The following is a 224,406-nucleotide window of genomic DNA, read 5'->3' as shown; positions in this document are numbered from 1 at the left end:
ACCGTCTCAGTGTGTTCAAGACCTACAAGCTGTACGTCGGCGGGAAGTTCCCGCGTTCCGAGAGCGGCCGGGTGTACGAGGTGACCGACGCAAAGGGCAACTGGCTGGCCAACGCTCCCCTGTCGTCCCGCAAGGACGCCCGGGACGCGGTCGTCGCGGCCCGCAAGGCGTTCGGCGGCTGGTCCGGGGCGACGGCGTACAACCGGGGCCAGGTGCTCTACCGCGTCGCCGAGATGCTGGAGGGCCGCCGGGACCAGTTCGTGCGCGAGGTGGCCGACGCGGAGGGCCTGTCGAAGTCCAAGGCGGCCGCGGTCGTCGACGCGACGATCGACCGCTGGGTCTGGTACGCGGGCTGGACCGACAAGATCGCCCAGGTCGTCGGCGGCGGCAACCCGGTCGCGGGCCCGTTCTTCAACCTGTCCTCCCCCGAGCCGACGGGTGTGGTGGCGGTGCTGGCGCCCCAGGAGTCGTCCTTCCTGGGCCTGGTGTCGGTGCTCGCCCCGGTGATCGCCACCGGCAACACCGCCGTCGTGGTGGCCAGCGAGAAGGCCCCGCTGCCCGCGCTGTCCCTGGCCGAGGTGCTGGCCACCTCGGACGTGCCGGGCGGCGTGGTCAACGTCCTGTCGGGCCGCACGGCGGAGATCGCCGCGCCGCTCGCCGCCCACCAGGACGTCAACGCGATCGACCTCGCGGGCGCCGACGAGGCGCTGGCGAAGGAGCTGGAGATCGCCGCGGCCGACAACCTCAAGCGCGTCCTCCGTCCACAGCCTGTGGATTACGCGCGGACGCCCGGCACCGACCGCATGACGGCGTTCCTGGAGACCAAGACGGTCTGGCACCCGACGGGTTCGCTGGGCGCGTCGGGTTCCAGCTACTAGGCGCCCCGCAGCCGAAGCCCCGGCCCTCCTCCGTCCGGGAGGGCCGGGGCTTCTTCCGTGCCCGCGTCCCCTACCGCTGCGACAGCAGTCCGGCCGCCTGCCCCACCACCGGGATGCCCGCGATCGACTGGGCCTGCGCGACCGGCCCCGTCAGCGCCTGGGAGGTCAGCGGCCGGAAGTCGCCGAGCTGGGTGCCCACGCCGTTGTCCAGCGGGTCGACTCCCGTGCCGGCGAGCGGATTGGGCTTGAGGCCGGCGACCGGCCCGGTGACGTAGCCGACGGTGCCCGTGGCGGCCTGGAGGCCCGACTGGGGGTCGATCTTGCCGAGCGAGGTCGGGCGGGTGTTGACCACGCCCAGGATCGAGGTCGTGTCCGCCGCGGCCGACGCCGTGCCCGCGCCGAGCGCCACGCCCGCGGTCGCGAGGACGGCCAGGGCCCGGTGGGCGGTCGGCTGCTTGGGAGAGTCGTGTCGGGCCATGACTGCCACCTTCTGATGCACTGGGTAATCGATTCAGGACCGAGGGTAGTTGAGGTGTGACGCGCGCATCAAAGACGACCCGCAGGGTCGTACGGCGCCCGGTGGATGCCTCACACTGGTGTCCCGTGAGTTCCCCTCTGCCCATACAGACCCGAGTCGTGCTGCTCTGCGGCCCCTCCGGCTCCGGCAAGTCCCTCCTCGCGGCCCGCTCCGGCCTCCCGGTGCTGCGGCTCGACGACTTCTACAAGGAGGGCGACGACCCGACTCTGCCGCTGGTGGCGGGGAGCTCCGACATCGACTGGGACCACCCGGACTCCTGGGACGCGGATGCGGCCGTGGCCGCCATCGTCGACCTGTGCGGCACCGGCCGTACGGATGTCCCGGTCTACGACCTGTCGCTGAGCGCCCGCACCGGCGCCGAGACGGTCGAGATCGGCCGGACCCCGCTGTTCATCGCGGAGGGCATCTTCGCCGCGGAGATCGTCACGCGCCTGCGGGAGCTGGGTGTGCTGGCCGACGCGCTGTGCCTGAGCCGCGGGGCGGTGAAGACGTTCCGCCGCCGCTTCCTGCGCGATCTGCGGGAGGGCCGCAAGTCGGTGCCGTTCCTGCTGCGCCGCGGCTGGCGGCTGATGCGGCAGGAGCGTTCGATCGTCGCCCGCCAGACCGCACTCGGCGCCTATGCCTGCGACCGCGACGAGGCGATGGGCCGCCTGGCGTCCGCGGCGGCGGGCCACTGCGCGGGTCTGCGCACGGCGGCCTGAGAGGAACGCGGGACGAGCGCGCACGAAAACGGGGCTGGACGGACCCCCCGGCCCTCCAGCCCCGCTTCGGTGCTCCCCCGTGTCCCCCACTCTTCCGAAGCGGACGCCCCCCAGCGCCCCTCCGGTTTCCCCCGTGGGTCCCACCCCTTGTGGTGCTTCCCCCCTACCTTCAGGCGACGAGCTCGCCGAAGGCGTCCTCCTCGTCACGGCCGAAGCTGAGGACCTCGTCCTCGCGCAGCCGGCGGAGCGACCGCCAGATGCTGGACTTCACCGTGCCGACACTGATGTCGAGGATCTCCGCGATCTCCGGGTCCGTGCGGCCCTCGTAGTAGCGCAGGACCAGCATGGTGCGCTGGAGTTCGGGCAGCCGGGCCAGCGCCTGCCACAGGACCGCGCGCAGTTCGGTGCCGCGCATCGCGTCCGTGTCGCCGGGCGTCTCCGGCAGTTCCTCGGTCGGGTACTCGTTGAGCTTGCGGCGCCGCCAGGCGCTGATGTGCAGGTTGGTCATGGTGCGGCGGAGGTATCCGCCGACCGCGGCCTTATCGCTGATCCGGTCCCACGCCCGGTAGGTCGAGAACAGCGCGCTCTGCAGCAGGTCCTCGGCCTCGAAGCGGTCACCGGTCAGGTGGTAGGCGGTTGCGTACAGGGAGGCGCGGCGCTCCTGGACGTAGGCGGTGAACGCCGCTTCGGCATCCACGGTCTCCGCCGGCGAGCTGCGCTCCCCCGAGCCCTCCCTGTACGCGGCTCCCCCGTGAGCCGCCCCCGTCCCCTTGTCCTCCCCCGTGCGTGCGTCGACCACCGTCATGATCCCGGTGTGCTGACGCCCCGTACCGCGAGCGCACCCCCGTGCCCCCCCGAGCTCGCGGCTGCGGTCGGTGCCCCGGTTCACGTCGTGCAGACGCGTGATCACTGCGCTGGTGCTGGTGCCGTGCAGCGTGTTCATCTCGCGCCCCCCGTCGTGGACTTCCGGTGTGCGGCCCGCCGGAGCGGGCTGCCTTCCCTGTGCCGAAAAGCTTGCCGCGGCACTTTCATCGCCGTGTCCGCCGACTGTCACAGACCTGTCACAGGGGTCGGTCACAGGAAGAGCACACTCTTCACAGGAGTCGCCGGTGCCGGAGCAACCGTGTGCGCCCCACCGGTCGAACCCCGGGCCCTCCATGGGCCAGAATGAGCCCGTGCCTTCCCTGTTGCTGATCGAGGACGACGACGCCATCCGGACGGCCCTGGAGCTCTCTCTGACGCGCCAGGGCCATCGCGTGGCGACCGCTGCCAGCGGTGAGGACGGTCTGAAGCTCCTGCGCGAGCAGCGGCCGGACCTGATCGTGCTGGATGTGATGCTGCCCGGCATCGACGGGTTCGAGGTGTGCCGGCGCATCCGGCGCACGGACCAGTTGCCGATCATCCTGCTGACCGCGCGCAACGACGACATCGACGTGGTGGTCGGGCTGGAGTCCGGTGCCGACGACTACGTGGTGAAACCGGTGCAGGGACGGGTGCTGGACGCCCGTATCCGGGCCGTGCTGCGGCGCGGCGAGCGCGAGTCCAACGACGCGGCCACGTTCGGCAGCCTGGTCATCGACCGTTCGGCGATGACCGTGACGAAGAACGGCGAGGACCTCCAGCTCACGCCGACCGAGCTGCGGCTGCTGCTGGAGCTCAGCCGGCGGCCGGGGCAGGCGCTGTCGCGGCAGCAGTTGCTGCGGCTGGTGTGGGAGCACGACTACCTGGGCGACTCGCGGCTGGTGGACGCCTGTGTCCAGCGGCTGCGCGCCAAGGTCGAGGACGTGCCGTCGTCCCCGACGCTCATCCGTACCGTGCGGGGTGTGGGCTACCGGCTGGATCCGCCTCAGTGACCCAGCAGCACCCAGGGGGGAACCGCGGCTGGACCGCGGAGCGCAAGGGAGTTCTGTCGCGGCTGCGTTTCACGAGCCTGCGGCTGAGGCTGGTCCTGGTCTTCGCACTGGTGGCCCTGACGGCGGCCGTGTCCGCGTCCGGCATCGCGTACTGGCTCAACCGCGAGGCCGTGCTCACCCGCACGCAGGACGCCGTGCTGCGGGACTTCGAGCAGGAGATGCAGAACCGGGCGGGCGCGTTGCCCGAGCGGCCCACGCAGGACGAACTGCAGCACACCGCGGGCCGGATGGCCGGCAGTGACCAGCGGTTCAGTGTGCTGCTGGTCGCCGAGAACCCCGACGGCCGGACCGTCTACGGCAGCTCCGGCGGACTGAGCGGCTTCTCGCTGCGGGACGTGCCGGCCTCCCTGCGCACGGCGGTGAACAGGACGCAGAAGGTCGACGGGGCGAACAAGTACCCGCACCACCTGTACTGGCAGCGGATAGTCCGCCACGACACCCCGTACCTGGTGGCCGGGACACGGGTGATCGGCGGCGGTCCGACCGGCTACATGCTCAAGTCGCTGGAGCCGGAGGCCAAGGACCTCAACTCGCTGGCCTGGTCGCTGGGCATCGCCACCGGCCTGGCGCTGATCGGCTCGGCGCTGCTCGCGCAGGCCGCCGCGACGACCGTGCTGAAGCCGGTGCAACGGCTCGGGGCGGCGGCCCGGCGGCTCGGCGAGGGCAGGCTCGACACCCGGCTGAGGGTGTCCGGCACCGACGAACTCGCCGATCTGTCACGGACGTTCAACAACGCGGCCGAGGCGCTGGAGAAGCGGGTCGCGGACATGGCGGGGCGCGACGAGGCGTCCCGGCGGTTCGTCGCGGACATGAGCCACGAGCTGCGGACGCCGCTCACCGCCATCACCGCCGTCACGGAGGTGCTGGAGGAGGAGCTGGAGGCCGAGACCGGGAGCATGGACCCGATGATCGAGCCGGCCGTGCGGCTCGTCGTCAGCGAGACACGGCGGCTGAACGACCTGGTGGAGAACCTGATGGAGGTCACCCGCTTCGACGCCGGCACCGCCCGGCTCGTCCTGGACGACGTCGACGTGGCCGACCAGATCACCGCCTGCATCGACGCCCGGGCCTGGCTGGACGCGGTGGAGCTGGACGCCGAGCGCGGGATCCACGCCCGGCTGGACCCGCGCCGCCTGGACGTCATCCTGGCCAACCTCATCGGCAACGCGCTCAAGCACGGCGGCTCGCCGGTGCGGGTGTCGGTACGGGTGGCGGACGACTGGGTCGTCATCGAGGTGCGGGACCACGGCCCCGGCATCCCCGAGGACGTGCTGCCGCACGTCTTCGACCGCTTCTACAAGGCCAGCGCCTCGCGCCCGCGTTCGGAGGGCAGCGGGCTGGGCCTGTCCATCGCCCTGGAGAACGCCCACATCCACGGCGGCGAGATCACCGCGGCCAACTCCGACGCGGGTGCGGTGTTCACGCTGCGGCTGCCGCGCGACACGTCCGCGTCCCCGGACGAGCCGTCCGGGGACGGGCCGGACTCGGGGGACGACGGCCCGCAGCGGGGCACGGACGCCAAGGGGGACGCCTGATGCACGTACGACGCCCATGGGCCCGGACGGCCGCCCGGGTCCCCGGCGACGGCCCCGTGACCGTGCGCCGGGCCGCGGGACGCCCCGCCGGCCGGCCGGGGCACGTGCGGGGTGCCGTCCGCCTCGCCGCGCTTCCCGCGCTCGCCCTGCTGCTCGCCGGCTGCGGGATCCGGGCCACCGAGGTGCCGACGAACTTCGGGCCCGCGCCCTCGCGGGTGCAGTGCTCGCTGTCCGAGGCCGACACGGCGACCCAGGCCGCCCGTGGCCTGCCGGTCCGGGTGTTCCTGCTGTGCGGGTCCTCGCTGGTGACCGTCGACCGGACCGTGCGGGTCGCGGACGGCGCGGCCGACTCCGAGCGGCGCCTGCTCGTGGCGCAGGGGCTGCTGGACCAGCTCGCGACGCCGCCGTCACCGGCCGAGAAGGAGGCCGGCTACAGCACCGACGTCCGTGAGGGCATCACCGCCGGCGGGCCCCGGCCCGGCGACCCGGAGGACACGCTGCGGCTGAGCACGGCCCCCGACGGCCTCACCTCGTACGCCCTGGCGCAGATCGTGTGCACCTTCTCCGACTCGGCGGCGGCCCAGGGCGACGGTTCGGTGGTCCTCGGCGGACCCGGCGCCGGTCCCCCGCGCCGCTACGAGTGCACCGAGGAGGTCCGGGCCCGTCCCGGCAGCAACGAGCCGCCGTCGAAGGACGCGGCCGGGGAGTGAACCGGCCGGGCCCCGCCGGGCTGTGGCGCATGCCTCACCCGTGTGCGGGGGCCCGGCGCGGAACCGATCCGGCCGGACGCGGCGTCTTGGGGGTCGTGCAGCGTCAAGGCTCCATCGGCGGCAGCGCCGCGTTCCGCATCCGGGTGACAGGAGGTGTCCTCCTCGTCGCACACCTGGCGTTCGTCGCCTGGTTCACGCTGCGGCCGCTGGACGTGCCCTGGGTGATGCCGGCCAACCTGCGGCCGTTCGACGGGGTCAGGGCCGATCTGGTCCTGGGCTGGCCCGCTGCGGTGCGCAGCATCGGGGAGAAGCTGGCGCTGCTGGCACCGCTGGGCGTGCTGCTGCCGCTGGTGGGCGGCCGGCTGACCGGCTCCCCGCTGGCCTCCCTGCTGCGCACGGTCACGGCCGGCGCCCTGCTGTCGACCGTCATCGAGCTGCTGCAGACCGGAGTTCCCGGTCAGGTCGTCGACGTCGACTCGCTGTTCCTGAACACCGCGGGTGTCGCCCTCGCGCACCTCGCGCTGGTCCCGGCCGGCCGCTCCTGGCTGCGCCGCCACGCCGGGCGTCCGGGCCGCGCGGCCACGGCCCCTCAGGAGCCGGCTCAGGGTCGGACCCCGACGATTCCCAGGGTCGGGATCGCCCCGTGGAGCGACGCTTTGCCCCCTTCGTCTCCGTAAGGTCGAGGGCAGATGGGGTACTCGCGGAGAAGACCTCACCGCCCGACGCTGAAGGAGACGCACATGTCCCGCCTCGCCCGCCCCACCCACGGCCGCATGATCGGCGGAGTGTGCGCCGCACTGGCACGGCGCTTCGGCACGTCCGCGACGACGATGCGGGTGATCTTCCTGGTCTCGTGTCTGCTGCCGGGCCCGCAGTTCCTGCTCTACATCGCCCTGTGGATCCTGTTCCCCTCGGAGAGCAAGGCGCAGAGCAAGGCGCAGACGGCCTGGTGACGCCGCAACGCGCGAACGCCGATGGGGCGCTCCCCCGCTGGAGGGGTGCGCCCCATCGGCGTGTGGTGTCCGCCCGGGCGGGAGGGCTCAGCCGACCGGCACGCCGTTCACCGGCAGGCCGTGGGTGGGCAGGTTCTGCACCGGCAGTCCGCCGAGCAGCTTGGCGGCCGGGCCGGTCGGCCCCTCGGCGAGCAGCTGCTCGGCGACCGGCTGCGCGGCGGCGAGGCCGGCACCGGCCGCCGTCTGTCCCTGACCCAGCGCCTCGGCCGAGCCCGGCAGCGTCTGGGAGAGCTGCTCCGCCGGGAGCGCCGCGGTGACGGTCTTCAGCGCCTGGGCGGTGTCGGGGAGGGAGGAGGCCGCGTCGGCGGCGCCCGCACCGGTGGCGGCGAAGGCGGCACCGAGCGCGGCGACGCCGAGGGACTTGACAGCAGACTGCTTCATGAAATGCGTCCTCGAAAAGGGATGACGGGGATGTGAGCGGTCCAGCGACGTTAAACACCGCGCGCCACCCGCCGCAAACATCGAAATGCGGACGATTGGTGAACGCGATCCGCGCCCGCAGAGCCCCGACGTCCGCGAATCACTCCCCCGAAGGTGAAGAACCGCTGGTGGAAGCCGTCTGCCGGAACAGCCATTCGGATTTCAGCTCGGCATATCCGGGCTTGATCACGTCATTGATCATCGCCAGTCGTTCATCGAAAGGAATGAACGCTGATTTCATCGCATTGACGGAGAACCACTGCATGTCGTCGAGCGTGTAGCCGAAGGCCTCGACAAGGTGCTCGAATTCCCGGCTCATGCTGGTGTGGGACATCAGGCGGTTGTCCGTGTTGACCGTGGCGCGGAAGTGCAGCCGGCGCAGCAGCCCGATGGGGTGCTCGGCGTACGAGGAGGCCGCCCCCGTCTGGAGGTTGGAGCTCGGGCACAGCTCCAGCGGGATGCGCTTGTCCCGGACGTAGGAGGCGAGCCGGCCGAGTTCGACGCGGCCGTCCTCGTGGACCTGGATGTCGTCGATGATGCGGACGCCGTGCCCGAGCCGGTCGGCGCCGCACCACTGCAGCGCCTGCCAGATGCTGGGCAGTCCGAAGGCCTCGCCGGCGTGGATGGTGAAGTGGTTGTTCTCGCGCTTGAGGTACTCGAAGGCGTCCAGGTGCCGGGTGGGCGGGTAGCCGGCCTCGGCGCCCGCGATGTCGAAGCCGACGACGCCCAGGTCCCGGTAACGGTTGGCCAGTTCGGCGATCTCCAGGGCGCGGGCCGCGTGGCGCATGGCGGTGAGCAGGGCGCCGACGCGGATGCGCGCGCCGTTCTCCCGGGCGCGCCGCTCGCCTTCCCGGAAGCCCTCGTTGACGGCCTCGACGACCTCCTCGAGGCTCAGCCCGCCCTCCAGGTGCTGCTCGGGGGCGTAGCGCACCTCGGCGTAGACGACGCCGTCCGCGGCGAGGTCCTCGGCGCACTCGGCGGCGACCCGCACGAGGGCGTCGCGGGTCTGCATGACGCCGACCGTGTGGGAGAAGGTCTCCAAGTACCGCTCCAGGGAACCGGAGTCGGCGGCCTCGCGGAACCAGAGGCCGAGCTTGTCCGGGTCGGTGTCGGGGAGCTGGGTGTATCCGGTGTCACGGGCGAGTTCCACGACCGTGGCGGGGCGCAGTCCGCCGTCGAGGTGGTCGTGCAGCAGAACCTTGGGCGCCCGCCGGATCTGGTCCGGTGTCGGGGTGTTCGCGATGGTCTGGCTCGTCATTTCCGCACTCTAACTCCTACGCGCGTAGAGGGCGCCTGCTCGTCGCTTTACGTTTTCGCCGATACGTAACGGTGACCCCGAGGACGGGTCGCGTACACCCACGCTTCTGACACTGTTCTGTCATGGCAGACCAAGCGACGCCGGCTCGCAGGGCCCGGCTGGGAAGGGCATGGGGTCCGGAGCCGGAGGCGGTGAGTGGTGCCGTGCTGCTGCTGCCCGGGGGCGAGGAGATCTCCGGCCGCCGACCGTCCCCGTTGCTGGCGACCGCGTCCGTACGCGCCCTCGGACGCAGGCTGACCCTCGCGGGCCGGGAGGACGGCCTCGCCACGCACGTGGTGCACTACCGCCTGCGCGGCTGGAACGGCGGCGAGGCCAACCTCGCGCAGGACGCCGCGTGGGCGGTGGACGAGGTGGTGCGGCGCTACGGGGACGTCCCGGTGTGCCTGGTGGGACTCGGCATGGGCGGGCGGGCCGGGCTGCGGACGGGCGGGCACGAGGCCGTCAACTCCGTGGTGGCGCTCGCCCCCTGGCTCCCGGCGGAGGACGTGGCGGCGCCACCCGAACCGGTGAAGCAGCTGGCGGGGCGTCAGGTGCTGATCGTGCACGGCACTCACGACGGGCGCACCGATCCGGAGCTGTCGTTCCGGTTCGCGGCGCGGGCGAAGAAGGCGAACCGGGACGTGTGCCGGTTCGAAGTCCATGCCGACGGCCACGGGTTGACCCAGTACCGGGACGAAGTGCTGGCGCTGGCCGAGGACTTCGTGATGGGGGCGCTGTTCGGCAGGCCGCTGTCGCGACCCGTGCGGGACGCGCTGGCCGCGCCGCCGCCGCTGGGGTTGCGGATGCCGTTGGCGGTGGGATTCAGCCCCTCCCGGCGGTAGCGCCAGGCCGGGCGTCGGCGGTCCGCGGGGTGCGGGTGGCAGGTGGCAGGTGGCGCTCGCGCCCTTCCCCGCGCTTGTTCAGGTGGGGAGCAGGCTGCCCCTTCTGGAGAGCAGGAACTTCTTGAACGCCGCCACCGGGGGTGTGTCCGGATGACCCTGGAGCCAGGCGACGCCGATCTCGCGGACGGCTCTCGGGGCCGTGACCGTCAGTTCGACGACACCCGGGCGGGGGACGGCCGGTGGAGGCAGCAGGGCGACCCCGAGACCGGCCGCCACCAGGCCCCGCAGGGTCTCCGCCTCCTCCCCCTCGAAGGCGATCCGGGGCCGGAAGCCGGCCTCCTTGCAGAGGTCGTCGGTGATGCGGCGCAGGCCGTAGCCGGGCTCCAGGGTGACGAACGTTTCCTCCGCGGCCTCGGCCAGGCGGATGCGGCGGCGCCCGGCCAGGGAGTGGTCGGCCGGGACCACCAGGCGGAGCTTCTGCTCGTCCAGACGGCGGGCCACCAGGTCGGGCGCGTCGGGCACCGGGGACGTCAGGCACAGGTCGAGTTCGCCCGCCCGCAGGCGTTCGAGCATGGCCTCGCCGTAGTTCTGGACGAGGCTGAAGCGGACCCGGGGATGGTCGGCGCGGAAGGCGTGCAGGAGGCCGGGGACCGTCTCGGCGCCCATGGTGTGCAGGAACCCGAAGGCGACCTTGCCGCTGGTGGGGTCGGCGTCGGCGCGGACCTCCTCGGCGGCCCGCTCGATCTCGGCCAGGGCGCGTTCGACGGAGGCGAGGAAGGTGCGCCCGGCCGGGGTGAGGGAGACCGTGCGGCCGCGCCGGGCGAACAGGTCGACCCCGAGATCCTGCTCCAGGCGCGCCATGGACCGGGACAGGGTGGACTGCGGGACGTCCATCTCCTGGGCGGCCCGCGTGACGTGCTCGGTACGGGCCACGCCGGCGAAGTACGCCAGGCGCGGGGCCAGCACCCTGGACATCTCCGCGCTGTCTTCTGTGTCACTGGACGGTGACAGGCGCCGCCCTGAACTCGGTTGATGCACCATGGGAACGATTATGACCGTTCCATGCATTGGACGGATCAGTGCGGCGGTCCGTACGTTCGAGGCATGTCTCCCGCCAGTACCGGGGCGTCCACCGTCGTGGGCGCCGATGCCGCTGTCCCTGCCGCCGACTCCCGCATGGTCCCGGGCGGGCCCGGCTACCGCCGGATGAGCCTCGCCCTCTTCCTCGCGGGTGTCGCGACCTTCGCGCTGCTGTACTCGACCCAGGCCCTGCTCCCGCTGATCTCCGGCGAGTTCGGGGTGGCGGCGAGCGACGCGAGCTGGACGGTGGCCGCCGCGACGGGCGGACTGGCGCTGTTCGTCCTGCCGATGAGCGCCCTGTCGGAGCGTTTCGGGCGGCGTACGGTCATGACGGCCTCGCTGGCCGTGGCGGTGACCGTGGGCGTGCTGGTACCCCTCGCTCCTTCTCTCGGCGCGCTGATCGCGCTGCGGGCGCTGCAGGGCGCCGCCCTGGCGGGGCTGCCGGCGTCGGCGACCGCGTACCTCGCGGAGGAGGTCAGTCCCAGGGCGCTGGTGACGGCGATCGGCCTGTTCGTCGCGGGCAACAGCGTCGGCGGGATGAGCGGCCGCGTCATCACCGGCTGGGTGGCACAGGAATGGGGCTGGCGGATCGCCGTCGCGGTGATCGGCGTGATCGCGGTGGCCTGCGCGGTGGCCTTCCGGCTGCTGCTGCCCGCCCCGCGGCACTTCCGGGCCGGCTCCCTGCGCCCGCGCGTGCTGGCGCGGACCGTCCGCGACCACCTGTCCAACCCGCTGCTGCGCCGGCTGTACGCGATCGGCGCGCTGTTCATGACGGTGTTCGGCGGGGTCTACACGGTCATCGGCTACCGGCTGACCGAGGCGCCGTTCTCCCTGCCCCAGGGCATCATCGGCTCGATCTTCCTCGTCTACCTCGTCGGTACGGTCTCGGCGTCCACGGCGGGGCGCCTGGTGGGCCGGCTGGGCCGCCGCGGCGCGCTGTACGCGGGCGGCGGCACGACGGCCGCGGGTCTGCTGCTGTCCCTGGCCGGGTCGCTGCCCCTGGTCCTGCTGGGCCTGGTCCTCATCACGGCGGGCTTCTTCGCGGGCCACGCGGTGGCCTCCTCGGCGGTGAGCAGGACCGCCACGCACGGCCGCGCCCAGGCGTCCGCGCTGTACCAGTCCGCGTACTACATCGGCTCCAGCGCGGGCAGCACGGCCGGCGCGGTCGCCTTCCACGCGGGCGGCTGGGCCGGCACGGTCGGGGTCGGACTGCTGGCCGTGCTGGGCGTCGTGACGATCACCGTCCTCGGCACCCGGGCCGCCCGCGCCGAGCGCCGCCTCGCCACGGCGGTGTGAAACGGGGTCGGCTGCGCCCCCGTCCGTGGATCGTGTGAAGGTCTTCACGGGCGCCGCGGGCGTTCTGGATCACCAGCCCTGAGCTGCGCTTTCGTGCGCTCGGGGGGCCGTTGTCAGTGGGCTGCGGTAGCTTCCGAAGTGCTGGGGCGCAATGGCGCGTGAACAGAACGTCCACAGGGGTGGGTGGAGATGGCGAACAGCACGGCGGCACCGACGGACCTGGACACCAGGCTGGAGGCACACCGCACCGAGCTGACGGGTTACTGCTACCGGATGCTCGGCTCCTCCTTCGAGGCCGAGGACGCGGTGCAGGACACGATGGTCCGGGCCTGGCGCAGCTACGACAAGTTCGAGGGCCGCTCCAGTCTGCGTTCCTGGCTCTACCGCATCGCGACGAACGTGTGCCTGGACATGCTGACCGCGGGCAACAAGCGCGCCCGGCCCATGGACCTCACCGAGTCCACCCCGCTCGCCCGGGCGGCCCTCTCGCCCCGCCCGGACAACACCTGGCTGGAGCCCATGCCGGACGGCCGAGTGCTGCCGACCACCGACGACCCGGCGGAGGCGGCCGTGGCCAAGGAGTCCGTGCGGCTCGCGTTCATGGCCGCCCTGCAGCAGCTCCCCGCCAAGCAGCGGGCCGTGCTCATCCTGCGCGAGGTGCTGGCGTGGCGGGCGAGCGAGGTCGCCGAGCTGCTGGACACGTCCGTCGCGTCGGTCAACAGCGCGCTGCAGCGGGCCCGCGCCACCCTCGCCGAGCGCCAGCAACCGGGCGCCGACGCGGCCGTCTCGGACCCGCTGGACGAGGACCAGCAGAAGCTGCTGGACCGCTACATGGCGGCCTTCGAGGGCTACGACATGACGGCGCTGACCGCGCTGCTCCACGAGGACGCCATCATGACGATGCCGCCGTTCGACCTGTGGCTGACCGGCGCCGACGACATCACGGGCTTCATGACCACCCTGGGTGCGCCCTGCGCGGGCTCCCGGCTGGTGCCGGTGCAGGTCAACGGCCTGCCGGGCTTCGCCCAGTACAAGCCGGACCCGGAGAAGGGCGGCTTCACCCCGTGGGCCGTCCAGGTCCTGGAGATCTCAGACGGCCGGATCACCGGATTCCACTGCTTCCTCGACACCCAGCGCTGGTTCCCCCTCTTCGACCTGCCCCTCCACCTCGAAGCGGAGGCCGACCAGGTCGAGCAGGGCGCATAGCGCCGGATCCGGATCGCGCAGCCGTATCCGCCCTCCGGCGCGCCGGGCGGCCAGCTGGAGGCGCGCCAGCAGCTCGACGGCGGCCAGACCCGGCGGTCCGAGGCCGCCGACGTCGCAGACCACGACCCGGGCACCGCCGCCCTCCAGCAGTGCCCGCACGTCGTCGCTCAGCCCCCTCACCTCGTCCCGGTCGACGGGGCCGGGCAGTACGAGCACGGGCGGTGTCATGGCGTCCACGATCGGTAGACCGGGCGGCGGGCCGTAACTCATCGCGGACGCCGGTCCGGCGCATGCCGTGCGGGCCGGGCGGGCGCCGCGAGGATCACATTGACCTGGGCCGTGCCGCCCCCGGAGGGTTGGCTGTATGCCCCAACCATCTCCCCCCGCCGCGCTGCCCGATGCCCGCTTCGCCGGTGAGGGGGGTCCGTGCAGGGGGTGCTGAGCGGGTTCGCGGTCATCGCCGTGGTCATCGGCGTGGGCTATCTGATCGGCCGCCGGGGATATCTGGGCGAGGGCGGCCGCGAGGTCCTCACCAAGCTCGCCTTCCACGTGGCGTCGCCCGCGTTGCTCTTCACGACCCTCGCGCAGGCCGACCTGTCGGTGATCTTCTCCGACCGCCTGCTGGTCACGGCGATGAGCACGGCAGCGGCGGCGGGTGTCTTCGTGGCGGTGGGCGCGGCGCGGGGCTGGGGTGTGGGCCGGACGACGATCGGCGCGCTGTGCTCCAGCTACGTCAACTCCGGGAACCTCGGCATTCCGATCGCCGTGTACGTGCTGGGTGACGCGTCCCTGGTCGCGCCGGTCCTGCTGTTCCAGCTGGTCGGTGTCACCCCTGTCGCCCTCACCGTCCTGGACCTGGCGAGCGGCGGGCGGAAGCGGCCCCTGTGGCAGCGGCTGCTGACGCCGTTGCGCAATCCGATAGCCCTGGGCTCCCTGGCCGGGGTGGCGGTCTCGGCCTCGGACCTCACGGTGCCGGGCCCCCTGCTGGATCCCCTGACCCTGATCGGCAACATGTCGGTCCCGGCGGTCCTGCTGGCCTTCGGCATCTCCCTGCGCGGCAGCACGCTCCCGCTGCGCGGCGCGGAACGGGCCCCGGTGCTCCTCGCCGTGGCGCTGAAGTCCGTGTTCCAGCCCCTCACCGCCTGGGCCCTGGCAGCGGGCGTCTTCGGCCTGCGCGGGGCGCCGCTGCTGGACGTGGTGGTGACGTCGGCCCTGCCCGCGGCCCAGAACCTGTTCACCTACGCGAGCAGCTACCGGGTGGGCGAGGTGCTGGCGAGGGAGGCGATCCTGCTGTCGACGGTGCTGGCGGTGCCGGTCCTGGTGGTGGTGGCGGCCGTGCTGGGGTGACTCAGTTCTCGGAGAACTCGCCGGTGTCGAGGTCGAGGCCGAACGGCTCGGGCAGCGTGATGAGTTCTCCGAACTTGCCCGCATCGAGGACCCGGTAGACCTCCCGTTGCGGTTCGCCGTAGAGCGTGATGGTAGGACCTCCGGGGGCCCAACCGTCGATGAGCAGATACAGCGGGACACCTGCTTGGGCGTAGCCTGCGGCCTTCTCGATCCGGTCGTGCGCCGCGTTCGACTTGGAGGTGATCTCGACGATGAGTTCGGCGGCAGCCGCCGGGATGAAGTTGCCACCCTCGTCACGCAGCACCTGCCTGGGGGCTACCGCAAGATCAGGAATGTAGAGCCCGTCACGGGACGGGACCGCCGTACCCAGGGTCTGGTAGATGCCCCAGTGCTTCGGGATGACCTCGTACAAGGCTCGCTGAACCAGGTCGGCGATGTCGTTGTGGGCGTTGGACGGCCGTGGTGCCACGGTGACGATCCCCTCGATGATCTCCACCTTGCAGCCCTCCGGCGCGTCCGTCTCCTGCCAGATCCGGACGAGGTCGTCCCACTCGTGTCCGTTGGCCGGCGAGTGGTCGACGGTGAGTGCGCTCATGGCGGTTCTCCAATCGGGTGCGTCACCCATGCCAGCATGCCGAACGGGACCGGAGGTGGTCCACCGATCCCGTTCACCCGAAAGGGAAACCGCCTGGTCAGGCGATGCGTTCCAGGACCACCGGGGACGCGGTGAAGTCCGTGCCCGGGGCCGCCACGTCGTAGGAGCCCTCGACCGCCTGGAGGGCGTACTCGAAGCGCTCGGGGGTGTCCGTGTGCAGGGTCAGCAGCGGCTGGCCCTCGGTCACCGTGTCGCCCGGCTTGGCGTGCATCTCGACGCCCGCGCCCGCCTGCACCGGGTCCTCCTTGCGGGCCCGGCCCGCGCCGAGGCGCCAGGCGGCGACGCCGATGTCGTAGGCGTCGAGGCGGGTGAGGACACCCGAGGCCGGGGCCTTGATCACGTGCTGCTCGCGGGCCACCGGCAGCGTCGCGTCCGGGTCGCCGCCCTGGGCCGCGATCATGCGCCGCCAGACGTCCATGGCCGTGCCGTCGGCCAGGGCCTTCGCCGGGTCGGCGTCCTTGATGCCCGCAGCGTCCAGCATTTCGCGGGCGAGGGCGATCGTCAGCTCGACCACGTCCGCCGGGCCGCCGCCCGCCAGGACCTCCACCGACTCGCGGACCTCCAGGGCGTTGCCGGCGGTCAGGCCGAGGGGGGTCGACATGTCGGTGAGGAGCGCGACCGTCCTCACGCCGTGGTCGGTGCCCAGGCCGACCATGGTGGAGGCCAGCTCACGGGCGTCCTCGATGGTCTTCATGAACGCGCCGGTGCCGACCTTCACGTCCAGCACGAGCGAGCCCGTGCCCTCGGCGATCTTCTTGGACATGATCGAGGACGCGATCAGCGGGATCGCCTCGACGGTGCCGGTGACGTCGCGCAGCGCGTAGAGCTTCTTGTCGGCGGGGGCGAGGCCGTCGCCCGCGGCGCAGATGACCGCACCGGTGGTGTCGAGGACGTCCAGCATCTCCTCGTTGGACAGCAGTGCGCGCCAGCCGGGGATCGACTCCAGCTTGTCCAGGGTGCCGCCGGTGTGGCCGAGGCCGCGGCCGGACAGCTGCGGGACGGCCGCGCCGCAGGCCGCGACCAGCGGGGCCAGCGGGAGGGTGATCTTGTCGCCGACACCGCCCGTGGAGTGCTTGTCGGCGGTCGGGCGGGACAGGGACGAGAAGTCCATGCGCTCGCCGGAGGCGATCATCGCGGCCGTCCAGCGGGCGATCTCGCGCCGGTTCATGCCGTTGAGCAGGATCGCCATGGCGAGCGCGGACATCTGCTCGTCGGCGACCTCCCCGCGGGTGTACGCGTCGATGACCCAGTCGATCTGCGCGTCGCTGAGCTCGCCGCGGTCCCGCTTGGTGCGGATGACGGAGATGACGTCCATGGCCATGGCTTGGCTTCCTTCCGAGGGTTGCGGAAACCGCACGGCCCCCCTGAGCCCGTCGCTTGGGCAACTCAGGGGGGCCGGGCGGGCGTTACTTGGCGAGGTGGTCCGGGCCGAAGGCCTGGGGCAGCATGCGGGACAGCGGCAGGATGCCCTCCGGGGTCTCCAGCAGCAGGTCCGGTCCGCCGAACTCGTGGAGCAGCTGGCGGCAGCGTCCGCACGGCACGAGCGTGGCGCCGTCGCGGTCGACGCAGGTGAAGTGCGTCAGCCGACCGCCGCCGGTGTTGTGCAGTTCCGAGACCAGGCCGCACTCGGCGCACAGACCGAGCCCGTACGAGGCGTTCTCGACGTTGCAGCCGGAGATGATCCGCCCGTCGTCGACCAGGGCCGCCACACCGACCGGGTAGCCCGAGTACGGGGCGTACGCCCGGGACATGGCGTCCCGGGCCACCGCGCGCAGCTTCTCCCAGTCGGCGGCGGGGCCGGAGCCGGTCACTTGCCCTGCCCCTTCCGGTACGGCAGTCCGTCCGCCTTGGGCATCCGCAGCCGCTGCGCGGACAGCGCGAGGACGATCAGGGTGATGACGTACGGCGTGGCGGAGACGACCTGGTTGGGGACCTCGTCGGTGGTGGCGTACCAGGCGAAGACCAGGGCGGCGACGACCGCGGTGATCATCGACGGGGCGTACTTCTTGCGGACGACCAGCCAGATGGCGCCGATGATCAGCAGCAGCGCGCCGAGCAGCAGCAGGGCGTGCACGTTGGCGGAGCCGCCGCGCAGGTTGAGGCTGTCGGTGTAGCCGAACAGGCCGGCGCCGAGGGCGAGGCCGCCCGGCATCCAGTTGCCGAAGATCATCGCCGCGAGGCCGATGAAGCCGCGGCCGCTGACCTGGCCCTCCAGGTAGAAGGGGTTGGCGACGATGGACAGGAAGACACCGCCGAGGCCGGCCAGACCGCCGGAGATGACGACGGCGATGTACTTGTACTTGTAGACGTTGACGCCGAGGGACTCGGCGGCCACCGGGTTCTCGCCGCAGGAGCGCAGCCGCAGGCCGAAGGCCGTGCGCCACAGGATCCACCAGGTGCCGGGGATCAGCGCGACGGCGATCAGCGTCAGCCAGGACACGTTGGTGACCAGGCCGCCGAGCAGGCCGGCGATGTCGGAGACGAAGAACCAGCCCTGGTTGTTGAGGTCGCGCAGCGCGTCGGACAGTCCCGGCACCGTGAAGTGGCCGAGGGACTCCACCGCCGGGGACTGCTTGGCCGAGCCGCCCGCGTGGCCCTCGAAGGCGAGGGGCGCGAGGTAGCGGGTGGCGCCGAGGGCGAGGATGTTGATGGCCACACCGGAGACGATGTGGTTGACGTTGAAGGTGACGGTGACGATGGCGTGCAGCAGGCCGCCGATCGCGCCGCCGAGGATGCCGACCAGGACACCGGTCCACGGGCCCCACTGGAAACCGGCCCAGGCGCCGAACCAGGTGCCGAGGATCATCATGCCCTCGAGGCCGATGTTGACCACGCCCGCGCGCTCGGCCCACAGACCGCCGAGTCCGGCGAGGCCGATGGGCACGGCGAGCTGGAGGGCGGTGGACATCTGGCTGACGTTCGTGATGCCGTCGGCGCCGGTGATCAGGCGCACGATCGAGGTGAGCGCCAGTCCGCCGGCGATGATCAGCAGCAGGACGGGCCACGACAGGCGGCGGCCGGTCGGCGCCGCGGGCTGCAGCGTGGGCTGGTTGACGTCGGTCGCGGTTGTCATCGGCCAGCCACCTCCTTCGTGTTCTGGGCGCCGAGGACGTGGCCCGCGGCGAGTTCGGCGCCGACGCGGCGCTGCTGGCGGCGCAGGCCCCATTCGCGGACGGCCTCGTAGGAGACGACGACGGAGAGGACGATCAGGCCCTGCATGATGACCGCGATCTCCTTGTCGTAGCCGTGGAAGTCCAGCTCCGGGGAGGCCTTGTCGAGCCAGGCCCACAGCAGGGCGGCGAAGGCGATGCCGACGGGGCTGTTGCGGCCGAGCAGGGCGATGCCGATGCCGAGGAAGCCGATGCCGGTGGGGAAGTTCAGGCTGTAGGTGTGGGTGTCGCCGAGCAGGATCGGCAGGCCGGCCAGGCCCGCGATGCCGCCGGAGATCAGCATGGCGCTGAGCACCATGCGCCTGGGGTCCACACCGCTGGCCGCGGCGGCGGTCTGCGAGGCGCCGGAGGCGCGCAGGTCGAAGCCGAAGCGGGTGCGGTTGAGGACGACCCAGTAGCCGATGCCGAGCAGCACGGCGAGCAGCACCAGGCCGTAGATCTCGCCGGCGTCGCCCATCGGGATGCCGGGGATCCAGCCGGACTCGTGCATCTCGCCGGTGGTGTTGTTGTTGCCGACCTTGACGCCGAAGACGTCCGGCAGCCACAGGTAGGCGATCACGGAGGTGGCGATCGCGTTGAGCATGATCGTGGCGACGACCTCGCTGACGCCGCGGGTGACCTTGAGGACACCGGCGATACCGGACCAGAAGGCGCCGGTGAGGACGGCCGTCAGGAGCAGCAGCGGGACCTGCAGGGCGGCGGGCAGGTTCATGTGCGCGCCGACGACGGCGGCCATCATGGCGCCGAGCTGGTACTGGCCGTCGACACCGATGTTGAACAGGTTCATCCGGAAGCCGATGGCCACCGCCAGGGCCGCGATGTAGTACAGCGACGCCTGGTTGATGATCAGCACCTGGATGTCCGAGAAGCCGAGCTGCTCGAACATCAACGCGAAGGGCTCGACGGGGTTCTTGCCCGACGCGATCAGCACGATCGCGCTCAGGACGAAGGCCACGGCGAGCGCGATGACCGGCCCGGCCACCGCCAGGAGCACGCGCTCCTTGTCGAACTTCTTCATCAGCGGGCCTCGTCTTCCGGAGACTCGGGGGCGTCTGCCTTCGAGATCTCGGGGGTCTCGTCGTGCTCGAGGTGCCCGGTGGCGGCACCGGTCATGGCCGAGCCGAGCTCCTCGGGGGTGATGGTGGCCGGGTCGGCGTCCGCGACCAGCTTGCCGTTGTAGATCACGCGCAGCGTGTCGGACAGGCCGATCAGCTCGTCGAGGTCGGCGGAGATCAGCAGCACGGCCAGACCCTCGCGGCGGGCCTCGCGGATGTGGTCCCAGATGGCGGCCTGCGCGCCGACGTCCACACCGCGGGTGGGGTGGGCGGCGATGAGGAAGCGCGGCTGGTGGCTCATCTCGCGGCCGACGATCAGCTTCTGCTGGTTGCCGCCGGACAGGGAGGCCGCGGTGACGTCGATGCCGGGGGTGCGGACGTCGTACTCGGTGACGATCCGGCGGGTGTCCTCCTGGGCCGCCTTCGGGTCCAGCCAGACACCCTTGGCGAGGGGCTTCTCGGTCACGTGGCCGAGGATGCGGTTCTCCCAGAGGGGCGCCTCCAGGAGGAGACCGTGGCGGTGGCGGTCCTCGGGGATGTAGCCGATGCCCTGCTCGCGGCGCTTGCGCGTGGGCCAGGCGGTGATCTCCTCGTCGGCGAGCCGGATCGTGCCGCTGTCGGGGGACCGCAGGCCGATGAGCGCGTCGACGAGCTCGGTCTGCCCGTTGCCCTCGACACCGGCGATGCCGAGGATCTCACCCGCGTGGATGGTGAAGCTGATGTCGTCGAGGAGGGCCTTGCCGCCGGGGGCCGCGAGGCGCACCCGGTCGACGGTGATGACCGGGCGGTCGGTGACCGTGGACTCGGCCGTCTCGGGCGTGGGCAGCTCGCTGCCGACCATCATCTCGGCGAGCTGACGGGGCGTCGTCTCGGACGGGACGGCGGTGCCGACGGTGGTGCCGCGGCGGATGACGGTGATCTCGTCCGCGACGGAGAGGACCTCACCGAGCTTGTGCGAGATGAAGATGACCGACAGGCCCTCGGACTTCAGTTCGCGCAGGTTGGCGAAGAGGGCGTCGACCTCCTGCGGGACGAGGACCGCGGTCGGCTCGTCGAGGATGAGCGTGGTCGCACCGCGGTAGAGGACCTTGAGGATCTCCACGCGCTGGCGGGCGGCGACGCCGAGCTCCTCGACCATCAGGTCGGGCTCGACGCCGAGGCCGTAGCGGTCGGAGAGCTCCTTGATCTTGCGGCGGGCCTTGGCGCCGATGCCGTAGAGCTTCTCGCTGCCGAGCGCCACGTTCTCCAGGACCGTGAGGTTGTCGGCGAGCATGAAGTGCTGGTGGACCATGCCGATGCCGCGGGCGATGGCGTCGGCCGGCGACGAGAAGGTGACCTGCTGCCCGTCGACGGCGATGGTGCCCTCGTCCGGCTTCTGCATGCCGTAGAGGATCTTCATCAGCGTCGACTTGCCGGCGCCGTTCTCACCGACGAGGGCGTGCACGGTGCCCTTGCGGACGCTGAGGTGGATGTCGTGGTTGGCCACGACGCCGGGGAAACGCTTGGTGATCCCGGCGAGCTCGACGGCGGTCACCGAATCGTTGACCGCCGCTCCGGCCGGAGGGCTGCTGGACGCGTTGATGGCGCACTCTCCTGGGGACGGGGGCCGTCTACGCGCGTAGCGCCCCTACGGCATACAAAGGGGTCGGCGCCCCGCGGCGACGGGGCACGAGGAGCTGCCTCCCCGTACCCCGTCGAGCGGACGCAACCCCCGCGGGTTACCGCCTGCTTCGAGGCAGTCGCTCGTCAGCTGCTCTTGACCTTGATCTCGCCGCTGATGATCTTCTCCTTGGCCGTCTTGATGGCTTCCTGGAGCTCGGCGTCGTCCGCGAACTTCGGGTTGGAGTTCGACAGGCTCACCTCGCCGGTCTTCAGATCGCCACGAACGATACCGGTCTCGGGCTTGCCGTCCTCGACCGACTTCGCCAGGTTGTACACCGCCTTGGCGACGTCCTTCATCGCCGAGGTCAGGATCGAGTCCTTGTACTTGGCGAGGGCTTCCTGCTGGTACTGGTCGGAGTCCACACCGATGGCCCACACCTTGTTGGCGGCAGCGGCCTCGATGACGCCCTGACCGGACAGGCCGGCGGCCGCGTAGACCACGTCCGCCTTCTTCTCGATCTGGCCCTCGGCGGCGGTCTTGCCCTTGTCGGGGCTGGAGAAGCCGCCCTCCTCCGCCGTCTGGGTGAGGTACTGCGAGAGGACCTTGGCCTTCGGGTTCGTGTCCTTGACGCCCTGCGCGAAGCCCGCCTGGAACTTGTGGATCAGCGGGATGTCCACGCCGCCCACGAAGCCGACCACGTTCGACTTGGTGCTCTTGGCGGCGGCGACGCCGGCCAGGTAGGAGGCCTCCTCCTCGCTGAAGACCAGGTCCGCGACGTTCTTGGCCTCGATGGTGGCGTCGTCGACGATGCCGAAGGTGGTGTCCGGGAACTTCTCGGACGCGCCCTTGATGGCCGCGGCGTACGCGTAGCCCACGCCGATCACCGGGTTGTAGCCCTGCTTGGCCAGGGACGCCAGACGCTGCTCCTTGTCGGCGTCCGTCTCGCCCTCGGTGGGCTCCAGGTCGGCGGTCGTGTAGCCGAACTCCTTCTTCGCCTGCTCCAGGCCCGCGAAGGCGGCGTCGTTGAAGGACTGGTCGCCCTTGCCACCGACGTCGTAGGCGATGGCGAGGCCCTTGTCGCCGCCCTTCGACTCCGAGGACCCGGAGGTCGAGGTGCCGCCGCAGGCGGAGAGCGCGAGGGCCAGGGAGGCGGTCGCTGCGCCTGCGACCGTGATCCGGGAAATCCGGCGCATGTGTGGGTGCTCCTGTCGTACAACCGAGGTCGCACAGCGCCGGGACGGTTCAGCTTCAGCGCTGGCTTCGCCGCAGATTAACGCGCGTAGACCTGCCTGAAAACCCCTTCTGTCCACCTTGTTATGCGCCCGTGCCCAAGCCATCACCGGCCCTTGGCCGGGCCGTTGCCGACCGCAAACGGGGGGTGGCGCTGGGTGATCCGGCGGCCGGATGCCGGGGCTGGTGGCCCCCGGCGCACGCGAAGCGGGCGGGCACCGTGGGTGCCCGCCCGCTCCACTGCTTCTTCTACGGCGTCGTCACTCGGTGTTGACCTTGATGGAGCCGTCGTCGATGCCTTCCTTGGCCTTGGCCACGGCGTCCTTCAGGCCCGGGACCTTCGCGTACTCCGGGTTGGACTCCGACAGGCCCACGCCGTTGACCTTCAGGTCGAAGGTCTGGGTGCCGGTCAGCGGCTTGCCGTCCTTGACCGACTTGGACAGCGTGTAGACCGCGCCGCCGACATCCTTGAGCGCGGAGGTGAGGATGGAGTTCTTGTACGGCGCGAGAGCGGCCTGCTTGTACTGGTCGGAGTCGACGCCGATCGCCCAGACCTTCGCCTTGGCGGCGGCCTCGATCACGCCCTGGCCGGACAGGCCGGCCGCGGCGTACAGCACGTCGGCCTTCTTCTCGATCTGACCCTCGGCGGCGGCCTTGCCCTTGTCGGGGCTGGAGAAGCCGCCCTCCTCCGCCGTCTGCGTCAGGTACTGCGACAGGACCTTCACCTTGGGGTTGGTGTCCTGCACGCCCTGCTTGTAGCCGGCCTCGAACTTGTGGATCAGCGGGACGTCGACGCCGCCGATGAAGCCGACCACGTCGGACTTCGTCGCCTTGGCGGCCGCGACACCGGCGAGGTAGGAGGCCTGCTCCTCGGCGAAGACCAGGGAGGCGACGTTCTTGCCCTCGACGACCGAGTCCACGATGCCGAAGGTGGTCTTCGGGTACTTGGCGGCCACCGCCTTCATCGCCGGGCCGTAGGCGAAGCCCACGCCGATGACCGGGTTGTAACCCTGCTTGGCCAGCGACGACAGACGCTGCTCCTTGTCGGCGTCCGTCTCGCCCTCGGTGGGCTCGATGTCGGCCGTCTTGTAGCCGAACTCGTCCTTGGCCTTCGTCAGGCCGGCGTAGGCGGCGTCGTTGAAGGACTGGTCGCCCTTGCCACCGACGTCGTAGGCGATGGCGACGCCCTTGTCGTTGCTGCCGCTGTCGCCGCTGTCGCTGCTGGTGCCGCCACACGCCGTGGCAACGAGCCCGAGCGACGCGACCCCCACCGCGACGCGGGCCATCCTGGAAATCCGACGCATCTGAAGTTCCCCATTCTCCAAAGCCCCGCGATGGGTGCTCGGTTCGGCGCACATTAACGCGCGTAGACACTCCTGGGAACGGTTCGCCGCGGGGCCGTTATCCATTCGTGCCGATGGCCGGTTACGCCCTTGTGAACCACGGGTTCGAACAGGGTCGAAAGGTGTACTCGGGCACACGGCGCATGCCTGCTCGTCACGGGCACCAGGCTGCCCCCGGGTTGCGTGGGACGCAACCGGGGGCTGTGCCGGGGGTGACGGTCCGCTGGTCGTCTGCCTTGTGCGGCGCCGTCGTGGCTGGTCGCGCCGTTCCCTGCGCCCCCAAGGGGCGTACCGACAAGGGTGGGTGTCAGCGCAGGCCGTCGACCAGGGCCGCGGCCGTGAAGAGTTCCACTCCCACCGTGATGGCCGACTCGTCGACGTCGAAGTCGCCCTGGTGCAGGTCGCGGATCTGGCGTTCGCCGGGGGTGCGGACGCCCAGGCGGGCCATCGCGCCGGGGACGTGCTCCAGGTACCAGGAGAAGTCCTCGCCGCCGAGGCTCTGCTCGGTGCCCTCCACGGACTCGACGCCGCGCCGGGCGATCATGGCCTCGCGCAGCAGCTCGGTCACGCCCGGCTCGTTCACCACCGGCGGGACGCCGCGCACGTAGTTGATCTCCGACTTGGCGCGGTGCAGGTTGGCGATCTCGTCGATGGCGCCCACCACCACGTCGGGGGCCAGCCGCCACGCCTCGAGGTCGAGGCACCGGACGGTGCCGGAGAGTTCGGCGTGCTGCGGGATGACGTTCGGGGCGTGGCCCGACTCGATGCGGCCCCAGGTGATGGCGAGTCCGCTCCGGGTGTCGAACCGCCGTCCGACCAGGGCGGGCACGTCGGTGACCACGCGGGCCGCCGCCGTGACCAGGTCGGTCGTCAGGTGCGGACGGGCGGTGTGGCCGCCCGGGCCGTCCAGGCCGATCTCCAGCCGGTCGCAGGCGGAGGTGATGGGACCCTCGCGCAGCCCGATCCTGCCCGCGTCCACGCGGGGGTCGCAGTGGACGGCGATGATCGCGCCGACCCCTTCCAGCGCACCGCACTTGATGGCGTCGGCGGCGCCGCCGGGCAGCACCTCCTCGGCCGGCTGGAAGATCAGCCGGACGGGGCGCGGCAGCTGACCGCGCCGGTGCAGGTCGGCGAGGACCAGGCCGGCGCCGAGGACGACGGTGGTGTGCACGTCGTGGCCGCAGGCGTGGGCGCGGTCGGGCACGGTGGAGCGGTACGGGCAGTCCGCCTTCATGTCCGGGATGGGCAGGCCGTCGATGTCGGCACGCAGGGCGAGCATGCTGGGCCCGCCCTCCCACTGGTCGCCCTCCAGGCCGATGTCACAGACCAGTCCCGTCCCCACGGGGAGGACGCGTGGCGTGAGGCCGGCCCGCTCCAGCCGCTCCTTGATCGCGGCGGTGGTGCGGAACTCCTGGTTGCCCAGCTCCGGGTGCATGTGCAGGTCGCGCCGGAACGCGATGAGCTCGGCGCGCAGAGCGTCGGGCAACGCGCCGGGGAGCTCGGCTCCCCCAGGAAGATCGACCTCGGACTCCAGTGACATCAATTGCTTCACCCTTTGAAGGGTAGGGCGCCAGGGCGGTCGGCTGACCCTCGATCACAAAAACTTCAACCCGTTAGGGGAGGAAAATTTGACCGCCGGACGCATAGGTATCAACTGAGATGGGTAACCTGCCTGCCTTTTGGGCCCCGCGGGTGCACACCATCCCACGGAGTGTGACATCCCGCACTCGTGCATCACTCCGGTATCCCTCCATCCTCTTCCACGTCTACCACGCCCCGCGCGCCGAACACCGTCGGGTTCACCGACCGGACGGTGTCCTGGATCACGGTGCCGCCAGCCCGACCGGGCCCTGCCTCGCGGTGACGGTTCCGGCGCTGCCCCCGGTTTCGGCCGGGCCGGGGCGGTTCCGGCCCGCCGGAGGGAGGCGGTGGGCGTCGCGGGCCGAGTCGGTGACCCCGGAGAGGAAGCCCTGGGCCCGGGGGGAGGCCGTGTCGGTGAGCCAGGCCGGGTCGATGTCGCAGACCGCGACGCGCACGCCCGTACCGGTCAGGGCGAGCGGCAGGGTGTGCACGACCGTGGAGGGGAAGCTGACGACGGTGCGGCCGATGGGGCCGCGCCGGGCGATGAGTTCGAGCGGGAGTTCCGGGCGGACGATCTCCAGGCCCGTCTCGACGGCGAGGCGGTGCAGCTTCTCGGTGCTTTCGCGGCGGTGGGCGAAGTAGCGCGTGGCGCCGTGGGCGGCGGCCAGGGCGCGGACGGCCTCCAGGTAGCGGCCGTCGTCGACCACGCCCGTCTCCACCAGGGACGTGCCCACCATGTCGGCGCCCTTGGTGATGCGGGGCGGGCCGAAGCGGGCGCGGGTCCAGGCGAAGGTGTGGGCGCTGACGGTCACGCCCGCGGGGGCCTCGGATATCGGCATGGAGGAGAAGATCTCCACCCGGCGCCCGCCGCCCGGGGTCAGACGGCGCCGGGCCGAGGACGAGACCGGGGCGAAGAGCACGTCGCGGGGGCCGGGGCGGCCTCCCTTGCGGTGCCAGCGCACCAGGCGTTCGCCCCGGGCCAGCTGGCCGACGAACTCCATCGTGGCCGTGCCGTCGTCGACGACGACCAGGTCGCGGGCGCGGGCGATCGTCAGCAGCAGCTGGACGTAGCGGGAGAAGGGGTCCCCCAGCACGATCCGGCGGGCCCTGCGCAGCAGGCCGGCCAGGCCGCCGATGGTCTGGAAGGGCGCCAGCGGGCCGCCGCGCGCCTCCTCCCAGCGGATCTCGTGCCCCTCGTCGCGGGCCAGGTCGGACATCCGCCGCAGCTGGCCGCGCGTCATCGGGTCGACGGGTGACAGCACCACGAGGGTGAGCCCCACGCCGGGCGCGTGCGCGTGCGCCCACTCCAGCACGTTCAGCAGCTGTACCGGACTCTCGACGAAGGCGAGGGTGTGGGGGCCGGCGTTCCCGGCGCGGGGGCTCATCGACGTACGACCGTCCCGTCGTAAGGGGGTGATGGGGTGGGTGCTCAGACGCCGACCGGCTCGCCCGCCGCCGTGGCGATCTCCGCCTCGGCGACCACACCGGCGACACGGCGCAGCTTCTTCATCGGGGCCAGCTCGGAGTCGTAGACCTTCTTCACGCCGTCGCCGAGGGAGGCCTCGATGGTGCGGATGTCGCGGACCAGGCGGGTCAGGCCCTGCGGCTCGACGGAGGCGGCCTGGTCCGAGCCCCACATGGCGCGGTCGAGGGTGATGTGGCGCTCGACGAAGGTGGCGCCCAGGGCGACCGCGGCGAGGGTGGTCTGCAGGCCGGTCTCGTGGCCGGAGTAGCCGATCGGGACGTTCGGGTACTCCTGCTGGAGGGTGTTGATCACGCGCAGGTTGAGCTCCTCGGCCTTGGCCGGGTAGGTCGACGTGGCGTGGCACATCAGGATGTTGTCGGAGCCGAGGACCTCGACGGCGTGGCGGATCTGCTTCGGGGTCGACATGCCGGTGGACAGGATCACCGCGCGGCCGGTGGCGCGCAGGGCGCGCAGCAGCTCGTCGTCGGTGAGGGAGGCGGAGGCGACCTTGTGGGCGGGGACGTCGAACTTCTCCAGGAAGGCGACGGCCTCGGTGTCCCACGGGGAGGCGAACCAGTCGATGTTCTTCGACGTGCAGTAGTCGTCGATGGCGCGGTACTCGTCCTCGCCGAACTCCACGCGGTGGCGGTAGTCGATGTAGGTCATCCGGCCCCAGGGCGTGTCCCGCTCGATGTCCCACTGGTCGCGCGGGGTGCAGATCTCGGGGGTGCGCTTCTGGAACTTGACGGCGTCGCAGCCGGCCTCGGCGGCGGCGTCGATGAGCTTGAAGGCGTTCTCCAGCTCGCCGTTGTGGTTGATGCCGATCTCACCGCAGACGTAGACCGGACGGCCCGGGCCGACCTCGCGCGAACCGAACTGGCGGATACGGGAGTTGGTGCTCATGGCAGCAGATGTCCTTACTTGGTGAGGGAATCGAGAGAGGGGCCGAGGATCCAGCTGGCGATCTCTCGGATCGCGCCGTCGCCACCGGGGACGGTGGTGACCGCGCGTGCGGCGCCGCGCACGACGTCGTGGGCGCTCGCGACCGCCACGGGCCAGCCCACGAGGGCGAAGCACGGGAGGTCATTGACGTCGTTGCCGACGTAGAGCACGCGCTCCGGCGCGATGCCCTGCTCCTCGCACCACTGCTTCAGCGCGAGGTCCTTGCGGTCGATGCCGTGCAGCACCGGGAGCTTGAGCTTCCGGGCCCGGGCGGCGACCACCGGGTTCTGTTCCGTGGACAGGATCAGCATCTTCAGGCCGCTCCTGCGGAGGGCCGCGATGCCGAGTCCGTCCCCGCGGTGCACGGAGACGAACTCCCGTCCGTCGGAGTCGATCAGCACCCGGTCGTCGGTCTGGGTGCCGTCGAAGTCGAGGACGACCGCGTCGATGTCGTCGGCGGTCGGGAGGGCGCCGGGCCGGTCCGCGTCGAACAGCGGCGCGAGGGCCCGGGCGCGGGCCAGGTCGTGCGGGTCGTCGATCTCCAGCACGCGGGCGGGGTCGGTGCGGACCAGCTCGGTGCGGCCGAAGAAGCGGTGGCCGTGCTCGCGGAACCCGGCGGCGTCCATGGCGTAGGCGGCGCCGGTCTCCAGGAGGTCCTGCGGGCGGTCCTGGCGGCGGGGCCGGAAGGACTTGTCGTGGTTGACGCCGTAACCGCCGCCCACGGCCGCGTCGTTCTCCGCGACGGAGCCGGCCGCGAGTTCGTCGTCGGCGTCCCGCCAGACGAACCCGTGGAAGGGCGCGACGGTGACGGCGGTGTCGGCGCCGTTGGCGGCGACTGCCCCGGCGACCCCGTCGATGTCCTCGCGGACCAGGAACGGGCTGGTGCACTGCACGAGCAGGACCACGTCCACCGGGGCGCCGTGCAGGGCCTCGTGGGCGTCCATGGCGTGCAGGACGGCGGCCTCGGAGGTGGCGGTGTCCCCGGCGATGGCGGCGGGGCGCAGCACGACCTCGGCGCCCGCCTCGCGGGCGGCGGCGGCGATGGCCTGGTCGTCGGTGGAGACCACGACGTCCGTCACGAGCCGCGCGGAGCGGCACTCGCGCACCGCCCGGGCCACCAGCGGGACGCCACCGACCGGGAGGAGGTTCTTCGCGGGCACGCCCTTGGAACCGCCGCGCGCGGGGATCACCGCGAGCACCCGGCGTACTGCCGGGGCGGCCGGGCCCGCTTCCGAGTGGGACATGGGTTCAGCTCCTTGACGTGGGATGGGGCGGCGGCTCACAGCTCGCCCATCCGCCGGATGACGGGCGCCACGCGCTGCACGCCGTGCCGGTAGGCGCCGCGGGCAGCGCGGCGCACGATCTGCCGGACCGGTCCGGGCTCCCGGTCGGCGGCGGGCGCTCCGGGCAGGGGCGCGCCGTCGGGTCCGAGGTGGTGGCGGGCGAGGACGCCGGGCAGGTAGCCGGGCGCGGTGACGGGGGTGTAGTACGGCGCCAGCGGGGGCAGTCCGCCGGGCCGGCCGAGCAGCTCGGCGATGCGCTCCCGTGCGGTGTCGAAGGCGCTGCCGTAGGAGCCGTCGGCGCCCACGCCCTGGCGGGCCACCCACTCCTCGTCGGGGACGGGCCGGTGCCCGGCGTCGAGCTGGTCCCAGGAGGCGAGGCAGCCGGAGCCGACGAAGTGGTGGTTGCCGAGCGACTCGCGCACGCCGAGGTCGGTGAGGACGACGGTCGGGATCCGGCGGTGCAGCGACTCCAGGGCGGCCGTGGAACTGACCGTCACCAGCAGGTCGGTGCGGTCCAGGACCTCGCCCATGTTGCCGTACACCAGACGGAAGTTGTCCGGTGCGTCGAGCCGCTGCGCCAGCTTCTGGTACGGCAGTTCCTCGATGTGGGTGGTGTGTTCGCCCGGCTTGGAGCGCAGCTTCAGCAGGACCTCGCGCTCGGGGTGCCGGCGGGCGTGCCGCACCAGCCGGTCCAGCAGGTACGTACGGTCCCGGCGGCTGCCGGGCACCGAGGGCTGGGCGGCGAAGACGACCCGGTAGGGGTCGTGCTCCCCGGCGTAGGGCGCGCCGCCCAGGAAGGGCAGGGCGACCTCGGTCACCGACGAGGCGTCGGCGCCCACTCCCGCGTAGACGGCGCGGAAACGGTCCGCGTCCTGGCGGGAGTTGGCGAGGACCAGGTCGGCTCCGTGCCGCAGCAGCAGGCCGTCGGCGAGCTTCTCGTAGACGACGCCCACGTAACCCGTGACGACGACGGGGCGCGAGGTCCGCCCCGACCAGGCGTGCCGGAGGCCGTGGAGCACCGCCTGCACACCGCCGCCGACGAGTGCGAGGACCAGGACGTCGTAGGTCTCCTCGCCCATGACGCGCAGGAACTCGGCGGCGGTGACCTCCCGCAGCGAGTCGGCGCTCACGCCCACCTCCCGCAGCTGGCGCGGGGTGGGTGTGGCCCGGCCGCGCAGCAGGAACCCGTCGAGGACGGGTCCGGGTTGCGCGGCCCGGTCCTCTGCGGTTTCCATGGACGGTCCGGGGACGATGCGGTGCGCGGTGAGGGCACCCCATTTCCATCGGGTGTCGGAGTCCGCGAGAACCGCGATACGCGGGCGCTTCGGTGTACTTGCTGGCACGTCGACGACGCTAGGAAGCGAATCCGAGGTACGGCGGAACCGGGACTCAACGAAAAGTTAACAACACCCCACCGCGAGCCGAACTGGCCCGCCGGAAAGCGGGAAGTACACGGGGTGCACCGTTCTGACACATGGAGTTCACTCCGTGTACGCGCATCGGAAAGTTGCCCTGCCGGGCGGCCTCCTAACGTTTTGCGGGTGCCTAAGCTTTCCGTGATCGTGCCGTTCTACAACGTGCAGCAATATGCCCCGGACACCCTCAGAAGCCTTCGGCTGAACGCCGATCGGGATTTCGAGTTCGTCCTCGTCGACGACCATTCCAGGGACGAAACCCCGGCCATTCTCGAACGGGCCGCCGAGGAGCTCTCGGATGTCGCGCAGGTGCGTTACATCCGACACGAGCGCAACGGGGGTCTGGCCACCGCCCGCAACACCGGACTGGACGCGGCTCAGGGCGAGTACCTGACGTTCCTGGACGGCGACGACTGGCTTGCCCCGGGTTACCTCACCGAACTGGTGTCCGCCATGGACCGGTTGGGCTGCGACTTCGTGCGCACCGACCACGTCCAGGCCACCGCGCGCGCCCGGTCCGTGCACCGGGTGCCGGTCGGGCGCCGCTGGGAGGCGTTCGACCCGCGCGAGGCGATCCTGCCCGCGCACCGCTCCACCTCCGTGGACTACGCGTACGCGTGGGCCGGCGCCTACCACCGGCGCCTGGTGGACCGGGGCCTGCTCCACTTCACCGACGGGCTGCGCACGGCCGAGGATCGGCCGTGGATCTGGAAACTGCACCGGGAGGCGGAGTCGTTCGCCGTGGTGAGTCTGCTGGGCGTGTTCTACCGGCGCGGGGTCGCCTCGTCGCTCACCCAGATCGGCGACGTCCGCCAGCTCGACTTCATCCGCGCCTTCGACCAGGTGGTCGAGGAGACGGCCCGGGACCGCGAGGCGGACCGGCTGCTGCCCAAGGCGGTGCGGACCTACTGCGCGATCATCGCCCACCACCTGTCCCAGGAGGACCGGTTCGAGCCGTCCGTGGCCCGGCAGTTGCGCTCGATGAGCGCGGCGGCCGTCAAGCGGTTGCCGCAGGACGCGCTCGCCGACGCACTGGAGGCCATGGACATGGACCGCTCTGCCCGACTGCGGCGGCTGCGCCGCCGGGTCACCACGACGGGAGCGGCCGCCTGATGCCCGGGACCACCCAGATCTTCTGCGCCTCGACGCTGTACGGCGTCGCCACCCTGGCCGCCGCGATCGACTCCGACCTCTTCGAGGAGCCGGACCGCCGGGTGCTGCTGGTGTTCAACAACTCCGCGACGCCGGAGGTCACTCCGGCCCTCGACGAGATGCCGGGCTTCGAGCCGCTGCGCTCGCACTTCGACGAGGTGCTGTCGTGGAACGAGGCGATCCGCCCCTTCCACCCCGGGGCGTGGACGCCGCGCGCCGACGACGTCCCCCTGTTCGAGCGCCATCTGCGGTTGCTGTGGGGTCTCGGCGACGACCGGATCAGCCTGGTCCTGGAGTCCCTCCAGGTCGCACCGGCGCTGACGGTGGCCCAGCTGTTCACCGACGCCCCCGTCGACGTCTACGCCGACGGCCTGATGAGCTACGGCCCCACACGCAACAAGCTCGACCCGCTCGTCGGCACCCGGGTGCGGCGGCTGCTGCACCTGGACCTGGTGCCGGGCCTGACGCCGATGCTGCTCACCGAGTTCGGCGTGCCGGCCCGCCTGGTGCCGACGCCCGCCTTCCTCAAGGTGCTCGGCGAGGTCGGAGCGGCCGTCCCCGGACTGCCGGATCTGCCCGGCGACGCGGCGCTGCTGCTGGGCCAGTACCTGTCGGCGCTGGACATCCTCTCCCCCGAGGAGGAGGAGGACCTGCACGTGCGGATGCTGCGGGGCGCCGTCGCCCGCGGCCACCGCACGGTCGTCTTCAAGCCCCACCCGACCGCCCCGGCCCGCTACAGCCGCGCCCTGGAGACCGAGGCCGGCGAGCTCGGTGTGGACCTCACGGTGCTGGACACACCCGTCCTCGCCGAGGTCCTCTTCGACCGCGCCCGCCCGGCCCTGGTCGTCGGCTGCTTCTCGACGGCGCTGTTCACCGCCTCCGCCTTCTACGACCTGCCGGTCGCCCGCGTCGGCACCGAGCTGCTGCTGGAGCGGCTGACGCCCTACCAGAACAGCAACCGCGTCCCCACCACGCTGGCGGACGCGGCCCTGCCGGACCTGGACGACGCCCGAGGCGGTGACCTGCTGCCGGCCGAGCGGCTGCCCGGACTCCTCACGGCCGTCGGTTTCACCATGCAGCCGCAGATCTATCCGGAACTGCGTCCGAAGGCGGAGCAGTTCCTGGCCCGTCATCTCGGGCCGCGCACCCGGCGCTATTTCAAGAAGCGCCGGCTCACCGCGCTGGGTCTGCCCGGCGGAATTCCGCAGCGGCTGGCTTTCCTGCCGCGCAATTCCACGGCCCGCCGCGTCGTGCGGCGGGCACGGGCCCTGCGCAAGGCGGTCCGCGGCTGAATGCCGCGGGCCCCGGCGGCCCGTCCGGGCGACATCCAAGTGAACCCGTGGAAACGGACAGGAGAAGCCTGTCATCTTCGAACGTGATTGCGCCCCTTCACGCCCTAGGGTGACAGGCGCCCTGCCCGCCTCCAGGCGGCTCAGGTAGAGACGGACGAGCCACACAGAGGTTTCCAGCGTGACCGAGACGGTCGTCAGCACCCACCGGCCCCGGCCCACCGCCGCAGCACCGGCCGAACCACCGGGCGTCACGCTCGTCCCGCGCCGCCGCGAGCGGCCCGGGAGCCGGCTGCGCGCCCTGGACGGACTGCGGCTGCTGGCCGCCCTGATGGTGGCGGCGTACCACTACGGCGGGCGCGACGGCGAGATCGCGCAGGCCTGGGGCACCTCGCCGAAGGAGCAGTTCCCCACCCTGCACGAGTACTTCGCCTACGGCTGCCTCGGTGTGCAGGTGTTCTTCGTGATCAGCGGGTTCGTGATCTGCATGAGCGGCTGGGGCCGGCCGCTGAAGTCGTTCTTCGCCTCCCGGGCCTCCCGGCTGCTGCCCGCCTACTGGGTGGCGGTGCTGATCGTGACGGCGGTGTTCGCCCTGCCGGTGGTCGCCTACCGGGCGGTGTCGCCGAGCGACGCGCTGGTGAACCTGACGATGCTGCAGATGCCGCTGGGCGTGGACCGGGTGCTCGGGGTGTGCTGGACGCTGTGGGCGGAGGTCCGCTTCTACGCCCTGTTCGCCCTGTGCGTCGTGCTGCCCGGGGCCACCCGCCGCCGGGTGATCATGTTCTGCGCCGGCTGGACGCTGGCGGCGGTGATCGCCGACAACGCGCACCTGCCGCTGCTCGACATCGTCGCGATGCCGGAGTACGCCCCGTTCTTCATCGGCGGTGTCGGCCTCTACCTGGTCCACCTCGACCGGCGGGACGTGTACGGCTGGGGCATCGTCGCCGTCAGCTGGGCGATCGGGCAGCACTACGCGGTGCAGGGGCTGTGGCACGCGCCGGACGCGGGCGGCTTCTCGCAGCGCTCCTCGCTCGGGATCGTCCTCGTCGTCACCTTCGGCTTCCTCGCGGTCGCGGCGATCGCGCTGGGCCTGCTGAACCGGGTGGACTGGCGCTGGCTGACGGTGGCGGGTGCGCTGACGTACCCGTTCTACCTGGTGCACGAGCACCTCGGATGGGTGGTCGTACAGGCGCTCCACCAAGGGCTGCGTCTGCCATCAGGGGTGACCTTCGGGCTGACGGTGCTCTCAATGCTGATGCTGGCGTGGCTGCTGAACAAATATGTGGAGGAACCGCTGACACCACGGCTGCGGGCCGCTCTGGCCAGGGGCCGCTGAGCTGTCCACGGGACGTTCACCCATCCGCCGGTTCGGGCACCGCCCGGGGAGAAGGCTCGCCTCATGACCCACGCACAAGCGACCACCGACCAGTACCCCGGCGAACTGGCCGACGTCCCCGGCTGGTTCCCGGCACTGGACCAGATGCTGTTCACCTGGTTCCTGGAGCGGCAGCGCGAGCAGGGCGTCCGGGGCGATCTGCTGGAGCTGGGCGTCTACCTGGGCAAGAGCGCCATCCTGCTCGGCCGGCACCTCGGCGAGGACGAGACCTTCACCGTCTGCGACCTGTTCGAGGGCGAGGCCCCGGACGGCGCCAACCAGGTGGAGACGGCCCAGTCGTACTCCACGCTCACCCGCCAGGCGTTCGAGCGGAACTACCTCTCCTTCAACGACAGCCTGCCGGCCGTCATCGCGGCCCCCAGCTCCGTGGTGACCGAGCGGGTCGCCCCGGGCTCCTGCCGCTTCGTGCACATCGACGCCTCACACCTGTACGAGCACGTCCACGGCGACATCGGGGCGGCGCGCGAGGTCCTCCAGCCGGGCGGCATCGTCGTCCTGGACGACTTCCGCTCCGAGCACACCCCGGGCGTATCCGCCGCCGCCTGGGAGGCCGTCCTGAACCGGGGGCTGAACCCCGTCTGCCTGAGCACCCAGAAGATGTACGGCACCTGGGGCGACCCCGAGCCGCTCCAGGAGGAGCTGCTCGCCATGCTGCGGGAGCGCACGGACTGCTCGGTGAGCGTGCAGCAGGCGGCCGGGCACCGGCTGGTGCGGGCCCGCTCCCGGGGCATGAAGCCGCCCGCCTTCCCGACCTCCCGGCACTACGTGGCGCCGGTCCCGGCGCAGGCCCCGGCCCCGGCGGCACCCGAGCCCCCGGCTGCCGCGCGCCCCGCCCGGCCCGTGCCCTCCCGGGCCCGCCGGCTCGCCAAGGACCTGCTGCCGCCGCTGGTCACCCGAGCCGTGCGGCGGGCCCGCAAGCGGGGGAACCGGGGAGCCTCAGCGGTGTCATGAGACGCCGTGGCGGGCCGCGATCCCGCCGACGACGAGGGACCTCGCGGACACCGCCTGAGCCCGACGCACCGGCCGTGACTCAGCCGCTCGCGAGCGACAGCTTGACCGCGAAGCCGAGGAACAGCGCGCCCGCCGCCGAGGTCGCCCCCGCCGACAGGCGCCTGCGGCGGCGGAAGGCGGCGGCGAGCCGGGTGCCGCCGAAGATCAGCGCGCTGAGGTACAGCACGCTGGCGAGCTGGGCCAGGATCCCGAGGACGACGAACGACAGCGCGGGATGGGCGTACCCGGGGTCCACGAACTGCACGAAGAAGGCGACGAAGAACAGGATCGCCTTGGGGTTGATCAGGCTCACGACCAGGGCGCGGCGGAACGGCCGCTCCTCGGCGGGCACGGGCGTCGACGCCGTGGCGGCGGTCCGCTCGGCGCGGGTGCGCCACATGGCCCGGGCGGCGCGCAGCATGCCGACGGCGAGCCAGGTCAGGTATCCGGCGCCGGCGTACTTGACGACGGCGAACAGCACGGCGTTGGCCTGGAGCAGCGAGGCGACGCCGGCCGCGGACAGCGTCATCAGCACCGCGTCGCCGCACCAGACGCCGGAGGCGGCGGTGTACCCGGCCCGCACGCCGCGGCGGGCGGCCACGGACAGGACGTACAGCGAGTTGGGACCGGGGAGCAGGATGATCAGGGCGAGGCCCGCCAGGTAGGTGGGCAGATCGATGACACCGAACATGCGAAGGAGTGTCGCACGCGGGACGGGCGGTACGACATGCCGTTTCCCGCTCGCTCCCCGGATCAGAAGGCGTCCGACGGGACGTGCGTGCCCCACACCTCGCGCAGCGCGTCGCAGACCTCGCCGACGGTGGCCCGGGCGCGCAGGGCGTCCTTCATCGGGGGCAGGAGGTTGTCCTCGCCCTCGGCGGTCTTCCTGAGTGCGGACAGGGCGGTGCGCACGGCCTGCCGGTCGCGTTCGGCGCGCAGCACGGCGAGGCGTTCGGCCTGCCGGGCCTCGATGGCGGGGTCGACGCGGAGGGGTTCGTAGGGTTCCTCCTCGTCGAGCTGGAAGCGGTTGACGCCGACCACGACGCGTTCGCCGGAGTCGGTCTCCTGGCTGATGCGGTACGCGTTGCGCTCGATCTCGTCCTTCTGCACGCCGCGTTCGATCGCCTCGACCGCGCCGCCCAGGTCCTCGACCCGGCGCATCAGGGCCAGGGCGGCCTCCTCGACGTCGTCGGTCATCCGCTCCACGGCGTAGGACCCGGCGAAGGGGTCGACGGTGGCGGTGACGTCGGTCTCGTGGGCGAGGACCTGCTGGGTGCGCAGGGCCAGGCGGGCGCTCTTGTCGGTGGGCAGGGCGATGGCCTCGTCGAAGGAGTTGGTGTGCAGCGACTGGGTTCCGCCCAGGACGGCGGCCAGGCCCTGGACGGCGACGCGGACGAGGTTCACCTCGGGCTGCTGGGCCGTCAGCTGGACGCCGGCGGTCTGGGTGTGGAAGCGCAGCATGAGCGACTTCGGGTTCTTCGCACCGAACTCCTCGCGCATCACGCGCGCCCAGATCCGGCGTGCGGCGCGGAACTTGGCGACCTCCTCCAGCAGGGTCGTGCGGGCGACGAAGAAGAAGGACAGGCGCGGCGCGAAGTCGTCCACGTCCATCCCGGCCGCGAGGGCCGTGCGCACGTACTCGACGCCGTTGGCGAGGGTGAAGGCGATCTCCTGCGCGGGCGAGGCGCCGGCTTCGGCCATGTGGTAGCCGGAGATGGAGATGGTGTTCCAGCGCGGCAGTTCGGCGCTGCAGTACTTGAAGATGTCGGCGGTGAGCCGGAGCGAGGGCCGGGGCGGGAAGATGTAGGTGCCGCGGGCGATGTACTCCTTGAGCACGTCGTTCTGGATGGTGCCGGTCAGCTGCCCGCCGCTCACGCCCTGCTCCTCGGCCACCAGCTGGTACAGGAGCAGCAGCAGCGCCGCCGGGGCGTTGATCGTCATGGACGTGGAGACCTGGTCCAGGGGGATGCCGCCGAACAGCACCCGCATGTCGTCGATCGAGTCGATCGCCACGCCGACCTTGCCGACCTCGCCGTGCGCGAGGGGGGCGTCGGAGTCGTGGCCCATCTGGGTGGGCAGGTCGAAGGCGACCGACAGACCCGTCGTGCCGTGCCCGATCAGCTGCCGGTACCGGGCGTTGGACTCCGCCGCCGTCCCGAAGCCCGCGTACTGGCGCATCGTCCAGGGCCGGCCGGTGTACATCGTCGGGTAGACCCCCCGCGTGTACGGATACGCCCCGGGCTCCCCCAGTCGCCGCGCCGGATCCCAGCCCTCCAGGGCCCGCGGCCCGTAGACCGGCTCGATCGGCAGACCCGACTCCGACTCGCGCGCCATGGTGCATTGCCTCCCGCTCAGCAGTGACCTCGCTCACCACCATGCCCCCTGGTTCGCGGCGGGTCACGCCCGGGGAACATCTCAGGTGACATCCGGGCACGGCGGTGGGACGACAGGGGGGCGCGTGCGCACCACGGGCAAGGGACGAGCCGTCGCGACGGCACTGGCCGTACTGGCCGCACTCACCGGCTGCACCGTGCAGACGCCCGCGGGCGAGGGCGGGCGCCGCCCGCCGGTGCACGTCGAACCACCCGGCGGCACCCCCTCCCCCGCCCGCACGCCGGGCGGCGGGGACAGGACCCCGTCCGGCGCCGACGGCAAGCCGCGCACCCCGCCGCGCGTGCTGTGGTCCTACGGCGACACCGGCCGGGACGTCCGGGAGCTCCAGGCACGGCTGCGGCAGGTGGCGTGGCTGTTCGAGGGGCCGACCGGAACCTACGACGAGCGGACGCGGGAGGCGGTGAGCGGCTTCCAGGGCAAGCGCGGGCTGCCGCGCACGGGCCGGACCGACACCGTCACCTGGCAGCGGCTGCTGGGCATGACCCGCGAGCCGGGCCGGTGGGACCTGTATCTGATGGGCGGCCAGCCCGCGGACCGGCCCGACCCGCGTTGCGCGAAGGGGCGCGTGCTGTGCATCGACAAGACCAGCCGGACCCTGCGGTGGATGATCGACGGCCGGACGGTGTCGACGATGGCCGTCCGCTTCGGCTCGGAGTACACACCGACCCGGGAGGGTGTCTTCTCCGTCTACTGGAAGTCCCGCCACCACGTGTCGACGCTGTACGACTCGCCCATGCCCTACGCGATGTTCTTCAGCGGCGGCCAGGCGGTGCACTACTCGGCGGACTTCGCGGCGAGGGGTTACGCGGGCGCCTCGCACGGCTGCGTCAACGTCCGGGACGAGGCGGCGATCGCCGGGCTGTACGCGCAGGTCCGCGACGGCGACAAGGTCGTCGTGTCCTGGTGAGGGGCGCGGGCCGGAGATGGGGCGCGGGCGGGACCGGGGGAACGTGTCCCGCCCGCGCTCAGGTGCACGAGCCGTAGGTACGGGGGGAACCCCGGCTCTGTGCGACAGCCGATGACCAGTCGGCTCACTCATTACTGCGTCGCGGGCCGCAAAAACGTCACACCCGCGGCGAGGCACCCTTCACGGTGTACGAAACCGCAGGTCGCAGCGGTGCGGGCGCGTGCTGGGTCCTCCGGTCGGGCTTGTCCTGCTTGCGGCCCCGGTCGCGGTCCTGCTTGCGGTCGGGCTTGTTCCGGTCCCAGCCCTGGTGGCCGCCTCCGCCCTTGCCCGCGCCCTTGCCGGAGCCCGTGCCGTCGCCGTGGGCCGTGCCGTTGCCGTTGTCCGCGCCGCCGCCCTTGCCCGTGCCGCCGCCCGTGCCCGTGCCGTTGCCCTTGCCCGTGCCCTCGCCGTTCCGCCCGGCGGAGCCCCGGTCGGCTCCGGCCAGGAGGCCCTTGCAGTACGTCCACACCCGGGTGCCGTCCGCCGCGTCGCGCAGGGCGCGGTGGCGGTGGTCGTCCAGGCGCTTGCCCTGGCGCAGGTCGCGGCAGGCCGAGGCGAGGACCTCCCGGCCCCCGCCGGACGGCCCGGGCCGGCTCCCGGGTTCCGGCTTCGCGGTCGAGCCGCCTCCCGCCTCGTGGCGTCCGGCGCCGCCGGTCGTACCCGTCGGGCCGCCGCCGGGGGCGAGACCACCGGAGCCGGCACCGCCCTGGGCGGCGTCGCCCGGCGAGGGTGACCCCGGCGCGCGACCGGAGGAGGGGGCGCCGGCCGAGACCGAGGAACCGGGGACGGGCTCGTCCCCGCCGAACGGCGTCAGCGCTCCGGTTCCGGCGGCCACCGCCACCCCGCCGACCATGCCGACGGCCAGCGCGGCGGCCAGCGCGAGGCGCGCGGGCCGCAGACGGCGGGGTCCGCGGGCGGCCGCAGGGGTGTCCACGCGCGCGTGCCCGATGTGCACGAGGCCCGCGTCGGCCGTCCCGGACGGCTCCCGGCCCACGGCCGCGGCACGGGCCGCGAGCGCGTCGGCGCGCTCGGCACGGGCCTTGCGGAAAGCGGCCACCGCGGCGGCCTCACCCGGCAGTTCCTCACCGGCCGGCGGGGGTGCGGGGGGCAGGGCTGCGAGGATTCCGGCGAGTCGTGCGGCCTGGTCCCGGCCGGCGCCGTCGACAGCCTCCGGTGGCTCTCCGCTCAGCAAACGCTCCGCCGTTTCGCGGTCCAGCCACCCGTACTGCTCGTCGGCCATCACACATCCTTCTGCGTCCGCGCGACGCTGTGCGTCACACCTGCGGACGTCACCGCACCGCCACGTGGTTCTCTCTGGGGCGGCAGGGCGTCGAGCACCCCCGCCGATTCCGGATCGGCCCGAGGGGCGTCGCCGAGCAGCTCGGCGAGCCGCTTCAGGCCCCGGTGCGCGGCCGTACGGACGGCGCCGGGCCGCTTGCCGAGCGTCTCGGCCGCGCTCTTGGCGTCGAGTCCCACCACCACGCGCAGCACCACCGCCTCGGCCTGGTCCTGCGGCAGCCTGGATATCAGGGAGAACGTTCCGTCGGTGGCGAGGGCCTCGATGGCCTCGCCGGCGGTGTCGGACTCGGCGGCCCGGCCGGTCAGTTCGGTCTCGTCGCCGCCGATGGCGGGACGGCGTCCGCGCATCCGTATGTGGTCCAGCGCCCGGTTGCGGGCGATCCGGGCGGCCCAGCCGCGGAAGCGGTCCGCGTCGCCGGTGAACCGCTCCAGGTCGCGGGCGATCTGCAGCCACGCCTCGGAGGTGACGTCCTCGGCGTCGGGGTCGCCGACCAGCGTCCGTACGTATCCGAGCAGCCGCGGGTGCACGGCGCGGTACACGGTCCGGAACGCGGTCTCGTCCCCGTCCTGTGCCGCGCGCACCGCGGCGGTCAGCTCCGCGTCGTCCCCCAGCACCGCGCGCCCTTCTGCGCCTGAGCCGGCGCCGCTCTCGCGGGCCGGGTTCTCGCCGTCGTGGTCGTTCGATTGATGCTTGCGGTCACAAGCCCGCAGGTGATCGCGGTGGTCTTGCCGCCTCCGCCCCTGGCGCGAATGGCACGTTACGACCTGAAACCACTCCCCGTCCATGTCCGCCGGAGATGCAACTAAGCCGTGACACGGCGGGGTGTGACAGAAACCGCACTCAGCGCGCTGTAGGGAGTACGGGCCGCCGCGCGGCCCGTGCCGCGCGACGGCCGGGGCCTCTCCTGTGGGGGGTGGCGGCCCCGGCCGTTGCCATCGGCACCGGCCGGACGGCGCGAAGTCCCTCAGGGGCGGCGGCCGTTGGAGGGTGAGCGCTTGCCGTCGGAGCGGCCCTTGTCCGCCCCCTGGCCCTCCTTCGCGCCTCCCTTGCCGTCCGAGCCCTCGCCCGTGGCCGGGGAGCCCTGCGGCCCCGGACGCTCCGTGGCGGGAGTGCCGCTCCGGCCGGGTTCGGCCCCGGACCCCTGTGCGGCGCAGTACGCCGTGACGTTCCTCTCACCGCCCGCGGCGTCGATCAGACGCTCCCGGGCCGTGGTCTCCATCGCCCGGCCGCTGCCCCCGGCGCGTCCGTAGGCGCGGCAGTGCGCCTCGATGTCCTGGGCGTCCGCGGCGTGCCCGTCCTTCTCCGCCCCCGCCGTCTCCCGGCCGGGTGCCGGGCCTGCCGAGGCCGAGCCGTCGCCCGGGTGCGGGGTGCGGGTGGTCCCGCGCGGGTGCGGGACCGGGTCGCGCGGGGCGGCGCTGGAGGAGGGCGGCCGCTCGGGGGTGTCGTCCGGTCCGTCCGCCGATCCGCCCGCCACGCCGATCGCCGCCACGGCGACCCCGCCCAGGGTGAGGCTGGCGAGCAGCACGGACAGCGTGGTCCTCAGGGACCGTCCCACCAGGCGCCGTTCCCGGGGCCTCCAGTCGTGGCGCCGCCGGCGGACGTGCCGCTGCGCCGCCCCGGCGTCCCGGGCGGCCCGGAAGGCGGCCACGGCCCGCTGCTCGGCCTCGGCGTCGACGCCGTCCCGGACGAGGCACGCGACGATCAGCGCCTCGACATCGGCCTCGAGGAGGGTGTGACGGGAACCACGGCCGGCAAGCCCGCCGTCGTTTCGCCGTTCACCCATGTCCGCCCCGCCTCTGCTCGATCCGCCCGACCCGGCCCACCGGGTCTCCTGTGTACGTCCCGCCGATCGGCCCTGTTCAGAGCCCTGCGGGGTGAGTGCGCCCGGAAGCCCGGGCCCGCCCGGCGGCGGAGCCCGAGGCTCCGCTCACGTCGACTCACCCAGCGTCCGCGGCGCCTCATCCGTCACACTCGGCGGGCCGAGCCGGCTCGCGAGCCGCTTCAGACCCCGGTGGGCGGCCGTGCGCACGGCGCCCGGCCGCTTGCCCAGGACGCGGGCGGCCGCCGGGCCGTCGAGACCGACCACCACGCGCAGCAGCACCGCCTCGGCCTGGTCGCGCGGCAGCCCGCGCACCAGCTCCAGGGCCCACTCGGTGGACAGGGCCTCCAGCGCCTGGTCGTGGGTGTTCTGCGGCCCGGGCAGGTCCAGCACGTCCTGCTCCAGCGCCGACGGCCGGGGCCGTACCCGCTGCCGGCGCAAGTGGTCCAGCGCCCGGTGCCGGGCGATGGTCGCCGTCCAGCCGCGGAAGCCCGCCCCGTCGCCGCGGAACCGCCCGAGGTCCCGGGCGATCTCCAGCCAGGCGTCGGACGCCACGTCCTCGGCGTCGTCCCCGACGAGCCCGCGCAGGTAGCCGAGCAGCCCGGGCTGCACCAGCCGGTAGGCCGCCGCGAAGGCGTCCTCGTCACCCTGCTGGGCCCGCGCGACGGCCGCGCCCAGTTCCCCGTCGTGCGCCTGCGCGCGCCGGGGTTCCGCTCCCTGACCCAAGTGACGTCCTCGTCCGTGCCGCGTGCGCGATCCTCACGGTGATCAGCGCCGCTGCGCGCGGAAGTGTCACAGCGCGTCAGGCTCCGGGGCCCCGCCCACCGTTCGGGTCAATCCGACCCGCCGTCCTCGGGAGCGCGGGGCCGGACAGGTTTGGTCCAACTGCCGTACCGGGGAGTGCTGCCGGCGATGCCACCGCCCACGAAAGGCGAGCGCCGTATGACCTCCCGCCTGCTGCACACCACGGTCGCCACCGCCCTGGCCCTCGGTGCCCTCGGTCTGGCCCAGCCCGCCCGGGCCGACTCCTCCGACGGGGTGCACACCGTCCGGGTGCCGGACGGGGACCCGCACGACCGGTCCCTCGCCCCGCGCACCACCGAACCGTTCAGCCTGCTCGGGGTCACCTGGGACGATCCCCGGGCGCAGCTGGACGGCACCGCCCAGGTGCGCACCCGCTCCCGGACGACCGGCGCGTGGAGCGCCTGGCACGCCCTGGACTCCGGCGTCCGGACCCCCGAGACCGGGCCCGACCGCGACCGCGCCGGGGTGCGCGGCGGCACCCAGCCGCTGTGGACCGGTCCCTCGGACGGCGTGCAGGTGCGGGTCTCGGGCACGGCGCTGCCGGAGGGACTGCGCGTCGAACTGGTCGACCCGGCCGGTGGGACGGACGCCGTGCACACCGAGGCCGTCGACCCGGACGCGGTGCCCCCGGCCGCCGGGGCGCCCTCGGCGGAGCGCCCGGCGATGACGTCCCGTTCCGCGTGGGGAGCCGACGAGTCCCTGGTGAAGGACCCGCCCACCTACACCTCCGACACGAAGGCGATCTTCGTCCACCACACGGCGGGCACCAACGACTACGCGTGCTCGGAGTCGGCGTCGATCGTGCGGGGCGTGTTCCTGTACCACGTGAAGAGCAACGGCTGGAACGACATCGGCTACCACTTCCTCGTCGACAAGTGCGGCACCGTCTTCGAGGGCCGCGCCGGAGGCGTCGACAAGCCCGTCCTCGGCGCGCACACCTACGGCTTCAACACCGCCACCAGCAGCATCTCCGTGCTCGGTGACTATTCGACGGCGACCGCCGACGCCGCGGTGCGCGAGTCGGTCGCGAAGGTCGCCGCCTGGAAGCTCGGCCTGTACGGCCTCGACCCGACCGGGACCGTGGTGCTCACGGCCGGGGCGGACAACGGCAAGTACAAGCTGGGCCAGCAGGTCACGATGCACCGCATCTCCGGGCACCGCGACGGCTATCCGACCGAGTGCCCCGGGCAGCACCTCTACGACGACCTGCCCGAGATCCGCACCCTGGCCGCGAACGCCGCCAAGCCGGCGGAGCCGGCGGAGCCGGCACCGGCCGCCCTCGGCGGCGCGGGCTCGCCCGGCCGCTGAACCCGCCGCCGCCGGCCTACCGCCGGGGCGCGGCGCCCGCCGCGTCCCGGCACAGCAGCCGCAGCGAGCCGTGCCCGGACCAGCAGCGGCGGGCCTCGTCGATCGGGTCCCACAGGCGCCCGTCGGGCGTGCGGATCCAGTGCTCGCCACCGCTCGCCCACCACTCGGCACCGCTCTGACGCGCCATCACCTCACCGGCGTAGGCGCCGAAGCCGCGCAGCACCTCCTGCACCGCCGCGTAGGGCGCGCCCTCGCGCCGTATCTCCTCGATCATCCGGTCGATCCTCCACAGGCTCTGCGCCGAGTAGTCGAGGCGCAGTCGTGCTCCCTCGCGCATGGTCGCCACTGTGTCCGCCGCCCAGCGCACCGGCTTGGCCGCGGCGGAAGGCCTGGTCTCCGCTTGAGTCGTCACACTCGGGAAAGCGCTCGGGAGAACCGTTTCGTCACCCCGATCCGGCGGCTTTCCCGAAGCGGCGCAGGACCACCCCACGGCGTCCGGGGGACACTCACAGGACCCTTGCAGGACCGGGGTTTGGGCCGGGCGGCGGCACGGGAGGGCGTTCCGCGACCGGCTCAGCCCTGCTGCCGGTTGCGGCGCGACACCACCGCGCGCAGCACCCGGCGGCCCTCGACGGAGATCTCCAGGGCCCGGCGCAGTCCGGCCGGACCGTGCCCGGCGAGGACCTCCAGCACGATGACCTGGCGGCGCAGCTCCGCGGCGACGAGCGGCGACATGCCGTCCGTGCGCCCCTCGCGGCGTGCGTCGACCGACCCGGCCTCGTCCTCGGCCGTGTCGAGAAGGCGGTGGATCTGCAGGGAGGCCACGGAGCAGGCGTCGGCCCACGCCCGGACCCGATCGCCCGAGAGCTCGGCGGGGGCGTCCCGGAGCATCCGGTGGGCGAGCACGGCGGCCTCGTCGTCCGCGCCCGGGGCGTCCAGCTTCGCCCGGGTCTGCTCCAGCCGCTCGCCCCACTCGTCGGCCCCGGCGGCCTCGGTGAGACCGGCCCACACCGGTCGCAGCACCTCGTCGTCACCGCCCAGCAGGGGCACGCACCGATCCAAACAAGCCAGCCCGCTCGCGGCCAGCCCGCGCTCGTCGGCCTGTGCGATCAACTCCACCAGACTCATCCACGCCTCCCTCCGCGGGCCTCCCCCAGGGCCCTGCCAGGCCTTTCCCGGCCACACCCCTCACGGATCCCGCACTTCCCCTTACTGCGTGCAACGGACCGGGAGTGTCACAGAGGCACCACACCCAGCCGGTCGAGGAAGCGGAAGAACAGGTTTTCGGCCAGGGGGTCGGGCTCCGCGGTCAGTACGTCGGCCACGGCCTCGGCGTCCGCCTCGCGCCCGGCCTCGGCAGCCCAGCGGACGGCCCGTTCGGCCGCGTCACGCGGCTCCAGGAAGTAGTCCTCCAGGGTGAGGCCCTGCCCGCCACCGCCCACGTACGCGGCCGTCGCGGACCGGGCGAGGCAGGTCGTCCACGCCCCGCTCTCCGGGGCCGCGGCCTCCAGCACCACGCAGGCGCTGTTCATCACGTACCCGAACAGCGCGGGTGCCCCGGTCTCGCCGGCGAGGGCGTTCATGCTCCCCAGGTCGCCCTCGCGGCTCGCGTACTCCCAGACCTGCCACCCGCCGGGCGCCGACGCGCGCCGGGTCAGAGCGTCCCGCGCCCCCGACAGCGCGTCCAGTCCGGCCAGCGGGCGGTCCCCCCGGCCCACGACGAAGTAACCCCAGTAGCCCATGTCCGGTCCCCCCGGCCTGTCCGACTCGGCTCGCGACGCAAGACCACCACAGCCGCACGGGCGTTCGCAGCCGGACGGTGCAATTCGTGCGCCGGTCAGCCGAGCCTGTCCGCCAGTGCCCGGAACTGCGTCCAGGACGGTTCGGGCTTGCCCGGGTCCCACAGCTTCTGCACCATCGCCCGCAGCGGCATCCGGATCCCGGCGGCCACCTGCGCCTCGGTCTGCGCGTTCGCCTGATCGCACCAGACGGCGAACGACCCGCCGAGGATCTGCGCGTCGTACCGCGCGGGCACGGGGGTGGTGCCGCGCAGCACCCGTGGCGTCCACTGCTCGTAGATCCGCTGACCGGTCGGGTAGACGAAGGTCTGCGGTTCGCCGAGCACGTAGTACAGGAACTCGTCGTTGTAGTTGATCACCTTGCGTCCGGCCTCCAGGTACTCCAGGGGTGTCCGGGCGCCGATCTCCTTGCCCGTCCAGTAGGCCACCTGGATGTCCTTGCCGGCCTGCACGGACCCGCCGCGGAAGAACCCGTCGTTCCAGGCCCGCGGGACGCGCTGGTGCTCGCGGACGGTCGCGGCCCGGTCGTTCAGCCAGCCGGTGGTGAGGTCGGCGACGGTGGCGCCGGAGCCGTACTTCTCGCGCGCCGCCGCGGCCAGCTGCGGGAAGGACGCCTCGGGGTCGGAGCGGACCAGCGCCTGGTACTCGTCGGCCCCCAGATGCCAGGGCTTGCCGGGGAACAGCTCCGCGTACTCGTTCAGCAGGTCGTCGACGATCTCGGCGCTCTCGGCCTTGGAGATGTCGATGGCGCCCTGCACGGGCGACCCCTGCACGGTGCGCAGCTGCAGGTCGGGGTGGGCGTCGATGACCGCGCCGAGGTGCCCGGGCGAGTCGATCTCGGGCACGATCGTGATGTGCCGGCTCTCCGCCAGGTCGATGATCCTGCGCACCTGCGCCTTGGTCAGGTGCTCGGCGGAGACGATCTCCGGGTGCGTGTCGGACTCGATGCGAAAGCCCTGGTCGTCGGAGAAGTGCAGCCCCAGCTGGTTGTACTTCAGGTCGCCCAGCTCGCGGATCCGGTCCTCGATCCAGCCGGCGGTGAAGTTCTTGCGGGCGATGTCGAGCATGAAGCCGCGCACCGGCTTGGCCGGCTCGTCCTTCACCACGCCCTCGGGCGCGGTGCCGCCGTCGTGCGTCTCCTGCTTGAGGGTGCGGGTGCCGTGGAAGACACCGGCCTCGGTGGGTCCGCTGATCTCCACGCGCCCGCCGCCCACGGTCATCACGTACGACTCGGGGTTCGCCCCCTTGCCGTCGTTCAGCGTCAGCCGCAGGTCCCCGTCGCGCTTGTCGTCCTTCTCGCCCGCGTACGTCAGTCCCAGCTCCCCGGCGACCAGGCGGCCCTCGTCGGCGAGGGCGGAGTCGTTGACGACGACCCGGTCGCCCTTCGCGGGGCGCCAGCCCGGCCCGCGTGCGGGGGTGTGCTCGCGCACGGCGGGGATCGTCCTGGGCGCCTCGGACAGGGGGTAGGAGCGGCTCGGACTCGGGCTGGCGCCCCCGTCCGGCCCGGTCGTGCTCGGCGCGGCGGCCGCGCCCCGGGTGGAGCCCGCCTCCGGCCCGGTGGACCCGCCGTCGCCGCCGGAGGCCGCCCACAGGCCGAGACTCACCCCGGCCGCGACCACCACCAGGGCTACCGCCATGGTCACGACCAGCACCTGCCGCTGCTTTCCCTGCTTCGCCGGAACCCGGCGCCTGTGCTGATTCACACCGCCAACCTAAGACCCGATCCGGTACCGCGCGCGTCCACCACGCGTTCCGAAACTCTCTCTCCCGAGTGAAATTCGGGCATCCGTCGGACACGTCTCGGTCGCACTCGATAGCGTGACGTCACAACTCTCACAGAGTGCCCTGCTGACACACGTGACGCCCACGAGGACCCACGCTGCCCGCGCACCGTCTCCCCGATCTCCCCGGCCGGCTCGACATACCGGTGGAACCGTTCAACGCGGCCTCCACCGAGGAGCTGCGCCGCACCCTCCTCCGCTGCCTGCACAGCGCCCGGTGGTCAAGGCGGGTCGCCGACCACCGCCCTTACCCGGACGTGGACTCCCTGCTCGCCGCCGCGGACGAGGCGGCCTACGACCTCACCTGGGCCGATCTGAGCGAGGCCCTGGCCGCCGAGGCCCTGCCCGCCCTCCCGCCGGACACCTACGCGGCGGCCCACACGGCCCTGGGCGCGGCTCACGCCGCCTACGAGGCCCGCTTCGGGCACGTGTTCGTCATCTGCCTGGACGGGGTGCCCCCCTCCGAGGTCCTGGACCGGATCCTGGAGGCCGTCCGGTCACGATTGGCGAACGATCCGGAGGAGGAGCGCGGGGTGGTCGCCGACGAGCTTCGGCGCCTCGCGAGGGAACGGCTGATCAGCGCTCTGCGGGGCGCGGGGGACTGCGCGGGCGACCACGGCGCGTCCGCACCCGGCCGATAGCCGGCCGTCCCGCTCCCCTGGCCGCACTAGCCCACCCGTACCCCTTTGCGTGCCAGTTTGATCACACCCGGGGACCCCCGCTCAGCGCCGCGTCGGCGCCTCGCTACGATGCTGGGGGCCGGTGGACCGTACCCGGCCGGGCCCGACCGACAAGGAAAGCCGGCGCGGCCCCAATCACCGCTCCCGGAGGAAACTTCCGTGCCGGCTGGAACGCTGTACCGCGGCCGGGAAGGAATGTGGTCCTGGGTGGCTCACCGAGTCACCGGCGTCCTCATTTTCTTCTTCCTGTTCGTTCACGTGCTGGACACCGCGCTCGTCCGTGTGTCCCCCGAGGCCTACGACAAGGTCGTGGCCACGTACAAGACGCCGATCGTCGCGCTGCTGGAGTACGGCCTCGTCGCCGCCATCCTCTTCCACGCGCTCAACGGCCTGCGTGTCATCGCCGTCGACTTCTGGATCAAGGGCGCCCGCTACCAGAAGCAGATGCTCTGGACCGTCGTCGCCCTGTGGGTCGTGCTGATGCTCGGGGCGATCTACCCCGTGCTCGGCCACGCCGCTCGTGAACTGTTCGGGAGCTGACGCCAATGTCCACGACTGACAAGACCGCAGCCGGCGTGGGCCCCGTCGAGGGCGGGGCCGTCTACACCGTCGACAACCCGGCGCCCCTCATCGAGGCCCCGCGCAAGCGCACCAAGAAGTCCCCCCGGTCCACCCGGGGCAACTTCGAGCTCGCCGCATGGCTCTTCATGCGCCTGTCGGGCGTCGTGCTGGTCGTGCTGGTCCTCGGCCACCTGCTGATCCAGCTCGTGCTGGACGGCGGCGTCTCCAAGATCGGCTTCGCCTTCGTGGCCGGCCGCTGGGCGTCCCCGTTCTGGCAGGTCTGGGACCTGCTGATGCTGTGGCTGGCGATGCTGCACGGCGCCAACGGCCTGCGCGTGGTCATCAACGACTACGCCGAGCGCGCGCAGACCCGGCTGTGGCTGAAGGCTCTGCTCTACACCGCCACGGTGTTCACCATCCTGCTGGGCACGCTGGTGATCTTCACCTTCGACCCGAACATCCGCTAGGCACGGGGCTGCGAGAATCATGAAGATCCACAAGTACGACACCGTCATCGTCGGCGCCGGTGGCGCCGGTATGCGCGCCGCCATCGAGTCGACGAAGCGCAGCCGCACCGCCGTGCTCACCAAGCTCTACCCCACCCGCTCCCACACGGGCGCCGCGCAGGGCGGCATGGCCGCCGCGCTGGCCAACGTGGAGGAGGACAACTGGGAGTGGCACACCTTCGACACGGTCAAGGGCGGTGACTACCTGGTCGACCAGGACGCCGCCGAGATCCTGGCGAAGGAGGCCATCGACTCCGTCCTCGACCTGGAGAAGATGGGCCTGCCGTTCAACCGCACGCCGAACGGCACCATCGACCAGCGCCGCTTCGGCGGTCACAGCCGCAACCACGGCGAGGCCCCGGTCCGCCGCTCCTGCTACGCGGCCGACCGCACCGGCCACATGATCCTCCAGACGCTGTACCAGAACTGCGTCAAGGAGGGCGTGGAGTTCTTCAACGAGTTCTACGTCCTCGACCAGCTGATCACCGAGGTCGACGGCGTCAAGAAGTCGGCCGGTGTGGTGGCCTATGAGCTGGCCACCGGCGAGATCCACGTCTTCCAGGCGAAGTCCGTGATCTACGCGTCCGGCGGCTGCGGCAAGTTCTTCAAGGTGACGTCCAACGCGCACACGCTGACCGGTGACGGCCAGGCGGCCGTCTACCGCCGCGGGCTCCCGCTGGAGGACATGGAGTTCTTCCAGTTCCACCCGACCGGCATCTGGCGCATGGGCATCCTGCTGACGGAGGGCGCCCGCGGTGAGGGCGGCATCCTGCGCAACAAGGACGGCGAGCGCTTCATGGAGAAGTACGCGCCGGTCATGAAGGACCTCGCGTCCCGTGACGTCGTGTCCCGCTCCATCTACACGGAGATCCGTGAGGGCCGCGGCTGCGGTCCCGAGGGCGACCACGTCTACCTCGACCTCACGCACCTGCCGCCGGAGCAGCTGGACGCCAAGCTCCCGGACATCACCGAGTTCGCCCGCACCTATCTCGGCATCGAGCCCTACACGGACCCGATCCCGATCCAGCCCACCGCGCACTACGCGATGGGCGGCATCCCGACCAACGTCGAGGGTGAGGTCCTGGCGGACAACACCACGGTCGTCCCGGGCCTGTACGCGGCCGGCGAGGTCGCCTGCGTGTCCGTGCACGGCGCCAACCGCCTGGGCACCAACTCGCTGCTGGACATCAACGTCTTCGGCAAGCGGGCCGGCATCGCGGCGGCGGAGTACTCGCAGAAGGCGGACTTCGTCGAGCTGCCGGAGAACCCGGCGGAGCTCGTGCTGGAGCAGGTGGAGCGGCTGCGCAACTCCACCGGTGCCGAGCGCGTGGCGGAGCTGCGGCGCGAGCTGCAGGAGACCATGGACGCCAACGTCATGGTGTTCCGCACCGAGCAGACCATCAAGACGGCGGTCGAGAAGATCGCGGAGCTGCGCGAGCGCTACAAGAACGTGGCGATCCAGGACAAGGGCAAGCGGTTCAACACGGACCTGCTGGAGGCCATCGAGCTGGGCAACCTGCTCGACCTCGCCGAGGTCATGGCCGTCTCCGCGCTCGCCCGCAAGGAGTCCCGCGGCGGTCACTACCGCGAGGACTACCCGAACCGCGACGACGTCAACTTCATGCGGCACACCATGGCGTACCGCGAGGTCGGCGCCGACGGCTCCGAAACCGTCCGTCTCGACTACAAGCCGGTCGTCCAGACCCGCTACCAGCCGATGGAGCGTAAGTACTGATGGCTACCCCCGTTCTGGACAAGGAAGACGCGGCCGGCAAGCCCGAGCCCGGTTTCGCCGACTCCCCCTACATCACGGTCACCTTCCGGGTCCGCCGCTTCAACCCCGAGGTCGCGGCCGAGGCCACCTGGGAGGACTTCCGGGTCGAGATCGACCCGAAGGAGCGTGTGCTCGACGCCCTTCACAAGATCAAGTGGGAGGTCGACGGCACGCTGACGTTCCGCCGCTCGTGCGCGCACGGCATCTGCGGGTCGGACGCGATGCGGATCAACGGCAAGAACCGTCTTGCCTGCAAGACCCTCATCAAGGACATCAACCCCGAGAAGCCGATCACGGTCGAGCCCATCAAGGGCCTGACGGTCCTGAAGGACCTCGTGGTCGACATGGAGCCGTTCTTCCAGGCGTACCGGGACGTCATGCCCTTCCTCATCACGAAGGACACGAACGAGCCCACGCGTGAGCGGCTGCAGTCCGCCGAGGACCGCGAGCGCTTCGACGACACCACGAAGTGCATCCTGTGCGCGGCCTGCACCACGTCGTGCCCGGTCTTCTGGAACGACGGGCAGTACTTCGGCCCGGCCGCGATCGTCAACGCGCACCGCTTCATCTTCGACTCGCGTGACGAGGCCGGCGAGCAGCGCCTGGAGATCCTCAACGACCGCGAGGGCGTGTGGCGCTGCCGCACGACCTTCAACTGCACGGACGCCTGCCCGCGCGGTATCGAGGTCACGAAGGCGATCGCCGAGGTGAAGAGGGCGCTGATCACGCGCCGCTACTGAGCCCGACCGCTCGACCGCTCGACCGAGAAGGCCCCGTCACCGCTGGTGACGGGGCCTTCCGGCATATGCCCCCTCTCGATGTCCCGTCGGTGCGCCCTTGTGTTGAACATGTTCAAAAAGAGGTCTACAGTCATCTCCGACAGCATTTTGAACGCGTTCAAGAGGGGTGGGGGCAATGGACCGTACGGTCATCGCCTATGTCATCTACCTGCTGGTCAGCATCGGTCTGACCATTTGGGTGGCCCGGACGCTCAGCCGGAACGGCAGGGTCTTCCTCGCCGACGTGCTGCAGGGCAACGAGAAGCTCGCCGACGCCGTCAACCATCTCCTGGTCGTCGGCTTCTACCTCGTCAACCTCGGGTTCGTCGCGCTGTACCTGAGCGACGACGAGACCATCACGGACACGCGCGGCGTCTTCGAGGCCCTGTCGACCAAGCTCGGCGTGGTGCTCCTCGTGCTCGGCTTCATGCACCTGGCCAACGTCTACGTGCTCAACCGCATCCGGCGCCGGGGCGCGATGGAGCGGGAGCAGGTGCCGCCGGTCCCGCCGCAGGGCTGGGTCGCCCCGCAGGCCCGGGCCTGAGCGGAGACCGCCCCGTGAACGCCACCACACCGGCCCCGCGGCCCGCCGCCGCCCCGGTCCGCCGGCTCACCGTCCTGTACGACGCCGAGTGCTCCCTGTGCGCGTTCCTGCGCGACTGGCTCCTGCGGCAGCCACACCTGGTGCCGCTGGAGCCGGTCCCGGCCGGCTCCGAGGAGGCCCGGCGGCGCTTCCCCGGGCTGGACCACGCGGCGACCCTCGACGAGATCACCGTCGTCGGGGACGCCGGGCAGGTCTACCGGGGCCCGGCCGCCTGGGTCGTCACCCTCTGGGCACTGCGCGGGCACCGGCGTCTCGCCCACCGGCTGAGCACCCCCGCGGGGGCCCTGCTGGCCAGGGGGGCGGTCCTCGCCGCCGCCAAGTGGCGCGGGGCGCAGGGGAACCGGCGGCAGGGCGGCGCCGGGCAGTGGGGCGGCCGGACGTACCGGCGGGCGGACGGCTGGTCCTACGCCCCGGGCACCGGCTGGACCTACGGCGGCCCGGGCTGCGCGGACGGGACCTGCGCCCCACGGCAGGCACCCGGGCGCTGACGTTAGGCTCTCTTTCCGTGCCCGCGAAGAACGACGGCCCCGACGACGGCGCCAACCCGACCAAGTCCGAGCAGACCCGCGCGCTGATCCTGGAGACGGCCATGCGGTTGTTCCAGGAGCGCGGTTACGACAAGACGACCATGCGGGCCATCGCCACGGAGGCCGGGGTCTCCGTCGGGAACGCGTACTACTACTTCGCGGGCAAGGAGCACCTGATCCAGGGCTTCTACGACCGGATCGCCGCCGAGCACCAGGTGGCCGTCCGGGAGATCCTGGCCCGGGAGACCGACCTGGAGGCCCGGCTCGCCGGCGTGCTGCGGGCCTGGCTGGACATCGCGGCGCCCTACCACGAGTTCGCGGTGCAGTTCTTCAAGAACGCCGCCGACCCGGACAGCCCGCTCAGCCCCTTCTCCCCCGAGTCGGAGCACGCGCGCCAGGAGGCCATCAGCGTTCACCGGCACGTGCTGGCCGGGGCGACGAAGACCAAGGTGCCCGAGGAACTGCGGGACATCCTGCCCGAGTTGATGTGGCTGTCCCAGATGGGCCTGTGCCTGTACTGGATCTTCGACCGGACCGAGGGCCGCGAGCGCAGCTACCGGCTCGCGGAGCGGGGCGCCCGGCTCACCGCACGCGGCGTCTCGCTGGCCCGCTTCCGGGTGCTGCGCCCGCTCGTGCGCGAGGTGCACGAGCTGTTCACGGACTTCCTGCCCGGGATGACCCGGGCGATCCCGGACCCGGCGGCCCGCCGCGACGGCACGGCGGGCCGGGGCGACTCCTAGGGCGCCCCGGCCGGAGGGGACGCCTACGCCTGCTTCGAGGCCAGTTCGATCACCGTGACGTCCGAGGGCGCCCCCACGCGCGTGGGCGGGCCCCAGGCCCCGGCCCCGCGCGAGACGTACAGCTGGGTGTCGCCGTAGCGCTCCAGGCCCGCGAGGGTGGGGTTGGCGCCGGAGGCGACGAGGTTGCCGGGCCAGAGCTGGCCGCCGTGGGTGTGGCCGGAGAGCTGCAGGTCGACGCCGTGCTCGACGGCGTCGTGGATCTGCACCGGCTGGTGGGCGAGCAGCACGCAGGCGCGTGCGGTGTCCCGGTCGCCGAGCGCCCTGGCGAAGTCGGGGCCCCGGCCCTCGTCCTCGCCGGCCACGTCGTTGACCCCGGCCAGGTCGAAGTGGGGCATCTCCCTGCGGGCGTTCTCCAGGGGGATCAGCCCGAGCCGCCGCACCTCCTCGACCCACTGCTCCGCGCCGGAGAAGTACTCGTGGTTGCCGGTGACGAAGTAGGACCCGTGACGCGCCTTCAGCCGCGCGAGCGGGGCGGCGGCGGGACCGAGGTCCTTCACGCTGCCGTCGACCAGGTCGCCGACGACGGCGATCAGGTCGGGCTGGGTCGCGTTGACGGTGTCGACGACCTTCTGGGCGAAGCCGCGGCCCAGGACGGGCCCGAGGTGCACGTCGCTGACGACGGCGATCCGGTAGCCGTGCGCGGCGCGCGGCAGCTTGGCCAGCGGCACGGTGACCCGCTTGACCTTCGGACCGCGCAGGACGCCGTACGTCCCGTACCCGACGGTTCCGACGGCGGCGGCAGCGGCCGTCCCGGCGACGACCCGGGAGACGAAGAGGCGGCGGGAGGGACCCGAGGACGCGGCGGGGGCCGGGTCCGTGGCCGTGGGCAGCTCGGCGGGGCCGCCGGACGCGGGCGCGGGGCCCGGCTGCCGCCGGTCGGCCGCCGTGGGGACGGCTCCCGTCCCGGGCACGGTGACCGGCTCGGTCTGCGTGGGCGCCGCCTCCGGCCGCGGTGCCTCTCCCCGCGTCCTGGCCCGCCGCGCCAGGTACCGGCCGAGCAGTGGCCGGACGAACTCCCCGGCCAGCACCGCCAGCAGGAGGTACATCGACAGGGCGAGCCACAGGAAACCCGGCCAGGCGAGGGTCCGCTGGAGCCAGAAGGGGGCGCCCGTGCGTTCGGCGACCAGGGCGGTGATCGCCAGGACCCAGCCGCCGGCGATCAGGACCGCGCCCGCGCGGCGGAGGGGGCCCGGGCCGCGGGTGGTGTCGCGGAACAGGCGGCGCCACACGTACCAGTTGGCCGTCACGATGACGGCCAGGACCAGCAGGGCGACGAGCACGAAGACGATGGCCACGGTGTCGTGTCTCCCGATTGCCGTTATGACGTCCGGCGCAGTGCGCGCAGACCACGCAACCCGATGCCCCCGACGGCCGTCCCCAATAGGAAGGAGACGACGGCGAGCAGCAGGTGCACCCAGAAGTAGGCCGTGGGACGGCCGTCGTCGAAGGCGAGCCCGCTGCCGTCCTCGGCCAGGTTCTTGACGAAAGTGATCCAGATGACCCAGCTCCACACCCCGAAGGCGAGCAGGAACCAGGAGACGGGGCGGCTGAGCTTCATGCACCCAGTATCGCCAGGCCCTGTCCGGTTCCGTTCGCGGGGTGGGGCCGGGAACGGGACTTCCCCCCGCACGGCATGTACGTTTCCGATCGTGCCCGCACCGAAGAAGACCACCGGGCGATCCCTGCTGGTCGCCTCCGCCGTTCTGTCGTCCCTCGCCCTGGCCGTGCCCGCCGCCGTCGCGGCCCCGAAGCCCTCGGACAGCCCTTCGGCGAGCCCGTCGGCCACGCCCCCGGCGTCGATGTCGACCGTGGGCGGTGCCCGGCTCGGCAGGCCGGGGACGCAGGTGAACCTGGCGAGCGGGGTGCCGGTGCTGCCGAAGGACGTCAGCGCCCGCTCCTGGATCGTCGCCGACGCCGAGACCGGTGACGTGCTGGCCGCGCACAACGCCCACTGGCGCCTCGCCCCGGCCAGCACGCTGAAGATGCTGTTCGCCGACACGCTGCTGCCGAAGTTCCCCGCGACCGGGAAGCACAAGGTCGCCCCCTCCGACCTGGCCGGGATCGGCGCCGGTTCCAGCATGGTCGGGATAAAGGAGGAGGAGACCTACACCGTCCACGACCTGTGGCTCGGTGTCTTCCTGCGCTCCGGCAACGACGCCGTGCACGTGCTGTCCGCCATGAACCAGGGCGTCGACAACACCGTCCGGGAGATGAACGAGCACGCCGAGGAGCTGCAGGCCCTCGACACGCACGTGGTCAGCCCGGACGGCTACGACGCCGAGGGCCAGGTCTCCTCGGCCTACGACCTGACGCTGATCGCCCGGTCCGGGATGCAGAAGAAGGACTTCCGCGAGTACGCCGCCACGGTCTCCGCGAAGTTCCCCGGCGAGACGAAGAAGGGCAAGAAGGGCAAGTCGGTGCGCGAGTCCTTCGAGATCCAGAACACCAACCGGCTGCTGGCCGGCGACTCGGACGTGCCCGTCTACCAGGGCATCGCGGGGGTGAAGAACGGCAACACCACCAACGCGGGCGCCACCTTCACTGGCGTCGCCGAGCGGAACGGCAGGGTGCTGCTGGTGACCGTGATGAATCCGGAGAAGCCCGAGCACAACGAGGTCTACAAGGAGACCGCCCGGCTCTTCGACTGGGGCTTCAAGGCGGCCGGGAAGGTGCAGCCGGTGGGTGAGCTGGTGCCGCCGCGGAGCGCCGCCCAGCCCAGCGCCCAGCCCGGCGCGAACCCCTCCGGGGAGGCCGGCGGTGCGGGGAGCGGCTCCGGCACCGCGACCGGCGGCAGGCCGGTGGCCGGCGCCCCGACGGGCGGCTCCAGTGGGGTGGGCACCGCGCTGGGCATCACCGGCGGGGTGCTGGTGCTGCTCCTGGGCGGCGCGTTCCTGGTCAACCGCCGCTGGCCGCTGCCGGATCTGGTGCGCCGCCGGACCCGCCCGTGAACGCGGGGACCTCGTCCTGCTTGCTCTGCGTCGCCGTCCAGGAGGCGCAGAACAGCACCAGTTTCGAGGTGAAGTTGATCCACAGCAGCAGGGCGACGGGCACGCCGAACGCGCCGTACATGCTCTTCGCGGCCACGCCCTGCAGATAGCCGCTGAGCAGCAGCTTGAGCAGTTCGAAGCCGACCGCTCCGGTCAGCGCCGCCACGAACAGGCGGTGACGCGTGGGCTCCACGCCGGGCAGCAGGGTCAGGACGTAGAGCAGCAGCAGGAAGTCGGCGAGGACGGCGACCAGGAACGCGGCGATGTGCAGCAGCACGCCGCTGAAGCCGCCCTCGTCGATGCCGAGCTGCCGGGTGATCCAGCCGACCATCGCGGAGGCGACGGCGGAGGCGGCGATGGTCAGCAGCAGCGCGCCGCCGAGGCCGATCAGGACTCCGGCGTCCTTGCCGTAGCGCACGAGGGGGTTCTCCTCCTCGTCGGGCAGTTCCCACACCGCCCGCAGGGACTCGCGCATGGAGCCGGCCCAGCTGACGCCGGTGAAGAACAGCACGGCGCCCGCGATCAGTCCGACCGTGCCCGCGTTGTCGACCAGACCGGCGATGTCCAGCTGGTCGGAGATGCCGGGCACCTGCTCGGCGATCTTGTCCTGGATCTGGTCCTGCTGCTCGGTGCTGAGCGTGGCGGCGGCGATGGTGGCCGAGACCGTGAGCAGCGGGAAGAGCGCGACGAAGCTCGTGAAGGTCATCGCGGCGGCCAGCCGCGTCCACTTCACCCGGTCGAGCCGCTCGTACGACCGCCACGCGTGGGTGATCATCAGCCGCTCCGCCCACGGCCCGACCACCGGGAGTCTTTTCAGCCAGTCCATGATCCGACTCTGCCCTCCGCCCGGAACACCCATGTACGGGTACCCCAGAACCGCAGGATCGTGGCCAGGGCCATGCCGACCACCGCGCCGGAGACGGTGTCGGCGCGCTGTGAGGTGAGGCCGAGGCCGTAGTGGCTGACGGCGAGACACAGCAGCTGCACGGCGGCGCCGGCCAGGTTCACCGCGGCGAAAACCGCGCAGGGCAGCAGGCCCTTCGGCCGGCGGTCGCGGTAGGGGCCGAGGGCGTTGCCCGCGTAGGCGACGGAGCAGGCCGCCAGGAAGGACAGCGCCTTGGCGGCGAGCGGGCCGAACCCGGCCGGGCCGCGCAGGCCGGTGAACAGGGCGAGGTCGACGGTGTAGGCCAGCAGGCCGACGCCGGCGAAGCCCAGGACCTCCCGCCGCAGCGGGGATCCCGGGCCGCACCAGGCGCGAGCGGTCACCAATTGGCCACCGCCAGGCCGTACATGGCCATCCAGGCCACGCCGATGAGGGCGAGGGCCCGGTCGCGCAGGACGACGTCCTCGGGCTCCCCGGCCGTGCCCCGGTCGGCGAACACGGCGTAGCGGAGGACGGCCAGGATGAAGGCGATCATGGACAGCTGGCGCCAGGGCAGCACGCTGGTGTGCGGGACGCCGCCCTCCTCCATCGCCCACAGGCAGTAGCCGAGGACGGCGACACCGGCCGCGAGCTGCCAGACGAAGCGCAGGTAGCCGGCGGTGTACTCGGTGAGCAGCGCGCGGGTGGCGCCGGCCTTCCCGGCCATCTGCACCGCCTCCGAGTAGCGCTTGGCCGAGACCATGAACAGCGCGCCGAACCCGGTGGTGATCAGGAACCAGCGCGAGAGCGGGATGCCGAGGGCGAGCCCGCCGACCATGGCCCGCATCAGGAACCCGGTGGTGACGACGGCGAGATCGACCACGAGGACGTGCTTCAGGCTGATGCAGTACGCCAGTTGCAGGGCGAGGTAGGCGGTCAGGAGGGCGGCGACGGCCGGGCCGCACAGCCGGGCCGCCGCGACGGGCGCGAGGACGCCGAGGGCGCCGCCGACGGCGTAGGCGAGGGGCACGGGCACCTGCCCGGCCGCGACGGGGCGGTGCCGCTTGACCGGGTGGGCGCGGTCGGCGTCGGCGTCGCGGGCGTCGTTGACGAGGTAGACGGCGGCGGCGCAGGCGGTGAACAGCACGAACACCAGGCCCAGTTGGGTCAGGGCGTGCCGGGAGAACAGCTGGCCTGCCGCCGCCGGGGCGGCCACCACGAGGACGTTCTTCACCCACTGCCTGGGCCGGGCGGTCCTGACCAGGCCGGTCAGGACGCCGCCCTTGCGGGGCGGTGCGGGCCGCTCCTCGCGGGTGCGCTGGCGCAGGACGGCCGTCTCAGTCACGGGGGGCTCCTGCCGTCATCCAGCGGGCGCCGAGCCGGGCGGTCAGCGCGCCGAGGGCCGCGCCGGCGGCGACGTCCGAGGGGTAGTGGACACCGGCCACCAGGCGCGAGACGCACACGGCGGCGGCGAGCGGGGGGACGGCACGCGCCCCCAGGGCGCCGAAGGCGACGGCGGCGGCGGCCGCGGAGGTGGCGTGGGAGCTGGGGAAGGAGTGCCGGCCGGCGGTGCGCACCAGGGGCTCGACGTGCGCGGGGCGCGGACGGCGCACGATCCTCTTCACCCCCATGCTGGCGAGGTGCGCCCCGGCGGTCAGGGCCGTGCCGCGCAGCCAGGCGCCGCGTCTCCTGCGGTCCACGGCGGCTCCGGCGAGCCCTGCCGCGAGCCAGAGCGCCGCGTGCTCCCCCGCCCAGGACAGGGCACGGGCGGCGTCCGCCACCCGCGGGTCGCTGCCGCAGTCCCTGAGCGCCGAAACGATCCGGTGGTCCATGTCGTGCAGGTCGTCGAGGTCGTCCATGTGGACTCACTGTTCACGCCAACCCGCCATGAACTACGGCAATATTGAGCGACATCCCATTAATCACCCATTTCGGGGAGAGGTGCCATGTTCCCGAACTGATAGCCCACAGTGGGGCGATACGGTCACGGACATGTCTGCCGACACCGATTACGTCTCCGAGGTCATGGGCTTGGACCACACCACCGTCACCGGCTGGGGTCGCACCGCCCCCACCGCCGCCCGGCTGATCCGCCCCCGGACGTACGAGGAGGCCGCGGCAGCCGTCCGGGAGTGCGGGGCCCGCGGCGGGATCCCGCGAGGACTGGGCCGGGCGTACGGGGACGCGGCGCAGAACGCGGGCGGATCCGTGCTCGACATGACGGCCCTGGACCGCATCCACGCCATCGACGCCGACGGCGGCACCGTCCTGTGCGACGCGGGCGTCTCGCTGCACCGGCTGATGCAGGTGCTGCTGCCGCTGGGCTGGTTCGTGCCGGTCACCCCCGGCACCCGCTACGTCACCGTCGGCGGGGCGATCGGCGCCGACATCCACGGCAAGAACCACCACGTCTCGGGCTCCTTCGCCCGGCACGTCCTGGCACTCGAACTGCTCACCGCCGACGGCGAGATCCGCACCGTGATCCCCGGCACCCCGCTCTTCGACGCCACCGCCGGCGGCATGGGACTGACCGGGGTGATCCTCACCGCGACCATCCGGCTGCAGCCGGTCGAGACGACACTGGTGTCGGTCGACACCGAGCGGGCGGCGGACCTGGACGACCTGATGGCCCGGCTGGCCGCCACCGACCACCGCTACCGCTACTCGGTGGCCTGGATCGACCTGCTGGCCCGGGGCGCCTCGACCGGGCGCGCGGTGCTCACCCGCGGCGACCACGCGCCCCTGGACGCGCTCCCCGCCCGGCTGCGCCGCGACCCGCTGGCCTTCCGCACCTCCCGCCTGCCCTCCGCACCCGCCGTCCTGCCCGAGGGCCTGCTCAGCCGCACGACCGTGGGCCTGTTCAACGAGCTCTGGTACCGCAAGGCACCCCGGGTCCGCACCGGGCAGCTCCAGCGGATCTCCGCGTTCTTCCACCCGCTGGACGGCGTGCCGCACTGGAACCGCGTCTACGGCCGCGGCGGCTTCGTCCAGTACCAGTTCGCCGTCGGCTACGGCCAGGAGGACGCCCTGCGCCGCATCGTGCACCGCATCTCGGCCCGCCGCTGCCCGTCCTTCCTGGCCGTCCTCAAGCGCTTCGGCGAGTCCGACCCGGGCTGGCTGTCGTTCCCGGTGCCCGGCTGGACGCTGGCGTTGGACGTCCCGGCGGGGCTGCCCGGCCTCGGCGCGTTCCTCGACGAGCTCGACGAGGAGGTCGCCGCGGCGGGCGGCCGCGTCTACCTCGCCAAGGACGCCCGGCTGCGCCCGGAGCTGCTCGCGGCGATGTACCCGCGCCTCGGGGAGTTCCGCACGCTGCGCGCCGAACTGGACCCGCACGGCGTGTTCGTGTCCGACCTGGCCCGCCGCCTCCATCTCTAGGCAACCACTAGGAGCTGTCATGAAGGACGCCTTCGGCCTCCCCCAGTCCCTGCTCGTCCTCGGCGGTACCTCCGAGATCGCGCTGGCCACCGCCCGCCGGCTGATCGCCCGCCGCACCCGTACGGTCTGGCTGGCGGGCCGGCCCTCGCCCGCCCTGGAGGAGGCCGCCGGGCGCCTGCGCGGGCTCGGGGCGGACGTGCGCACCGTCGCCTTCGACGCCCTCGACCCGTCCGCGCACGAGGCCGTGCTGGAGAAGGTGTTCGCCGAGGGCGACATCGACATGGTGCTGCTCGCCTTCGGGCTCCTGGGCGACCAGGCGCGCGACGAGCGCGACCCCGAGGCCGCGGTGCGGGTCGCCCAGACCAACTACACCGGCGCGGTCTCGGCGGGCCTGGTGTGCGCCCGGTCCCTGCAGTCCCAGGGGCACGGCTCGCTGGTGGTGATGTCGTCCGTGGCGGGCGAGCGGGCCCGCCGCGCCAACTTCATCTACGGCTCCAGCAAGGCCGGCCTGGACGCCTTCGCGCAGGGGCTCGGGGACGCGCTGCACGGCACGGGCGTGCACGTCATGGTCGTACGCCCCGGTTTCGTGCGGACGCGGATGACCGCCGGGCTGCCCGAGGCGCCGCTGGCGACCACGCCCGAGGCGGTCGCGACGGCCGTGGAGCTGGGGCTGCGGCGCCGCTCGGAGACGGTGTGGGTGCCCGGCACGCTGCGCGTGGTGATGGCGGCCGTCCGGCACCTGCCGCGCGCGGTGTTCCGTCGGCTGCCGCTCTGAGCCCCGCGGCGCGGGGGCCGTCAGCGCGTGGGGACCGAGCCGCGCTCCGCGCGGCCGGTCTGCGGCGGGACCACGGAGCTCCCGAAGGGGAACTCGCGCAGCTTGCGCCAGACGCCGTCGGAACCCTGCTCGTAGAGGGCGAATCCGGTGCAGGGCCACTCGGCCTCGTAGCCGGCGAGTTCCTCGAAGGCCCGGTCCATCGCCGCCTCGTCGATGCCGTGGGCGACGGTGACGTGCGGGTGGTACGGGAACGCCAGTTCGCGTGCGACCGGCCCGGCGGGGTCGCGGACCTGCTCCTGGAGCGCCGTGCAGGCGTCCGCCCCGGCGACGACCCGGACGAACACGACCGGGGACAGCGGCCGGAAGGTGCCCGTGCCGGACAGCCGCATGGGGAAGGGCCGGCCGGCCGCGGCCACCTCGGTGAGGTGCGCCTCGACGGCCGGCAGGGCGCTGTCGTCGATCTCCGTCGGCGGGAGCAGCGTGACGTGCGTGGGGATGCCGTGAGCGGCGGCGTCGCCGAAGCCCGCGCGCAGCTGCTGAAGCCGGCTGCCGTGAGGCTCCGGGACCGCGATCGACACACCGATCGTTACGGTCCCCACGTCGTCTCCTGTCATGTCAGTGTGGCCGCTGATACGACCACCCGGTTATCGACTGTACGGCCACGAGGGGGTTACGGGCAGGCGCAACGGGAGTGATGTACAGCGCTGTTCGGTGGTGAGGCCGTACGCCGGGGCGGGTTCAGTGCTTGGCGGGCAGGAAGCCGACCGCGTCGTAGGCCCGGGCGAGGGTCTCCGCGGCGACCGCGCGGGCCTTCTCGGCGCCCTTGGCCAGGACCGAGTCCAGCGTCTCGGGGTCGTCCAGGTACTGCTGGGTGCGCTCCCGGAACGGCGTCACGAAGTCGACCATGATCTCGGCGAGGTCGGTCTTGAGCGCGCCGTACATCTTGCCGGTGTACTTCGCCTCCAGCTCGCCGATGGTCTCGCCGGTCAGGGTCGAGTAGATCGTGAGCAGGTTGCTGACGCCCGGCTTGTTCTCGGCGTCGTAGCGGATCACCGTGTCCGTGTCGGTGACGGCGCTCTTGACCTTCTTGGCGGTGGCCTTCGGCTCGTCGAGGAGATTGATGAGGCCCTTCGGCGTGGACGCCGACTTGCTCATCTTGATCGACGGGTCCTGGAGGTCGTAGATCTTCGCCGTCTCCTTGAGGATGTACGGCTTGGGGAGCGTGAAGGTCTCGCCGAAGCGGCCGTTGAAACGCGTGGCGAGGTCGCGGGTGAGCTCGATGTGCTGGCGCTGGTCCTCACCGACCGGGACCTCGTGCGCCTGGTAGAGCAGGATGTCCGCGACCTGGAGGATCGGGTACGTGAACAGGCCGACCGACGCGCGCTCGGCCCCCTGCTTGGCGGCCTTGTCCTTGAACTGGGTCATCCGGCCCGCCTCGCCGAAGCCGGTGAGGCAGTTCATGACCCAGGCGAGCTGGGCGTGCTCGGGGACGTGGCTCTGCACGAAGAGGGTGCAGCGGTCCGGGTCGAGACCGGCCGCCAGGAGCTGGGCGGCGGCCAGGCGCGTGTTCGCGCGCAGGTCCTTCGGGTCCTGCGGGATGGTGATGGCGTGCAGGTCCACGACCATGTAGAACGCGTCGTGGGTCTCCTGGAGGGCCACCCACTGGCGGACGGCGCCGAGGTAGTTGCCGAGGTGGAACGAGCCGGCGGTGGGCTGGATACCGGAGAGCACGCGGGGTCGGTCAGTGGCCATGCTTCTTATTGTCTCAGAGGGGTGCGGGTGGTTTCGGCGGACGGGGAACCGCGGGAGCGCTGTGGCTGGTCGCGCCCCGCGGCGGAGCCGCAGAAATGATGCGGCCCCGCCCCCCCTCGCGGGGCGCCGTCAGCCGAGGTCGATCTCCGGGTACAGCGGGAAGCCGGCCACCAGGTCCGTGGCGCGTCGGGAGATCTCGTCGGCGATCTTCGCGTCGAGGACGTGGGCCGCCTTGGAGGGGGCGCCCGACTTGGTGGTGCCCTGCTCGGTGGCGGTGAGCACGCGGTCGATCAGGCCGGCCACCTCGTCCATCTCCGCCGTGCCCAGGCCGCGGGTGGTGAGCGCGGGCGTGCCGATGCGGATGCCCGAGGTGTACCAGGCGCCGTTCGGGTCGGCGGGGATCGCGTTGCGGTTGGTGACGATGCCCGACTCCAGCAGCGCGGCCTCGGCCTGGCGGCCGGTGAGGCCGTAGGAGGAGGCCACGTCGATCAGGTTCAGGTGGTTGTCGGTGCCGCCGGTGACCAGGGTCGCGCCGCGGCGCATCAGGCCCTCGGCGAGGGCGCGGGAGTTGTCGACGATGCGCTGGGCGTAGTCGCGGAAGGACTCCTGGCGGGCCTCCGCGAGGGCGACCGCCTTGGCGGCCATCACGTGCGGCAGCGGGCCGCCGAGGACCATCGGGCAGCCGCGGTCGACCTGGTCCTTCAGCGAGTCGTCGCACAGCACCATGCCGCCGCGCGGGCCGCGCAGCGACTTGTGGGTGGTCGTGGTGACGATCTGGGCGTGCGGGACCGGGTCGAAGTCGCCGGTGAGGACCTTGCCCGCGACCAGACCGGCGAAGTGCGCCATGTCGACCATGAGGGTCGCGCCGACCTCGTCGGCGATCTCGCGCATGATCCGGAAGTTCACCAGACGGGGGTACGCCGAGTAGCCCGCGACGATGATCAGCGGCTTGAACGCGCGGGCCTGTGCGCGCAGCGCCTCGTAGTCGATCAGGCCGGTGGCCGGGTCGGTGCCGTAGGAACGCTGGTCGAACATCTTGCCGGAGATGTTCGGGCGGAAGCCGTGGGTGAGGTGGCCGCCGGCGTCGAGGGACATGCCGAGCATCCGCTGGTTGCCGAAGGCCTGGCGCAGTTCGGCCCAGTCGGCGTCGGTCAGGTCGTTGATCTGCCGGACGCCGGTCTTCTCCAGGAAGGGCACCTCGACCCGGGCGCCGAGCACGGCCCAGAAGGCGACGAGGTTGGCGTCGATGCCGGAGTGCGGCTGGACGTAGGCGTGGCGGGCGCCGAAGAGCTCCTTGGCGTGTTCGGCGGCCAGCGACTCGACGGTGTCGACGTTGCGGCAGCCGGCGTAGAAGCGGCGGCCGATCGTGCCCTCGGCGTACTTGTCGCTGAACCAGTTGCCCATGGCCAGGAGCGTGGCCGGGGAGGCGTAGTTCTCGGAGGCGATCAGCTTGAGCATCTCGCGCTGGTCGGCGACCTCCTGGCCGATGGCGTCGGCGACGCGGGGCTCCACGGCGCGGATCACGTCGAGGGCGGCGCGGTAGGCGGTGGAAGCGGGGGTGAGCTCTGCTGACATGGGGACCTCCGGACGTTGCGTTCAGCGTTCACGGTACGGCCCAGGCGCACGGCTCTGTTCTGCTCGGGCCGCTCCCCGATGGTTCGTCCATCCCAGCGCGCCAGTCACGGCCCGTGGTCAGCCTACCGGGTGGTCCGGGCGGGGAGCGTGTGCCGGGTTGCTCTTCGGTGCCGGGTGCGAGTGCGCCGTGGTTGATCGCGCAGTTCCCCGCGCCCCCTCAGGGACGTGCCCCTGAGCCCCGACTAGAGGATCACGTGGGGCAGGAATCTTGCGTACTCGTCCGTGATCAGGCCCGAGGACTCCCTGATGCCCAGGCCCGCCGACTCGTTCTCCACCACCCAGGCGCCCAGGACGACGCGGTTGCCGTCGAAGTCGGGGAGGGGGGCGAGCTGCTGGTAGCAGCAGGGCTCGTCGCGCGGGGCGGGTTCCGATCCGGGCTCGTGGATCGTGACCCCCGCGCCCTCGCGGCCCAGCAGCGGCTTGGCGACCCAGCCGGTGGCGGTCAGGTCCCGGGGGCCGTCCAGATGGGCGGGCAGGAGGTTCGGGTGGTCCGGGTACAGCTCCCACAGGATCGCCAGGAGGGCCTTGTTGCTGAGGAGCATCTTCCAGGCGGGCTCGATCCACAGGGTGGAGCCGGTGCCGCCGCCGTTGTCCAGGGTGTCCAGGACGTGGCCGGCGAAGCGGTCGGTGGTGAGCCACTCCCAGGGGTAGAGCTTGAAGATGCTGCGGATGAAGCGCAGGCGCAGGTCGACGAAGCGGCGGGAGAGGCGGTCCCAGCCGATCTCCTCCACGGAGATCCAGTCGGTCTCCAGGCCGGCCTGCTCGGCGGTCTCCTTGAGATAGGCGACCGTCATCAGGTCCTCGCCGAGTTCGTCGGCGGAGGAGTGGGCGAAGAACAGGGGGCTGCCCGGCGGGAGGAGGGCCGCCTGCTTCTTCCACGCCTCGACGAGGCGTTCGTGCAGGGAGTTCCACTGGTCGGCGCCGGGGAAGCGCTCCTCCATCCAGAACCACTGCGGGGACGCGGCCTCGACCAGCGAGGTGGGGGTGTCGGCGTTGTACTCCAGCAGCTTGGCCGGGCCGGTGCCGTCGTAGCGCAGGTCGAACCGGCCGTACACGGACGGCAGTTCGGCTCGGCGGTGCCAGGCCTCGGCGACCACGCGGGCCAGCCGGGGATCGGTGATGCCCAGGTCCGCGAAGCGGTCCTCGGCGACGATGTGCCCGGCGGCGGCCAGGCACATGCGGTGCAGCTCCTCGACGACCTCCTCCAGCGCCTCGACCTCCGGCAGGCCGAAGACGTAGTAGGCGCTCTCGTCCCAGTAGGGGCGCAGGGAACCGTCGGGGTAGCGCGTCAGCGGGTAGATCAGGCCCTGGTCCTCGACGGTGCGCTGCCAGTCGGGGCGCGGGGTGATCGTGCGGCGTTCCATCCTGCCGGGCCCGTCAGCCGCCGCTGCTGCCGCCCGAGCAGCCGAAGCCGCCCCGGTCGACGGCCTCGCTGCGGCTGAAGGTGCCGTCGTCGGCCCGGCCGTTGCTCACGTCGGCGTCGTAGTACCAGTCGGCGTTCCTTGCCTTGCCGATCGTCGTGCGGCCCTTGCCGGACGAGGAGCCGCCGGACGTGCAGTTCTTGTCGGCGACGACCTTGTAGCCGTTGAGGTAGTCGTAGCTGTCGCGGTCCACGCAGCGGCGGTCGGGGTCGGAGCCGCATGCGGACAGGGCGGCCGCGAGGACCCCCATGCCGCCCAGGACAACCGTGCTGGAGCGCAGCCGTCGTCGTGTCTCGGCCATGTGCGATCCCCCTGTGATTCTCCCCGTTGTGCACTGACGAGCGGTCAGCCTAGAGAATCTCGCGGGCGGGCGCGCATGCCCCCCTCCTTCCGGCCACTGTCCTACTGTCGATTCGTGATCTTTGGAATGGTTTGTGCCCTTGGTGCGGCGGTGTGCTTCGGTACGGCGACGGTGCTGCAGGCGATCGCCGCCCGGGCCGCCGCGGCGAGCGGCCCCGGCGGGGACGTGGCGCTGCTGTGGCGGGCGCTGCGGCAGTGGCGGTATCTGGCGGGGCTGGCGCTGGACGGGCTCGGGTTCGTGCTGCAGATCCTGGCGCTGCGGTCGGTGCCGATCTACGCCGTCGGGGCGGCGCTGGCGGCGAGCCTGGCGGTGACGGCCGTGGTGGCCGCGCGGCTGCTGAAGGTGCGGCTGAGCCGGCTGGAGTGGGCGGCGGTGGGCGTGGTGTGCGCCGGGCTGGCCCTGCTGGGACTGGCGTCCGGGGCGGAGGGCGACGAGACCGGGCCGGGCTGGCTGAAGTGGGCGCTGCTCGGGGCGGCGGCCGGGGTGCTGCTGCTGGGCGCGGCGGGCGGGCGGCTACCGGAGCGCGGACGCGCCCTGGCGCTCGGTCTCGGGGCCGGGCTGGGCTTCGGGGTGGTGGAGGTGGCGGTACGGCTCATCGACGGCCTGACGCCCGCGGCCCTGTTCACGAACCCCGCGTTCTACGCGCTGCTGCTGGGCGGTGGCGCCGCGTTCCTGCTGCTGACGTCGGCGCTGCAGCGCGGCTCGGTGACGACGGCGACCGCGGGGCTGGTGCTGGGCGAGACGGTGGCGCCCGCGCTGATCGGCGTGATCTGGCTCGGCGACCGCACCCGCCCGGGCCTGGGCTGGCTGGCGATCCTCGGCTTCGCGGTGGCGGTGGCGGGCGCGCTGGCCCTGTCACGCTTCGGGGAGGCGCCGGTGGAGCCGGAGCAGCGGCCGGCGGAAGGGCCGGCCGCACAGGGGGCGGGCGGTGGCGGGGACGAGGGGGGACGACGGCCGTGAGGGACGCCGGGGAGACGACGACCGGGAGGCACGCCGGGGCTCCACGACCGTGAGGGACGCCGGGGCTCCATGACCGTGCGGGGCGCGGCGATACGACGACCGTGAGAGGCGCGGGTAGACAAGGGCCGTGAGAGGCGCGGGGCGGGGCGTGACCGTTGCGGCGAGGGGGCGGCGCGGGGGTGAGAGGTTGCCGTGCAGGAGGGTGTTCCCGGCGTGGCCGTGTGCCGACGCCCCGGGGATGCGGGCGGCGGGCGCGCCGGGGGCGGTCCCGTCACCGGCCTGCGTCAGCCCGGCAGGGCCGCGCACAGGGCGTCCAGGGCGCCCGACCAGGCGTGGTCGGGTGGGGTGCCGTAGCCGACGACCAGGGCGTCGAGCGGCTCCACGCGGGCCGCGGGGTTGCGGTACCGAGCCAGGCCGTGCAGGGCCAGGCCGCGCCAGTTGGCCGCCTGGACCACCGACTGCTCGACTCCGGGCGGCAGCCGCAGCAGCACGTGCAGACCGGCCGCGATGCCGGTGACCCGGGCCTGCGGGGCCCGGGCCGCGACGGCGGCGACCAGGGCGTCCCTGCGGCGCCGGTAGCGCAGGCGGGCGGCCCGCACGTGCCGGTCGTAGGCGCCGGACGTGAGGAACTCGGCCAGGGTCAGCTGGTCGAGCGCGCCGCAGGTGTCGACGTCGCCCTTGGCCGCGGCGACCTCCCGGGCCAGGTCCGGCGGCAGCACGGCCCAGGCCAGCCGCAGCCCGGGCGCCAGGGACTTGCTCGCCGTGCCGAGGTAGGCCACCCGGTCGGGGTCGAGGCCCTGGAGCGCGCCGACGGGCTGCCGGTCGTAGCGGAACTCGCCGTCGTAGTCGTCCTCCAGGACCAGCGCGCCGGTGCGCCGCGCCTGCTCGACGACGGCCGCCCGGCGGTCGCGGTGCAGCGGTACGCCCATGGGGAACTGGTGGGCCGGAGTGAGGAGGACCGCGTCGGCGCCGGGGAGCCCGGCGGGGTCGGTGCCCCGTGCGTCGAACGGCAGCGGCGTGGTGGCCAGCCCGGCGCCGGTGAGCAGGTCCCGGTGCACGTCCAGGCCGTACGACTCCACCGCCACCGTCCGGGCCCCGCGGGCGTGCAGGACCGTGCCGAGCAGCCGCAGCGCGTGCGCGAACCCGGCGCACACCACGATGTGTTCGGGGTCGGCGCGCACGCCCCGGGCCCGGGACAGGTAACCGGCGAGTGCGGCCCGCAGCTCGGGGCGCCCACGCGGGTCCCCGTAGTCGAGGGCGTGGTGGGGGGCCGCGGCGAGGGCTCGGCGGGCCGCCCTGAGCCACTCCGCCCGGGGGAAGGACGCGAGGTCGGGGCTGCCCGGGCGCAGGTCGTAGAAGGGGCGACTGCGCGCACGGGGCCGGGCGTGGGCTGCCGTGCCGGACGGCGGGGCGGACGGTGTCCGCCCCGGCTGCCGGGCGGGCGTGGCCGGGGCTCCGGTGGCGACTCGGGTCCCCGAGCCCTGCCGGGCCGTGAGCCAGCCCTCGGCGACCAGGTCGGCGTAGGCGTCGGCGACCGTGTTGCGGGCGATGCCGAGGTCGGCGGCGAGCGCGCGGGAGGAGGGCAGCCGGGTGCCGGGGGCCAGCCGTCCGGAGCGCACCGCCTCGCGCAGGGCGCCGGTCAGCCCGCGCCGCAGGCCCGGCCCGGTCGGTTCCAGGTGCAGGTCGATGCCCAAAGTGGCCCAGGGTTCCGCCATGGAAATGGACCATACTCCTGGGCTGCCTGCTGCCTAGGGTCGACGGCATGACGACCCACACCGACGACACCGCGCCCGTGGAGTACGCCCCCGAGCAGCCCGCCCGGCTGGAATGGGCCAAGCACGCGCCCGAGGTCTACAAGGCGATGGTCCGGCTGGACACCGCCGCCCGTAAGGGCCTGGACCACACGCTGTACGAGCTGGTGAAGATCCGCGCCTCCCAGATCAACCACTGCGCCTTCTGCATCGACATGCACACCAAGGACGCCCTCGCCTCGGGCGAGAGCGTCGAGCGGATCGTGCAGCTCAGCGCGTGGGACGAGTCGCGGCACTTTTACACCGCGAAGGAGATCGCGGCGCTGGAGCTGACGGAGGCCGTGACCGTGCTGACCGACGGTTTCGTGCCGGACGAGGTCTACGAGCGGGCGGCCAAGCACTTCGACGAGGCCGAGCTGGCGCAGGTCATCGCCGCGATCACGGTGATCAACGCCTGGAACCGCTTCGGCGTGACCTGCCGCATGGCTCCGGGGCACTACCAGCCCGGGCAGTACAAGTGACCGCTGCCGAGGCGTTCCGCGCCCTGCACCACCACCGGGTGCCCGGCGATCCGCTGGTGCTGCCCGGTCCGTGGGACGCGGCCAGTGCCCGGGTGTTCGAGGAGGCCGGGTTCCCGGCGCTGGCGACGCCCAGTGCCGGGGTGGCCGCGTCCCTCGGGTACGAGGACGGGCAGGTCCCGGCCGGTGAGATGTTCGCCGCGGTCGCCCGGATCGTCCGGGCCGTCGGGGTGCCCGTGTCGGCGGACGTCGAGGGCGGGTACGGGCTCGCGCCGAAGGAGCTGGTGGAGCGGCTGCTGGAGACGGGCGCGGTGGGCTGCAACCTGGAGGACTCCGAGGCCGGGGTGCTGAAGGACCCGCGCGCGCACGCCGACTGGCTGGCCGGGGTGCGGGAGGCGGCCGGGGACCGGTTGTTCCTCAACGCGCGCGTGGACACCTTCGTCCGCGGGGTGAGCGACCCGGACCGGGCCATCGAGCGGGCCGCGCTGTACGTCGCCGCCGGGGCGGACTGCGTGTACCCGATCGGCGCGCCGCCCGAGGTGCTGCCGCTGCTGCGCGCCGGGATCCGCGGGCCGATCAATGCCGGGGCGCCTGCCGACGGTGGCCCCTCGCCCGCCGAACTCGGCGCACGAGGGGCCACGCGGATCACCTTCGGGCCGGGGCTCCAGCGGCGGGCCGCCCGCGCACTGCGGGAGATCGCCGCCGGGCTCCTGGCGTAGGCGGGCTCAGGACAGCCACTTCCTCCAGGTGGACTCGTGGCTGTCCACCCACTTCTTCGCCGCGTCCTCCGGCGTCATCTTCTTGTCGGCGATCATCAGGGAGACCTCGTTCTGGTCCTCGGTCGTCCACTGGAACTTCTTCAGGAAGGCCGCCGCCTTGCCGCCCTTCTTCGCGAAGTCCGCGTTCAGGTACTTCTGCAGCGGGGTGTGCGGATAGGCGCAGGCGACCTTCTCCGGGTCGGCGTCGCAGCCCTCCTTGTACGGCGGCAGCTTCACCTCGGTCATCGGGACCTTCTCGAAGAGCCACTGCGGGGAGTACCAGTACGTCAGGAAGGGCTTCTTCTCCTTGGCGAACTGCTTCATCTGCGTGATCTGCGCGGCCTCGGAGCCCGCGAACACCACCTGGTAGTCCAGCTTCAGGTTCTTCACCAGCGCCTTGTCGTTGGTGACGTAGGACGGCGAACCGTCCATCAGCTGGCCCTTGTCGCCGCTCTCCGGGGTGCGGAAGAGGTCGGCGTACTTGTCGAGGTTCTTCCAGTTCGTGATGTCGGGGTGCTGCTTGGCCAGGTACGTCGGGACGAACCAGCCGATGTGGCCGGTGACGCCCAGTTCGCCGCCGGGCGCGATCGTCTTCTTGTCCTTGACGTAGCGCTGTTCCTGCTCGGGGTGGCCCCAGTCCTCCAGGAGCGCGTCGACGCGGCCCTGGCTGAGGGCGTCCCAGGCGGGCACCTCGTCGACCTGGACGGTGTCGACGCGGTAGCCCAGCTCGTGCTCCAGGAGGTACTGGGCGACGGCGACGTTGGACTGGGCGCCCACCCAGGACTGCACGGACAGGGTCACGGTCCTGGCGCCCTGCGCGCCCGCGAAGGGCGAGGCCTGCTTGGTCATGTCGGCCGCGCCGCAGCCGGTGAGCAGCGCCAGCGAGCTCACCGCGGCGATCGCGGCAGTGGTACGGACGCGCATGTCAGGCTCCCTTCCTCGCGCGGCGTTCGGTGGGCTGGGTCACCCGGTCGAGCATCAGGCCGAGGCAGACGATCGCGCCGCCCGCCACCAGACCGGTCGCCAGGTCGCCCTGGGCGAGGCCGAAGACGACGTCGTAGCCGAGGGCGCCGCCGCCGACCAGGCCGCCGATGACGACGACGGCGAGGACCAGGACGAGGCCCTGGTTGACGGCGAGCAGCAGCGCCGGGCGGGCCAGCGGGAGCTGCACCTGCCGCAGCTGCTGCCAGCTGGTCGCGCCGAGCGAACGGGAGGACTCCATGGCGGCGGGGTCGACCTGGCGCAGGCCCTGGGCGGTGATGCGGACGACGGCCGGCAGGGCGTAGACGATCGCGGCGGCGACGGCCGGGGCGCGGCCGACGCCGAACAGGGCGACGACCGGGATGAGGTACACGAACTGCGGCATCGTCTGGAAGACGTCGAGGACGGGGCGCAGGGCCCGCTCCAGCCGGTCGCTGCGGGCGGCGGCGATACCGACGGCGAAGCCGACGACGAGGGTGACGGCGACGGCCGCGAGGACCTGCGAGAGGGTGTCGAGGGAGGGCTTCCAGACGCCGAGGACGCCGATGGCGGCCATGGCGAGGACGGCCGTCAGGGCGGTGCGCCAGGTGCCGATGACCCAGGCCAGGGCGGCGACGATCAGCAGGACCGCCCACCAGGGCAGCCACTGCAGGCCGTCGCGCATCGGGTCCAGGACCCAGGTGGTGAAGTGGCCGGCCCAGTCGGCGGTGCCGCCGATGACGGGGACGCCCGAGTACAGGTGGGCGGTCATCCAGTCCACGGCACGGTTGACGGGCTCGGCGATGCCGACGACCCAGGCGTCGGGCCAGTCGAGGCGGCCCGCGAGCCGTCCGGCGACCGCCACGGCGACGACGCCGGCGAGGGCGTAGAGCCAGCCGCGTCCGCTGTGCGGCTCGGGGTCGGCGCCGAGCCTCTCCCCCGCCGCGCCGGTGACCCGGTCCAGGACGACGGCCAGCAGCACGATCGGGATGCCGGCGGCGAGCGCGGCACCGACGTCGACCGAGGCCAGGGCCTGGTAGACGCGGTCACCGAGACCGCCCGCGCCGATGACGGCCGCGATGACGGCCATGGACAGCGCCATCATGATCGTCTGGTTGACACCGAGGAGGAGTTCCTTGCGGGCCAGCGGGATGCGGGCGGTGAGCAGGCGCTGGCGTGCGGTGGAACCGAGCGACTCGACGGCCTCCAGCACCTCCTTGTCGGCGCCGCGCAGGCCGAGCGAGGTCAGCCGCGCCATGGGCGGGGCGGCGTAGACGACGGTGGCCAGGACGGCCGCCGGGACGCCGATGCCGAAGACGAGGACGACGGGCAGCAGATAGGCGAAGGCGGGCAGCACCTGCATGGTGTCCAGCACCGGGCGCAGGACGCGGTCCATCCGGTCGGACAGCCCGGCGGCGAGCCCGAGCAGCACGCCCACGACGATCGAGGCGAGGACGGCGACCACCATCAGGGCGAGCGTCTGCATGGTCGGCACCCACATGCCGAGCAGACCGCAGGCGAGGAAGGCGACGGCCGTGCCGAGCGCCAGCCTCACCCCGGCGACCCGCCAGGCGACCAGGGCGCCCAGGGCCGTGACCCCGGCCCAGCCGACGGCGAGGAGGGCGAGGTAGACGGCGCGGACGGCGATGACGACGACGTTGCTGACGTGGCCGAAGAAGTAGAGGAACAGCGGATGGCTGTCGCGGTTGTCGATGATCCAGTCGCTGGTCCTGGCGAGCGGCTCGGACAGGTCGACCGTCAGGGCGGCGGGCCAGGTGCCGCTCGCCCAGCGGGCGTTCACGAGCGGGACGAGGACGGCTGCGGCGATCGCGAGCAGCAGGAGCTTGCGCAGGGTCGGGTTCTTCAGCAGTCCGGGCAGGCCCGCGCGCGGCGGGTTCGCGGTGAGCGTGGCCATCACACCGCCTCCCCGGGCTGCTCCGTCCCCGGTGGAGCGGTCCGCTCCGTGCCGGCGACGACGCCGAGGAGCGTGTCGGAGTCGACCACGCCGACGCACCGGCCCTGGTCCACGACACGGGCCGGTGCACCGGCGCGGGCGACCGCCTCGATCGCCTCGGAGACCGTCGCCTCGGGCCGCAGCGCGGGACCGCTGCCCTCCTGCCCGGCCGAGGGGCGGCGCATGGCGGTGCGGACGGTCATGACCTGCTCGCGCGGGACGTCGCGGACGAACTCCCGGACGTAGTCGTCGGCGGGCGCGCCGACGATCTCCTCGGGGGTGCCGAGCTGCACGACCCGGCCGTCGCGCATCAGCGCGATGCGGTCGCCGAGCTTGAGGGCCTCCTGGAGGTCGTGGGTGATGAAGACCATCGTGCGGCCCTCCTCGTGGTGCAGCCGGACCACCTCCTCCTGCATCTCGCGCCGGATGAGCGGGTCGAGCGCGCTGAACGGCTCGTCGAACAGCAGGACTTCGGGGTCGACGGCGAGGGCGCGGGCCAGGCCGACGCGCTGCCGCTGGCCGCCGGAGAGCTGGCCGGGGCGGCGGTGCTCCATGCCCTCCAGGCCGACCTTGGCGACGACCTCGGCGGCACGCTCGCGCCGCTCGGCCTTGCCCATGCCCTGGATCTCCAGGCCGTAGGCGACGTTGTCGAGGACCGTGCGGTGCGGCAGCAGGCCGAAGTGCTGGAAGACCATCGCGGCGCGGTGGCGGCGCAGTTCGCGCAGCCGGGAGCGGTCCATGGCGCGCACGTCCTCGCCGTCGATGGCGATGGTGCCCGCGGTGGGCTCGATGAGCCGGGTCAGGCAGCGCACCAGCGTGGACTTGCCGGAGCCGGACAGGCCCATGACGACGAAGACCTCGCCCTTGCGCACGTCGAAGCTGACGTCCCGTACGGCGGCCGTACACCCCGTGCGTGAGCGCAGCTCGGCCGGGTCCAGGGCGGTGAGTTCCGGGTCGGCGGGGATGCGCTCGGCCTTCGGGCCGAACACCTTCCACAGTCCCTCCACCGAGAAGACGGGCGTGGTGTCCATGGTCTGCTCCGTGGGGGGTTCGAGGGTCGCGGTCATCGGGAACCACCACCGATCAGCTCGGCGGCACGCTCCCCGACCATGAGCACGCCGATCATCGGGTTCACGGTGGTCATGGTGGGGAAGACGGAGGCGTCGGCGATGCGGATGCCCTCCAGGCCGCGCACGCGCAGCTCGGGGTCGACGACGGCGAGGCGGTCGTCGGCGTCGCCCATCCTGCAGGTGCCGGCGGGGTGGTAGACGGTGTGGGCGACCTTGCGGGCGTACTCGCCGAGCTCCTCGTCGCCGGTGACGTCCGGGCCGGGGGCCACCTCGCGCTTGAGCCAGCCGGCCAGCGGCTCGGTCTTCGCTATCTCACGGGCGATCCTGATGCCGTCGACGAGGGTGCGGCCGTCGTAGTCGTCCTCGTCGGTGAAGTAGCGGAAGTCCAGGGCGGGCTTGACCTCGGGGTCGGCGCTGGTGAGGTAGAGGCGTCCGCGGCTCTTCGGCTTGGGGATGTTCGGGGTCATGGAGACGCCGAACTCGGGCCGCCGGTAGCCCAGTCGCTCCGGGTTGTCCGTGAAGGGGATCTGGTAGAAGTGGAACATCAGGTCCGGGTGCGGCAGTTCGGGGTCGCGCCGCACGAACAGGCCCGCGTCGGAGTCCATCGCGGAGTTCTCGGGGATGGGGCCGTTCGTCTCCCAGACGATGACCGACTCGGGGTGGTCGAGCAGGTTCTCGCCGACGCCCGGCAGGTCGTGCGTGACGGGGATGCCGAGCTTCTCCAGGTCGGCCCTGGGGCCGATGCCGGAGTGCATCAGCAGCCGGGGCGAGTCGACGGCGCCGGCGCACAGCAGGACCTCGCCCCGCGCCTTGACGAGGATCTCCTCGCCGTCCTTGGTGCGCACGTGGACGCCCTCGACGCGGTCGCCGGCGAGCTGGAGCTTGTACGCCCAGGTCTCCAGCATGATCGTCAGGTTGGGCCGGTCGTCCATCACCGGGTGCAGGTACGCCACCGACGCCGAGGACCGCTTGTTGTTCTCGGGGTGGTAGGCGAGGTCGAAGAAGCCGACGCCCTCGGTGAACGGCTTCTTGTTGAAGCCCTCCACCCGCGGCACGCCGAGCGCCTCCTGGGCCGCGTCGACGAAGTCGCGGGCGATGGCGTTCCGGTCCTTCTCGTCGACCGGGACGATGTGGTTGAGCAGCCGGGCGAAGTAGGCCTCCATCTGCACCGCGCCCCAGCCCTTGGCGCCGGCGGCCTCCCACTCGTCCCAGTCGGCGGGCAGCGGCTTGAAGGCGATCAGGGTGTTGTGGGAGGAGCAGCCGCCCAGCACGCGGGCGCGGCTGTGCCGGATGTGCGAGTTGCCGCGGGGCTGTTCGGTGGTCGGGTAGTCGTAGTCGAGCTCGCCGCCCAGCAGGCCCATCCAGCGGCGCAGGGTCAGCACGTCGTCGCGGCCGACGTCGCTGGGGCCGCCCTCGATGACGGCGACGGTGACGTCGGGGTTCTCGGTGAGACGGGAGGCGATCACGGAACCTGCTGTTCCGCCGCCTATGACGACGTAGTCGAATTCATGGGTGTGGTCGGGCATGAGGGTGGTACTCCAGGAGAGCCGGGACGAGTGGGTACGTCGGGGGACAGGGTGCGGAGCCGTGTGAGCCGTCGTTACGGGGGCTGTCCGTGGGGGGGACCGCCGCTCGGGGGGCCGCCGTTCGCCGTGCCGCCGGTCGTGGGGGCACCGGTGCGGAGGACGTCGGCCGGCGGAACCGGCCGGCGGGGGCGCGGGTGCGCCGGTCCGCTCAGCCGGCGAACCAGCGCACCGGCTTGGGTGCGAGGTTCTGGTAGACGTGCTTGGTCTCTCGGTACTCGGCGAGCCCGGCCGGGCCCAGTTCGCGGCCCACGCCGCTCCTGCCGAAGCCGCCCCACTCCGCCTGCGGCAGGTAGGGGTGGAAGTCGTTGATCCAGATCGTGCCGTGGCGCAGCCGGCCGGCGACGCGGCGGGCCCGGCCCGGGTCGGCGGTCCAGACGCCGCCCGCGAGCCCGTACTCGGTGTCGTTGGCCAGCGCGACGGCCTCGTCCTCGGTGCGGAAGGTCTCGACGGTGAGGACCGGCCCGAAGACCTCCTCGCGCACGACGCGCATCTCGCGGTGGCAGTGGTCGAGGACGGTCGGCTCGTAGAAGTAGCCGTTCTCCGGGCGCTCGGGGGACGGTTCGGGGCGCTTGCCGCCGCAGCGCAGCACCGCGCCCTCCTCGAGGGCGGAGGCGACGTACCCCTCGACCTTGGCGCGCTGCTGCTCGGAGACGAGCGGGCCGCATTCCACGCCGTCCTCGGTGCCGCGGCCGAGGCGGATCTTCTCGGCGCGGCGGGCGAGTTCGGCGACGAACCGCTCGCGCACGGACTCCTCGACGATGAGGCGGGCACCGGCCGAGCAGACCTGGCCGCTGTGGATGAAGGCGGCGTTGAGGGCCTGGTCGACGGCGGTGTCGAAGCCCTCCTCGGTGGCGCAGGCGTCGGCGAAGACGACGTTGGGGTTCTTGCCGCCGAGTTCGAGGGCGACCTTCTTCACGGTGGGCGCGGCGGCCTGGGCGACCTTGGTGCCGCTGACCAGTCCGCCGGTGAAGGAGATCAGGTCGACGTCGGGGTGCTCGGACAGGCGCGCGCCGACCGAATGGCCGGGCCCGGTCACGAGGTTGGCGACACCGGCGGGCAGTCCGGCCTCGACGAGCAGGTCGATCAGCGCGACGGTGGTCATCGGCGTGATCTCGCTGGGCTTGACGACGAAGGCGTTACCGGCGGCGAGGGCGGGGGCGATCTTCCAACTGGCCTGGAGCAGCGGGTAGTTCCACGGCGTGATCATCGCGCAGACACCGACCGGCTCGTGCACGACGACGCTGTGGACGTCCGGCGAGCCCGCGTCCACGACCCGGCCCGGGGCCTCGCCCGCCACCAGGTCGGCGAAGTAGCGGAAGGCGTCGGCGACGCAGTCGATGTCGACGCGGCCCTCCTCGACGGTCTTGCCCGCGTCCCGGGCCTCCAGCCGCCCGAGCTCGTCACGGTCGCGCACGAGGAGGTCGGCGACGCGGCGCAGCAGCGCGGCGCGCTCGGCGACGGGGGTGTGCGGCCACGCGCCCTCGTCGAACGCCTGCCGGGCCGCGGCGACGGCCAGGTCGGCGTCCTTCTCGTCCCCCTCCGCGACGAGGGCGAAGGGCACGGCGTCCGCGGGGTCGATGATCTCGCGCGTGGCCCCGGAGAGGGCGGCCCGCCACTCTCCTCCCGCATGGATGGTTTCGCGCGCCTGAAGTTCGGTACTTTCCGCCATGATCGCTCTTCGCCTTCCGTTCCTGATCAGCGCCCCTGTGTCACATACGTGTCACTACGAGACCGAGTTCGCCTGCCCGACTCCCTCGATTGCATGCGCCTGCGTGACCGAAAGTGCGCTGTGTCACGGGAGATGTGGACAGACCTGGGCAAAACGCCCAGCGGTCGAACGGCCGTCCGGCGGTGCGTGCCCTGAGCGCGGACGCCCCCGGTATGGCCGGAAAGGTGCGGGAACACGCGCAGGCCCCGCACCGGGGAACCGGTGCGGGGCCTGCGCGGAGAAAGCGGACGACCCGGGTGGGCCGGGGCGTCAGATGAGGCCGAGACCGCGGACCGCCTCGCGCTCCTCCTCGAGCTCCTTGACGGAGGCGTCGATGCGGGTGCGCGAGAACTCGTTGATGTCCAGGCCCTGGACGATCTCGTACTTGCCGTCCTTGCAGGTGACGGGGAAGGAGGAGATCAGGCCCTCCGGGACGCCGTAGGAGCCGTCCGACGGGATGCCCATGGAGACCCAGTCGCCCTCGGCGGTGCCGTTGACCCACGAGTAGACGTGGTCGATGGCGGCGTTGGCGGCGGAGGCGGCCGAGGAGGCGCCGCGGGCCTCGATGATGGCGGCACCACGCTTGGCGACCGTCGGGATGAAGTCCTCGGCCAGCCACTTCTCGTCGTTGACGACCTCGGCGGCGTTCTTGCCGGCGACCGTGGCGTGGAAGATGTCCGGGTACTGCGTGGCGGAGTGGTTGCCCCAGATCGTCAGCTTCCTGATCTCGGAGACCGGGGTGCCGGTCTTCTTCGACAGCTGCGTCAGGGCGCGGTTGTGGTCCAGGCGCGTCATGGCCGTGAACCGCTCGGCCGGGACGTCCGGCGCGGCGGCCTGGGCGATGAGGGCGTTGGTGTTGGCCGGGTTGCCGACGACCAGGATCCTGACGTCGTCCGCGGCGTGGTCGTTGATGGCCTTGCCCTGCGGCTTGAAGATGCCGCCGTTGGCCTCCAGCAGGTCGCCGCGCTCCATGCCCTTGGTGCGGGGGCGGGCGCCGACGAGCAGGCCTACGTTGGTGCCGTCGAAGGCGACGTTCGGGTCGTCGGTGATCTCGATGCCCTGCAGGAGCGGGAACGCGCAGTCGTCCAGCTCCATGGCCGTGCCCTCGGCCGCCTTCAGCGCCGGCGTGATCTCGAGGAGGCGCAGCTTCACCGGCACGTCCGCGCCGAGCAGCTGACCGGAGGCGATGCGGAAGAGCAGGGCGTAACCGATCTGGCCGGCCGCGCCGGTGACGGTGACGTTCACGGGAGTGCGGGTCATGGCGTTCTCCGTATGACAGCTGGCGGTAGGGGCGGGGTCCCTGCCCCGGACATGTGATCGATCTCTTGGCGTCAAGAGATCCGACCAGCGGTCAGGCTATCGCGCTCCCGCGATCCCGGACCGCCGGGTCGGTGTGGCCCGGCCCACAACCCCTCCCCCGGCCCGCACGGGAAGCGGCCGCCCGTCCGGGAGAGGGGGACGAAGGCGGCCGCATGAGGGGGACCGACCGAGCCGGACTCCCGTGGGGGTACGGTCCGCCTGCCCCGATCCGCCCGGACCATGCATGCCCCGAGGACGTTTCCGGCCATTGCCGGGACCGGGGCCCGGGTGCGCCCGCCGCGTCTACTTCGTGCAGCCCCGGCCGCCCGCCGCCAGCGTCGCGCAGGCCTTGGCGTCGGCGGCGCTTCCCACCGGCACCATCGGGGTGTACGCGATGGTGTCGCCGGTCGCGGTGATGCTCCCGGACTGTTTCCTCTTCCCCGCGCTGATGCGGACCTCGTCGCCCTGCGCGGCTCCGGTGATCCGGCCCCAGGCCGCCTTGCAGGTCTTGCTGTAGCGGACCTCCACGACGGTCGTGCCGACGGTCGCGGTCGTGGCCGTGGTGACCAGGTCGCCGCTGCAGCCCATGTTCTCCGCGTCCTTGCCGGCGCAGCTGTCGCCGCTGCACTTCACGCCGGGCGGCAGCTGCGTCCTGGCCGTCGCGGTCGGGGACGGCGACGCGCCGCCCTTGCGTGCCTCGTCGTCCCCTCCGCCCCCGGTCAGGTAGAAGGCGCCGGCGATCACCACGAGCACACCCACGGCGGCCGCGACGAAGGTCGCGGTCCGGCGTCCGCCGGCGGCGGGTGCGGCCCCGGAGGCCGGCCGGGCCCCGGCGGGGACGGCGTCCTGCGGTTCGCCGGACGCATCGGCGCCGGAAGGACCGGAGCGGTCGGCGGACGGCTCAAAGGGGCGGGAGCGGTCGCCGGACGGCGTGGCGGGGCTTGCGGAGCCGGAGCCGGGCCGGCTGCCCGTGCCGTCACCGGCGCCCGCCGGGCGGCCCGTCGGCGACGGCCCCTTGTACCCGGCCAGGCCCCAGGAGTTGACGTCGCCCGTCCCGCCCCGGCCGCCGCCCTCGCGCGGAACGCTGCCGGTGGAGTCCTGCACCTCGGGCGCGGTGGGCTGCACCGGCACGCTCGGCGCGACCCCGGCGGGACCCGCGATCCCCGGCGTGACCGTGGCGCTGCCCCCGCGGCGGGCGGGCCGGCCGCCCGGGGCGGCCGCCGTGCCGCCGGCGGACGCGCGCGCGGCGTCCCCGAAGTCCTGCCCGCCGAACTCCCCCAGCGCCGCGCGCGCCTGGGAGATCCGTATGGCCTCCATCGTCATGTCGTGCCGCATCTCCGAGCGGCTCCAGGCGCGTTCGGCGAGCTCCCACATGGTGGTCAGGTGCAGCGGATTGGTGCCGGTGACCTCGGCCAGGGCCACGACGGCGCCCTTCGGCGCGAGCAGCCGGCCGTTCAGGTAACGCTCCCAGGACGTCTTGCTGTAGCCCGTGCGGTCCGCCACCGACGCGATGCTCAGACCGCTGCGGTCCACGAGCCTGCGCAACTGGCTGGTGAATTCCCTGATCTGCGGATCGAGCTCATCGGGCAAGGCCTTCCAACGAGGCATTGCGTCCCCCCTCTTCCCCCCGGTCGTGCTGATGTTTCCCCGCGCCCTGCGCGCCCCCGCGCGCGGCGGCCCTGGCCGAGTCCCGGTGTGGCTACCCACTGGGATGCGCCCACGCAGGATCTCAGTTCCCGGCCTCGGGGCGCACAGGAGCGCGGAGACCGCGCGGAGAAAAGACGCCGAGCCGTCCTGATTGTCCACGCCCGAGCCGGTGTCGCACCACTTCGTGCAGAATCGGACGCCGGACGTACCGGAACCGTCACTTCCGTGCCACAGCGCTCTGACAGCCGTTGAACAGGCCGTTCGCCGTGCAGGAGATTGTTCGTACGGCGGCCCGTCCTTCCTCGGGGGAGAGGACGGGCCGCCGCTCTGGTCACTCGCTGGTGACGGTGAAGTGCAGGGTGTCCTTGAGGAAGGGGATCTGCAGCCACGGCTTTGGCTGGACCATCAGCGCCAGCAGGACGATCACCGCGCCCAGGACGCCGTAGGTGGCGATGTCCGTGAAGCGGGAGCGGACCGCGAGCATGCCGACGTCGGGCAGCAGCCAGCGCAGCGCCCCGCCGCCCAGCAGCGCGACACCGATCAGGAGCGTCCCGAGCCGGAACTGGTCGAACGCGGTCACCAGCAGGCCGGCCCCGGCCAGTCCCAGGACGGCGAGCAGCGGCCACTGCCGCGCCGGCGCCGGCGCGCCCCCGGGCGCCGCCCGGCCACCGCCCTCGGGGCGCGCGGTGTCTCTGGTGAACAGCGGGAACCGCCGGGTGACCCGTCGCGGCCGGCCCTCGGCGTCGGGCGCGCTGACGGGGTCGCGGACGGTGATCTCCTCCGCGGAGTCCTGCTCGCCGGCGGCCCGGTGCTCAGCCGACACTGCGCTCCGCCGCCTCGACCACGTTGACGAGCAGCTGGGCGCGGGTCATCGGGCCGACCCCGCCGGGGTTCGGCGAGATGAAACCGGCGACCTCGGCCACGTCGGGGTGGACGTCGCCCACGATCTTGCCCTCGGCGCTGCGCGAGACGCCGACGTCGAGGACGGCCGCGCCCGGCTTGACGTCCTCGGCGCGGATCAGGTGGGCGGAACCGGCGGCGGCGACGATGATGTCCGCGCGCCGCAGGTGGGCCGACAGGTCGCGCGTGCCGGTGTGGCACTGGGTCACGGTGGCGTTCTCGCTGCGGCGGGTCAGCAGCAGCGGCATGGGCCGGCCGATGGTGACGCCGCGTCCGACGACCACGACCTCGGCGCCCTTGATCTCCACCCCGTACCGGCGCAGCAGGGTCAGCACGCCGTTCGGCGTGCAGGGCAGCGGCGCGGGCTCGTTGAGGACGAGCCGCCCGAGGTTCATCGGGTGCAGACCGTCCGCGTCCTTGTCGGGGTCCATGAGTTCGAGGATGCGGTTCTCGTCGATGCCGCGGGGCAGCGGCAGTTGCACGATGTACCCGGTGCAGGCCGGGTCCTCGTTCAGTTCGCGCACGACCGCCTCGATCTCCTCCTGCGTGGCGGTGGCGGGCAGCTCGCGCTGGATGGAGGCGATGCCGACCTGGGCGCAGTCGCGGTGCTTTCCGGCGACGTACTTCTGGCTGCCGGGGTCGTCCCCGACGAGGATCGTGCCGAGGCCGGGCGTGACGCCCTTCTCCTTCAGCGCCGCCACGCGGGCGGTCAGATCGGACTTGATCGCGGCTGCGGTGGCCTTGCCATCGAGAATCTGGGCGGTCATGCCCCCATCCTCGCGGATGACCCGCCCGCGATTCCAATCCGCCCGCGATCCGGGCACCGGGGTGCCCGTCCCGCCGTATCCGCACATGATCAGCGATGTTGCACTTGCACAACACATCGGGAACGCGGCTGGACAAGCCCGTGCGCGGTGCAGAACGATGACCTGACAAGTGCTGCGGGCAGCTCAACGGGGGGACGGTCGCAACTGCAGAACTTTCCTCCGTGCGGGATGTCGCGCCGCGTCCCCGCACTCGGAACCAACGGAGGAAAGTCCGCCATGAGCTACGGCGACCCGAACAACCCCTACGGCGCCCCCCAGGGCCAGCAGCCGCAGCAGCCCGGTTACGGCTACCCGCAGCAGCAGGGACAGGCGCCCGGCTACGGCTACCCGCAGGCCCCTCCGGTCTCCCCCTACGGCGGCCCCGCCGCGCCGACCACGATGCCGGGCTCGGTCGGCGCGGCCCGCGTGATGCTGTGGGTCATCGTCGGTCTGCAGGTCATCGGTGTGGCGATCTTCGCCTTCTCCGCCATCGCGCTCAACGCCGCGAAGAACGACGAGTCCCTGAAGGACAACACCGCCTTCCAGGACCTGGTCGGTGACTCGACCGGCCTGATCTGGGGCTACGTGGTGTTCGGCCTGGCCTGGCTGGTGTTCGCGGCCGTGCTGGCGACGAAGTTCAAGAACGGCGGCAACGGCGCCCGCGTCACCATCCTGGTCTTCGCCATCATCACGGCGGTCCTCGGCATCTACCCGTTCGTCATCGTCGGCCTGGTGCACACGATCCTGGCCGTCCTCGTCGCGGTGTTCGTCGGCAACGCGGCCGGCAAGGCCTGGTTCAACCGCCCCCGCTACTGAGCGGACCCGGTCGGGCGGACCACTTCACGCCCATCACATCCAAGGGCCGTGTCCCACCCGTACGAGGGGGGCACGGCCCTGGTGCGTCGCCCTGGTCCGACGGTGTAGCCGTTCAGGCACGGGGAGACACCTTGTTCAGCATCGTCGTGGTACCTCCGCCGACCACGGAGGACGAGCGAAACCGCACCCGGACCGCATGCGCGCCCCGCACGGAGGCCTCCGGCGGCCGCGCGCCCGACAACGTTGCCCACCGGCTCCGTCCGGCCTCCCGGCACCGGCGGCCCGGCCCGGTCCGGGCGGACCGGTGACCGAGCCCTACGCCGTGTCCGTCCCGAAGGGGTACCGGGTCGGCGTCTGGGAGGTGCGCGAGCCGCTGGCGACCGGCGCCTTCGGCAGTGTCTACGCCGCCCGCCGTGTCGGTGGCGGCGCCGAACTGCCGTCCACGGCCGCCCTGACGTTCCTGCCGACCGGGACGGCCACGCCCCGCCGGCTGACGCACCTGCGGGAACGCCGGGACGCGCCACCGCCGGGACGCGCGGCGGCCGGGACGCGCCGCGTCTCAGGCCGCGGGGACGAGCCTCGGGCGGGGCTCCGGCGGCACGACACTGCTCACCACCGCGGCGTCGCGCCGCTCCCGGCGGACGGCAGCCCCGTCGTCGAGGGTCACCCGCGCCGTCGCCAGGACGTCGCCCTCCTGCTCGACCACCAGGTCGACGACCGGACGGCCCTCGGGTCCCTCCGCCACGCGGGCACGGCACTGGGTGGGCAGCTCGAACTCGCCGAACCGCAGGAACGTCACGTCGCAGGCGGTCAGCACCGGGTGCCGGGGCAGGTCGCCGCGGTCCCCCAGCTCATGGACGGCCGTGGTCGCCGTCTGCCGGAGTGCCTCGAACATCACCGCGCCCGGGATGTGGTCCACGGGGTGGTCGAACAGAGCGGGGTGGTCGCGGTCGACGACCACCTGTGCCACCACCTCCGCACCGGGCGAGACGGTGACCCGGCCCAGGACGACGTTGGCGGACAGCTCGCGGCCGACCTGCGCCGGTGCCCGGCGGTTGCCGAGGGGGTGAGCGCGCGCCGGGCTCAGGTCGAGGGCGGAGCGGGTCCGGGTGCGCAGTCGCCGCATGGCCGGTCGCGGTATCCAGCGGAAGTCGAGCCGCATGGTCGCCGCGGCCCTGCCGTCGACCGACGCCCGCACGTCCACGACGGTGCCGCACGGCCGCGCGGCCCGCTCCCGGACCTCGGTGAACTCACCGTCCACGGTCACGGAGGCGGGTGCGTCGCCGATGCGCAGCGCGTCGAGGTCGAGGATCTTCAGGGTGCCCCGGTCGAAGACGAAGCTGCTGTCGACCGGCACGGCGAGGTACTCGTGCGAGGCGAGGATGCACGCCTGCCGGAAGATCTCCAGCACGAGCAGCGGGTCGTAGTACGCGTGCGGCGACGCGTCCCTGACGTGGTCGCTGTAGTACAGGTGTGCTCGAGGCGGTTGGGCCGCCACCCGGAACGTGCGCCGGCCGGTGCGCTCGGCGTCGGTCAGGAAGCATTCGCTGACGGCGGCGCGGTGGGTGAGCGCGCGGTCGACGGTCCGTGCGAAGGAAAGGGCGCCGTCTGCCATGGGTGTCGCCTCCTCGGGCGGGTTCGGTGTCGTGGGGAGGGCCGTCCGGCGCCGTGGACCGGGCGCCGGGGCCGCGCCGGGGCGGGGGCCGTCCCGCCGCCCCGGTGGGGAGAGCCGCTCAGCGGGCGGCGACGTCGTGCCGTCCGTCGAAGACGACGAGCTGGCGTCCTCGGACACCGCCCGCGGCGAGCCGCCGGTGGGCCTCGGGTACGCCGGACGGGGTGAGCAGCGAGTCGGTGCGGACGGAGAGCACTCCCTCGCAGGCGAGTGCGGCGAGTTCGGTGAGCGCACCGGCCTTGTCCGGGTAGGCCATCACGTTGACCTCGTGACGCACGATCCCGCGGGGCAGGGGCAGTTCGCCCGGCCGGCAGGTCACCACCGCGCCGTGGTCCCGGACGACCGCGAGGACCGGTTCGCCCAGCACGGCCGCGTCCACGAGTGCGTCCACGCCCTGGGGCACGGCACGGCGGTAGCGCTCGGCGAGCGCGGCCGGACTCACCGGCGCCTGGGGCCGCGGGGCCGCCGGTCCCGCGTCGCGGGGCACGACGATCTCCGCACCGAGCTCCTTGAGCAGCGCCTCGTCCTTCTCGGCGGCCTCGGCCACCACCCGCAGCCCGCGGTGCACGGCCAGCTGGATCACGAAGCCGCCCAGGGCGCCCGCCCCGCCGGTGACGGCCAGGGTCGAACCGGACCGCAGGTGCAGCAGGGCGAGCGCCTGATGGGCGGTGAGCGCGTTCATCGGCAGCCCGGCCGCCCGGACGAGGTCCAGACCCGGCGGGACCAGGACCGTGTCCGCCGCGGAGACGACCACGTACTCCGCCTGGGCGCCGCCCTGCGGACGGAACGGGTTGACGAACGCCATGACCTGGTCGCCCAGGGCGAACAGGGTGCCGGCCCCGGCGGCGTCGACCGTGCCGGAGACGTCCATGCCGGGGACGTACGGGGGCTCGAAGGGGGACACGTAGTCCGCCAGCTCGCCCGAGCGGAGCATGAGGTCGGTGGGATTGACGGCCGCGGCGGCCACCCGCAGACGCAGCTCTCCGGGGCCCGGGTCGGGTATGGCCCGGTCGATGACCTCGAGCACGTCGGGGGCGCCGTGTTCCAGGATTCCGACTGCACGCATGGTGGAGCACCTTCTTCAGGGGCCGATGAGGCCGGCGGGTGGGATTCAGTGGTGGACGGGGGCGGGCAGCGTCCCGGCTGCCCGGAGGGACGCCGGCGGCAGGGGCGGCGGCGGGGCCTGCGGCGGTGCCGGAAGCAGACGCCAGCCCTCCCGCGCGGCGATCGCCCGCAGTTCGCGGTCGCCGCCGACCACCACGCCCCGGCCGGCGGCCCGCAGCATGGGCAGGTCCGAGGCGTGGTCGCCGTAGGCGGTGGTGGCGGCGGGGTCGATGCCGTGTCCGGCGCACCAGGACCGCAGGGCGTCGGCCTTGCTGCCACCGATCATGGTGAGGGCGGCGTCACCGGTGTAGTGGCCGAGGACGATCTCCGGCTCCGTCGCCAGGACCGCGTCCACCCCGAGCAGCCGGGCGAGCGGGGCGAGGAGCGCGGGGAAGGAACCCGAGACGAACACGACGGGCTCTCCGGCGGCCTGGTGGCGGCGCAGCTCGGCGACGGCACTGCCGTGCAGGAACCCGCCCGTCTCCAGCTCCGAGCGGAACCACTCCTCGGCCAGCTGAACGACGTAGGCGGCGCTCAGGTGGGCGTAGCTGGCGAAGTAGGCGCGGTTGGTCCGCGACCGGCAGACGCCCGCCTCGGTCATGGCGCGCAGGCGCTGCCGCTCCTCCCGGTAGGCCTGGGCGGGGCGTCCTTCGGCGGCGAAGCGGTACTCCAGGAACCGGAAGAGCGTGGTCTCCGTGGTCAGGGTGCCGTCGACGTCGAAGAACGCCGCTCCCGGGGCGTCAACGCGCAAGGCGCACGCCCTTCGCGGACAGGAGCCGGGCGGTCTCGGCCACGTTGGCAGCGTCGAGTATCTCGTCGTCGGTGATCTGCACCTCGTACACCTGGGACAGGTGGACCGCGAGCTCCAGCAGCACCAGGGAGTCGAAGTCCATGTCCTCGTACGGGGTGGTGGCGGTGGCGTCCTGCGGTGCCTCGAACTTGCCGCGGACGACGTCGAGGACGGCCTGGGTCAGTTCGCCCGGGGTGGTGGTGGCGGTGGTCTGTGCGGTCATGGTCTTCCTTCGTCTGGTCCGTCGGTGTGGTGGGCCGGATGGCGAAAGGCGCCGTGATGCGTCAGGCGGGTACGACGTCCGGCCAGGTGAGGGCCGCGGAGCCCCAGGTGAGACCGCCGCCGAAGGCGGTCAGCAGGACCCGCTCCCCCACGGCGAGGCTGTCGGAGGCCGCGGCGTCCGCGAGGGCGATCGGGATGGACGCGGCCGAGGTGTTCCCGACCTGGTCGAGGTTGACCACCGCCCGCTCGGGGGCTATCCCGAGCTGTTCGGCGACCGCCCGCAGGATGCGGACGTTGGCCTGGTGGCCGACCAGGTGGCCGAGGCTGTCGACCGGCCAGCCGATCCGGTCGAGCAGGGAGCGGGACGACTCGCTCATCCGCTGCACCGCGGACAGGAAGACCTTGCGCCCCTCCATGGTGAAGTACTCGTCACCGGGGGCCGGTTCGGTCAGCGCGGCGCGTTGGCGGGAGCCGCCGGCCGGGATGCAGATCACGTCCTTCTGGGTGCCGTCGGAGCCGAGTTCGAAGCCGTGCAGCGCCCCGGGCCGGTCCGCGTCGCCCGCGGTGAGGACGACCGCGCCCGCCCCGTCCCCGAAGATCACGGAGGTGGTGCGGTCGGCCGGGTTGAGGATGGTCGAGTAGGTCTCGGCGCCGACGACCAGGGCGGTGGCCGCCCGTCCGGCGCTGATGGCGTTGGCCGCGGTCTCCAGCGCGTAGACGAACCCGGAGCACACGGCGCTGATGTCGAAGGCCGCCGCACCGGCGAGACCGAGCCGGGCCGCCACGTCGGGTGCGGTGGCGGGGCACAGGTGGTCGGGCGTGGTGGTCGCCAGGACCACGAGGTCGACCGCGCCCGGCTCGGGGTCGACGCCCGCGGACTTCAGGGCGCGGTGTCCGGCCTCGACGGCGAGGTCGCCGGTGGAGGTGCCGGGATCGGCCCAGCGCCGGCTGCGTATGCCGGTGCGGGACGTGATCCATTCGTCGGTGGTGTCGAAGCGGTCCGCGAGTTCTTCGTTGCTGACGCGGCGCGGGGGAAGGTAGGCGCCGAGTCCGGTGAGTACGGCGGTCAGGGGCATGTCTCTCGCCTCCCGTGGAGGGCCGTGGGCCGGTGGGGCCGGAGTGGTCCGGCTGCGGCCGAGGACGCAAAGGTGGGGATCGGAGCGGTGCGCTCCGGGTGGTGGGGTGCTCGAAGGACGGTCAGGCCGGGAGCCGGTGCGCGACGGAGCAGTTGAGCCGCAGGCCGGCGTGGTCGGCGACCACCTGGGCGCTGCGCCAGGTGCCCTGGGCGCTCCTCAGCAGCTGCGGCTCGCGCAGCCCGACCTCGAACCGGCCGTCCGCCGGGGCTCCTTGGGGGGCCGGGCCGATGGTGGTCCGGCGCATCCACAGGGTGTTGCTGTCGGCGCGGGCGACCCCGTCCAGCGTGTAGAGCAGGACCTGGCCGAGCTGGAGGGCGGCGACGAACAGGTCGATCATCGTCGCCGGGCCGTCCGGGTCGAGGGTGAGGTCGGCCCGGGCCAGCGAGGAGTCCGGGAGCACCTCGACAGAGGTGAGCAGTTGCCGCCGGTCGCGGTGCGGGACGCCGAACGGCGCGTCGTTCCACGGCCCGGGCAGGGCGTCCGCACTCGGGTGGGAGGCCGTGCCGGGGGTGCTACCGGCCGCCTCCGCACGGCCGGTGCCCGCGGCGGTCTCCACCCGTACGGTGAGCAGTCCCACGCGGCATTCCATGGTGGTGGTGCCGTCGTCGGTGGTGTCGGCGGTGTCCAGGAGCCGGCCCGAGACCGGGAACGTGTCGAGTCCGTCCTCCTGCGGCTTGTTCCCGGCCTTGATGGTCAGTGACCGTACGGCGAACGGTGCCCGAGGGCCGAGGCCGCGCGTGTGGGCCGCGTGGAGGCCGGCGAGCTGAGCGCCGTAGAGCATGACGTCGATGGTCGACAGGTGGGGGCGCTGGGTGCTGTCGCCCTTGCGGGACCAGGCTCCCGGGATCTCCAGCCCGGCGGTGGCGGTGATGCCGCCGGCGTCGATGGTGAGGTCGGTGAGCGAGTGGTGGACCCGCTTGAAGCCCTCACCGAAGAACCGTCCTTCTCTGGCGCCGAGGAAGTCGTCCACGGTGCCCAGGGTGTCGAGAGGTGCTGCCGTAGTCATAGAGTTTCCTTCGTAGGCGGCCGACACCCCTGCGGGTGAAGGCCGTTGAACGGCGACGGCGATGCCCGGGACCCTCCGCAACAGTGGACCGGGTATCGCCGGCGTCCGGGGACTGCGCTCAGGGAGTACGGGCGGCCTGCACGGGCTCCCCGGTGCCTGCGACCGGCTCGGTCTCGGCGGGGTCGACGTGGTCGCCGTCCGTCGGCTTCTTGAAGTTCAGCACCACCAGGAACGTCAGCGCGATGCCGACGGCGATCGCCCAGGTGGCGGTGGTGACGCCGTCCATCAGCTGCCCGGTGTCCTTGGTGTCGCCGCCGGCGGCGTCGGCGATGGCGATCAGCACCGCCAGACCGACGGCACCACCGATCTGCTGACCCGTCGTCGCGATGCCGGAGCCGATGCCCTGGTCCGCTGCCTGCACACCGGTGGTGGCGGCGGCGAACATGGTGGTGAAGACGATGCCCTGGCCGAGCGAGAGCACGAACAGCGACGGGGCGATCAGCCCGTACGAGGCGTCCTGGCCGAGCGTCAGCGCGAGCACCACGGTGCCCACCAGGCCCATGGTCAGACCGATGAACAGCGTGTTGCGGACACCGAACTTGGTGGCCCACTTGCCGCCCACGATCGTGCCGATCAGCACGCTGCCGGACGGCAGGACGAAGGCGAAGCCGGTGGTCCAGGCGCTGTAGCCCTGCACGACCTGCCAGTACTGCGTGAGGAAGTACGCCAGGGCACCGAACGTGGCCATGAACAGGAAGGTGATGCCGGCGCCGGTGGACAGGTTGCGGTTGCCGAACAGCCGCAGCGGCACCATGGGGGCCGCGCTCCGGCTCTCGATGACCAGGAAGAGCACGAAGGTCACGACGGCCACCGCGAGCGCCGCCAGGACCTGACGGGAGCCCCAGCCCGCTTCCGGGCCCTGGACCAGGGCGAAGACGAACAGGGTGGAGGCGACGGTGCCGGTCAGCGCGCCCGGCAGGTCGAAGCCGCCGCCCGCCTGCGGCCTGTCGTCGGGCAGCAGCCACATCGCGACGAACATCGCGGCGCCCGCCAGCAGCACGTTGACGTAGAAGACCGAAGGCCAGCCGAAGGCGTCGGTCAGCAGGCCGCCGAGGATGGAACCGAGCACCATGCCCGATCCACCGGCGCCGCCCCACACGGACAGGGCGCGGTTGCGCTCGGCGCCCTCCGCGAAGAGCGTGGTGACCAGGGAGAGGGTCGCCGGCGCGAGGAAGGCCCCGCCCAGGCCCTGCACGGCCCGGGCCGCGATGAGCAGCCAGGGCTCCTGCGCGAGGCCGCCCGCGAGGGAGGACGCCGCGTAGAGGAAGAGGCCGAGGACGAACATCCGCTTGCGGCCGAAGAGGTCGGTGGCCCGGCCGCCCAGCAGCAGGAATCCGCCGAAGGCGACGGCGTAGGCGGACACCACCCACTGGAGGTCCTGGGTGCCGAAGCCGAGGTTCTCGCCGATCTCCGGCAGGGAGACGAAGACGATGTTGTAGTCGATCGCAATGATCATCTGGGCGAAGGCGAGCAGTGCGAGCACCGCTCCCAGATGACGCGGCCGTGTCGAGTTGATGCCGGACACGCCGACTTCCTTTCGTGGTTGACGTCAGGGGACGAGGAGAGGGAGGAGAGGGAGAGGGAAGGGGCGGAAAGGGAGGGAAACGGGAGGAGCGGGACGGGTGGGGAGGTGGTGGTGCGGCGCGGGTCAGTAGCGCATGGCGTAGGCGATGCGGCGCCCCAGCGACTTCTCGCGCTGGGCCTCGTGGAACCGGGCGTCGGCCTTGAGGTCCTCGATGTCCGCCTTGACGCGGCGCTGCGCCTCTTCGATGGCTTCCTCGATCGGAACCACCACGGGCAGGTCGAAGATCTTGACGATCTTCTCGATCCGGTCCGGGATCGGACCGCCGACGACCCGGTAGGGGATGTCCATCCGATCCAGCGCCTCGACGAGCAGGTCGTCGGAGAGCCGGCGGAACTTCTCGGAGACCGGCCGGTGTCCGTCGGGCTCCATGTCGAACTCCACCGGCAGGTGGACGTAGGCGTCGTAGATGCGCTTGGCACGGGCGCGGGTGATGTCGCCGAGGGTGTCGGTGTAGCGCTGGTAGAAGTGCTTCACCGGCAGGCCCATGACCTTCTTGATGCCCTTGAACCACCAGTCCGCGCCGGGGTTGATGCCCACGCGCATGCGTGCCTCGAAGTAGACCCACTCGTGGAACACGCCGCCGTCCGAGATGAACGCGTCTCCGCTCGACTCGTTGTGCACGCGCTCCTCGAAGCGGCGCAGTCCGAGTTTCACGAGTTCCATGGCATTGAGTTCCATGACGGTCTTGCCGGGGACGAGGTCCACGAGCAGCTCTCGGGACGTCTTGGCGTGGGTACGCGGAATTCCGGTGGCTATGGAAAGGGCTTCGGTCGTCGTCGATTTACCGGTGGAATACGTTCCGGAAATGGCGAGCTTGAGCTTCGGATTGTCCTTGAAACTGGGTACTTCGAGCGCGGACACAGTGGGTCACCTTCGCGGAAGAGAGCCGGAGGGCTCGATGGGTGGGTCAGCGGGCGGACGCGGCGCGTCCGACGGCTTCCTCGACCGTCATGACCGTCGCGTCCTCGAGCCCCAGGTGCTTCACGGTCTGGGTGAGGCGCTCGGCCACGTCGCCGTGGACGGTGTGCACGGGCAGGCCCGTGGCTTCGAGGGCCGGCAGCAGCAGGTCCTCGGACAGGTGCCTGAAGTTCTCGTTGATCGGGCGGTTGTCCGGATCGAGTTCGAACTCCACCGGCACGTGCACGAACGCCTGGTAGGCCGTGCGGGCGTGGTGTTTCATCAGCAGGCCGATGTCGTCCACGGCGGCTTCGAGTGCGGCCACCGTGGCGCTGCGGTGCCGGTCGGCCGGCGGGGTGCGCGTGCCCGGGTACGAACCGGCCACCAGGCGGAGCTTGGCGTACACCCACTCGTGCACCACGGAACCGTCGGACACGAACCCCTCGGGGTGTGCGGCCTCGCCGAGCAGGCGTTCCGCGTAACGGTTCACGGTGAGCTGGATGAGCTGGCCGTCCGTCCAGTTGTGGACGCTGCGGCCCTCGCCACCGATCGGCTCCCGCATGGGCGAGCCGTGGGTGCGGGGCAGGCCGGTCAGATGCGAGAGCGCCGTGGAAAGCGTGGTCTTTCCTGATCCGTAGGCGCCTACGACGGCGATTCGTTTCGTCACGGACCTAGCATCACAGTGGAGAACCACTCGAACCAGTGGCCATCAACGCTATTGCCACGAACAACAGGATGCGCGTGCAATCCGGAACGGAGAATCCGGATACACGTTACGGCATTGCACGCGAACGTGGTCATGGAATTCATAATTCCGTAAACAGGCGCGCGCCCGGCCCACGGGTGGGCCGGACGCAGCAGGGGGTGGGGGTCAGGAAGCGGTGTGTCCGAGACGGGCGCGCAGCGGTTCGGTGTGCGGGAACAAGGCCCGGTTCTCGGTGCTCCACCGCACCGACTCCAGCCCGCGCTCGGCGGAGCCGGTGAACCTCGGGGCCACCTCGGTCGCCAGCAGCTCGAAGCTGCGCTTCACCTTCTCGAAGGAGGCCCAGTTGACGACGTAGGTGAGAAACGTGCCGAACCCGCCGGTCGTCTCCTGCAGCCGGCGAATGGCCTCCACCGCGTCCTCGACCGATCCGACGACGGCCCGTCCCTGCTCGACGGTCGCCTCCAGGTGCTGGGACTCCGGTACGCCTTCGAGGCCGCCCAGCACGTCCGCGCCGACCGCCTCGCCCCAGTAGCCGTGCAGCCACCTCCCGAACCCCTCCCGGGCGTCCGCGAAGGCCTCCCGGCGGGTCTCGGCGATGTGCAGGGGCACGGCGATGCGCCAGTTGCGGCGGTCCACCTGCCGGCCGTGCTCCTCCGCCGACTCCTCGGCGTACTGCCACTGCCGGGCCAGGTCCACGGCCGGCCAGCCGGGCGGCGGCGCGCCGAACGACAGCAGGCCGAGGCCGTACTTGCCGGCGAGCTGAGGGCTGTTGGGGGTGCCCACGCTGGAGACGGCGATCTCGATGCCCGGCTTGCTGTAGCGCGGCAGCTGCATCTTGGCGTCCTGCAGCGTGTACCAGTCCGTCTTCTCGGAGATCCGCTCCTCGCCGTTGACCAGTTCGACGACGGTCGGGACGGCTTCGCGTGCCATGCGCTTCAGCTCGCTCAGGTCGAGCCCGAGCATGTGGGCGTCGTTCGGGGTGGCGCCGGGGCCGACGCCCAGGATGTAGCGGCCGCGCGTCAGGTGGTCGAGCATGATCGCCCGGGTGGCGACGTGGAAGGGGTGGTGGAACGGCAGCGTCACCACGCCGTTGGCGAGCTTGATCTGCCGGGTCCGCTCGGCCAGGGCCGCGATCATCGTCTCCGGGGCGCCGACCGTCGGCCAGGACAGGGAGTGGTGCTCCCCGAACCAGCACTCGTCGAAGTTGAGTTCGTCGAGGTGCTCCACCAGGCGCAGGTCGCGGCGGATGGTCAGGTGGGGGTCCTGTCCGGGGGCGTGCAGGGGGGAGAGGAAGGCTCCGAAGCCGGTGTGCATGGTTCTCCTGGGGTAGGGGGTGGCGGCGTGCGCAGCCGCGTGCCGGTCGGGCACGGCTCGCGTGCGCCGGGTCGGGGGGTTACTGCGGTTCGCCGCTCCGGGCCGCGCGGGCGACCCGGTCCAGCAGTCGGTGGTGCGCGGCGGCGTGCGCGAAGTCCGGCACCACGGAGGTGCCGTCGCGCAGGTCCGTGCGCAGCTGGTGATAGGCGTGGGCGACCACCTGGGCGGGTCCTCGGAGGGACGGCAGGCGGTCGATCCCGTCCGGCAGCAGGTAGGCGTCGGGCACGGTCAGCGGGCGCAGCTCGCGCTGGTCGCCCCGGGCGCCGCGAAGCTCCACCTGGCCGAACTGCAGGTGGCCGGAGTCACCGGTCAGCACCAGATCGCCCTCCGTGCCGTTGATCTCCCAGAGCAGGTTGGTGCCGCGCGACGAGCCGCCCCGATAGTGCAGGGAGGCGATCGCACCGCTCTCCAGCCGCCCGGTGACGGCGATCTGGTCCTCGGCGGTCATCGGGATCCGGGCGCCGGTCTCGGAGACCCGTACCCGGGGCCGTCTCGTGGCGGTGGTGGCGGTCAGGGTCGCGAATCCGGACAGCACCATGGTCAGGGCGTCCAGGGTGTGGCCGAACGGGACGGTCAGCAGGGTGGCGCCGTTGGCCCGGTCCGCGGTGTACGCGGTGCGCTCGGCCACCACCGGTCCCCAGCCGCCGCCGGATCCGACCAGCGTGGTGGAGAGCACCTCCCCGACGTATCCGTCCGCCACGAGGTCGCGCAGGTGGCGCACCACGGGAGCGGACCGCGCCTGCAGACCGACCGCCGTCCGCACGTCCGCCGCCGCGGCGAGCCCGGCCAGTTCCTCGGCCTCGGCCAGGCCGTTGCCCAGCGGCCACTCACTGAGCACCGTCTTGCCCGCCCGCAGGGCCGGCAGGATCAGCTCCCGGTGGTGGGGTACACGGACGGTGACCACCACGAGGTCCACGTCGTCCCGGGCCGCGAGTGCCGCGGCATCCGTCCCGGCGGCCGATTCCGGCACCTCGAAGGCCGCGGCGGCCTTGCGCGCCGAGTCGGGCGTGGAGGCGGTCAGCGCGCGGAGTTCGTACCCTCCGACGGCTCTGAGCGCCGGCAGGTGCCCGCGCGCCCCCCAGCCGCCGTCGGCGCTGAGTCCGACGATCCCCACTCCGATCGGGGCCGCTGTGTGCATCACGAATGCGTCGTCCTTTCCTTCGGTGCTTGCCTGGAGCGCGGATCACATCCGGGCGTAACGCCCGTACAGGCCGCGGAAGAACAGCAGGGGCTCGTCCTCGTGGTGCGTGTCCAGGTCGTGGACGCGCGCGAGCACCACGTCGTGGTCGCCGGCGGGTATCTCCTCCTCGACGGAGCACTCGATCCAGCCGATCGAGCCGTCGAGCACGGGAGCCCCGCCCGGCGACGGCGTCCAGGGGACGCCGTCGAACTTGCCGGCCCCGCTGGTGGCGAACCGGGTGCTGAGATCGCGCTGGCCCTCGCCGAGGATGTTCACGCAGAAGCGGTCCGCCGAACGGACGTCGGGCCAGCTGGTGCTGGTCCTCGCCACGCAGAACAGCACGAGCGGAGGGTCCAGGGACACCGAGGTGAACGAGTTGACGGCGAGCCCCGCCGGAGCACCGTCCGAGGCGCGCAGGGCCGTCACGGCCACCACGCCGGTGGTGAACCGCCCGGCGACGGAGCGCAGCCGCCGCGGCTCGACCGGTGCCGTGCAGGACATCGGGGGAACAACCGTTGAGGACATGCCTCAAGGCTCAGCCGGTGCCCGGGGGCCTGCCAGTGCGCAGGCAACATATTGCTCGCGCCAACAGAAGGGAACAGCCACTTCTGCCGCGACCGGGAATAAGTCCGTTGCCGGACAACGCAGTTCGGCGGCTGCCGGAACACAGCAGCCGCCGAGGAGGGGTGGGGCGAGAGGTCAGCCGAGGGGCTCCCAGAGCGGCCCGCCGCCGGAGTCCGAGAGCCGTCCGAACACCGCGCCGGAGAAGTGGCCGGCGAATCCGATCGCGCCCGGCCGGGAGAGGTGAGCGACGATCGTGCGGCGGCTGCGGACCGCTTCGGCCGGGTCGATGTCCGAGGCCGCGCGCCAGGTGAGGTCGGTCAGTTGCAGGGCCGAGTGCAGCACGTCGCCCACGACCACGGCCGTGGGCCCGTCCGCCCCACCGCGGATCACGTACGAGAGGTGGCCCGGGGTGTGACCGGGCGTGGCGACGGCCGTCACTCCGGGGAACACCTCCTGGCCGTCCCGCACGGCCACCGGCTGCCCGGCCGGGCGGCGGTGCGCCCCCCGCCATTCGGCTGCCGAGGCCAGGAACCGGGCGCCGCGAAGCCGTTCGTCGGCGGCCCAGCCGACGTGGTCGTCGTGGACGTGCGTGAACGCCACGGTGTCCACCGATTCCCACGCGCCTCCCACGGCGGCGAGGGCGTCCGGAAGCCCTCCGCCCTCGATCCGTCCGAGGGGCGCGATCGTGTGCTCGGCGGGGACGCGGACCGGGCCGAACCCGGTGTCGACGAGCATCGCCCGGTCCTCCCACTCGACGAGCAGCCCGCCGACGGACGCCCGCAGGAAGCCCTCCTCGTCGAGGTGGTGGGCGTGGTCCCGCCAGAACGCTTCGGGCGAGTCCGGGAACCACGTCCTCGGGTTCAGCTGTACGTAGCCGTCCGGCAGGTAGGTCAGCCGGTGGGTGCCGAGCCCGACACCGACCGGGTGCGTCACATGGCTGTTCACCGCGGTCTTCACCGGGCCTCCCGCACCAGGTCGCCGGAGCCCAGGGTGTTCATCCGCTGCCCCAGCGACACGTGGGACATCCTGCGCAGCGCGGCCTCCGTACCGGTGCCGGGGGTGGGCAGGAACACCGTCATCCGCAAGGCGATGCGGCGGGTGAAGTCGAGGGTGGCTCGAGTGAAGTGCAGGTCCCCGACGGCAGGGTGGGTGAGGAGTTCGGGACCGCAGGAGTCCTCCAGCACCTCGTGCCGGTCCCACAGCCGCGCGAACAGCGGGCTCGCGTCGCGCAGTTCGTCCACCAGCGCGGGGATCGCCGCGTCCTCGATGTGCAGTGCCGCCTGGCTGCGGAAGCGCGCCACGACACCGGGCGCGATCTTCTCCCACAACGGGTAGGCGGAACGGACGTCGTCGTTGAGGAAGAACTCCCGCAGGACGTTGTACGGCCGCTGCCGCCGCCCGTGACCGGCGGCCGCGCCACCGTGGACCGGCGCGTCGTCCGTGCGCCCTCCGGGGATGCCGAGCAGGGACTCCGCGGCGGCGTTGGCGACGACGACGTTCCACGCGTGGTCGGCGATGTACGCCGGGTTGGGCCACCAGTTCTCGACGAACGGCCGCATGGCCTCCGCCTCCGGCGGGCTGGCCGGCAGCAGCGGCACGGCCTGGACGCCCGCGAGCTGGCGCAGGTACAGCCGCTGGTTCTCGCTGAGGCGCAGCACCCGGGCGATGGAGTCCAGCACCTCCCCCGAGACGTTCTCGGCGCGGCCCTGTTCGATCCACGTGTACCAGGAGACCCCGACCCCGGCGAGCAGGGCGACCTCCTCCCGGCGCAGCCCCGGTGTCCGGCGCTTGCCGGCGTCCGGGAGTCCGACCTGGGTCGGTGACACCTCGGCCCGTCGTGCCATCAGGAACCGGCCGAGTTCGAGGAGATGCGGAGATGCCACGCGCCTGGCGGAAGCAGCGTTTCCCACGGTTACGGTTCCCCTTCTGTTTGTGGCAGAGCAGGGGGGAGGGTCGTTCAGCCTCCAGCAGCTCCCCCGTGCCGCCTGGCCTCATAACAAACATACATGCTTGTACGTTTCGGCGCTGTGACATATCCGCGTCGGCCACGCGCAGGGGCGTGACCCTCGCCACGCGCCCGGATCAGCCGACGTCGTGCAGGACACGGTGCGCGTGGGCCTCGGACTGCTCCAGCTCCTCGGCCCTCTTCTCGTCGGCCCGCAGCCGGAGCAGCAGCCCGGGTGCGGCGATACCGGGCAGCATGGCCCGCCACAGCACGCAGATCCGGTGCAGCAGATCCACCCGGCCGGTCGACAACTGGGACAGCAGCTGGATGCCGGTGAACGCCCCCACGACCAGGATGGCGAGTTCCTCGGGGTCGGTGTGCGGCAGGAGCTCGCCCTTCCTGCTCGCCTGCTGCAACAGATCCCCGACGGTCTCCTGCGACCACAGATAGGGCCGTGTGCCGGGCTCGTAGGAGGTCTCCTCCGTCGCCAGCCGCACCGCGGCCTGCAGGATCACATCGGTCTGCAGCCGCCGCGCGTAGGAGAGCGTCAGGTCGATGGCCGCCTGCAGCGGGCAGTCCGCGGTCACCGGCTGCAGCAGCGGGAGCTGGTATTCGACGATGGCGTCGGCCAGTGCCTCCTTGGAGGCGAAGTGGAAGTAGAGGGCCCCCCGGGTCAGACCCGCCCGCCGGAGCACTTCCGTGGTGCTGGCGCCGTCGTAGCCGTGCTCCTTGATGCATTCGGCGGCGGACCGGAGCAGCAGCGCCCTGGTCCGCAGGGCGCGTTCCTGTCGTGGCATGGGACGGGTCTCCGAGCGTGCGGGGCGGGGACCGGAACGGAGCCCCTGAAACAGATCAGTCTGTATGTTACTCGGGGTCCGGTCCTCCGATAAGTGCCCGGGCGGCACCGAAAAACGGGCGGCGCCGCGCGTTCCCGCGCAGCGCCGCCCTCGATTCCGCAGGACCGTCCGGCCTCAGTGGAAGAAGTGCCGCGTCCCCGTGAAGTACATCGTGACGCCCGCCTTCCGCGCGGCCTCGACGACCAGTTCGTCACGGACCGAACCGCCGGGCTGCACCACGGCCTTGACGCCCGCCTCGGTGAGGATCTCCAGACCGTCCGGGAAGGGGAAGAAGGCGTCGGAGGCGGCGTACGCGCCCGCCGCGCGCTCGGCGCCCGCCCGCTCGACGGCCAGCTTCGCGGAGTCGACGCGGTTGACCTGCCCCATGCCGACGCCCACCGAGGCGCCGTCCCTGGCGAGCAGGATGGCGTTGGACTTCACCGCGCGGCAGGCCTTCCAGGCGAAGGCCAGCTCGGCCAGCTCGGCCTCGCCCAGCGCCTCGCCGGTCGCCAGCGTCCAGTTGGCCGGGTCGTCGCCGTCGGCCTGGAGCCGGTCGGTGACCTGGAGCAGCGCGCCGCCGTCGATGGGCTTGACCTCGACCGGGGCGGCCGGGCCCTCGGGGCAGCGCAGCACCCGGATGTTCTTCTTCTTGGTGAGGGCCTCCAGGGCGCCGTCCTCGTAGTCCGGCGCGACGATGACTTCGGTGAAGATCTCCGCGACCTGCTCGGCCATCTCCTTGCTGACCGGGCGGTTGACGGCGATCACGCCGCCGAACGCCGACAGCGGGTCGCAGGCGTGGGCCTTGCGGTGCGCCTCGGCGACGTCCGCGCCGATCGCGATGCCGCAGGGGTTGGCGTGCTTGATGATCGCGACGCAGGGCTCGGCGTGGTCGTACGCGGCACGGCGCGCGGCGTCCGTGTCCGTGTAGTTGTTGTACGACATCTCCTTGCCGTGCAGCTGCTCGGCCCGGGCGAGGCCGCCGCCCGCGGCGGAGCCGCTCATCGATGCCGTGGAGACGTACAGCGCGGCCGGCTGGTGCGGGTTCTCGCCGTAGCGCAGGGTGTGCTCGCGCTCCCAGGTGGCGCCGAGGAAGTCGGGGAACTGCGACTCGTCGACCGGCGCGTAGGAGGAGGCGAACCAGGAGGCGACGGCCACGTCGTAGGCGGCGGTGTGCTGGAAGGCCTCGGCGGCGAGCCGCTTGCGCGTGGCGAGGTCGAAGCCGCCGTTCTGCACGGCGGACAGGACGTCGGCGTAGCGGGCCGGGCTGGTCACGACCGCGACCGAGGGGTGGTTCTTGGCGGCGGCGCGGACCATCGAGGGGCCGCCGATGTCGATCTGCTCGACGCACTCGTCGGGGGAGGCGCCGGAGGCGACGGTCTCGCGGAACGGGTAGAGGTTGACCACGACGAGGTCGAACGGCTCGACACCCAGCTCGGCGAGCTGCTCGCGGTGGCTGTCCAGGCGCAGGTCGGCGAGGATGCCGGCGTGCACGCGCGGGTGCAGCGTCTTCACCCGGCCGTCCAGGCACTCGGGGAAGCCGGTGAGCTCCTCGACCTTGGTGACGGGGACGCCGGCAGCGGCGATCTTCGCGGCCGTGGAGCCCGTGGAGACGAGCTCGACCCCGGCCTCGTGGAGCCCGCGCGCGAGATCCTCCAGGCCGGTCTTGTCGTAGACGCTGACGAGCGCCCGGCGAAGGGGCCGCTTGTTGCTCTCGGCGGTCACTGGATAACTACCTTTCGTCCCTCAATGCGATAGCCGTTGCGGGCGAGCCGCCCCACGACCTCGACGAGCAGCCTTCGCTCGACTTCCTTGATGCGCTCGTGCAGAGCGCCTTCGTCGTCCTCGTCCCGGATCTCCACCACGCCCTGCGCGATGATCGGCCCGGTGTCGACGCCGTCGTCGACGAAGTGGACGGTGCAGCCGGTGACCCGGGCGCCGTACGCGAGCGCGTCCCGTACGCCGTGGGCCCCCGGGAAACTGGGCAGCAGGGCGGGGTGGGTGTTGACGAACCGCCCGCCGAACCGGGCGAGGAACTCCTTGCCGACGATCTTCATGAACCCGGCGGAGACGACGAGGTCGGGTGCGAACGCGGCGACGGCCTCGGCGAGCGCGGCGTCCCACTCCTCACGGCTGCCGTGGTCCTTCACCCGGCACACGAAGGTCGGCAGGCCGGCACGCTCGGCGCGGGCCAGTCCCTCGATGCCCGCGCGATCGGCGCCGACGGCGACGATCTCGGCCCCGTACTCCTGCGCGCCGGTGGCGGCGATCTCGTCGAGCAGCGCCTGCAGGTTGGTGCCTGATCCGGAGACCAGCACGACGAGGCGCTTGGCGCGCGGGGCCACGGGCTTGGCGGCCACGGTGGTGGGCCTTTCTCGGGGGAGCGTCTGTCCGGGCGGCCGTTCCCGCGTCCGTGCGCTGCGTTGGTGCGTTCCTACGAATGCTTCGCCTCCCCGGATACGGGGAAGCCTACGAACCGGCCGGCCGTCAGCAACGATACCGGCACTCCGGACGGCCCCCACGGGACGGGGGCCCGGCCGGGAGGTAGCGTCTGGGCGGAGCCGGTCCGGGAACGCCTTTCGGACGCGGTGCGTTCAGGAGGTGACGGGCCCGGTTCCGTCACCACCCCCCAGTTCTGTCCACCGATGCCTCCTCACCAACGGGAAGACGCTCACCTTGATGCCGGACCGCAGCCTGCGACTCCACACGTTCCCCCAGCTGTCACCACAGGGAGGGGAGCGCGGCGCCGTGCTGCTGCGGGAGCGCCCCGGCTCACCGCCCGACGCCCCGTCCGGTGGCGAGGGCCGGGAGGGCCGGGACGGCCGGGACCGCGGCCGGGAGGAGGACAACCCCTTCGCCCCGCCGCCCGAGGGCACCCCGGACCGCCCCTGGCAGCCCCGGCGCCCGTCCGGTGACGGCTCCCGGGACGGCGAGGAGGGCGACCGTTCTCCGTGGGGCAGCCGATGGAGCGACCGGCAGCCCGGCCGCTCCCCCGACGGCTTCGGCGAGCGCCCGCGCGGCCCCGAGGACAAGGGCGGCGGCCCTCAGGGCGGTGGCCCGGCGATGCGCTGGGACCCGACGGATCCCGCCCAGCGCCGGGCGCGGTACTCCCTGCTGTCGGGCATGTGGGCCTTCTTCTTCGCGCTGTTCGGCTGGCAGTACCCGGCCCTGCTGCTCGGCGCGCTCGCCCTGTACTGGGCCATCAGCGCGCTGCGCGCCAAGCCCCGCCCGGCCGAGCCGGACGCCCCGGCGGCCCCCGAGCAGCAGGGCCGTCCGCAGACGACCGCCGCGGTGAGCGGCCTGGTCACCGCGTCGCTGGCGATCGCCCTGGTCGCCGCGTCCTTCGCGGCCCAGCTCGTCTACCGCGACTACTACACGTGCACGAACGACGCCCTGACCAGCGAGGCGAAGCAGTCGTGCTCCGAGCTCCTGCCCGAGGAACTGCGGGGCCTGTTCGGCACGGACGGCTGACGCCCCGCCCGCCGCGTCGGCCCCTGGCCACGGCGTCAGCCCTGGTCGCGACCAGAGGACCCGCCGAGCGGGGGCAGTGACGCCTCGGTGGTGCCGGTTTCGCTGTCGGTGCCCGTGTGGTGTGCCGTGCGGCCGTCGGCCTCGTCGAGGGGCTTCGGCATCCGGTCCGCCGGCAGCGGGTCGAAGCCGAAGGCCGGGTCCTGTGGCAGGAAGTCGTACGGGTCCCAGCCGGGGTCGTCGTCCCGGTCGCCGAGGCCGTACAGGGCATCGTGCCCGAGGGGGGCTCGGGACGTGTCGGCCTCGGAGTCCGGGAGCGCCGACGCCGGCGCCGCCGTCCCCGCCTTCGCCTTCGCCGGGTCGGCGCTCCCGGTGACCCCGGCCGGCCCCGCGACGCCGGTGCGCGGGAAGCGGCGGCCGAGCAGCGGCCCCTTCTCCGGGCGGCCCAACCCGGTCTCCTCCCGCTGCCTGCCGATGCCCGGCTGCCGTGCCGAGGGCGTCCGGCTCCGCCAGGAGCGCACCACCACCGCCGTGAGCACGGCCGGCAGCACCAGCCAGGCCAGGGCCGCGGCCCCCACCTGCCACCAGACCGGCCCGAACTCCGCCAGGACGTCCGCGCCGAGCGGTCCGCCTGCCGGTGCGGCGAGCCCGGCCAGCAGCGCCGCGCAGAGCAGCGCCCCCAGGGCCGCGGCCCGGGCCGTGCGCCCGGCGGGCCAGACGGCGGGCACGCTCTCGCCCTCCGGTCTCCTGCCGTCCTGCTGCACGACGGACCCGCCCGCCTTGCCCTTCGGCGGCGAGGAAGTGGCGGACTCGGGCCGGGCCGAGGAGGTGGCGGCCCTGGCGGCCGTCCAGCCGACCACCACACCGGCGGCGGCCGGCACCAACCCCGCCAGCCAGTGCACGAGCGTCCCCTGTCCCGCCTCCGGTACCGCCGCCAGCAGGGGGAAGGGGGGCAGGAGCGGAGCCGGCGCGGAGGCGAGAGGGCTGACGGCGTGACCGGCGCCGAGCGCGAACCCGGGGCCCAGCGCGTAGGCGGCACCCCACACCGCCGCGTTGGGCAGCAGGGCCACGCACAGCAGCAGCACCGCGCACCGCCCCGACCAGCCCTCGGTCAGCCGCAGCAGCGCCCCCTGCGCGCTCGCCCCGTGCCAGACCAGCGACACCAGGAGCAGCAGGGCACCGCCGACGAGCAGGGTCGCCAGTCCGGCGCCCGCGGCCCGGGAGGCGGCGCCCGGGCGCCCGTCCGGGGCGAGCAGCAGCGGCCGCAGCGACCTCGGCAGCACGCGCAGCAGCCGTCGCAGCGGCCCGCCGGGACGGCCGTACGCCGACCAGACGCCCGCTCCGGACGCCACGACGGCGACCAGCGGAACGCACGCCCCGACCCCCATCCAGGACGGACGCAGGGAGCCGCCGGCGGCGTACAGGGCGGCGGGCGCGGCGACGGCGAGGTAGCCGAGGACGGCACCGGTCCACGCGGTGCGGGCGGGCACCAGCGGGGGCCCCTCGTCCTCGTCGGCGTAGCGGGCGTAGGCCGTGTGGCCCGCGCCGCCGTCGTGCCCGTCGCCCGCTCCGCCGAACGTGGCGTCCCGTCCCGCGCGGTGCAGCAGCCACACCGGCAGGGCGAGCAGCAGCAGCGGGGTGACGCCCAGGGGGGCCGCGACACCGGAGAGCGTGTCGGTGCGGACCAGCTCGGCGCCGTGGGCCAGCAGCCACAGGGCGGCCGCCACGTGCAGCGCCCCGCCCGGCCCGCTGTCGGGGTAGGGCGAGGTGATCCACAGCAGCATCACCAGGACGGCGAACGACGCGAGGCCCAGCCCGGCCGCGACGGCGCCGTCCACGAGACCGCCGCCCAGTCCGGGTGAACGGTCTCGCATCCGGGTGAGCAGGGGCGGCGAGGGACGGCGGCGGGCGGTCATCTCCATCACGACGGCCATGCTCCCAACGACACGCGCTTTCCCGTCGTAACAGGCGAACCATCGCTGTGTCGCTCAATATACGTTTATGTACTTTTTCGGCCGGAGGAGCGTCCTGTGAGCCGGCGCCCCGACATCCCGCTTCCACCGCCCAAGGAGCGCCGACGCCTGCGGGAGGACGCCTCGCTGACGCGCGCTCAGCTGGCCGCGCAGGTGGGTGTCACCAGCGACACGGTGCGCGGATGGGAGACCGGCCGCTCGACGCCACGTGGCCGCAAAGCGGAGAAGTACGCGAGGCTGCTGAACTCCTTGGACACCGAGCCGGTGGTGACGGCTTCTCAGGAGGAGCACGACCCGGCTGGTGTGGGAGAAGGCGAGACGACCGACACGGCGTCAGGCGCGGCCGGTGGTGAGGCAGCCGGCACGGCGTCAGGCGTGGTCGGCGGTGAGGCGGCCGGCACGGCGTCAGGCGCGGCCGGTGGTGAGGCGGAGGTGTCGCGCGGGGCTGGGGCTGGCGCCTCCGGCGCGCGTGCGGCCGCCGGGGCGAGCGCCGACGAGGCGGCAGGTGGTGCGGGTGCGTCCGCGGGCACGGAGTCGGCAGCCACGTCCGGCGTGAGGGTGGTCGCGGGGGTGAGCACCGACGAGGCGGCAGGTGCGGGTGCGGCCGCTGACAGGGAGCCGGACGCTGCGCCCGGCGTGAGTGCGGGCACGGACACGGAATCGGACGCTGCGCCCGGTGTGAGTGCGGGCGCGGACACGGAATCGGACGCTGCGTCCGGTGTGAGGGCGGGTGCGGACAGGGAGTCGGACGCTGCGTCCGGTGTGAGTGCGGACGGGGCTTCGGCCGCGGCCGAGGGGGCCCGTACGAGCACCGTGGAGCGGAAGCGTGCCGGGGGTGGCCGGGGGAGGTTTCCCTTCACCCGACGGCGACGGGGCCCGGCGGCCCCCGACCGGTCCGACCGGTCCCGCGGTCCGGTTCCCGAACGCCCGCACACCCCCTCGCACGACCGGGCGCACCCCGGCCACCCGCCCGGCGCGGACCATGACCACGCACCCGCGCGTGACCGTGGCCGTCACGCGGGGCCGGACCGGAAGCACCCCGCCGTCCGGGGCCGCGGGCACGAGCCCGGACAGCGCCGGTCTCCTGCCCACGCGGCCGTCCGGGACCGGCCGCCCCTTCTCGAACGGGGGCCGGCTCATACCGGCGCCGCCGGACCCCGCCGGCCGGACGGCGCGGCCGACGCGCTGACCCCGGCCGAGTCCTTCGACGCGCTGTACGCCTTCTGCGCGCCCGCACTCGTCCGGCAGACCTATCTGCTGACCGGCCGCCGGGACCTCGCCCGGGAGTCGGTCGAGCGGGCGTTCCAGAACGCCTGGCAGCGCTGGCCCGAGGTGGCCCGGGACCCCGACCCGGCGGGCTGGGTGCGCGCGGCGGCGTACGAGTGGGCCCTGTCTCCCTGGCACCGGCTGCGGCCCCGCCACCGCCACCCCGAGCCGCCGCCCTCCGACGCCCTCGACCGGGCGCTGATGAGCACCCTGCTGGAGCTGCCGCCGCACTGTCGCCGCGCCCTGGTGCTGTACGACGGGGTCGGCCTGGAGCTGCCCGAGACTGCGGCGGAGACGGAGGCGAGCACCCGTGCGACGGTGAACCGCCTGACGCACGCGCGCGAGGCGGTCGCGGAGCGGCTGCCGGAACTGGCGGACCCGGAGGTGCTGCACTGGCGGCTGGTGGAACTGGCCTCCGCCGAACGGCTGCGCGCGGCCAAACCGCCCGTCGTGCGACGCGGCGGGGAACGCCGGGCCCGTTTCTGGACCCGGGCCGCCATCGCCTTCACGGTCGCCCTCATCGGCACCACGGCCCTCACGCTGCGCACCGCCCCGACGCGTTACGAGCCGCCCGTACCGCCCGGGGAGACGGTCCAGGGCGTACCGCCACCGGTGGCGCCCGGCCCGCTGTCGGAGTCGGAGCGGAAGCTGCGCTCGAAGCTGCGCGAGCAGCAGCAGAAGGGACCGGAACGGCTGCTGCCGCAACCACGGTGACGCGTCCGCGGTGCCTCCGCGGTGCCTTGCACGGTCCCTTCCACGGACGACGGTGGGCCCGCCCCCAGTGAGGGGACGGGCCCACCGTCGTCGGACGCTGTGCGCTCGGCTCAGCCGGCGAGGATCTCGCGCGCGAGCTTGGCCGTCTCGGTCGGCGTCTTGCCGACCTTGACGCCGGCGGCCTCGAGGGCCTCCTTCTTCGCGGCGGCCGTGCCGGAGGAGCCGGAGACGATGGCGCCGGCGTGGCCCATGGTCTTGCCCTCGGGCGCGGTGAAGCCCGCGACGTAGCCGACGACCGGCTTCTTCACGTTCTCCTTGATGTACGCCGCGGCCCGCTCCTCGGCGTCGCCGCCGATCTCGCCGATCATGACGATCAGGTCGGTGTCGGGGTCGGCCTCGAACGCGGCGAGCGCGTCGATGTGCGTGGTGCCGATGACCGGGTCGCCACCGATGCCGACGGCGGAGGAGAAGCCGATGTCACGCAGCTCGTACATCATCTGGTACGTCAGCGTGCCGGACTTCGACACCAGGCCGATGCGGCCCGGCTTGGTGATGTCGCCCGGGATGATGCCGGCGTTGGACTGGCCCGGGGTGATGAGACCGGGGCAATTCGGGCCGATGATCCGGGTCTTGTTGCCCTTGGACACGGCGTACGCGTAGAACGCGGCCGAGTCGTGGACGGCGATGCCCTCGGTGATGACGACCGCGAGCGGGATCTCGGCGTCGATGGCCTCGACGACGGCGGCCTTGGCGAAGGCCGGCGGGACGAAGAGGACGGACACGTTCGCGCCCGTCTTCTCGATCGCCTCGGCGACCGTGCCGAAGACCGGGATCTCGGTGCCGTCGACGTCGACGATCGTGCCCGCCTTGCGCGGGTTCACGCCACCGACGATGTTCGTGCCGTCGGCCAGCATGAGCTTGGTGTGCTTCATGCCCGTGGCACCGGTCATGCCCTGGACGATGACCTTGCTGTCCTTGTTGAGGAAGATAGCCATGGCTGTGTAGTCCCTCGTCCCTTACTTCGCAGCAGCCGCGAGCTCGGCGGCCTTGTCGGCCGCGCCGTCCATGGTGTCCACGCGCTGGACCAGCGGGTGGTTGGCGTCGGAGAGGATCTTGCGACCCAGCTCGGCGTTGTTGCCGTCCAGACGGACGACGAGGGGCTTGGTGACGTCCTCGCCCTTGTCCTTGAGCAGCTGCAGCGCCTGGACGATGCCGTTGGCGACCTCGTCACAGGCGGTGATGCCACCGAAGACGTTGACGAACACGGACTTGACGTCCGGGTCGCCGAGGATGATCTCCAGGCCGTTCGCCATGACGGCGGCGGAGGCGCCACCACCGATGTCGAGGAAGTTGGCCGGCTTCACGCCGCCGTGGGCCTCACCGGCGTACGCGACGACGTCCAGGGTGCTCATGACGAGACCCGCGCCGTTGCCGATGATGCCGACCTCACCGTCGAGCTTGACGTAGTTGAGGTTCTTCTCCTTGGCGGCGGCCTCGAGCGGGTTGGCCGCGTCCTTGTCCTGGAGGGCCTCGTGCTCCGGCTGGCGGAACTCGGCGTTCTCGTCCAGGGAGACCTTGCCGTCCAGGGCGAGGACGTCACCGGAGGCGACCTTGGCCAGCGGGTTGACCTCGACCAGGAGGGCGTCCTCCTTGATGAAGGTGTCCCACAGCTTGACCAGGACGTTCACGACCTTGTCGGCGACCTCGGCCGGGAACTTGGCGGCCGCGACGATCTCGCGGGCCTTCTCCTCGGTCACGCCCTCGTTGGCGTCGATCGGCGTCTTGGCGACGGCCTCGGGGCGGGTGGCCGCCACCTCCTCGATCTCCATGCCGCCCTCGACGGACGCGATGGAGAGGAAGGTGCGGTTGGCACGGTCCAGGAGGAAGGAGACGTAGTACTCCTCCACGATCTCCGGGGCCGTCTCGGCGATCATCACCTTGTGGACCGTGTGGCCCTTGATGTCCATGCCGAGGATGTTGGTCGCGTGCTCGACCGCCTCGTCGGGGGTGCCGGCGAGCTTCACGCCGCCGGCCTTGCCACGGCCGCCGACCTTCACCTGGGCCTTGACGACGGACTTGCCACCGAGGCGCTCGGTGGCTGCGCGGGCCGCCTCAGGCGTGTCGATGACTTCACCGGCCAGCACCGGTACATCGTGCTTGGCGAAGAGGTCCCTCGCCTGGTACTCGAACAGGTCCACGCGCTTCCGTCCCTATCAGTGATCTCGCGGTTCGTTGTCTGCGTGGGCGTGCCGCGAGGGCAACGTGACGTCCGCTGTCTGTCACAAGGGAGGCGCACACGGTGTCCGAGCGCGCGGCATGTCCGTCTCGCAGGTTATCGCTGCTTCCGGGGGGCCTCTAAATCGAGGGTCACACCTGAGCGGTGATACCTGTCACATGATGCCGCGCTGGCTGGCACGGCGTGCCGGAGGTGCGTGCCGGTGTGTGCCGCAGTGCGTGTCGCAGTGCGTGTCGCAGTGAGGGGCCTCACCGGGCTGGGGTCGGCCCGGTGAGGCCCGGAACGCCCCTTCCTCGGGAGGCAGGGGCGCCGGGTGGGCCGGTCCTCACCCCATGGGGACCGGCCACCCACCCCACGAGGGCCTGGCCCCCAGCGGCCGACGGATTTCGGCCATGGGGGCGAGCACGTCGTGGGAGTACGGGGGAGCTGCACCGGCGGTATGGCGGTGCGGCGGTGCAGCGGTGGGGTGGTGGGGTGGCTGCCGCGCGCGGGCCCGGGAAAACGGCCGGTCGCGCGACGAAAGCCGCCGGGTAGGGCTTCCGGGGGCGCCGCCGCCACGGGCGACGCGCATGCCGCGTGCCGTCGGTGGGGCCGGGTCTAGCCGGGGAAGAGGGGGACGTCCCGCTGGGCGTCCTGGACGGCGTCCGCTTGGGTGCGGTGGGCGCCCGGGCCGGGGACGAGGCGCGGCGGGATGTGCAGGCCTGGGGCGAGTGCATGCGGGGCACGGTGCCGCGGTGCCCCCTGGTCGGCGGCGGCTCGGTTGCCGAGCGCACCGTCGGGAGCCCCGCCCGGGGCCTGACCGGCCGGGACGACATCGGCGGGGGCGGCGCGGTGCACGCCTGCTACTCGATGCGCCGGGGCGGCGATCGTGCGGGGGGCACGGTGGCGCCCGGTGCAGTGCAGGGCATGCTCCGCCGCACCGGTCCCCCGGTGAAGCCGATCGGGCACGTCGGCGAGAACCGGCTGCGGTGCTTGTGGGATCGGGGCGACTTCGACGGGGAGGGCCGGGGCGGCCGGCAGCAACCTCGGCGGCATCTGCACGCCCGGGAGCGTCGGCAGCGCGGGAACGCCGGGGAGCGGCACGACGGTGTCATGGGGCGGCAGGGCCAGCGAGGGCGGCAGACTCCACAGCCCGGGGACTCGCGGCAGGGCGGGGAGGCGGAGAGCGGGAGCCGACGGCAAGTCGGGCGAAGTCGGCAGGTCGGAGATGCCCGACCCAACCGGAAGACCGAGGTCCGGAGCCGACGGCAAGGTGAGCGAAGTCGGCAGGTCTCGCAGTGCGGGGACATCAGGCAGATCCGGGAACCGGCCGGGCCGGACGGCCGGTGCGGCCACCGGCGACGGGAATCTCGGCGGCGAGGACTTCGAGGGGGCTGGCGGTGCCGCCGCCCCCGACGCGCCGGACGGGCCGGGGAGGCCGGATGAGCCCGCCGGGCCAGACGGGCCAGACGGGCCGCGGAGGCCAGACGGGCCGAACAGGCCGCATGGGCCGGATGTGCCCGGCGAGCCGGAGGGGCCGGATGGACCGGATGGGTCCGGCGAGCCGGACGGGCCAGACGGACGAGGCGGGTCGGACGGGCCGAGCGGGCCGGATGTGCCCGACGAGCCGGACGGGTCGGACGCGCCGGACAGGCCAGACGGGCCCGACGAGCCAGACGGACCAGACGGGCCAGACGGGCCGGACAGGTCGGACAGGCCGGATGTGCCCGACGGGTCGGACGCGCCGGACAGGCCAGACGGGCTCGACGCGCCGGACGGGCTAGGGAGGCCGAACAGGCCGGATGGGCCGGACAGGCCAGACGGGTCCGACTGGCTGGACGGGCCAGGCAGGCCAGGCAGAAGCTGCTTTCCTGCGCGCTCGGCGAGCGAACCCCGCACCACACGCACCGGGCTGTTCTCCGCCCGTCCCGGCCGCCTCGGCGACTTCGCCGACGGCCGCCCTCCCGCAGGCTTCGCCGCCGCGCGTTCGTCACCCGCGTCCGGTCGGCCGTGGAGCACCCGAACGGCCCGCTCCCCCACCGCTTCGAGGGGGCCCGAGCGGTGCGTCCGGCTCGCTCCCGGCCCGGCGGCCGGCGCCTCCCCCGGGCCGTCCCCCGCGTACGCCCGCTCCCCGCAGAGCAGCCCGAGGAACAACATCACGCCCAGCACCAGCGCCACGAGGACCGCACGCCGTCCGGCCGCCGTGCGCAGGATGCGCGACGCGGCACCGGGCAGAACCGCTGACACGGACGAGACGGACAAGAGAGGAGCTTCCTCCCGTACGACGGAACCAGGGAGCGACCAGGGCGGAACCCGTCACGGCAGGGGGCCGGCACCCGGCGGTGCCGCCCGGCCCCGGTGCGACCGCCACCGAGCAGGCGCCGATCCTCGCACGGAAGTGCCGACGCCGCGCAAGCCCCCAACCGCCAGACGGCCCGTCAGGTCGGCTTCAGGCCGGGCCGGACGGCGTCCCACGGCGGGGACGCCGTCCGGCGCCGCTCAGCTCACCTCACCGCACCTCACCTCACGCCGCGTCCGGTACCGGCAGCGGCCGCTTCTCTATCGCCGCCGCCATCACCTCGGGGAACAGGTCGGGCGTACAGGCGAACGCCGGTGCCCCTAGGGCCGCCAGGGCCGCCGCGTGCTCCCGGTCGTAGGCCGGGGCCCCCTCGTCCGACAGCGCCAGCAGCGTCACGAACTGCACTCCCGACGCCTTCATCGCCGCGACCCGCTTGAGCATCTCGTTGCGGATGCCGCCCTCGTAGAGGTCGCTGATCAGCACGACCACGGTCTCGGCGGGCCGGGTGATCTGCGACTGGCAGTAGGCCAGCGCCCGGTTGATGTCCGTGCCGCCGCCCAGTTGCGTACCGAACAGGACGTCCACCGGATCGTCGAGCTGGTCGGTCAGGTCGGCCACCGCCGTGTCGAAGACGACGAGTCGCGTGGAGATCGTCCGCATCGAGGCGAGCACCGCCCCGAACACCGATGCGTACACGACCGATGCCGCCATGGATCCCGACTGGTCGATACAGAGGATGACCTCCTTCTTCGTGGACCGGGTCGCCCGCCCGTAGCCGATGAGCCGCTCCGGCACGATCGTCCGGTGCTCGGGCAGGTAGTGCTTGAGGTTGGCCGCGATGGTGCGGTTCCAGTCGATGTCGTGATGACGGGGCCGGCTGACGCGGGCACTGCGGTCGAGCGCGCCGGTGAGAGTGGCCCGGGTACGGCCGGCCAGGCGCTTCTCCAGGTCCTCGACGACCTTGCGCACCACGGCCCGTGCCGTCTCCTTCGTCGTCTCGGGCATGGCCTTGTTGAGCGACAGCAGCGTGCCGACCAGGTGCACGTCGGCCTCGACCGCCTCCAGCATCTCCGGCTCCAGCAGCAGCGTGGCGAGGCCGAGCCGGTCGATGGCGTCGCGCTGCATGACCTGCACGACGGAGGACGGGAAGTAGGTGCGGATGTCGCCGAGCCAGCGGGCCACCGACGGGGCCGACGCGCCGAGGCCCGCGGAACGGTCCCGGCCGGCCTGCTTCCCGCCGTCCTTTCTGCCGTAGAGCGCGGTGAGAGCTCCGTCCATCGCCGCGTCCTGCCCGGACAGCACGCATCCCGTGCCGTCGGCGGCCTCGCCCCCGAGCACCAGCCGCCACCGCCGCAGCCTCTCCCGCGTGGCGTCCGTCGCCTCGGCCGTCACCGTTGCCCTCCCGCTCGCGGTCGTTCCCACAGCGGCATCACCGGCACGGTCGTCCCCGGCCGACGGGCCGCCTCGTGCGTGTCGGCGACCGTTTCGGTCGCGGCCGTCGCGTCGGTCGTCATCCCGTCACCCCCGTCAGTTCGTTGTCAACGCGTTCTTCGTCCAGGCCGAGCAGCAGCCGGACGACCGGCAGTACGGCCTGTGCACGCGCCGGGTCGAGTCCGGGCGCGAAGCCGGGCAGGCCGGAGGCCGCGGCTGCGGCGCCTCCCGTGGTGCCCGGGCCGCGCCGGACCAGTTCGCCCAGGGTGCGGCGCACCCCGGGTTCGTACGCCGAGAACGTGCGCCGCAGCAGGGGCAGCACGTCCGTGAACGCGTCGGCCGGCACGCCGGTCAGCCAGGCGTCGACCAGCCCGAGCAGCCGTTCGTCGTGCACGAGGAGCAGGCCGCCGCCGGAACCCCCTCCGACGAACCCCTCGATCCAGGCGGCCGCGTCCGCGGGCGGGGTGCCCGGTGACAGGACGAGCCCCATGAGGCGCGCCGCCTCGTCCTGCTCCAGTTCGCCGTCGTCGAGCAGCAGCCGCACGGCCCGCCCTCTGATCACCCCGGGCACGGTGTCCCGCGCGGACAGCACCCGCAGGACGGCCTGCCAGCGGTTCCTCAGCCGGCCGTGTCCCACCGCGGTTGTGTCACCGAGGAGACCCACGGCCGAGTGCACCGCGTCCACATGGGACCGCATCTCCTCGGCGGCGTCCGCGTCCAGGGCGGCACAGGCCGGCGGCAGGCCGACGAAGACGCGCTCGGCCAGACCGGCGGCGACCTCTCCCAGCGCCCCGGTGTCCGTGCCGCGGACGTCGCCGTAGCGCAGTGAACGGACCAGGGCCGGGAGTGCCTGGGCGAGGTGGCCGACGTCCGCATCGAGGGCGGCGCGGTCGGCGAGGATCCGCATCACCGTGGGCAGGGCGTCGGGCAGTTCGGCCAGCAGGCAGCGCTCGGCGAGTGCCGTGACGTCGGCGAGTCCGCGGGCGGCGACGGCGTCGGCCTCGGCCTTGGCGGTCGCGGCGGACAGGACGGTCGTGCCCCACACGCCGGCCTCGGCGATCCGCACGGACAGCTCCGGCTCCCAGCGCAGCCGCCACGTCTCGCGGAACGTACCGGTGCTGCTCCTGGACGCGGCCGGCTCGCCCCAGGCGATGCCGAGCAGCCGCAGCCGGTGCAGGAGTCTGCTGCGCGCGGCGTCGGTGTCCCTGCGCAGGTCGAGTTCCAGCTCACGCTCCAGCGCCTCGGGCTTCAGCCGCAGCCGGCGCTGGAGCCGGTCCAGATCGCGCTGCAGCGGAACGGCCGGTGCCGTCGGCGGCACCTCCCCCAGCACGTCCCCCACGACCAGCCGGTCCCGCACCAGCGCCAGCGGCACGTCCGAGCCCTCGCACATGACCGCCCGTACGGCGTCCGTCGTCTCGCTCAGGCCGGGCAGCGGACGGCCGCGCATCGCGGCGAGCGTCTCCGCCAGCCGTACCGACTCGATGACATGGGCGGAGGAGACCATCCGGTCCTCCTCGCGCAGCAGCCCGGCCACCTTGGTCATCCACCGCTCGACCGGCCGGTCGGGGGAGCCGAACAGGTGCCCGTACCAGCCCGGTGAGTCGATGCCCGCGCCGTACCCGCTGAACCGGGACAGCCTGCGGTGGGTCCACGGCACCCACGTCATGTCCGTCTTGACCTTGGGCAGGCCCTTCAGCAGCGCCCTGTCGGCGGTGACGGTGGTCTTCCGCCGCAGGGCCGGAACGTGCCAGGCACCGCAGACGACGGCCACTCCCTCCGCGAACTCCTTCTGCGCGGCACGCACATGCAGGCGCATGTACGCCTCGCGCACCAGGTCCCGGTCGCGCCCTCCGCTGCCGTAGGCCTCCCGCAGGGCCGCCATGGCCTCCTCGAGCACCGTGAACGGCGCGAGCGCGTCACCCCGGCCCGGCCCCCGGTGCTCGACGACGTCCTCCCACCAGCGCTCCGGGTCGTCGTACCCGGCGGTCTCGGCGAGCACGCCGAGCGGGTCGATCCGCACCTCGGCGGGGCCCGGATCCGACGGGTCGTCGTCACCGCTTGGCTCGTGCGGAGGACGCTCCCCTCCGGCGTCCCCCTGCTCGTCCCACGCCAGCGTGTGCGTGGCCGGCAGGTCGATGAAACGGGCCGGGACGCCGTGTTCCAGCGCCCAGCGCAGGGCGACCCACTCGGGGGAGAACTCGGCCAGCGGCCAGAACGCCGAGCGGCCGGGCTCGTCCACCGCGTGGGCGAGCAGCGCGACCGGCGGCCGCATCCCCTCGTCGGCCGCGAGCGGGATCAGCGCGTCCGCCTCGGGCGGCCCCTCGACCAGCACGGCGCCCGGCCGGGCCTCGTCGAGCGCGGCCCGCACGGCCCGCGCCGATCCCGGCCCGTGGTGGCGCACGCCGAGCAGCAGCGGCTCCGCCCCGGGCCGCCGGACCGCGGCCCCTTCCACCTCCGTCACCTTCTCCCCTCCCGTCCCGTGTCCGCGCCCGGTCCCCGCGCCGCGTGGCTCACCCGCTCACCTCGCGGCAGGCCCGGTAGAAGTCCGTCCAGCCGTCGCGCTCGCGTACGACCGTCTCCAGGTACTCCTGCCAGATGACGCGGTCCGCCGCGGGGTCGCGGACCACCGCGCCGAGGATGCCCGCGGCGACATCGCCGGGCCGCAGCACGCCGTCGCCGAAGTGGGCGGCCAGCGCGAGTCCGTTGGTGACGACGGAGATCGCCTCGGCCGTGGACAGGGTGCCGCTGGGCGACTTGAGCTTCGTCCGGCCGTCGGTCGTGACGCCGTCACGCAGCTCGCGGAAGACGGTGACGACCCGGCGGATCTCGTCGAGGCCGTCGGGCGCGGCCGGCAGGTCGAGGGAGCGGCCGATCTGGTCGACACGGCGGGAGACGATGTCGACCTCGGCTTCCGGGCTCTCCGGCAACGGCAGCACCACCGTGTTGAACCGGCGGCGCAGGGCGCTGGACAGGTCGTTGACCCCGCGGTCGCGGTCGTTGGCCGTGGCGATCAGGTTGAAGCCGCGGACCGCCTGCACCTCCTGACCGAGCTCCGGTATCGGTAGCGTCTTCTCCGACAGGATCGTGATCAGCGTGTCCTGGACGTCCGCCGGGATGCGGGTGAGCTCCTCGACCCGGGCCGTCATGCCCTCCGCCATCGCCCGCATGACCGGGCTGGGCACGAGGGCGTCGCGGCTCGGTCCGTGGGCGAGCAGCTGCGCGTAGTTCCACCCGTAGCGGATGGCCTCCTCCGGGGTGCCCGCGGTGCCCTGCACGAGCAGGGTGGAGTCGCCGCTGACGGCCGCGGCCAGGTGCTCGGACACCCAGGTCTTCGCCGTGCCCGGCACGCCCAGCAGGAGCAGGGCGCGGTCGGTGGCGAGCGTGGTGACGGCGACCTCGACGATGCGGCGCGGTCCCACGTACTTCGGCGTGATCACCGTGCCGTCGGGAAGGGTGCCGCCGAGCAGATACGTGGCCACGGCCCACGGCGACAGCTTCCAGCGGGCCGGACGCGGACGGTCGTCCTGAGCGGCCAGCGCGGCCAGTTCCTGCGCGAAGGCGTCCTCGGCATGCGGTCGCAACGCCTCGGCCGGTGCCGCCTCGCCCGCTTCGACGGACGTCGGCTCCACGGACACGGTCATGGCAAAGTCCCCCTCCAGCTCGCCCGGTTCGGATCTGCGGTCCACGTAACACCACGCCACTGACAATGCGCTCTGACCTGCGCGAACGCGGGCACGAGCACCCGGCCGCCGGTGCTCGCCGAGCCGATTGTCAGTGGTGGGACCTACCTTCGGTCCCATGACTCAGCAGGGGGTGCGCTGGACCGCGGACCAGGTGCTGGCACTTGCGCCTGACGCCGCATCACGCAAAGCGGGAAGCAAACTCGGCGCGGCGGGGCCGTGGTCCGAGGCGGGGAGTACGGACGAGGGGACGGTGTGGGGGCTGTGCAAGGGCAGCGGGAGCAAGCCGTATCAGACGGTCGTGGACCTCGCGGACGCGTCCGGGCCCGCGTACAGGTGCAGTTGCCCGAGCCGCAAGTTCCCGTGCAAGCACGCGCTGGGGCTGCTGCTGCTCTGGGCGGGCGAGGACGGGGCCGTGCCGGCCGGGGAGCCACCGGGCTGGGCCGAGCAGTGGATCTCCGGCCGGCGAAGCCGGGCAGCGGCCAAAGGTGAGGACAAGAAGGACGGGGACGGACCCGGCGGGCCGTCCGGTTCAGCCGGTCCCGAGGCCGCCCGCCGCCGGGCGGAGCGCCGGGCCGAGCGGGTCACGGCGGGCGCGACGGAACTGGAGCAGCGCCTGACGGACCTGCTCCGCGGGGGCCTGGCCTCGGCGGAGCACTCGGGTTACGGGCTGTGGGAGGAGACGGCGGCCCGCATGGTCGACGCCCAGGCCCAGGGTCTCGCCGCGCGGGTACGGGAATTGGGCGCCATCCCGTCCACCGGCCCCGGCTGGCCGGTGCGGCTGCTGGAGGAGTGTGCGCTGCTGCATCTCCTCGGCCAGGGCTGGCTGCGCCGTGAGCGGCTGCCGGACGGCCTCGCGGCCACGGTCCGCTCCCGTATCGGCCTGCCGGCTTCCGCCGACGGCCCGCCGCGCAAGGACAGCTGGCTGGTCCTCGCCCAGTACGACACGGCGGACCCGCGTCTGACGACCCGCCGGATATGGCTGCACGGCGCCGACTCGCAGCGCACGGTACTGCTCCTGTCCTACGGCGCTGCGGGCCGGGCCCCGGAGTTGTCGCTGCCTGTGGGCCTGGCCCTGGAGGCCGAGGTGTCGGCGTATCCCGGCGCCGGGCAGCCGCGGGTCGCGCTGGGCGAGCAGTTCGCCCCGCCCGCGCCGACCGCGATACGCCCGCCGGGTCTGACGACGACCCGGGCGGCCGCCCGCTACGGCGACGCCCTGCGCGAGGACCCGTGGCTGGAGTCGGTCCCCGTGACGCTGGACCGGGTCGTTCCCGTCCCGGACGGCGGCTCCTGGCAGCTGGCGGACACCGACGAGGACGCGGCCCTTCCGCTCACCCCGGTGGCGCGGTCCCGTCCGGGCCTGTGGCGACTGGTCGCCCTGTCGGGCGGCGCGCCGGTCAAGGTCTTCGGCGAGTGCGGCCACCAGGGCTTCACCCCGCTGACGGCCTGGCCCGAAGGCGCGGGGGACCCGGTCAGCCTCTGCTGAAGGCGGGTCGGGGCGTTCGGCGACGCGTCCCCCGCACCGCGCGGACTCACCCACGCCACGGACCGACCCGCCGCCCCCATCCACCCAGCCACCCATCCACCCGTCGACCCGTTGCCCATCCACCCGTCGACCCGTCATCCATCCACCCGTCGGCCCGTCGACCCCGTCATCCATCCCACGGATCCACGCATCGTTCGGCATCACAGGACAACCGGTGAGGACGGTCCTCCAACCGCCCCTGGCAGTCCGGCAGAAGGGAAGTTCATGACCAGGACCTCCACACCCGTGGACGCGCCCGCCGAGGGCGCCTGGGAAGGGCTCGTCACGACCGCGCTGCTCGGCACCGACCGGCGCACCCCGCCGGGCATCGCTCCGGGTGCGGACGCGCCGGCGGCCCTGCTGGACGCGGCGGCCGTGGAGACCGTGCGCCGCCGGGCCGGTCTGCGTCCGGCCGGGGCTGCCGAGCGACCGCGCCCGGCCCCGCAGGACACGCGCCCGCCGCTGCCCGCCGCGGCGGCCCGCAGACTCGCCCTGCTCCTGGCCGACCGCCCGGGCCCGTCGGGCGGCGGCCGCCGGGGGGCGGCCCCGGACCTGATGGAACTGCTGCCGCAGTGGCTCGCGACGGCCAACGCCCGCGGCTTCGCACCGCCCGCGCACGTGCTCCCGGCGCTGCTGGACGCGGCCCGGGGCCGTACGGATCTGCGCCCGGCGGCACTGGAGTTCGCCGGGCCGCGCGCCCTGTGGCTGGCCCGGCTGAACCCGGACTGGCGGTTCGCCCTGCGGTCGGCGCCCGGCGGTGGAGCGGCCCTGCCGCGCCTCGACGACGCCGAGGGCATCGAGCAGTTGTGGCAGGAGGGCCTGTTCGCGGAACGGGTCGCGCTGCTGTCCGCGTTGCGCTCCGGCGACCCGGCCGCCGCCCGTGAGTTGCTCGCGGCGACGTGGACGACCGAACGGGCCGAGGACCGGCTGATGTTCCTCGACTCCCTGCGCGCGGGCCTGGGCCCGCTGGACGAGCCGTTCCTGGAGCAGGCCCTGGCCGACCGCAGTCGCAACGTCCGGGCGACCGCGGCGGAACTGCTGTCGTCGCTGCCCGGTTCGGCGCTGGCCGCCCGGATGGCGGTCCGGGCGGGGGCCTGCGTGGCCATCGACCACGCGCAGACGGCGTACTCCTCCGCCGACGGGCACGTCCCGGACCCGGAGGCACGAGAACCCCGGGAGCCGGGACCGGCGATCGGCGTCGAAGCGCCGCACGAGTGCGACTCCGGTATGGAGCGCGACGGTGTGGTGGCCAAGGCTCCCGCGGGACGGGGTGAACGATCATGGTGGTTCGGGCAGTTGGTGGAGGCGGCACCGCTGGGCATCTGGTCGGGACGCCTGGGCGGCCGGACACCCGCGGAGATCGTGGCACTGCCCGTGGCGGACGGCTGGCAGGGCGAACTGCACGCGGCGTGGTGCCGGGCGGCGGCCCGTCAGGGGGACGCCGCGTGGTCACGGGCGCTGCTCGGCGAGCCCACGGCCCCGGAGGCCGGCGGCCCCGGTGCGGTGTCCCTGGCCGAGCGCGCCAAGCTGCTCGGCACGCTGGGCGGCGCCGAACGGGCCGAGTGGGTGGCCGGCTTCATCGCCACGCACGGTCTGTCCGAGGCGTTCCAGTTGCTCGGCGTGTGCGCGGTGCCGTGGGCTCCCCCGCTCGGCCGGGCGGTGGTGGACGCGCTGAACATCGCTCGAGACGCGGGGAGTTACCCATGGAGCTTCAGCGGAGTGATGGGACTGGCCGAGCGCTGCCTCGATCCGGCGGAGGCGATCCGTCTCGACGCCCTGCTGGCCGTGCCGGACGAGGCGGAGAACTCCTCGCCCGGAGCCGGTGGCTACTGGGCGGAGGCCTTCCAGCGCCTGGTCACGACCCTGCGCCTGCGTGCGGCCATGACGGAGGAACTGCAGGCGCCGTGACACCCGGCGACCCCGCCGGGAGCACCACCGCCCGTCCGCCGGGACCCGGCCGCGCCGGCATCCGCCGCATCAGCGACTCCACCACCCGCACCGCACACGCATGGGCCGACGCCTACGCATGCGCCCACGGACCGGCACGACCCACACGCCTCGGTTCAGCACCACGCACGGACACGAGCCGCGCCCGAACCGCCGGAAGGCTACGCCCCGGCAGGCTGGCGCACGTTCTCGCGGACCCAGTCGACGATCGCCTGCGTGGTCGCGCCGGGAGTGAAGATCTCCGCGACGCCCTTCTCCTTCAGCGGGGCGATGTCCGCCTCGGGGATGATCCCGCCGCCGAAGACGAGGATGTCGTCGGCGTCCCGCTCCTTGAGCAGGTCGATCACCGCCGCGAAGAGCGTGTTGTGCGCGCCGGAGAGGATGGAGAGCCCGATCGCGTCGGCGTCCTCCTGGATCGCCGTGCCGACGATCTGCTCCGGGGTCTGGTGAAGGCCCGTGTAGATGACCTCCATACCGGCGTCGCGCAGGGCGCGCGCGATCACCTTGGCCCCGCGATCGTGGCCGTCGAGCCCCGGCTTGGCCACCACCACGCGGATCGGACCGGCTGCCACACCCATCACTGCCTCCATGAAGCGACTACATCCATCCGTACCGACAAGTACCGCACAGATCCCCCGCGCAGTACACGCCGAACACACCGCTCGGGCCGCCGCCCACCGCAGCTGCTGCGGCGCCACGGCACGGACGCCCCGCCCCGAACCGTCCGGGCAAGTGAACGAACGTTATCTCCAGGATCCCGCACCCGGCAGTTTCGGGGCGCAGACCGAGGGGGAAATCACATGGTGGGACAAGCGCAAGGGAGCCGCCAGAAGGTCATCCGTTCGCCGCGCCACCCACCACACCCGGCGGCGGTACGGCACTTCGGCGAAGGCACACAGGGCCGGCACGACACGCAGGGCACGCACGGCGCATCAGCGAGAAACCTCGTCACCCCACCGATCGGGGACCTCGTCGCACCACCGGCGTCACCCACGCCACACGCCGCGCACTGTTCCCGCAGCCCACGGCACTCACACCGCTCGGGCGGTCGTCGCCGGCCGTCTTCACGGCTGCTTTCCACGAGGGCACACGGGGGGCGGGGTCGTCCCCGGGGCGTGCCGACAGGAGGTCGGCCATGAAGGTCACCGGGCTCAGCGGGATCACAGCCGTCAGCCGGATCGCCGGCGCCGTCCTGCCGATCCTCCCGGCCGCCCGGGGCCTGCCGCCCGAGCCGACCGGCCTGCCGGCCGGATGGTCCGCGCCGCTACTGAAGGCGACCGCCCTGGAGCTGGCGATCCTGGCCGGGCACCTCCTCCTCTACCCCTGTGGCATCACACGGGAGCGGCGCGCCCCGGTCCCGGCACCTGCCGGCGACGGCGCCGCCCGGCTGCCCGCGCGAGCGAAGCCGCCCGTGGTCCTGCTGCACGGACTCATCGACAACCGCTCGGTCTTCGTCCTGCTGCGCCGCAACCTCGCCCGGCACGGCAGGCATCAGGTCGAGTCCCTCAACTACTCGCCGCTCACGTGCGACATACGGGTCGCGGCGGAGCGGCTCGGCCGGCACATCGAGGAGGTCTGCGAGCACACCGGGGCCGAGCGGGTCGACATCGTCGGGCACAGCCTCGGGGGCCTGATCGCGCGGTACTACGTGCAGCGGCTCGGCGGCGACACGCGGGTGCGGACCGTCGTCACGCTCGGCACACCGCATGCCGGCACCCGTGCGGCGCGCCTGGCCGACGCGCACCCCATCGTGCGCCAGATGCGCCCCGGCTCACCGGTGCTCGAGGAGCTCGCCCTGCCCGCCCCTGACTGCCGTACGCACTTCGTCGGCTTCTGGAGCGACCTGGATCATGTGATGGTCCCGCCGGAGGCGGCCCGCATCGACCATCCCGATCTGTCGGTGCGCAACGTGCGGGTCACCGGCATCGGCCATCTCGCCCTGCCCGTGCACCCCGCGGTCGCCGCCGGAATCCGGGAGGTCCTCGACACGGCGCTGCCGGGGGAACCCTCCGCGGACGAGACGGGAAACCCGGCCGGGGAGTCGGCCGGAGGTCTGACGGTGGCCTGAACTCGTCATACAGCCGCCACAGGACCGCGCAGCCCCGATCAGCTTCGAACAAACCTCGAACACAAGGCCAAACCCGCGCCCGCAGTCCGCCAAAACACGGCCGAATGCCCGTTTCCTGCGCGCGTGAAACCTGCCGAAGATTGTCGTGCCCGCGTACCGCCGGGTACAGTCGCCGCACTGCTCTGGCAGCCCCTGTTGTCGAGGCGAAAGAGAAGTTGGTGAACGACCGTCACCCGTCGGGGACCATGGCCCCGGCTCCGGCTTCCGACGCCGACTCGGCGCACTACGCGTCGTACGGCACCCAGGAAGCCCCGTACGGCGACTTCACCACGTACGGCGACCACCCCGCCACCGGTTTTCACCCCGGCGACGGCGCGGGGCTCGACGCCTCCGCTCACGCCACTTCGAGCTTCGCCACGGACCCCCTCTTCGGCGACATGCCGGGCACCGGCCACGGCACGGGTGCGTACGACTCCGGTCAGTGGTCCACGGGTACCCCCGGCAACGCGAACTATGACGCCTACGCGGCCCAGCACCACGCCGCCTACGACACCGGCGTCTACGACACGACCTCCTGGGAGACCGGGCAGCAGCCGGTGGCGGGCATCCCGTCGCCGTCCCCGGCCCCGGACACCACCGGCCAGTGGGACAGCGGCGCCTGGCTCCAGCCGGACCAGTCGGGCAACGCGGGCGGCCACACCCAGCAGTGGGACTGGGGCACGCAGACTTTCGACACCGGCGCCTACGACGCCACGCAGTGGAACTCGGACGGTTCGGCCCCGGCCGGCGACGGCCACGAGCAGCCTGCCGAAACCTTCGAGCAGCACGAGCCGACGCAGTTCGAGCAGCACGAGCCGGTGCAGTTCGACCCGTCCGAGCCGGTGCCGTTCGACCAGCTCGAGACGGCGACGTTCGAGCACGTCGGCTACGACGACCCCGCCGGACACGGGCCCGCCGCCGACGGCGGCGAGATGGCCTCCACCGGTGAACTGCCCGCCGTCGGCCCGCTCCTGGACGGCCAGGAAGAGGTCACGCCCCCCGGTTCCCGGGCGGCCGCGCGTGCCGGGTCCCGTTCCCGCCGCCGTACGCCGCCGAAGCGTTCGGCGCTGCTGACCGTCGCGGTGCCGTCGGCGTGCGTGATGGGGGTCGCGGGGATCGCGGCCGCATCGGTGGGCAGCTTCACCGAGGACAGCACGGCCGAGGCGCACACGACGGCCGCGGACGTGCAGCCGGTGAAGCCGGCCGCCGCCAACAACAAGCTCGACACGCAGTTGCAGAGCCTCGCCGCCGGCGCCGACGACTTCGCCGACCGGGCCAGCCGCACGCAGGAGCGCATCGACCTCAAGGCCCAGCAGGTCGCCGAGAAGAAGCGGGCGGCCGAGGAGGCGGCCCGCAAGGAGCGGCTGCGCCCCAAGTTCGCCCTGCCGGTCTCGCAGCACGGACTGAGCGCCTACTACGGCCAGTCGGGCATCAACTGGATGTCCCTGCACACGGGCATCGACTTCCCCGTCGCGTACGGCACGACCGTGATGGCCGCGACCGACGGCACCGTGCGCACGCAGTGGAACAGCGCCTACGGCAACATGATGATCGTGACCGCGAAGGACGGCACGGAGACGTGGTACTGCCACCTCTCCACCTACACCGTCCCCTCCGGCACGGCCGTGAAGGCCGGCGACCCGATCGCCCGCTCCGGCAACTCCGGCAACTCCACCGGTCCGCACCTGCACTTCGAGGTGCGCCCGGGCGGCGGCTCCGCGATCGACCCGCTCCCGTGGCTGCGCAGCCACGGCATCAACCCGGCCTGATCCCACGGCGGTCGGGGACGCTCCGGCGGTCCCTCCCGGCCCCCGGCCCCCGCCCGCGGCGTGCGAACGGGAGCCTCCTCTCAGCGGGTCAGAGCTTCTCCACCGGCGCGTAGCGCAGCAGCAGCCGCTTGGGCTTGGTGTCGCCGAAGTCGATCGTCGCCTCGGCGTTCGCGCCCGTTCCCTTGACCGCGACGACCGTGCCGAGCCCGAACTGGTCGTGGGTGACCCGGTCCCCGACGGTCAGCGCCACCACCGGCTTCTCGGCGGTGCGGCGCGTGGCGAAGCCGGAGGCACCGGACGCCGAGGAGCGCGAGCGGGACGAGGACAGGGAGGCCGCGACCGCGGAGACCGGCCCGGAGGACGCGGGCACGGTCGAACCCGTGCGCTTCCACTCAACGTGGGCCGGCGGGATCTCCTCCAGGAACCGGGACGGCGGGTTGTACGACGGCTGGCCCCAGGCGCTGCGCAGGGTGGACCGCGTCAGATACAGCCGCTCGCGGGCGCGCGTGATCCCGACGTAGGCCAGGCGGCGTTCCTCCTCCAGTTCCTTGTTCTCCCCCAGGGCACGCATGTGCGGGAAGACGCCGTCCTCCATGCCGGTGAGGAAGACGACCGGGAACTCCAGGCCCTTGGCGGTGTGCAGGGTCATCAGCGTGATGACGCCGTCGCCGTCCTCCTCGTCGGGGATCTGGTCGGAGTCGGCGACCAGCGCGACCTGTTCGAGGAAGTCGGACAGGGTGCCGCCGGTCTCCGCGTCCTCGCCGCGTTCCTGCTCGAACTCCATGGCGACGGCGGCGAGTTCCTGGAGGTTCTCGATCCGGGTCTCGTCCTGGGGGTCGGTGGACGCCTGGAGCTCGGCCAGGTAGCCGGTGCGCTCCAGCACGGCCTCCAGGACGGTGGCCGGTCCGGCGCCGGACTCGACGATCGTGCGGAGGTCCTCCATCAGCGTGTTGAACCGCTTGACGGCGTTGGTGGAGCGCGCGGCCATGCCGTACGCCTCGTCGACGCGCTTGAGCGCCTGCGGGAAGCTGATCTTCTCGCGCTGGGCCAGGGCGTCGATCATCGCCTCGGCGCGGTCGCCGATGCCCCGCTTGGGGACGTTGAGGATCCGGCGCAGCGGCACCGAGTCCTCGGGGTTGGACAGCACGCGCAGGTAGGCCAGGACGTCCCGGACCTCCTTGCGCTCGTAGAAGCGCACGCCGCCGACGACCTTGTAGGGCAGGCCGACGCGGATGAAGACCTCTTCGAAGACACGGGACTGGGCGTTGGTGCGGTAGAAGACCGCGACGTCGCCCGCCTTGGCCTCGCCGGCGTCGGTGAGGCGGTCTATCTCCTCGGCGACGAACTGCGCCTCGTCGTGCTCGGTGTCGGCGACGTAGCCGGTGATCCGCGCACCGGTGCCCGCGTTGGTCCACAGGTTCTTGGGGCGGCGGGACTCGTTGCGCTCGATGACGGCGTTGGCCGCCGACAGGATGGTCTGCGTGGAGCGGTAGTTCTGCTCGAGCAGGATCGTCGTCGCGTCCGGGTAGTCCTCCTCGAACTGGAGGATGTTGCGGATCGTCGCGCCGCGGAAGGCGTAGATCGACTGGTCGGCGTCGCCCACCACGCACAGCTCGGCGGGCGGCACCTCGGCCTCGGGCGGCACGTCGACGGGGTGCTCGGAGGTGCCGACCAGCTCGCGGACCAGGGCGTACTGGGCGTGGTTGGTGTCCTGGTACTCGTCGACCAGGACATGGCGGAAGCGGCGGCGGTAGTGCTCGGCGACGTCCGGGAAGGCGCGCAGCAGGTTGACCGTCGTCATGATCAGGTCGTCGAAGTCGAGGGCGTTCGCCTCGCGCAGCCGCGACTGGTACATCGCGTAGGCCTGGGCGAGGGTCTTCTCGAAACCGTCGGTCGCCTGGGCGGCGAAGTCCTCCTCGTCGATCAGCTCGTTCTTCAGGTTGCTGATCTTGGCGCTGAAGGACTTCGGCGGGTAGCGCTTGGGGTCCAGGTCCAGGTCTCGGCAGACCAGCGCCATGAGCCGCTTGGAGTCGGCGGCGTCGTAGATCGAGAACGACGAGGTGAAGCCGAGCTTCTTGGACTCGCGGCGCAGGATGCGCACGCACGCGCTGTGGAAGGTCATGACCCACATCGCGTTCGCCCGCGGGCCGACGAGCTGCTCGACGCGCTCCTTCATCTCGCCGGCGGCCTTGTTGGTGAAGGTGATGGCGAGGATCTGGCCCGGGTGCACGTGCCGCTCGGCCAGCAGGTGGGCGATGCGGTGGGTGAGCACGCGGGTCTTGCCGGACCCGGCGCCGGCGACGATGAGCAGCGGGGAGCCGGAGTGGACGACGGCGGCCCGCTGGTTGTCGTTGAGCCCTTCCAGCAGTGCGGCGGCGTCGATCACCGGGCGGGGCGCGCCGTCCCGGTAGTGGGTGTCGCGGTCCGGCGGCACGTCGAACTTCCCGCCGAACAGATCGTCCGGAAGCGGCTCCGGAGCGTGATCGTCCTCGGGGGGCGGCGGGGGCTCGTCCGCGGGGCCCCGCTGGGCCTGGAGGCTCGCCAGGAAGTTGTCGTCAAAGAGGCTGCTCATCGCTCTCCGAGTCTAGGGCGCCCCACTGACAGCCCGCCGCCACCCCGGGAACATCGCCCCGCACACCGGCCGGACCGCCGACTCCTGGCGCGTTGTCACCCTCCAGTACCGCGTGATCACGGTCCGCTATGTCCATAACAATTCAGGGCAAGTCACGACCAAGCCGCCGGGATCGTTCACTCCGAGCGATGCTCCCGGGAAAGGTCACGAAAATGTATCGGGCATATCACCCATCAACCTTCACAGGGACCACACGAGTTGGCTACCGTGCGATCAGGCCGCACGACCCTCTCCGGCGAACGTCGCCGGGCCGCGCGGCCTCCGCCGAGTCCGGTGTGCCGCAGCGGCAGCCGGAGCCGGGGACCCAACCGAGAACCCCGGGGTGAATCGGCCCGCCTCCGTATCCGGAGAAGGCCGTAGGGCAACCCTTCCGAACCACCCGCCCGAACCCGACAGCTAACCCGGTAGGCGGACGATGGAAGGAGTCGCCTCCCTTGGCGTCGCACCGCAAGTCGCGTCCCACCGGTTCGCGCGTGGCAGGCATACGGACCCCCGCCCTGGCAACGGCGGCCCTCACCTCGGTGGCCCTGCTGTCCCAGTCGGCCAACGCCGCCCCCGAGGCCGACGACAAGCCCAGCCTCGAAGAAGTCGAGAAGAAGGTCGACGACCTGTACCGCCAGGCCGAGTCGGCGACCGACAAGTACAACGGCGCCAAGGAGAGGACGGCGAAGCAGCGCAAGCGCGTCGACACCCTCCTCGACGACGTCGCGCAGCGCGCCGAGAAGCTCAACGAGGCGCGCGACAAGCTCGGTTCCTACGCCTCCGCCCAGTACCGCACGGGGGCGGCCGCGCCGGAGACGGCGACGTTCCTGCTCGCCGACACCCCGCAGGACTACTTCGACCAGACCCAGCTGATGGACCGGATGACCGGCCGCCAGAAGGAAGCGGTCGACGACTTCGTCACACAGCAGTCCGAGACGATGACGAAGCGCCGTGAGGCCACCGAGAGCCTCGAGAACCTCACGGACGCGCAGGGCGACCTGAAGGCGGCCAAGGCGGCCGTCCAGCGCAAGCTGGCCGACGCCCGCGAGCTGATGTCGAGGCTGACCGCCGCGGAGAAGGCGCGGCTCGCGGCGATCGAGCAGGAGAAGCAGCGGGAAGCCGCCCGCCGGGCCGCCGAGCTGGCCCGGCAGCAGGCCGCGCAGGAGCAGGCGCAGCGCGAGGAGGCCCCGCGGCAGGAGAGCGGCTCACCGTCGCCGGACTCCGGCTCGCCCTCCGCGCCGGCCCCGGTGGACTCCTCGTACGCCACCAAGGCGGACAAGGCCCTGGCGTTCGCGCGCGCCCAGATCGGCAAGCCGTACGTCTGGGGCGCCGTCGGTCCCGGCTCCTACGACTGCTCCGGCCTCACCCAGGCCGCCTGGAAGGCCGCCGGCGTCACCCTCCCGCGCACGACCTACGACCAGGTCGACGCCGGCACCACCGTTCCGATGTCGCAGGCCCGGCCGGGCGACCTGGTCTTCTTCTACGACGACGTCACGCACGTCGGGCTGTACATCGGCAACGGCATGATGATCCACGCGCCGAAGCCGGGCACGTACGTGCGCGAGGAGTCGGTCTACTACGACGGCGAGTCGGCGATCCACAGCGTGGTGCGGCCCGCCTGAGCGGACGCGGACGTTTTTGAGGGGCACGCGCGCGTGCCCCTCACCTCCGGCGCGCGTTGCTCTCTAGCATCGGCACCATGTCCGGTCCCTCCCCGTTTGCCACCTGGTGGGCGACGTATGCGCTGGCGACCGGCACCGTGTCGGTCGGTCTCGACTCCGCGGGTCACGCCGCCCTCTCCCGCGTCGTGCTGGCCCTGGCGTGCGGGGCGTGGCTGGTGGCGGCCGTGAGCCTGCTGCAGCGGGCGCGCGGCGCGTGGCGGGCGGAGGTGCCGGCCGTGTTCACCACCGCGGCGGCCGCCGCCCTCCTCGGCACCGGTTTCACCGCCGCGGGTCTGCGGTCCGTGGCCTGGGCGCTGCTGGCCCTGTCCGCGCTGGTCTGGGCGGTGCTGCTGGCCGTGGAGGTCGGGGGCCGGCGGGGGACGGTGTTCCTGCGGTGTGTGGCCACCCAGTGCCTCGCCGTGCTGGCGGCCGCCTTGGCCGCGGCCGAGTCGCTGGCCTGGCCGGCCCACGCGGCCCTGGTGCTGCTGTGGCTGGGGCTCGCGCTGTACGGCTTCGCCCTGTTCCGCTTCCAGCCCCGGCAGGTGGAGGAGGGGCGCGGCGACCACTGGTTCGCGGAGGGCGCGCTCGCGGTCTCCGCGCTGGCCGGGGCGCAGCTGCTGTCCGCCGACAGCTCCCGCCTCTACCTGTGGAACGAGGACGACGGCGACGCCCTGCGCAACACCGCCGTCATCCTGCTCGTGCTCGCCGCGGTCGCCTGCGTCGCTCTCCTGGTCGCCGAGCTGTTCTGGCCGCGGCACCACTACGACGCGCGGCGCTGGGCGACCGTGTTCTGCTGGGCCGTGACGGCGACGGCCACCCTGGAGGTCGCCGCGGCGCTCGACGTCGCCTGGCTGGACGTCGCCGGCCAGGCGCTGCTGTGGGCGGCCGTGGCCGCATGGCTCGCCTGCACCCTCTGGGCGGCCGCCTCGGCCCGGGCCGGTGCCCGGTCCTCCCGGGTCAGGTCCAGAGCACGGCGATGAAGACGTTGGCCGTGGTGAGCAGTCCGACCAGACCGAACAGGCCCTTGTCCACCCGCTCCTCGTCGCGCTTCACGTAGACCAGGCCGAGGATCACGATCAGGAGCGCCAGCTTCACGGCGATCTTGATGTTGTTCACGGACTGGTCGTCGGCCTGGTTGAGGCCGACCAGGGCCACGCCGGTGACCAGCATGGTCAGTGCGCCGTGCAGCATCGCGGGCGTGAAGCGGGCCGTACCCTCGCCCATCGCCTTCAGCTGGGTGAGGAAGCCACCCAGGAGCGAGGCGATGCCGATGATGTGCAGGCCGACGAAGAGGTGGATGAGTACGTCCATGAGGCCGGAGCCTAACCAGGGCCCGTCCGGCCGCCGGACACCGGCCCGGTGGTGCATATATGCGCCCCATAGCACCCGATCACCGCCGCCCGCCCATGATCTCGGGCTTCGGTCATCACGCTGAGTGAAGCGAAGGGCGCCGAGGCGGGATCTTGGTCGCATACGGTCACCACCGGTCCTCCGGGGACAGTTCCGCACACCCGCCACGAGGGCCGCACGCGCACCTCTACCGTCCTTCAGCAGGTGACCGGCTCCCCACCGCCGCCCGGGCCAGGGGCGGCAGTCGGACACCACCGCCGAGAAAGTCCGGCGGCGGCCCGTCTCCCCTGTGCGGGCCGCCGCCGGACGCGCAGGCCGCCCGTCCGCTCCCGGCGACCGCACACCCCCACCGGCGGTCGAGGAAAGGACGTGGCCCCCAGGTGGCAGCGCACCGCAAGCCCCGACAACGCCCCATGGCCGGCGGCCCGGCCCGTACGGCCGCCACGATCGCACTCGCCTCCGCGGCGACGGCGACGGGCTTCGACGGAACCGGGCACGCCGAGCCGCAGCTCACCCCCGGCCAGGTCAGGGCCGAAGTGGCCAAGCTGTACCGGCTGGCGGAGGCCGCCACCGAGAAGTACAACGGCGCGAAGGAGCAGGCGGACGAGGCCCGGCAGCGGCTGAGGGGGCTGCAGGACCGGGCGGCCCGCTCGCAGGAACGACTCGACGCGGCCCGGCAGGCGCTCGGCTCGGTCGCCGCCGCGCAGTACCGCTCCGGTGGCCTGGACCCGGCGATGCAGCTCGCCCTGTCCGACGACCCCGACCGCTACCTGGAGAACGCGGAGTTCGTCGAGCGGGCGGGCGACCGGCAGAGCGCCGCCGTCCGGCGGGTGCGCAGCCGGCTCCGCGAGATCGAGCAGCTGCGCGGGGCCGCCCGCGTCGAGCTGGCCTCCCTCAAGGAACGGCAGGCGGAGCTGAAGCGCCACAGGACGGCCGTCACCGGCAAGCTCGGCTCCGCGCGGCAGCTGCTGTCCCGGCTGAGTCCGCAGGAACGTTCGCAGGTGGGCGGATCATCGGACCGCGCGACCCGCTCGGCCGGCGCGCGGGACACCCTCGCCGCTCCCGGCTCCGCCACGGTCCAGGCGCCGGGCCCGCGGGCGGCCGCCGCCGTCTCCTACGCCTACGCCAAACTCGGCAGCCCCTACGTCTGGGGCGCGACCGGCCCGAACGCCTTCGACTGCTCCGGCCTCGTCCAGGCCGCCTACCGCTCGGCGGGCGTCTCCCTGCCCCGCACCACGTACTCCCAGATCGCCGCCGGGCGCCGGGTCCCCCGCTCGGAGCTCCTCCCTGGCGACCTGGTGTTCTTCTACGCCGGGATCAGCCACGTCGGCATCTACGTCGGCAACGGGCGGATGATCCACGCCCCGAACCCGTCCGCGCCGGTCCGCGTCGCCCCGCTCGACGAGATGCCCTTCGCGGGGGCGACACGGGTGGTCTGAGCCGACGGGTTCACACCAGCCGGTGGACTCACACCAGCCGGCGGGCCGTCGCCCAGCGGGTCAGCTCGTGCCGGTTGGACAGCTGGAGCTTGCGCAGCACCGCCGAGACGTGGGACTCGACCGTCTTCACCGAGATGTACAGCTGCTTGGCGATCTCCTTGTACGCGTAACCCCGCGCGATCAGCCGCAGCACCTCGCGCTCGCGCTGGGTGAGGCGGTCCAGGTCCTCGTCGACGGGCGGGGCGTCGGTGGAGGCGAAGGCGTCCAGGACGAAACCGGCCAGCCGCGGGGAGAACACGGCGTCGCCCTCCTGGACGCGGAAGATCGAGTCGACCAGGTCCGTGCCCGTGATGGTCTTGGTGACGTACCCCCGGGCACCGCCGCGGATCACGCCGATCACGTCCTCGGCGGCGTCCGACACGGACAGCGCCAGGAAGCGCACGGGTTGCTCGGTGGCCGCCATCAACGGCGCGCAGCGGCGCAGCACTTCCACTCCGCCGCCGCCCGGGAGGTGCACGTCCAGGAGCACGACCTCGGGCCGGGTGGCGGTGATGACCGTGACCGCCTGGTCGACGTCCGCGGCCTCCCCGACGACCTCGACGCCGGTCTGCGCGGTCTGCCCGATCTCCGCCTGGACGCCGGTGCGGAACATGCGGTGGTCGTCGACGAGGACCACGCGCACATGACGCCCCGGGCCGCCGCCCGGCTCCGCGGCCCCGGCCGCCTGGTCCGGTCCGGCCGTACCGTTCGCCTCGGTCGGGTCGCTCATGACGTCTTCTCCGCCCTCTCCATCTCCAGCTCGACCTCCGTGCCGCCGTCCGGCACGGCGCGCAGCTGCGCCGTCCCGCCGTTGCGCTCCATGCGGCCGATGATCGATTCTCTGACACCCATCCGGTCGGCGGGTATCGAGTCGAGGTCGAAGCCCGGACCGCGGTCCCGGACGGACACGAAGACCGTCCTCCCCTCGACCTCGGCGTAGACCTGCACGGCCCCGCCCTCGCCACCGTACTTGGCGGCGTTCACCATCGCTTCGCGCGCGGCCTGCATCTGTGCGGCGATCCGCTCGTCGAGGGGGCAGTCGCCGACCACCACGACCTCCAGGGGCACGCCGTGCTTGTCCTCCACCTCGGCCGCGTTGCGCCGCACGGCGTCGGCGAGGGTGGTGGGCTCGTCGGCCTCGTCCTTGCCGGTGCCCTCGGGTTTGTACAGCCAGGTCCGCAGGTCGCGCTCCTGGGCACGGGCGAGGCGCCGCACCTCCCCCGGGTTCTCCGCGTTGCGCTGGATCAGCGTGAGGGTGTGCAGCACCGAGTCGTGCACATGGGCGGCGACCTCTGCGCGCTCCTGGGCGCGGATGCGCATCAGCCGCTCCTCGGACAGGTCCTGCGTCATCCGCACCAGGTAGGGCCCGGCCAGCAGCGTGATCCCGACGAGGACCGCGAGGGCCGCCTGCAGGACGGAGCCGAGGTGGGCGGCGGAGCCCTGCAGCACGACGATGCCGGAGACACCGGCCGTCACCAGCAGCACGCCGCCCACCGAGCGCAGCAGGGCGACGGTGCGTCTGCGGCGGCCGACCTCCGCCCAGCGGGCCCGGCGGGCGTTGTCCGCCTGCCGCCACACCAGGGCGACACCGGCGCCGACGAGCACCGTCGGCCACAGGTAGACCCGGGCCCCGCCGCTGAGGTTCACGTTGCCCACGAAGACCAGGGCCACCACGACCATCAGGAGCAGCGCCACGATCTGGCCCTTGTCGGGCCGCCGCGCGACGAGTCTGCGCCGCCCGTCGGGCGAGGTCTCGGCGGCGGCGAACGACGGCGGCTTCTGCGCCTCGACACCGCCGACGCCGAGCGGGACGAAGAACCAGAACGCGGCGTACAGCAGCGCGCCGAGACCGTCGGCCATGAACAGCCCGACGAAGACGAGCCGGACCCAGATCACGGGCAGCCCGAGGTGCCCGGCGAGCCCCCGCGCGACACCACCGAGCCAGCGTCCGTCGCTGCTGCGGTAGAGCTTGCGCGGCGGCCGCGGCTCGGCGAGGGGCGCTGCTGCGGCTTCCGACATGCCACTGATGGTCACACGGGCGACAAGCCGGAGCATCAGGGTCGGCCCCGGAGACTCCCCTGATCTCCACCGCCTCGCCCCGCCCGCCGCCCGCGCCCGTCTCAGGGCCGATATCAGGGTCGGACCAGGGTCGATCCGGCTGCCACCGCGGCGCCGCGCCCGTCACCATGGACCCATGACCGATCACGAGCACGCCGCGACGGGTCCGGGACCCGGCCCCGGCCCGCGCCCGGCCCCGGGCGACGGGCCGCAGGGTGCCGCGCCCGCCGCGGACGCCGGTCCCCCCGGTCCCGCCGACCGGGCCGCGCCGGGCGGACCGCCCGACCGGTTCCGGCGCGACCGCCGCCACAAGACCCTGGCCGGGGTCTGCGCCGGGCTCGGACGGCACTACGACATGGACCCGGTGATCTTCCGCATCACCCTCGCCGTGCTCTCCGCCACCGGCGGCCTCGGCCTGATCTTCTACGGCTTCGTCTGGCTGTTCGTCCCGTACGACGAGGACGAGAACGAGGTGCGCAAGCTGCTCACCGGCCGGGTCGACGGGCAGGCGCTGGCGGCGGTGCTGTTCGCGCTGGTCGGCTGCGGCGTCTTCCTGACCATGCTGAACAACGGCGGGGTGCTGACCTTCGCCGTCGTCCTCGCCCTGCTGCTGGCGGGCGCCGGCTACTGGTCGCGCCAGCGCGGTGCACCCGACCCGGACCCCCTGGCCGCACAGGCCGTCGCGGACGCCCCTCCGGAGCCCCAGGCCCCGCCGGTGTTCGCCTCCTCGCCCTCGTGGTGGCGCGACCCGATCGTCAAGGACGGCACCCACATCGGCGGCACGGGCTATCTGTGGGGCCCGCGCGACACCCACGACCTGGACATCGCCGCGGCGGTGGACATCGCCCCGGGCACCCTGCGGCCCGGGACCCGCGAGGACGCCCCCGCCCCGCGCCCCCGGCAGCCCCGGCCCCGCGGCCCGCGCGCGATCGGCGGCTGGGCCTTCCTGCTGGCCCTGCTCGCCGGTGCCCTGGGCACGAGCCTGACGTGGGACGGCCACCCGCTCGGCACCAGCCTGCAGACGGGCCTGTCGTGCGCACTGGCGGTCCTGGGGCTGGGCATCGCCGTCAGCGCCTTCCTCGGCCGGACCGGGGCGGGCTCGATCCTGCTGGCGGTCGTCACGGCGGGCCTGCTCGCCGCCTCGGCGGCCGTGCCCGAGGACATCGGCACGCACTGGTCGCGCACCACCTGGCAGCCCGCCACGGCGGCGGACGTACGGCCGCACTACGAACTGGGCACCGGCGTCGGCACCCTGGACCTGACGCGGCTGGACCTGACCGGGAGGCAGACCGTGACCGTGCGGGCGGAGGTCGGGGTGGGCCGGGTGAAGGTGATCGTGCCGCGCGACGTGACGGTGCGGCTGAACGCCGACGTGGGGATCGGGGACCTCCAGCTGCCGGGCGACGACCCGAAGGACGTGGACGTCCAGCCGGGGCGGCACCAGCGGACCACCCTCTCCCCCGCCGCGGGTGTGAAGCGGTCCGGCACCGTCGACCTGGACCTCCAGGTCGGCATGGGACAGGCGGAGGTGGCCCGTGCTGCGGCATGAGATCCGGCCCGGCAGGCTGTGCGCGGGCACCGTCCTCACCGCGACGGGCGTCCTGTACGCCGGTGACGCGGGCGGCGCCTGGGAGATCCCCTGGTTCACGGCCCTGCCCCTCGTCGCGGGCGGGCTCCTCCTCGCGGGCGCGGTCGCGTTCGTGGCCGGCCGGGCGCGGCGGCGCCGTCAGGCGGGCGGTGCGGGAGCGGAGGCCTGACCGGCCGGCCCGGGGACGTCGCGGGCACCCGCTAGCGGTATCCCCCGCCGCGCTGCCGTCGCCTCGCCCGCAGGGCGGCGTCCAGGGACAGCTGGGGCGCCCCCGCCAGCACCAGGGGGATCCAGGCCATGAGGTAGACCAGGTCGTTGCCGTAGTAGTACGGGTCGGAGGCCCAGCTGACGGTGAGCCACAGGCTGAGGGAGATCAGCGCGCCGCCGAGTGCGGCGAGCCGGGCGAACAGGCCCAGCAGGGTGCCGATGCCGACGGCCAGCTCCCCGAGGGCGATCGCGTAGCCGAAGCCGGCCGGGCTCTTGAGGGAGAGGTCGACGAGGGCGGGGATGGCGGCGGAGTCGCGCACCGCCCGCATCATGTCGCCGATCGACCCGGCGCCCGAGTCCTGCATGAAGGCGCTGTCGGTGAGTTTGTCCAGGCCGGCGTAGATGAAGGTGACGCCGAGGAAGACGCGCAGGGGCAGCAGGGCGTAGCGGGCGGCGGTCTCCCGCCGGCCTCCTCCGTCGCCGAAGTGCGGGCCGTGGTGCGTGTCGGTTCTCATGCCGTGCGTCATGGCTGCTGGCCGCCTCTCACCCCGCCCGGTGCCGAGTCCCCTCGACGAACCATACGTACGACGACCCGGCCGGGTTCAACCCCGAGCGGTCTTTTCCGCGGCCCGGCCGGCCCCGGAACCCGTGACGTCATCGCCCCGGGGGCCGTCACTCCGTCACGTCGATGGCGTACCGGTTCGTCTCCACGCCCGCCGCCGTGACGACCTGCACCTCCACCCGGCCCGGTTCGACCTCCGCCGGGACCGGCACGGTCAGCCGTGTGTCGGTCGGGTTGCGGAAGCCGCCGGGCACCGGCACCAGGGGGACGTGGACGTGCACGGCGCCCACCCGCACGACCATCCGCGCCAGCCGGTCGGCGCCCTGCGCCCCGGGCGGCACGAATCCGGCGCCCCGGATCTCGATGTCGTCGCCCGTGCGGATCGGGCCGTCCAGGTCACCCGCTTCCCGGGCCCGGACCACGGAGAGGACGACCGGTCGGCCGCCCTCCGCGTACTTCCCGGCCAGATACGTCGCCGCCGACACCAGCACCACCACCGCCAGGCCCCACGGCAGGTCGGGCAGCTGGTCGGGCCGCCTGGCCAGCCGCACCGCCGCGAAGGCGAGGGCGACCGCGCTGATCACCACGTACTGCAGGTCGGTGAAGGCGCCCCGGCCCGCGTCGTCGGTCAGCAGGTCGGCCGCGCGCGGCCGCTCGGCGCGCACCTTCTGCAGCCGCTGCCCCAGCACCCGCAGCCCGACCACGCGCCGCACCAGCACGGCGACCCCGCAGACCACGGCGAGGACGGTCACGACCCCGGCGCCCCGGGCCAGATCCAGCCCGGCGAGCAGCGCGTCCCGCTCCGTGTGCCGGGAGGCCGCGGCCAGGCGCCCGGCGAGCAAGAGCACCGCGTAGGCCACGAACAGCACCCACACGGCGGCGACGGTGCGGGAGGTGGAGAGCCGGTTGTCCTCGCCGATGACGGGGGCGAGGACACCGCCCCTGGCCCGGTGGAACCACGACGCGGCCGTCAGCGCCGCGGCCACCACCAGCGCGGCGGCGAGCCCGGCCGTGCGGGCCGGCGTCCAGCCCGCGCCGACCGCCGTCAGGGTCTGTGCGAGCAGCAGCGCCACGACGGCGGCTGCCACCACGGCGGCCGTCCGGCGCCACAGGCCCGTCAGCCACGCCTGCCCCTCGGCCCGTCCCCGCTCGGCCACCAGCTCGGCCGACTGCGCGAGTTCCTCGGAGACCCACTGCCGCGTGGCCGACGCCGAGTGGGCGACCGCGGCGGGCAGTCCGCGCCCGGCCGCGAACTCGTCGCGCGCGGCGAGGAACGCGGCGACGGCCCGCCGATGCCCCTCGCGCGCGCCGTGCGGGCAGTCCCCGCAGGCGCACCCGCCCGCGTGGCCGGTCCCGGCCCCGTCCGGAGCACCGGTTCCGTGAGATCCGGCTCCGTGAGAACCGGCCCCGTGAGATCCGGCTCCGTGAGAACCGGCGTACGCAGCCGCGTACCCGCCCGTGTCCGGGCCGCCCTGCCTCGCCCCTTGCACCGCCACGCCCGACGCCCGCCTTCCCGCGATCCCGCCACCGCCGGCCTTCCGGACCCCGGAAACACCGCTGTGCAACTGCCCTGCGACGACGACGAATTGTGCACTACACCACCCGGTCGGCGCGGATCCGTGCGGTCACACGGGTGAAATCCGGCGCGCCGTGTTGACCCGGAGGCCGCAAACTCCGGGTGCGGCTGTCACGGGGCGTCCCGGTCCAGCAGGTCCGGTTCGCTGCGGCTGATGTCGCGCCACATCGGCTGGTAGTTGATCCATGCGACCAGGTCGCCGCCGAGCTGTTCCCTGGTGGCCACCGCCATCCGGTGGTCGATGCGCACCAATCGCCCGGCCGCCTGTGCGGTCAGCTGCACCTGGCAGGAGCGTTCCATCGACACGAACCACCAGGCCGCCGCGTCCACCGAGTCGCCGACGGTCAGCAGTCCGTGGTTGCGCAGCACGAGCGCCTTGCGGGAGCCGAGCGCGGCCGCGATCCGGCGGCCCTCCTCGGCGTCGACGGCGACGCCCGTGTAGGAGTCGTACAGGGTGTGGTCCTCGTAGAAGGCGCAGCTCTCCTGGGTGATCGGTTCCAGGAGTTCGCCGAGGGCCGCGAGCGCCCGGCCGTGCACCGAGTGGCAGTGGGCGACGGCGACCACGTCGGGGCGGGCCGCGTGCACCTGGGCGTGCACGGTGAACGCGGCCTGGTTGACGTGGTAGCGGCCCTCCACGACCTGGCCGTCCGCGTTGGCCAGCACCAGGTCGCCGACGGTGACGTGCCCGAAGGGCATGCCGAACGGGTTGACCCAGAAGCAGTCGCTGTACTCCGGATCGCGTGCGGTGATGTGCCCGGAGACACCGTCCTCGAAGCCCAGCCGACCGAAGAGCCGCAGGGCGCCCGCGAGGCGTTCCTTGCGGTGCCGGCGTTCGTCCTCGACCGATGCGTGCATCGGCGGCATCGAGAACCGGAGCCGGTCCGTGGGCACCGGCCGGGGCGGGGTGGACCCGGGCGTCCCGTGCATGTGTCCTCCAGCACTGCGTTGGTTCACGGGGCGCGAAGTTACCGTCGGCCGGTCCCGGGCGACAGCTCTGTTCCGTAAAGACCCGGAAGGCAACCCTCGGGGCGCCTGAGGGGTCTGGTGTGCGGAATCAGCAGTGCAGCAATGCTTTTCAGCCAGGAGTGACCTTGAGCCTCGCCGACCGCCACATCGCGGCCCTCATGCGGCAGATCGCGACCCAGGACCGGTTCGAACTGGTCCATCCCTTCGCCGAGTGGCCGACGTTCGGCGCGCTCGCGTACATCGCGGAGTGCTACGGCTTCCGGTACGCCGGCGTCCGCCTGGCCGGCAAGCAGAGGATGGCGCACATCCAGCTGGTCCGGGACACCGGTCCCGAGGCACAGCAGCGCGCGGCGGCCTGCCGGGCGGCCTTCCCCGACCCGGGCCCCGGACGCCCGGCGCCGGGCATGTACCTCGGCACGCTCACCCCGGTCCCCGAGGCGCAGGCGGACGTCGACCTGGTCACCACACTGATCCGGTACGACGCGGCCGGCGCCGCCGCCAACCGCAGGCAGCTGCTGGCCATGGCGTGGGCGGGGCCGGCGCTGTTCGGGCTGCTGGCCGTGCTGACCGGCAAGTACGCCGTCCTCCTGCCGCTCGCCGTGCTGACCCCGGCGTTCCTGCTCGGCGCGCTGCGGATCAACACGTCCCGGCGCGCGAAGCTGGCCGGGCGGCTGGTGGCGGCCGGCTGCACGTCCGTGCGGGACGCGGCCGGGCGGGAAGGATTCGTGCGCCCGGCGCCGCACGCGGCGTAACCGGACAGAAGATGTCGGGTTTCGGCGGCACACTCGGGGTCATGAGCCGTACTCCGCAGCCGATCCGCACGAACCCGGCGAACTGGGCCGCCTTCGCCGCCGCCGAGCCGGGCCTCGCCCGCACGGTCGAGGAGCGCTTCGCCGCCCACACCCATCACGTCCTCGCGACCTTGCGCAAGGACGGATCACCGCGCACCAGCGGCCTGGAGGTCCGCTTCCTGCACGGCGAGCTCTGGCTCGGCATGATGCCGGGCTCGCTGAAGGCCCTCGACCTGCGCCGCGACCCGCGCTTCGCACTTCAGGCCAACCCGGGCGAGGGCACGGGCATGGGCGGCGGCGACGTGCGGATCGGCGGGCGGGCGGTCGAGGTCGGCGAGGGGGAGGCGAAGGCCGGATACGTCGAAGAGGTGGAACCGCCGGAGCCGTTCCACCTCTTCCGTACCGAGCTGACGGAGGTCGTGCGCACCTGCGTCGAGGACGACACGTACCTGGTCGTCCGGACCTGGAAGCCCGGCGAGCCCCTGCGCACCGTCAGGCGCAGGTAGGAGTCACCCGGAGGTCACTCCCACTCGATGGTGCCCGGCGGCTTCGACGTCACGTCGAGCACGACGCGGTTGACGTCGCGCACCTCGTTGGTGATGCGGGTGGAGATCTTCGCGAGGACCTCGTACGGCAGACGCGACCAGTCGGCCGTCATGGCGTCCTCGGAGGAGACGGGACGCAGCACGATCGGGTGACCGTAGGTGCGGCCGTCACCCTGGACGCCGACGCTGCGGACGTCCGCGAGCAGGACCACCGGGCACTGCCAGATGTCCCGGTCGAGGCCGGCCGCCGTCAGCTCCTCACGGGCGATGGCGTCGGCCTCGCGCAGCAGGTCCAGGCGCTCCTTGGTGACCTCCCCGACGATGCGGATGCCGAGGCCGGGGCCGGGGAACGGCTGGCGCTGGACGATCTCCTCCGGCAGGCCGAGCTCCTGGCCGACCATGCGGACCTCGTCCTTGAACAGCTGGCGCAGCGGCTCGACGAGCTCGAACTCGATGTCGTCGGGGAGGCCGCCCACGTTGTGGTGGGACTTGATGTTGGCCGTGCCGGTGCCGCCGCCGGACTCGACGATGTCCGGGTAGAGGGTGCCCTGCACGAGGAAGGCGACCTCGGGACCCTCCTCCTGGAGGATCTCCAGCTGCGCCTGCTCGAAGACCCGGATGAACTCGCGGCCGATGATCTTCCGCTTCTCCTCGGGGTCGGACACCCCGGCGAGCGCCTTGAGGAACCGCTCCTCGGCGTCCACGACCTTCAGCTGCACGCCGGTCGCGGCGACGAAGTCCTTCTCGACCTGCTCGGTCTCGCCCTTGCGCATCAGGCCGTGGTCGACGTACACGCAGGTCAGCTGGGAGCCGATGGCCTTCTGCACGAGGGCCGCGGCGACCGCGGAGTCCACGCCGCCGGACAGGCCGCAGATGGCGCGCTTGTCGCCGACCTGCTCGCGGATCGCGGCGACCTGCTCCTCGATCACGTTGCCCGTGGTCCAGGACGGGGTCAGGCCCGCGCCCCGGTAGAGGAAGTGCTCCAGCACCTGCTGCCCGTGCGTGGAGTGCATCACCTCGGGGTGGTACTGGACGCCGTAGAGCTTCTTCTCGTCGTTCTCGAAGGCGGCCACGGGCACGACGTCCGTGGAGGCCGTGACGGAGAAGCCCTCGGGGGCGGCGGAGCAGGCGTCGCCGTGCGACATCCACACGGCCTGCTCGCCGGGGGTGCCCTCGAAGAGGGTGGAGGACGCCTTGGCCACGTGCAGATCGGTGCGGCCGTACTCGCGGGCGCCGGTGTTGTCGACGGTGCCGCCGAGGGTCTGCGCCATCAGCTGGAAGCCGTAGCACATGCCGAAGACGGGGACGCCGGCCTCGAAGAGCGCGCTGTCGAGTCGCGGAGCACCCTCCTCGTAGACCGACGAGGGGCCGCCGGAGAGGATGATCGCCGCGGGGTTCTTGGCGAGGATCTCCTGGACCGGCATGGTGCTCGGCACGATCTCGCTGTAGACCCGCGCCTCGCGGACGCGACGGGCGATGAGCTGGGCGTACTGCGCGCCGAAGTCGACGACCAGGACGGTGTCGGCGGCGCTGGCAGCGGGAGACGCTGATGACACGAGGTGCCTTCCGGCGGTGGGGCGGGGGTCTTGTGCCCCCGAGTCTACCGAGGTGCTCGCGGGCGGTGTCCCGCACGCGGACCCGTCCCGGCTCGCGGCCCGCCGTCTCACCATGCGAACCCGTTTGGCCACCGCCGGGCCCACGGGCATACTGGCCCCATGCTCACGCACCCGACCTTCCGCTTTACCTATGGCATCCGGCCCACCGGCTGCCATGGTCGTGCTGCTTGAGCAACTGACAAGCGACTTCCCAGGCGCCCCGGGCCGACAAGGCCCGGGGCGCCTGTCGTCGTCCGGGCCCTGTCGCCCCGGGGCGGCCCCCGACGACGAGGAGCCCTTCCATGACCGTCACCGACGTGACCGGCGCCCGCACCACCGAGGCCGCCGACGTGCTCACCGGCGCCCGTGAGCGCATCGACGCGCTCGACGACCGGATCATCGGCCTGATCCAGGAACGGGTGGCGGTCTCCGCCGTCATCCAGGAGGCGCGGATCTCCTCCGGCGGCCGCCGGGTGAACCTCTCCCGCGAGATGGAGGTCCTCGGCCACTACCGCCAGGCGCTGGGCAAGCCGGGCACGGCCCTGGCGATGACGCTGCTGGAACTGTGCCGCGGCAAGATCTGAACCGGCGTTCCGGGGACAGACGTACGCATCGCTCTCACCCGTCCGGCGCGTGACCGGCTACCGCCCGGCGTCGTTGGTCCCGGTGTCCGCGCCAGCCAGACGCGGGCCCGAAAGAACCACGCGTGGCTCACTGGGGCGATGAGACGCACGGATCGTGCCGTGCGTCGTGGGACCTCGCTCCAGGGAAGTGACCGGACGGCAGGGGACAGCAGCCCGGTCACCCAAGAGAACGGCCGGCTCCGGGGACGCCCGGGGCCGGCCGACGGACCTTGCACCACCGCACAAGCCCGGGTCGAGACCGGCGGCGCTACCCCCCGGCGCCGCTTGCGGGCACCGGCGCTGCCCTACGCCGGTGCTGACGAGAGGAAGGGCCCCGCGGCTCCACACCGCGGGGCCCTTCGCCCTGTCCCGGCCCGGCCGGGGCGGCCTCAGGTGCGGGTCACCGTCCCGCAGGCGCTGCCGTCGTCGAGCGGCCGGCTCCGGTCGTACGGGTCGACCTCGGGACCGCTCGGGGCCGGGTCCGCGGAGGTGCTCGACGGGAAACCCGGGTGCAGGTAGCCGTCGTGGACGTCGCAGGAGGAGTTTCCTATCTCCTGGTCGTACTTCACGAGCAGCAGCCGGCCGGGCGTGACCCGGTAGTGGGCCGGGTCGGCGAGTTCGACGTCGAGGACGCGGCGCACGATGGTGCGGGCGACCTCGGTACGCCCGTCCGCCCGGACGAGCGGGTAGACGAAGGTGTAGTCGGCGTGCACGGCCACTCCCCCGTGCGTGCCCTTCCCGGTCGTCATGCGGCCGCGCGTCTTGATCACATCGCCCACCGTCCGCACCTCGTCGGGGTCGAAGCGGCTGAACAGGGTCACCGGGTCGTCCTCGGCGCTAGGGGAGCGCAGGGCGGTGTTCAGGTCGTCGAACAGCTTCGGCTGCTTGGGGTCGAGGACGGCGAAGGCCGCCTCGGGGCGTGCACCGCCGACCGTCCTCGGGTCGAGGTTGGTGGCGACCAGCAGCTTCCTGGTCAGCTTCAGAGCCCGTTCCACGCGGGCCTTCGAGACCGCGCCCACGGCCTTCGCCTCGGGCAGCACGATGCCCGCCTCGCCGTCCGCCCAGCGCAGCGCGGGGGAACCGGCGAACGGCTCGTCCAGGGTGGGCCGTTCCGCGCCGGCCGCCCCGGGGGCGGCGGTCGGCGCCGCCGTCTCCGCGGGCAGCGGCGCGGCCTCGGCGGCCGGCGGGTCCCCGGTGCCGAAGGGGTCGCCGGGCAGCAGCGAGGGCTTGAGGGCCACCAGCACCACGGCCGCGGCGACGGGCACCCCGACGATCGCCCACAGCTTGCGGCGCCGGCCCGCCCGTGCGCTCCTCTCCAGCCGGGCCGGATCGGTGCGCCATCCGGGAGGCACCTCACCCCGGGCGTCCTGCTCGCGCAGCCTCTCGGTCACCCTGCGCGCCCGCGCGGACGGCTCCTTCGGGGCGGAGGACCGGATGTCCCGCTCGGTGTCGCGGGCGAACTGCTCCCAGACGTCGTCGGGGATCTCCGAGTCCGACGACCGGTCGTCGGACGGCTTCTCAGACACGAACTCAAGATCTAATCGGGTGGCGAGCGCCTTCACAAGACAGCCCCGCCTGTGACACAGCCCACATAAAAATCGTGTGAGTACCCGCACAACCATTCACAGGTTCCACGGATCAAACCTGGCGAACCAAGGGCCACTCCCGCGCCCCACACGCGGAGGCCTCCCCCAACGTTCGTACCGCAGCCCGCGGTACGCCGGACTCTCCGAGGTCTTCATGAAGCTTCGCCGCGCCATGGCAGCAGCGGCCGCAACGGCGGTCATAGCCCCGGTGGCACTGCTCGCGGCACCGGCCGCGTACGCGTCCGACGAAACCACGCCCACGCCGAGCGCGTCGGTGAGCGAGTCCGCTCCCGAGACGTCCGCCTCGCCGTCGGCCACCGAGTCCACGCCCGCCGAGACGGCCCCGGCTCCGAGCACGTCCACGAGCGCCTCCGCTCCGCAGACGTCCAGCTCGCCGAGCACGTCCGCGAGCGCTTCCTCCCCGGCTCCGAGCACCTCCGCGCCGGAGGAGTCGGAGTCCCCCGACCCCGAGCCCTCCGTGTGCGAGGACACCAAGGTCGACGTCGGCATCTCCGGCCTGCCCGGCAAGATCGCCGCGGGCAGCGGCTGGCACAAGTTCTCGCTGAACGTGCTGAACGACTCCGACTCCACCCTGAACGACCTCGACTTCTTCGCCGGGGCCTCCCCCGACAAGAACGGCGAGGAGCTGTTCACCAGCAAGCAGGTCCGGCTGCAGGCCTGGGACCCGGACAGCAAGGTCTGGACCGACCTGAACGAGGGCGGCTTCGCGGTCGGTTACGTCGGCTACACCGACGAGCTGAAGCCCGGCTACGAGGTCGACATCCCGCTGCGCCTCAACGTCAGCAAGTCCGCCCCGGTCGGCGCCGGCTTCTCGCTCGGCGCGACGATCTACGGTGACGACGACGCCGAGTGCACCGGCTTCGGCGACGTGTCGTACCGGTTCCAGATCGTCTCCGCCGGTACGGACACCGGTGGCACCAAGCCGCAGGAAGGCGGCAAGGCGCCCGTCACCGACGAGAAGCCGAGCGGGAACACGCCGGAGGTCACCGGCAGCCTCGCCGAGACCGGCTCCAGCTCCGCCCTGCCGATGATCAGCCTGGTCGGCGGTGCCGCGGTCGTCGCCGGTGCCGGTGCGATCTTCGTGGTCCGTCGCCGCAAGGCCGGCGCGGAGGCGTAAGCCACAGCGGCCCTCAGGCCGCGGCGAACGGAAGAGGGACCTGCGCTCGGAGGGGGGTGCAGGTCCCTTTTCCGTTGCCGTTCGGCCCGCCGGTGGCGGCTACTTCTTGGGCGGCACCGCCGGCATGCCGAGGAACGGCAGCCGCAGCGCGCCGAACGCCTCCGCCGGGACCGCCGGGGACTTGGGCTCGACCGGCCGCAGCCGCGTGTACGCCGCGCCCTGCTCGGGACGCGGGTCGGGTTCGCCCTTGTTGGGCCAGAACGACATCGCCCGCTCCGCCTGCGCGGTGATGGTGAGGGACGGGTTCACGCCCAGGTTGGCGGAGACGGCGGCGCCGTCGACGACCGAGATGCCGGGGTGCCCGTACAGCCGGTGGTAGGGGTCGATCACGCCGGTCTCCCGGGAGTCGCCGATGGGGCAGCCGCCCAGGAAGTGGGCCGTGAGCGGGGTGCCCATCAGCTCGCCGACGTTCGAGCCCGCGAAGCCGTTGATCTCGGCGGCCAGCGCCGAGGCGCCCTCGGTCGCGGCCTTGATCTGCTTGGGGTTGGGCGACCCGTGGCCCTGCCGGGCGGTGAGCAGCCCGCGGCCGACCCCCGACGGTTTCACGTACGTCGTCAGGGAGTTGTCCAGCGACTGCATCACCAGGCCGATGATGGTCCGCTCCGACCAGCGCCGGTTGGACAGCGAGCGCAGGGTCAGCAACGGGTGCCGGGCCGCGTGGGCGACGAAGCCGAGCACGCGTGCGGTGCCCGAGTTCCGCCCGGCGTAGGGCACTTGGAGGATGGACAGGCTGCCCATCGAGTTGGAGCCCTTGCCGTAGCGGACCGGTTCGATGTGGGTGTTGGCGTCCGGGTGGATCGAGGACGTGATCGCGACGCCGCGGGTGAAGTCGGCGCGGGGCGCGCCGTGGGCCTTGCGGTAGCGCCGGTCGTCGGTCTGGGCGCCGACCAGGGCCTCGGAGTTGGTGCGGGTGAGCTCGCCCAGCCGGGCCGACAGCCGGGGCAGCTGACCGCCGGCCTTCATGCGGTGCAGCAGGGTCTGGGTGCCGTAGGTACCGGCGGCGAGGACGACCTTGCGGGCCGTGTAGGTGCGGCCCTTCGCCTTGCGGCCGCCGTCGGTGGGCAGAGTCGCGACGGCGTAGCCGCCCCGCGAGTCGTCGGTCACGGACACGACCGTCGTCAGAGGGTGGACGACCGCGCCGGCCTTCTCCGCGAGGTGCAGGTAGTTCTCGTTGAGGGTGTTCTTGGCGCCGTGCCGGCAGCCGGTCATGCACTCGCCGCACTCCGCGCACGCCTTGCGGGACGGGCCGGCCCCGCCGAAGTACGGGTCGGGCACCTCCTCGCCCGGCTTGGCCTTCACCGTGCCGTCGGCGTCCTCGCCGTCGCCGAAGAAGACGCCGACCGGCGCGAGGTGGAAGGTGTCGCCGCAGCCCATCTTCTCCGCCGCCGCCTTCAGGTGCACGTCGGACGGTGTCATGGTCGGGTTGAGGCGGACCCCCAGCATCCGGCGGGCCTGGTCGTAGTACGGCGCCAGCTCGTCCTGCCAGTCGGTGATGTCACGCCACTGCGGGTCCTCGAAGAACGGCGTCGGCGGGACGTACAGGGTGTTGGCGTAGTTGAGGGAGCCGCCGCCGACGCCCGCCCCCGCCAGGACCATGACGTTGCCCAGCAGATGGATGCGCTGGATGCCGTACAGGCCGAGCTTGGGGGCCCACAGGTAGTTCTTGAGGTCCCAGGAGTTCTTCGGCAGGGTCTCGCGGGTGAAGCGGCGGCCGGCCTCCAGGACGCCGACCTTGTATCCCTTCTCCGTGAGGCGCAGGGCGGTCACCGAGCCGCCGAAGCCGGAACCCACGACGATGACGTCGTAGTCGTAAGCGTCCTGAGGCACGTGCCTCTCCCCTTCGAGTGGCTGAAGCGAGCGTCGTCTACCGGAACCGGAACGCCTTCATCAGGCGCAGGCTCCTGCTCATGAACCGGGCGTAGGTCTCGTCGTCCATGCCGAGCGAGGGGGCCATGGGCAGCACCCGCTGGTGGGCGACCGTCTGGGCCTCGGTGTACTTGAGGATGCCCTCGGAGCCGTGGCGGCGGCCCAGTCCCGAGTCCTTCATGCCGCCCATGGGCGACTGGACGCTGCCGTAGGCGGGCGCGTAGCCCTCGTTGATGTTGACCGTGCCGGTGCGCAGGCGGGCGGCGACCTCCCGGCCGCGGCGGGCGTTCTTCGTCCAGACCGAGGAGTTCAGGCCGTACGCCGTGGAGTTGGCCCGCTCGATCGCCTCGTCCTCGTCCGTGAAGCGGTAGACCGAGACGACCGGCCCGAAGGTCTCCTCCGCGCAGACGGACATGTCCGTGGCGACGCCGTCGAGGATCGTCGGCTCGAAGAAGTAGGGGCCGATGTCCGGGCGGGCCACACCGCCCGCGAGGACCTTCGCGCCCTTGGCGACGGCCTCCTCCACGTGCCGGGTGACGGTCTCGAGCTGGCGTTCGCCGACCAGGGACCCCATGTCGGCCCCGTACGCCAGTGACGTGCCCAGGCGCATGGCCTTGGTTCGGGCGGCGAAGCGCTCCAGGAAGGCGTCCGCGATCGACTCGTGCACGTAGAGCCGCTCGATGGAGATGCAGAGCTGGCCGGCCGAGGAGAAGCAGGCGCGTACGGCTCCGGCCGCGGCCTTCTCGACGTCGGCGTCCTCCAGCACCAGCATGGCGTTCTTGCCGCCGAGTTCGAGGGAGACGCCGACCAGCCGGGCGGCGGCGCCCTGGGCGACCTCACGGCCGGTGCGGGTGGAGCCGGTGAAGGAGACGTAGTCGGCGTGCCGGACGACCTCGGGGCCGACGACCGGGCCGTCCCCGAGGACGACCTGGAAGACGTCGGCGGGCAGTCCGGCCTCGATCAGCAGGTCACGGGCCCACAGGGCGGTCAGGCAGGTCTCGGTGTCCGGCTTCATGACCACCGCGTTGCCCGCGGCGAACGCCGGGAGCGCGTCGCCGACCGACAGTTCCAGCGGGTAGTTCCAGGGGGCGATCTGGCCGACGACCCCGCGCGGGTGGCGCAGTTCGGTGACCTTGGTCAGGGTCGGCACGGCACCGGTGTGCCGCTTGGGCCCGAGGTAGGCGGGAGCCTTGCGGCCGTAGTGCCGGGCGGCGACCGCGACGGCCTGGACCTCCTCATGGGCGTGCAGCCGGGCCTTGCCCGTCTCCAGCTGGATCAGGTCGAGCACCTCGGCCTGGCGCTCCAGCACCAGGTCGTGGAAGCGGAGCAGGACGGCGGCGCGCCGGCGCACCGGGGTCCGCGCCCACACGGCCTGCGCGGTGCGGGCCGCCGCGAAGGCCCGCGCCACGTCCTCGGGCGTCGACTCGGGCAGGTCGGCCAGCTTCCGGCCGGTGAACGGCGTGTGGTTGGCCGTCCGGCCCGAACCGGCCACGCCCTTGGTGAGCTGGGCGACCAGCTCGGGGGTGACCACGTCGGCGGCGGTGCGGGCGCCCTCCGGAGCGGGGGCGAGGGGGTTCGTACCGGCCTGAGCCGTGCCGGTCTCTGCCGTCTTCTCTGCGGCCTGCGCGTCCGTCATGAGGCGCAGGGTATGCCGCTGCGGGGCCTTTGGGTACCCGTCGGTAATACGGCTTCACCGACTGCACACACGATGCCAGTGACTGCTGGCAACAAACGCCCTGATCAGGGCATGGGCGGTGACCGGCGGAACGTTCTCAGTCCTTTACGAACCCGAGACGGTCCCGGGCCCCCTCGAACACCGAGGCGCCCTCCGGCTCCTCCGCCGTCCCCCGGGCCATGTCGACGCGCAGCTCGTACAGGCGGTCGGCGGCGGTGCGCACCAGGAGCCGCAGCACGCGCCGGGGCGTCCCGTCCCGGGTGTAGGCGGTGTCGGCGAGCACGGCGTCGTGGCCCTGGACGGTGGTCGGGGTGTACTCGGTGTGCGCCTGGCCGTCCCCGCCGATCTCGGTCGCGCCGGCCTCGTCCCTCGGGGAGCCGGGTGCCCGGTCCCAGCGGAGGAGCCGGACGCGGACGGTGCCGCCCCGCTCGTCGCCGTAGAGGGCCGTGCGGGGCTGGTCGGTCGTGCTGCCGGTGCGGGCCAGCGCGCGGTAGGAGCCCGGCAGGTGGAGCACCGCCGCCAGGTCCGGCTCGTGGTGCGGCGTCCAGCCGGCGGTGGGGGCGGTACGGGAGGCGCGCCCCGCGGCCTGCGCACTGCTCGCGCCGACTTCGGCGCCCGCGCTGCCGGTGCCCGCACTGCCGGTGCCGGTGAGCTGGGTGGCCGTCCCGATGCCGCCGGCGAGCAGCGCGCCCAGGAGGGCGAGGGGGGCGGGACGGAGGAGACCCGGACGTTTCGGTGACTCGGGCGGGCCCGGTGCCGCGACCGCGGCCGCCGCCTCGGTCGTCGGTGCTTCCGTCGCCGTGACGGCCGGCGTCTCCGGTGCGTGGTCGGCCGCCCCGCCGTCCGCGGGTGCCGGCTGCGCGGAGGCCGACGGCCCTGCCACGAGGGCCAGTGCGGCGGCGGCCTCCTCCGCGTCCGGCCGCTCGTCGGGGTCCGCGCTGAGCAACCGGGATATGAGCGGCCCCAGCGGCCCGGCCCGCCCGGGTGCGGGCGGCCTCGACTCCAGGACCGCGATGCGGGTCGCCTCGGGTGTGCCGCGGCGGAACGGGGCGGAGCCCTCGACGGCGGTGTACAGCACGGCGCCCAGGGACCACAGGTCGGAGGCGGGGCCGGCGCCGCGCCCGGACATCCGCTCGGGGGCGACGAACTCCGGTGGGGCGCCGGGCTCCCCGGCCCCGGCGGCGTGTTCCCCGACGTGCGGCTGGGCGATGCCGAAGTCGGTGAGGACGACCCGGCCGTCCGCGCCGAGCAGGACGTTGGCCGGTTTCACGTCCCGGTGCACGATGCCGACGCTGTGCGCGGCGTGCAGCGCGCCGAGGACGGCGAGACCGATCCGGGCCGCTTCCTCCGGCTCGACCGGGCCGCGGCGGAGCCGCTCGTGCAGGGACTCCCCCCGCACCGACTCCATGACGATCCACGGCAGTCCGTCGAGCATCTCGGTGGCGTCGAGCTCGTCGGGGCCTTTGGGGCCCGGGGGTTGGTCCCGCCGCTCCGGTTCGACCACCACGTCGTGGATGGTGACGGCGGACGGGTGGTCCACGCGGGCGGCGGCCCGCGCCTCGCGGTGCAGCCGGTGGGCGGCACGCCGACGGCCGGCGTCCTCGGGATCACCGGGCAACGAGGGCTGCCGTACGGCGACTTCACGCTGGACGAGCTCGTCGTGGGCCCGCCAGACGGTGCCGGTCGCGCCGGAGCCGATGCGTTCGACCAGCCGGTACCGTCCGCCGACCAGCCGGCCCCGGGCGTCGTCCGTGCCGCCCCCGTCGTTGCTCATGCCCCATCAGTACCGTGCGGGCCCGGGACTTGTCGACGCGGGGTGGTCGACGGGATGGCCAACAGCCGCCGGATCAGGTGCCGTTGATGTCCAGGTTCTCGATCGCCTCGCTCGCCACCTCTCTGCCCCGGTCGGTGAAGTCGCCCTTGCCGGGGTAGCCGGCGGTGAGCTTGTACAGGTCGCCGCCGGTGGTGCGGTAGTAGAAGATCCGCACTTCGCGGGGGCGGGGGTCCTGGGTGTCGTCGGTGACGTAGGCGACGGTGTTCTCGGCCGCCTTCCTGCCCCGGTAGGTCGTCGTGACCGGGTTCGTCCGCTTCGGGTCCGCCGGCATGTCCAGGTCGTAGTCGCCGCTCTTCTTGAACTTGCTGTCGTCGTCGTACATCTCGGCGGCCGCGGAGCCCGCGATGGTGCCGCTGGTGTCCTCCGCCTTCTTCTCGAGGGCGAGGGTGATCCAGACGCTGCCGCTCCAGTCGGTGTACCTCACCCAGTGCTCGTCGTCGGCTTCCTGGTCGGGCACGGTCCGCTGGTATCCCTCCGGGACGGCCATCGCCACCCCGAGCGCCTTCTCCTGGCGGACCTCCCAGCCGTCGGGCAGGGGCCCGGCGAACGGGTCGGCGACCACCAGGTACGCCGCGACCGCCGCCGCGACGACCGCCGCGCCGAGGCCGGCCCAGCCCTTGCGGCCGATACGGGCGCCCCGGCGCGCGTCGGCCGGTCCGGTGATCCGCAGGGCCTGGGTGGGCTGCGGGGCGGGCGGCTCGGCGGCCGCCGTCAGCAGGGCCCGCACCCGTGCCGCGTCCGGGCGGCGGGCCGGGTCCTTCTGCAGCAGCCCTCCGATGGCCTCGGCGAGCGGGCCGGTGGCCGAGGCGGGCGGCGCGGGCGTGGCGTTGAGGACGGACTGGAGGGTGGCGGGGGTGTTGCTGCGGCGGAACGGCGAGACCCCCTCGGTGGCCGCGTAGAGCACCACGCCGAGCGACCACAGGTCGCTGGCCGGTCCCGGGCGCTGGCCCAGCACCCGCTCCGGGGCGATGTACTCGGGCGAGCCCACGAACCCACCGGTGTCCGTCAGGCTGGTCTCGCCCTCGATCCGGGCGATGCCGAAGTCCGTGAGCACGACCCGGTCGTGGCGGCCGAGCAGGACGTTGTCCGGCTTCACGTCGCGGTGCAGGATGCCCGCGGCGTGCGCGGCCTCCAGGGCGCCCAGCACCTCCAGGCCGATCCGGGCGGCCTCGCGCGCGGACAGGGTGCCCTCCTGCAGGGCGTCACCCAGCGAGCGGCCCCGCACCAGCTCCATGACGATCCACGGTCTGCCGTCCACCACCGCGACGTCGTGGACGTCCACGACGGCCGGGTGGTCGAGCCGGGCCGCGGCCCGGGCCTCGCGGCGCATCCGCTCGAAGGCGTTGGCGCGTTCGCGCTCGGGAAGGTGCTCCGGGACCCGCGGTTCCTTGACGGCGACCTCCCGCTCCACCGTCTCGTCCTGCGCCCGCCACACCGTGCCCATACCGCCGTGGCCCAGCTTGCCGAGCAGCCGGTATCGCCCGGCGATGAGCCGTCCCGTGCCGGGTTCCTCCGCCGGGCCGGCGGGCTGCCGGGGCGGTCCGGGCCGGGCGGGCTGCGGGGCGGGTGACGCGTACGGATTGCCCGGTACCGGCGCCTGCGGGTTCGGCGGTTGCAGAACGAAACTCGTCGGCTCGTCGGACCCGGAGCGGGCTCCCCCGTCGTTGCTCATGGGTCCATCCATATCGCGCCGGGCGCTCCCGTATCCACCATGGGCGGCAGCCGGTCACAGACCCGTGACGTCGGAGCGCGGCTCCCGGGCCCGCGTTCCGGTTCCCGCCGGTGCCGGCCGGGCCGGCCGTCACGGGGTGGTGGGCGCGTGGCTGCTCGGGGAGGCGGACCCGGTCGTCGGGGTGCGGGGCGCCGAACTCGTCGGCACCGGGCCCCCGTCCCCGTCACCGTCACTGCGCAGCAGTGCCGCCGCGGAGACCCCGGCCCCGGCCATCGCCGCGACCAGCACCGCGGCGACGAGCACCCGCCGCCCGGGCTGGCGCAGGAACGGCTCCTCCCGCGGCTCGCCGCCCGGCCCGGCCGCCGTCGGCGGGGGCGGCGGTCCGGCCGGGTCCGGCGGCCGGCCGCCCGGGACGACCCGCAGCACCGGGGCGTACCCGGGCGGGGGTGCGGGAGGGGTGCGTCCCGTCGTCAGGAAGGCCCGCAGCATCCGCTCCGCCCGGTCCGCGTCCAACCGCCGGTCCGGGTCGCGTTCCAGCAGGCCGTGCACGACGGGCAGGAGCGGTCCGGCCTCGGCGGGCGGGCGGATGTCGCCGACGACCACCGCGTGCAGGACACCGCCGAGGGAGTCCCGGTGGAACGGCGACTCCCCGCTCAGCGCCGTGCACAGCAGGGCGCCCAGCGACCACAGGTCCGACTCCGGCCCCGTCCTGACCCCCGACATCCGCTCGGGCGCGGTGTACTCGGGCGAGCCGACGAACGAGCCGTTCTCGGTGAGCGTCGGGGCGCCCTGGACCTGCGCGATGCCGAAGTCGGTCAGGACGACCCGGTCGGTACCGGACTCCAGCAGGACGTTGTCCGGTTTGAGATCCCGGTGCAGCACCCCCGACGCGTGCGCGGCGCGCAGCGCGCCGAGCAGCTCCACGCCGATGCGCGCGGCCTCGGCGGCGTCGACCGGGCCCTGCCCGGCGAGCCGGTCCGCCAGCGTGCCACCCTCGACCAACTCCATGACGATGTACGGCCGTTCGGCGTCCTCGACGACATCGTGGACGCCGATGATGTGCGGGTGGCTCAACTGGGCGACGGCCCGGGCCTCGCGCAGCGTACGGTCCCGCTGGCGGCGGGCCTCCGCCGCGGACAGGGTGTCGTCGTAGGGGAGTTCCTTGACCGCCACGCCCCGGCCGAGCAACTGGTCGGTCGCCCGCCAGACCACGCCCATGCCGCCGCGCCCGAGCTTCTCCTCGAGCCGGTAACGGCCCGCGATGACACGCCTGTTGTGCCCCTCGGTCCCCATACGGCCATCATGCCCCACCGGACGGACCCGCTCCGGGGCGCCGGGACGCGGGTGGCCGAAACAGACGGCCCCGGCCGGCGCCCGCCCGTCGTCAGGCGGTCTTCTCCTGCCAGCTCTGCAGGACCGAGGTGAACTGCTTGCGCGCGGTCGCCCAGTCCGCCGCCGGTGCGGACATGTAGAGGGCGTACTCCGTGCCGTCGCGGGCCACGTACGTCTCCTCGATGGCGCGGCGGGGGCCGGGGAACTCGATGTCCTTGGCCAGCGCGGTCCAGGTGTACTCCCAGAGGGCGCCTTCGCGGTCGCGGTAGACGTTGCGCTCCAGCCGGACCCGCCGGTAGTCGACCAGCCGCCGCAACTGCTGCTCCAGGTCGAGCTGGTGCGCGTGGGGGTCGGCGAAGTCCGGGGACGGGTCGACGGCGATGCGGACGAAGTGCCGTCCGTCGTCGGGCGTGTAGTCGATCTGCTTGATCTCGCCCTGCGTCCCGAACGGTCTGCGCTCCCAGCCCTCGGGCAGGTACAGGCTGAATCCGGCGGGGTCGTCGTGTCGCGTCCAGCCGTCCGGGACGGATCCTCCGGGCCGGGAGGTGCCGCCGGTGTCCTGCGAGCCGGAGGCGCCGGTCGTACCGCGGCCCCGGTCCCACTGCTGGAGCACGACCGCGGTACCGCCGCCGATGATGGCCGCGAGCGCGACGACCAGGGCGAGCGTGCGCAGCCGGCGCCGCCGCCGGCCGCCGGGCACAGGACGGCCGGAGGCCTGCGGCCCGGACGGCTGGGGAGCCTGCGCGGTCGGGCCGACGGACGCCGGGCCGGTGCCCGCGACACTTACCGTGCGGCTGCCGGCCGGGTGACTGCCCGCTGTGGGACGGCCCGCCCTATGCGCACCGCCCGTGTGGCCACCGCCCGTGTGCGGGCCAGCCATGTGCGCACCGCCCGTGTGCGTACCCGCCGTGTGCGCACCGCCCGTCGGCGGTCCGCCGGCCGCGGTGCCGGTCTGCGGTGGCAGCGGGACCCCGGGCCGCGGGGCGGAGCCGGTGCCGCCGGACCTGGCACCGGCCGGACCGGAGCCGCCCGGACCCGCGCCCACCGGTCCGGTACCGCCCGTACCACCCGTACCGCCCGTGCCTCCCGAGCCGCCGTGCGCCTGGCCGTACGGAGTCCCCGTCCCGCCGTAGCGCGTCGGCACGTACGCCTGCGCCCCGCTCGGCCGTCGCCCCTCCGCCGCCTCGGCGAGCATCTGCTCGGCCTCGGGCAGCCCGGGCCGGGCGGCCGGGTCCTTGCGCAGCAGAGCGGTGATGACGGGGGCGAGCGGGCCGGCGTGGCGGAGTTCGGCGGCCTCCTCCTCGACCACGGCCTGCATCGTTGTCAGAGGGGTCGTCCGGCGGAACGGCGAGCGGCCCTCGACCGCCGTGTAGAGCGTCGCGCCGAGCCCCCACAGGTCCGAGGCGGGCCCCGGGTCCTGTCCGCGCACGCGCTCCGGCGCCAGGTAGTCGACGGAACCGACGACCTCGCCGGTGCGGGTGATCGTCGTGTCGCCGTCGATCTGGGCGATGCCGAAGTCGGTGAGCAGGACGCGTCCGTCGCGGCCGAGGAGGACGTTGCCCGGTTTGACGTCGCGGTGCAGGACACCCGCGGTGTGCGCGGCGCGCAGGGCCCGCAGCACCCACAGGCCGACGCGCGCCGCCTCGCGGGGTTCGACGCGGCCGTCCTCCTTGACCGCGTCGGCCAGAGAGCGGCCCTCGACCAGCTCCATCACGATCCAGGGGCGCCCGTCGTGCTCCAGGACGTCGTGCACGGTGACGACGGCGGTGTGGCTGATCCGGGCCGCCGCCCTGGCCTCGGCGCGGGTACGCGCCAGCAGGATCGCCTGCTCGCTCTCGGAGACGTAGAGGGCGGCCGTCAGTTCCTTGACGGCCACCGACCGGTGCAGCACCTCGTCATGCGCCCGCCATACCCGGCCCATGCCGCCGCTGCCGATGGAGTCGGCCAGCCGGTAACGGCCCGCGACGAGCCGGCCCTGCATCTGATTCACGTTGCCCCGCAATGGTCTTGACAGGGTCAGCGTAAGGACCGGCCCATCCCCGGGGAACAAGCGGGGTGCCACGGTGACCGCACTGTGACGGTGTGGACTCCCGTGACGGCAGGGGCAGCTGAGATCTGAGGTGCCCGTGCGGCGGGCCCGTCAGCGGGTCACTTCGTCGCCCGGTACGTCGCCGCCGCCCGCTCGTACAGCCGGGTCACCTCGTCCCGCTCCGACTCGGGCCCGCGCACCTGGACCACGTGGTACCGGCCGTCGACCAGCATCGCGAGGTTGCGCACGTACAGCTCCTCCCCGTCGGTGCCGGTCCAGGTGAACTGCCCCTCGGCCATGGTCCGTCCGCCCACGTCGATCCGCTTCAAGCCGGTGGAGGTGGCCCAGCTGGAGTCGCGGTAGGGCTGCAACTCGCGCTCGCGCTCCCGCTGGTACGCCATCGGATCGCTGCCGTACTCCGCGGTGCTGTCCCGGCCCGGCACGACGAGCAGCCGGAAGTCGCCCTTGGTGTACAGGACCTGGCCGTCGCCGTTGCGCGGGGTGCGGTCCCAGCCCTTGGCGACGGCGACCTGGAAACCGGCCGGGTCCTTGCGCAGGGTGAAGCCGTCACCGGCGCCGGGGCCGGTCGTCTGCGTCTCGCTGGAGCCGGTCGACGTCGACGGGCTCTCGCCGGGCGAGGTCTGGTCGGGCCGGGGCTCGCTGCTCGCGTCCGGCTCCGGAGCCCGCCCGGCCTCACCGGCGGCCCCCGTACGGTCCGCGCCCCGCTCCTGGCCGGTGTCCGACTTGGGCATGAAGAGCATGGCGTAGGCGATCGCCGCGGCCATCGCGAGGAGGACCAGCAGGAGCAGCGTGCGGCCGAGGCGGTGCGGCGACCGGGTCTGTGTCCGGGCCCGCTTGTGCCGCCCGTGGTGCGCGGGCAGTCCGGCCCGCCGCCTGCGCACCAGCTCGCCCCGGCGGCGTACGACGGGCAGCCGGCCGGCGTCGACGGGCGGCGCCGGGACGACGTGCACACCGGCCTCCGGCTCGGGCGCCGAACGCACCAGGGAGCGCAACCAGCCCCGCAGCTCCTCGAAGTCCAGCCGGTCGGTGGGGTCCTGGCGCAGCAGCGACTCCACCACGGGCCGCAGCGGCCCGCACTCCTCGGCGTACGCGGGCGGTTCCGCGCACACCAGTTGCACCAGCTCGGCCGTCGATTCCTCCGGGTAGGGCGCGTGGCCCTGCACGGCCCGGAACAGCAGCGCGCCGAGCGCCCACAGGTCGGTCGCCGGGCCGATCGGCGGTGCCAGTTGCCAGTTCTCGTGCACGGGCCCGGCCTGCTCCGGCGCCCAGCGCTCCGTCACCGGCCCGACCACCGCCATCCGGGCCTGCCGCGCCCGCTCGGCGGCCAGTGCCGTGGCGGGACCGCGTCGGGGGGCCGGGGTGTCGGCGACCAGGTCGTCCCAGCGGGTCGGCCCGCTCTGGGCGGCGCCACCGGGAGCGGGCGGCAGCGCGGCCTGCTCCCGTCCGTGCGGTGCGGCCGCGTCGCGGGGCGTCGCGCCGTGCCAGCCGGTGCCGGCCCGGGGGTTGCCGCCCACACCGTAGGGGTCGGCGATCCGTCCGGCCGGCGACGCCCCGGGGGCGGTGCCCTGCCCGGGGATGTACGGCGCGTGCGCCGGTCCCCCGCCGTAGGGTGCCGTCCCCTCGTCGGGGGCCGGCCGGGCTCCGGGGAGGGCCGCCCGCTCGCCCTGCTGGGCCTCCTGGACGCGTGCCGCGGCCCGGGCACCGGCCCGGTAGGCCGCGATCGCCCCGGCGCGTGCCGCCCTCGGGTCGGCGCTGTCCTGCTCCGCCCTGCGCGCGGGCACGGCCGGGCCACCGCCCGGCTCCTCGCTCCCGGCCGGGGGCAGTCCACGGGACTCGCGGGCTTCGATGGCCGCCCGCCGCGCGGCCTCGGGGTCGCCCGCGCCGCCGGTCCGGGCCGGGCCGGAACCGCCGGGTCCCGGTCCCTGGTCGAGCCCTTCCGTGCCGCCACTGCGCTGTCCGGGCTCCCCGAGGGCCGGTTCCGGCACCGGGTCGTAGCCGCACAGCGCCTCCTCCGCCGCCCCCACGGCCAGCCCGGTCAGCATGACCCGGCCGTCGTCGCAGACCAGGACCGTGCGCGCGGTGATGTTCCGGTGCACCCAGCCGTGCGCGTGCAGCACGCGCAGCGCCGTGAGGACGTCGGAGGCCACCTCGGCCGCCCGGTACGGCGTCAGCGGCTTCTCGGCGAGCAGCGCGGCCAGCGGACGCGCCTCCACCAGTTCGCTGACGACCCACAGGGAACCGCCCTCGGCGAACACGTCGAAGACCTGGTCGAGCCGGGGGTGGTCGGGGATGGCCGCCGCCGCCTGGGCCGCCTCGACCGCGCGCCGCACCACCGGGTCCGCGGGCCGCCGGCCGCCGCGGGTGCCCGCCCGCGCCCCGGACCGCCGCACCCCGCCGTCACGCGCGGTGAAGCCGTCGGGCAGCCCTTCCGCGTCGAGGACCTCCGCCTCGACCACCTCCGGCAACGGCACCTGCCGGACCAGGACTTCCTGCCCGCTGTAGGTGTCGAAGGCCCGGGTCTCGGTGAGTTCGTACTCGTCGGAGGGCGGCAGAGGCAGGCGGTAGCGGTCGGCGAGCACCCGGCCCGCGTAGTCGTCCACGTTGCCTCCCCCGGCAGCCCGGTCGGTCACATCCGTTCGCCTCACGGTCCGTTCCGGCTGCGCACGGTCCGCAAACATTCACGATACGTGCCGCGGGCAACCCGCAGCGTGGGGATGCCAGATCTGCCTCCCCCTACCACGGGCGGCCCATGCTCAGGACTTGGGTTCGAAGCTCGTGGTCAGCGTCCGCCAGGTGTCCTTGCGCAGCTTGCCGTCCCAGTCGGCCGACTTCGCCGTGTACATCAGCGCGTACCCCTGCCGGTCGTCGACCACGAAACCGCGGTCGATCGTCCGGTACTTCGTACCGCCCTCCGCGTAGGTGAACTCCCAGTCGGCCGTCTTCCAGCCGCGGTAGTCCACCTCTTCTATGCGGATCTTGTCGTACTGGGCGCGCCGCATGTAGCGCTCCTGGTTGCGCCAGTCCGCGACCGGGTCACCCTTGGGCGTGGACGTCCAGGCGATGAGCAGCTTCTGCCCGTCGGGGCCGGTGAACCGGTCTCCGGCGGCACCCGTCGTGGTGTACTTCCAGCCCTTGGGCAGGCCGATGGAGTACCCCTGGTTGCCCTGGTGCTCGGAGACCGCCGTGCTGCCCTTGTCCGCGGAGCCGCCCGAGCCGGAGCCCTTGCCGGAGGAGTCGTCCGAAGAGTCGCCGGAGCTGTCACCGGACGAGTCGCCGGAGGCGGGTGCCGAGGAAGCGGGCCCGGTCTGCTCACCGTCCGTGCCGGTGCCGCCCTTGTCGTCGTCCTTGGTGTCGCCGCTGCCCGGCGCGCTGGCGGCGGGCTTGCCTCCGCGGTCGCCCGAGGCACCGTCGGAGCCCTTGTCGTCGCCGCCGAGGACGATCGCGACCACGGCCGCGACCACGGCCAGCGCCACGACCACGGCGATGATCACCAGGGTGCGCCGCGGCACCACGTCGGTGAGCGACGCCCGGGGCGGCGCGGGCCGTGCCGGCAGGTCCGGCGGCGGCATCACGGGCCAGCCGGAACTCCGGCCGCCGGACGCCGGCTTCGCGCCCTGCTCGTCGGCTCCGGCCTCGGCCTTCGTGCCGGACTTCGCCGGGGACGCGCCGGAACCCGTGGCACCGGTCCGGGCCGCTCCGGTACCGCTGTCCGACGCCGAGGAGGAGACGGCCGTCTCCCCGGACTTGGCGGTGGCGGCGGCCGCCGGTCCCGCCGCGGCCTTGCGCACGGACCGCAGCGCCCCGCGCAGCCGCTCCCCGGCCTCCTCGCCCCGCTTGCTCCCCGCTCCGGCCGCACTCGCCTTGCGCGAGGAACGGTCGGGCTGGGCGGGCAGCGGCACGACCTTCGTCGCGTCCACCGGCTCGGCCTCGGCCTTGTCGGGCGCGCGCAGGACGGAGTTGAGCATCGCCCGCGCGCCGGCGTCGTCGAGCCGCTGGGCCGGGTCCTTGGTGAGCAGCCCGTGGATGACGTCCCTGAGCGGGCCGGCGTTCTTCGGCTCCTCCAGCGGCTCGGTCATCACGGCCGTGAGGGTCGCTATGGCCGACCCCTTGTCGTACGGCGGGGCGCCCTCGACCGCCGCGTACAGCAGTCCGCCGAGCGACCACAGGTCGGCCGCCGGGCCGGGCTTGTGCCCGCGGGCCCGCTCCGGGGAGATGTAGGAGGGCGCGCCGACGAGCATGCCGGTCGAGGTGATGGACGGGTCGCCCTCGACCTGCGCGATGCCGAAGTCGGTGAGCACGACCCGGCCGTCCTCGGAGATCAGCACGTTCGACGGCTTCACGTCGCGGTGCAGGATGCCCTCGCGGTGCGCCGAGCGCAGCACGTCCAGGACGGCGAGCCCGACCTCCGCGGCGCGCTTCGGGTCGAGGAGGCCGTCCTCCCGGATGACCTCGGCGAGCGACTTGCCCTCGACGAGTTCCATGACGATCCAGGGCCGGTCGTCCTCCTGGACCACGTCGTAGACCGTGACGGCGCTGGTGTTCCGGATCCGCGCGATCGCCTTGGCCTCGCGCAGCGTCCGGGTGATCAGCCGCCGTTTCTCCTCCTCGTCGATGCTCGTCGGGAAGCGCAGTTCCTTGACGGCGACCGTCCGGCCGAGGGTTTCGTCCTCGGCCCGCCACACGGTGCCCATGCCGCCGCGGCCGAGCACCTTGCCCAGCCGGTAGCGCCCCGCGAGGAGACGCTCCCTGTTGTCCTGACGAGTGTCCTGACGAGATGTGCCCGCCCGCTCCGCCTCCGACATGCGTCCCCTCATACAACCCGCCCTGACAGAGCCTCCATTGTCCCTCACCCGACAAGTGCCCCGTCCCCAGGGGCTCAGTGCTCCGGACTCTGGTCCCTCCCCGATGCGAACCCGGGTGCGGCGCCCGGCGTGCCGCCTTGCATGATGGGCCACCGACCAGTGAGGAGTCCGTATGCCGCCGATCCGGACCTGGCCTGCCCTGCCGGTGGCCGCGGCCCTCCTCGCGCTGCTCCCGGCCGACTCCTCCGCCCTCCCGGCGACGCCCACGGACTCGGTCCTGCCCCTGCTGGTGACCCGGGGCGGTGCACCGGCCGCCGCCCTGCTCGCCCAGGAGGGCGGTACCACCCGCTATGCCCGGGCCGGGACCGGGATCGACCGCTTGGACCACTTCCGCGCCGGCAGTGTCACCAAGACGTTCGTCGCCACGGTCGTCCTGCAACTGGCCGCCGAACACCGGCTGTCGCTGTCCGACACCGTGGAGCAGCACCTGCCCGGACTGGTGCGGGGAGCGGGCAACGACGGCCGCGCGCTGACCCTGCGCTCCCTGCTCACCCACACCAGCGGCCTGTACGACTTCACCGCGGACACCGGCGGAACGGTCCCCGTCACGCCCCGTCAGGCCGTACGCATCGCACTCACCCACCCTCCGGCCGCACGCGGCCGTTTCTCGTACTCCAACACCAACTACGTCCTGCTCGGCCTGGTCGTCGAGCAGGTCACCGGCCGCTCGTACGCCGCCGAGGCCGAGCGCCGCATCCTCACCCCGCTGCGCCTGACCGGCACCTCCTTCCCCGGCTCCCGCTCCCGTCTGCCCGTCCCGCACGGCCGCGCCTACGCGGCCGACGGAGCCGACGTCACCCGACTCGATCCGCGGGTGGCCGGAGCCGCGGGTGAGATCGTGACGACGCTCGCCGACCTGGACCGCTTCTACGCGGCCCTGCTGGGCGGCCGGCTGCTGCCCCCGCGCCTGCTGCGCGAGATGCTCGACACCCGTGCCTCACATGGCGCGTACGGCATGGGCCTGTTCCCCGAGAGACTCCCCTGCGGCCTCACGGTGTGGGGACACAACGGGCGCATATCCGGCAGCTACGTGCGCACCGCAGCCACCGTCGACGGCCGGCGTGTCCTCACCTTCCGCGTGAACACGGACGCGTTGACCGATCCCGCCCTCGAACCCGCGATGCTCGCGGCCGAGTTCTGCCCCCGCACCTCGTAGAACGACCCGCCCCCGAACGGAGATCCCGCCCCCCGACACTCGTTCGAGTGAAGTGAGGTGAGCCCGGGGCCGGCCGGCGGGGGTGTCGGTGTCACAGCGGCACGATGTCCGGTGCCCCGAGCCGGGCCGCGTCCGCCGTGAGGTCGTCGGGCTGGCGCTGCGACTCCCTCTCGGCCTCCACCCGCTTCTCGTAGTGCTGCACCTCGCGCTCGATCTGGTCCTTGTCCCAGCCGAGGACCGGCGCCATCAGCTCGGCGGCGTCCCGGGCGCTGCGCGTCCCCCGGTCGAAGGTCTCGATCGAGATGCGTGTCCGCCGCGTCAGCACGTCGTCCAGGTGCCGCGCGCCCTCGTGCGAGGCCGCGTAGACGATCTCGGCGCGCAGGTAGTCGTCCGCCGCCGGCAGGGGCTCGCCCAGGGCCGGATCCTCGGCGATGAGGTCGAGGAGTTCCTCGGTCAGCGCTCCGTACCGGTTCAGCAGGTGCTCCACGCGCACCACGTGCAGTCCGGTCCGGGCGGCGATCCGGGCCCGCGCGTTCCACAGTGCGCGGTAGCCCTCGGCGCCCAGCAGCGGCACCTCCTCGGTGACGCACTCGGCGACGCGCATGTCGAGCCCGTGCACCGCCGCGTCCACCGCGTCCTTGGCCATGACCCGGTAGGTGGTGTACTTGCCGCCCGCCACCACGACCAGCCCCGGCACCGGGTGCGCCACGGTGTGCTCGCGCGACAGCTTGCTGGTGGCGTCCGACTCGCCCGCGAGCAGCGGCCGCAGCCCCGCGTACACACCCTGGACGTCGTCCCGGGTGAGCGGCACCGCGAGCACCGAGTTCACGTGCTCCAGCAGGTAGTCGATGTCGGCGCTGGAGGCGGCCGGGTGGGCCTTGTCGAGGTCCCAGTCCGTGTCGGTGGTGCCGACGATCCAGTGCCGGCCCCAGGGGATCACGAACAGCACGGACTTCTCCGTGCGCAGGATCAGCCCGGTCGTGGAGTGGATGCGGTCGCGCGGCACGACCAGGTGGATGCCCTTGGAAGCGCGGACGTGGAACTGCCCCCGTTCGCCGACCATGGCCTGGGTGTCGTCCGTCCACACGCCGGTGGCGTTGACGACCTGCTTGGCGCGGATCTCGTACTCGCCGCCGCCCTCGACGTCCTGCACCCTGGCGCCGACGACCCGCTCGCCCTCGCGCAGGAAGCCCGTCACCCGGGCGCGGTTGGCCGCCTTGGCGCCGTAGGCCACCGCCGTGCGCACCAGGTTCGCCACGTAGCGGGCGTCGTCCATCTGGGCGTCGTAGTACTGCAACGCCCCGACCAGCGCGTCCTTCTTCAAGCAGGGCGCCACCCGCAGGGCGTGAGAGCGCGTCAGGTGACGGTGCATCGGCAGACCGCGCCCGTGCCCGCGGGCCATCGACATGGCGTCGTACATCGCGACGCCCGACCCGGCGTAGAGCCGCTCCCAGCCCTTGTGCTGCAGCGGGTACAGGAACGGGACGGGCTTCACCAGGTGCGGGGCGAGCCGCTCCAGCAGCAGGCCGCGCTCCTTCAGCGCCTCCCTGACCAGCGCGAAGTCGAGCATCTCCAGGTAGCGCAGGCCGCCGTGGATCAGCTTGCTGGACCGGCTGGAGGTGCCCGACGCCCAGTCGCGGGCCTCGACCAGGCCCGTGGACAGACCTCTGGTGACGGCGTCGAGCGCGGTGCCCGCACCGACCACGCCTGCGCCGACGACCAGCACGTCCAGCTCACGCTCGGCCATAGATGCGAGGGACTCGGCGCGCTGCGCCGGTCCGAGTGTCGCTGTCCTCACCGCTGCCTCCCGCGTTGTTCGGTCGCGCCGGCCGCACCCGTCGGGCACAGCCCCGTCCGTACCCCCATGCCCAAATTCTGACGGGCTTGCCCGACTTCAGCCACCACGGATCCTCAGCCTGTGGACAACGTCCGCGGAACACTCGCCGAAACTCGGCCGGGCAATCCCACATAACGGTCATATTTACTCCTAGTCTGACATTGCGCTCGCCCGTCCTGTCCACAGGGCTTGCGCCCCTGTCCCACTTCGGCTATCGGGAAGGACGGCCACCGCCATGCCCGCAGATCTCGCCGTGATCGGACCCGGCCCGTACGGCCTGCCCCTGGCGCAGGCCGCCGTCGCCGCCGGCATCCCCACCATCGGCTACCGGACGGGCCCCGACGCCGGCTCGCTCAGCCCCGCGGAACTGCGCCGGCTGCTCTCGGGGGGCTTCCGGCCCATCACCGACCCGGCGGAACTCGGCCGGGTGCGCACCGCGGTCCTGTGCGTGCCGACCCCTCCCGGGGCGGACGGCGGGTTCGACCTCGGCCGGCTGGAGGCCGCCGCCCGCACCCTGGCCGCGCACCTGCGCCCGCACACCACGGTGATCCTGGAGTCCCCCGTGCACCCCGGGACGACGGAGGACTTCCTGCGCCCGCTGCTCGAAGAGGGCTCCGGACTGCGCGCGGGACGGGACTTCCACCTGGCCTACTCCCCCAGCCGGGTCGACCCCGGCAACCGGGACGTCACCCCCGCCACCACCCCCCGGGTCATCGGCGGCCTCACCCCGGCCTGCACCGAGTCGGCCGCGGCCTTCTACGGACGGCTGACCGACAAGGTGGTACGCGCGCGTGGCACCCGCGAGGCGGAGACCGTGCACCTGCTGGAGTCCAACTACCGGCACGTGAACATCGCCCTCGTCAACGAGATGGCCGTCCTCTGCCACGACCTGGGCGTCGACCTGTGGGACGTCGTCCGCTGCGCGGAGACCAAGCCGTTCGGCTTCCAGGCCTTCCGCCCCGGCCCCGGCGTCGGCGGGCACTCCGTCCCCCAGGACCTGACCGTCCTCGGCGGCCGTGGACTGCGCATGGTGGAACTGGCCCGGCAGGTCAACGACCGCATGCCCGGCTACGTCGTCCAGCGCGCCGCCGCGCTGCTCAACGAGCACGGCAAGTCGGCCCGGGGCGCCCGCGTGCTCCTGCTCGGCGTCACCTACAAGCCCGACCTCGCCGACCTCCAGGGCACCCCGGCCCACGAGATCGCCCAGCGCCTGCGCGAGCTGGGCGCGGCGGTCAGCTACCACGACCCCTACGTGCCCGCCTGGAGCGTCCAGGACCACCCGGTCCCGCGCGCGGACTCCCTCTACGAGGCGGCGGCGGACGCGGACCTGACCATCCTGCTCCAGCAGCACCGCACCTATGACCTCCAGGGCCTGTCCGTGAAGGCGCAGCTCCTGCTGGACACGCGGGGGGCGGCCCCCACGGGGGCGGCGCACCGGTTGTGAAGGGGGGCGCGTGGGGTGCGACAGCCGGAGGACTGCTGGCATGCGGCACCCGGCCCGGGTACCTTACGAAAACAGACGGAGCCCACCGCAGCGGTCACTGCGGCGGGCCCCTGGATGGATCACGGAGTGTCCGCCCCTAGTCTTCGTGGGGGCGGCCGCTCACCATCCGAAGATCCGCAAGATCCACCTCCTCCGGCACTGCACCGTCCGAAGACGGAGTCGGTCCCAGCGAGTGGGCTTGCGGTGACATCCCAGGGGCGGGGTCCGGACCATGTCCTCGGAAGGGGGCACCGGAAGAACCGGGGCGCCGATCACGGACATCAGCGGCTCACCGTCGCCGCTCACCGACCTGAACGGCCCGCAGGCAACCGTGCGTCCCCCTGCGGCGACGAGCGCCCCCGGGCAGGCCGCTCGGGCATGCGAAAGGGCCCGGCCACTCCCCGAGTGACCAGGCCCTTCTCACGCTGAGCGGGTTACCGCCGGTGCTGCGAGTCCGCCACCGTGACCTCGACGCGCTGGAACTCCTTCAGCTCGCTGTAGCCGGTCGTGGCCATCGCGCGGCGCAGGGCGCCGAAGAGGTTCATCGAGCCGTCGGGCGTGTGGGACGGGCCCGTGAGGATCTCCTCCAGGGTGCCGACGGTGCCGAGGGCGACCTTCTTGCCGCGCGGCAGCTCCTCGTTCACCGCCTCCATGCCCCAGTGGTGACCCTTGCCCGGCGCGTCGGTGGCCCGGGCCAGCGGGGAGCCCATCATGACCGAGTCCGCGCCGCAGGCGATCGCCTTGGGCAGGTCGCCGGACCAGCCGACACCGCCGTCGGCGATCACGTGCACGTACCGGCCGCCCGACTCGTCCATGTAGTCGCGGCGGGCCGCGGCCACGTCGGCGACCGCCGTCGCCATGGGGACCTGGATGCCGAGCACGTTGCGCGTGGTGTGCGCGGCGCCGCCGCCGAAGCCGACCAGCACACCGGCCGCGCCGGTGCGCATCAGGTGCAGGGCCGCCGTGTAGGTGGCGCAGCCGCCGACGATCACCGGGACGTCGAGCTCGTAGATGAACTGCTTCAGGTTCAGCGGCTCGTGCGCGCCGGAGACGTGCTCGGCGGAGACCGTCGTACCGCGGATGACGAAGATGTCCACACCCGCGTCCACGACCGCCTTGGAGAACTGGGCGGTGCGCTGCGGGGAGAGCGCGGCGGCGGTGACGACGCCGGAGTCGCGCACCTCCTTGATGCGCTGCCCGATCAGCTCCTCCTTGATGGGGGCCGCGTAGATCTCCTGCAGGCGGCGGGTCGCGGTCTCCGCGTCCAGGCCGGTGATCTCGTCGAGCAGCGGCTGCGGGTCCTCGTGACGCGTCCACAGGCCCTCGAGGTTCAGCACGCCGAGGCCGCCCAGCTCGCCGATGCGGATGGCGCTGGCCGGGGAGACGACCGAGTCCATGGGGGCGGCCAGGAAGGGCAGCTCGAAGCGGTAGGCGTCGACCTGCCAGGCGATCGAGACCTCCTTCGGGTCCCGCGTACGGCGGCTGGGGACGACGGCGATGTCGTCGAAGGCGTACGCCCGGCGGCCGCGCTTGCCGCGCCCGATCTCGATCTCAGTCACGTCTGTGGCCTTTCCCTGATGCGTTGCAGCGTCTTCCAGTATCGCCGACGGCACGACGAGGGCGGCCCCGGATGCCCCGGAGCCGCCCTCGGAAGGCGGGGCCGCTACTTGCTGCGGCTGTAGTTCGGCGCCTCGACCGTCATCTGGATGTCGTGCGGGTGGCTCTCCTTGAGACCCGCCGACGTGATGCGGACGAAGCGGCCCTTGGACTCCATCTCCTCGATGGTGGCGGCGCCCACGTAGCCCATGGTCTGGCGCAGACCGCCGACGAGCTGGTGCAGCACGTTGGCCAGCGGGCCGCGATAGGGCACCTGGCCCTCGATGCCCTCGGGCACGAGCTTGTCGTCGGAGGCGACCTCGGCCTGGAAGTAGCGGTCCTTCGAGTACGACCGGCCCTGGCCGCGGGACTGCATCGCGCCGAGCGAGCCCATGCCCCGGTAGGACTTGAACTGCTTGCCGTTGATGAACTGCAGCTCGCCGGGGGACTCCTCACAGCCGGCGAGGAGGCTGCCCAGCATGACCGTGTCGGCACCGGCGGCGAGCGCCTTGCCGATGTCGCCCGAGTACTGCAGGCCGCCGTCGCCGATCAGCGGCACACCGGCCGCCCGCGCGGCGAGGGACGCCTCGTAGATGGCGGTGACCTGCGGGACGCCGATGCCGGCGACCACGCGGGTGGTGCAGATGGAACCGGGGCCGACACCGACCTTGATGCCGTCGACACCGGCGTCGATCAGTGCCTGGGCGCCGTCGCGCGTGGCGACGTTGCCGCCGATCACGTCGACGCCGACGCTCGACTTGATCTTCGACATCCAGCTGAGGGCGTTGCTGTTGTGGCCGTGCGAGGTGTCGACGACCAGGAAGTCCACGCCGGCCGCGGCGAGCGCCTGGGCGCGCTCCAGGGCCTCGGGGCTGGCGCCCACGGCGGCACCGACGATCAGCCGGCCCTCGGCGTCCTTGGCCGCGTTCGGGTACTGCTCGGCCTTGACGAAGTCCTTGACCGTGATGAGGCCCTTGAGGACACCCGCGTCGTCGACCAGCGGCAGCTTCTCGATCTTGTGACGGCGCAGCAGCTCCATGGCGTCCGGGCCGGAGATGCCGACCTTGCCGGTCACCAGGGGCATCGGCGTCATGACCTCGCGCACCTGGCGGGAGCGGTCGGACTCGAAGGCCATGTCGCGGTTGGTGACGATGCCGAGCAGCCTGCCGTTGCCGTCGGTGACGGGCACGCCGCTGATGCGGAACTTGGCGCACAGGGCGTCGGCCTCGCCGAGCGTGGCGTCCGGGTGCACCGTGATCGGGTCGGTGACCATGCCCGACTCGGACCGCTTCACCAGGTCGACCTGGTTGACCTGGTCCTCGATGGACAGGTTGCGGTGCAGTACGCCGACGCCGCCCTGGCGGGCCATCGCGATCGCCATGCGCGACTCGGTGACCTTGTCCATGGCGGCGGACAGCAGCGGGATGTTGACCCGGACGTTGCGGGAGATGCGGGACGAGGTGTCGACCGCGTTGGGGAGCACTTCCGATGCACCCGGCAGCAGCAGCACGTCGTCGTAGGTCAGCCCGAGTGTCGCGAATTTACCGGGCACTCCGTCGACGTTGGCAGTCATGACACCTTCCCCAAATGGCCTTGATCGGTGCGGATGTCCATGCTAACGGGCAGCGGGGCTGTCTCATTCCACGGTTCCGCCCTGCTCCGGGCTTCGTATGTTCGTACGGAAGCGGTGCGCCGCCGGTTCAACCCGGCGGCAGTTCGGCGGGACTACTGCTCGGCCAGCGCGCGCAGGCGGCTCAGCGCCCGGTGCTGCGCCACGCGCACGGCGCCGGGTGACATTCCCAACATCTGGCCGGTCTCCTCCGCCGTGAGGCCCACCGCGATGCGCAGCAGCAGCAGCTCGCGCTGGTTCTCGGGCAGGTTGGCCAGCAGTTTCTTGGCCCACTCGGCGTCGCTGCTGAGCAGGGCGCGCTCCTCCGGCCCCAGGGAGTCGTCCGGGCGCTCGGGCATCTCGTCGGACGGGACGGCCGTCGAACCGGGGTGCCGCATCGCCGCGCGCTGCAGGTCGGCGACCTTGTGGGCGGCGATGGCGAAGACGAAGGCCTCGAAGGGGCGCCCGGTGTCCCGGTAACGGGGCAGGGCCAGGAGCACCGCCACGCAGACCTCTTGGGCGAGGTCCTCGACGAAGTGCCGGGCGTCGCCCGGCAGACGCGACAGCCGGGTGCGGCAGTAGCGCAGGGCCAGGGGGTGGACGTGGGCGAGCAGGTCGTGCGTGGCCTGCTCGTCACCGTCGACGGCGCGGTGGACGAGCGCACCGATCGCCCCTTGGGCTTGGGCCGCCTCGTCGTCACGCATCGGTCCATGGTGCCCTGCGGCCGAAGGGTCCGCGGCACCGCGCCCGTTGTTGTGCACCGAAGCGTTATGAGCAGGTGCGCCGGAACTCATCCCCTGCGCCCTCCCCTTCCGCTCGACCGACTCGTCCCCGAGGAACTCCACACCCTCAAGGATGCGGCATCCGCGGCGAAACAAGCAGCGGGCTCCCGGCCGACGCCCGGCCCACCCCTGCCGACCTGGCGTTCCCTGCCCGCAGCGCGACCGCGGCGACCTGTGCGGTCACCGGCGGGGCCTGCCGTTCGGATCATCCGGGGGAGGTGGGTCGTCGGCTGCCGACTGCCGGGCGCGCGGCCCGGACCGGGCCGGTCTCGCCAGTCCCCTCCGGTGCAGGCGTCGGCGGCCGGCTCCCGCCCGGGCGGGTGCGGCCCGCGCGGGGGCATCCACGTGCCCCCGCTCTCCGGCCGGCGCCGGGAACTCGTCACCGGCGCTGCCGCGCTGCCGTCGGTTCTCTGCGGCCTGATCCAAACGACAGGCTCTAGCGCACCAGACCCCATCGGAAGCCGAGCGCCACGGCGTGGGCCCGGTCCGAGGCGCCGAGCTTCTTGAACAGGCGCCGGGCGTGGGTCTTGACCGTGTCCTCGGAGAGGAACAGCTCGCGCCCGATCTCCGCGTTGGAGCGGCCGTGGCTCATGCCCTCCAGGACCTGGATCTCACGGGCCGTGAGCGTGGGCGCGGCGCCCATCTCGGCCGAGCGCAGCCGGCGCGGGGCCAGCCGCCACGTCGGGTCGGCCAGGGCCTGCGTCACCGTCGCGCGCAGCTCGGCGCGGGAGGCGTCCTTGTGGAGATAGCCGCGGGCTCCGGCGGCGACCGCGAGGGCCACACCGTCCAGGTCCTCGGCGACGGTGAGCATGATGATCCGCGCACCGGGGTCGGCGGACAGCAGCCGCCGCACCGTCTCGACGCCGCCCAGTCCGGGCATGCGTACGTCCATCAGAATCAGGTCCGAGCGGTCGGCCCCCCAGCGGCGGAGGACTTCCTCGCCGTTGGCCGCCGTCGTCACACGCTCTACGCCGGGCACGGTCGCGACCGCACGGCGGAGCGCCTCTCGGGCAAGCGGGGAGTCGTCGCAGACGAGAACGGAAGTCATGGCCGCCCTCCGCAGCTGATGCGCGTCACCTTGAGCCTCCAGGCTGGTACGAAATCGTCACCTGTGCGGTCGACCGTCTCGGACACCCGCCCGAGCCCTTGTTCCTTCAACCGCCTCGCACTCTCAACGACGGTCACTCGAAAGAGTTACGGGGGCGGTCGCCATCTTCGGCACTCTACGTGAGGGGGCGGACACGGTGCAGACATGCGCAGCAGACCCGCGAACTTTCATCACAACCTATGCCCCATTCAGACCCATTTCTTCCGCTTTGCCAGTGTCTGGAGCTAGATTCGCAATGAGTCATATTTTCATCTCCTTAGATCGTAGTTGTACGGTCGTAGACACCGGATCCGCCCAAGACGGCTACAAGGGGTCACGCAATGGCAGATTTCTCCCGCCTTCCCGGACCGAACGCGGACCTGTGGGACTGGCAGCTGCTGGCTGCTTGTCGAGGGGTGGACAGCTCGCTCTTCTTCCATCCGGAGGGCGAACGCGGTGCGGCTCGGAGTGCTCGCGAGAACTCGGCCAAAGAGGTCTGCATGAGGTGCCCGGTACGCGCGGAGTGCGCCGCTCACGCCCTGGCGGTGCGTGAGCCGTACGGCGTGTGGGGCGGCCTGACCGAGGACGAGCGCGAAGAACTCATGGGGCGGGCGCGCAACCGGCTGGTGTCGGCGTCGGCATCGGGCGGGCACACCGCCTCGAACAACTGAAGGAACGTTTCTCTAACCGGCACGCGCACGCGTGCCGTTGGTTTGTGGACGCGTGTGGGAGGGGTCAGCGGCGGGCGGCCCGGGCCAGCTGGTCGAGGGTCGCCGCCACCGCCGGGACCTGGGCGAGATCGGGCAGGGTCAGCGCGACGATCTCCCGGCGCACCGCCGGCTCCAGCCGCACGGTCCGCACGCCCCGGGGCCGTACGGACTCGACGGCCAGCTGGGGCAGGACGGCCACGCCGAGGCCGGCACCGACCAGGCCGACCACGGCCGGGTAGTCGTCGGTGGCGAAGTCGATGCGCGGCGTGAAGCCGGCCGCCGCGCACACCTCGGTCAGCTGGCCCCGGCAGCGCGGGCACCCGGCGATCCAAGGCTCCTCGGCGAGTTCGCCGATGGCGACGGACCGCGCCTGCGCGAGCCGGTGCCGTTCCGGCACGAGCGCGACGAGCCGGTCCGACAGCAGGGGCCGTACGACGAGGTCGTCCCACTCCTCGGCGCCCGCGGCGCCCTCGTAGCGGAAGGCGAGGGCCACGTCGCAGTCGCCCTCGCGCAGCAGGCCCACGGACGCCGGGGGCTCGGCCTCCTCCAGGGAGACGCGGGTGCCGGGGTGGGCCGCGCGCAGGGCGGCGAGGGCCGTGGGGACGAGCGTGGAGCTGCCGCTGGGGAAGGAGACGAGCCGGACCCGGCCCGCGCGCAGCCCGGCGATGGCGGCGACCTCCTCCTCCGCGGCCGTCAGCCCGGCGAGGATGCCGGCCGCGTGCCGCACGAGGGACTCGCCGGCCTGGGTCAGGCGCATCTCCCGTCCGGCGCGGATCAGCAGCGGGGTGCCCACGGAGGTCTCCAGGGCCTTCATCTGCTGGCTGACGGCGGGCTGGGTGCAGCCCAGCTCGCGGCCGGCGGCGGAGAAGGAGCCGGTGGCCGCGACGGCGCGCAGGACGCGGAGGTGGCGAGCTTCGATCACCCTTCGAGGATAAGGGACCCTTTGACCGCGAGGCGAATAATGCGTCGACACTTTGGGGGCCGTTCGCCTAGCGTGCGGGCATGGAGCTGTTGTCAGTGAACCTGGGCCGCGCGAAGGCAGTCGCGTACACCGACAACCCCGACGGGGTGACCGGGATCGACAAGCGGCCGGTGGACCGTCCGGTGCGGGTGTCCGCGCCGGGACCGAAGGGGATCGGCGGGAGCGGGCTCGCCGGCGACGCGGTGTGCAAGCTGCAGCACCACGGCGGCGACGACCAGGCCGTGTACGCGATGGCCCGCGAGGACCTGGACGAGTGGGAACGCGAGCTGGGCCGGACCCTGGCCGACGGCTCCTTCGGGGAGAACCTGACCACCCGGGGCCTGGACGTCTCCGGTGCGCTGATCGGGGAGCGGTGGCGGATCGGGCCCGAGGTGGTGCTGGAGATCACCTCCGGGCGCATCCCCTGCCGCACCTTCCAGGGCCACCTGGACGAGAAGGGCTGGGTGAAGCGGTTCACGCAGCGCGGTGCGCCCGGGGCGTACCTGCGGGTGATCGTGCCCGGGGACATCCGCGCGGGCGACGCCGTCGAGATCGTGCACCGGCCCGGGCACGACGTGACCGTGGCGCTGGCCTTCCGGGCGGCGACGACCGAGCGGGCACTGCTGCCCCGGCTGCTCGCCGCGGGCGAGGCGCTGCACCCCGAGCTGCTGACGGCGGCCCGCGAGTACCGGGACGCGTACGGCTCCTGACCGCGGCTCACCACGCCGGTCCGCACCGGTCCTTCACCACGCCGGTCCGCACCGGCCCTCCACCACGGACGGCCCCGCGGGCAAGCGGACGCATGGGATCCGGGTCACTACGCTTCTGCCATGACAACGGCTCTGATTACGGGATCGACGGCAGGCATCGGAGCCGCGTTCGCGCGGCGACTGGCGGCCGACGGGCACAACCTGGTGCTGGTGGCCCGGGACACCAAGCGGCTCCGGGAGCAGGCGACCGAGCTGCACGACCGGCACGGCATCGAGGCCGAGGTGCTGACGGCCGACCTCGCGGAGGACAAGGGCATCGACACCGTCGCCGACCGCCTCCGGGACCGCAGGAGCCCCGTCGATCTGCTGGTCAACAACGCCGGCTTCGGCAACAAGGGCCGTTTCCTCGAGGTCTCCATGGCCGACGAGCTGCGGATGCTGAAAGTGCACTGCGAGGCGGTGCTGCGGCTGACCGCGGCGGCGACGGAGGCCATGCGGGAACGGGGCCGCGGCGGTGTCGTCAACGTCGCCTCGGTCGCGGCCTTCGTCCCGCGCGGGACCTACAGCGCCTCCAAGGCGTGGGTCGTGCAGTTCACCCAGGGCGTCGCGCGGGACCTGGGCAGCAGCGGGGTGCGGCTGATGGCGCTGTGCCCCGGGTTCGTCCGCACCGAGTTCCACGAGCGGGCCGGCATGGGCACGGACAACATCCCCGGCTGGATGTGGCTCGACGCGGACAAGCTGGTGGCGGCCGCGCTGCAGGACCTCGCCCGCGGCAAGACCCTGTCCATCCCCGACCCGCGCTACAAGGCGCTGATGGGCGCGGCGAAGCTGGTGCCGCGGGGGGTGCTGGGGGCCGTCTCCTCCCGTACGGGGCGGAAGTACGGGCCGCAGTGACCCGCTGACGGCACACGCGGCAGCCGCCCGCCGGCCTCCCTCCCGGGCGGCGGCCCGCCCCACGCGCCCCCTTCGTCAGAAGTGCTCGACCTTCGTGCCGTCCGGGGTCTTGTAGCAGCCGGAGACGAGATCGAAGCTGAGCTGCGGCGGATCGTCCTTCGCCATCGCCACGATCTTCACGCTCACCTTCTTCCCGTCATGGTCGGCAACCAGGTTCATGTTCTTGTTCATGCTGGTGTCCGGCCCGTACGAGACGACTTTCCAACCGTGCTTGGGCAACTCCTCCTTGAGCTGCTCCATGGCCCGGCCCAACTCGGCGGCGGACACCGGATAGAAGCTCCACGGATGGAACACCCGGAAGTACTTCTCCGGGTCCTTGTCCGAGCAGTCCGTGACACCGGCGCGGCTGTCGGACGCCTTCCCCTTCACGCCGATCAGGTCGTAGAGGTCCCTCGACACCCTCTCCAACGAGTCCGCGGCCTCGGCGGAGGTGCTCGTGCCGGCGGAGGGGACCCCGCCGGCCTTGTCATCCGTCATGCTGCAGCCGGCCGATCCGGCGAGGGCGAGGGCGAGGGGCACGACGAGCACAAGGGCACCGGGCGCCTTCACGTGTGGCCCTTGGTCCGCCTCGGCACGGGACAGGTCATCTCGTCGTTCCCTTCGTGTGCGGGTTGCTGCTTCCTGTGCGTCCACGCGTCGGGCGGTGGTCACCACGGCACGCGGTCGCTCCGACGGCCGGCGCTGCTCGCGAACGGGCGGAGCCCCGGTCCCTTGGGGGACCGGGGCTCCGTGGGAGCGGATCGGCTCAGTGGGCGTGGCCGTGGCCGTGGCCCGCGGCGGCCGGCTCCTCCTCTTCCTTCTTCTCGACGACCAGGGTCTCGGTCGTGAGGAGGAGGGAGGCGATGGAGGCGGCGTTCTCCAGGGCGGAGCGGGTGACCTTCACCGGGTCGATGACGCCGGCCTTCACCAGGTCGCCGTACTCACCGGTGGCGGCGTTGAAGCCCTGGCCCTTGTCGAGCTCGGCGACCTTCGAGGTGATGACGTAGCCCTCAAGGCCGGCGTTCTCGGCGATCCAGCGCAGCGGCTCGACGGCGGCCTTGCGGACCACGGAGACACCGGTGGCCTCGTCGCCGGTCTTGCCGAGGTTGCCCTCGAGGACCTTGACGGCGTGGACGAGGGCGGAGCCACCACCGGAGACGATGCCCTCCTCGACCGCGGCGCGGGTCGCGGAGATGGCGTCCTCCAGACGGTGCTTGCGCTCCTTGAGCTCGACCTCGGTGGCGGCACCCACGCGGATGACGCACACGCCGCCGGCCAGCTTCGCGAGGCGCTCCTGGAGCTTCTCGCGGTCCCAGTCGGAGTCCGTGGTCTCGATCTCGGCCTTGATCTGGGCGACGCGGCCCTGCACGTCTTCCTTGTTGCCGGCGCCGTCGACGACCGTGGTGTCGTCCTTGGTGACGGTGACGCGGCGGGCGGAGCCGAGGACGTCCAGGCCGACCTGGTCGAGCTTGAGGCCGACCTCCTCGGAGACGACCGTGGCGCCGGTGAGGACGGCCATGTCCTGCAGCATCGCCTTGCGGCGGTCGCCGAAGCCGGGGGCCTTCACGGCGACGGCGTTGAACGTGCCGCGGATCTTGTTCACGACCAGGGTCGACAGGGCCTCGCCCTCGACGTCCTCGGCGATGATCAGCAGCGGCTTGGAGGCGTTGGCCTGGATGACCTTCTCCAGCAGCGGCAGCAGGTCCGCGATGGCGGAGATCTTGCCCTGCGTGATGAGGATGTACGGGTCGTCCAGGACGGCTTCCATGCGCTCCTGGTCCGTCACGAAGTACGGCGACAGGTAGCCCTTGTCGAAGGCCATGCCCTCGGTGAAGTCCAGCTCCAGGCCGAAGGTGTTGGACTCCTCGACGGTGATGACACCGTCCTTGCCGACCTTGTCCATGGCCTCGGCGATGAGCTCGCCGACCTGCTGGTCCTGGGCGGACAGCGCGGCGACGGCGGCGATGTCGGACTTCTCGTCGATCGGGCGGGCCGAGGCGAGCAGGTCGTCGGAGACGGCCTTGACGGCGGCGTCGATGCCCTTCTTCAGGGCGGCCGGGGAGGCACCGGCGGCGACGTTCTTCAGGCCCTCGCGCACGAGCGCCTGGGCGAGCACGGTCGCGGTGGTCGTACCGTCACCCGCGATGTCGTTGGTCTTGGTCGCCACCTCCTTGACCAGCTGGGCACCGAGGTTCTCGTACGGGTCCTCGATCTCGACCTCGCGGGCGATCGTGACACCGTCGTTGGTGATGGTGGGGGCGCCGAACTTCTTGTCGATGACGACGTTGCGGCCCTTGGGGCCGATCGTCACCTTGACCGTGTCGGCAAGCTTGTTGACGCCGCGCTCGAGGGCGCGACGGGCGTCCTCGTCGAACTTCAGGATCTTCGCCATGGGAGCGTGAGCCCTCTTCCGGAATCTGGGGTAACGGCAACTGCGCCCCGGGCGCCCGGCTTATTGGCGATCGCGGGGGCCAGGGGCGCAGTTCAAAGCAAGGTGCTTCGGGTGAATTACTTCTCGATGATCGCGAGCACGTCGCGGGCCGAGAGGACGAGGTACTCCTCGCCGTTGTACTTCACCTCGGTGCCGCCGTACTTGCTGTAGAGCACGACGTCGCCGACGGAGACGTCGAGCGGAAGACGGTTGCCGTCCTCGAAGCGGCCCGGGCCCACGGCCAGGACGACGCCCTCCTGGGGCTTCTCCTTGGCGGTGTCCGGGATGACCAGGCCAGAGGCGGTGGTCTGCTCGGCGTCGAGCGGCTGGACCACGATGCGGTCCTCGAGCGGCTTGATGGCAACCTTGGAGCTGGTGGTCGTCACGATCCGACCTCCCCCTTCGGAGATCTCACGGGGTTAACTGTCTGAGGTGGCGACCAGGTGGATCCGTCGTCGCGGGTGCCGGACCTGCCCGTCGCTGTGTTGGCACTCTCCAGGGGGGAGTGCCAGACCCGAGACTATGACTGCGATTAGCACTCGGTCAAGCGGACTGCTAATTGCCCGCGGCGCGTCGGTCGGCCGACCGCTCCCGCGCGCTCCCCAGGTGGTCCTCCAGGCGGTTCTCAAGGTGGCCCAAGGTGGCCCTCCGGGCGGTCCTCAAGGTGGTCCTCCAGCCGCCCCACCCGCAGCCCCCGGCGGTCGATCTCGCGCAGCAGGCGCCGCGTCCGCTCGGCGAGCGTCAGGGAGTCGGTGTCGCCGGACGGCACCGAGACGATGTCGCCCGGCCGCAGCCGCCGCCCGCCCCGGCGGTAGTCCAGTTCCCCGTCGCCGTCCAGGGACGCGCGCCACAGGACGACCGCGCGGATGCCGCAGTCGGCTGCGGCGCGCAGGGTCGTCGTGTCGTAGGTGCCGTAGGGCGGCCGGAAGAGGTGGGGCCGGACACCGAACCGGGCCCGGAGCTTGTGCTGCTGGCCGCAGATCTCCGCGCGCTGGCCGGCGTAGGGCAGTCCGCGCAGGGCGGGGTGGTCGAGCGTGTGGTTCTGCAGGGAGGCGCCGACCGCGCGCAGCCGGGCGAAGTGGGCGTAGCCGGGGCCCACGACGCTGTCGGTGAGGAACAGGCTGACGGGGAGCCGTCGTTCGCGGACCAGGCCGACGAACCGGGGGTCGCGCTCGGCGCCGTCGTCGTAGGTGAGGAAGACGACCGGGTCGCGGGTGGCGACGTGGTCGACGACGGGCGGCAGGTCCGGTCCCCGGGGGCCGTCGGCTGCCCGGGGGCCGTCGGCCGGTGTCCCGCCCGCCATGGTCGAGCGGCTCGTCGCCGGGGCCCGGCCGTCGGCGTCGCCCGGGCGCTCCCCCGGTGCCGTGGCGCAGCCCGCGAGCAGGGCCAGACCCGCGCACAGGGCGGCCGCCCGCCGCCTCACAGGTAGTCCTCCAGCCGCCCCACGGCGTATCCCTCGGCCGTGACCTTGTTCAGGAAGCGGCGGAGCATGTCGGGCATCGTGCCCTTCCACTCGTCGCGGCCCCGGAAGTGCGTCAGCACGATGTCTCCCGGGCGCAGGTCGCGGTCCGCCTCCCGGTACTCCCAGTGGTCGGCGAAGACCTCCTCGTTCCACAGGGGGACGTGCTCGATGCCGCAGGCCTTGGCGGCGCGCAGGGTCGACCGGTCGTAGCTGCCGTAGGGCGGGCGGAAGAGAGTGGGGCGCTTGCCGAAGCGCTCGGCGATGTAGCCCTGCATGCCGCAGATCTCGCGCTTCTGCGCCCGGTGGGTCATGCCGCGCAGGTTCGGGTGGTGCAGGGTGTGGTTGTTCAGGACGACGCCCTCGGCCTGCATGCGGCGGAAGTAGCGGGGGTCGTCCTTGACCAGGTAGCCGCTGAGGAACGCCGTGTAGGGGACGCCCAGCTCACGTGCCATCCGCAGGAACGAGGGGTCCTTCTCGGCACCGTCGTCGATGGTGAGGAAGACGACCTTGTCGCGGGTGGGGACCCGGGTGAAGACGGGCGGCAGCGCCAGTTCCCGGTGGTCGTCCACCTCGAAGCCCTTGCGGGTCTTGATCCTGGGCTTGCGCTCGGGGGCCGGCGGGGCGGACAGCGGGACGGCGCGCAGTCCCCACCGGCGGGCCGCGGCGACCCGGGCGGTGTGGGCGGAGCGCAGCTTGGAGGCGTAGGAGTCCAGGGCGCGGGCCGGGGGTGCCTTCAGGGGCTGCTGGCCGCCGGCCGGGACGACTCCGCTGTCGCCCCCCTGCGCGCAGCCCGAGGCGATGGCGGCCAGGGCGAGCACGGCGAGACCGATCCGCAGACCGCCGTAGGCCCGGCTCTTGTCGCTTTGACCGCCGTGCGCCCGGCTTTTGTCATTTTGTACGACTGCTCGCATGGAGCGGGATCCTCGCAGCCCGCCCGGACGAACCGGCCCCGACACCGCGGCCGCTCCCCCACGGTCCACCGACTGGCCCACACCCCCGTCGGGCCGGTCGTGGTCGACAATGATCCGGTGAACGACCTCGCACCCCTCCTCACCCCCGAAGGCCGCGCCCTCCTCGACGAGGTGCGCGACACCGACCCGGCGCAGGAGCTGGCGGTGGCGACCCGGCTGCGGCGCGAGCACCCGGCCGAGCTGGTGTCGGCGGCGCTCGGGCAGGCGCGGCTGCGGCAGCGGGCGGTGGTGAAGTTCGGCGCGGAGGACGCCCGGCGGATGTTCTTCACGCCGAACGGGGTGGAGCAGTCGACCCGGGCGAGCGTGGCCGCCTACCGGGCCGGGCGGATGGCCGCCCTGGGCGTGACCTCGGTCGCCGACCTGTGCTGCGGCATCGGCGGCGACGCGATCGCGCTGGCCCGGGCGGGGATCCGGGTCCTGGCCGTGGACCGGGACCCCCGCACGGCCGAGGCGGCCCGGGCCAACGCCGGGGCGCTGGGTCTGGCCGACCTGATCGAGGTGCGCGAGGCGGACGTCACGGACGTGGACACCGCCGGGTACGACGCCGTCTTCGCCGACCCCGCCCGGCGCGGCGGCCGGGGCCGGATCTTCGACCCCGAGGCCTACTCGCCGCCCCTGTCCTGGGCGGTGGCCGCCGCCCGCCGGGCGCCGCACGCCGCGCTGAAGGTCGCTCCGGGCATCCCGCACGAGGCGGTCCCGCAGGACGCCGAGGCGGAGTGGATCTCCGACGGCGGGGACGTGAAGGAGGCGGTGCTGTGGTTCGGCACGGGCCCGGGCGCGGGACGCGCCCCCCTGGCGCCGGGCCCGGGAGCCGTGCGCGCCACCCTGCTGCCGGGCCCGCGCAGCCTGCTCTCGCGCGGCCTGCCCGACCCGGAGGTCCGCCCGCCCGGCCGCTACCTCTACGAGCCGGACGGCGCGGTCATCCGCGCCCACCTGGTCGCCGAGGTTGCCGAGGAGGTCGGCGGCGGACTGCTCGACGCGACCATCGCCTACGTCACGGCCGACACCCTGCACCCGACCCCGTACGCCACCGCCTACGAGATCACCGACCATCTGCCCTTCAACGTCAAGAAGCTCAAGGCCCTGCTGCGGGAGCGGCGGGTGGGCACGCTGACGGTGAAGAAGCGGGGCTCGGCGGTCGAGCCGGAGGAGCTGCGCCGCAAGGTCAAGCCGCAGGGTCCGCACGCGGCGACGGTGTTCCTGACCCGGGTCGCCGGCGCCCCGGCCATGCTCGTCGGGCACCCGGCCTGACGGTCGGGTCTGCTCGGCGCAGCAGCGGTTGCCGCTCCCGTTCGTCGCGCGTCGGCCGGCGGCCGGGCGGCGCCGGGCCCTCAGGCGGTGGCCCGGCCGTGGCCGGCAGGACGCCGGCCACGGGTTCTTTCCGCGGCCGCGTTCCCGCCGGTCACCGCAGTGACTCCCAGAGCCTCCCGGCCGCCGGCTCGTCCGCGACCACCCGGTTGGGGTCGGCGGGGGCCGGCACCACGGGCATCGTGACCGTGCGGACCGCGTCGGCCGACAGCCCCCGCAGGCTCCGGCCCAGCCGGCTCAGCTCCGCCAGGGAGTCCAGGCCGGTGTCCGTGGTCAGGCCCGCGGTCGCCGCGTCGGCGACCCGGTAGAGCTTCGCGGGGTCGGTGAGCAGGTCCTCGGCCGCGATCTGCTCCAGCAGGGCCTTCACCAGCTTCTGCTGCAGGCCGATGCGGCCGAGGTCGCTGCCGTCGCCTATGCCGTGCCGGGTGCGGGCCAGGGCGAGGGCCCGGTCGCCGTCGAGGTGGTGGGTGCCGGCCTTCAGGTGCAGATGGCTGTCGTCGTCGGAGATGTCCTCCTCGGTGGTGACGGTGACACCGCCGAGCGCGTCGACCAGCCGGGCGAACCCCGAGAAGTCGATCTCCAGGTAGTGGTCCATCCGCACGTTCGTCATCGCCTCGACGGTCTTCACCGCGCACACCGGACCGCCCACCTCGTACGCGCTGTTGAACATCGAGCCGTACGCCACCGCCGTCGACCCGCCGGACGGGGCCGGGCAGGAGGGGCGGGTGACGAGGGTGTCGCGCGGGATGCTGACCACCGTGGCGCCGGTCCGTCCGGCGTCGAGGTGGACGACCATCGCCGTGTCGGAGCGGGCGCCGGAGCTGTCGCCGCCGCCGAGCCGGCGGTTCTCCTCGCCGCTGCGCGAGTCCGAGCCCAGCACGAGGATGTTGAGCGCCTCGGCGGGCGGCGCGGAGCCCGACGGCACGGGCGAGCCGAGCGGCCTCGGCGGGCGGTCGTCGCCCAGCGCGTGGTCGATGTCGACGCCGGTGATGTTGTCGTCGAGGTGCCGGTAGGCCCAGCCCGCCGCCGCGGCGCCCAGCACCAGCGCGCCCGCCAGGACCACGGCCGCGGTCCTGGACAGGTTCGGGCGCCGGCGCACCGCTTCACCCTCCCCGTCGCGTTCCGTCACGCCCAGGAACATAAGTCCGAATAATGTCGGCCAGGGAGTCCGAGCCGCGCTTTCTTGGGAAATTCTCAGATTGCGGAGATCGGCCGAAAGTTTCGACCAGCACCTCGACTTGCTTCGAAGTGCGCGGCTCTCTTCAGCTCGCCCCCCGGCACCACGTCATCCTCCGGCCGAAGCGGGCGCCGCCGTGCTGCTGCGGACCACCAGGCTCGTCGCCAGCTCGATCCGGGTGGCCGCGGCGGCCTCCTGGTCGCGCCCGAGGTCGAGGACCAGCCGGGCCGCGGCCTCGGCCATCTCCGTCAGCGGCTGCCGCACGGTCGTCAGCGGCGGCCCCACCCAGCGCGCCACCGGCAGGTCGTCGAACCCGACCACGCTCAGGTCCTCCGGGATGCGCAGACCCAGCTCGCGGGCGGCCTCGTAGAGCCCGAGCGCCTGCAGGTCGTTCCCGGCGAAGACGGCGGTCGGCCGGTCCGGGCGGCGCAGCAGCTCCAGACCCCGGCGGTAGCCGGTCTCGTGGTGGAAGTCCCCGGCCACGATCAGGGACGGGTCCACCGGCAGCCCGGCCGTCTCCAGCGCGGCCCGGTAGCCGTCCACCCGGGCGCGGCTGCACATCATCTGCGACGGCCCGCTGACCGCCCCGATCCTGCGGTGCCCGAGGTCGACCAGGTGCCGGGTGGCCGCGAGGCCGCCCTGCCAGTTGGTCGCGCCGATCGACGGCACGTCGGCGCCGGGGTCGCCGGCCGGGTCCATCACCACGAACGGGATGGACCGGCTGGTCAGCAGCGCCCGCTGCGCCGCGTCGAGCCCGGACAGCACCAGGACCACGCCGTGCGGCCGCCGGGCCGCGACCTGGTCGGCCCAGCTCCGCCCGGGGGTGAGCCGCCCGGCGCTCTCCGACAGCACCACGCTCAGCCCGGCGTCCCGGGCCACGTTCTCCACGCCCCGGATGACCTCCATCGCCCAGGCGCTCTCCAGCTCGTGGAAGACCAGGTCGAGGAGCGGGGAGCGGGTCGCCTCGGCGCGCCGGCGCCGGTAGCCGTGGGCACGCAGCAGCTCCTCCACCCGGGCCCGGGTCACCGCGGCGACGTCGGTGCGACCGTTGAGCACTTTCGAAACAGTCGGTGCCGAGACACCGGCCTCGCGGGCGATCTCGGCGAGCGTCGCGGTCTGCGCGGTGCGCCCCCGCGTCCGGTTCTGCGTCCGGGTTTGCGTCCGGCTTTCAACCGGCTCGGGGGAAGTCATGGCGGCGATCGTATCCCTGCGGCACCTCTTGACGAAGCCCTCGGAGCGCCATAGGTTCCCGGAACATTCGAAGTACAGCTCGAAACATTCGTAGTAGCGGGTGCGGGAGAGATCGGCACAGCACCGTTCACGCGCTCGTGAGCACCGTTCGTGAGAGGGCCGTCCGTCCACCCGACAGGAGCTTCATGACCACCGCGCCCTGGCGTGACCCCGCCCTGCCCGCCGCCGCCCGCGTCGACGACCTGCTGTCCCGGATGACCCTCCAGGAGAAGACCGCCCAGCTGTACGGGGTGTGGGTGGGCGCCGAGACGGACGGCGAGGGGGTGGCGCCGCACCAGCACGACATGACCGTCGCGTACGACTGGGACGAGCTGATCACCCACGGCCTCGGCCAGCTCACGCGCCCCTTCGGCACCGCCCCCGTGGACCCGGTGCTCGGCGCGCGGGCCCTGGCCCGTGCCCAGCGGCGGATCGCCGCCGCCGGGCGCTTCGGCATCCCGGCGATCGCGCACGAGGAGTGCCTGGCCGGTTTCACCGCCTGGCAGGCCACGGCCTACCCCGTCCCGCTGGCGTGGGGCGCCACCTTCGATCCGCCGCTGGTCGAGGAGATGGCCCGCCGCATCGGCGAGGACCTGCGCTCGGTCGGTGTGCACCAGGGCCTCGCGCCCGTGCTGGACGTCGTCCGCGATCCGCGCTGGGGCCGGGTGGAGGAGACCATCGGCGAGGACCCGTACCTGGTGGGCACGGTCGGCGCGGCCTACGTGCGGGGGCTGGAGTCGGCCGGGGTCGTCGCCACGCTCAAGCACTTCGCCGGGTACGCCTCCTCGGCCGGCGCCCGCAACCTCGCCCCCGTCCGGGCGGGCCTGCGCGAGTTCGCGGACGTCACCCTGCCGCCGTTCGAGATGGCCCTGCGCGAGGGCGGGGCGCGTTCGGTGATGGCCGCCTACACCGAGACCGACGGCCTCCCGGCCTCCGCGGACCCCGAGCTGCTCACCCGGCTGCTGCGCGAGGAGTGGGGCTTCACCGGCACGGTCGTCGCCGACTACTTCGGCATCGGCTTCCTGCAGACCCTGCACCGGGTCGCGGGCACCCCGGCCGAAGCGGCCCACGCGGCCCTCGCGGCCGGCATCGACGTCGAACTGCCCACGCTGAAGTGCTACGGCCCGCCGCTGCTCGACGCCGTCCGCTCCGGCCGGGTCCCCGAGGAACTGGTGGACCGCGCGGCCCGCCGCGTCCTGCTCCAGAAGTGCGAACTGGGCCTGCTGGACGAGGACTGGGACACCGAGCCCGACGGCCCGGTCAGCCTGGACCCGCCGGGCAACCGGGCCCTGGCCCGCCGCCTGGCCGAGGAGTCCGTCGTCCTGCTCGACAACCCCGGCGGGCTGCTGCCGCTGGCCTCCGGCACCCGGATCGCGGTGGTGGGTCCCCGGGCGGCGGACGCTCTGGCCATGCTGGGCTGCTACTCCTTCCCCTCCCACGTCCTCACCCACCACCCCGGCGTGCCGGCCGGCATCGAGATCCCCACCGTCCTGGAGGCGCTGCGCACCGAACTGCCGGACGCGAAGGTGACGTTCGCGCAGGGCTGCGACGTGACCGACCCGGACCGGGCCGGCTTCGAGGAGGCCGTCGCCCGCACCGCCGAGGCCGACGTGTGCGTGGCGGTGCTGGGCGACCGGGCGGGCCTGTTCGGCCGGGGCACCTCCGGCGAGGGCTGCGACGCCACCGATCTCGCCCTGCCGGGCGCCCAGGGCGATCTGCTGGACGCGCTCCTGGCCACCGGCGTTCCGGTGGTGCTGGTCCTGCTGACCGGCCGCCCCTACGCGCTGGGCCGCTGGCACGGGCGGCTGGGCGCCGTCGTCCAGGCCTTCTTCCCGGGCGAGGAGGGCGGACCGGCCGTCGCGGGCGTCCTGTCGGGCCGCGTGAACCCCTCGGGCCGGCTGCCCGTCAGTGTGCCCAGGGTGCCCGGCGGCCAGCCCTGGACCTACCTCCAGCCACCCCTCGGCCTCGCGGGAGAGGTCAGCAACCTCGACCCGACCCCGCTGTACGCCTTCGGCCACGGCCGCTCGTACACGACGTTCACCTGGGAGGACGTGACGTGCGGCGAGGCGCAGATCGGTACGGACGGCGCCTGCGACCTGTCCGTGACGGTCCGCAACACCGGCGAGCGGGAGGGGGCGGAGGTCGTGCAGCTGTACCTGCACGACCCGGTGGCCTCGGTGACCCGGCCCGACGTCCGCCTGGTCGGCTACCGGCGCGTGGCGCTCTCCCCCGGCGCGGCGGCCCGCGTGACGTTCCGCTTCCACACCGACCTGTCGGCGTTCACCGACCGTTCGGGCCGCAGGGTGGTGGAGCCGGGCGTCCTCGACCTACGGTTGGCGGCGTCCAGCACGGACGTACGCCACACGGCACAGCTCACGCTCACGGGTCCGGTCCGGGTCACCGGGACCGGGCGGCGGCTGCGGTGCGAGACGGAGGTGGCGGAGGCGGAGTGAGCCTCAGGGGGGCGATGGAGCGGCTGCCGGTCAGCCCTCGTCCACCGACTCGAACCGCCACCGGTGCACCGCCCGGGCGACCAGCTCCCGGTCCGGCTCGGGCAGTTCGGGCAGGTCCGCGTCGTACGGCGCGTCCCACCAGGTGATGACCAGCACCCGGTCCTGGGGAGCACGCAGGGTCTCGCGGCGCAGCGGCGCGCGGGGCAGCTCCTGGGCGCGGGCCCAGCCGAGCAGGTCCTCGCCCCGCCCGGGCACGGCCCGCGCCTCCCACATCAGGGCGACCGTCACGAGTAGAGGTTCTCCTTGCTGACCTCGTGCACGTGGTCGTGGTCGTGGGCGTGGCCGTTGCCCGGGACGTGCGGTTCGGTCACCGGCAGGGAGGAGTCGGCGGGCAGGTCCCAGCTCGACGCGGCGCGGTTGCGGGCGACCATCTCGGCGCCGAGGGCGGCGACCATCGCGCCGTTGTCGGTGCACAGCTTGGGCCGCGGGACCCGCAGCCGGATCCCGGCCGCCTCGCAGCGCTCCTGGGCGAGCGCGCGCAGCCGGGAGTTGGCGGCCACGCCGCCGCCGATCATCAGGTGGTCGACGCCCTCGTCCTTGCAGGCGCGGACGGCCTTGCGCGTCAGCACGTCCACGACCGCCTCCTGGAACGAGGCCGACACGTCGCGTACGGGCACCTCCTCGCCTGCCGCCCGCCTGGCCTCGATCCAGCGGGCCACGGCCGTCTTAAGCCCGGAGAAGGAGAAGTCGTAGGCCGGGTCGCGGGGGCCGGTCAGGCCGCGCGGGAAGGCGATCGCGTTCGGGTCGCCCTCCTTGGCGTACCGGTCGATGACCGGGCCGCCCGGGAAGCCGAGGTTCAGCACCCGGGCGATCTTGTCGAAGGCCTCACCGGCGGCGTCGTCGATGGTGGCGCCCATCGGGCGGACGTCGGAGGTGATGTCCGCGGACAGCAGCAGCGAGGAGTGGCCGCCGGAGACCAGCAGCGCCATCGTCGGCTCGGGCAGCGGGCCGTGCTCCAGCTGGTCCACGCAGATGTGGGAGGCGAGGTGGTTCACGCCGTACAGCGGCTTGCCCAGGGCGTAGGCGTACGCCTTCGCCGCCGAGACGCCGACCAGCAGGGCGCCGGCCAGGCCGGGCCCGGCGGTGACCGCGACGCCGTCGAGGTCGCGGGCGCTGACGCCCGCCTCCTTCAGCGCGCGGTCGATGGTGGGGACCATCGCCTCCAGGTGGGCACGGCTCGCGACCTCGGGGACGACGCCGCCGAAGCGGGCGTGCTCGTCGACGCTGGAGGCGATCGCGTCGGCCAGCAGGGTGGTGCCGCGGACGATGCCGACGCCGGTCTCGTCGCAGGAGGTCTCGATTCCCAGTACGAGGGGTTCGTCAGCCATTGATCTCGGTTCCTTGTGCGGAGTTCTCGGGGGCGGTCAGGCGCATCACCAGGGCGTCCACGTTCCCCGGCTGGTAGTAGCCGCGCCGGACGCCGATGGGTTCGAAGCCGAAGCGCTCGTACAGCTTCTGCGCGCGGACGTTGTCCACGCGGCACTCCAGCAGGATCTCGGCGCACTCGAAGGCGGTGGCCGCCCGCAGCAGCTCGGCGAGCAGCCGGCCGCCGAGACCGGTGCCCCACCGCTCGCGGGCGACGGCGATGGTCTGCACGTCGGCCTGGTCACCGGTGGCGACCAGCCCGGCGTATCCGACGATCCGGGAGCCGCTCTGGGCGACCACGTACCGGCGGTTGGCCTCCGGCCCGCGGGCGTGGGCCAGTTCGGACCAGAACATGCCCCGGGACCAGGCGTCCTCGGGGAACAGCTCCCGCTCCAGCTCCAGCACGGCGTCGATGTCCCACCAGCGCATCTCGCGCAGCGCGCACGTCTCGGCTCCGGTCACTTGGGGGTGACCACCTTGTAGTTCTTGGGGACCTGGGCGTCGGGGCGGCGCAGGTACAGCGGCCGCGGCGCGGGCAGTTCCTCGCCCGCGGCGAGCCGCTCGGCGGCCAGCCGGGCCAGGGCGGCGGCGGACACGTGCTCCGGCTCGTGCGCCTTGGGGAAGGTGTCCGGGTAGAGCAGCGCGCCGGCGCCGACCGCGGGCAGGCCCGCGACCTGCTCGGCGATGTCGGCGGGCCGGTCGACGGCCGGGTCGGTGAGGCGGGTGCGCGAGTCGGCGTAGCGCGCCCAGTACACCTCCTTGCGGCGGGCGTCGGTGGCGACGACGAACGGGCCGTCCAGGTCGGCGGCGTAGGCGAGGCCGTCCAGCGTGCACACGCCGTGCACGGGGACGCCGAGGGCGAGCCCGAAGGTGTCCGCGGTCATCAGACCGACCCGGAGCCCGGTGTACGGGCCGGGGCCGATCCCGGCGACGATCCCGGTGACCGCGTCGAGCTTCAGTCCGGCCGCGGTGAGCACGCGGTCGATCGCCGGCAGCAGCAGTTCCCCGTGCCGCCGCGCGTCGACCTGACTGGACGAGGCGATGACGTCCTCGCCGTCGTGCAGCGCGACGGTGACAGCGGGCGTGGCGGTATCCAGAGCGAGCAAGAGCACGCAAACAGCCTACGGCTCCCCGGGCCCCGTGTCGGACGTACCTGCCGGGCCGTCACCTGCTGCTACCGTCACCTACCGTCACGACAGCGACGTACGACGTGAGGTGGGCGCCGGTGGCAGCCAGCAGCTCGGGAATCGTGGCCGCGCTCACCGCCGCGGCGCTCGCCACGGTCGGTTACCTCGCCCACCAGGCGGCCGAGGCCCTCCCGGCCGGCGCCGCCCGCGCCGCCGGGACGGGCGCGGCACCGGCCGCCGGTACGTCGAAGGCGCCGCGGGTGCAGCGGGACCCCACCGCGTTGCCGGAGAGGTCCGGGGAGGGCGCGCGGGTCGTGTACTCGCTGCGCCGCGACCGGGTGTGGCTGGTCGGCGCGAACGGCGAGGTGGCGCGCACCTTCGAGGTCGACCCGAGCGCGGTGGACCCGGCCCCCGGCCGCTACGCGGTGACGTCCCGCTCGGGCACGGTCACCGGCTCGGACGGCATCCCGGTGGAGCACGTCGTGCGTTTCACCAGCGTGGACGGCGTGGTCGTGGGCTTCAGCGCGGCCGTGGACGAGGCGAAGGCCGCCGCGGCGCCCCCGCCGAAGGCGCGCACGGGAGGGATCCGCGAGTCGCGGGTGGACGGTTCGGCGATGTGGACCTTCGCGACCATCGGCCGCAAGGTCGTGGTCGTCCGCTAGGCAGCGGTCGTCCGAACGGCGGACCCGCGGGGCCGGCTTGACCACCGGGACCAGGGGACCGCTCGGACTAGGCGGCGTCCCGGTGGTGGTCGCCGGCGGGCCCGGCGAAACCGGGTTCGGGGGCGCGCGGCGGTGTGGAGATCAGCGCCGCCGCCTCGCAGGCCGCCAGCAGGTCGCGCATGGGCACCCCGGCGACCGTGAACGGCAGCGGCCGCCCCTTGCTCTCTGTAGCCGACATGGACGCCTCCTGAAGCGGCGGGGGCGGAAGTTAGGTACACCTAACTACGAGCTGGGTACCATGTGACCACGCACGACGGGCCGAGCGCAACATCTTGCCGACGTCTTGTCGGAACGTTCATCCGAAGATCACAGGGTCCTGCCCGTCCGCCGGGCGCCCGCCTGGCGTGCCGCTGCTAGGCGGTGAGAACGCTCAGGTCGGCCGAGGCCCAGCGCTCCCCCACGCCGGTGACGGTCAGCTGCCGGACCTCGTCGGTCGTGTCGCCCACCGCCCGGTGGATGACGACCTGGAGCCGGTCCTCGGTCAGCTCCTCGACCTTGCCCTCGCCCCATTCGACGACGACCACCGAGTCGGGCAGCGACACGTCGAGGTCGAGGTCCTCCATCTCGTCCAGCCCGCCGGAGAGCCGGTAGGCGTCGACGTGGACGAGGGGCGGGCCGTCGCCGAGGGAGGGGTGCACGCGGGCGATGACGAAGGTCGGCGAGGTGACGGCCCCGCGCACGCCGAGCCCCTCGCCCAGGCCGCGGGTCAGCGTCGTCTTGCCCGCCCCGAGCTCCCCGCTCAGCATCACCAGGTCACCCGCGCGCAGCAGTTTCGCGAGCCGGCGGCCCAGCTCCCGCATCTGCTCGGGGGACGTGACGACGGTCTGGACGGATCCGGGCTCAGCCGGGCTGTGCGGTGCTGGTGCTTCCATAGCCCTTCACGGTAGCCCCTGCGGGCACGGCACCCGTGCGGGTGAGCAGGTCGGCGAGGCGGTCGGTGACCACTTCCGGGTGTTCCAGCATCACCAGGTGCCCGGCGTCCGGCACCAGCACCAGTTCCGCGTCCGGGAGCAGGTCGGCGATGGCCTCGCTGTGCTCACTGGGCGTGACCAGGTCCCGCACGCCGGCCAGCACGAGCACCGGCAGGTCGGCGAAGTGGGCCAGCGCCTCGGTCTTGTCGTGGTCGTTGAACGCGGGGTAGTACTCGGCGACCACGTCGATCGGGGTGCTCTCGATCATCCGCTCGGCGAACCGCGCCACGGCCGGGTCGACGTCCCGCGAGGCGAACGAGTACCGCTTGATGACCCCCGCGAACAGGTCCGCGGTGGCCCGGCGCCCCTTCTCCACCAGCTCGGCCCGCTGCCCCAGCGCCTTCAGCACCCCGGGCAGCACGCGCCGCACCACGTTGACGCCGGCCACCGGCAGCCCGTAGTTGACCTCGCCGAGCCGGCCCGACGAGGTCCCCACGAAGGCGACTCCGACGACCCGCTCGCGGATCAGCTCCGGGTACTGGTCGGCCAGTGCCATCACCGTCATCCCGCCCATGGAGTGGCCGACCAGCACGATCGGCCCCTCGGGCGCGGCCGCGTCGATCACGGCCTTCAGGTCGCGGCCGAGCTGCTCGATGGTGACCGGCTCGTCGTCCCGGCTCTGGGCGACGCCGCGCCCGGACCGGCCGTGGCTGCGCTGGTCCCAGTGCACGGTCCGCACCACGCCGCGCAGGGCGGCCCGCTGGAAGTGCCAGGAGTCCTGGCTCAGGCAGTAGCCGTGGCTGAAGACGACGGTGACGGGGGCGGGGGCCTTGCGGCCGAAGAGCCTGCGGCGGCGCGGGCCCGCGGCCGGTGTGGCGTCGGGGTCGACGTCGTCGACCTCGTAGTACAGCTCCGTGCCGTCGTCGGCGAGCGCCTTGCCGGGCATCCCGCGCAGCGCGCCGTAGGGCCCCGCCGAGTCCAGGGCGAGGCGGGCCTTCTGCCGTATGCCGCGGCCGACCGTCATCCGCTCCAGGGCGACGCCGGCGGCCGCGCCCGTGGCCACGACGCCTATCGCGACGCCGGCGAGCCCGGTCGCGCGGCGCCAGCCTCCCGCCGCCCCCGCGGCGGAGGCCGCGACGGCCGCGGAGGCGACGTCGACGACGACCTCCGCACTGCTCTCGCTCACGTACCGCTCCTCTTCGCCGGGCCGCTTCGGGTGGCTCGCGTTCCTCGGGTGGCTCGCGCCGAGCCTCGTTGTCCGTGTGCTGTGTGTCTGCCTGTGGTGCCGGTGGTGCGCGTGCTGACTGCCGTTCTTCGCGTGACGGGCTCTCTGTGCGAGTTACCCGTCCTGTTCCTCATTCACATAGACGCGAGGAACACGCGTTCCGATCCGGGTCACGATCTCGTAGGCGATGGTTCCGGCCGCCTGGGCCCAGTCCTCGGCGGTGGGCTCCCCGCGGTCCCCGGGACCGAAGAGGACCGCCTCGGCGCCCGGCGCGGGCTCGTCCCCGCCCAGGTCGACGACGAACTGGTCCATGGCGACCCGCCCGGCGACCGTGCGCCACTTGCCCTCGACGAGCACCGGGCCGGCCGAGGAGGCGTGCCGCGGGACGCCGTCCGCGTACCCGAGCGGAACGAGCCCGAGGGTGGTCTCGCCGGGCGTCACGTAGTGGTGCCCGTAACTGACCCCGTGCCCGCCCGGGACCCGCTTGACCAGGGCCATCGAGGCCGAGAGCGTCATGACCGGACGCAGGCCGAAGTCGGCCGGGACGCCCAGCTCGGGGCTGGGCGAGATGCCGTAGGTGGCGATGCCCGTGCGCACCAGGTCGAAGTGGCTCGCGGGGAGGGTGAGCGTGGCCGGCGAGTTGGCGATGTGCCGCACCTCTGGGCGTACGCCCCTGGCCTCGGCGTACGCGACCATCTCGCGGAACAGGCCGAGCTGGGCGGCGATGGAGGGGTGGCCGGGCTCGTCGGCGCAGGCGAAGTGGGACCACAGTCCCGTGACGCGCAGCAGCCCCTCGGCCTCGGCCCGCAGCGCCTCGCGCACGAGGTCGGCCCAGTCGTCGCCGGGCTGGCAGCCGTTGCGGCCGAGCCCGGTGTCGGCCTTGAGCTGCACGCGGGCGGGCCGGTCGGCGTGCCGGGCGGCCTCGATGACCTCCCGCAGGGCCCACATGCCGCTGACGGACACGTCGAGATCGGCCTCGACGGCCTCGCGCCAGGGGCCGCCCGGTGTCCACAGCCAGCACATGATCCGGCCCGGGAGCCCGGCGGCCCGCAGGGCGAGGGCCTCCTCGGGGGTGGCCGTGCCCAGCCAGGTCGCCCCGGCGTCCAGGGCGGCACGGGCGCACGGCACAGCCCCGTGCCCGTACGCCTCGGACTTCACCACGGTCATCACGGCCGCACCGGGCGCGTGGGCGCGCAGGGCGCGCACGTTGGCCCGCAGGGCGGCCAGATCGATCTCGGCACGGGCCCGCAGGGGCGCGGTCCGGGGGGCTGTTCTCTCGCTCATCGCGCCCAGTGTCTCAGAGCCCCCCACACCCTCGACGGCAGCGGCCCGCCCACGCAACCAAGATCACGGCGAAGGGCGGACCAGGCTCCGAGCCGGTACGCCCACGCTCGGCACACCTCCTGCACCCTCCGGCCGGGGCGGCCTCCCGAGCTTTCCCCGGCCCGGCCGAGTGCACCGGCTGCCCACCGCGCGTTCCGTTCAGCCCCTCACGTTGCGCCAGGCCTCCGGGATCGTCCCGGCCACGTCGTGCGCCCCCACCGGCGCGCCATCCGCCGCCAGCCTCCCGGCCAGGCCGTGGAGGTACGCCCCGGCGCTTCCCGCGTCCAGCGCCGTCAGGCCCGCCGCCAGCAGCGAGCCCGCCAGGCCGGACAGCACGTCCCCGCTCCCGGCGGTCGCCAGCCAGCCCGTGCCGGTGGCGTTCACCCGCACCGGCCCGCCCCCGGAGTCCGCCACCAGCGTGGTGGAGCCCTTGAGCAGTACGGTCGCCCCGTACCGCCGGGCCAGCTCCCGCACCGCGCCCAGCCGTCCCTCCTCGACCTCCCGGCGCTCCACACCGAGCAGGGCCGCCGCCTCCCCGGCGTGCGGGGTCATGAGCGTCGGCGCCCGCCGGTCCCGTACGGCACCGGCGTCCGCGAGCCGCAGTCCGTCCGCGTCGATCAGCACGGGCACGTCCGTGGCCAGCACCTCCGCCACCGTCACCGCGTCGTCCCCGGCCCCGGGCCCGACCACCCAGGCCTGGACCCGGCCCGCGTGCTTCGGCCCCCGGTCCGACACGAGCGTCTCCGGGAACCGCGCGAGGACCGCGTCCCCGGCCGGCCCGACGTAGCGCACCGCGCCCGCCCCGCCGCGCAGGGCCCCCGAAACGGCCAGGACGGCGGCCCCCGGGTAGCGCGCCGACCCGGCGGCGATCCCGACGACACCCCGGCGGTACTTGTCGCTCTCGGCGGCCGGCACCGGCAGCAGCCGCGCCACGTCCGCGTGCTGCAGCGCCTCCAGCTCCGGCTCGGCCGGCAGCTCCAGCCCGATGTCGACCAGCCGCACCGACCCCGCGTACTCCCGCGCAGGGTCGATCAGCAGCCCCGGCTTGTGCGTCCCGAACGTGACCGTCAGATCGGCCCGCACCGCCACGCCCCGCACTTCCCCGGTGGCGACGTCCACGCCGCTCGGCAGGTCGACCGCGACGACGGCGCCGCGCGACCGTCCCGCGGCGGCCGCCAGCGGCACCGCCTCCGGCCGCAGCCCGCCCTTGCCGCCGATCCCCACGATGCCGTCGACGACGAGGTCGGCCCGCTCGACCAGTTCCTCGGCGCGGGGGGAACCGTCGGCCGCCACCGTGCGGCCCCCGGCGCGCCGCAGGGCCGCGAGCCCCGCCGCGTGCGCGCGGCCCGGCGCGAGCAGCACCGCCGTGACACCCGCCCCGCGCCGGGCCAGCCGGGCCCCGGCGAACAGCGCGTCACCGCCGTTGTCACCGCTGCCGACCAGCAGCACGACCCTGCTCCCGTACACCCGGCCCAGCAGGTCGGCGCAGGCCGCGGCGAGCCCGGCGGCGGCGCGTTGCATGAGCGCCCCCTCCGGCAGCCGCGCCATGAGCTGCCGTTCGGCGTTCCTGACCGTCTCCACGCTGTACGCAGTACGCATGCGGTCGAGTTTCCCGCAGACCCCCGGGGCCACTCCCCCGTCCGCCCCGTGCAGGCGTCCGTGTCGGGCCGATCGACGTCTCACCGTCCCACCGGCGTATGCTCGCCCCAGTTTTGAACTCGTTCAAAAGAGGGGAACAGTGAGACATGACCAGTCCCGCAGCGCCCGGTGACCGTGACAGCCCCGCCACCGCCCTGGGCCCCACGGCCCTGGCCCTCGGCGCCTTCTCGGCCGTGGGCACCTGGTTCTTCCTGATCCCCTGGACCGTCCTGGCGGGTGCGCTCGCGGTGACGTTCGGAGCGATGGGCCTGCACCACGCCCGCACGGGCGGGGGGACGGGCGAGGCCGGGGGCCGGATGTGGCCCGCGGCGGCCGGTACGGCACTGGGCGCGGCGGGCGTCCTCGGTACGGCCGTGCTGCTCTGGGCGGTGTCGTAGGGACGGGGCCCCCGGACTCACCCCTCGGCGATCACCACGGCCGAGGCGACGCCCGCGTCGTGACTGAGCGACACATGCCAGGAGACCACGCCCAGTTCGGCGGCGCGAGCGGCGACCGTCCCGCTCACCCGCAGCCGGGGCCGGCCGCTGTCCTCGACGTACACCTCGGCGTCGGTCCACAACAGCCCGCCCGGTGCGCCGAGCGCCTTGGCGAGGGCCTCCTTGGCGGCGAACCGCGCCGCGAGGGAGGCCACGCCCCGCCGCTCCCCACTGGGCAGCAGCAACTCCCGCTCGACGAAAAGCCGCTGGGCCATCGCGGGCGTGCGTTCCAGGGACGCCGCGAACCGCTCGATCTCGGCAACGTCGATGCCGACCCCGATGATGCTCATGCGCAGCACCCTACGGTCCGCCCGGCCTCCGAAGCGCCGCCGTGCCGGACGGAAGGGCTTCGGCGTTCCCGGCAGCAACCTCCTCCCCCGCACCCGCGCACCCACCGCACGGCAATGGCCAGCGCAGACCCCTCGTGACCCAACTACCGCCTGCCCTTGTACAGTTCGCGACGACCGCGATGAGCAAACGGCATCGCACCACAACGGGAGGACACAGACCATGAGGTTCAAGTCGCTGGGGACCGCGGCCACGTCGGCGGCCCTCTTCGCCACCGCCCTCACCGGCACCGTCGCGACGGCCGGCACGGCGGCCGCGGCTCCGCAGGACTGCAGCAAGGCGATCGTGAACGTCACCGCCAAGGAGACCGTCAACGTCCGCTCCACGCCGAAGAAGACGGCCACGGCCCTCGGCATCTGGGGCAAGGGCAAGCGCGGCGGCGTCTGCAACGACGGCAAGGCCTACAAGGGCGGCTCGTACACGGCCTGCGGCAAGACCAGCAACATGTGGTACTACGGCGGCGACAAGGTCAACGGCTGGGTGCCGAAGACCTGCATCAACTGGTAGTCACCGGCCGCACGGGGGCAGGGCGAACCGCACGGCGCGTTCGCCCCGCCCTTCCGCGCTCCGCTACTCCACCGTCACGGACTTCGCCAGGTTGCGCGGCTGGTCCACCTCGTTGCCCCGGGCCGTCGCCAGCTCGCAGGCGAACACCTGCAACGGGACCGTCGTCACGAGCGGCTGCAGCAGGGTCGGCGTGACCGGTACGCGGATGAGGTGGTCCGCGTAGGGCACGACCGCCTCGTCGCCCTCCTCGGCGATCACGATGGTGCGGGCGCCCCGGGCCCGGATCTCCTGGATGTTGGACACGATCTTGTCGTGCAGCACCGACCGCCCGCGCGGCGAGGGCACGACCACGACGACCGGCAGGTCCTCCTCGATCAGCGCGATCGGCCCGTGCTTCAGCTCCCCGGCCGCGAAGCCCTCGGCGTGCATGTACGCCAGCTCCTTCAGCTTCAGCGCGCCCTCCAGGGCCACCGGGTAGCCCACGTGCCGGCCGAGGAACAGCACCGTGTTCTTCGAGGCCAGCGTGCGTGCCAGCTCCCGCACCGGCTCCATGGTCCCCAGCACCTGCTCCACCGCCCCGGAGATGGAGGACAGGTCGCGGATCACCGCCCGGATCTCGTCGCCCCACTTGGTGCCCCGCACCTGGCCCAGGTACAGCGCGACCAGGTAGCAGGCGACGAGCTGGGTCAGGAACGCCTTGGTCGAGGCGACGGCGACCTCGGGACCGGCGTGCGTGTACAGCACGGCGTCGGACTCGCGCGGGATCGTCGAGCCGTTGGTGTTGCAGATCGCCAGCACCCTGGAGCCCTGCTCGCGGGCGTGCCGCAGGGCCATCAGGGTGTCCATGGTCTCGCCGGACTGGGAGATCGCGACGACCAGGGTCCGGGCGTCCAGGATCGGGTCCCGGTAGCGGAACTCGCTGGCCAGCTCCACCTCGCACGGGATCCGGGTCCAGTGCTCGATGGCGTACTTGGCGATCATCCCGGCGTGGAAGGCCGTACCGCAGGCCACGATGACGACCTTGTCGATCTCGCGCAGCACGCGCGGCGGGATCCGCACCTCGTCCAGGGTCAGCGACCCCGAGCCGTCGATCCGGCCGAGCAGCGTGTCGGCGACCGCCTTGGGCTGCTCGGCGATCTCCTTGAGCATGAAGTAGTCGTAGCCGCCCTTCTCGGCGGCCGAGGCGTCCCAGTCGACGTGGTACGAGCGCACCTCGGCGGGGCGGCCGTCGAAGCCCGTCACCACCACACCGTCCCGGCGCAGCTCCACGACCTGGTCCTGCCCGAGTTCGATCGCGGACCGGGTGTGCTCGATGAACGCGGCGACGTCCGAGGCGAGGAAGGCCTCGCCCTCGCCGACGCCGACCACCAGGGGTGAGTTGCGCCGCGCGCCCACCACCACGCCGGGCTCGTCGGCGTGCACGGCGACCAGCGTGAACGCCCCTTCCAGCCGACGGCACACCAGCCGCATCGCCTCGGCGAGGTCGGCGCAGGAGGAGAACTCCTCGGCGAGCAGGTGCGCCACGACCTCGGTGTCGGTCTCGGAGGACAACTCGTGGCCGCGCTCCTGCAGTTCGGCCCGCAACTCGGCGAAGTTCTCGATGATGCCGTTGTGCACGACCGCGACGCGTCCCGCGTTGTCGATGTGCGGATGGGCGTTCTCGTCGGTCGGACCGCCGTGGGTGGCCCACCGGGTGTGGCCGATGCCCGTCGGCCCTGTCGGCAGCGGCCTGCCGTCCAGCTCCTTCTCCAGGTTCAGCAGCTTGCCGGCCTTCTTGGCCGTCGCCAGCCCGCCGTCGGCCAGCACGGCGACACCGGCGGAGTCGTAACCCCGGTACTCCAGCCGCCTGAGCCCGGCCATCACGACCTCGAGCGCGGACTGCGGCCCCACGTATCCCACGATTCCACACATGGGCGGCAGCTTAGGGTCGATACGGGGGTGGAACAGGGCTTTGCGTGCCCGATTTCGGAAATTCCACCGGGGTAATCGGAGGCGTCCGGTCACCCGACCCACCTGTGACCCTCTGGACGCGTCCCGCGCGCCCTCCCCGGAGGAGCAGGGACGGGTTCCGGACGACCTCCGCCCCGCCTGCATGGCAATCGACACCACGCTCACAGGAGAAACACAGCAATTACACAGGTCCCGAACGGCAGTTGCCCCGTCACACCGACCCGGACCCGAAGTCCCTTTTGCGCCACGCCGCGCTGGATGCGAAAAAGCATGCTGGCCGATTCGAACTCGTGTACCTAGGATGATCGTCGCGCTCGGCGGAGCTGACCACTCGGCCGCACAGCGCTGCACCAGGCGACCGGGGGGATGTCGTCGCCACAGGGGAGAGACGTACCGGCATGCCTGATGCCAACGATTCGTCAGGCGATTCTCCTCGGCTGTTCCGACTGCCCCCCGTGCGTCTTCCATCGCAACGAGGGGACGTTTCGTGCGCCCGAGACCAGGGCCTTTCCTGCCCATCTCCGGATTCCTTTCCAGATCCGGCCGACCACGGCTGCTGACGGCCGTCGTCACGTCCGCCGCGGCCGCTGCCGTACTGGCCGGCGTGGCCGTTCAGCCGGGAGTGCTGGACCAGTTGACCGGCACGGAAGCGGCCGCCCCTGCGGGCGGCTCCTCCGACTGGTCCGACGACACGGCGGCCGAGCAACTGCGGCAGGATCAGTGCCTGATGGCGGACGTCCTGCGGCTGGGCGGGCCGTCCATGGCCGCGACCGCGCAGGACGGGCTCAACCAGCCGCCGGACAAGCTGCACACGTTGGCCAACCGGGCGCACTGGGAAGACACCCCGCTGGCCGTGGCGTATCAGCGGGACAAGGAGGCGGCGTGGAAAGAACTCGACGTCGTCAATGGCCTTCGGGACCAGTGGGCGAAGCCTCTCGACGGCTTGGAGACTCCGGGCGGGTTCACGGTCGCCGACTTCCACTGGCCTCCTGGAGGCTCGGGCGATGAAGAGAAGGACTTCCACAGCCAGACGGGCCTGACCCAGTGGATCGCCGACAGGTTCTGGAAGGACGAGTCCGACTTCTACGAGGACCCCACACCCAAGGCCGACGGGAAGACCCTGAAGGCCGTCACCGACCTGGGGACCCCGCTCTACGGCGAGAAGCCGTACGACCCGAACCTGCCGACGAGTGAGCGGGAGCGCCAGTACCAGGAGGAGCGGGCGTTCGAAGGGCTGCTCGACACCTTCCACGGCAAGGGTGCCGATGACGCCCGTCTCTTCCTCGCCTCCGGTGGCTTTCCGCGCACCGCTCCCGAGCCCGGCACGGCCGAATACCGGATCGCGGTCGAGGACCTGAAGAGCCGGTATGCGTCGTGTGCCTGGCGGGACCCGATCGACCCGAACAAGGCCCTGGACGGCATCACGGAGACCGCCACCTCCGAATGGCAGCAGGAGATCGCCGCGCAGGCGGTTCAGCGCAACCAGATCCTGAAGTCCGGCAATGAGGCCACCGGCGCCCTCGCCAACGGGGCGAAGGCGCTGGGGAACCTGCTGGGGCACTCCTGGGTCGCCGACCATCTGGTCCGTTGGCAGGACTACTGGGCGCCCGGCGGTGCGGGCTGGATCGGTGACTCGCCCGCGGTCATCCAGGTGGAGGCGGCCAAGGGCAAGTGCCTGGACGCCGAGGGCGGCAGGACCACGTCCGGCACGCCGGTGCAGATCTACACCTGCAACAACTCCACCGGACAGCAGTGGCAGCTCCGCACTGCTTCCCCTGACACCTACTCCCTCGTCAACTACAAGTCCGGCAAGTGCCTCGACGTCGAGAACAGCAACCCGGCCAACGGCACGAAGATCCAGATCTGGACGTGCAACGGCAGCAAGGCGCAGGAGTGGGAACTCGACGTCCGCGCCGCCGGTGAGCTGCGCAACGTCGCCACGGACAAGTGCCTGGACCTGAACAAGTTCGAGAACAGCCACAACGCCTGGCTGTGGGGGTGCAACGGCACGAACCCGCAGAAGTTCCGGCTCGTCCCCAAAGGCCACGCCGGCGCGGACACCCAGTCCTACCCGGAAAAGGCGCAGTTCGACCAGGCCAAGAAGGGTGTCACTGCGGCGCAGACGCAGGCGAAGAAGCAGCTGGAGGTTCTCAAGGCCCAGTTGGCCACGGCGAAGAAGGCCGCCGCCGTGACCGACATCGCGCAGAAGGCCGCGTACGGCGTCGCCGACGAGGCGGGCGCACCGCGGGGCCGCGGTCTGCTGGTGGGTCAGCAGAAGGCTCAGGTCACCAAGGGCGCGACAGCGGCCCTCGAAGCACTGGTGAAGGCCGGCGAGACCGCCGAGGCGGCCACCCGCGCCTCAGCAGGGGACAGCGCGACCATCGCGCAGCGCGCGCTGGCGCAGGCTGCCCAGTCGAAGGCCGAGTTCCGCAAGGCCGCCGCAGCAATGGCCGAGTCCCAGGCCAAGGCCGCCGCCGACGCGGCGAAGGTGCACCGCGACAACGCCAAGAAGGACAAGGAGACCGCGGAGGCCAAGCTCGCCGACGCGGTGAAGGCCGAGGGACAGGCCAAGGCGGCCGCCGCCGAGGCCCACGCCAAGCGTCTGGCGGCCGAGGCCGAGGAGAAGACGGCCGAGGCGGAGAAGAAGACGGCGGCCGCCAAGCAGGCCGAGGCCGCCCAGCACAAGAAGAACGCCGAATCCGAGGCCACCAAGGCCAAGGACGCCAAGGACAAGGCGGAGGCGGCCGAGGGCACGGCGGTCGAGAAGAAGAACGCCGCGGTCAAGGCCCGCGACAAGGCCCGCGACCTGCGCGACGACGCGTGGGACGCCGAGCAGAAGGCCGACGCGGCCCGAGCGAAGGCCGACGCGAAGGAGGCCTTCGCCCAGGCTCACGAGTCGGACAGCAACGCCCAGGAGGCCCGGGCGGCGGCCGACGCGGCGGACGCACACGCCACGGACGCCGAGACCGCCGCCGGCAAGGCCCGCTCCGAGGCGGACGCCGCGACCAAGGCGGCGGCGGACGCGGACGCCGCGGCCACCCGGGCGGAGGCGGCGGCCAAGCGCTCCCGCGCCCACGCCGACGCCGCGCAAGCCGCCAAGCTGAAGTCCGATGCCGCGGTGAAGACCGCGACGAGCGCCGCCGCCGACGCCATCAAGGCGTCGCAGCACGCCTCCACCGAGGCCAAGACGGCCGTGGAGATGGCCGACGAGGCGGAGAAGCAGGCCAAGACGGCCAAGTCCCAAGCCGACATGGCGAACAAGGAAGCCGGCAAGGCCCTGGCCGCCTCGGCGAAGGCCGCGGGCTTCGCGCACGTCACCGCCCAGGCCGCCGTCGACGCCGGCAAGGCCGCCGCGCAGGTCGCCAAGCCCGCCAACGACGCGATCCAGCTCGGCAGCCCGTACGTCGACAAGGACTCGGCCGCCGGCCTGGTGGTCCTGACGGGCCAGGCGTCGAAGTCGATCGCCGAGCGGCAGCAGGCCGTCGCAGATGCCCACGCCAAGAACGCGGCAGCGGAGGCATCGGCGGCCAAGAACCTCGCCGACCAGGCACAGGGCGACGCCAAGGCCGCCTACCAGCACGCGGCCAATGCAGCCGGGCATGCCGCCACCGCACGCACCTACGCCAAGGAGGCCCTCGGCTACGCCGCGGACGCCGCCAAGGCCGCGTCCAAGGCAGCCGCGTCCCTGGCCCGCACCGTCGAGTACAACCGCAAGGCGACCGAGGACGCCGAAGCCGCCGACAAGGCAGCCGGCCGCGCCGAGAACCACGCCAAGGACGCCCGCGACTCGGCGGACCAGGCGGCCCTCGACGCCGAAGCCGCCCGCACGGCCGCCTCGGAAGCCGAACAGGCGGCCAAGGACGCCCGAGCAGCGGCCGACCGCGCCGACACGGCGGCCACCGAGGCCGAGGAGGCGGCGAAGGACGCTCAGAAGTACGCCGAAGAGGCCCAGGCGGCAGCGGAGTCCGCGGAACGCAAGCAGGCGAACCAGCAGGTCTCCAGCGGAGCCGGAACCGGCATCGGCGGCACCTGGTACGTCGTCGACGAGGACTCCGTCGAGGTCACCGACACCGAGCAGAAGAACGACTGCGTCATCGAGGTCGGTTTCGAGGGCTGCACCGTCACCTTCAAGGTGACGTTCAACGCCACGGTGGACTTCTTCCTCTGCACCAACCCGGATGTGCCTGCCTCCGCCACCGGCTGCCCGCCGGGCGACACGGTGCTGGTGAAGAGCGAGCCGTTCAAGGGGTTGAAGAAGGACGTCACGCACTACTTCAGCAAGCTCGACCTGATCAAGCAGACCGTCGTCTACCGGATTCTCAAGGCGGTCCTGGTCCAGGACTTCCTGGACTGCTGGCACGGCAGCGCCAGCGGCTGCGCCTGGGCGGCGAGCAACTTCATCCCGGGCAAGGCGCTGGGAAAGGTCCTCGAGGGCATCCAGGCCTTGGACGCCGCCATGCGGACCGGCATTGGCGTGCGTGAAGCGTTCCTGGCGCTCAAGACCCTCGACCTCGACCCGGGGACTGTCGCGAAGCTCAACGGCATCGTCAACGCTCACGAGGAGTTGACCGCCGCCTGCAAGGTGAACAGCTTCCCCGGCACCACACAGGTGCTGATGGCGGACAGCTCACGCCGACCCATCAGCCAGGTGGGTGTGGGAGACCTCGTCATGGCCACGGACCCGGCGTCCGGCCAGTTGCGGGCGCGGAAGGTGACCGACACCTATGAGCACGACACCAGGCGGCTCGTCGACATCACCGTTGCCGGCGGGGGGAAGCTGACCAGCACCGCCGGCCACAGGTTCTACGTCGTAGACCGCGGATGGACGTTCGTCTCCGACCTGCGCGTCGGTGACCAGCTCCGCACCCCGGACCGCTCCGTCCGCAAGGTGACCGCCCTGCACGACCGCTCGGGACTGCCCTCGAGCACGGTCTACGACCTCACGGTCGCCGACCTCCACACGTTCTTCGTGGTGGCGGGCGCCACTCCGGTCCTCGTCCACAACTGCAAGGTGGCGCTGGGATGGCAGAACAATGGGAAACTCGACGAGTGGGCCGCGCTTCCCGAGAACAAGTTCACGACCTTCTCCAACGTGTCCCCGAGGGACTTCGCACGCATCGCAGAGATGGCCATCGCCGACCCGAACGTGACGCTGCACATCAACATGACGGGACTGAACCAGCACGGGAACTTCCTCGACGCCGCCCGGCGTGGCCTGAAGGGCGGTGAACACGGAGCCGCCGCCACGGACTACGAGATGTCCATGATCGCGAGGGCACTCGCCAACGGACAACGTCCATGGAGTTCGATCAAGTTCTACTCTCCGTCGGGTCCCGACGGAGCCATGAGACTGGACCCTCCGACTGACATGCCCGACCTCTCGGTGCTGGGGAAGCTTGACCCCGTGAAGGGTTCGGTCATCGGATACTGCCACTGCTGAGGAAACGCACATGGGTGCCCATCGGAAGGACCTGTACCCGGACGTGACCGCCGCCGGCGGCCTTGTACCGGCCATGAACCAGGCAGCGAAGCTGCGCGGATGCGACATCGGCCTGCCCCCGTGGGCCACCGATGCCGTCGGCATCGAGACGGCGAGGGGTCTGGTGTCGGTACATCCCGCCACGGGCAAGCGGCTGTTCCGGTTGCGTGTCCTCGTCCCCGGGTTCACTTGGGACACTCCAGGGTTCTCCTGGGAGCTCGGCGCGAGCGACGATCTCGGATCGCTCGTGGAGGCGATCGCCGCATGGCGCGACGGCATGTCAACCGCCGAGCTGACTGCGAGATTCGCGTTTCTGGAACTTGACGCATTCGCAGGGGCGATCGAGAGGGGAGAGCCCACTTCTCTGCAGTGGGCCGACCTTCTGTCGTCCGACTTCCATCTGAAGCAGCGGAACCTACTGCTTCGCCTTCGCTCGGACGAGGTGCTCCAGCACATGTTCCCGACGGTCACGCACGGTGCCGTCCGCCTGCGGACGAATCAACTGGACGGGGCGAGCCCTCAGGTCCTGGTGCACGACCTGCACGACGGGCGTTATGAAGTGACGCGTCCCGCAGTGCCCGGAGCAGCCTGGGTCGAGGTACCGAGCGGCGATCTGATTGCCCACCTCCGCGCCGCGCTGAGCGAACAGTGACACCGACTGTTCGATGAAGCCGACATCCCTGCCGGGCAACCCGGCAGGGATGTCGGCTTTCCACGATCTACGGCGCGACTCCCCACCCGGTCGTTGAGCCGCAGTACCCGACTCCGGACCCCGCGTGACCGATCCCACCCCCCCATCCCTTCGTACTCCCGTAACAATGGACTGTGATCTCTCCGGTCTCCCCGATGCCCCGGAGCGCCCACCGGCCCCGTCCGGAGGCGACTCCCTACGTCGATCTCACCCGATCCGAGTGGAGCGCGCTGCGTGACAAGACGCCGCTGCCGCTCACGGCCGAGGAGGTCGAGAAGCTGCGCGGTCTGGGCGATGTCATCGACCTCGACGAGGTCCGGGACATCTACCTGCCGCTGTCCCGGCTCCTCAACCTCTACGTCGGTGCCACGGACGGCCTCAGAGGGGCGCTGAACACGTTCCTCGGCGAGAAGGGCTCCCAGGCCGGCACCCCGTTCGTCATAGGAGTCGCCGGATCGGTCGCCGTCGGCAAGTCCACCGTCGCCCGCCTGCTCCAGGCCCTGCTCTCCCGCTGGCCCGAGCACCCCCGCGTCGAGCTGGTCACCACCGACGGCTTCCTGCTCCCCACCAAGGAGCTCCAGGCCCGCGGCCTGATGTCCCGCAAGGGCTTCCCCGAGTCCTACGACCGCCGCGCCCTCACCCGCTTCGTCGCCGACATCAAGGCCGGCAAGGACGAGGTCACCGCGCCCGTCTACTCCCACCTGATCTACGACATCGTCCCCGACGAGCGCCTGACCGTGCGCCGCCCGGACATCCTGATCGTCGAGGGCCTGAACGTCCTCCAGCCCGCCCTGCCCGGCAAGGACGGCCGCACCCGGGTCGGCCTCGCCGACTACTTCGACTTCAGCGTGTACGTCGACGCCAAGGTCGAGGACATCGAGCACTGGTACCTCAACCGCTTCCGCAAGCTGCGCGCGACGGCGTTCCAGAACCCCTCCTCCTACTTCCGCAAGTACACGCAGGTCTCGGAGGAGGAGGCCCTCGACTACGCCCGTACGATGTGGCGCACGATCAACCGGCCGAACCTCGTGGAGAACATCGCCCCCACCCGCGGCCGGGCCACCCTCGTCCTGCGCAAGGGCCCGGACCACAAGGTGCAGCGGCTCAGCCTGCGCAAGCTGTGACCCCAGGGGAAGGTGAGTTGGATGGGAGCCATGCTTCACCTGCGCCTGATCTCGCCGTCCGACCGGACCGGTGAGGTGCTGCGGCTGGTCGAGGGGACGGTCGGCACCGCCCATCTCGTCGTCCTGCCCGGCGCCGCCCGCGACCCGGCCGGGGACGTCGTGATGTGCGACGTGGCCCGGGAGGCGGGCGACGAGCTGCTCGCCGGCCTGCGGAAGCTGGGCATCGACACCAGCGGTTCCATCGCCGTCGAGTCGATCGACCTGTCGCTGTCCGAGCGGGCCGAACGGGCCGAGGCCGACGCGCCCGGCGAGGGCGCGGACGCCGTGCTGTGGGAGCAGCTGACAGAGGCGACCCACGAGGAGTCGACGCTCTCCGCGACCTACCTGGCCTTCATCACGCTCGCCACGATGATCGCGGCCTGCGGTGTGGTCCTGGACAACGCGATCCTGATCGTCGGCGCGATGGCGGTCGGCCCGGAGTTCGGCCCACTCGCCGGCATCAGCACGGCGATCGTCCGCCGCCGCCCGCGCCTCGCCCTGCGTTCACTGATCGCGCTGCTGGTCGGTTTCGTGGCGGCGATGGCCGTGACGGTCTGCTTCAGCCTCTTCATGGACTCCGTGGGCCTGTTCAGCGAGGCCCGGCTGGAGGCGGACCGCCCCAACACGGGCTTCATCTACGCCCCCGACTGGTTCTCCTTCGTCGTGGCGGTCCTGGCCGGGATCGCCGGCACGCTGTCGCTGACCTCGGCGAAGTCGGGCGCCCTGGTGGGCGTGGCCATCTCGGTGACCACGATCCCGGCGGCGGCGAACGCGGCGGTGGCCCTGAGCTACGGCGACATGTCCCAGACCAAGGGCTCCTCGGAGCAGCTCCTGCTGAACCTGCTGGGCATCATCGTCGCCGGCACACTCACCCTCCTGATCCAGAAGAGCCTGTGGTCCAGGCAGACGAAGACCACGCCGTAGGCACGAACGCCCTCAGGGGCGCGGGGAACTGCGCGACGAGCCACGACGAACCGCAAGCCCGCCGCCGACGACAGCCCCACCCCGAACCGGCAGCCCCGCCCCGAACCCGCTCGCGAACCCCGGGGCGGCGACTACCCCAGCGCCGACTTCACCGCGTCGGCCAGCCGCCCCGCCACGGCCCGGGCCTGCCCGATGTCAGCGGCCTCGACCATCACCCGCACCAGCGGCTCGGTGCCCGAAGGCCGCAGCAGCACCCGCCCGGTCGCCCCCAGCTCCCGCTCCGCGTCGGAGACGGCGGCGGACAGCTCGGCGGAGGTCTTCACCCGGGACCTGTCCACGTCCGGCACGTTGATCAGCACCTGCGGCAGCCGCTCCATGACGGAGGCCAGCTCGCGCAGCGAACGTCCGCTCCCGGCGACCCGGGCCGCCAGCAGCAGCCCCGTGAGGGTGCCGTCACCGGTCGTCGCGTGGTCGAGGATGATCACGTGCCCGGACTGCTCGCCCCCGAGGGCGAACCCGTGCTCCTTCATCTCCTCCAGCACGTACCGGTCGCCGACGGCCGTCTGCACGAGGCGGATGCCCTCGCGCTCCATGGCCAGCTTGAAGCCCAGGTTGGACATCACCGTCGCCACGACGGTCTCGGAGCGCAGCGCGGACCGCTCCCGCATCGCCAGCGCGAGCACGGCGAGGATCTGGTCCCCGTCCACCTCGTCGCCGGTGTGGTCCACGGCGAGGCAGCGGTCGGCGTCGCCGTCGTGCGCGATGCCCAGGTCGGCGCCGTGCTCGACGACGGCGGCCTTGAGCTTGTCGAGGTGCGTCGAGCCGCACCCGTCGTTGATGTTGAGGCCGTCCGGCTCGGCCCCGATGGTGACGACCTCGGCGCCGGCCCGCTGGAACGCCTCGGGCGAGACCCGGGCCGCGGCGCCGTGCGCCTCGTCCAGGACGACCTTCAGCCCCTCCAGCCGGTTCGGCAGGACACCCAGCAGATGCTCGACGTACCGGTCGAAGCCCTCGCCGTACTCGCGCACGCGGCCCACTCCGGCGCCGGTCGGCCGGTCCCAGGGGGCGCCGGTGCGGTGCTCCTCGTAGACGGACTCGATCCGGTCCTCCAGCTCGTCGGCGAGCTTGTGGCCGCCGCGGGCGAAGAACTTGATGCCGTTGTCGGGCATGGCGTTGTGGCTCGCGGAGAGCATCACCCCGAGGTCGGCGCCCAGCTCCCCGGTCAGGAACGCCACCGCGGGCGTCGGCAGCACACCGACGCGCAGGACGTCCACTCCGGCGCTGGCCAGGCCCGCGACCACGGCGGCCTCCAGGAACTCCCCGGACGCCCGTGGGTCACGCCCGACGACAGCGGTGGGCCGGTGCCCCTCGAACGTGCCCGCCTCGGCCAGTACGTGCGCCGCGGCCACGGACAGGCCCAGGGCCATCTCCGCCGTCAGATCCGCGTTGGCGACACCGCGCACGCCGTCCGTGCCGAAGAGTCGTCCCACAGTGGTGTCCTCCGTATTGCTGAAGAGAATGCGGCTCACATTCCCGCGTACCTTCCCTGAGACTGTCCGGGACCGGTAGGGGTTGTGTAAACGAACCGCCCCGGCAGCACAACCGTGCCGCCGGGGCGATCGAGGCGAAGCCAGTCGCGAGGACGGGCGTCGCGTTTAGCGCTTGCTGTACTGCGGAGCCTTGCGGGCCTTCTTCAGACCGGCCTTCTTGCGTTCGACCGCACGGTCGTCGCGCTTGAGGAAGCCGGCCTTCTTCAGCGGGCCGCGGTTGTTGTCGACGTCGGCCTCGTTCAGCGCGCGGGCGACACCGAGACGGAGGGCACCGGCCTGGCCGGAGACACCGCCACCGGCGATGCGGGCGATGACGTCGTAGCGGCCCTCGAGCTCGAGAACCTTGAACGGCTCGTTGACTTCCTGCTGGTGCACCTTGTTCGGGAAGTAGTCCTCGAGGGTGCGACCGTTGATCTTCCACTTGCCGGTGCCCGGGACGATCCGGACGCGGGCGATGGCGTTCTTGCGACGGCCCAGGCCGGCGGCCGGCTGGGGCTCGCCGAAGCGGGAAGCCATGGACTCCGAGGTGTACTCGCCCTCGACGGGCACCTCGGACTCGGTGGTGTAGCTGTCGATGTCAAGCTCTTCGAGCGGCTGCTCGGCAGTGGTCTCGGCCACGATTCTCCTCAGATTCTGTTCGGTCTAGGGGTGGTGGCCGGACTTACTGCGCGACCTGGGTGATCTCGTACGGCTGCGGCTGCTGCGCGCCGTGCGGGTGCTGGTCACCCTTGTAGACCTTCAGCTTCGAGAGCATCTGACGGCCCAGCGTGTTCTTGGGGAGCATGCCCTTGACGGCCTTCTCGATGGCCTTCTCGGGGTTCTTGTCGAGCAGCTCGTCGTAGCGGACGGAGCGCAGACCACCCGGGTAGCCGGAGTGGCGGTACGCCATCTTCTGGGTCCGCTTGTTGCCGGACAGGTGCACCTTGTCGGCGTTGATGATGATGACGAAGTCACCAGCGTCGACGTGCGGCGCGTAGATCGGCTTGTGCTTGCCGCGGAGGAGCGTCGCGGCAGTGGTGGCGAGACGACCCAGGACAACGTCCTGAGCGTCGATGACGTGCCACTGGCGCGTCACATCGCCGGGCTTGGGGCTGTACGTACGCACGGTTCGTAGCCTTCGCTTCGAGTGAATGGTCCATAACTGGTCACCGAAACGATCACGACAGCCTGGACCGCACTGCGGCGACGCATACCGCGTACGTGGGGTCGCTGGTCATCGGCCCGGTGGACCGGTGTAAGGGCCCGTCCCGTGAGAATGAGCAAGCCAATACACAACGAACAAGCAGAATACCGGTGCACTCCACAAGGGTCAAAACGCGGTCCTCACCGCGCCCGCGCCCCGCTCCGGGCGCTCCTCGGCGTGCACACCACGGCACAGACCGTGACCACCCGTCTCAGGTTCCGGCGCCGCACCGGCCGTGCGTACGGGAACACCGACGCGAGCACCAGATCGACCCCCACGGCGAGGCACCATCCCGCCACGGACCCTCCCCCGCGCGGCCGCCGCAGCGCCCGCACCGCTCCCACCACGACCGATGGCCACACACCCGCGCCGAGCGACGGCCACGACGGCAGACAGACCAGCACCAGCACCGCCGGCAGCAGCCGCCCCAACCACCCGCAGATGTCGTCTTTGCCCATGCGCACGGGCGCAACGCTAGGCGCTGCGAAGCCGATCCGGGCGGACCAGCACACCCCATGTCCCGTCTAAGATGCGGCCCATGAGCATTGGGCAGGGGGGACCTCAGTCCCAGTGGGATCCCTGGAAACCGCAGTCGCAGCAGCCCTGGAGCAGCGGGGGCGGCCAGGCCCCCGACTGGGCGGCGCTCGCCGAGGCCTCCGAGGCCCGCAACAAACGCCGCCGCCTGCTGCTGATCGGCGGCGGCGCGCTCGCCACCGTCGCGATCGGCACGGCCGTCGCGGTGGCCGTGGTCTCGGCCAACGGGGACGACCGGGCGAACAACCCGGCCTCCCTGCCCTCGGCGGACATCCCCAGCGGCACGTCGTCGGCGCCGTCCTTCGCCCCGACCAGCGCCCCGCCCCCGCTGGACCCCAAGGACTTCATCGCCAGCGCCAGGAAGGACAAGGCCCCGCTCAGCCCGGAGACGCTCTTCCCCGGCACCCAGCTGACGATGGGCGACACCGTCTACAAGAAGGGGCCCACCGCCGACACGAGGAACTGCGCCTCGGCCGCGGGCGGCACCCTCCCCAAGGCCCTCACCGCCCACGACTGCACGCGCCTGATACGCGTGACCTACGTCAAGGACGGCATCGCCGTCACGATGGGTGTGGCGGTCTTCGACACCGAGGCGCAGGCGCTCAAGGCCAAGGACCAGGCCGACAAGAAGAGCTTCGTCAAGTCGCTGTCCGGCGGCGGCGTGAAGGGCTTCTGCGAGTCCGCCATCTGCAACACCACGACCAACGCCTACGGCCGTTACGCCTACTTCGCCAACTCCGGCTTCACCAGCGGCAAGGACGTCACCCCGAAGGACACCGCGGTCTTCCGCACCAGCAACGACCTGCAGCAGTTCACGTTCAACCAGATCCGCCGCCGCGGGGAGGCCCAGGCCTCGGCCGCGGCGAACGAGTAGCCGGCGTTCAGCAGCACCCGGCCGTCGGCAACGACCGTTTGTTGCGCGCCTCCTTGCTGCGCGCGGCGAGCAACTCGTCGGCCGGGTAGCCGACTTCCTCCAGCGTCAGCCCGTGCGGCCGGACCACGTGCACGGCCGAGTCGCGGACGCCCGCCGCCAGCACCTTGCCGGGCCAGTCGGCCGGCCGGTGCCCGTCCCCCACGAACAGCAGCGCCCCGATCAGCGAGCGCACCATGTTGTGGCAGAACGCGTCGGCCCGCACGGTCGCGGTGATGATCCCGTCCTCCCCCCGCACCAGGCTCAGCTCCTGGAGGGTGCGGATGGTGGTGGCGCCCTCCCGCTTCTTGCAGTACGCGGCGAAGTCGTGCTCGCCGAGCAGCCCGCGGGCGGCCTCGTTCATGGCGTCCACGTCCAACGGCCAGTCGTGCCACAGCACATGGCCGCGCAGCAGCGGGTCGACACCACCGGGATTGTCGGTGACCCGGTACGCGTAGCGCCGCCAGATCGCCGAGAAACGGGCGTTGAACCCGCTGGGCGCCTCCCTGAGGGCCCAGACCCGGACGTCCCTCGGCAGCCGCCCGGCAAGCCGCTTGAGCAGCTTCTGGTGGTGCTCGTCCCACACCTCGCGCGGCAGATCGACGTGGGCCACCTGCCCCCGGGCGTGCACACCGGCGTCGGTGCGCCCCGCGACGGTCAGCTCGTACGTCTCCCGCGACCGCGTCACGGTCCGCAGGGCGTCCTCGATCTCGCCCTGTACGGTGCGCCGCCCCCCGGCCTGCTTGGCCCAGCCGGAGAACTCGCTCCCGTCGTAGGAGAGATCCAGCCGCACCCGCACGAACCCGGCCTCTACTTCGTCACTCACCCCGAGATCCTCTCACCAACGAGAAAGCGGGCCCGTCCCTCGAAAGGAACGGACCCGCAACGCCCTTGAGGGGCGCGGGGAACCGCGCGAACAACCACGACGAAGCCGCAGCCGCCGACGCACAGCCCCCGGCAGACGCTTACGCGTCCTTGGACTCCTCGCCCTTGGACTCCTCGGCGGAAGCCTCGTCGGCCTTGGTCGTGTCGACCTGGGCCTCGGCAGCCTCGTTGTCCTTCGCGGCGCGCTTGGTCGCGGCCTCGGCCTCGCCGGTCGCCTCCTGCGCCACCGTCAGGCCCTCGACCAGCTCGATGACGGCCATGGGCGCGTTGTCGCCACGGCGGTTACCGATCTTGGTGATGCGGGTGTAGCCACCCGGACGGTTCTCGTAGCGCGGGCCGATCTCGGTGAAGAGCGTGTGGACGATGCTCTTGTCCGTGATGACCTGCAGCACCTGACGACGGTTGTGAAGGTCGCCCTTCTTCGCCTTGGTGACCAGACGCTCGGCGTACGGCCGCAGACGGCGGGCCTTCGCCTCGGTGGTGGTGATGCGGCCGTGCTCGAACAGCGACTTCGCGAGGTTCGCGAGCAGCAGCTTCTCGTGCGCGGCGCTGCCGCCCAGACGGGCACCCTTGGTGGGCTTCGGCATGGTGTTTCTCCTAGGTGTCTGCCCCGGCCGTATCAGGTACCGGGGTCAGTATCCGAGCAGGCGGTCGCCTGTCGGAGATCCGGGGCGCCTTTCGACGCCCCGGAGGATCCGCGCCCCGTAAGGGGCGCGGGGAACTGCGCGACCGGCCACGACGGACCGGCAGCCGGATCAGTACTGCTCGGTCTCCACGAAACCGGCGTCCGCGTCGTCGTCGGCGCCGAAGGCGTCCGCGGCAGCGGTCGGGTCGAATCCGGGCGGGCTGTCCTTCAGGGCCAGGCCCATGCCGGCCAGCTTCGCCTTGACCTCGTCGATCGACTTCGCACCGAAGTTGCGGATGTCGAGCAGGTCCGCCTCGGACCGCGCCACGAGCTCACCCACGGAGTGGATGCCCTCGCGCTTGAGGCAGTTGTACGACCGAACGGTGAGCTCCAGCTCCTCGATCGGCAGCGCCAGATCGGCGGCCAGGGCGGCGTCCGTGGGGGACGGGCCCATGTCGATGCCCTCGGCGTCGATGTTCAGCTCGCGGGCGAGACCGAACAGCTCCACCAGGGTCTTGCCGGCGGACGCCATGGCGTCACGCGGGCGCATGGCCTGCTTGGTCTCGACGTCGACGATCAGCTTGTCGAAGTCGGTCCGCTGCTCGACACGCGTGGCCTCGACCTTGTACGTGACCTTGAGCACCGGCGAGTAGATCGAGTCGACCGGGATCCGGCCGATCTCCTGGCCGACCTGCTTGTTCTGCACGGCGGAGACGTAACCGCGGCCGCGCTCGACCGTCAGCTCCATCTCCAGCTTGCCCTTGCCGTTGAGCGTGGCGAGGACGAGGTCGGGGTTGTGCACCTCGACACCGGCCGGGGGCGCGATGTCGGCGGCGGTGACCAGACCCGGGCCCTGCTTGCGCAGGTACATCACGACCGGCTCGTCGTGCTCCGAGGAGACGACCAGCTGCTTGATGTTGAGGATCAGGTCGGTGACGTCCTCCTTGACGCCCGGCACGGTGGTGAACTCGTGCAGGACACCGTCGATGCGGATGCTGGTGACAGCGGCACCGGGGATGGAGGACAGCAGGGTACGGCGGAGGGAGTTGCCGAGGGTGTAACCGAAGCCCGGCTCCAGCGGCTCGATCACGAACCGGGAGCGGAACTCGTCGACGACCTCTTCGGTCAACGAGGGACGCTGAGCGATCAGCATGTGTGGATCAGATCCTTCTTTCGTGGACGCCCGCTATATGACGCCCGACGGAAACCGCACCGGGAACAGCGCGGGTACTGCAAGGGTACGGGCGATACGGCCCTTTTACGGAGCCGTACCGCCCGAAAACCGTGAACCCGAAGGCGACGCGTCAGACGCGGCGGCGCTTCGGCGGACGGCAGCCGTTGTGCGGGGTCGGGGTGACGTCCTGGATGGAGCCGACCTCGAGGCCCGTGGCCTGCAGGGAGCGGATCGCGGTCTCACGACCGGAACCCGGGCCCTTCACGAACACGTCGACCTTGCGCATGCCGTGCTCCTGGGCGCGGCGGGCGGCCGACTCGGCGGCCATCTGCGCGGCGAACGGCGTGGACTTCCGGGAGCCCTTGAAGCCGACGTGGCCGGCGGAGGCCCAGGAGATCACGTTGCCGGACGGGTCCGTGATCGAGACGATCGTGTTGTTGAACGTGCTCTTGATGTGCGCGTGGCCGTGAGCGACGTTCTTCTTTTCCTTGCGGCGCACCTTCTTGGCAGCGCCCTGACGACCCTTGGGGGGCATCTATAACTCCTACGGGAGGTGGTCGGTCCTACAGCGAAGACCGTGGACAGGCGTCCGCTGTGGACTACTTCTTGCCCGGCTTCTTCTTGCCGGCGATGGCGCGACGCGGGCCCTTGCGGGTACGCGCGTTGGTGCTGGTGCGCTGACCGCGGACGGGCAGACCACGACGGTGACGCAGACCCTGGTAGGTGCCGATCTCGACCTTGCGGCGGATGTCGGCCTGGATCTCGCGACGGAGGTCACCCTCGGTCTTGATGTTGTTGTCGACGTACTCGCGGATCGCGACGAGCTGCTCCTCGGAGAGGTCGCGAACGCGGGTGTTCGGGTCGACGCCGGTGGCGGCCAGCGTCTGCTGCGAGAGGGTCCGGCCGATGCCGAACACGTAGGTGAGGGCGATCTCCACGCGCTTTTCGCGCGGGATGTCAACACCGGAAACGCGTGCCATTCAATGGCTCCAGTTACTTGACGGAGGTCTTCCGCAGGAACCGGCTCCCAGCCGCCGTACCAGGTACGAACTGGGTCCCCGGCCTCCGACCGGGGGTGTCAGACGGATCGGTGTCCGCCTGGGCCCTGCGTATGAACTATTCAGCTTGCGTCGCGCGAAGACTCTGCGAGGAAGGCAGAGGGATCGGTCGTGCGTCAGCCCTGGCGCTGCTTGTGGCGCGGGTTGTCGCAGATGACCATGACCCGACCGTGACGGCGGATCACCCTGCACTTGTCGCAGATCTTCTTGACGCTCGGCTTGACCTTCATGGGATTGAGGTTCTCCGGGTCAGTGCCACCACCCCGCCGGAACGGGATGCGGGCAAGATCTACTTGTAGCGGTAGACGATCCGGCCACGCGTCAGGTCGTACGGAGACAGCTCCACCACGACCCGGTCGTCAGGGAGGATGCGGATGTAGTGCATGCGCATCTTGCCGCTGATGTGTGCCAGGACCTGGTGGCCGTTCTGGAGCTCGACCTTGAACATGGCGTTCGGAAGAGACTCGACGACAGTGCCCTCGATCTCGATGGCACCTTGCTTCTTGGCCACGCTTCGCCCTTCGAATCGACTACCTTGATCGACTCCGTGCGGAGCGCATGAGGACATGCGAGTACACGAGAGCCGACGAGTCAGTCTACGTCAGGCCCCTCGGAAACACGAATCGAGAAAGTCTGCCCCACCGAGCAGATCCTTAAGCACGCGCCGAGGGGCGCGGGGAACTGCGCGACCGGCCCCACGTACGCGCAGCCGCCGTCGGGCAGGCCCACAGGCCCCGGAGGGCGCTCAGCCCAGCGGATCCGGCGCCGCAGTGATCCCCAGCTCGGCGAGCTTCGCCTTGCCCCCGTCGGGAGACGTCAGCACGAGCGGCCCCTCCTCCGTCAGGGCGACGGAGTGCTCCCAGTGCGACGACCACGTACCGTCCGTCGTGATGACGGTCCAGTCGTCCTGGAGGACCTCCGTCCGCGGCGTGCCCAGGGACACCATCGGCTCGATCGCGAGGCAGAAGCCGGGCACCAGCTTGGGGCCCTTGCCGCGCCGCCGGTCGACGTAGTTCAGCAGGTGCGGGTCCATGTGCATCTCGGTGCCGATGCCGTGGCCGCCGTAGTCCTCGATGATCCCGTACTTGCCGCCGCCGGGCTTCGGCTGGCGGCGGATGTAGGTCTCGATGGCGCGGGAGATGTCGACCAGCCGGTTGCCCGGCTTCATGGCGGCGATGCCGGCCCACATCGACTCCTCGGTCACCCGGGAGAGCTCGATCAGCTCCGGGGAGTGGCCGGAGCCCACGAAGGCCGTGAAGGCGGCGTCGCCGTGCCAGCCGTCGATGATCGCGCCGCAGTCGATGGAGATGACGTCCCCGTCCTTGAGCACCACGTCGTCCGAGGGGATGCCGTGGACGACGACCTCGTTCACCGAGGTGCAGATCGTCGCGGGGAAACCGCCGTAGCCGAGGAAGTTCGGCTTGGCGTTGTGCTCGGCGAGCACCTTGCGGGCGACCTGGTCCAGATCCTTCGTCGTGGCCCCCGGTACGGCGGCCTCACGGGTCGCCGCGTGGATGGCGGCGACGACCAGCCCCGCCTCACGCATCTTGGCGATCTGCTCGGGGCTCTTGATCTGCACCATGGGGGCTGGGCCTTTCTGGACCTACGGCGGCTGTCGGACGCCTTCAACGATACGGGGCCGCGCGACCGGCCCGCCCACGCAGCGGCCGCGGCTCCCCCGGGGGGAACCGCGGCCGTAGCTGTGTGGTGACGACTACGTGTCGTCCCCGCCACGCTTGAGCGCCTCCATGGCGCGCGTCGTGACGTCCTCCACCTTGCCGAGCGCGGAGATCGTGACCACCAGGCCCTGGGCCTTGTAGTAGTCGATGATCGGCTCGGTCTGCGTGTGGTAGACCTCCAGCCGCGTGCGGACGGTCTCCTCGGAGTCGTCGTCGCGCTGGTACAGCTCGCCGCCGCAGACGTCGCAGACGCCGTCCTTGGCCGGCTGCTTGTACGTCACGTGGAAGACGTGCGAGGAGTCGTTGCGGCAGATGCGCCGGCCGGCGATCCGCTTCACGACCTCGTCCTCGGGGACCTCGAGGTCGAGCACCGCGTCGAGCTGCATGCTCTCGCGCTCGAGCAGCTCGTCGAGCGCCTCGGCCTGCGAGACGTTGCGCGGGAAGCCGTCCAGCAGGAAGCCGTTCTCGGCGTCCGGCTGCTCCATGCGGTCCTTCGCCATCGCGATGGTGACCTCGTCGGGGACGAGATTGCCCGCGTCCATGTAGGACTTCGCCAGCTTGCCGAGCTCCGTCTGCCGGCTGATGTTGGCGCGGAACAGGTCGCCCGTGGAGATGTGCGGGATCGACAGGTTCTTGGCCAGGAACGCGGCCTGCGTTCCCTTACCGGCACCCGGCGGCCCGACGAGGACGATTCGCATCAGCGGAGGAACCCTTCGTAATTGCGCTGCTGGAGCTGGCTCTCGATCTGCTTCACCGTCTCGAGACCGACACCCACGATGATCAGGATGCTGGTCCCGCCGAACGGGAAGTTCTGGTTTGCCCCGAAACCAGCCAACGCCATCGTCGGCACGAGAGCGATCAGCCCCAAGTACAGCGAACCCGGCCAGGTGATCCGGTTGAGTACGTAGCTCAGGTACTCAGCGGTCGGTCGGCCAGCCCGGATGCCCGGGATGAAGCCACCATACTTCTTCATGTTGTCGGCGACTTCCTCGGGGTTGAACGAGATCGCGACGTAGAAGAAGGCGAAGAAGACGATCAGCAGGAAGTACGTGACGATGTAGTACGGGTGGTCGCCCTTGACGAAGTGTTGCTCGATCCAGGTCTTCCAGCCCGAGGTCCCTCCGGCGAACTGAGCGATCAGCGCCGGGATGTAGAGCAGCGACGAGGCGAAGATGACGGGGATCACACCCGCCTGGTTCACCTTCAGCGGGATGTAGGTGGACGTGCCCCCGTAGGAGCGGCGGCCGATCATGCGCTTGGCGTACTGCACCGGGATGCGGCGCTGGGCCTGCTCGACGAAGACCACCAGGCCGACCATGGCGAAGCCGACCAGGATGACCGTGCCGAACTCGATCCAGCCGCCGGCCAGCGAGCCCTGCTCCTTGATGGCCCACAGCGCGGACGGGAAGGTGGCGGCGATCGAGATGAACATCAGGATCGACATGCCGTTGCCGATGCCGCGGTCGGTGATGAGCTCACCGAGCCACATCACGGCCGCCGTGCCGGCGGTCATCGTGATGACCATGGTGATGGTGATGAAGATCGACTGGTCGGGGACGATCTGGCTGGCCACCGGGCAGTTCTGGAACAGCGCGCCGCTGCGGGCGGTGGCGACGAGACCGGTGCCCTGCAGGATCGCGAGGGCGATCGTCAGGTAGCGCGTGTACTGCGTGATCTTCGCCGTACCGGCCTGGCCCTCCTTCTTGAGGGCTTCCAGACGGGGGATCACCACGGTCAGCAGCTGCAGGATGATGCTCGCCGTGATGTACGGCATGATGCCCAGGGCGAAGATCGTGATCTGCAGCAGCGCGCCGCCGCTGAACATGTTGACGAGCCCGAAGAGGCCCTGGTTGGCCTGGGCGTTGTCGATACAGGTCTGGACGTTGCGGTAGTCGACGCCTGGGATCGGGATGTGCGTACCGACCCGGTAGACCACGATGATGCCGAGCGTGAAGAGCAGCTTCTTGCGCAGGTCGGGCGTCTTGAACGCCCGGGCGAACGCGGTGAGCACGGTGCCTCCTGCGACCCCCGCGCAACTGCGTCAAGGGTGACGTCTTGAGAGTCCAATGGAACAACGACTTGGGTAACGGTCAACTGCCGCTCAGAGTGCCGGAAGTGCAGCACCCCGTGTGAAGAGGGCAGTGCAGGCCACCTTACCGGCGGGACTGCCGCCCTAGGAACGACCAACCGGGGATACCCCATTTGTGGGGTATCCCCGGTCGGGATCGCTCAGGTCATCGAGACGCCTGTGATGTTCAGACGAGCTCGGTGACGGTACCGCCGGCGGCGGTGATCTTCTCCTTGGCGGAGCCGGAGACGGCGTCGACCGTCACCTGCAGCGCCACGGAGACCTCGCCCTGGCCGAGCACCTTGACGAGCGCGTTCTTGCGAACGGCACCCTTGGCCACCAGACCCTCGACGGTGACCTCGCCACCCTCGGGGTACAGGGCGGCCAGCTTGTCGAGGTTCACGACCTGGTACTCGGTCTTGAACGGGTTCTTGAAGCCCTTCAGCTTCGGAAGACGCATGTGGAGGGGCATCTGGCCACCCTCGAAGCGCTCCGGAACCTGGTAACGGGCCTTCGTGCCCTTGGTACCACGACCGGCCGTCTTACCCTTCGACGCCTCACCACGACCGACACGGGTCTTGGCGGTCTTGGCGCCCGGGGCGGGACGGAGGTTGTGGATCTTGAGCGGGTTCTGCTCCGCCATGATCAGTCGACCTCCTCGACCGTCACGAGGTGGCGGACGGTGTGCACCATGCCGCGGAACTCGGGACGATCCTCCTTGACGACCTGCGTGTTGATGCCCTTGAGACCAAGGGAACGCAGGGTGTCACGGTGGTTCTGCTTGCTGCCGATGTAGGACTTGACCTGCGTAATCTTGAGCTGCGCCATGATTACGCACCCGCCCCGGCACGCGCACGCAGCAGAGCCGCGGGGGCGACGTCCTCGAGCGGCAGACCACGGCGGGCCGCGATCTCCTCGGGACGCTGCAGGCCCTTCAGGGCCTCCACGGTCGCGTGCACGATGTTGATCGCGTTGTCGGAGCCGAGCGACTTCGACAGCACGTCGTGGATACCGGCGCACTCGAGCACGGCACGCACCGGACCACCGGCGATAACACCGGTACCGGGCGACGCGGGCTTCAGGAGCACGACGCCGGCAGCCTTCTCACCCTGGATGGGGTGCGGGATGGTGCCCTGGATGCGGGGGACCTTGAAGAAGTGCTTCTTGGCCTCCTCAACACCCTTGGCGATGGCGGCCGGCACCTCCTTGGCCTTGCCGTATCCGACACCCACGGTGCCGTCACCGTCGCCCACCACGACCAGCGCGGTGAAGCTGAAGCGACGACCACCCTTCACAACCTTGGCGACGCGGTTGATCGCGACGACGCGCTCAACGTACGCGGTCTTCTCGGCGGCAGCAGCGCCGCCGTCACGGCCCTTCCGGTCCCGCCGCTCGCCGCCACCGGCACCGCCACCGCGGCGCTGGGGTCCAGCCATTGGAATTACCTCTCTCTGTTTCCGCTAGCTACGGAACCGACTCAGAACTTGAGTCCGGCCTCGCGGGCGGCGTCCGCCAGGGCGGCGATGCGCCCCGCGTACTGGTTACCACCACGGTCGAACACGACGGCCTCGACACCGGCGGCCTTGGCGCGCTCGGCGACCAGGGCGCCGACCTGCTTGGCCTGCGCGGACTTGTCGCCCTCGCCACCGCGGATCGAGGTGTCCAGGGTGGACGCCGACGCCAGGGTGTGACCCTTGATGTCGTCGATCACCTGGGCCACGATGTGGCGGTTCGAGCGGGTAACGACCAGACGGGGACGCTCCGCCGTACCGTTGATGTGCTTACGGATCCGGATGTGGCGGCGCTTGATCGCGGCGCGCTTGTAGGCGTCGCCCTTAAGGATCTTCTGTCCGTATGCCATGGCTTACTTACCCGCCTTTCCGACCTTGCGGCGGATGACTTCGCCCTCGTACTTGACGCCCTTGGCCTTGTACGGGTCGGGCTTGCGCAGCTTGCGGATGTTGGCCGCAACCTCGCCGACCTTCTGCTTGTCGATGCCCTCGACCGAGAAGCGGGTCGGGGTCTCCACCTTGAAGGTGATGCCCTCGGGCGCCTCGACGGTGATCGGGTGGCTGTAGCCGAGCGCGAACTCGAGGTTCGAGCCCTTGGCCGTCACGCGGTAACCGACACCGCTGATCTCGAGCTTCTTCACGTAACCCTGGGTCACGCCGGTGATCATGTTCGCCACCAGCGTGCGGGACAGGCCGTGCAGGGCCTTGCTCTGACGCTCGTCGTTGGGGCGGGTGACGTTCAGAACGCCGTCCTCACCCTTGGCGATGTCGATCGGCGCGACAACGGTGTGGGTCAGCGAGCCCTTGGGGCCCTTGACCGAGACCGTACGGCCGTCGATGGTGACGTCCACGCCGGCGGGAACCGTGATGGGGAGCTTGCCAATACGCGACATAGCTGTTTCCTCCGTTCCCTTCCGCTACCAGACGTAGGCGAGGACTTCCCCACCCACGCCCTTCTTGCCGGCCTGCTTGTCGGTGAGGAGCCCGTGCGACGTGGAGATGATGGCCACGCCGAGGCCGCCCAGCACCTTGGGCAGGTTGGTGGACTTCGCGTACACCCGGAGACCGGGCTTGGAGATCCGCTTGATGCCCGCGATGGAGCGCTCACGGTTGGGGCCGAACTTCAGCTCCAGGACGAGGTTCTTGCCGACCTCGGCGTCCTCGACCTTCCAGCCCGTGATGAAGCCCTCCTGCTGGAGGATCTCCGCGATGTGCGACTTGATCTTCGAGTGCGGCATCGCCACGGTGTCGTGGTATGCCGAGTTCGCGTTCCGCAGACGCGTAAGCATGTCTGCGATCGGATCAGTCATGGTCATGAATTGGCCTTCGGCCTCTCTCGCCGGGGTTTCCTGATGCGCCATCCCTCTCCCCGATCCGAGACGGGACGGGTGCGGCGCGGTGGACCTACGGCGTAGTAAGTCGTAAGGGCGGCGGCAGACGCCCAACCCCACAAGCCTAAGGCATGCGGGCTGGGCGTCCTGCCGCCCCGGTTGCTTACCGAGAGTCCTGCTAATCCCTGATTGGGGGGATTACCAGGAGCTCTTGGTCACGCCCGGCAGCTCGCCACGGTGAGCCATCTCACGAAGGCACACGCGGCACAGGCCGAACTTGCGGTACACGGAGTGCGGGCGGCCGCAGCGCTGGCAGCGGGTGTAGCCACGCACACCGAACTTGGGCTTGCGAGCAGCCTTAGCGATCAGAGCCTTCTTCGCCATCTCGCTCACGCCTCCTTGAAGGGGAAGCCGAGGTGACGAAGGAGCGCGCGGCCCTCAGCGTCGTTGGTCGCCGTGGTCACCACGGTGATGTCCATACCCCGGGTGCGGTCGATCTTGTCCTGGTCGATCTCGTGGAACATGACCTGCTCCGTGAGACCGAAGGTGTAGTTGCCACGGCCGTCGAACTGCTTGGGGGACAGGCCGCGGAAGTCGCGGATGCGCGGCAGCGCGAGCGACAGGGTGCGGTCCAGGAACTCCCACATGCGGTCGCCACGAAGCGTGACGTGGGCACCGATCGGCTGGCCCTCGCGCAGCTTGAACTGCGCGATGGACTTGCGGGCCTTGGTGACGGCCGGCTTCTGACCGGTGATCGTGGTGAGGTCCTTGATGGCGCCCTCGATCAGCTTGGAGTCGCGGGCGGCGTCGCCCACACCCATGTTGACCACGATCTTGACGAGACCGGGGATCTGCATGACGTTCTCGTACTTGAACTCGTCACGCAGCTTGCCCGTGATCTCCTCACGGTACTTCTGCTTCAGACGCGGAGTGGTGGTGGTAGCCATCAGATGTCCTCACCCGTCCGCTTGGCAACGCGGATCTTGTTGCCTTCGTCGTCGAAGCGGTAACCGACGCGGGTCACGACCTTGTTGCCGTCCTTCTCCACGACCAGCTGGACGTTGGAGACGTGGATCGGCGCCTCGGTGGTGACGATGCCGCCGGCCTGCGAACCGCGAGCCGTCGGACCGGCCTTGGTGTGCTTCTTGACCCGGTTGACACCCTCGACCAGGACGCGGTCCTCGCGGGGGAAGGCCGCGATGACCTTGCCCTGCTTGCCCTTGTCCTTACCGGTGATGACCTGGACCAGGTCGCCCTTCTTGATCTTCATGCTCACAGCACCTCCGGCGCGAGGGAGATGATCTTCATGAACTTCTTCTCGCGCAGCTCACGGCCGACCGGGCCGAAGATACGGGTGCCGCGAGGGTCGCCGTCGTTCTTCAGAATGACGGCGGCGTTCTCGTCGAAGCGGATGTACGAGCCGTCCGGGCGGCGGCGCTCCTTGACGGTGCGAACGATGACCGCCTTGACGACGTCACCCTTCTTCACGTTGCCACCGGGGATCGCGTCCTTGACGGTGGCGACGATGACGTCACCGATACCCGCGTAGCGGCGACCGGAGCCACCGAGCACACGGATGCAAAGGATCTCCTTCGCACCAGTGTTGTCGGCGACACGCAGTCGCGACTCCTGCTGGATCACGTCTATCTCCTGATTGTCTGCCGGTTCCCGGGGCGGGCTGCTTCACTTGCACACCCGCCCCGAGCCTGGCGGAACGATGCCTAGGGGGTCCCCCTAGGAGGGATTACTTGGCCTTCTCGAGGATCTCGACGACGCGCCAGCGCTTGGTCGCGGACAGCGGCCGGGTCTCCATGAGGAGGACGCGGTCGCCGACACCCGCGGCGTTCTGCTCGTCGTGGGCCTTGAGCTTGTTCGTACGACGGATGACCTTGCCGTACAGCGCGTGCTTGACGCGGTCCTCGACGGCGACGACGACGGTCTTGTCCATCTTGTCGCTGACGACCAGACCCTCACGGGTCTTGCGGAAACCGCGGTCCGTCTTGGTCTCTTCAGTCACGTTGCTCTCGCTCATCAGGCGCTCTCCACCGTCTCGATGCCCAGCTCGCGCTCACGCATCAGGGTGTAGATCCGCGCGATGTCCTTGCGGACGGCCTTGAGCCGACCGTGGTTCTCGAGCTGACCCGTCGCCGCCTGGAAGCGGAGGTTGAACAGCTCTTCCTTGGCCTCGCGGAGCTTGTTGAGAAGCTCCTCGTTGCCCAGCTCGCGCAGCTCCGACGCCTTGGTACCGGCCGACATCACGCTTCACCTGCCTCGCGCTTGACGATCTTGCACTTCATCGGCAGCTTGTGAGCCGCACGGGTCAGGGCCTCGCGCGCGATCTTCTCGTTGGGGTACGACAGCTCGAACATCACGCGTCCGGGCTTGACGTTGGCCACCCACCACTCCGGGGAGCCCTTACCGGAACCCATGCGGGTCTCGGCCGGCTTCTTGGTGAGGGGGCGGTCCGGGTAGATGTTGATCCAGACCTTGCCACCACGCTTGATGTGACGCGTCATGGCGATACGAGCGGCCTCGATCTGACGGTTCGTCACATACGCCGGGGTCAGCGCCTGGATGCCGTACTCGCCGAACGCAACCTGCGTGCCACCCTTGGACATGCCGTTGCGCTTGGGGTGGTGCTGCTTGCGGTGCTTGACCCTACGGGGGATCAGCATGACGGTCAGGCCTCCGTTCCGGTGCTCTCAGCCGGAGCGGCGGCGGGAGCCTCGGCCTTGGGGGCCTCGGCGCCGGCAGCCTGCTGCGGCTTGCGACCGCGCCGCTCGCCACCGCGGCCACCACGGGCCGGGCGGTCGTTGCCACCGCGGGCCGGGCGGTTGCCCGCACGGGCGGCGGCGTTCTCGGCGCGGACCTCGGCGATGTTCTTGACGTCGCCCTTGTAGATCCAGACCTTCACACCGATGCGGCCGAAGGTCGTCTTGGCCTCGAAGAAGCCGTAGTCCACGTTCGCGCGGAGCGTGTGCAGGGGCACGCGGCCCTCGCGGTAGAACTCCGAGCGGGACATCTCGGCGCCACCGAGGCGGCCACCGCACTGGATCTTGATGCCCTTGGCGCCGGCCTTCATCGCCGACTGCATGCTCTTGCGCATGGCACGGCGGAAGGAGACGCGGGAGGAGAGCTGCTCGGCGACGGCCTGGGCCACGAGCTGAGCGTCCGTCTCGGGGTTCTTGACCTCGAGGATGTTCAGCTGGACCTGCTTGCCGGTGAGCTTCTCGAGGTCACCGCGGATGCGGTCGGCCTCGGCGCCGCGGCGGCCGATGACGATGCCCGGACGAGCGGTGTGGATGTCCACACGCACGCGGTCACGGGTGCGCTCGATCTCGACCTTGGAGATGCCGGCGCGCTCCATGCCGGACGTCATCATCCGACGGATGGCGACGTCTTCCTTGACGTAGTCCTTGTACAGCTTGTCGGCGTACCAACGCGACTTGAAGTCGGTCGTGACACCGAGCCGGAACCCGTGCGGGTTTACCTTCTGGCCCATTACCGGGTTCCTTCCTTGCTGCTGACGACCACGGTGATGTGGCTGGTCCGCTTGCGGATCCGGTAGGCACGGCCCTGGGCGCGCGGCCGGAACCGCTTCAGGGTCGGGCCCTCGTCGACGTAGGCCTCGGAGACGAAGAGGCTGTCGACATCGGTGTGGTCGTAGTTGTGCGCGGCGTTGGCGATGGCGCTGTCCAGCACCTTGCCCACCGGCTGGCTCGCGGCCTGCGGGGCGAAACGCAGGACCGCCTGAGCCTCCGTGGCGCTCATGCCACGGATGAGGTCCACCACGCGGCGGGCCTTCATGGGCGTGACGCGGATGTACCGCGCCTGGGCCCTGGCTTCCATGGTTGTCCCTTCAGTGTCTGTCATGGTCGATTGCACCCCGCCGACTAGCGGCGCTTCGACTTCCGGTCGTCCTTGACGTGGCCCCGGAAGGTGCGGGTCGGCGAGAACTCGCCGAGCTTGTGGCCGACCATCGACTCGGTGACAAACACCGGGATGTGGGTCTTGCCGTTGTGCACCGCGAGCGTGTGGCCGAGCATGGCCGGCACGATCATCGAGCGACGGGACCAGGTCTTGATGACGTTCTTGGTGCCGGCTTCGTTCTGGGCGTCCACCTTCTTCATCAGGTGGTCGTCGACGAAGGGCCCCTTCTTCAAGCTACGAGGCATCTCAACCCGTCCTTAGCGCTTCTTGTTCGTCTTGCGGCGGCGGACGATGTACTTGTTCGACGCCTTCTTGGGCGAACGAGTACGGCCTTCCTTCTTGCCCCACGGGGACACAGGGTGGCGACCACCGGAGGTCCGGCCCTCACCACCACCGTGCGGGTGGTCAACCGGGTTCATGACCACACCACGGACGGTCGGGCGAACGCCCAGCCACCGCTTACGGCCCGCCTTGCCCCAGTTGATGTTGCTCTGCTCGGCGTTGCCGACCTCGCCGATGGTGGCGCGGCAGCGGACGTCGACCAGGCGGATCTCACCGGACGGCATGCGCAGGTGGGCCATCTGGCCCTCCTTCGCGAGCAGCTGCACGGAGGCACCGGCGGAGCGGGCGAACTTGGCGCCGCCACCGGGACGGAGCTCGATCGCGTGGATCGTGGTACCGACCGGGATGTTGCGGAGGGCCAGGTTGTTGCCCGGCTTGATGTCGGCCCCGGGACCGTTCTCGACGCGGTCACCCTGCTGCAGGTTGCGCGGGGCGAGGATGTAGCGCTTCTCGCCGTCGGCGTAGTGCAGCAGCGCGATGCGCGCGGTGCGGTTGGGGTCGTACTCGATGTGCGCGACCTTCGCCGGCACGCCGTCCTTGTCGTGACGACGGAAGTCGATCACGCGGTAGGCGCGCTTGTGGCCACCACCCTGGTGGCGGACGGTCACACGACCGGAGTTGTTACGGCCACCCTTGCTGTGCAGGGGGCGGACCAACGACTTCTCCGGCGTGGACCGCGTGACCTCGACGAAGTCGGCGACGCTGGAGCCGCGACGGCCCGGCGTAGTCGGCTTGTACTTGCGGATTCCCATTTCTCAGTCCTCGTCCGATATCGGACGATCCGGACCGCCCTTAGGCGGTCGGACCGCCGAAGATGTCGATACGGTCGCCCTCAGCGAGGGTCACGATCGCGCGCTTGGTGGACGCACGCTGGCCGAAGCCGGTGCGGGTCCGCTTGCGCTTGCCCTGGCGGTTGATCGTGTTGACCCCGGTGACCTTGACCGAGAAGACCGCCTGGACGGCCTGCTTGATCTGGGTCTTGTTGGCGCTCGGGTCGACGATGAACGTGTACTTGCCCTCGTCGAGGAGCGCGTAGCTCTTCTCGGAGACGACCGGCTTCAGCAGCACGTCACGGGGGTCCGTGAACGACTTGCTCAGCGGGGTCTCGACGGTTGCCTTGCCCTCGGTCGCGTGGCGACGCGCCTTGGCGACGCGAGCGGCCTTGGCCTTCTTCGCGGCCTTGGAGGCGATAGCGGGGTGACGGATGGCCATCAGGCCTCGCTCCCTTCGGTGTCAGTGGCCTTCGGGCCGGACACGAAGGACTCGAAAGCGGCCTTGGTGAAGACCACGTCGTCCGAGACGAGAACGTCGTACGTGTTCAGCTGGCCCGGCTCCAGGATGTGGACCTGGGGCAGGTTGCGGGCGGACAGCCACGCGGCCTCGTCGGCGCGGTCGACGACCAGGAGCAGGTTCTTGCGCTCCGAGATCTTGCCGAACAGCGTCCGGGCGGCCTTCGTCGACGGGCTCTCGCCCTCGACGACGCCGGAGACGACGTGGATGCGGTTGTGGCGGGCCCGGTCGGTGAGGGCGTGACGCAGGGCGGCAGCCTTCATCTTCTTCGGGGTCCGCTGCGAGTAGTCACGCGGCACGGGACCGTGCACGACGCCACCACCGGCGAACTGCGGCGCGCGGGTCGAACCCTGACGGGCGCGACCGGTGCCCTTCTGGCGGTACGGCTTCTTGCCACCGCCGCGGACCTCGCCACGGGTCTTGGTCTTGTGCGTGCCCTGACGGGCAGCGGCCAGCTGTGCGACGACGACCTGGTGGATCAGCGGGATGCTGACCTTCTCAACGCCGAAGATCTCCGCGGGGAGCTCGACGGAACCGGCCTTGTCGCCCGCCGGCGAAAGGATGTCAACAGTGCTCATTACCTCAGGCCCCCTTGGCCGCGGTGCGGACCAGGACGAGGCCGCCGTTCGGACCGGGAACCGCGCCCTTGATGAGCAGCAGACCCTTCTCCGCGTCAACGGCGTGGACGGTCAGGTTCTGGGTGGTGACCCGCTCGTTGCCCATGCGACCCGCCATGCGGAGGCCCTTGAACACACGGCCCGGGGTGGCGCAGCCACCGATGGAACCGGGGGAGCGGTGCTTGCGCTGGGTGCCGTGTCCGGCGCCGAGGCCACGGAAGTTGTGGCGCTTCATGACACCGGCGAAGCCCTTGCCCTTGCTCTTGCCGGTCACGTCGACCTTCACGCCGGCCTCGAACACCTCAGCGGTGATCTCCTGGCCCAGCGTGTACTCGGAGGCGTCCGCGGTGCGGATCTCGACGAGGTGGCGACGGGGGGTGACGTCGGCCTTGGAGAAGTGGCCCTTGAGGGGCTTGTTCACCTTGCGCGGGTCGATGTCGCCGAAAGCGATCTGGACGGACTCGTAGCCGTCGACATCGTTCGTACGGACCTGGGTGACGACGTTCGGGCCGGCCTTGACGACGGTGACCGGGACGACGCGGTTGTTCGCGTCCCACACCTGCGTCATGCCGAGCTTCTCGCCCAGGATGCCCTTGATCTGCTTAGCCATCTCTCAGATCACCGGCCTCAGAGCTTGATCTCGATGTCGACACCGGCCGGGAGGTCGAGTCGCATCAGAGAGTCAACGGTCTTGGGGGTCGGGTCGAGGATGTCGATCAGGCGCTTGTGCGTGCGCATCTCGAAGTGCTCGCGCGAGTCCTTGTACTTGTGCGGCGACTTGATGACGCAGTACACGTTCTTCTCAGTGGGCAGCGGCACCGGGCCCGCGACCGACGCACCAGTGCGAGTCACCGTCTCGACGATCTTCTTCGCCGAAGAGTCGATGACCTCGTGGTCGTAGGCCTTGAGCCGGATGCGGATCTTCTGTCCCGCCATGGCTACTCAGTAGTCCTGTCTCTCTTACGCTCTGGAACCCGGCGGATTCCTTCTGCTGCCTTCGTTCCTCCGACCCACGCGGTCGGGCGTGTCGCGCTCCCGCTGACACAGATGTCCCTTGTTCGAACATCCCTGCTGGGAATGCACACGGCCCTTCCGGAACCGCAGGCCG

The 224,406-nt window shown here is 72.3% G+C and carries 212 protein-coding genes, 3 pseudogenes and 2 riboswitches (1 of these 217 only partly in view); of the genes and pseudogenes, 64 read left to right on the top strand and 151 right to left on the bottom strand.

All coding sequences use genetic code 11. The annotated features are described in order from the left end of the window. Window positions 1-878, top strand: the 3' portion of a protein-coding gene (locus tag ACZ4M5_RS09465; RefSeq protein ID WP_467734707.1) for an aldehyde dehydrogenase family protein. The gene continues 13 nt to the left of window position 1, outside the view; the window shows 878 of its 891 coding nt (coding positions 14-891); its start codon lies beyond the left edge, outside the window; it ends in the stop codon at window positions 876-878. Between the two features lie 70 nt (window positions 879-948). Here ACZ4M5_RS09465 and ACZ4M5_RS09460 read toward each other — a convergent pair whose 3' ends face one another. After that, the gene (locus ACZ4M5_RS09460) at window positions 949-1,356 is read right to left on the bottom strand and encodes a hypothetical protein (RefSeq protein ID WP_467734705.1); all 408 of its coding nucleotides are present in this window, start codon (window positions 1,354-1,356) and stop codon (window positions 949-951) included. 56 nt (window positions 1,357-1,412) lie between these two features. On the opposite strand from ACZ4M5_RS09460, the gene ACZ4M5_RS09455 reads away from it, so the two are divergent. Further along, entirely contained in the window at window positions 1,413-2,117 is a 705-nt protein-coding gene (locus ACZ4M5_RS09455; protein ID WP_467734703.1) for a uridine kinase, read from the top strand. Window positions 2,118-2,286: 169 nt separating this feature from the next. Here the strand turns inward: ACZ4M5_RS09455 and ACZ4M5_RS09450 are convergent, their stop codons facing one another. After that, complete coding sequence (locus tag ACZ4M5_RS09450) at window positions 2,287-3,060, bottom strand: SigE family RNA polymerase sigma factor (RefSeq protein ID WP_467734701.1); 774 nt, start codon at window positions 3,058-3,060, stop codon at window positions 2,287-2,289. A gap of 232 nt (window positions 3,061-3,292) precedes the next feature. Between ACZ4M5_RS09450 and afsQ1 the strand changes: the two genes are divergently transcribed. From afsQ1 to ACZ4M5_RS09425, 5 genes are all read left to right on the top strand, one after another. Beyond that, on the top strand, window positions 3,293-3,970 hold the full coding sequence (gene afsQ1, locus ACZ4M5_RS09445; protein WP_158101933.1) for a two-component system response regulator AfsQ1: 678 nt from the start codon (window positions 3,293-3,295) through the stop codon (window positions 3,968-3,970). Beyond that, window positions 3,967-5,565: an ATP-binding protein gene (locus ACZ4M5_RS09440; protein ID WP_467734698.1), complete on the top strand. Its 1,599-nt coding sequence runs from the start codon at window positions 3,967-3,969 to the stop codon at window positions 5,563-5,565. Before afsQ1 ends, ACZ4M5_RS09440 begins: the two co-directional genes overlap by 4 nt. Continuing rightward, window positions 5,565-6,275, top strand: a complete 711-nt coding sequence (locus ACZ4M5_RS09435; protein WP_467734696.1) for a hypothetical protein — start codon at window positions 5,565-5,567, stop codon at window positions 6,273-6,275. Before ACZ4M5_RS09440 ends, ACZ4M5_RS09435 begins: the two co-directional genes overlap by 1 nt. A 95-nt stretch (window positions 6,276-6,370) precedes the next feature. Next, entirely contained in the window at window positions 6,371-6,952 is a 582-nt protein-coding gene (locus ACZ4M5_RS09430) for a VanZ family protein (protein WP_467734694.1), read from the top strand. 63 nt (window positions 6,953-7,015) lie between these two features. Then, on the top strand, window positions 7,016-7,228 hold the full coding sequence (locus ACZ4M5_RS09425; protein WP_467734692.1) for a PspC domain-containing protein: 213 nt from the start codon (window positions 7,016-7,018) through the stop codon (window positions 7,226-7,228). An 87-nt stretch (window positions 7,229-7,315) separates the two neighbouring features. On the opposite strand, the gene ACZ4M5_RS09420 is transcribed toward ACZ4M5_RS09425, so the two are convergent. Both ACZ4M5_RS09420 and ACZ4M5_RS09415 read right to left on the bottom strand, forming a co-directional pair. Beyond that, window positions 7,316-7,669, bottom strand: a complete 354-nt coding sequence (locus tag ACZ4M5_RS09420; RefSeq protein WP_467734690.1) for an ATP-binding protein — start codon at window positions 7,667-7,669, stop codon at window positions 7,316-7,318. Between the two features lie 139 nt (window positions 7,670-7,808). Further along, window positions 7,809-8,966 (bottom strand): adenosine deaminase, encoded by a 1,158-nt coding sequence (locus tag ACZ4M5_RS09415; protein WP_467734688.1) that lies wholly within the window; start codon window positions 8,964-8,966, stop codon window positions 7,809-7,811. A gap of 122 nt (window positions 8,967-9,088) precedes the next feature. Between ACZ4M5_RS09415 and ACZ4M5_RS09410 the strand changes: the two genes are divergently transcribed. Then, on the top strand, window positions 9,089-9,847 hold the full coding sequence (locus ACZ4M5_RS09410; RefSeq protein WP_467734686.1) for an alpha/beta hydrolase: 759 nt from the start codon (window positions 9,089-9,091) through the stop codon (window positions 9,845-9,847). Window positions 9,848-9,925: 78 nt separating this feature from the next. On the opposite strand, the gene ACZ4M5_RS09405 is transcribed toward ACZ4M5_RS09410, so the two are convergent. Next, a complete protein-coding gene (locus ACZ4M5_RS09405; protein WP_467734684.1) occupies window positions 9,926-10,888 on the bottom strand; it encodes a LysR family transcriptional regulator in 963 nt (320 codons plus the stop codon). A gap of 63 nt (window positions 10,889-10,951) precedes the next feature. Here ACZ4M5_RS09405 and ACZ4M5_RS09400 point away from each other — a divergent pair, with 63 nt between their 5' ends. Continuing rightward, window positions 10,952-12,223, top strand: coding sequence for an MFS transporter (locus ACZ4M5_RS09400; RefSeq protein WP_467734682.1), 1,272 nt, complete (start codon window positions 10,952-10,954; stop codon window positions 12,221-12,223). A 189-nt stretch (window positions 12,224-12,412) separates the two neighbouring features. Continuing rightward, window positions 12,413-13,429 carry a sigma-70 family RNA polymerase sigma factor gene (locus ACZ4M5_RS09395; protein WP_467734680.1) on the top strand — a complete coding sequence of 339 codons (1,017 nt, stop codon included), beginning with the start codon at window positions 12,413-12,415 and terminating at the stop codon, window positions 13,427-13,429. Here ACZ4M5_RS09395 and ACZ4M5_RS09390 read toward each other — a convergent pair. Continuing rightward, the gene (locus ACZ4M5_RS09390) at window positions 13,313-13,699 is read right to left on the bottom strand and encodes an STAS domain-containing protein (RefSeq protein WP_467734678.1); all 387 of its coding nucleotides are present in this window, start codon (window positions 13,697-13,699) and stop codon (window positions 13,313-13,315) included. The two genes, ACZ4M5_RS09395 and ACZ4M5_RS09390, sit on opposite strands and share 117 nt — an antisense overlap. 156 nt (window positions 13,700-13,855) lie before the next feature. On the opposite strand from ACZ4M5_RS09390, the gene ACZ4M5_RS09385 reads away from it, so the two are divergent. Next, window positions 13,856-14,776, top strand: a complete 921-nt coding sequence (locus tag ACZ4M5_RS09385) for an AEC family transporter (protein WP_467734676.1) — start codon at window positions 13,856-13,858, stop codon at window positions 14,774-14,776. A 1-nt stretch (window position 14,777) separates the two neighbouring features. On the opposite strand, the gene ACZ4M5_RS09380 is transcribed toward ACZ4M5_RS09385, so the two are convergent. From ACZ4M5_RS09380 to ACZ4M5_RS09320, 13 genes are all read right to left on the bottom strand, one after another. Continuing rightward, window positions 14,778-15,371, bottom strand: a complete 594-nt coding sequence (locus ACZ4M5_RS09380) for a Uma2 family endonuclease (RefSeq protein WP_467734674.1) — start codon at window positions 15,369-15,371, stop codon at window positions 14,778-14,780. 97 nt (window positions 15,372-15,468) lie between these two features. Continuing rightward, window positions 15,469-16,746, bottom strand: a complete 1,278-nt coding sequence (locus ACZ4M5_RS09375) for a thymidine phosphorylase (protein ID WP_467735545.1) — start codon at window positions 16,744-16,746, stop codon at window positions 15,469-15,471. Window positions 16,747-16,837: 91 nt separating this feature from the next. After that, window positions 16,838-17,242, bottom strand: coding sequence for a cytidine deaminase (locus ACZ4M5_RS09370; protein WP_467734672.1), 405 nt, complete (start codon window positions 17,240-17,242; stop codon window positions 16,838-16,840). Further along, complete coding sequence (locus tag ACZ4M5_RS09365; RefSeq protein ID WP_467734670.1) at window positions 17,239-18,504, bottom strand: ABC transporter permease; 1,266 nt, start codon at window positions 18,502-18,504, stop codon at window positions 17,239-17,241. Before ACZ4M5_RS09365 ends, ACZ4M5_RS09370 begins: the two co-directional genes overlap by 4 nt. Beyond that, window positions 18,501-19,619 carry an ABC transporter permease gene (locus tag ACZ4M5_RS09360; protein WP_467734668.1) on the bottom strand — a complete coding sequence of 373 codons (1,119 nt, stop codon included), beginning with the start codon at window positions 19,617-19,619 and terminating at the stop codon, window positions 18,501-18,503. The genes ACZ4M5_RS09365 and ACZ4M5_RS09360 overlap by 4 nt, the downstream gene beginning before the upstream one ends. Next, complete coding sequence (locus ACZ4M5_RS09355; RefSeq protein WP_467734666.1) at window positions 19,619-21,190, bottom strand: ABC transporter ATP-binding protein; 1,572 nt, start codon at window positions 21,188-21,190, stop codon at window positions 19,619-19,621. Before ACZ4M5_RS09355 ends, ACZ4M5_RS09360 begins: the two co-directional genes overlap by 1 nt. A 212-nt stretch (window positions 21,191-21,402) precedes the next feature. Further along, window positions 21,403-22,452 carry a BMP family lipoprotein gene (locus ACZ4M5_RS09350; RefSeq protein WP_467734664.1) on the bottom strand — a complete coding sequence of 350 codons (1,050 nt, stop codon included), beginning with the start codon at window positions 22,450-22,452 and terminating at the stop codon, window positions 21,403-21,405. Window positions 22,453-22,749: 297 nt separating this feature from the next. Next, the gene (locus tag ACZ4M5_RS09345; RefSeq protein WP_467734662.1) at window positions 22,750-23,793 is read right to left on the bottom strand and encodes a BMP family lipoprotein; all 1,044 of its coding nucleotides are present in this window, start codon (window positions 23,791-23,793) and stop codon (window positions 22,750-22,752) included. A gap of 346 nt (window positions 23,794-24,139) precedes the next feature. Further along, complete coding sequence (locus tag ACZ4M5_RS09340; protein ID WP_467735543.1) at window positions 24,140-25,372, bottom strand: M20 family metallopeptidase; 1,233 nt, start codon at window positions 25,370-25,372, stop codon at window positions 24,140-24,142. Window positions 25,373-25,655: 283 nt separating this feature from the next. Further along, window positions 25,656-26,798: a hypothetical protein gene (locus ACZ4M5_RS09335; protein WP_467734660.1), complete on the bottom strand. Its 1,143-nt coding sequence runs from the start codon at window positions 26,796-26,798 to the stop codon at window positions 25,656-25,658. A gap of 44 nt (window positions 26,799-26,842) precedes the next feature. Continuing rightward, the gene (locus tag ACZ4M5_RS09330) at window positions 26,843-27,781 is read right to left on the bottom strand and encodes an N-acetylneuraminate synthase family protein (RefSeq protein ID WP_467734658.1); all 939 of its coding nucleotides are present in this window, start codon (window positions 27,779-27,781) and stop codon (window positions 26,843-26,845) included. A gap of 14 nt (window positions 27,782-27,795) precedes the next feature. After that, on the bottom strand, window positions 27,796-29,064 hold the full coding sequence (locus ACZ4M5_RS09325) for a cytidylyltransferase domain-containing protein (protein ID WP_467734656.1): 1,269 nt from the start codon (window positions 29,062-29,064) through the stop codon (window positions 27,796-27,798). Between the two features lie 35 nt (window positions 29,065-29,099). Beyond that, window positions 29,100-30,446, bottom strand: coding sequence for a DUF6716 putative glycosyltransferase (locus tag ACZ4M5_RS09320; RefSeq protein ID WP_467734654.1), 1,347 nt, complete (start codon window positions 30,444-30,446; stop codon window positions 29,100-29,102). 198 nt (window positions 30,447-30,644) lie between these two features. On the opposite strand from ACZ4M5_RS09320, the gene ACZ4M5_RS09315 reads away from it, so the two are divergent. From ACZ4M5_RS09315 to ACZ4M5_RS09300, 4 genes are all read left to right on the top strand, one after another. After that, entirely contained in the window at window positions 30,645-31,631 is a 987-nt protein-coding gene (locus tag ACZ4M5_RS09315) for a glycosyltransferase family 2 protein (protein ID WP_467734652.1), read from the top strand. Beyond that, window positions 31,631-32,962 (top strand): alpha-2,8-polysialyltransferase family protein, encoded by a 1,332-nt coding sequence (locus ACZ4M5_RS09310; RefSeq protein WP_467734650.1) that lies wholly within the window; start codon window positions 31,631-31,633, stop codon window positions 32,960-32,962. Before ACZ4M5_RS09315 ends, ACZ4M5_RS09310 begins: the two co-directional genes overlap by 1 nt. 178 nt (window positions 32,963-33,140) lie before the next feature. Further along, a complete protein-coding gene (locus tag ACZ4M5_RS09305) occupies window positions 33,141-34,295 on the top strand; it encodes an acyltransferase family protein (RefSeq protein WP_467734648.1) in 1,155 nt (384 codons plus the stop codon). A 63-nt stretch (window positions 34,296-34,358) separates the two neighbouring features. Then, the gene (locus ACZ4M5_RS09300) at window positions 34,359-35,306 is read left to right on the top strand and encodes a class I SAM-dependent methyltransferase (protein ID WP_467734646.1); all 948 of its coding nucleotides are present in this window, start codon (window positions 34,359-34,361) and stop codon (window positions 35,304-35,306) included. A 79-nt stretch (window positions 35,307-35,385) separates the two neighbouring features. Here the strand turns inward: ACZ4M5_RS09300 and leuE are convergent, their stop codons facing one another. Together leuE and ACZ4M5_RS09290 are read right to left on the bottom strand one after the other, a co-directional pair. Then, window positions 35,386-36,036, bottom strand: a complete 651-nt coding sequence (gene leuE / locus ACZ4M5_RS09295; protein ID WP_398106905.1) for a leucine efflux protein LeuE — start codon at window positions 36,034-36,036, stop codon at window positions 35,386-35,388. 62 nt (window positions 36,037-36,098) lie between these two features. Further along, a complete protein-coding gene (locus ACZ4M5_RS09290) occupies window positions 36,099-37,679 on the bottom strand; it encodes an acyl-CoA mutase large subunit family protein (protein ID WP_467734643.1) in 1,581 nt (526 codons plus the stop codon). 124 nt (window positions 37,680-37,803) lie between these two features. Between ACZ4M5_RS09290 and ACZ4M5_RS09285 the strand changes: the two genes are divergently transcribed. Then, window positions 37,804-38,646 carry a L,D-transpeptidase family protein gene (locus ACZ4M5_RS09285; protein WP_467734641.1) on the top strand — a complete coding sequence of 281 codons (843 nt, stop codon included), beginning with the start codon at window positions 37,804-37,806 and terminating at the stop codon, window positions 38,644-38,646. 157 nt (window positions 38,647-38,803) lie between these two features. Here the strand turns inward: ACZ4M5_RS09285 and ACZ4M5_RS09280 are convergent, their stop codons facing one another. From ACZ4M5_RS09280 to ACZ4M5_RS09265, 4 genes are all read right to left on the bottom strand, one after another. Continuing rightward, complete coding sequence (locus ACZ4M5_RS09280) at window positions 38,804-39,925, bottom strand: hypothetical protein (protein ID WP_467734639.1); 1,122 nt, start codon at window positions 39,923-39,925, stop codon at window positions 38,804-38,806. Then, window positions 39,925-40,599: an RNA polymerase sigma factor gene (locus tag ACZ4M5_RS09275; RefSeq protein WP_467734637.1), complete on the bottom strand. Its 675-nt coding sequence runs from the start codon at window positions 40,597-40,599 to the stop codon at window positions 39,925-39,927. Before ACZ4M5_RS09275 ends, ACZ4M5_RS09280 begins: the two co-directional genes overlap by 1 nt. A gap of 350 nt (window positions 40,600-40,949) precedes the next feature. Then, window positions 40,950-41,768: a hypothetical protein gene (locus ACZ4M5_RS09270; protein WP_467734635.1), complete on the bottom strand. Its 819-nt coding sequence runs from the start codon at window positions 41,766-41,768 to the stop codon at window positions 40,950-40,952. 144 nt (window positions 41,769-41,912) lie between these two features. Continuing rightward, entirely contained in the window at window positions 41,913-42,530 is a 618-nt protein-coding gene (locus ACZ4M5_RS09265; protein ID WP_467734633.1) for an RNA polymerase sigma factor, read from the bottom strand. Between the two features lie 216 nt (window positions 42,531-42,746). Between ACZ4M5_RS09265 and ACZ4M5_RS09260 the strand changes: the two genes are divergently transcribed. Beyond that, window positions 42,747-43,916, top strand: a complete 1,170-nt coding sequence (locus ACZ4M5_RS09260; protein ID WP_467734631.1) for an N-acetylmuramoyl-L-alanine amidase — start codon at window positions 42,747-42,749, stop codon at window positions 43,914-43,916. A gap of 16 nt (window positions 43,917-43,932) precedes the next feature. Here ACZ4M5_RS09260 and ACZ4M5_RS09255 read toward each other — a convergent pair whose 3' ends face one another. From ACZ4M5_RS09255 to ACZ4M5_RS09240, 4 genes are all read right to left on the bottom strand, one after another. Continuing rightward, entirely contained in the window at window positions 43,933-44,328 is a 396-nt protein-coding gene (locus ACZ4M5_RS09255) for a hypothetical protein (protein ID WP_398106913.1), read from the bottom strand. 161 nt (window positions 44,329-44,489) lie between these two features. Next, window positions 44,490-45,044 (bottom strand): hypothetical protein, encoded by a 555-nt coding sequence (locus ACZ4M5_RS09250; protein ID WP_467734628.1) that lies wholly within the window; start codon window positions 45,042-45,044, stop codon window positions 44,490-44,492. A gap of 107 nt (window positions 45,045-45,151) precedes the next feature. Continuing rightward, on the bottom strand, window positions 45,152-45,658 hold the full coding sequence (locus ACZ4M5_RS09245) for a hypothetical protein (RefSeq protein ID WP_467734626.1): 507 nt from the start codon (window positions 45,656-45,658) through the stop codon (window positions 45,152-45,154). A gap of 95 nt (window positions 45,659-45,753) precedes the next feature. Further along, the gene (locus tag ACZ4M5_RS09240; protein ID WP_467735541.1) at window positions 45,754-47,352 is read right to left on the bottom strand and encodes a beta-N-acetylhexosaminidase; all 1,599 of its coding nucleotides are present in this window, start codon (window positions 47,350-47,352) and stop codon (window positions 45,754-45,756) included. A 290-nt stretch (window positions 47,353-47,642) separates the two neighbouring features. Between ACZ4M5_RS09240 and ACZ4M5_RS09235 the strand changes: the two genes are divergently transcribed. The 8 genes from ACZ4M5_RS09235 to ACZ4M5_RS09200 all read left to right on the top strand — a co-directional run bounded on the left by ACZ4M5_RS09235 (window position 47,643) and on the right by ACZ4M5_RS09200 (window position 53,667). Next, window positions 47,643-48,137 (top strand): 2-oxo-4-hydroxy-4-carboxy-5-ureidoimidazoline decarboxylase, encoded by a 495-nt coding sequence (locus ACZ4M5_RS09235; RefSeq protein ID WP_467734624.1) that lies wholly within the window; start codon window positions 47,643-47,645, stop codon window positions 48,135-48,137. A gap of 198 nt (window positions 48,138-48,335) precedes the next feature. Further along, a complete protein-coding gene (gene sdhC, locus ACZ4M5_RS09230; protein WP_037670267.1) occupies window positions 48,336-48,716 on the top strand; it encodes a succinate dehydrogenase, cytochrome b556 subunit in 381 nt (126 codons plus the stop codon). A 5-nt stretch (window positions 48,717-48,721) separates the two neighbouring features. Further along, window positions 48,722-49,204, top strand: a complete 483-nt coding sequence (locus ACZ4M5_RS09225; RefSeq protein WP_398106917.1) for a succinate dehydrogenase hydrophobic membrane anchor subunit — start codon at window positions 48,722-48,724, stop codon at window positions 49,202-49,204. A gap of 19 nt (window positions 49,205-49,223) precedes the next feature. Continuing rightward, on the top strand, window positions 49,224-50,978 hold the full coding sequence (gene sdhA / locus ACZ4M5_RS09220; protein ID WP_467734621.1) for a succinate dehydrogenase flavoprotein subunit: 1,755 nt from the start codon (window positions 49,224-49,226) through the stop codon (window positions 50,976-50,978). Then, on the top strand, window positions 50,978-51,757 hold the full coding sequence (locus ACZ4M5_RS09215) for a succinate dehydrogenase iron-sulfur subunit (RefSeq protein WP_467734619.1): 780 nt from the start codon (window positions 50,978-50,980) through the stop codon (window positions 51,755-51,757). The genes sdhA and ACZ4M5_RS09215 overlap by 1 nt, the downstream gene beginning before the upstream one ends. 175 nt (window positions 51,758-51,932) lie before the next feature. Continuing rightward, window positions 51,933-52,340, top strand: a complete 408-nt coding sequence (locus ACZ4M5_RS09210) for a hypothetical protein (RefSeq protein ID WP_467734617.1) — start codon at window positions 51,933-51,935, stop codon at window positions 52,338-52,340. Between the two features lie 14 nt (window positions 52,341-52,354). Continuing rightward, entirely contained in the window at window positions 52,355-52,888 is a 534-nt protein-coding gene (locus tag ACZ4M5_RS09205; RefSeq protein WP_467734615.1) for a thiol-disulfide oxidoreductase DCC family protein, read from the top strand. A gap of 17 nt (window positions 52,889-52,905) precedes the next feature. Continuing rightward, on the top strand, window positions 52,906-53,667 hold the full coding sequence (locus ACZ4M5_RS09200; protein WP_467734613.1) for a TetR/AcrR family transcriptional regulator: 762 nt from the start codon (window positions 52,906-52,908) through the stop codon (window positions 53,665-53,667). Between the two features lie 23 nt (window positions 53,668-53,690). Here ACZ4M5_RS09200 and ACZ4M5_RS09195 read toward each other — a convergent pair whose 3' ends face one another. Continuing rightward, complete coding sequence (locus ACZ4M5_RS09195; protein WP_467734611.1) at window positions 53,691-55,022, bottom strand: metallophosphoesterase; 1,332 nt, start codon at window positions 55,020-55,022, stop codon at window positions 53,691-53,693. Between the two features lie 23 nt (window positions 55,023-55,045). Then, complete coding sequence (locus tag ACZ4M5_RS09190) at window positions 55,046-55,285, bottom strand: SCO4848 family membrane protein (protein ID WP_467734609.1); 240 nt, start codon at window positions 55,283-55,285, stop codon at window positions 55,046-55,048. A gap of 91 nt (window positions 55,286-55,376) precedes the next feature. Here ACZ4M5_RS09190 and ACZ4M5_RS09185 point away from each other — a divergent pair, with 91 nt between their 5' ends. Further along, entirely contained in the window at window positions 55,377-56,675 is a 1,299-nt protein-coding gene (locus ACZ4M5_RS09185) for a D-alanyl-D-alanine carboxypeptidase family protein (protein ID WP_467734607.1), read from the top strand. Here ACZ4M5_RS09185 and ACZ4M5_RS09180 read toward each other — a convergent pair. The 4 genes from ACZ4M5_RS09180 to ACZ4M5_RS09165 are packed head-to-tail and all read right to left on the bottom strand — an operon-like array spanning window position 56,623 to window position 59,435. Further along, window positions 56,623-57,540 carry a YihY/virulence factor BrkB family protein gene (locus ACZ4M5_RS09180; protein WP_467734605.1) on the bottom strand — a complete coding sequence of 306 codons (918 nt, stop codon included), beginning with the start codon at window positions 57,538-57,540 and terminating at the stop codon, window positions 56,623-56,625. The two genes, ACZ4M5_RS09185 and ACZ4M5_RS09180, sit on opposite strands and share 53 nt — an antisense overlap. After that, a complete protein-coding gene (locus ACZ4M5_RS09175) occupies window positions 57,528-57,980 on the bottom strand; it encodes a GtrA family protein (protein ID WP_467734603.1) in 453 nt (150 codons plus the stop codon). The genes ACZ4M5_RS09180 and ACZ4M5_RS09175 overlap by 13 nt, the downstream gene beginning before the upstream one ends. Continuing rightward, window positions 57,977-58,921 carry a decaprenyl-phosphate phosphoribosyltransferase gene (locus ACZ4M5_RS09170; RefSeq protein WP_467734601.1) on the bottom strand — a complete coding sequence of 315 codons (945 nt, stop codon included), beginning with the start codon at window positions 58,919-58,921 and terminating at the stop codon, window positions 57,977-57,979. The genes ACZ4M5_RS09175 and ACZ4M5_RS09170 overlap by 4 nt, the downstream gene beginning before the upstream one ends. Then, a complete protein-coding gene (locus ACZ4M5_RS09165; protein WP_398106928.1) occupies window positions 58,914-59,435 on the bottom strand; it encodes a phosphatase PAP2 family protein in 522 nt (173 codons plus the stop codon). The genes ACZ4M5_RS09170 and ACZ4M5_RS09165 overlap by 8 nt, the downstream gene beginning before the upstream one ends. A gap of 133 nt (window positions 59,436-59,568) precedes the next feature. Here ACZ4M5_RS09165 and ACZ4M5_RS09160 point away from each other — a divergent pair, with 133 nt between their 5' ends. Both ACZ4M5_RS09160 and ACZ4M5_RS09155 read left to right on the top strand, forming a co-directional pair. Then, window positions 59,569-60,951 (top strand): FAD-binding protein, encoded by a 1,383-nt coding sequence (locus ACZ4M5_RS09160; protein ID WP_467734598.1) that lies wholly within the window; start codon window positions 59,569-59,571, stop codon window positions 60,949-60,951. Window positions 60,952-60,970: 19 nt separating this feature from the next. Continuing rightward, a complete protein-coding gene (locus tag ACZ4M5_RS09155; protein ID WP_467734596.1) occupies window positions 60,971-61,726 on the top strand; it encodes a decaprenylphospho-beta-D-erythro-pentofuranosid-2-ulose 2-reductase in 756 nt (251 codons plus the stop codon). 20 nt (window positions 61,727-61,746) lie between these two features. Here ACZ4M5_RS09155 and ACZ4M5_RS09150 read toward each other — a convergent pair whose 3' ends face one another. From ACZ4M5_RS09150 to ACZ4M5_RS09130, 5 genes are all read right to left on the bottom strand, one after another. Then, window positions 61,747-62,325 carry a 2'-5' RNA ligase family protein gene (locus ACZ4M5_RS09150; RefSeq protein ID WP_467734594.1) on the bottom strand — a complete coding sequence of 193 codons (579 nt, stop codon included), beginning with the start codon at window positions 62,323-62,325 and terminating at the stop codon, window positions 61,747-61,749. A 139-nt stretch (window positions 62,326-62,464) separates the two neighbouring features. Continuing rightward, window positions 62,465-63,478 (bottom strand): tryptophan--tRNA ligase, encoded by a 1,014-nt coding sequence (trpS, locus tag ACZ4M5_RS09145; RefSeq protein WP_467734592.1) that lies wholly within the window; start codon window positions 63,476-63,478, stop codon window positions 62,465-62,467. A 129-nt stretch (window positions 63,479-63,607) separates the two neighbouring features. Beyond that, window positions 63,608-65,053, bottom strand: coding sequence for a glycine hydroxymethyltransferase (locus tag ACZ4M5_RS09140; protein WP_467734590.1), 1,446 nt, complete (start codon window positions 65,051-65,053; stop codon window positions 63,608-63,610). Between the two features lie 31 nt (window positions 65,054-65,084). Further along, a riboswitch (ZMP/ZTP riboswitch) is annotated at window positions 65,085-65,171 on the bottom strand. 124 nt (window positions 65,172-65,295) lie between these two features. Next, a complete protein-coding gene (locus ACZ4M5_RS09135) occupies window positions 65,296-66,477 on the bottom strand; it encodes a glutathionylspermidine synthase family protein (protein WP_467734588.1) in 1,182 nt (393 codons plus the stop codon). 13 nt (window positions 66,478-66,490) lie between these two features. Continuing rightward, window positions 66,491-66,835, bottom strand: coding sequence for a hypothetical protein (locus ACZ4M5_RS09130; RefSeq protein ID WP_398106936.1), 345 nt, complete (start codon window positions 66,833-66,835; stop codon window positions 66,491-66,493). Window positions 66,836-66,961: 126 nt separating this feature from the next. Here ACZ4M5_RS09130 and ACZ4M5_RS09125 point away from each other — a divergent pair, with 126 nt between their 5' ends. After that, window positions 66,962-67,855: a DMT family protein gene (locus ACZ4M5_RS09125; protein WP_467735539.1), complete on the top strand. Its 894-nt coding sequence runs from the start codon at window positions 66,962-66,964 to the stop codon at window positions 67,853-67,855. A 284-nt stretch (window positions 67,856-68,139) separates the two neighbouring features. On the opposite strand, the gene pdxR is transcribed toward ACZ4M5_RS09125, so the two are convergent. Then, window positions 68,140-69,570, bottom strand: coding sequence for a MocR-like pyridoxine biosynthesis transcription factor PdxR (gene pdxR, locus ACZ4M5_RS09120; protein WP_467734586.1), 1,431 nt, complete (start codon window positions 69,568-69,570; stop codon window positions 68,140-68,142). Window positions 69,571-69,617: 47 nt separating this feature from the next. On the opposite strand from pdxR, the gene ACZ4M5_RS09115 reads away from it, so the two are divergent. Together ACZ4M5_RS09115 and ACZ4M5_RS09110 are read left to right on the top strand one after the other, a co-directional pair. Continuing rightward, window positions 69,618-70,127 (top strand): carboxymuconolactone decarboxylase family protein, encoded by a 510-nt coding sequence (locus tag ACZ4M5_RS09115; protein WP_467734583.1) that lies wholly within the window; start codon window positions 69,618-69,620, stop codon window positions 70,125-70,127. Beyond that, complete coding sequence (locus ACZ4M5_RS09110) at window positions 70,124-70,843, top strand: isocitrate lyase/PEP mutase family protein (RefSeq protein WP_467734581.1); 720 nt, start codon at window positions 70,124-70,126, stop codon at window positions 70,841-70,843. The genes ACZ4M5_RS09115 and ACZ4M5_RS09110 overlap by 4 nt, the downstream gene beginning before the upstream one ends. Window positions 70,844-70,849: 6 nt before the next feature. Here ACZ4M5_RS09110 and ACZ4M5_RS09105 read toward each other — a convergent pair whose 3' ends face one another. From ACZ4M5_RS09105 to ACZ4M5_RS09065, 9 genes are all read right to left on the bottom strand, one after another. Beyond that, window positions 70,850-71,806: an ABC transporter substrate-binding protein gene (locus ACZ4M5_RS09105; RefSeq protein ID WP_467734579.1), complete on the bottom strand. Its 957-nt coding sequence runs from the start codon at window positions 71,804-71,806 to the stop codon at window positions 70,850-70,852. A gap of 1 nt (window position 71,807) precedes the next feature. Continuing rightward, complete coding sequence (locus tag ACZ4M5_RS09100; RefSeq protein WP_467734577.1) at window positions 71,808-73,757, bottom strand: ABC transporter permease; 1,950 nt, start codon at window positions 73,755-73,757, stop codon at window positions 71,808-71,810. Further along, the gene (locus tag ACZ4M5_RS09095; RefSeq protein WP_467734575.1) at window positions 73,757-74,863 is read right to left on the bottom strand and encodes a quaternary amine ABC transporter ATP-binding protein; all 1,107 of its coding nucleotides are present in this window, start codon (window positions 74,861-74,863) and stop codon (window positions 73,757-73,759) included. Before ACZ4M5_RS09095 ends, ACZ4M5_RS09100 begins: the two co-directional genes overlap by 1 nt. After that, entirely contained in the window at window positions 74,860-76,392 is a 1,533-nt protein-coding gene (locus tag ACZ4M5_RS09090; protein ID WP_467734573.1) for a GMC family oxidoreductase, read from the bottom strand. Before ACZ4M5_RS09090 ends, ACZ4M5_RS09095 begins: the two co-directional genes overlap by 4 nt. 208 nt (window positions 76,393-76,600) lie before the next feature. Beyond that, the gene (locus tag ACZ4M5_RS09085) at window positions 76,601-78,121 is read right to left on the bottom strand and encodes an aldehyde dehydrogenase family protein (RefSeq protein ID WP_467734571.1); all 1,521 of its coding nucleotides are present in this window, start codon (window positions 78,119-78,121) and stop codon (window positions 76,601-76,603) included. Between the two features lie 309 nt (window positions 78,122-78,430). Next, on the bottom strand, window positions 78,431-79,420 hold the full coding sequence (locus ACZ4M5_RS09080; protein WP_467734569.1) for a malate dehydrogenase: 990 nt from the start codon (window positions 79,418-79,420) through the stop codon (window positions 78,431-78,433). Between the two features lie 342 nt (window positions 79,421-79,762). After that, window positions 79,763-81,049 carry a helix-turn-helix domain-containing protein gene (locus ACZ4M5_RS09075; protein ID WP_467734567.1) on the bottom strand — a complete coding sequence of 429 codons (1,287 nt, stop codon included), beginning with the start codon at window positions 81,047-81,049 and terminating at the stop codon, window positions 79,763-79,765. Between the two features lie 388 nt (window positions 81,050-81,437). Further along, entirely contained in the window at window positions 81,438-81,929 is a 492-nt protein-coding gene (locus ACZ4M5_RS09070; protein ID WP_467734565.1) for a DUF3017 domain-containing protein, read from the bottom strand. Continuing rightward, the gene (locus ACZ4M5_RS09065) at window positions 81,919-82,773 is read right to left on the bottom strand and encodes a bifunctional methylenetetrahydrofolate dehydrogenase/methenyltetrahydrofolate cyclohydrolase (RefSeq protein ID WP_369196058.1); all 855 of its coding nucleotides are present in this window, start codon (window positions 82,771-82,773) and stop codon (window positions 81,919-81,921) included. The genes ACZ4M5_RS09070 and ACZ4M5_RS09065 overlap by 11 nt, the downstream gene beginning before the upstream one ends. 276 nt (window positions 82,774-83,049) lie before the next feature. Here ACZ4M5_RS09065 and ACZ4M5_RS09060 point away from each other — a divergent pair, with 276 nt between their 5' ends. Next, window positions 83,050-83,628 (top strand): hypothetical protein, encoded by a 579-nt coding sequence (locus ACZ4M5_RS09060; RefSeq protein ID WP_467734562.1) that lies wholly within the window; start codon window positions 83,050-83,052, stop codon window positions 83,626-83,628. 304 nt (window positions 83,629-83,932) lie between these two features. Further along, a pseudogene (locus ACZ4M5_RS09055) lies at window positions 83,933-84,136 on the top strand (protein kinase); the annotation flags it as partial. Between the two features lie 51 nt (window positions 84,137-84,187). Here the strand turns inward: ACZ4M5_RS09055 and ACZ4M5_RS09050 are convergent. The 17 genes from ACZ4M5_RS09050 to purN form a co-directional block, all read right to left on the bottom strand. Further along, window positions 84,188-85,243 (bottom strand): ScbA/BarX family gamma-butyrolactone biosynthesis protein, encoded by a 1,056-nt coding sequence (locus ACZ4M5_RS09050; protein ID WP_467734560.1) that lies wholly within the window; start codon window positions 85,241-85,243, stop codon window positions 84,188-84,190. 118 nt (window positions 85,244-85,361) lie between these two features. Beyond that, window positions 85,362-86,366: an NADP-dependent oxidoreductase gene (locus tag ACZ4M5_RS09045; protein WP_467734558.1), complete on the bottom strand. Its 1,005-nt coding sequence runs from the start codon at window positions 86,364-86,366 to the stop codon at window positions 85,362-85,364. 45 nt (window positions 86,367-86,411) lie between these two features. Then, window positions 86,412-87,155: an HAD family hydrolase gene (locus ACZ4M5_RS09040; protein ID WP_467734556.1), complete on the bottom strand. Its 744-nt coding sequence runs from the start codon at window positions 87,153-87,155 to the stop codon at window positions 86,412-86,414. Next, entirely contained in the window at window positions 87,145-87,417 is a 273-nt protein-coding gene (locus tag ACZ4M5_RS09035; RefSeq protein ID WP_467734554.1) for an acyl carrier protein, read from the bottom strand. Before ACZ4M5_RS09035 ends, ACZ4M5_RS09040 begins: the two co-directional genes overlap by 11 nt. 61 nt (window positions 87,418-87,478) lie before the next feature. After that, on the bottom strand, window positions 87,479-88,492 hold the full coding sequence (locus ACZ4M5_RS09030; protein ID WP_467734552.1) for a beta-ketoacyl-ACP synthase III: 1,014 nt from the start codon (window positions 88,490-88,492) through the stop codon (window positions 87,479-87,481). 121 nt (window positions 88,493-88,613) lie between these two features. Next, window positions 88,614-89,558, bottom strand: a complete 945-nt coding sequence (locus tag ACZ4M5_RS09025) for an AvrD family protein (protein ID WP_467734550.1) — start codon at window positions 89,556-89,558, stop codon at window positions 88,614-88,616. A gap of 118 nt (window positions 89,559-89,676) precedes the next feature. Beyond that, window positions 89,677-91,143, bottom strand: a complete 1,467-nt coding sequence (locus ACZ4M5_RS09020) for an MFS transporter (protein ID WP_467734548.1) — start codon at window positions 91,141-91,143, stop codon at window positions 89,677-89,679. Between the two features lie 123 nt (window positions 91,144-91,266). After that, window positions 91,267-92,064, bottom strand: a complete 798-nt coding sequence (locus tag ACZ4M5_RS09015; RefSeq protein WP_467734546.1) for an ATP/GTP-binding protein — start codon at window positions 92,062-92,064, stop codon at window positions 91,267-91,269. A gap of 46 nt (window positions 92,065-92,110) precedes the next feature. Continuing rightward, on the bottom strand, window positions 92,111-92,767 hold the full coding sequence (locus ACZ4M5_RS09010) for an AAA family ATPase (RefSeq protein ID WP_467734544.1): 657 nt from the start codon (window positions 92,765-92,767) through the stop codon (window positions 92,111-92,113). A gap of 204 nt (window positions 92,768-92,971) precedes the next feature. Beyond that, window positions 92,972-94,120, bottom strand: coding sequence for an LLM class flavin-dependent oxidoreductase (locus tag ACZ4M5_RS09005; protein ID WP_467734542.1), 1,149 nt, complete (start codon window positions 94,118-94,120; stop codon window positions 92,972-92,974). 79 nt (window positions 94,121-94,199) lie between these two features. Continuing rightward, window positions 94,200-95,318 carry a Gfo/Idh/MocA family protein gene (locus ACZ4M5_RS09000; protein WP_467735537.1) on the bottom strand — a complete coding sequence of 373 codons (1,119 nt, stop codon included), beginning with the start codon at window positions 95,316-95,318 and terminating at the stop codon, window positions 94,200-94,202. Window positions 95,319-95,363: 45 nt separating this feature from the next. Continuing rightward, window positions 95,364-95,885 carry a flavin reductase family protein gene (locus ACZ4M5_RS08995; RefSeq protein WP_467734539.1) on the bottom strand — a complete coding sequence of 174 codons (522 nt, stop codon included), beginning with the start codon at window positions 95,883-95,885 and terminating at the stop codon, window positions 95,364-95,366. Between the two features lie 174 nt (window positions 95,886-96,059). Next, complete coding sequence (locus tag ACZ4M5_RS08990) at window positions 96,060-96,881, bottom strand: MBL fold metallo-hydrolase (protein WP_467734537.1); 822 nt, start codon at window positions 96,879-96,881, stop codon at window positions 96,060-96,062. Then, complete coding sequence (locus ACZ4M5_RS08985; RefSeq protein WP_467734535.1) at window positions 96,878-97,807, bottom strand: helix-turn-helix transcriptional regulator; 930 nt, start codon at window positions 97,805-97,807, stop codon at window positions 96,878-96,880. Before ACZ4M5_RS08985 ends, ACZ4M5_RS08990 begins: the two co-directional genes overlap by 4 nt. Before the next feature lie 199 nt (window positions 97,808-98,006). Continuing rightward, the gene (locus ACZ4M5_RS08980) at window positions 98,007-98,666 is read right to left on the bottom strand and encodes a ScbR family autoregulator-binding transcription factor (protein ID WP_467734533.1); all 660 of its coding nucleotides are present in this window, start codon (window positions 98,664-98,666) and stop codon (window positions 98,007-98,009) included. A 174-nt stretch (window positions 98,667-98,840) separates the two neighbouring features. Continuing rightward, window positions 98,841-100,427, bottom strand: coding sequence for a bifunctional phosphoribosylaminoimidazolecarboxamide formyltransferase/IMP cyclohydrolase (gene purH / locus ACZ4M5_RS08975; RefSeq protein WP_467734530.1), 1,587 nt, complete (start codon window positions 100,425-100,427; stop codon window positions 98,841-98,843). Beyond that, window positions 100,424-101,062: a phosphoribosylglycinamide formyltransferase gene (purN, locus tag ACZ4M5_RS08970; protein ID WP_398106965.1), complete on the bottom strand. Its 639-nt coding sequence runs from the start codon at window positions 101,060-101,062 to the stop codon at window positions 100,424-100,426. The genes purH and purN overlap by 4 nt, the downstream gene beginning before the upstream one ends. Window positions 101,063-101,381: 319 nt before the next feature. Here purN and ACZ4M5_RS08965 point away from each other — a divergent pair, with 319 nt between their 5' ends. Then, the gene (locus ACZ4M5_RS08965) at window positions 101,382-102,173 is read left to right on the top strand and encodes a hypothetical protein (protein ID WP_467734528.1); all 792 of its coding nucleotides are present in this window, start codon (window positions 101,382-101,384) and stop codon (window positions 102,171-102,173) included. Between the two features lie 35 nt (window positions 102,174-102,208). Here ACZ4M5_RS08965 and ACZ4M5_RS08960 read toward each other — a convergent pair whose 3' ends face one another. Continuing rightward, the gene (locus tag ACZ4M5_RS08960) at window positions 102,209-104,104 is read right to left on the bottom strand and encodes a cell division protein PerM (protein WP_467734526.1); all 1,896 of its coding nucleotides are present in this window, start codon (window positions 104,102-104,104) and stop codon (window positions 102,209-102,211) included. Between the two features lie 96 nt (window positions 104,105-104,200). Here ACZ4M5_RS08960 and ACZ4M5_RS08955 point away from each other — a divergent pair. Further along, window positions 104,201-104,332, top strand: a pseudogene (locus ACZ4M5_RS08955) (helix-turn-helix domain-containing protein); the annotation flags it as partial. Window positions 104,333-104,956: 624 nt separating this feature from the next. After that, window positions 104,957-106,123, top strand: coding sequence for an RNA polymerase sigma factor (locus ACZ4M5_RS08950; protein WP_467735535.1), 1,167 nt, complete (start codon window positions 104,957-104,959; stop codon window positions 106,121-106,123). A gap of 110 nt (window positions 106,124-106,233) precedes the next feature. Here the strand turns inward: ACZ4M5_RS08950 and sucD are convergent, their stop codons facing one another. The 6 genes from sucD to ACZ4M5_RS08920 form a co-directional block, all read right to left on the bottom strand. After that, on the bottom strand, window positions 106,234-107,118 hold the full coding sequence (gene sucD, locus ACZ4M5_RS08945) for a succinate--CoA ligase subunit alpha (protein WP_467734524.1): 885 nt from the start codon (window positions 107,116-107,118) through the stop codon (window positions 106,234-106,236). A 21-nt stretch (window positions 107,119-107,139) separates the two neighbouring features. Beyond that, a complete protein-coding gene (sucC, locus tag ACZ4M5_RS08940; protein ID WP_467734522.1) occupies window positions 107,140-108,321 on the bottom strand; it encodes an ADP-forming succinate--CoA ligase subunit beta in 1,182 nt (393 codons plus the stop codon). Window positions 108,322-108,956: 635 nt separating this feature from the next. After that, window positions 108,957-109,196, bottom strand: coding sequence for a hypothetical protein (locus ACZ4M5_RS08935; RefSeq protein WP_467734520.1), 240 nt, complete (start codon window positions 109,194-109,196; stop codon window positions 108,957-108,959). A gap of 1,666 nt (window positions 109,197-110,862) precedes the next feature. Beyond that, on the bottom strand, window positions 110,863-112,029 hold the full coding sequence (locus tag ACZ4M5_RS08930; protein ID WP_467734518.1) for a VWA domain-containing protein: 1,167 nt from the start codon (window positions 112,027-112,029) through the stop codon (window positions 110,863-110,865). A gap of 118 nt (window positions 112,030-112,147) precedes the next feature. Continuing rightward, window positions 112,148-114,529 (bottom strand): DUF5682 family protein, encoded by a 2,382-nt coding sequence (locus ACZ4M5_RS08925; RefSeq protein WP_467734516.1) that lies wholly within the window; start codon window positions 114,527-114,529, stop codon window positions 112,148-112,150. A gap of 49 nt (window positions 114,530-114,578) precedes the next feature. Further along, window positions 114,579-115,709, bottom strand: a complete 1,131-nt coding sequence (locus ACZ4M5_RS08920) for an ATP-binding protein (RefSeq protein WP_467734514.1) — start codon at window positions 115,707-115,709, stop codon at window positions 114,579-114,581. A gap of 157 nt (window positions 115,710-115,866) precedes the next feature. Here ACZ4M5_RS08920 and ACZ4M5_RS08915 point away from each other — a divergent pair, with 157 nt between their 5' ends. Continuing rightward, window positions 115,867-117,234, top strand: a complete 1,368-nt coding sequence (locus ACZ4M5_RS08915; protein ID WP_467734512.1) for an SWIM zinc finger family protein — start codon at window positions 115,867-115,869, stop codon at window positions 117,232-117,234. A gap of 264 nt (window positions 117,235-117,498) precedes the next feature. Continuing rightward, a complete protein-coding gene (locus tag ACZ4M5_RS08910) occupies window positions 117,499-119,181 on the top strand; it encodes a DUF5691 domain-containing protein (RefSeq protein ID WP_467734510.1) in 1,683 nt (560 codons plus the stop codon). A 200-nt stretch (window positions 119,182-119,381) separates the two neighbouring features. Here ACZ4M5_RS08910 and ACZ4M5_RS08905 read toward each other — a convergent pair whose 3' ends face one another. Further along, window positions 119,382-119,798 carry a cobalamin B12-binding domain-containing protein gene (locus tag ACZ4M5_RS08905; RefSeq protein ID WP_467734508.1) on the bottom strand — a complete coding sequence of 139 codons (417 nt, stop codon included), beginning with the start codon at window positions 119,796-119,798 and terminating at the stop codon, window positions 119,382-119,384. A gap of 557 nt (window positions 119,799-120,355) precedes the next feature. Here ACZ4M5_RS08905 and ACZ4M5_RS08900 point away from each other — a divergent pair. Further along, complete coding sequence (locus ACZ4M5_RS08900) at window positions 120,356-121,288, top strand: esterase/lipase family protein (protein WP_467734506.1); 933 nt, start codon at window positions 120,356-120,358, stop codon at window positions 121,286-121,288. 218 nt (window positions 121,289-121,506) lie between these two features. Further along, a complete protein-coding gene (locus ACZ4M5_RS08895) occupies window positions 121,507-123,096 on the top strand; it encodes a M23 family metallopeptidase (RefSeq protein ID WP_467734504.1) in 1,590 nt (529 codons plus the stop codon). A gap of 88 nt (window positions 123,097-123,184) precedes the next feature. Here the strand turns inward: ACZ4M5_RS08895 and pcrA are convergent, their stop codons facing one another. After that, window positions 123,185-125,668 (bottom strand): DNA helicase PcrA, encoded by a 2,484-nt coding sequence (pcrA, locus tag ACZ4M5_RS08890; protein WP_467734502.1) that lies wholly within the window; start codon window positions 125,666-125,668, stop codon window positions 123,185-123,187. A gap of 312 nt (window positions 125,669-125,980) precedes the next feature. Continuing rightward, a riboswitch (cyclic di-AMP (ydaO/yuaA leader) is annotated at window positions 125,981-126,154 on the top strand. Window positions 126,155-126,162: 8 nt separating this feature from the next. On the opposite strand from pcrA, the gene ACZ4M5_RS08885 reads away from it, so the two are divergent. Beyond that, window positions 126,163-127,332 (top strand): C40 family peptidase, encoded by a 1,170-nt coding sequence (locus ACZ4M5_RS08885; RefSeq protein WP_467734500.1) that lies wholly within the window; start codon window positions 126,163-126,165, stop codon window positions 127,330-127,332. Window positions 127,333-127,409: 77 nt separating this feature from the next. Beyond that, on the top strand, window positions 127,410-128,351 hold the full coding sequence (locus ACZ4M5_RS08880) for an SLAC1 family transporter (protein WP_467734498.1): 942 nt from the start codon (window positions 127,410-127,412) through the stop codon (window positions 128,349-128,351). On the opposite strand, the gene ACZ4M5_RS08875 is transcribed toward ACZ4M5_RS08880, so the two are convergent. Then, complete coding sequence (locus tag ACZ4M5_RS08875) at window positions 128,329-128,682, bottom strand: hypothetical protein (protein ID WP_467734496.1); 354 nt, start codon at window positions 128,680-128,682, stop codon at window positions 128,329-128,331. The genes ACZ4M5_RS08880 and ACZ4M5_RS08875 overlap by 23 nt on opposite strands. Before the next feature lie 419 nt (window positions 128,683-129,101). Between ACZ4M5_RS08875 and ACZ4M5_RS08870 the strand changes: the two genes are divergently transcribed. Then, a complete protein-coding gene (locus tag ACZ4M5_RS08870; RefSeq protein WP_467734494.1) occupies window positions 129,102-130,160 on the top strand; it encodes a C40 family peptidase in 1,059 nt (352 codons plus the stop codon). Window positions 130,161-130,188: 28 nt separating this feature from the next. Here the strand turns inward: ACZ4M5_RS08870 and ACZ4M5_RS08865 are convergent, their stop codons facing one another. Continuing rightward, window positions 130,189-130,929: a LuxR C-terminal-related transcriptional regulator gene (locus tag ACZ4M5_RS08865; protein ID WP_451879666.1), complete on the bottom strand. Its 741-nt coding sequence runs from the start codon at window positions 130,927-130,929 to the stop codon at window positions 130,189-130,191. Beyond that, window positions 130,926-132,218, bottom strand: a complete 1,293-nt coding sequence (locus ACZ4M5_RS08860; protein WP_467734492.1) for an ATP-binding protein — start codon at window positions 132,216-132,218, stop codon at window positions 130,926-130,928. Before ACZ4M5_RS08860 ends, ACZ4M5_RS08865 begins: the two co-directional genes overlap by 4 nt. A 175-nt stretch (window positions 132,219-132,393) precedes the next feature. On the opposite strand from ACZ4M5_RS08860, the gene ACZ4M5_RS08855 reads away from it, so the two are divergent. Continuing rightward, window positions 132,394-133,806, top strand: a complete 1,413-nt coding sequence (locus ACZ4M5_RS08855) for a PspC domain-containing protein (RefSeq protein ID WP_467734490.1) — start codon at window positions 132,394-132,396, stop codon at window positions 133,804-133,806. After that, window positions 133,793-134,014: a hypothetical protein gene (locus tag ACZ4M5_RS08850; protein ID WP_467734488.1), complete on the top strand. Its 222-nt coding sequence runs from the start codon at window positions 133,793-133,795 to the stop codon at window positions 134,012-134,014. Before ACZ4M5_RS08855 ends, ACZ4M5_RS08850 begins: the two co-directional genes overlap by 14 nt. A 31-nt stretch (window positions 134,015-134,045) precedes the next feature. Here the strand turns inward: ACZ4M5_RS08850 and ACZ4M5_RS08845 are convergent, their stop codons facing one another. From ACZ4M5_RS08845 to ACZ4M5_RS08835, 3 genes are all read right to left on the bottom strand, one after another. Next, window positions 134,046-134,579, bottom strand: a complete 534-nt coding sequence (locus tag ACZ4M5_RS08845) for a DoxX family protein (protein WP_467734486.1) — start codon at window positions 134,577-134,579, stop codon at window positions 134,046-134,048. A gap of 145 nt (window positions 134,580-134,724) precedes the next feature. Beyond that, window positions 134,725-136,134, bottom strand: a complete 1,410-nt coding sequence (locus ACZ4M5_RS08840) for a hypothetical protein (protein WP_467735533.1) — start codon at window positions 136,132-136,134, stop codon at window positions 134,725-134,727. 167 nt (window positions 136,135-136,301) lie between these two features. Then, window positions 136,302-137,117 carry a class II aldolase/adducin family protein gene (locus ACZ4M5_RS08835; protein WP_467734484.1) on the bottom strand — a complete coding sequence of 272 codons (816 nt, stop codon included), beginning with the start codon at window positions 137,115-137,117 and terminating at the stop codon, window positions 136,302-136,304. Window positions 137,118-137,281: 164 nt separating this feature from the next. Here ACZ4M5_RS08835 and ACZ4M5_RS08830 point away from each other — a divergent pair, with 164 nt between their 5' ends. Together ACZ4M5_RS08830 and ACZ4M5_RS08825 are read left to right on the top strand one after the other, a co-directional pair. Further along, window positions 137,282-137,908 (top strand): hypothetical protein, encoded by a 627-nt coding sequence (locus ACZ4M5_RS08830; RefSeq protein ID WP_467734482.1) that lies wholly within the window; start codon window positions 137,282-137,284, stop codon window positions 137,906-137,908. A 41-nt stretch (window positions 137,909-137,949) separates the two neighbouring features. Next, the gene (locus ACZ4M5_RS08825) at window positions 137,950-138,453 is read left to right on the top strand and encodes a pyridoxamine 5'-phosphate oxidase family protein (RefSeq protein WP_467734480.1); all 504 of its coding nucleotides are present in this window, start codon (window positions 137,950-137,952) and stop codon (window positions 138,451-138,453) included. Window positions 138,454-138,467: 14 nt separating this feature from the next. Here the strand turns inward: ACZ4M5_RS08825 and guaA are convergent, their stop codons facing one another. Beyond that, a complete protein-coding gene (guaA, locus tag ACZ4M5_RS08820; RefSeq protein WP_467734478.1) occupies window positions 138,468-140,048 on the bottom strand; it encodes a glutamine-hydrolyzing GMP synthase in 1,581 nt (526 codons plus the stop codon). 332 nt (window positions 140,049-140,380) lie between these two features. Here guaA and ACZ4M5_RS08815 point away from each other — a divergent pair. Next, a pseudogene (locus tag ACZ4M5_RS08815) lies at window positions 140,381-140,671 on the top strand (chorismate mutase); the annotation flags it as partial. A 428-nt stretch (window positions 140,672-141,099) separates the two neighbouring features. On the opposite strand, the gene ACZ4M5_RS08810 reads toward ACZ4M5_RS08815, so the two are convergent. Further along, window positions 141,100-142,236 carry a hypothetical protein gene (locus ACZ4M5_RS08810; RefSeq protein ID WP_467734476.1) on the bottom strand — a complete coding sequence of 379 codons (1,137 nt, stop codon included), beginning with the start codon at window positions 142,234-142,236 and terminating at the stop codon, window positions 141,100-141,102. A 214-nt stretch (window positions 142,237-142,450) separates the two neighbouring features. Between ACZ4M5_RS08810 and ACZ4M5_RS08805 the strand changes: the two genes are divergently transcribed. Continuing rightward, window positions 142,451-143,434 (top strand): LAETG motif-containing sortase-dependent surface protein, encoded by a 984-nt coding sequence (locus ACZ4M5_RS08805; RefSeq protein WP_467734474.1) that lies wholly within the window; start codon window positions 142,451-142,453, stop codon window positions 143,432-143,434. 99 nt (window positions 143,435-143,533) lie between these two features. Here ACZ4M5_RS08805 and ACZ4M5_RS08800 read toward each other — a convergent pair whose 3' ends face one another. From ACZ4M5_RS08800 to ACZ4M5_RS08765, 8 genes are all read right to left on the bottom strand, one after another. Beyond that, complete coding sequence (locus ACZ4M5_RS08800) at window positions 143,534-145,321, bottom strand: GMC family oxidoreductase N-terminal domain-containing protein (RefSeq protein ID WP_467734472.1); 1,788 nt, start codon at window positions 145,319-145,321, stop codon at window positions 143,534-143,536. Between the two features lie 37 nt (window positions 145,322-145,358). After that, window positions 145,359-146,996: a succinic semialdehyde dehydrogenase gene (locus tag ACZ4M5_RS08795; protein ID WP_467734470.1), complete on the bottom strand. Its 1,638-nt coding sequence runs from the start codon at window positions 146,994-146,996 to the stop codon at window positions 145,359-145,361. 136 nt (window positions 146,997-147,132) lie between these two features. Beyond that, window positions 147,133-148,809: a serine/threonine-protein kinase gene (locus tag ACZ4M5_RS08790; protein WP_467734468.1), complete on the bottom strand. Its 1,677-nt coding sequence runs from the start codon at window positions 148,807-148,809 to the stop codon at window positions 147,133-147,135. Window positions 148,810-148,882: 73 nt separating this feature from the next. Beyond that, complete coding sequence (locus ACZ4M5_RS08785) at window positions 148,883-150,541, bottom strand: serine/threonine-protein kinase (protein ID WP_467734466.1); 1,659 nt, start codon at window positions 150,539-150,541, stop codon at window positions 148,883-148,885. A 129-nt stretch (window positions 150,542-150,670) separates the two neighbouring features. Continuing rightward, window positions 150,671-151,834 carry a serine/threonine-protein kinase gene (locus tag ACZ4M5_RS08780; protein WP_467734464.1) on the bottom strand — a complete coding sequence of 388 codons (1,164 nt, stop codon included), beginning with the start codon at window positions 151,832-151,834 and terminating at the stop codon, window positions 150,671-150,673. Window positions 151,835-151,925: 91 nt separating this feature from the next. Next, the gene (locus ACZ4M5_RS08775) at window positions 151,926-153,854 is read right to left on the bottom strand and encodes a serine/threonine-protein kinase (RefSeq protein ID WP_467735531.1); all 1,929 of its coding nucleotides are present in this window, start codon (window positions 153,852-153,854) and stop codon (window positions 151,926-151,928) included. Between the two features lie 167 nt (window positions 153,855-154,021). After that, window positions 154,022-156,523 carry a protein kinase gene (locus tag ACZ4M5_RS08770; RefSeq protein WP_467734462.1) on the bottom strand — a complete coding sequence of 834 codons (2,502 nt, stop codon included), beginning with the start codon at window positions 156,521-156,523 and terminating at the stop codon, window positions 154,022-154,024. A gap of 153 nt (window positions 156,524-156,676) precedes the next feature. Further along, window positions 156,677-158,725: a serine/threonine-protein kinase gene (locus tag ACZ4M5_RS08765; protein ID WP_467734460.1), complete on the bottom strand. Its 2,049-nt coding sequence runs from the start codon at window positions 158,723-158,725 to the stop codon at window positions 156,677-156,679. 172 nt (window positions 158,726-158,897) lie between these two features. On the opposite strand from ACZ4M5_RS08765, the gene ACZ4M5_RS08760 reads away from it, so the two are divergent. Then, window positions 158,898-159,941, top strand: coding sequence for a serine hydrolase domain-containing protein (locus ACZ4M5_RS08760; RefSeq protein ID WP_467734458.1), 1,044 nt, complete (start codon window positions 158,898-158,900; stop codon window positions 159,939-159,941). A 91-nt stretch (window positions 159,942-160,032) separates the two neighbouring features. Here the strand turns inward: ACZ4M5_RS08760 and ACZ4M5_RS08755 are convergent, their stop codons facing one another. Beyond that, window positions 160,033-161,739, bottom strand: coding sequence for a glycerol-3-phosphate dehydrogenase/oxidase (locus ACZ4M5_RS08755; RefSeq protein ID WP_467734456.1), 1,707 nt, complete (start codon window positions 161,737-161,739; stop codon window positions 160,033-160,035). Between the two features lie 274 nt (window positions 161,740-162,013). Here ACZ4M5_RS08755 and ACZ4M5_RS08750 point away from each other — a divergent pair, with 274 nt between their 5' ends. After that, window positions 162,014-163,222 (top strand): nucleotide sugar dehydrogenase, encoded by a 1,209-nt coding sequence (locus ACZ4M5_RS08750; RefSeq protein WP_467734454.1) that lies wholly within the window; start codon window positions 162,014-162,016, stop codon window positions 163,220-163,222. 473 nt (window positions 163,223-163,695) lie between these two features. Here the strand turns inward: ACZ4M5_RS08750 and ACZ4M5_RS08745 are convergent, their stop codons facing one another. From ACZ4M5_RS08745 to ACZ4M5_RS08730, 4 genes are all read right to left on the bottom strand, one after another. After that, a complete protein-coding gene (locus ACZ4M5_RS08745; protein WP_467734452.1) occupies window positions 163,696-164,820 on the bottom strand; it encodes a GuaB3 family IMP dehydrogenase-related protein in 1,125 nt (374 codons plus the stop codon). 104 nt (window positions 164,821-164,924) lie between these two features. Further along, window positions 164,925-166,430, bottom strand: coding sequence for an IMP dehydrogenase (gene guaB, locus ACZ4M5_RS08740; protein WP_398107006.1), 1,506 nt, complete (start codon window positions 166,428-166,430; stop codon window positions 164,925-164,927). 152 nt (window positions 166,431-166,582) lie between these two features. Next, window positions 166,583-167,170 carry a sigma-70 family RNA polymerase sigma factor gene (locus ACZ4M5_RS08735; protein ID WP_031133064.1) on the bottom strand — a complete coding sequence of 196 codons (588 nt, stop codon included), beginning with the start codon at window positions 167,168-167,170 and terminating at the stop codon, window positions 166,583-166,585. A gap of 514 nt (window positions 167,171-167,684) precedes the next feature. Further along, on the bottom strand, window positions 167,685-168,296 hold the full coding sequence (locus ACZ4M5_RS08730; protein WP_003948568.1) for a response regulator transcription factor: 612 nt from the start codon (window positions 168,294-168,296) through the stop codon (window positions 167,685-167,687). Between the two features lie 380 nt (window positions 168,297-168,676). On the opposite strand from ACZ4M5_RS08730, the gene ACZ4M5_RS08725 reads away from it, so the two are divergent. Then, the gene (locus tag ACZ4M5_RS08725) at window positions 168,677-169,006 is read left to right on the top strand and encodes a WhiB family transcriptional regulator (RefSeq protein WP_004927066.1); all 330 of its coding nucleotides are present in this window, start codon (window positions 168,677-168,679) and stop codon (window positions 169,004-169,006) included. A gap of 64 nt (window positions 169,007-169,070) precedes the next feature. Here ACZ4M5_RS08725 and ACZ4M5_RS08720 read toward each other — a convergent pair whose 3' ends face one another. Then, a complete protein-coding gene (locus ACZ4M5_RS08720) occupies window positions 169,071-169,967 on the bottom strand; it encodes a LysR family transcriptional regulator (RefSeq protein ID WP_467734449.1) in 897 nt (298 codons plus the stop codon). 80 nt (window positions 169,968-170,047) lie between these two features. Between ACZ4M5_RS08720 and ACZ4M5_RS08715 the strand changes: the two genes are divergently transcribed. Next, window positions 170,048-170,716 carry an MOSC domain-containing protein gene (locus tag ACZ4M5_RS08715; RefSeq protein ID WP_467734447.1) on the top strand — a complete coding sequence of 223 codons (669 nt, stop codon included), beginning with the start codon at window positions 170,048-170,050 and terminating at the stop codon, window positions 170,714-170,716. Window positions 170,717-170,836: 120 nt separating this feature from the next. Beyond that, on the top strand, window positions 170,837-171,610 hold the full coding sequence (locus ACZ4M5_RS08710; RefSeq protein ID WP_467734445.1) for an SDR family NAD(P)-dependent oxidoreductase: 774 nt from the start codon (window positions 170,837-170,839) through the stop codon (window positions 171,608-171,610). A 75-nt stretch (window positions 171,611-171,685) separates the two neighbouring features. Here the strand turns inward: ACZ4M5_RS08710 and ACZ4M5_RS08705 are convergent, their stop codons facing one another. From ACZ4M5_RS08705 to ACZ4M5_RS08685, 5 genes are all read right to left on the bottom strand, one after another. Further along, entirely contained in the window at window positions 171,686-172,219 is a 534-nt protein-coding gene (locus tag ACZ4M5_RS08705) for a hypothetical protein (protein ID WP_467734443.1), read from the bottom strand. Between the two features lie 196 nt (window positions 172,220-172,415). Further along, window positions 172,416-174,041 carry a chaperonin GroEL gene (gene groL / locus ACZ4M5_RS08700; protein WP_467734441.1) on the bottom strand — a complete coding sequence of 542 codons (1,626 nt, stop codon included), beginning with the start codon at window positions 174,039-174,041 and terminating at the stop codon, window positions 172,416-172,418. A gap of 116 nt (window positions 174,042-174,157) precedes the next feature. Continuing rightward, entirely contained in the window at window positions 174,158-174,466 is a 309-nt protein-coding gene (groES, locus tag ACZ4M5_RS08695) for a co-chaperone GroES (RefSeq protein WP_053135717.1), read from the bottom strand. Window positions 174,467-174,705: 239 nt separating this feature from the next. Next, the gene (locus tag ACZ4M5_RS08690) at window positions 174,706-175,464 is read right to left on the bottom strand and encodes a polysaccharide deacetylase family protein (protein ID WP_467735529.1); all 759 of its coding nucleotides are present in this window, start codon (window positions 175,462-175,464) and stop codon (window positions 174,706-174,708) included. 35 nt (window positions 175,465-175,499) lie between these two features. Then, window positions 175,500-176,453: a polysaccharide deacetylase family protein gene (locus ACZ4M5_RS08685; protein WP_467734439.1), complete on the bottom strand. Its 954-nt coding sequence runs from the start codon at window positions 176,451-176,453 to the stop codon at window positions 175,500-175,502. Window positions 176,454-176,570: 117 nt separating this feature from the next. Here ACZ4M5_RS08685 and ACZ4M5_RS08680 point away from each other — a divergent pair, with 117 nt between their 5' ends. Continuing rightward, window positions 176,571-177,764, top strand: a complete 1,194-nt coding sequence (locus ACZ4M5_RS08680; protein ID WP_467734437.1) for a THUMP-like domain-containing protein — start codon at window positions 176,571-176,573, stop codon at window positions 177,762-177,764. A gap of 151 nt (window positions 177,765-177,915) precedes the next feature. Here ACZ4M5_RS08680 and ACZ4M5_RS08675 read toward each other — a convergent pair whose 3' ends face one another. Beyond that, window positions 177,916-178,962, bottom strand: a complete 1,047-nt coding sequence (locus ACZ4M5_RS08675) for an LCP family protein (protein ID WP_467734435.1) — start codon at window positions 178,960-178,962, stop codon at window positions 177,916-177,918. Between the two features lie 144 nt (window positions 178,963-179,106). Beyond that, on the bottom strand, window positions 179,107-180,189 hold the full coding sequence (locus tag ACZ4M5_RS08670) for a LacI family DNA-binding transcriptional regulator (protein WP_467734433.1): 1,083 nt from the start codon (window positions 180,187-180,189) through the stop codon (window positions 179,107-179,109). A 185-nt stretch (window positions 180,190-180,374) separates the two neighbouring features. Between ACZ4M5_RS08670 and ACZ4M5_RS08665 the strand changes: the two genes are divergently transcribed. Then, window positions 180,375-182,681, top strand: a complete 2,307-nt coding sequence (locus tag ACZ4M5_RS08665; RefSeq protein WP_467734431.1) for a beta-xylosidase/alpha-l-arabinosidase — start codon at window positions 180,375-180,377, stop codon at window positions 182,679-182,681. Window positions 182,682-182,711: 30 nt separating this feature from the next. On the opposite strand, the gene ACZ4M5_RS08660 is transcribed toward ACZ4M5_RS08665, so the two are convergent. From ACZ4M5_RS08660 to tsaB, 4 genes are read right to left on the bottom strand one after another with little or no spacing between them, the layout of a single operon-like run. After that, window positions 182,712-182,969, bottom strand: a complete 258-nt coding sequence (locus tag ACZ4M5_RS08660; protein ID WP_467734429.1) for a hypothetical protein — start codon at window positions 182,967-182,969, stop codon at window positions 182,712-182,714. Further along, on the bottom strand, window positions 182,966-184,069 hold the full coding sequence (gene tsaD, locus ACZ4M5_RS08655) for a tRNA (adenosine(37)-N6)-threonylcarbamoyltransferase complex transferase subunit TsaD (RefSeq protein WP_467734427.1): 1,104 nt from the start codon (window positions 184,067-184,069) through the stop codon (window positions 182,966-182,968). Before tsaD ends, ACZ4M5_RS08660 begins: the two co-directional genes overlap by 4 nt. Continuing rightward, the gene (rimI, locus tag ACZ4M5_RS08650) at window positions 184,062-184,568 is read right to left on the bottom strand and encodes a ribosomal protein S18-alanine N-acetyltransferase (protein ID WP_467734425.1); all 507 of its coding nucleotides are present in this window, start codon (window positions 184,566-184,568) and stop codon (window positions 184,062-184,064) included. Before rimI ends, tsaD begins: the two co-directional genes overlap by 8 nt. Further along, a complete protein-coding gene (gene tsaB, locus ACZ4M5_RS08645; RefSeq protein ID WP_467734423.1) occupies window positions 184,565-185,218 on the bottom strand; it encodes a tRNA (adenosine(37)-N6)-threonylcarbamoyltransferase complex dimerization subunit type 1 TsaB in 654 nt (217 codons plus the stop codon). The genes rimI and tsaB overlap by 4 nt, the downstream gene beginning before the upstream one ends. 113 nt (window positions 185,219-185,331) lie before the next feature. Between tsaB and ACZ4M5_RS08640 the strand changes: the two genes are divergently transcribed. After that, window positions 185,332-185,895 carry a hypothetical protein gene (locus tag ACZ4M5_RS08640; RefSeq protein ID WP_467734421.1) on the top strand — a complete coding sequence of 188 codons (564 nt, stop codon included), beginning with the start codon at window positions 185,332-185,334 and terminating at the stop codon, window positions 185,893-185,895. A gap of 67 nt (window positions 185,896-185,962) precedes the next feature. On the opposite strand, the gene ACZ4M5_RS08635 is transcribed toward ACZ4M5_RS08640, so the two are convergent. The 5 genes from ACZ4M5_RS08635 to ACZ4M5_RS08615 all read right to left on the bottom strand — a co-directional run bounded on the left by ACZ4M5_RS08635 (window position 185,963) and on the right by ACZ4M5_RS08615 (window position 191,013). Next, a complete protein-coding gene (locus ACZ4M5_RS08635; protein WP_467734419.1) occupies window positions 185,963-186,133 on the bottom strand; it encodes a hypothetical protein in 171 nt (56 codons plus the stop codon). Between the two features lie 175 nt (window positions 186,134-186,308). Next, window positions 186,309-186,827 carry a tRNA (adenosine(37)-N6)-threonylcarbamoyltransferase complex ATPase subunit type 1 TsaE gene (gene tsaE, locus ACZ4M5_RS08630; RefSeq protein WP_467734417.1) on the bottom strand — a complete coding sequence of 173 codons (519 nt, stop codon included), beginning with the start codon at window positions 186,825-186,827 and terminating at the stop codon, window positions 186,309-186,311. Next, window positions 186,796-188,052: an alpha/beta fold hydrolase gene (locus tag ACZ4M5_RS08625; protein ID WP_467734415.1), complete on the bottom strand. Its 1,257-nt coding sequence runs from the start codon at window positions 188,050-188,052 to the stop codon at window positions 186,796-186,798. Before ACZ4M5_RS08625 ends, tsaE begins: the two co-directional genes overlap by 32 nt. Window positions 188,053-188,205: 153 nt before the next feature. Then, window positions 188,206-189,375: an alanine racemase gene (gene alr / locus ACZ4M5_RS08620; RefSeq protein ID WP_467734413.1), complete on the bottom strand. Its 1,170-nt coding sequence runs from the start codon at window positions 189,373-189,375 to the stop codon at window positions 188,206-188,208. Window positions 189,376-189,573: 198 nt separating this feature from the next. Continuing rightward, window positions 189,574-191,013, bottom strand: coding sequence for an NAD(P)H-hydrate dehydratase (locus tag ACZ4M5_RS08615; protein WP_467734411.1), 1,440 nt, complete (start codon window positions 191,011-191,013; stop codon window positions 189,574-189,576). Between the two features lie 146 nt (window positions 191,014-191,159). Here ACZ4M5_RS08615 and ACZ4M5_RS08610 point away from each other — a divergent pair, with 146 nt between their 5' ends. Further along, the gene (locus ACZ4M5_RS08610) at window positions 191,160-191,450 is read left to right on the top strand and encodes a hypothetical protein (protein ID WP_467734409.1); all 291 of its coding nucleotides are present in this window, start codon (window positions 191,160-191,162) and stop codon (window positions 191,448-191,450) included. A 17-nt stretch (window positions 191,451-191,467) separates the two neighbouring features. Here the strand turns inward: ACZ4M5_RS08610 and ACZ4M5_RS08605 are convergent, their stop codons facing one another. After that, on the bottom strand, window positions 191,468-191,839 hold the full coding sequence (locus ACZ4M5_RS08605; protein WP_467734407.1) for a holo-ACP synthase: 372 nt from the start codon (window positions 191,837-191,839) through the stop codon (window positions 191,468-191,470). Between the two features lie 220 nt (window positions 191,840-192,059). Between ACZ4M5_RS08605 and ACZ4M5_RS08600 the strand changes: the two genes are divergently transcribed. After that, on the top strand, window positions 192,060-192,404 hold the full coding sequence (locus ACZ4M5_RS08600) for a hypothetical protein (RefSeq protein WP_467734405.1): 345 nt from the start codon (window positions 192,060-192,062) through the stop codon (window positions 192,402-192,404). Window positions 192,405-192,467: 63 nt separating this feature from the next. Here ACZ4M5_RS08600 and glmS read toward each other — a convergent pair whose 3' ends face one another. Beyond that, window positions 192,468-194,315 carry a glutamine--fructose-6-phosphate transaminase (isomerizing) gene (gene glmS / locus ACZ4M5_RS08595; protein WP_467734403.1) on the bottom strand — a complete coding sequence of 616 codons (1,848 nt, stop codon included), beginning with the start codon at window positions 194,313-194,315 and terminating at the stop codon, window positions 192,468-192,470. 526 nt (window positions 194,316-194,841) lie between these two features. On the opposite strand from glmS, the gene ACZ4M5_RS08590 reads away from it, so the two are divergent. The 4 genes from ACZ4M5_RS08590 to ACZ4M5_RS08575 all read left to right on the top strand — a co-directional run bounded on the left by ACZ4M5_RS08590 (window position 194,842) and on the right by ACZ4M5_RS08575 (window position 202,611). Beyond that, entirely contained in the window at window positions 194,842-199,794 is a 4,953-nt protein-coding gene (locus ACZ4M5_RS08590; protein WP_467734401.1) for an RICIN domain-containing protein, read from the top strand. Between the two features lie 10 nt (window positions 199,795-199,804). After that, the gene (locus ACZ4M5_RS08585; protein ID WP_467734399.1) at window positions 199,805-200,485 is read left to right on the top strand and encodes a hypothetical protein; all 681 of its coding nucleotides are present in this window, start codon (window positions 199,805-199,807) and stop codon (window positions 200,483-200,485) included. A gap of 194 nt (window positions 200,486-200,679) precedes the next feature. Beyond that, on the top strand, window positions 200,680-201,648 hold the full coding sequence (gene coaA, locus ACZ4M5_RS08580) for a type I pantothenate kinase (RefSeq protein ID WP_467734397.1): 969 nt from the start codon (window positions 200,680-200,682) through the stop codon (window positions 201,646-201,648). Between the two features lie 30 nt (window positions 201,649-201,678). Next, window positions 201,679-202,611 (top strand): DUF389 domain-containing protein, encoded by a 933-nt coding sequence (locus ACZ4M5_RS08575; RefSeq protein WP_467735527.1) that lies wholly within the window; start codon window positions 201,679-201,681, stop codon window positions 202,609-202,611. Window positions 202,612-202,742: 131 nt separating this feature from the next. Here ACZ4M5_RS08575 and glmM read toward each other — a convergent pair whose 3' ends face one another. From glmM to ACZ4M5_RS08555, 4 genes are all read right to left on the bottom strand, one after another. After that, a complete protein-coding gene (gene glmM, locus ACZ4M5_RS08570) occupies window positions 202,743-204,101 on the bottom strand; it encodes a phosphoglucosamine mutase (RefSeq protein WP_467735525.1) in 1,359 nt (452 codons plus the stop codon). Between the two features lie 165 nt (window positions 204,102-204,266). Next, on the bottom strand, window positions 204,267-204,779 hold the full coding sequence (gene rpsI, locus ACZ4M5_RS08565) for a 30S ribosomal protein S9 (protein WP_004927169.1): 513 nt from the start codon (window positions 204,777-204,779) through the stop codon (window positions 204,267-204,269). A 43-nt stretch (window positions 204,780-204,822) separates the two neighbouring features. Further along, window positions 204,823-205,266, bottom strand: a complete 444-nt coding sequence (rplM, locus tag ACZ4M5_RS08560; protein WP_010036634.1) for a 50S ribosomal protein L13 — start codon at window positions 205,264-205,266, stop codon at window positions 204,823-204,825. 218 nt (window positions 205,267-205,484) lie between these two features. Beyond that, window positions 205,485-205,802: a hypothetical protein gene (locus ACZ4M5_RS08555; protein ID WP_467735523.1), complete on the bottom strand. Its 318-nt coding sequence runs from the start codon at window positions 205,800-205,802 to the stop codon at window positions 205,485-205,487. Window positions 205,803-205,882: 80 nt separating this feature from the next. On the opposite strand from ACZ4M5_RS08555, the gene ACZ4M5_RS08550 reads away from it, so the two are divergent. Continuing rightward, a complete protein-coding gene (locus tag ACZ4M5_RS08550) occupies window positions 205,883-206,752 on the top strand; it encodes a hypothetical protein (RefSeq protein WP_467734395.1) in 870 nt (289 codons plus the stop codon). A 7-nt stretch (window positions 206,753-206,759) separates the two neighbouring features. Here the strand turns inward: ACZ4M5_RS08550 and truA are convergent, their stop codons facing one another. The 31 genes from truA to rpsJ form a co-directional block, all read right to left on the bottom strand. Continuing rightward, window positions 206,760-207,614 carry a tRNA pseudouridine(38-40) synthase TruA gene (gene truA, locus ACZ4M5_RS08545; protein WP_467734393.1) on the bottom strand — a complete coding sequence of 285 codons (855 nt, stop codon included), beginning with the start codon at window positions 207,612-207,614 and terminating at the stop codon, window positions 206,760-206,762. Between the two features lie 139 nt (window positions 207,615-207,753). Further along, the gene (gene rplQ, locus ACZ4M5_RS08540) at window positions 207,754-208,260 is read right to left on the bottom strand and encodes a 50S ribosomal protein L17 (RefSeq protein ID WP_467734391.1); all 507 of its coding nucleotides are present in this window, start codon (window positions 208,258-208,260) and stop codon (window positions 207,754-207,756) included. Window positions 208,261-208,428: 168 nt separating this feature from the next. Further along, window positions 208,429-209,451, bottom strand: coding sequence for a DNA-directed RNA polymerase subunit alpha (locus ACZ4M5_RS08535; protein ID WP_003966937.1), 1,023 nt, complete (start codon window positions 209,449-209,451; stop codon window positions 208,429-208,431). A 151-nt stretch (window positions 209,452-209,602) separates the two neighbouring features. Next, complete coding sequence (gene rpsK, locus ACZ4M5_RS08530) at window positions 209,603-210,007, bottom strand: 30S ribosomal protein S11 (RefSeq protein WP_003956432.1); 405 nt, start codon at window positions 210,005-210,007, stop codon at window positions 209,603-209,605. 64 nt (window positions 210,008-210,071) lie between these two features. Next, window positions 210,072-210,452, bottom strand: coding sequence for a 30S ribosomal protein S13 (rpsM, locus tag ACZ4M5_RS08525; protein ID WP_004984507.1), 381 nt, complete (start codon window positions 210,450-210,452; stop codon window positions 210,072-210,074). Between the two features lie 194 nt (window positions 210,453-210,646). Further along, the gene (gene rpmJ / locus ACZ4M5_RS08520; protein WP_003974245.1) at window positions 210,647-210,760 is read right to left on the bottom strand and encodes a 50S ribosomal protein L36; all 114 of its coding nucleotides are present in this window, start codon (window positions 210,758-210,760) and stop codon (window positions 210,647-210,649) included. A gap of 59 nt (window positions 210,761-210,819) precedes the next feature. Next, entirely contained in the window at window positions 210,820-211,041 is a 222-nt protein-coding gene (infA, locus tag ACZ4M5_RS08515; RefSeq protein ID WP_003948620.1) for a translation initiation factor IF-1, read from the bottom strand. A gap of 234 nt (window positions 211,042-211,275) precedes the next feature. After that, window positions 211,276-212,112, bottom strand: a complete 837-nt coding sequence (gene map / locus ACZ4M5_RS08510) for a type I methionyl aminopeptidase (RefSeq protein ID WP_467734389.1) — start codon at window positions 212,110-212,112, stop codon at window positions 211,276-211,278. Between the two features lie 132 nt (window positions 212,113-212,244). Then, the gene (locus ACZ4M5_RS08505; protein ID WP_467734387.1) at window positions 212,245-212,907 is read right to left on the bottom strand and encodes an adenylate kinase; all 663 of its coding nucleotides are present in this window, start codon (window positions 212,905-212,907) and stop codon (window positions 212,245-212,247) included. After that, window positions 212,907-214,220, bottom strand: coding sequence for a preprotein translocase subunit SecY (gene secY / locus ACZ4M5_RS08500; RefSeq protein ID WP_467734385.1), 1,314 nt, complete (start codon window positions 214,218-214,220; stop codon window positions 212,907-212,909). The genes ACZ4M5_RS08505 and secY overlap by 1 nt, the downstream gene beginning before the upstream one ends. A gap of 244 nt (window positions 214,221-214,464) precedes the next feature. After that, window positions 214,465-214,920 carry a 50S ribosomal protein L15 gene (gene rplO, locus ACZ4M5_RS08495; RefSeq protein ID WP_030233862.1) on the bottom strand — a complete coding sequence of 152 codons (456 nt, stop codon included), beginning with the start codon at window positions 214,918-214,920 and terminating at the stop codon, window positions 214,465-214,467. Window positions 214,921-214,922: 2 nt separating this feature from the next. Then, on the bottom strand, window positions 214,923-215,105 hold the full coding sequence (rpmD, locus tag ACZ4M5_RS08490) for a 50S ribosomal protein L30 (protein WP_003974250.1): 183 nt from the start codon (window positions 215,103-215,105) through the stop codon (window positions 214,923-214,925). A 2-nt stretch (window positions 215,106-215,107) separates the two neighbouring features. Continuing rightward, window positions 215,108-215,713 (bottom strand): 30S ribosomal protein S5, encoded by a 606-nt coding sequence (gene rpsE / locus ACZ4M5_RS08485; RefSeq protein WP_009190144.1) that lies wholly within the window; start codon window positions 215,711-215,713, stop codon window positions 215,108-215,110. A 41-nt stretch (window positions 215,714-215,754) separates the two neighbouring features. Then, the gene (gene rplR / locus ACZ4M5_RS08480) at window positions 215,755-216,138 is read right to left on the bottom strand and encodes a 50S ribosomal protein L18 (protein WP_007494754.1); all 384 of its coding nucleotides are present in this window, start codon (window positions 216,136-216,138) and stop codon (window positions 215,755-215,757) included. A 3-nt stretch (window positions 216,139-216,141) separates the two neighbouring features. Then, window positions 216,142-216,681, bottom strand: a complete 540-nt coding sequence (rplF, locus tag ACZ4M5_RS08475; RefSeq protein ID WP_383500906.1) for a 50S ribosomal protein L6 — start codon at window positions 216,679-216,681, stop codon at window positions 216,142-216,144. Between the two features lie 24 nt (window positions 216,682-216,705). Next, window positions 216,706-217,104 (bottom strand): 30S ribosomal protein S8, encoded by a 399-nt coding sequence (gene rpsH / locus ACZ4M5_RS08470; RefSeq protein ID WP_015658459.1) that lies wholly within the window; start codon window positions 217,102-217,104, stop codon window positions 216,706-216,708. Window positions 217,105-217,317: 213 nt separating this feature from the next. Continuing rightward, window positions 217,318-217,503: a type Z 30S ribosomal protein S14 gene (locus ACZ4M5_RS08465; RefSeq protein ID WP_003948630.1), complete on the bottom strand. Its 186-nt coding sequence runs from the start codon at window positions 217,501-217,503 to the stop codon at window positions 217,318-217,320. Window positions 217,504-217,508: 5 nt separating this feature from the next. After that, window positions 217,509-218,066, bottom strand: a complete 558-nt coding sequence (rplE, locus tag ACZ4M5_RS08460; protein ID WP_333932834.1) for a 50S ribosomal protein L5 — start codon at window positions 218,064-218,066, stop codon at window positions 217,509-217,511. Next, window positions 218,066-218,389 (bottom strand): 50S ribosomal protein L24, encoded by a 324-nt coding sequence (gene rplX, locus ACZ4M5_RS08455; RefSeq protein ID WP_003992365.1) that lies wholly within the window; start codon window positions 218,387-218,389, stop codon window positions 218,066-218,068. Before rplX ends, rplE begins: the two co-directional genes overlap by 1 nt. 2 nt (window positions 218,390-218,391) lie before the next feature. Further along, on the bottom strand, window positions 218,392-218,760 hold the full coding sequence (rplN, locus tag ACZ4M5_RS08450) for a 50S ribosomal protein L14 (protein WP_003998823.1): 369 nt from the start codon (window positions 218,758-218,760) through the stop codon (window positions 218,392-218,394). A 103-nt stretch (window positions 218,761-218,863) separates the two neighbouring features. Further along, window positions 218,864-219,151, bottom strand: a complete 288-nt coding sequence (rpsQ, locus tag ACZ4M5_RS08445) for a 30S ribosomal protein S17 (RefSeq protein WP_010036717.1) — start codon at window positions 219,149-219,151, stop codon at window positions 218,864-218,866. Next, window positions 219,151-219,375: a 50S ribosomal protein L29 gene (gene rpmC, locus ACZ4M5_RS08440; RefSeq protein ID WP_010036720.1), complete on the bottom strand. Its 225-nt coding sequence runs from the start codon at window positions 219,373-219,375 to the stop codon at window positions 219,151-219,153. The genes rpsQ and rpmC overlap by 1 nt, the downstream gene beginning before the upstream one ends. Next, window positions 219,375-219,794 (bottom strand): 50S ribosomal protein L16, encoded by a 420-nt coding sequence (rplP, locus tag ACZ4M5_RS08435; RefSeq protein ID WP_004984526.1) that lies wholly within the window; start codon window positions 219,792-219,794, stop codon window positions 219,375-219,377. Before rplP ends, rpmC begins: the two co-directional genes overlap by 1 nt. A 5-nt stretch (window positions 219,795-219,799) precedes the next feature. Further along, window positions 219,800-220,621, bottom strand: a complete 822-nt coding sequence (gene rpsC, locus ACZ4M5_RS08430) for a 30S ribosomal protein S3 (protein ID WP_369195975.1) — start codon at window positions 220,619-220,621, stop codon at window positions 219,800-219,802. Beyond that, window positions 220,621-220,968, bottom strand: coding sequence for a 50S ribosomal protein L22 (gene rplV, locus ACZ4M5_RS08425; protein ID WP_033308966.1), 348 nt, complete (start codon window positions 220,966-220,968; stop codon window positions 220,621-220,623). The genes rpsC and rplV overlap by 1 nt, the downstream gene beginning before the upstream one ends. A 44-nt stretch (window positions 220,969-221,012) precedes the next feature. Then, a complete protein-coding gene (gene rpsS / locus ACZ4M5_RS08420; RefSeq protein ID WP_053759516.1) occupies window positions 221,013-221,294 on the bottom strand; it encodes a 30S ribosomal protein S19 in 282 nt (93 codons plus the stop codon). A 12-nt stretch (window positions 221,295-221,306) separates the two neighbouring features. Beyond that, window positions 221,307-222,143, bottom strand: a complete 837-nt coding sequence (gene rplB / locus ACZ4M5_RS08415; protein WP_369195974.1) for a 50S ribosomal protein L2 — start codon at window positions 222,141-222,143, stop codon at window positions 221,307-221,309. A gap of 40 nt (window positions 222,144-222,183) precedes the next feature. Continuing rightward, a complete protein-coding gene (gene rplW / locus ACZ4M5_RS08410; protein ID WP_467734380.1) occupies window positions 222,184-222,603 on the bottom strand; it encodes a 50S ribosomal protein L23 in 420 nt (139 codons plus the stop codon). Continuing rightward, a complete protein-coding gene (gene rplD, locus ACZ4M5_RS08405; protein WP_398107041.1) occupies window positions 222,603-223,259 on the bottom strand; it encodes a 50S ribosomal protein L4 in 657 nt (218 codons plus the stop codon). Before rplD ends, rplW begins: the two co-directional genes overlap by 1 nt. A 4-nt stretch (window positions 223,260-223,263) precedes the next feature. Then, window positions 223,264-223,908 carry a 50S ribosomal protein L3 gene (gene rplC / locus ACZ4M5_RS08400; protein ID WP_369195972.1) on the bottom strand — a complete coding sequence of 215 codons (645 nt, stop codon included), beginning with the start codon at window positions 223,906-223,908 and terminating at the stop codon, window positions 223,264-223,266. A 17-nt stretch (window positions 223,909-223,925) separates the two neighbouring features. Further along, window positions 223,926-224,234, bottom strand: a complete 309-nt coding sequence (rpsJ, locus tag ACZ4M5_RS08395) for a 30S ribosomal protein S10 (RefSeq protein WP_003948644.1) — start codon at window positions 224,232-224,234, stop codon at window positions 223,926-223,928. Window positions 224,235-224,406: the final 172 nt, after the last annotated feature.

Source organism: Streptomyces sp. NPDC026246, assembly GCF_055567995.1.
This window is presented reverse-complemented; position numbering and strand designations above follow the sequence as displayed.

Bases quoted from the DNA above. Each gene is read 5' to 3' on its own strand.
- ACZ4M5_RS09080 (WP_467734569.1), bottom strand. From the start codon at position 79,420: ATGACCCGCACTCCCGTGAACGTCACCGTCACCGGCGCGGCCGGCCAG.
- ACZ4M5_RS09390 (WP_467734678.1), bottom strand. From the start codon at position 13,699: ATGAGTTACGGCCCGCCGCCCGGTCTACCGATCGTGGACGCCATGACA.
- rplD (WP_398107041.1), bottom strand. From the start codon at position 223,259: ATGAGCACTGTTGACATCCTTTCGCCGGCGGGCGACAAGGCCGGTTCC.
- ACZ4M5_RS09030 (WP_467734552.1), bottom strand. From the start codon at position 88,492: ATGCCCCTGACCGCCGTACTCACCGGACTCGGCGCCTACCTTCCCCCG.
- ACZ4M5_RS09290 (WP_467734643.1), bottom strand. From the start codon at position 37,679: ATGGCGCGCGAGTCGGAGTCGGGTCTGCCGATCGAGCCGGTCTACGGG.
- ACZ4M5_RS08670 (WP_467734433.1), bottom strand. From the start codon at position 180,189: ATGACTTCCCCCGAGCCGGTTGAAAGCCGGACGCAAACCCGGACGCAG.
- ACZ4M5_RS09335 (WP_467734660.1), bottom strand. From the start codon at position 26,798: ATGAGCCCCCGCGCCGGGAACGCCGGCCCCCACACCCTCGCCTTCGTC.
- guaB (WP_398107006.1), bottom strand. From the start codon at position 166,430: ATGACTGCCAACGTCGACGGAGTGCCCGGTAAATTCGCGACACTCGGG.
- ACZ4M5_RS09210 (WP_467734617.1), top strand. From the start codon at position 51,933: ATGGACCGTACGGTCATCGCCTATGTCATCTACCTGCTGGTCAGCATC.
- rpsS (WP_053759516.1), bottom strand. From the start codon at position 221,294: ATGCCTCGTAGCTTGAAGAAGGGGCCCTTCGTCGACGACCACCTGATG.
- sucD (WP_467734524.1), bottom strand. From the start codon at position 107,118: ATGGCTATCTTCCTCAACAAGGACAGCAAGGTCATCGTCCAGGGCATG.
- ACZ4M5_RS08965 (WP_467734528.1), top strand. From the start codon at position 101,382: ATGCCGGACCGCAGCCTGCGACTCCACACGTTCCCCCAGCTGTCACCA.
- ACZ4M5_RS09405 (WP_467734684.1), bottom strand. From the start codon at position 10,888: ATGGTGCATCAACCGAGTTCAGGGCGGCGCCTGTCACCGTCCAGTGAC.
- ACZ4M5_RS09155 (WP_467734596.1), top strand. From the start codon at position 60,971: ATGAAGGACGCCTTCGGCCTCCCCCAGTCCCTGCTCGTCCTCGGCGGT.
- ACZ4M5_RS09375 (WP_467735545.1), bottom strand. From the start codon at position 16,746: ATGGACGTCATCTCCGTCATCCGCACCAAGCGGGACCGCGGCGAGCTC.
- ACZ4M5_RS09090 (WP_467734573.1), bottom strand. From the start codon at position 76,392: ATGCCCGACCACACCCATGAATTCGACTACGTCGTCATAGGCGGCGGA.
- rpsJ (WP_003948644.1), bottom strand. From the start codon at position 224,234: ATGGCGGGACAGAAGATCCGCATCCGGCTCAAGGCCTACGACCACGAG.
- ACZ4M5_RS09130 (WP_398106936.1), bottom strand. From the start codon at position 66,835: ATGGCCGAGACACGACGACGGCTGCGCTCCAGCACGGTTGTCCTGGGC.
- ACZ4M5_RS08775 (WP_467735531.1), bottom strand. From the start codon at position 153,854: ATGCAGGGCCGGCTCGTCGCGGGCCGTTACCGGCTGGCCGACTCCATC.
- ACZ4M5_RS08785 (WP_467734466.1), bottom strand. From the start codon at position 150,541: ATGAGCAACGACGGGGGAGCCCGCTCCGGGTCCGACGAGCCGACGAGT.
- rpsM (WP_004984507.1), bottom strand. From the start codon at position 210,452: ATGGCACGCGTTTCCGGTGTTGACATCCCGCGCGAAAAGCGCGTGGAG.
- rplX (WP_003992365.1), bottom strand. From the start codon at position 218,389: ATGAAGATCAAGAAGGGCGACCTGGTCCAGGTCATCACCGGTAAGGAC.
- rpsK (WP_003956432.1), bottom strand. From the start codon at position 210,007: ATGCCCCCCAAGGGTCGTCAGGGCGCTGCCAAGAAGGTGCGCCGCAAG.
- ACZ4M5_RS09085 (WP_467734571.1), bottom strand. From the start codon at position 78,121: ATGGCGGAAAGTACCGAACTTCAGGCGCGCGAAACCATCCATGCGGGA.
- ACZ4M5_RS08715 (WP_467734447.1), top strand. From the start codon at position 170,048: ATGGAGCTGTTGTCAGTGAACCTGGGCCGCGCGAAGGCAGTCGCGTAC.
- ACZ4M5_RS08805 (WP_467734474.1), top strand. From the start codon at position 142,451: ATGAAGCTTCGCCGCGCCATGGCAGCAGCGGCCGCAACGGCGGTCATA.
- ACZ4M5_RS08605 (WP_467734407.1), bottom strand. From the start codon at position 191,839: ATGAGCATCATCGGGGTCGGCATCGACGTTGCCGAGATCGAGCGGTTC.
- rpsC (WP_369195975.1), bottom strand. From the start codon at position 220,621: ATGGGCCAGAAGGTAAACCCGCACGGGTTCCGGCTCGGTGTCACGACC.
- rpmC (WP_010036720.1), bottom strand. From the start codon at position 219,375: ATGTCGGCCGGTACCAAGGCGTCGGAGCTGCGCGAGCTGGGCAACGAG.
- ACZ4M5_RS09280 (WP_467734639.1), bottom strand. From the start codon at position 39,925: ATGGCCGACGAGCAGTACGGGTGGCTGGACCGCGAAACGGCGGAGCGT.
- ACZ4M5_RS09240 (WP_467735541.1), bottom strand. From the start codon at position 47,352: ATGGCGGTAGCCCTGGTGGTGGTCGCGGCCGGGGTGAGTCTCGGCCTG.
- ACZ4M5_RS08615 (WP_467734411.1), bottom strand. From the start codon at position 191,013: ATGCGTACTGCGTACAGCGTGGAGACGGTCAGGAACGCCGAACGGCAG.
- ACZ4M5_RS09250 (WP_467734628.1), bottom strand. From the start codon at position 45,044: ATGAGTCTGGTGGAGTTGATCGCACAGGCCGACGAGCGCGGGCTGGCC.
- ACZ4M5_RS08765 (WP_467734460.1), bottom strand. From the start codon at position 158,725: ATGTCGGAGGCGGAGCGGGCGGGCACATCTCGTCAGGACACTCGTCAG.
- ACZ4M5_RS09415 (WP_467734688.1), bottom strand. From the start codon at position 8,966: ATGACGAGCCAGACCATCGCGAACACCCCGACACCGGACCAGATCCGG.
- ACZ4M5_RS08845 (WP_467734486.1), bottom strand. From the start codon at position 134,579: ATGACGCACGGCATGAGAACCGACACGCACCACGGCCCGCACTTCGGC.
- rplB (WP_369195974.1), bottom strand. From the start codon at position 222,143: ATGGGAATCCGCAAGTACAAGCCGACTACGCCGGGCCGTCGCGGCTCC.
- ACZ4M5_RS08900 (WP_467734506.1), top strand. From the start codon at position 120,356: ATGAAGGTCACCGGGCTCAGCGGGATCACAGCCGTCAGCCGGATCGCC.
- ACZ4M5_RS09190 (WP_467734609.1), bottom strand. From the start codon at position 55,285: ATGAAGCTCAGCCGCCCCGTCTCCTGGTTCCTGCTCGCCTTCGGGGTG.
- ACZ4M5_RS09100 (WP_467734577.1), bottom strand. From the start codon at position 73,757: ATGGCCACGCTCACCGCGAACCCGCCGCGCGCGGGCCTGCCCGGACTG.
- ACZ4M5_RS09125 (WP_467735539.1), top strand. From the start codon at position 66,962: ATGGTTTGTGCCCTTGGTGCGGCGGTGTGCTTCGGTACGGCGACGGTG.
- ACZ4M5_RS09410 (WP_467734686.1), top strand. From the start codon at position 9,089: ATGGCAGACCAAGCGACGCCGGCTCGCAGGGCCCGGCTGGGAAGGGCA.
- ACZ4M5_RS09005 (WP_467734542.1), bottom strand. From the start codon at position 94,120: ATGCACACCGGCTTCGGAGCCTTCCTCTCCCCCCTGCACGCCCCCGGA.
- ACZ4M5_RS08665 (WP_467734431.1), top strand. From the start codon at position 180,375: ATGACCACCGCGCCCTGGCGTGACCCCGCCCTGCCCGCCGCCGCCCGC.
- ACZ4M5_RS09165 (WP_398106928.1), bottom strand. From the start codon at position 59,435: ATGGACGACCTCGACGACCTGCACGACATGGACCACCGGATCGTTTCG.
- ACZ4M5_RS08880 (WP_467734498.1), top strand. From the start codon at position 127,410: ATGTCCGGTCCCTCCCCGTTTGCCACCTGGTGGGCGACGTATGCGCTG.
- rplR (WP_007494754.1), bottom strand. From the start codon at position 216,138: ATGGCATACGGACAGAAGATCCTTAAGGGCGACGCCTACAAGCGCGCC.
- ACZ4M5_RS08790 (WP_467734468.1), bottom strand. From the start codon at position 148,809: ATGAGCAACGACGGGGGCGGCACGGACGACGCCCGGGGCCGGCTGGTC.
- ACZ4M5_RS08575 (WP_467735527.1), top strand. From the start codon at position 201,679: ATGCTTCACCTGCGCCTGATCTCGCCGTCCGACCGGACCGGTGAGGTG.
- ACZ4M5_RS08685 (WP_467734439.1), bottom strand. From the start codon at position 176,453: ATGCGAGCAGTCGTACAAAATGACAAAAGCCGGGCGCACGGCGGTCAA.
- sdhA (WP_467734621.1), top strand. From the start codon at position 49,224: ATGAAGATCCACAAGTACGACACCGTCATCGTCGGCGCCGGTGGCGCC.
- ACZ4M5_RS09420 (WP_467734690.1), bottom strand. From the start codon at position 7,669: ATGAAGCAGTCTGCTGTCAAGTCCCTCGGCGTCGCCGCGCTCGGTGCC.
- ACZ4M5_RS09225 (WP_398106917.1), top strand. From the start codon at position 48,722: ATGTCCACGACTGACAAGACCGCAGCCGGCGTGGGCCCCGTCGAGGGC.
- ACZ4M5_RS08980 (WP_467734533.1), bottom strand. From the start codon at position 98,666: ATGCCACGACAGGAACGCGCCCTGCGGACCAGGGCGCTGCTGCTCCGG.
- ACZ4M5_RS08535 (WP_003966937.1), bottom strand. From the start codon at position 209,451: ATGCTGATCGCTCAGCGTCCCTCGTTGACCGAAGAGGTCGTCGACGAG.
- ACZ4M5_RS08795 (WP_467734470.1), bottom strand. From the start codon at position 146,996: ATGACGGACGCGCAGGCCGCAGAGAAGACGGCAGAGACCGGCACGGCT.
- rplQ (WP_467734391.1), bottom strand. From the start codon at position 208,260: ATGCCGAAGCCCACCAAGGGTGCCCGTCTGGGCGGCAGCGCCGCGCAC.
- ACZ4M5_RS09060 (WP_467734562.1), top strand. From the start codon at position 83,050: ATGAGCTACGGCGACCCGAACAACCCCTACGGCGCCCCCCAGGGCCAG.
- ACZ4M5_RS09260 (WP_467734631.1), top strand. From the start codon at position 42,747: ATGACCTCCCGCCTGCTGCACACCACGGTCGCCACCGCCCTGGCCCTC.
- ACZ4M5_RS08760 (WP_467734458.1), top strand. From the start codon at position 158,898: ATGCCGCCGATCCGGACCTGGCCTGCCCTGCCGGTGGCCGCGGCCCTC.
- ACZ4M5_RS09105 (WP_467734579.1), bottom strand. From the start codon at position 71,806: ATGCGCGTCCGTACCACTGCCGCGATCGCCGCGGTGAGCTCGCTGGCG.
- ACZ4M5_RS09425 (WP_467734692.1), top strand. From the start codon at position 7,016: ATGTCCCGCCTCGCCCGCCCCACCCACGGCCGCATGATCGGCGGAGTG.
- ACZ4M5_RS09180 (WP_467734605.1), bottom strand. From the start codon at position 57,540: ATGGACTGGCTGAAAAGACTCCCGGTGGTCGGGCCGTGGGCGGAGCGG.
- rpsH (WP_015658459.1), bottom strand. From the start codon at position 217,104: ATGACCATGACTGATCCGATCGCAGACATGCTTACGCGTCTGCGGAAC.
- ACZ4M5_RS08725 (WP_004927066.1), top strand. From the start codon at position 168,677: ATGGCAGATTTCTCCCGCCTTCCCGGACCGAACGCGGACCTGTGGGAC.
- ACZ4M5_RS09065 (WP_369196058.1), bottom strand. From the start codon at position 82,773: ATGACCGCCCAGATTCTCGATGGCAAGGCCACCGCAGCCGCGATCAAG.
- tsaE (WP_467734417.1), bottom strand. From the start codon at position 186,827: ATGGAAGCACCAGCACCGCACAGCCCGGCTGAGCCCGGATCCGTCCAG.
- pcrA (WP_467734502.1), bottom strand. From the start codon at position 125,668: ATGAGCAGCCTCTTTGACGACAACTTCCTGGCGAGCCTCCAGGCCCAG.
- rpsQ (WP_010036717.1), bottom strand. From the start codon at position 219,151: ATGAGCGAGAGCAACGTGACTGAAGAGACCAAGACGGACCGCGGTTTC.
- rplP (WP_004984526.1), bottom strand. From the start codon at position 219,794: ATGCTGATCCCCCGTAGGGTCAAGCACCGCAAGCAGCACCACCCCAAG.
- tsaD (WP_467734427.1), bottom strand. From the start codon at position 184,069: ATGGCTGACGAACCCCTCGTACTGGGAATCGAGACCTCCTGCGACGAG.
- ACZ4M5_RS09435 (WP_467734696.1), top strand. From the start codon at position 5,565: ATGCACGTACGACGCCCATGGGCCCGGACGGCCGCCCGGGTCCCCGGC.
- ACZ4M5_RS08855 (WP_467734490.1), top strand. From the start codon at position 132,394: ATGACCGATCACGAGCACGCCGCGACGGGTCCGGGACCCGGCCCCGGC.
- ACZ4M5_RS08735 (WP_031133064.1), bottom strand. From the start codon at position 167,170: ATGCGTGACGACGAGGCGGCCCAAGCCCAAGGGGCGATCGGTGCGCTC.
- ACZ4M5_RS08915 (WP_467734512.1), top strand. From the start codon at position 115,867: ATGACTCAGCAGGGGGTGCGCTGGACCGCGGACCAGGTGCTGGCACTT.
- ACZ4M5_RS08860 (WP_467734492.1), bottom strand. From the start codon at position 132,218: ATGTCGGAAGCCGCAGCAGCGCCCCTCGCCGAGCCGCGGCCGCCGCGC.
- ACZ4M5_RS09115 (WP_467734583.1), top strand. From the start codon at position 69,618: ATGACGACCCACACCGACGACACCGCGCCCGTGGAGTACGCCCCCGAG.
- groL (WP_467734441.1), bottom strand. From the start codon at position 174,041: ATGGCGAAGATCCTGAAGTTCGACGAGGACGCCCGTCGCGCCCTCGAG.
- ACZ4M5_RS08750 (WP_467734454.1), top strand. From the start codon at position 162,014: ATGCCCGCAGATCTCGCCGTGATCGGACCCGGCCCGTACGGCCTGCCC.
- ACZ4M5_RS09330 (WP_467734658.1), bottom strand. From the start codon at position 27,781: ATGAGCACCAACTCCCGTATCCGCCAGTTCGGTTCGCGCGAGGTCGGC.
- glmS (WP_467734403.1), bottom strand. From the start codon at position 194,315: ATGTGTGGAATCGTGGGATACGTGGGGCCGCAGTCCGCGCTCGAGGTC.
- ACZ4M5_RS09460 (WP_467734705.1), bottom strand. From the start codon at position 1,356: ATGGCCCGACACGACTCTCCCAAGCAGCCGACCGCCCACCGGGCCCTG.
- rplE (WP_333932834.1), bottom strand. From the start codon at position 218,066: ATGGCTACCACCACCACTCCGCGTCTGAAGCAGAAGTACCGTGAGGAG.
- trpS (WP_467734592.1), bottom strand. From the start codon at position 63,478: ATGGCCACTGACCGACCCCGCGTGCTCTCCGGTATCCAGCCCACCGCC.
- ACZ4M5_RS08865 (WP_451879666.1), bottom strand. From the start codon at position 130,929: ATGAGCGACCCGACCGAGGCGAACGGTACGGCCGGACCGGACCAGGCG.
- ACZ4M5_RS09270 (WP_467734635.1), bottom strand. From the start codon at position 41,768: ATGGGTGAACGGCGAAACGACGGCGGGCTTGCCGGCCGTGGTTCCCGT.
- rplV (WP_033308966.1), bottom strand. From the start codon at position 220,968: ATGGAAGCCAGGGCCCAGGCGCGGTACATCCGCGTCACGCCCATGAAG.
- ACZ4M5_RS09050 (WP_467734560.1), bottom strand. From the start codon at position 85,243: ATGGCAGACGGCGCCCTTTCCTTCGCACGGACCGTCGACCGCGCGCTC.
- ACZ4M5_RS09160 (WP_467734598.1), top strand. From the start codon at position 59,569: ATGTCTGCCGACACCGATTACGTCTCCGAGGTCATGGGCTTGGACCAC.
- ACZ4M5_RS09325 (WP_467734656.1), bottom strand. From the start codon at position 29,064: ATGTCCCACTCGGAAGCGGGCCCGGCCGCCCCGGCAGTACGCCGGGTG.
- ACZ4M5_RS09095 (WP_467734575.1), bottom strand. From the start codon at position 74,863: ATGACCGCGACCCTCGAACCCCCCACGGAGCAGACCATGGACACCACG.
- alr (WP_467734413.1), bottom strand. From the start codon at position 189,375: ATGAGCGAGAGAACAGCCCCCCGGACCGCGCCCCTGCGGGCCCGTGCC.
- rpmJ (WP_003974245.1), bottom strand. From the start codon at position 210,760: ATGAAGGTCAAGCCGAGCGTCAAGAAGATCTGCGACAAGTGCAGGGTG.
- rplO (WP_030233862.1), bottom strand. From the start codon at position 214,920: ATGGCGGAGCAGAACCCGCTCAAGATCCACAACCTCCGTCCCGCCCCG.
- ACZ4M5_RS08905 (WP_467734508.1), bottom strand. From the start codon at position 119,798: ATGGGTGTGGCAGCCGGTCCGATCCGCGTGGTGGTGGCCAAGCCGGGG.
- ACZ4M5_RS09140 (WP_467734590.1), bottom strand. From the start codon at position 65,053: ATGTCAGCAGAGCTCACCCCCGCTTCCACCGCCTACCGCGCCGCCCTC.
- ACZ4M5_RS08635 (WP_467734419.1), bottom strand. From the start codon at position 186,133: ATGTCGGCTACAGAGAGCAAGGGGCGGCCGCTGCCGTTCACGGTCGCC.
- coaA (WP_467734397.1), top strand. From the start codon at position 200,680: ATGCCCCGGAGCGCCCACCGGCCCCGTCCGGAGGCGACTCCCTACGTC.
- ACZ4M5_RS08675 (WP_467734435.1), bottom strand. From the start codon at position 178,962: ATGTTCCTGGGCGTGACGGAACGCGACGGGGAGGGTGAAGCGGTGCGC.
- ACZ4M5_RS09360 (WP_467734668.1), bottom strand. From the start codon at position 19,619: ATGAAGAAGTTCGACAAGGAGCGCGTGCTCCTGGCGGTGGCCGGGCCG.
- ACZ4M5_RS08995 (WP_467734539.1), bottom strand. From the start codon at position 95,885: ATGTCCTCAACGGTTGTTCCCCCGATGTCCTGCACGGCACCGGTCGAG.
- ACZ4M5_RS09400 (WP_467734682.1), top strand. From the start codon at position 10,952: ATGTCTCCCGCCAGTACCGGGGCGTCCACCGTCGTGGGCGCCGATGCC.
- ACZ4M5_RS08465 (WP_003948630.1), bottom strand. From the start codon at position 217,503: ATGGCGAAGAAGGCTCTGATCGCTAAGGCTGCTCGCAAGCCCAAGTTC.
- ACZ4M5_RS08875 (WP_467734496.1), bottom strand. From the start codon at position 128,682: ATGGACGTACTCATCCACCTCTTCGTCGGCCTGCACATCATCGGCATC.
- ACZ4M5_RS09300 (WP_467734646.1), top strand. From the start codon at position 34,359: ATGACCCACGCACAAGCGACCACCGACCAGTACCCCGGCGAACTGGCC.
- ACZ4M5_RS09340 (WP_467735543.1), bottom strand. From the start codon at position 25,372: ATGTCACTGGAGTCCGAGGTCGATCTTCCTGGGGGAGCCGAGCTCCCC.
- ACZ4M5_RS08505 (WP_467734387.1), bottom strand. From the start codon at position 212,907: ATGCGAATCGTCCTCGTCGGGCCGCCGGGTGCCGGTAAGGGAACGCAG.
- ACZ4M5_RS08960 (WP_467734526.1), bottom strand. From the start codon at position 104,104: ATGGCCGTCGTGATGGAGATGACCGCCCGCCGCCGTCCCTCGCCGCCC.
- ACZ4M5_RS08780 (WP_467734464.1), bottom strand. From the start codon at position 151,834: ATGGGGACCGAGGGGCACAACAGGCGTGTCATCGCGGGCCGTTACCGG.
- rplW (WP_467734380.1), bottom strand. From the start codon at position 222,603: ATGGCCATCCGTCACCCCGCTATCGCCTCCAAGGCCGCGAAGAAGGCC.
- ACZ4M5_RS08585 (WP_467734399.1), top strand. From the start codon at position 199,805: ATGGGTGCCCATCGGAAGGACCTGTACCCGGACGTGACCGCCGCCGGC.
- ACZ4M5_RS09345 (WP_467734662.1), bottom strand. From the start codon at position 23,793: ATGCGTCGGATTTCCAGGATGGCCCGCGTCGCGGTGGGGGTCGCGTCG.
- ACZ4M5_RS08910 (WP_467734510.1), top strand. From the start codon at position 117,499: ATGACCAGGACCTCCACACCCGTGGACGCGCCCGCCGAGGGCGCCTGG.
- ACZ4M5_RS08835 (WP_467734484.1), bottom strand. From the start codon at position 137,117: ATGCACGGGACGCCCGGGTCCACCCCGCCCCGGCCGGTGCCCACGGAC.
- ACZ4M5_RS08550 (WP_467734395.1), top strand. From the start codon at position 205,883: ATGAGCATTGGGCAGGGGGGACCTCAGTCCCAGTGGGATCCCTGGAAA.
- ACZ4M5_RS09350 (WP_467734664.1), bottom strand. From the start codon at position 22,452: ATGCGCCGGATTTCCCGGATCACGGTCGCAGGCGCAGCGACCGCCTCC.
- ACZ4M5_RS08600 (WP_467734405.1), top strand. From the start codon at position 192,060: ATGAGGTTCAAGTCGCTGGGGACCGCGGCCACGTCGGCGGCCCTCTTC.
- ACZ4M5_RS09380 (WP_467734674.1), bottom strand. From the start codon at position 15,371: ATGAGCGCACTCACCGTCGACCACTCGCCGGCCAACGGACACGAGTGG.
- ACZ4M5_RS09045 (WP_467734558.1), bottom strand. From the start codon at position 86,366: ATGCGTGCAGTCGGAATCCTGGAACACGGCGCCCCCGACGTGCTCGAG.
- rplC (WP_369195972.1), bottom strand. From the start codon at position 223,908: ATGGCTAAGCAGATCAAGGGCATCCTGGGCGAGAAGCTCGGCATGACG.
- ACZ4M5_RS08710 (WP_467734445.1), top strand. From the start codon at position 170,837: ATGACAACGGCTCTGATTACGGGATCGACGGCAGGCATCGGAGCCGCG.
- ACZ4M5_RS08920 (WP_467734514.1), bottom strand. From the start codon at position 115,709: ATGACCGTGTCCGTGGAGCCGACGTCCGTCGAAGCGGGCGAGGCGGCA.
- ACZ4M5_RS08610 (WP_467734409.1), top strand. From the start codon at position 191,160: ATGACCAGTCCCGCAGCGCCCGGTGACCGTGACAGCCCCGCCACCGCC.
- ACZ4M5_RS09135 (WP_467734588.1), bottom strand. From the start codon at position 66,477: ATGGAACGCCGCACGATCACCCCGCGCCCCGACTGGCAGCGCACCGTC.
- rpmD (WP_003974250.1), bottom strand. From the start codon at position 215,105: ATGGCGCAGCTCAAGATTACGCAGGTCAAGTCCTACATCGGCAGCAAG.
- ACZ4M5_RS09310 (WP_467734650.1), top strand. From the start codon at position 31,631: ATGCCCGGGACCACCCAGATCTTCTGCGCCTCGACGCTGTACGGCGTC.
- ACZ4M5_RS08555 (WP_467735523.1), bottom strand. From the start codon at position 205,802: ATGGGCAAAGACGACATCTGCGGGTGGTTGGGGCGGCTGCTGCCGGCG.
- ACZ4M5_RS09035 (WP_467734554.1), bottom strand. From the start codon at position 87,417: ATGACCGCACAGACCACCGCCACCACCACCCCGGGCGAACTGACCCAG.
- leuE (WP_398106905.1), bottom strand. From the start codon at position 36,036: ATGTTCGGTGTCATCGATCTGCCCACCTACCTGGCGGGCCTCGCCCTG.
- ACZ4M5_RS09000 (WP_467735537.1), bottom strand. From the start codon at position 95,318: ATGCACACAGCGGCCCCGATCGGAGTGGGGATCGTCGGACTCAGCGCC.
- ACZ4M5_RS09450 (WP_467734701.1), bottom strand. From the start codon at position 3,060: ATGAACACGCTGCACGGCACCAGCACCAGCGCAGTGATCACGCGTCTG.
- ACZ4M5_RS08730 (WP_003948568.1), bottom strand. From the start codon at position 168,296: ATGACTTCCGTTCTCGTCTGCGACGACTCCCCGCTTGCCCGAGAGGCG.
- ACZ4M5_RS09245 (WP_467734626.1), bottom strand. From the start codon at position 45,658: ATGGGCTACTGGGGTTACTTCGTCGTGGGCCGGGGGGACCGCCCGCTG.
- pdxR (WP_467734586.1), bottom strand. From the start codon at position 69,570: ATGGCGGAACCCTGGGCCACTTTGGGCATCGACCTGCACCTGGAACCG.
- ACZ4M5_RS09025 (WP_467734550.1), bottom strand. From the start codon at position 89,558: ATGACTACGGCAGCACCTCTCGACACCCTGGGCACCGTGGACGACTTC.
- ACZ4M5_RS08825 (WP_467734480.1), top strand. From the start codon at position 137,950: ATGAGCCGTACTCCGCAGCCGATCCGCACGAACCCGGCGAACTGGGCC.
- ACZ4M5_RS09365 (WP_467734670.1), bottom strand. From the start codon at position 18,504: ATGACAACCGCGACCGACGTCAACCAGCCCACGCTGCAGCCCGCGGCG.
- ACZ4M5_RS09395 (WP_467734680.1), top strand. From the start codon at position 12,413: ATGGCGAACAGCACGGCGGCACCGACGGACCTGGACACCAGGCTGGAG.
- rplF (WP_383500906.1), bottom strand. From the start codon at position 216,681: ATGTCGCGTATTGGCAAGCTCCCCATCACGGTTCCCGCCGGCGTGGAC.
- map (WP_467734389.1), bottom strand. From the start codon at position 212,112: ATGGTGCAGATCAAGAGCCCCGAGCAGATCGCCAAGATGCGTGAGGCG.
- ACZ4M5_RS09215 (WP_467734619.1), top strand. From the start codon at position 50,978: ATGGCTACCCCCGTTCTGGACAAGGAAGACGCGGCCGGCAAGCCCGAG.
- rpsE (WP_009190144.1), bottom strand. From the start codon at position 215,713: ATGGCTGGACCCCAGCGCCGCGGTGGCGGTGCCGGTGGCGGCGAGCGG.